161 protein-coding genes (1 of these 161 cut by a window edge) are annotated in these 171,705 nt (G+C 60.7%); 94 read left to right on the forward strand and 67 right to left on the reverse strand.

All coding sequences use genetic code 11. From position 1 onward, the window contains the following. Window positions 1-598: the 5' portion of a LysR family transcriptional regulator gene (locus J1G35_RS06785; RefSeq protein ID WP_223014193.1), read on the reverse strand. The gene continues 329 nt to the left of window position 1, outside the view; only the first 598 of its 927 coding nucleotides appear in the window; the start codon lies at window positions 596-598; the stop codon falls past the left edge of the window. Window positions 599-723: 125 nt separating this feature from the next. On the opposite strand from J1G35_RS06785, the gene fpr reads away from it, so the two are divergent. After that, entirely contained in the window at window positions 724-1,503 is a 780-nt protein-coding gene (gene fpr / locus J1G35_RS06790) for a ferredoxin-NADP reductase (protein ID WP_003189055.1), read from the forward strand. Between the two features lie 110 nt (window positions 1,504-1,613). Here the strand turns inward: fpr and tsaA are convergent, their stop codons facing one another. From tsaA to rimO, 5 genes are all read right to left on the reverse strand, one after another. Beyond that, the gene (gene tsaA, locus J1G35_RS06795) at window positions 1,614-2,309 is read right to left on the reverse strand and encodes a tRNA (N6-threonylcarbamoyladenosine(37)-N6)-methyltransferase TrmO (protein WP_223014195.1); all 696 of its coding nucleotides are present in this window, start codon (window positions 2,307-2,309) and stop codon (window positions 1,614-1,616) included. 3 nt (window positions 2,310-2,312) lie between these two features. After that, a complete protein-coding gene (locus J1G35_RS06800; RefSeq protein WP_053137413.1) occupies window positions 2,313-2,774 on the reverse strand; it encodes a DUF1456 family protein in 462 nt (153 codons plus the stop codon). Window positions 2,775-2,842: 68 nt separating this feature from the next. Next, the gene (locus tag J1G35_RS06805; RefSeq protein WP_223014203.1) at window positions 2,843-3,553 is read right to left on the reverse strand and encodes an rRNA pseudouridine synthase; all 711 of its coding nucleotides are present in this window, start codon (window positions 3,551-3,553) and stop codon (window positions 2,843-2,845) included. A 71-nt stretch (window positions 3,554-3,624) separates the two neighbouring features. Beyond that, window positions 3,625-4,098 carry a GNAT family N-acetyltransferase gene (locus J1G35_RS06810; protein WP_223014205.1) on the reverse strand — a complete coding sequence of 158 codons (474 nt, stop codon included), beginning with the start codon at window positions 4,096-4,098 and terminating at the stop codon, window positions 3,625-3,627. A 100-nt stretch (window positions 4,099-4,198) separates the two neighbouring features. Further along, window positions 4,199-5,527, reverse strand: coding sequence for a 30S ribosomal protein S12 methylthiotransferase RimO (gene rimO, locus J1G35_RS06815; protein WP_169850727.1), 1,329 nt, complete (start codon window positions 5,525-5,527; stop codon window positions 4,199-4,201). Window positions 5,528-5,828: 301 nt separating this feature from the next. Between rimO and J1G35_RS06820 the strand changes: the two genes are divergently transcribed. The 3 genes from J1G35_RS06820 to J1G35_RS06830 all read left to right on the forward strand — a co-directional run bounded on the left by J1G35_RS06820 (window position 5,829) and on the right by J1G35_RS06830 (window position 9,517). Continuing rightward, a complete protein-coding gene (locus tag J1G35_RS06820) occupies window positions 5,829-7,730 on the forward strand; it encodes a potassium transporter Kup (RefSeq protein ID WP_053137406.1) in 1,902 nt (633 codons plus the stop codon). Between the two features lie 223 nt (window positions 7,731-7,953). Further along, window positions 7,954-9,060 (forward strand): NADH:flavin oxidoreductase/NADH oxidase, encoded by a 1,107-nt coding sequence (locus J1G35_RS06825; protein WP_053137398.1) that lies wholly within the window; start codon window positions 7,954-7,956, stop codon window positions 9,058-9,060. A 271-nt stretch (window positions 9,061-9,331) separates the two neighbouring features. After that, on the forward strand, window positions 9,332-9,517 hold the full coding sequence (locus J1G35_RS06830; RefSeq protein ID WP_053137395.1) for a hypothetical protein: 186 nt from the start codon (window positions 9,332-9,334) through the stop codon (window positions 9,515-9,517). A gap of 59 nt (window positions 9,518-9,576) precedes the next feature. On the opposite strand, the gene J1G35_RS06835 is transcribed toward J1G35_RS06830, so the two are convergent. Continuing rightward, window positions 9,577-11,202: a glucan biosynthesis protein D gene (locus J1G35_RS06835; RefSeq protein WP_223014207.1), complete on the reverse strand. Its 1,626-nt coding sequence runs from the start codon at window positions 11,200-11,202 to the stop codon at window positions 9,577-9,579. A 400-nt stretch (window positions 11,203-11,602) separates the two neighbouring features. Here J1G35_RS06835 and J1G35_RS06840 point away from each other — a divergent pair, with 400 nt between their 5' ends. The 15 genes from J1G35_RS06840 to J1G35_RS06910 all read left to right on the forward strand — a co-directional run bounded on the left by J1G35_RS06840 (window position 11,603) and on the right by J1G35_RS06910 (window position 27,723). Then, the gene (locus tag J1G35_RS06840) at window positions 11,603-12,310 is read left to right on the forward strand and encodes a tellurite resistance TerB family protein (protein WP_053137389.1); all 708 of its coding nucleotides are present in this window, start codon (window positions 11,603-11,605) and stop codon (window positions 12,308-12,310) included. Between the two features lie 218 nt (window positions 12,311-12,528). Beyond that, complete coding sequence (locus J1G35_RS06845; RefSeq protein ID WP_053137388.1) at window positions 12,529-14,151, forward strand: methyl-accepting chemotaxis protein; 1,623 nt, start codon at window positions 12,529-12,531, stop codon at window positions 14,149-14,151. Next, window positions 14,151-14,663, forward strand: coding sequence for a chemotaxis protein CheW (locus tag J1G35_RS06850; RefSeq protein ID WP_223014209.1), 513 nt, complete (start codon window positions 14,151-14,153; stop codon window positions 14,661-14,663). Before J1G35_RS06845 ends, J1G35_RS06850 begins: the two co-directional genes overlap by 1 nt. After that, window positions 14,660-15,913 carry a protein-glutamate O-methyltransferase CheR gene (locus tag J1G35_RS06855; RefSeq protein ID WP_223014211.1) on the forward strand — a complete coding sequence of 418 codons (1,254 nt, stop codon included), beginning with the start codon at window positions 14,660-14,662 and terminating at the stop codon, window positions 15,911-15,913. Before J1G35_RS06850 ends, J1G35_RS06855 begins: the two co-directional genes overlap by 4 nt. Continuing rightward, complete coding sequence (locus tag J1G35_RS06860; RefSeq protein WP_223014217.1) at window positions 15,910-16,611, forward strand: chemotaxis protein CheW; 702 nt, start codon at window positions 15,910-15,912, stop codon at window positions 16,609-16,611. The genes J1G35_RS06855 and J1G35_RS06860 overlap by 4 nt, the downstream gene beginning before the upstream one ends. Next, window positions 16,608-18,890 carry a hybrid sensor histidine kinase/response regulator gene (locus J1G35_RS06865; RefSeq protein ID WP_223014219.1) on the forward strand — a complete coding sequence of 761 codons (2,283 nt, stop codon included), beginning with the start codon at window positions 16,608-16,610 and terminating at the stop codon, window positions 18,888-18,890. Before J1G35_RS06860 ends, J1G35_RS06865 begins: the two co-directional genes overlap by 4 nt. Further along, window positions 18,887-19,897 (forward strand): chemotaxis response regulator protein-glutamate methylesterase, encoded by a 1,011-nt coding sequence (locus J1G35_RS06870; RefSeq protein ID WP_223014221.1) that lies wholly within the window; start codon window positions 18,887-18,889, stop codon window positions 19,895-19,897. Before J1G35_RS06865 ends, J1G35_RS06870 begins: the two co-directional genes overlap by 4 nt. Window positions 19,898-19,948: 51 nt before the next feature. Beyond that, complete coding sequence (locus tag J1G35_RS06875; RefSeq protein WP_053137368.1) at window positions 19,949-20,950, forward strand: diguanylate cyclase; 1,002 nt, start codon at window positions 19,949-19,951, stop codon at window positions 20,948-20,950. A gap of 156 nt (window positions 20,951-21,106) precedes the next feature. Beyond that, window positions 21,107-22,202 (forward strand): peptide chain release factor 2 gene (gene prfB / locus J1G35_RS06880; protein ID WP_108240705.1). Its coding sequence is split into 2 segments (ribosomal slippage): window positions 21,107-21,178 and window positions 21,180-22,202, totalling 1,095 coding nucleotides; the frame shifts between segments, so codons are not numbered across the junction. 76 nt (window positions 22,203-22,278) lie between these two features. Further along, window positions 22,279-23,781 carry a lysine--tRNA ligase gene (lysS, locus tag J1G35_RS06885; protein WP_053137365.1) on the forward strand — a complete coding sequence of 501 codons (1,503 nt, stop codon included), beginning with the start codon at window positions 22,279-22,281 and terminating at the stop codon, window positions 23,779-23,781. A gap of 106 nt (window positions 23,782-23,887) precedes the next feature. Next, window positions 23,888-24,604 (forward strand): TetR family transcriptional regulator, encoded by a 717-nt coding sequence (locus J1G35_RS06890; protein WP_053137362.1) that lies wholly within the window; start codon window positions 23,888-23,890, stop codon window positions 24,602-24,604. 15 nt (window positions 24,605-24,619) lie between these two features. Continuing rightward, complete coding sequence (locus J1G35_RS06895) at window positions 24,620-25,168, forward strand: hypothetical protein (protein WP_223014223.1); 549 nt, start codon at window positions 24,620-24,622, stop codon at window positions 25,166-25,168. A 21-nt stretch (window positions 25,169-25,189) separates the two neighbouring features. Continuing rightward, entirely contained in the window at window positions 25,190-26,467 is a 1,278-nt protein-coding gene (locus J1G35_RS06900) for a flavohemoglobin expression-modulating QEGLA motif protein (protein ID WP_027604513.1), read from the forward strand. A 27-nt stretch (window positions 26,468-26,494) separates the two neighbouring features. Then, window positions 26,495-27,400 (forward strand): alpha/beta hydrolase, encoded by a 906-nt coding sequence (locus J1G35_RS06905; protein ID WP_223014225.1) that lies wholly within the window; start codon window positions 26,495-26,497, stop codon window positions 27,398-27,400. After that, window positions 27,397-27,723: a hypothetical protein gene (locus J1G35_RS06910; protein ID WP_053137353.1), complete on the forward strand. Its 327-nt coding sequence runs from the start codon at window positions 27,397-27,399 to the stop codon at window positions 27,721-27,723. Before J1G35_RS06905 ends, J1G35_RS06910 begins: the two co-directional genes overlap by 4 nt. A 368-nt stretch (window positions 27,724-28,091) precedes the next feature. Here J1G35_RS06910 and J1G35_RS06915 read toward each other — a convergent pair whose 3' ends face one another. The 3 genes from J1G35_RS06915 to J1G35_RS06925 all read right to left on the reverse strand — a co-directional run bounded on the left by J1G35_RS06915 (window position 28,092) and on the right by J1G35_RS06925 (window position 29,983). After that, the gene (locus J1G35_RS06915) at window positions 28,092-28,877 is read right to left on the reverse strand and encodes an OmpA family protein (protein WP_053137351.1); all 786 of its coding nucleotides are present in this window, start codon (window positions 28,875-28,877) and stop codon (window positions 28,092-28,094) included. A gap of 55 nt (window positions 28,878-28,932) precedes the next feature. Continuing rightward, entirely contained in the window at window positions 28,933-29,358 is a 426-nt protein-coding gene (locus J1G35_RS06920) for a DUF4398 domain-containing protein (protein WP_053137348.1), read from the reverse strand. A 280-nt stretch (window positions 29,359-29,638) separates the two neighbouring features. After that, window positions 29,639-29,983, reverse strand: coding sequence for a hypothetical protein (locus tag J1G35_RS06925; protein WP_053137347.1), 345 nt, complete (start codon window positions 29,981-29,983; stop codon window positions 29,639-29,641). Between the two features lie 183 nt (window positions 29,984-30,166). Between J1G35_RS06925 and ppc the strand changes: the two genes are divergently transcribed. The 7 genes from ppc to J1G35_RS06960 all read left to right on the forward strand — a co-directional run bounded on the left by ppc (window position 30,167) and on the right by J1G35_RS06960 (window position 37,400). Continuing rightward, a complete protein-coding gene (gene ppc, locus J1G35_RS06930) occupies window positions 30,167-32,812 on the forward strand; it encodes a phosphoenolpyruvate carboxylase (protein WP_223014227.1) in 2,646 nt (881 codons plus the stop codon). Between the two features lie 296 nt (window positions 32,813-33,108). Then, entirely contained in the window at window positions 33,109-33,756 is a 648-nt protein-coding gene (gene adk, locus J1G35_RS06935; protein ID WP_012722567.1) for an adenylate kinase, read from the forward strand. Between the two features lie 89 nt (window positions 33,757-33,845). Continuing rightward, window positions 33,846-34,532, forward strand: a complete 687-nt coding sequence (tsaB, locus tag J1G35_RS06940) for a tRNA (adenosine(37)-N6)-threonylcarbamoyltransferase complex dimerization subunit type 1 TsaB (RefSeq protein WP_053137342.1) — start codon at window positions 33,846-33,848, stop codon at window positions 34,530-34,532. A gap of 160 nt (window positions 34,533-34,692) precedes the next feature. Continuing rightward, entirely contained in the window at window positions 34,693-34,983 is a 291-nt protein-coding gene (locus tag J1G35_RS06945) for a hypothetical protein (protein ID WP_053137340.1), read from the forward strand. Next, a complete protein-coding gene (locus J1G35_RS06950; RefSeq protein ID WP_223014229.1) occupies window positions 34,983-35,843 on the forward strand; it encodes a DUF72 domain-containing protein in 861 nt (286 codons plus the stop codon). Before J1G35_RS06945 ends, J1G35_RS06950 begins: the two co-directional genes overlap by 1 nt. 27 nt (window positions 35,844-35,870) lie before the next feature. Next, window positions 35,871-36,698 (forward strand): isocitrate lyase/phosphoenolpyruvate mutase family protein, encoded by an 828-nt coding sequence (locus J1G35_RS06955; protein ID WP_223014231.1) that lies wholly within the window; start codon window positions 35,871-35,873, stop codon window positions 36,696-36,698. 3 nt (window positions 36,699-36,701) lie between these two features. Then, window positions 36,702-37,400, forward strand: a complete 699-nt coding sequence (locus J1G35_RS06960) for an extensin family protein (protein ID WP_223014232.1) — start codon at window positions 36,702-36,704, stop codon at window positions 37,398-37,400. On the opposite strand, the gene J1G35_RS06965 is transcribed toward J1G35_RS06960, so the two are convergent. Beyond that, window positions 37,397-38,017 carry an energy transducer TonB gene (locus tag J1G35_RS06965; protein ID WP_223014233.1) on the reverse strand — a complete coding sequence of 207 codons (621 nt, stop codon included), beginning with the start codon at window positions 38,015-38,017 and terminating at the stop codon, window positions 37,397-37,399. The two genes, J1G35_RS06960 and J1G35_RS06965, sit on opposite strands and share 4 nt — an antisense overlap. 96 nt (window positions 38,018-38,113) lie before the next feature. Here J1G35_RS06965 and J1G35_RS06970 point away from each other — a divergent pair, with 96 nt between their 5' ends. Beyond that, on the forward strand, window positions 38,114-38,896 hold the full coding sequence (locus tag J1G35_RS06970) for a class I SAM-dependent methyltransferase (RefSeq protein ID WP_223014235.1): 783 nt from the start codon (window positions 38,114-38,116) through the stop codon (window positions 38,894-38,896). Between the two features lie 30 nt (window positions 38,897-38,926). On the opposite strand, the gene J1G35_RS06975 is transcribed toward J1G35_RS06970, so the two are convergent. Then, complete coding sequence (locus J1G35_RS06975) at window positions 38,927-39,562, reverse strand: TetR/AcrR family transcriptional regulator (RefSeq protein WP_223014237.1); 636 nt, start codon at window positions 39,560-39,562, stop codon at window positions 38,927-38,929. A gap of 93 nt (window positions 39,563-39,655) precedes the next feature. On the opposite strand from J1G35_RS06975, the gene J1G35_RS06980 reads away from it, so the two are divergent. The 3 genes from J1G35_RS06980 to J1G35_RS06990 are packed head-to-tail and all read left to right on the forward strand — an operon-like array spanning window position 39,656 to window position 44,424. Beyond that, window positions 39,656-40,756 (forward strand): efflux RND transporter periplasmic adaptor subunit, encoded by a 1,101-nt coding sequence (locus J1G35_RS06980; protein WP_223014239.1) that lies wholly within the window; start codon window positions 39,656-39,658, stop codon window positions 40,754-40,756. A 6-nt stretch (window positions 40,757-40,762) separates the two neighbouring features. Then, the gene (locus tag J1G35_RS06985) at window positions 40,763-43,828 is read left to right on the forward strand and encodes an efflux RND transporter permease subunit (RefSeq protein WP_223014241.1); all 3,066 of its coding nucleotides are present in this window, start codon (window positions 40,763-40,765) and stop codon (window positions 43,826-43,828) included. Window positions 43,829-43,830: 2 nt separating this feature from the next. Next, window positions 43,831-44,424, forward strand: a complete 594-nt coding sequence (locus tag J1G35_RS06990; RefSeq protein ID WP_053137313.1) for a LysE family transporter — start codon at window positions 43,831-43,833, stop codon at window positions 44,422-44,424. Window positions 44,425-44,460: 36 nt separating this feature from the next. On the opposite strand, the gene J1G35_RS06995 is transcribed toward J1G35_RS06990, so the two are convergent. The 3 genes from J1G35_RS06995 to plsB are packed head-to-tail and all read right to left on the reverse strand — an operon-like array spanning window position 44,461 to window position 48,133. Then, window positions 44,461-45,150 (reverse strand): DUF4197 domain-containing protein, encoded by a 690-nt coding sequence (locus J1G35_RS06995; RefSeq protein WP_053137310.1) that lies wholly within the window; start codon window positions 45,148-45,150, stop codon window positions 44,461-44,463. A 25-nt stretch (window positions 45,151-45,175) separates the two neighbouring features. Beyond that, window positions 45,176-45,577: a YbaY family lipoprotein gene (locus tag J1G35_RS07000; RefSeq protein ID WP_053137307.1), complete on the reverse strand. Its 402-nt coding sequence runs from the start codon at window positions 45,575-45,577 to the stop codon at window positions 45,176-45,178. A gap of 51 nt (window positions 45,578-45,628) precedes the next feature. Further along, window positions 45,629-48,133, reverse strand: coding sequence for a glycerol-3-phosphate 1-O-acyltransferase PlsB (plsB, locus tag J1G35_RS07005; protein ID WP_223014242.1), 2,505 nt, complete (start codon window positions 48,131-48,133; stop codon window positions 45,629-45,631). A gap of 180 nt (window positions 48,134-48,313) precedes the next feature. Between plsB and J1G35_RS07010 the strand changes: the two genes are divergently transcribed. Further along, a complete protein-coding gene (locus tag J1G35_RS07010) occupies window positions 48,314-48,523 on the forward strand; it encodes a cold-shock protein (protein ID WP_017529713.1) in 210 nt (69 codons plus the stop codon). Between the two features lie 79 nt (window positions 48,524-48,602). Here the strand turns inward: J1G35_RS07010 and J1G35_RS07015 are convergent, their stop codons facing one another. The 4 genes from J1G35_RS07015 to J1G35_RS07030 all read right to left on the reverse strand — a co-directional run bounded on the left by J1G35_RS07015 (window position 48,603) and on the right by J1G35_RS07030 (window position 53,698). Then, on the reverse strand, window positions 48,603-48,980 hold the full coding sequence (locus J1G35_RS07015) for a hypothetical protein (protein WP_223014244.1): 378 nt from the start codon (window positions 48,978-48,980) through the stop codon (window positions 48,603-48,605). 54 nt (window positions 48,981-49,034) lie between these two features. Then, window positions 49,035-49,844, reverse strand: coding sequence for a putative RNA methyltransferase (locus J1G35_RS07020; protein ID WP_053137298.1), 810 nt, complete (start codon window positions 49,842-49,844; stop codon window positions 49,035-49,037). Beyond that, window positions 49,844-50,995 (reverse strand): succinyl-diaminopimelate desuccinylase, encoded by a 1,152-nt coding sequence (dapE, locus tag J1G35_RS07025; protein ID WP_053137294.1) that lies wholly within the window; start codon window positions 50,993-50,995, stop codon window positions 49,844-49,846. The genes J1G35_RS07020 and dapE overlap by 1 nt, the downstream gene beginning before the upstream one ends. Window positions 50,996-51,106: 111 nt before the next feature. Next, complete coding sequence (locus J1G35_RS07030) at window positions 51,107-53,698, reverse strand: glycosyltransferase (protein ID WP_223014246.1); 2,592 nt, start codon at window positions 53,696-53,698, stop codon at window positions 51,107-51,109. A gap of 217 nt (window positions 53,699-53,915) precedes the next feature. On the opposite strand from J1G35_RS07030, the gene tcdA reads away from it, so the two are divergent. Next, entirely contained in the window at window positions 53,916-54,725 is an 810-nt protein-coding gene (tcdA, locus tag J1G35_RS07035; RefSeq protein ID WP_223014248.1) for a tRNA cyclic N6-threonylcarbamoyladenosine(37) synthase TcdA, read from the forward strand. A 20-nt stretch (window positions 54,726-54,745) separates the two neighbouring features. On the opposite strand, the gene J1G35_RS07040 is transcribed toward tcdA, so the two are convergent. The 4 genes from J1G35_RS07040 to J1G35_RS07055 all read right to left on the reverse strand — a co-directional run bounded on the left by J1G35_RS07040 (window position 54,746) and on the right by J1G35_RS07055 (window position 57,801). Further along, entirely contained in the window at window positions 54,746-55,159 is a 414-nt protein-coding gene (locus J1G35_RS07040; protein WP_053137285.1) for a SufE family protein, read from the reverse strand. After that, window positions 55,156-56,361 carry a cysteine desulfurase gene (locus tag J1G35_RS07045; RefSeq protein WP_223014250.1) on the reverse strand — a complete coding sequence of 402 codons (1,206 nt, stop codon included), beginning with the start codon at window positions 56,359-56,361 and terminating at the stop codon, window positions 55,156-55,158. The genes J1G35_RS07040 and J1G35_RS07045 overlap by 4 nt, the downstream gene beginning before the upstream one ends. Before the next feature lie 64 nt (window positions 56,362-56,425). After that, window positions 56,426-57,460 (reverse strand): 2,3,4,5-tetrahydropyridine-2,6-dicarboxylate N-succinyltransferase, encoded by a 1,035-nt coding sequence (dapD, locus tag J1G35_RS07050; RefSeq protein ID WP_223014252.1) that lies wholly within the window; start codon window positions 57,458-57,460, stop codon window positions 56,426-56,428. Window positions 57,461-57,492: 32 nt separating this feature from the next. Continuing rightward, window positions 57,493-57,801 (reverse strand): arsenate reductase, encoded by a 309-nt coding sequence (locus J1G35_RS07055; RefSeq protein WP_231982825.1) that lies wholly within the window; start codon window positions 57,799-57,801, stop codon window positions 57,493-57,495. Between the two features lie 281 nt (window positions 57,802-58,082). On the opposite strand from J1G35_RS07055, the gene J1G35_RS07060 reads away from it, so the two are divergent. Continuing rightward, the gene (locus tag J1G35_RS07060; protein WP_223014254.1) at window positions 58,083-59,726 is read left to right on the forward strand and encodes a Na+/H+ antiporter; all 1,644 of its coding nucleotides are present in this window, start codon (window positions 58,083-58,085) and stop codon (window positions 59,724-59,726) included. A 12-nt stretch (window positions 59,727-59,738) separates the two neighbouring features. On the opposite strand, the gene dapC is transcribed toward J1G35_RS07060, so the two are convergent. The 3 genes from dapC to map all read right to left on the reverse strand — a co-directional run bounded on the left by dapC (window position 59,739) and on the right by map (window position 64,535). Continuing rightward, on the reverse strand, window positions 59,739-60,938 hold the full coding sequence (gene dapC / locus J1G35_RS07065; protein WP_223014256.1) for a succinyldiaminopimelate transaminase: 1,200 nt from the start codon (window positions 60,936-60,938) through the stop codon (window positions 59,739-59,741). Between the two features lie 45 nt (window positions 60,939-60,983). After that, window positions 60,984-63,686 (reverse strand): [protein-PII] uridylyltransferase, encoded by a 2,703-nt coding sequence (locus tag J1G35_RS07070; protein WP_053137266.1) that lies wholly within the window; start codon window positions 63,684-63,686, stop codon window positions 60,984-60,986. A gap of 66 nt (window positions 63,687-63,752) precedes the next feature. Continuing rightward, window positions 63,753-64,535: a type I methionyl aminopeptidase gene (map, locus tag J1G35_RS07075; RefSeq protein WP_053137263.1), complete on the reverse strand. Its 783-nt coding sequence runs from the start codon at window positions 64,533-64,535 to the stop codon at window positions 63,753-63,755. Window positions 64,536-64,922: 387 nt separating this feature from the next. On the opposite strand from map, the gene rpsB reads away from it, so the two are divergent. The 23 genes from rpsB (at window position 64,923) to ispD (ending at window position 91,080) form a co-directional block, all read left to right on the forward strand. Continuing rightward, entirely contained in the window at window positions 64,923-65,660 is a 738-nt protein-coding gene (gene rpsB / locus J1G35_RS07080; protein ID WP_003219330.1) for a 30S ribosomal protein S2, read from the forward strand. Between the two features lie 192 nt (window positions 65,661-65,852). Next, complete coding sequence (tsf, locus tag J1G35_RS07085) at window positions 65,853-66,716, forward strand: translation elongation factor Ts (RefSeq protein WP_027604480.1); 864 nt, start codon at window positions 65,853-65,855, stop codon at window positions 66,714-66,716. A gap of 210 nt (window positions 66,717-66,926) precedes the next feature. Then, window positions 66,927-67,670 carry a UMP kinase gene (gene pyrH / locus J1G35_RS07090; protein ID WP_003172271.1) on the forward strand — a complete coding sequence of 248 codons (744 nt, stop codon included), beginning with the start codon at window positions 66,927-66,929 and terminating at the stop codon, window positions 67,668-67,670. Next, window positions 67,667-68,224 (forward strand): ribosome recycling factor, encoded by a 558-nt coding sequence (gene frr, locus J1G35_RS07095; protein WP_053137260.1) that lies wholly within the window; start codon window positions 67,667-67,669, stop codon window positions 68,222-68,224. Before pyrH ends, frr begins: the two co-directional genes overlap by 4 nt. A 17-nt stretch (window positions 68,225-68,241) precedes the next feature. After that, the gene (gene uppS / locus J1G35_RS07100) at window positions 68,242-68,997 is read left to right on the forward strand and encodes a polyprenyl diphosphate synthase (protein ID WP_053137257.1); all 756 of its coding nucleotides are present in this window, start codon (window positions 68,242-68,244) and stop codon (window positions 68,995-68,997) included. Further along, complete coding sequence (locus J1G35_RS07105) at window positions 68,998-69,807, forward strand: phosphatidate cytidylyltransferase (protein ID WP_053137254.1); 810 nt, start codon at window positions 68,998-69,000, stop codon at window positions 69,805-69,807. After that, window positions 69,804-70,994 (forward strand): 1-deoxy-D-xylulose-5-phosphate reductoisomerase, encoded by a 1,191-nt coding sequence (gene ispC, locus J1G35_RS07110; protein ID WP_223014258.1) that lies wholly within the window; start codon window positions 69,804-69,806, stop codon window positions 70,992-70,994. The genes J1G35_RS07105 and ispC overlap by 4 nt, the downstream gene beginning before the upstream one ends. Before the next feature lie 53 nt (window positions 70,995-71,047). Continuing rightward, window positions 71,048-72,400: a sigma E protease regulator RseP gene (rseP, locus tag J1G35_RS07115; protein WP_223014260.1), complete on the forward strand. Its 1,353-nt coding sequence runs from the start codon at window positions 71,048-71,050 to the stop codon at window positions 72,398-72,400. Between the two features lie 74 nt (window positions 72,401-72,474). Then, a complete protein-coding gene (gene bamA, locus J1G35_RS07120; RefSeq protein ID WP_053137245.1) occupies window positions 72,475-74,862 on the forward strand; it encodes an outer membrane protein assembly factor BamA in 2,388 nt (795 codons plus the stop codon). Between the two features lie 45 nt (window positions 74,863-74,907). Further along, window positions 74,908-75,411: an OmpH family outer membrane protein gene (locus tag J1G35_RS07125; protein ID WP_003172279.1), complete on the forward strand. Its 504-nt coding sequence runs from the start codon at window positions 74,908-74,910 to the stop codon at window positions 75,409-75,411. A gap of 3 nt (window positions 75,412-75,414) precedes the next feature. Then, window positions 75,415-76,470, forward strand: a complete 1,056-nt coding sequence (gene lpxD, locus J1G35_RS07130; RefSeq protein ID WP_053137242.1) for a UDP-3-O-(3-hydroxymyristoyl)glucosamine N-acyltransferase — start codon at window positions 75,415-75,417, stop codon at window positions 76,468-76,470. Window positions 76,471-76,580: 110 nt separating this feature from the next. Then, the gene (gene fabZ, locus J1G35_RS07135) at window positions 76,581-77,021 is read left to right on the forward strand and encodes a 3-hydroxyacyl-ACP dehydratase FabZ (RefSeq protein WP_003172281.1); all 441 of its coding nucleotides are present in this window, start codon (window positions 76,581-76,583) and stop codon (window positions 77,019-77,021) included. Further along, entirely contained in the window at window positions 77,018-77,794 is a 777-nt protein-coding gene (gene lpxA, locus J1G35_RS07140) for an acyl-ACP--UDP-N-acetylglucosamine O-acyltransferase (protein ID WP_053137239.1), read from the forward strand. Before fabZ ends, lpxA begins: the two co-directional genes overlap by 4 nt. A gap of 2 nt (window positions 77,795-77,796) precedes the next feature. Continuing rightward, complete coding sequence (gene lpxB, locus J1G35_RS07145) at window positions 77,797-78,936, forward strand: lipid-A-disaccharide synthase (protein WP_223014262.1); 1,140 nt, start codon at window positions 77,797-77,799, stop codon at window positions 78,934-78,936. After that, window positions 78,933-79,565 (forward strand): ribonuclease HII, encoded by a 633-nt coding sequence (gene rnhB, locus J1G35_RS07150; protein ID WP_053137233.1) that lies wholly within the window; start codon window positions 78,933-78,935, stop codon window positions 79,563-79,565. The genes lpxB and rnhB overlap by 4 nt, the downstream gene beginning before the upstream one ends. 77 nt (window positions 79,566-79,642) lie before the next feature. Continuing rightward, window positions 79,643-83,164, forward strand: coding sequence for a DNA polymerase III subunit alpha (gene dnaE / locus J1G35_RS07155; protein ID WP_053137230.1), 3,522 nt, complete (start codon window positions 79,643-79,645; stop codon window positions 83,162-83,164). Window positions 83,165-83,292: 128 nt separating this feature from the next. Then, a complete protein-coding gene (locus J1G35_RS07160; protein ID WP_003172288.1) occupies window positions 83,293-84,240 on the forward strand; it encodes an acetyl-CoA carboxylase carboxyltransferase subunit alpha in 948 nt (315 codons plus the stop codon). A 160-nt stretch (window positions 84,241-84,400) separates the two neighbouring features. Next, window positions 84,401-85,711 carry a tRNA lysidine(34) synthetase TilS gene (gene tilS, locus J1G35_RS07165; protein WP_223014264.1) on the forward strand — a complete coding sequence of 437 codons (1,311 nt, stop codon included), beginning with the start codon at window positions 84,401-84,403 and terminating at the stop codon, window positions 85,709-85,711. A 273-nt stretch (window positions 85,712-85,984) separates the two neighbouring features. Continuing rightward, on the forward strand, window positions 85,985-87,616 hold the full coding sequence (locus J1G35_RS07170; RefSeq protein ID WP_053137224.1) for a CTP synthase: 1,632 nt from the start codon (window positions 85,985-85,987) through the stop codon (window positions 87,614-87,616). Window positions 87,617-87,621: 5 nt separating this feature from the next. After that, the gene (gene kdsA, locus J1G35_RS07175; RefSeq protein WP_223014266.1) at window positions 87,622-88,467 is read left to right on the forward strand and encodes a 3-deoxy-8-phosphooctulonate synthase; all 846 of its coding nucleotides are present in this window, start codon (window positions 87,622-87,624) and stop codon (window positions 88,465-88,467) included. Between the two features lie 157 nt (window positions 88,468-88,624). After that, window positions 88,625-89,914, forward strand: coding sequence for a phosphopyruvate hydratase (gene eno / locus J1G35_RS07180; protein WP_053137218.1), 1,290 nt, complete (start codon window positions 88,625-88,627; stop codon window positions 89,912-89,914). A gap of 183 nt (window positions 89,915-90,097) precedes the next feature. After that, entirely contained in the window at window positions 90,098-90,376 is a 279-nt protein-coding gene (gene ftsB / locus J1G35_RS07185) for a cell division protein FtsB (protein ID WP_003172294.1), read from the forward strand. Continuing rightward, a complete protein-coding gene (gene ispD, locus J1G35_RS07190; protein WP_223014268.1) occupies window positions 90,373-91,080 on the forward strand; it encodes a 2-C-methyl-D-erythritol 4-phosphate cytidylyltransferase in 708 nt (235 codons plus the stop codon). Before ftsB ends, ispD begins: the two co-directional genes overlap by 4 nt. On the opposite strand, the gene J1G35_RS07195 is transcribed toward ispD, so the two are convergent. Further along, window positions 91,081-91,977: a LysR substrate-binding domain-containing protein gene (locus tag J1G35_RS07195; RefSeq protein WP_223014270.1), complete on the reverse strand. Its 897-nt coding sequence runs from the start codon at window positions 91,975-91,977 to the stop codon at window positions 91,081-91,083. A gap of 109 nt (window positions 91,978-92,086) precedes the next feature. Here J1G35_RS07195 and J1G35_RS07200 point away from each other — a divergent pair, with 109 nt between their 5' ends. The 8 genes from J1G35_RS07200 (at window position 92,087) to rpoS (ending at window position 99,204) form a co-directional block, all read left to right on the forward strand. Further along, window positions 92,087-93,199 carry an S-(hydroxymethyl)glutathione dehydrogenase/class III alcohol dehydrogenase gene (locus tag J1G35_RS07200; RefSeq protein ID WP_017137160.1) on the forward strand — a complete coding sequence of 371 codons (1,113 nt, stop codon included), beginning with the start codon at window positions 92,087-92,089 and terminating at the stop codon, window positions 93,197-93,199. Between the two features lie 8 nt (window positions 93,200-93,207). Further along, entirely contained in the window at window positions 93,208-94,053 is an 846-nt protein-coding gene (gene fghA, locus J1G35_RS07205; RefSeq protein WP_223014272.1) for an S-formylglutathione hydrolase, read from the forward strand. Window positions 94,054-94,107: 54 nt separating this feature from the next. Beyond that, complete coding sequence (gene ispF / locus J1G35_RS07210) at window positions 94,108-94,581, forward strand: 2-C-methyl-D-erythritol 2,4-cyclodiphosphate synthase (protein ID WP_012722614.1); 474 nt, start codon at window positions 94,108-94,110, stop codon at window positions 94,579-94,581. Beyond that, window positions 94,578-95,636 (forward strand): tRNA pseudouridine(13) synthase TruD, encoded by a 1,059-nt coding sequence (gene truD, locus J1G35_RS07215; protein ID WP_053137206.1) that lies wholly within the window; start codon window positions 94,578-94,580, stop codon window positions 95,634-95,636. Before ispF ends, truD begins: the two co-directional genes overlap by 4 nt. After that, entirely contained in the window at window positions 95,624-96,373 is a 750-nt protein-coding gene (gene surE / locus J1G35_RS07220; RefSeq protein ID WP_053137202.1) for a 5'/3'-nucleotidase SurE, read from the forward strand. The genes truD and surE overlap by 13 nt, the downstream gene beginning before the upstream one ends. 41 nt (window positions 96,374-96,414) lie before the next feature. Next, a complete protein-coding gene (locus tag J1G35_RS07225; RefSeq protein WP_172681516.1) occupies window positions 96,415-97,050 on the forward strand; it encodes a protein-L-isoaspartate(D-aspartate) O-methyltransferase in 636 nt (211 codons plus the stop codon). Between the two features lie 207 nt (window positions 97,051-97,257). Beyond that, complete coding sequence (locus J1G35_RS07230) at window positions 97,258-98,094, forward strand: peptidoglycan DD-metalloendopeptidase family protein (RefSeq protein WP_223014334.1); 837 nt, start codon at window positions 97,258-97,260, stop codon at window positions 98,092-98,094. A 105-nt stretch (window positions 98,095-98,199) separates the two neighbouring features. Further along, window positions 98,200-99,204 (forward strand): RNA polymerase sigma factor RpoS, encoded by a 1,005-nt coding sequence (gene rpoS / locus J1G35_RS07235; protein WP_032891629.1) that lies wholly within the window; start codon window positions 98,200-98,202, stop codon window positions 99,202-99,204. 213 nt (window positions 99,205-99,417) lie between these two features. On the opposite strand, the gene J1G35_RS07240 is transcribed toward rpoS, so the two are convergent. After that, a complete protein-coding gene (locus J1G35_RS07240) occupies window positions 99,418-99,627 on the reverse strand; it encodes a cold-shock protein (protein WP_002554837.1) in 210 nt (69 codons plus the stop codon). A 389-nt stretch (window positions 99,628-100,016) separates the two neighbouring features. Here J1G35_RS07240 and dcd point away from each other — a divergent pair, with 389 nt between their 5' ends. Both dcd and J1G35_RS07250 read left to right on the forward strand, forming a co-directional pair. Then, window positions 100,017-100,583, forward strand: a complete 567-nt coding sequence (gene dcd / locus J1G35_RS07245; protein ID WP_003172320.1) for a dCTP deaminase — start codon at window positions 100,017-100,019, stop codon at window positions 100,581-100,583. Window positions 100,584-100,690: 107 nt separating this feature from the next. After that, entirely contained in the window at window positions 100,691-100,891 is a 201-nt protein-coding gene (locus J1G35_RS07250; RefSeq protein WP_027604457.1) for a hypothetical protein, read from the forward strand. A 15-nt stretch (window positions 100,892-100,906) separates the two neighbouring features. On the opposite strand, the gene pdeM is transcribed toward J1G35_RS07250, so the two are convergent. The 14 genes from pdeM to J1G35_RS07320 form a co-directional block, all read right to left on the reverse strand. Next, window positions 100,907-101,557 (reverse strand): ligase-associated DNA damage response endonuclease PdeM, encoded by a 651-nt coding sequence (pdeM, locus tag J1G35_RS07255; protein WP_053137192.1) that lies wholly within the window; start codon window positions 101,555-101,557, stop codon window positions 100,907-100,909. After that, window positions 101,557-104,037: a ligase-associated DNA damage response DEXH box helicase gene (locus tag J1G35_RS07260; protein WP_223014274.1), complete on the reverse strand. Its 2,481-nt coding sequence runs from the start codon at window positions 104,035-104,037 to the stop codon at window positions 101,557-101,559. The genes pdeM and J1G35_RS07260 overlap by 1 nt, the downstream gene beginning before the upstream one ends. 57 nt (window positions 104,038-104,094) lie before the next feature. Next, the gene (locus tag J1G35_RS07265; protein ID WP_012722621.1) at window positions 104,095-104,859 is read right to left on the reverse strand and encodes an ATP-binding cassette domain-containing protein; all 765 of its coding nucleotides are present in this window, start codon (window positions 104,857-104,859) and stop codon (window positions 104,095-104,097) included. A 13-nt stretch (window positions 104,860-104,872) separates the two neighbouring features. Then, window positions 104,873-105,991: a succinylglutamate desuccinylase/aspartoacylase family protein gene (locus tag J1G35_RS07270; RefSeq protein WP_223014276.1), complete on the reverse strand. Its 1,119-nt coding sequence runs from the start codon at window positions 105,989-105,991 to the stop codon at window positions 104,873-104,875. A 9-nt stretch (window positions 105,992-106,000) separates the two neighbouring features. After that, window positions 106,001-106,711: an ABC transporter permease gene (locus J1G35_RS07275; protein ID WP_053137183.1), complete on the reverse strand. Its 711-nt coding sequence runs from the start codon at window positions 106,709-106,711 to the stop codon at window positions 106,001-106,003. Beyond that, on the reverse strand, window positions 106,708-107,436 hold the full coding sequence (locus J1G35_RS07280; RefSeq protein WP_053137181.1) for an ABC transporter permease: 729 nt from the start codon (window positions 107,434-107,436) through the stop codon (window positions 106,708-106,710). The genes J1G35_RS07275 and J1G35_RS07280 overlap by 4 nt, the downstream gene beginning before the upstream one ends. 57 nt (window positions 107,437-107,493) lie before the next feature. After that, window positions 107,494-108,273, reverse strand: coding sequence for a transporter substrate-binding domain-containing protein (locus J1G35_RS07285; protein ID WP_027604451.1), 780 nt, complete (start codon window positions 108,271-108,273; stop codon window positions 107,494-107,496). 233 nt (window positions 108,274-108,506) lie between these two features. Next, on the reverse strand, window positions 108,507-110,141 hold the full coding sequence (locus J1G35_RS07290; RefSeq protein ID WP_223014278.1) for an ATP-dependent DNA ligase: 1,635 nt from the start codon (window positions 110,139-110,141) through the stop codon (window positions 108,507-108,509). Beyond that, window positions 110,138-111,142: a ligase-associated DNA damage response exonuclease gene (locus tag J1G35_RS07295; protein WP_223014280.1), complete on the reverse strand. Its 1,005-nt coding sequence runs from the start codon at window positions 111,140-111,142 to the stop codon at window positions 110,138-110,140. The genes J1G35_RS07290 and J1G35_RS07295 overlap by 4 nt, the downstream gene beginning before the upstream one ends. Before the next feature lie 285 nt (window positions 111,143-111,427). Beyond that, on the reverse strand, window positions 111,428-113,869 hold the full coding sequence (locus J1G35_RS07300; protein ID WP_223014282.1) for a penicillin acylase family protein: 2,442 nt from the start codon (window positions 113,867-113,869) through the stop codon (window positions 111,428-111,430). Window positions 113,870-114,011: 142 nt separating this feature from the next. Beyond that, window positions 114,012-114,656 carry a glutathione S-transferase N-terminal domain-containing protein gene (locus tag J1G35_RS07305; protein WP_223014284.1) on the reverse strand — a complete coding sequence of 215 codons (645 nt, stop codon included), beginning with the start codon at window positions 114,654-114,656 and terminating at the stop codon, window positions 114,012-114,014. A gap of 175 nt (window positions 114,657-114,831) precedes the next feature. Further along, the gene (locus J1G35_RS07310; RefSeq protein ID WP_003189235.1) at window positions 114,832-115,032 is read right to left on the reverse strand and encodes an SEC-C metal-binding domain-containing protein; all 201 of its coding nucleotides are present in this window, start codon (window positions 115,030-115,032) and stop codon (window positions 114,832-114,834) included. Next, window positions 115,029-115,511, reverse strand: coding sequence for an LEA type 2 family protein (locus tag J1G35_RS07315; protein ID WP_053137165.1), 483 nt, complete (start codon window positions 115,509-115,511; stop codon window positions 115,029-115,031). Before J1G35_RS07315 ends, J1G35_RS07310 begins: the two co-directional genes overlap by 4 nt. A 19-nt stretch (window positions 115,512-115,530) precedes the next feature. Then, on the reverse strand, window positions 115,531-116,001 hold the full coding sequence (locus J1G35_RS07320) for a YchJ family protein (RefSeq protein ID WP_053137162.1): 471 nt from the start codon (window positions 115,999-116,001) through the stop codon (window positions 115,531-115,533). A 284-nt stretch (window positions 116,002-116,285) separates the two neighbouring features. On the opposite strand from J1G35_RS07320, the gene J1G35_RS07325 reads away from it, so the two are divergent. Together J1G35_RS07325 and J1G35_RS07330 are read left to right on the forward strand one after the other, a co-directional pair. Beyond that, on the forward strand, window positions 116,286-116,582 hold the full coding sequence (locus tag J1G35_RS07325) for a type II toxin-antitoxin system MqsR family toxin (protein WP_053137159.1): 297 nt from the start codon (window positions 116,286-116,288) through the stop codon (window positions 116,580-116,582). A 2-nt stretch (window positions 116,583-116,584) separates the two neighbouring features. Beyond that, window positions 116,585-116,986: a type II toxin-antitoxin system MqsA family antitoxin gene (locus J1G35_RS07330; protein WP_053137156.1), complete on the forward strand. Its 402-nt coding sequence runs from the start codon at window positions 116,585-116,587 to the stop codon at window positions 116,984-116,986. Window positions 116,987-117,014: 28 nt separating this feature from the next. Here J1G35_RS07330 and J1G35_RS07335 read toward each other — a convergent pair whose 3' ends face one another. Further along, a complete protein-coding gene (locus tag J1G35_RS07335; RefSeq protein ID WP_223014286.1) occupies window positions 117,015-117,512 on the reverse strand; it encodes a DUF6231 family protein in 498 nt (165 codons plus the stop codon). Window positions 117,513-117,703: 191 nt separating this feature from the next. Between J1G35_RS07335 and J1G35_RS07340 the strand changes: the two genes are divergently transcribed. Together J1G35_RS07340 and J1G35_RS07345 are read left to right on the forward strand one after the other, a co-directional pair. Then, window positions 117,704-118,402 (forward strand): OmpA family protein, encoded by a 699-nt coding sequence (locus tag J1G35_RS07340; protein ID WP_053137153.1) that lies wholly within the window; start codon window positions 117,704-117,706, stop codon window positions 118,400-118,402. A 156-nt stretch (window positions 118,403-118,558) separates the two neighbouring features. Then, complete coding sequence (locus J1G35_RS07345; RefSeq protein WP_053137150.1) at window positions 118,559-119,317, forward strand: hypothetical protein; 759 nt, start codon at window positions 118,559-118,561, stop codon at window positions 119,315-119,317. 51 nt (window positions 119,318-119,368) lie between these two features. On the opposite strand, the gene J1G35_RS07350 is transcribed toward J1G35_RS07345, so the two are convergent. Next, a complete protein-coding gene (locus tag J1G35_RS07350) occupies window positions 119,369-119,833 on the reverse strand; it encodes a CopD family protein (RefSeq protein WP_053137147.1) in 465 nt (154 codons plus the stop codon). A 98-nt stretch (window positions 119,834-119,931) separates the two neighbouring features. Here J1G35_RS07350 and dinG point away from each other — a divergent pair, with 98 nt between their 5' ends. The 5 genes from dinG to pdxH all read left to right on the forward strand — a co-directional run bounded on the left by dinG (window position 119,932) and on the right by pdxH (window position 127,665). Then, a complete protein-coding gene (dinG, locus tag J1G35_RS07355; protein ID WP_027604440.1) occupies window positions 119,932-122,076 on the forward strand; it encodes an ATP-dependent DNA helicase DinG in 2,145 nt (714 codons plus the stop codon). A gap of 98 nt (window positions 122,077-122,174) precedes the next feature. Then, window positions 122,175-124,472, forward strand: a complete 2,298-nt coding sequence (locus J1G35_RS07360) for a beta-galactosidase (RefSeq protein ID WP_053137144.1) — start codon at window positions 122,175-122,177, stop codon at window positions 124,470-124,472. Between the two features lie 82 nt (window positions 124,473-124,554). After that, entirely contained in the window at window positions 124,555-125,700 is a 1,146-nt protein-coding gene (locus J1G35_RS07365; RefSeq protein WP_223014288.1) for a serine hydrolase domain-containing protein, read from the forward strand. 141 nt (window positions 125,701-125,841) lie between these two features. Beyond that, window positions 125,842-126,990 (forward strand): OmpA family protein, encoded by a 1,149-nt coding sequence (locus tag J1G35_RS07370; RefSeq protein WP_053137141.1) that lies wholly within the window; start codon window positions 125,842-125,844, stop codon window positions 126,988-126,990. 27 nt (window positions 126,991-127,017) lie between these two features. Next, window positions 127,018-127,665 carry a pyridoxamine 5'-phosphate oxidase gene (gene pdxH / locus J1G35_RS07375; protein ID WP_223014297.1) on the forward strand — a complete coding sequence of 216 codons (648 nt, stop codon included), beginning with the start codon at window positions 127,018-127,020 and terminating at the stop codon, window positions 127,663-127,665. 36 nt (window positions 127,666-127,701) lie between these two features. Here the strand turns inward: pdxH and J1G35_RS07380 are convergent, their stop codons facing one another. After that, a complete protein-coding gene (locus tag J1G35_RS07380; RefSeq protein WP_053137135.1) occupies window positions 127,702-127,962 on the reverse strand; it encodes a hypothetical protein in 261 nt (86 codons plus the stop codon). 157 nt (window positions 127,963-128,119) lie between these two features. Between J1G35_RS07380 and J1G35_RS07385 the strand changes: the two genes are divergently transcribed. Further along, a complete protein-coding gene (locus tag J1G35_RS07385) occupies window positions 128,120-128,584 on the forward strand; it encodes a glycine zipper 2TM domain-containing protein (RefSeq protein ID WP_003189251.1) in 465 nt (154 codons plus the stop codon). 77 nt (window positions 128,585-128,661) lie between these two features. Here the strand turns inward: J1G35_RS07385 and nhaA are convergent, their stop codons facing one another. Beyond that, window positions 128,662-129,837, reverse strand: coding sequence for a Na+/H+ antiporter NhaA (gene nhaA, locus J1G35_RS07390; RefSeq protein WP_223014299.1), 1,176 nt, complete (start codon window positions 129,835-129,837; stop codon window positions 128,662-128,664). Window positions 129,838-130,053: 216 nt separating this feature from the next. Here nhaA and J1G35_RS07395 point away from each other — a divergent pair, with 216 nt between their 5' ends. Further along, window positions 130,054-131,148 (forward strand): PLP-dependent cysteine synthase family protein, encoded by a 1,095-nt coding sequence (locus tag J1G35_RS07395; protein ID WP_053137128.1) that lies wholly within the window; start codon window positions 130,054-130,056, stop codon window positions 131,146-131,148. A 61-nt stretch (window positions 131,149-131,209) separates the two neighbouring features. On the opposite strand, the gene J1G35_RS07400 is transcribed toward J1G35_RS07395, so the two are convergent. The 3 genes from J1G35_RS07400 to J1G35_RS07410 form a co-directional block, all read right to left on the reverse strand. After that, complete coding sequence (locus tag J1G35_RS07400; protein ID WP_053137125.1) at window positions 131,210-132,823, reverse strand: NAD(P)/FAD-dependent oxidoreductase; 1,614 nt, start codon at window positions 132,821-132,823, stop codon at window positions 131,210-131,212. A 106-nt stretch (window positions 132,824-132,929) separates the two neighbouring features. After that, complete coding sequence (locus J1G35_RS07405) at window positions 132,930-133,601, reverse strand: hypothetical protein (RefSeq protein WP_053137122.1); 672 nt, start codon at window positions 133,599-133,601, stop codon at window positions 132,930-132,932. A gap of 96 nt (window positions 133,602-133,697) precedes the next feature. Beyond that, window positions 133,698-134,297 carry a short chain dehydrogenase gene (locus tag J1G35_RS07410; protein WP_053137119.1) on the reverse strand — a complete coding sequence of 200 codons (600 nt, stop codon included), beginning with the start codon at window positions 134,295-134,297 and terminating at the stop codon, window positions 133,698-133,700. Between the two features lie 217 nt (window positions 134,298-134,514). On the opposite strand from J1G35_RS07410, the gene J1G35_RS07415 reads away from it, so the two are divergent. After that, window positions 134,515-135,423: a LysR family transcriptional regulator gene (locus J1G35_RS07415; protein ID WP_223014301.1), complete on the forward strand. Its 909-nt coding sequence runs from the start codon at window positions 134,515-134,517 to the stop codon at window positions 135,421-135,423. On the opposite strand, the gene J1G35_RS07420 is transcribed toward J1G35_RS07415, so the two are convergent. From J1G35_RS07420 to J1G35_RS07460, 9 genes are all read right to left on the reverse strand, one after another. After that, entirely contained in the window at window positions 135,420-135,905 is a 486-nt protein-coding gene (locus tag J1G35_RS07420) for a DoxX family protein (protein ID WP_223014303.1), read from the reverse strand. The genes J1G35_RS07415 and J1G35_RS07420 overlap by 4 nt on opposite strands. Beyond that, window positions 135,902-136,678: a DNA-binding domain-containing protein gene (locus J1G35_RS07425; protein WP_223014305.1), complete on the reverse strand. Its 777-nt coding sequence runs from the start codon at window positions 136,676-136,678 to the stop codon at window positions 135,902-135,904. The genes J1G35_RS07420 and J1G35_RS07425 overlap by 4 nt, the downstream gene beginning before the upstream one ends. Beyond that, window positions 136,675-137,553 carry a DUF692 domain-containing protein gene (locus J1G35_RS07430; protein WP_223014307.1) on the reverse strand — a complete coding sequence of 293 codons (879 nt, stop codon included), beginning with the start codon at window positions 137,551-137,553 and terminating at the stop codon, window positions 136,675-136,677. Before J1G35_RS07430 ends, J1G35_RS07425 begins: the two co-directional genes overlap by 4 nt. A gap of 23 nt (window positions 137,554-137,576) precedes the next feature. Then, window positions 137,577-137,873 carry a DUF2282 domain-containing protein gene (locus J1G35_RS07435; protein ID WP_024073886.1) on the reverse strand — a complete coding sequence of 99 codons (297 nt, stop codon included), beginning with the start codon at window positions 137,871-137,873 and terminating at the stop codon, window positions 137,577-137,579. Between the two features lie 176 nt (window positions 137,874-138,049). Next, the gene (locus J1G35_RS07440) at window positions 138,050-138,751 is read right to left on the reverse strand and encodes an ABC transporter ATP-binding protein (RefSeq protein WP_010212366.1); all 702 of its coding nucleotides are present in this window, start codon (window positions 138,749-138,751) and stop codon (window positions 138,050-138,052) included. A gap of 1 nt (window position 138,752) precedes the next feature. After that, window positions 138,753-139,520 carry a high-affinity branched-chain amino acid ABC transporter ATP-binding protein LivG gene (gene livG, locus J1G35_RS07445; RefSeq protein ID WP_012722652.1) on the reverse strand — a complete coding sequence of 256 codons (768 nt, stop codon included), beginning with the start codon at window positions 139,518-139,520 and terminating at the stop codon, window positions 138,753-138,755. Continuing rightward, window positions 139,517-140,770: a high-affinity branched-chain amino acid ABC transporter permease LivM gene (locus tag J1G35_RS07450; RefSeq protein ID WP_012722653.1), complete on the reverse strand. Its 1,254-nt coding sequence runs from the start codon at window positions 140,768-140,770 to the stop codon at window positions 139,517-139,519. The genes livG and J1G35_RS07450 overlap by 4 nt, the downstream gene beginning before the upstream one ends. Beyond that, window positions 140,767-141,690, reverse strand: coding sequence for a high-affinity branched-chain amino acid ABC transporter permease LivH (livH, locus tag J1G35_RS07455; RefSeq protein WP_003172375.1), 924 nt, complete (start codon window positions 141,688-141,690; stop codon window positions 140,767-140,769). Before livH ends, J1G35_RS07450 begins: the two co-directional genes overlap by 4 nt. A gap of 229 nt (window positions 141,691-141,919) precedes the next feature. Beyond that, window positions 141,920-143,047, reverse strand: coding sequence for a branched-chain amino acid ABC transporter substrate-binding protein (locus J1G35_RS07460; protein ID WP_223014308.1), 1,128 nt, complete (start codon window positions 143,045-143,047; stop codon window positions 141,920-141,922). A gap of 355 nt (window positions 143,048-143,402) precedes the next feature. Between J1G35_RS07460 and J1G35_RS07465 the strand changes: the two genes are divergently transcribed. Next, window positions 143,403-143,708: a DUF2288 domain-containing protein gene (locus tag J1G35_RS07465; protein ID WP_053137101.1), complete on the forward strand. Its 306-nt coding sequence runs from the start codon at window positions 143,403-143,405 to the stop codon at window positions 143,706-143,708. Between the two features lie 257 nt (window positions 143,709-143,965). After that, window positions 143,966-145,057 (forward strand): hypothetical protein, encoded by a 1,092-nt coding sequence (locus J1G35_RS07470; RefSeq protein WP_223014310.1) that lies wholly within the window; start codon window positions 143,966-143,968, stop codon window positions 145,055-145,057. Between the two features lie 36 nt (window positions 145,058-145,093). Here the strand turns inward: J1G35_RS07470 and J1G35_RS07475 are convergent, their stop codons facing one another. The 3 genes from J1G35_RS07475 to J1G35_RS07485 all read right to left on the reverse strand — a co-directional run bounded on the left by J1G35_RS07475 (window position 145,094) and on the right by J1G35_RS07485 (window position 150,243). Further along, window positions 145,094-147,271, reverse strand: a complete 2,178-nt coding sequence (locus J1G35_RS07475) for a hypothetical protein (RefSeq protein WP_223014312.1) — start codon at window positions 147,269-147,271, stop codon at window positions 145,094-145,096. 202 nt (window positions 147,272-147,473) lie between these two features. Further along, a complete protein-coding gene (locus J1G35_RS07480) occupies window positions 147,474-149,738 on the reverse strand; it encodes a bifunctional diguanylate cyclase/phosphodiesterase (protein ID WP_223014314.1) in 2,265 nt (754 codons plus the stop codon). A 139-nt stretch (window positions 149,739-149,877) separates the two neighbouring features. Further along, on the reverse strand, window positions 149,878-150,243 hold the full coding sequence (locus J1G35_RS07485; RefSeq protein ID WP_223014316.1) for a YkgJ family cysteine cluster protein: 366 nt from the start codon (window positions 150,241-150,243) through the stop codon (window positions 149,878-149,880). A gap of 252 nt (window positions 150,244-150,495) precedes the next feature. Here J1G35_RS07485 and J1G35_RS07490 point away from each other — a divergent pair, with 252 nt between their 5' ends. Continuing rightward, a complete protein-coding gene (locus tag J1G35_RS07490; protein ID WP_053137086.1) occupies window positions 150,496-151,842 on the forward strand; it encodes an MFS transporter in 1,347 nt (448 codons plus the stop codon). 180 nt (window positions 151,843-152,022) lie between these two features. Here the strand turns inward: J1G35_RS07490 and rapA are convergent, their stop codons facing one another. Then, window positions 152,023-154,869 carry an RNA polymerase-associated protein RapA gene (gene rapA / locus J1G35_RS07495; protein ID WP_053137083.1) on the reverse strand — a complete coding sequence of 949 codons (2,847 nt, stop codon included), beginning with the start codon at window positions 154,867-154,869 and terminating at the stop codon, window positions 152,023-152,025. Window positions 154,870-155,088: 219 nt separating this feature from the next. Here rapA and J1G35_RS07500 point away from each other — a divergent pair, with 219 nt between their 5' ends. Then, window positions 155,089-155,430 carry a hypothetical protein gene (locus tag J1G35_RS07500; protein ID WP_027604414.1) on the forward strand — a complete coding sequence of 114 codons (342 nt, stop codon included), beginning with the start codon at window positions 155,089-155,091 and terminating at the stop codon, window positions 155,428-155,430. On the opposite strand, the gene J1G35_RS07505 is transcribed toward J1G35_RS07500, so the two are convergent. The 3 genes from J1G35_RS07505 to J1G35_RS07515 all read right to left on the reverse strand — a co-directional run bounded on the left by J1G35_RS07505 (window position 155,427) and on the right by J1G35_RS07515 (window position 158,038). Further along, window positions 155,427-156,608: an aminotransferase class V-fold PLP-dependent enzyme gene (locus J1G35_RS07505; protein ID WP_223014318.1), complete on the reverse strand. Its 1,182-nt coding sequence runs from the start codon at window positions 156,606-156,608 to the stop codon at window positions 155,427-155,429. The two genes, J1G35_RS07500 and J1G35_RS07505, sit on opposite strands and share 4 nt — an antisense overlap. Then, on the reverse strand, window positions 156,605-157,075 hold the full coding sequence (locus tag J1G35_RS07510; protein WP_053137076.1) for a RidA family protein: 471 nt from the start codon (window positions 157,073-157,075) through the stop codon (window positions 156,605-156,607). The genes J1G35_RS07505 and J1G35_RS07510 overlap by 4 nt, the downstream gene beginning before the upstream one ends. A 90-nt stretch (window positions 157,076-157,165) precedes the next feature. Continuing rightward, window positions 157,166-158,038 carry a LysR substrate-binding domain-containing protein gene (locus tag J1G35_RS07515; protein ID WP_223014320.1) on the reverse strand — a complete coding sequence of 291 codons (873 nt, stop codon included), beginning with the start codon at window positions 158,036-158,038 and terminating at the stop codon, window positions 157,166-157,168. A gap of 4 nt (window positions 158,039-158,042) precedes the next feature. Between J1G35_RS07515 and J1G35_RS07520 the strand changes: the two genes are divergently transcribed. Together J1G35_RS07520 and ccoM are read left to right on the forward strand one after the other, a co-directional pair. After that, entirely contained in the window at window positions 158,043-158,333 is a 291-nt protein-coding gene (locus J1G35_RS07520; RefSeq protein WP_156338292.1) for a hypothetical protein, read from the forward strand. Window positions 158,334-158,476: 143 nt separating this feature from the next. Next, a complete protein-coding gene (gene ccoM, locus J1G35_RS31175) occupies window positions 158,477-158,593 on the forward strand; it encodes a cytochrome c oxidase subunit CcoM (RefSeq protein WP_017530457.1) in 117 nt (38 codons plus the stop codon). A 150-nt stretch (window positions 158,594-158,743) separates the two neighbouring features. Here ccoM and J1G35_RS07525 read toward each other — a convergent pair whose 3' ends face one another. Continuing rightward, window positions 158,744-160,219: an inorganic phosphate transporter gene (locus J1G35_RS07525; RefSeq protein ID WP_053137070.1), complete on the reverse strand. Its 1,476-nt coding sequence runs from the start codon at window positions 160,217-160,219 to the stop codon at window positions 158,744-158,746. Window positions 160,220-160,531: 312 nt separating this feature from the next. Continuing rightward, complete coding sequence (locus J1G35_RS07530) at window positions 160,532-160,732, reverse strand: hypothetical protein (RefSeq protein ID WP_003172389.1); 201 nt, start codon at window positions 160,730-160,732, stop codon at window positions 160,532-160,534. A gap of 561 nt (window positions 160,733-161,293) precedes the next feature. On the opposite strand from J1G35_RS07530, the gene pcaR reads away from it, so the two are divergent. From pcaR to pcaD, 10 genes are all read left to right on the forward strand, one after another. Continuing rightward, on the forward strand, window positions 161,294-162,136 hold the full coding sequence (gene pcaR, locus J1G35_RS07535) for a pca regulon transcriptional regulator PcaR (RefSeq protein WP_053137067.1): 843 nt from the start codon (window positions 161,294-161,296) through the stop codon (window positions 162,134-162,136). A 145-nt stretch (window positions 162,137-162,281) separates the two neighbouring features. Then, window positions 162,282-163,622, forward strand: a complete 1,341-nt coding sequence (locus J1G35_RS07540; protein WP_053137064.1) for an MFS transporter — start codon at window positions 162,282-162,284, stop codon at window positions 163,620-163,622. A gap of 147 nt (window positions 163,623-163,769) precedes the next feature. Next, window positions 163,770-164,627 carry a CoA transferase subunit A gene (locus J1G35_RS07545; protein WP_053137059.1) on the forward strand — a complete coding sequence of 286 codons (858 nt, stop codon included), beginning with the start codon at window positions 163,770-163,772 and terminating at the stop codon, window positions 164,625-164,627. Beyond that, the gene (locus tag J1G35_RS07550) at window positions 164,624-165,406 is read left to right on the forward strand and encodes a CoA-transferase subunit beta (RefSeq protein WP_172681513.1); all 783 of its coding nucleotides are present in this window, start codon (window positions 164,624-164,626) and stop codon (window positions 165,404-165,406) included. The genes J1G35_RS07545 and J1G35_RS07550 overlap by 4 nt, the downstream gene beginning before the upstream one ends. After that, on the forward strand, window positions 165,403-166,605 hold the full coding sequence (pcaF, locus tag J1G35_RS07555; protein WP_172681515.1) for a 3-oxoadipyl-CoA thiolase: 1,203 nt from the start codon (window positions 165,403-165,405) through the stop codon (window positions 166,603-166,605). Before J1G35_RS07550 ends, pcaF begins: the two co-directional genes overlap by 4 nt. 18 nt (window positions 166,606-166,623) lie before the next feature. After that, window positions 166,624-167,328, forward strand: coding sequence for a protocatechuate 3,4-dioxygenase subunit beta (gene pcaH, locus J1G35_RS07560; RefSeq protein WP_053137049.1), 705 nt, complete (start codon window positions 166,624-166,626; stop codon window positions 167,326-167,328). Between the two features lies 1 nt (window position 167,329). Next, window positions 167,330-167,896 carry a protocatechuate 3,4-dioxygenase subunit alpha gene (gene pcaG / locus J1G35_RS07565; protein WP_223014321.1) on the forward strand — a complete coding sequence of 189 codons (567 nt, stop codon included), beginning with the start codon at window positions 167,330-167,332 and terminating at the stop codon, window positions 167,894-167,896. A 188-nt stretch (window positions 167,897-168,084) separates the two neighbouring features. Further along, a complete protein-coding gene (locus J1G35_RS07570) occupies window positions 168,085-169,380 on the forward strand; it encodes an MFS family transporter (RefSeq protein ID WP_053137043.1) in 1,296 nt (431 codons plus the stop codon). 10 nt (window positions 169,381-169,390) lie between these two features. Further along, complete coding sequence (locus J1G35_RS07575) at window positions 169,391-170,755, forward strand: 3-carboxy-cis,cis-muconate cycloisomerase (RefSeq protein WP_223014324.1); 1,365 nt, start codon at window positions 169,391-169,393, stop codon at window positions 170,753-170,755. 10 nt (window positions 170,756-170,765) lie between these two features. Beyond that, window positions 170,766-171,557, forward strand: coding sequence for a 3-oxoadipate enol-lactonase (gene pcaD / locus J1G35_RS07580; protein WP_223014326.1), 792 nt, complete (start codon window positions 170,766-170,768; stop codon window positions 171,555-171,557). The last annotated feature ends 148 nt before the right edge of the window (window positions 171,558-171,705 follow it).

A 171,705-nucleotide genomic window follows, 5' to 3' on the forward strand; every position in this document is an offset into this window, starting at 1 on the left:
TACCCGAGCCTTGTTCCCGCAGGATCCATGCCTCATGGGTCAACTCTTCCAGGGTGGCCACGCCGCGCTTGGCCAGGGGGTGCTGAGGCGCACAGAACACTACCAATTCATCCTCTACCCAGGTTTGCACCTCGATATCCGGGTGGCTGCAGTCGCCTTCGATTAGACCCAGGTCAATTTCATAGTGCGCAACCTGGTGCACGATATTGGCAGTGTTCTGCACATGCAGCTTCACCTGGCTTTCCGGGTGCTGCTGCATGAAGCTGCCGATCAGCAGGGTGGCCAGGTAATTACCAATGGTCAGGGTAGCGCCGACCGCCAGGGAGCCGAAGCCGGACTTACCGTTGAGCAGGTCTTCGATCTCCTTGGCCTGGTCCAGCAGCGCCACCGCTTGAGGCAACAGCTGATGGCCCAAGGCGTTGAGACTCAGGCGTTTACCGGCGCGGTCGAATAATTGGCAGCTGGATTGGCGCTCCAGCTCGGTAATCGAGGTGCTGGCGGCGGATTGAGATAAGGCCAGAAGGCCAGCAGCGCGAGAGACGCTTTCCTGCTGGGCGACGGCGACGAAGACTTGCAGTTGACGGAGAGTAAATCGCATATCGATATAACCGATAACCCTTATCTTAATAATCCAGTTAACAGATATTGTCGCCGCCATTAGAATGCTGTGCAATTGCGCATCTACACCTTTGGCGCAGACCCATTTCCAGGAGTCCCCCGTACATGAGCAACATGAACCACGAGCGTGTCCTCAGTGTTCATCACTGGAACGACACTCTGTTCAGCTTCAAGTGCACCCGCGATCCGGGCCTGCGCTTCGAGAACGGTCAGTTCGTGATGATCGGCCTGCAACAGCCCAACGGCCGCCCGCTCATGCGCGCTTACTCCATTGCCAGCCCGAACTGGGAAGAGCATCTGGAGTTCTTCAGCATCAAGGTGCCGGATGGCCCGCTGACTTCCCAATTGCAGCACTTGAAGGAAGGCGACGAGATCATCATCAGCAAAAAACCGACAGGCACCCTGGTGCTTGACGATTTGAAGCCGGGCAAACACCTGTACCTGCTCAGCACCGGTACTGGCCTTGCTCCATTCATGAGCGTGATCCAGGACCCGGAAACCTACGAGCGTTTCGAAAAAGTGATCCTGTGCCACGGCGTGCGTTACGTCAACGAAGTCGCTTACCGCGAATTCATCACCGAGCACCTGCCGCAGAACGAGTTCTTCGGCGAGGCCCTGCGTGACAAGTTGATCTACTACCCGACCGTGACCCGCGAGCCATTCGAAAACGAAGGCCGCCTGACCGACCTGATGCGCAGCGGCAAGCTGTTCAGCGACATCGGCCTGCCACCGATCAACCCCGAGGACGACCGCGCCATGCTGTGCGGCAGCCCAAGCATGTTGGACGAGACCAGCGAAGTGCTGAACAGCTTCGGCCTGAAGGTTTCGCCACGCATGCGTGAGCCGGGTGATTACTTGATCGAGCGCGCGTTCGTCGAGAAATAACTGCGGTAAAAAATGTGGGCTTGCTCCCGATGGCGGTGGGTCAGTCGATATACAAGTTGACTGATCCACCGCCATCGGGAGCAAGCCCCCTCCCACATTGGGTTTCCGGTTTATCCCGCCGGAACCACTTCCAGCACACAAATCATCCCAGCCTCAGGATAGTGCCAGCGCACATCCACATCCCAGAACTGCGCCCCGTATTCGCGCTCCGGCCCTGGCGTCTGGTACGCCGGCCGTGGATCCTGTGCCAGGCACTGATCGATCAACTCCACCAATGGCTCCCCAAGGCGCTGGGCGTGGCCTTGTGCCTGCTGCAGCGCCGTCTTCAGCCACTGCACGGCAATCAGCTGCGGCGCACCGCTGGCGATGTTGTTGGTGGCCGTGTCGATGATGTCGGCGTAGGGCACATACGGCTTGATATCCAATACCGGTGTGCCATCGAGCAAATCGATCCCGGAAATCCACAGCCGCCCCGGCTCGACCTTGTCCAGCCTGACCACTGACTGGCCAATCCCGTTTGGCCGATGAGTCGCGCGGGTCGCAAACACGCCCATGGACGTGTTGCCGCCCAGGCGGGGCGGGCGTACTTTCAGGCGGGGCTTGTCTTCCAGGGCCTGGTGGAAAAGAAACAACAGCCACACGTGGCTGACCTGCTCCAGGCCCTGTACCGCTTCACCCTGGTCGAACGGCGCCACCAACTCCAGCACGCCCCGCGCGGCAGGCGCCAGTTGCGGTTGGCGCGGGATGGCGAACTTCTCCTTGAAGCAGGAGCGTACGAAGCCGACGGGCGAGACCTGGTAACTCATGGCTTACGCGCGAACCCGCAGCGTCAGGCCCTTGAGGAAGTTGCGCAGCAACTGGTCGCCACAGGTGCGGTAGTTGGTGTGGCCGAACTTGCGGAACAGCGCGCTCAGCTCAGGTTTGGACACCGGGAATTCGGCAGCCTTGAGGATGGCGTGCATGTCGTCTTCCTTCAGCTCGAAGGCCACGCGCAGCTTCTTGAGGATGATGTTGTTGGTCACCGGCGTTTCGATCGGCTGCGGCGGACGGCTTTCGTCCTTGCCGCGCTTGAAAATCACCAAGCCATCGAGGAAGTGGGCCATGACGTCATCCGGGCAGAACACAAAGCCCTCTTCCTCGTCTTTCTTGAGGTAAGTCAGCAGGTCTTCCTTGGTCACGTCCATGCCGCCGAGCTTGATGAGCTCGACCATCTTGTTGTCGCTGATGTCGAGCATGTAGCGCACGCTGCGCAGTACGTCATTGTGAATCATGGTGGGCAATCCTGGTTTTCAACGGTGGGCGCCGCCGGGTGGGGCGGTGCCTGGAAAGGGGAGGCGGCTTAGAACTTCTCTTTGCCGGACAGGTAACGCCATTGGCCAACTGGCACTTTGCCGATGGACACGCCGCCGATGCGAATGCGGCGGATGGCGATGACCTTCAGGCCAATGGCTTCGCAGAACAGGGCGATTACGCCCGGTTGCGGGTTTTTCATCGCAAAGCGCAGGCGATTTTCGTTCTGCCAGCTGGCTTTTACGGCTGGCAGCTCTTTGCCTTTGTAGGTCAGGCCGTGGTTCAGGCGGTTGAGGCCGTGGGCAACCATGTCGCCTTCAACCTCTACCACGTATTCCTGCTCGATCTTGGCGGCATCGGCGGTCAACTTGCGCAGAATCTTCCAGTCCTGGGTAAACACCAACAGGCCGCTGGCCTTGGCTTGCAGGTCGGCGCTGGCGGTCAGGCGCAGGAAATGGCCCTTGAGCGGACGCTTGCTGAAGCGGTGTTCTTCGGACAGGGTTTCGGCGCTGATCGAGGCCATTGCCGTCTCGGCATCGACACCAACCGGGGCATGGAACAGGATGGTCACCGGCTCTGGCGCGGTGGCCTTGGCCTCTGGGTCCAGTTCGACCTTCTGGGTGGTGATCTTGAATTGCGGTTCGTCGATCACTTCACCGTCCACCGAGACCCAGCCGCCTTCGATAAACAGCTCAGCCTCCCGACGGGAGCAACCGACCAGTTCGATAAGGCGTTTGGAGAGGCGTATGGGGTCAGTCATGACAAGGGCCGTAACAAAAGGGGGCGGCTATTGTACCTGTGTGGGCGCGGTTAATCCCGACCCCATTTCATTTAGCCCTGGCGGGCCTTTTGTTGTGGCTGGCGCAAGCGCAGGTGCAGCAGTGGATAAGGCTGCCCCAGGCCGTCATGCTCGGTGCGTCCGACCACTTCGAAACCCTGCTTGAAATAGAATCCCAGCGCTTGGGGATTCTGCTCGTTAACGTCCAGCTCGTCGGCATTCATGCAGTCGATCGCATAACGCAGCAACTGCCGGCCGAGGCCCTGGCCCCGGTATGCCGGGTGGATAAACAGCATTTCCACCTTGCCGCACGCCACCCCGGCGAACCCGCTGATACGTTGGCGTGCGTCTTTGGTGCAGATCAGCATCACCGAATCCAGGTAGCGGGTCAGCAGCAGATTTTTCAGTCGCACGATATAACTGTCCGGCAAAAAATCATGGGTGGCCCGCACCGAGGCCTCCCAGATGCGCGCCAACTCTACGTAGTCGCTGGTTTTAGGTGTGTGGATAACCGAATGCTGGCGCATGCCTGCTGCCCCTTGCCATGATTGGCGTTGATGGGCAAAACGATAGACCTAAAAAAGCCCCGCATCTTGTCCAGAGGCAGGGCTTTTCAAGTTTTTTCGATCAGTCGCGCTTTTCAGCCCACAGATCGTATTCATCAGCGTCGGTCACGGTGCACCAGACCTTGTCACCTGGCTTCAGGCCGCTGGCATCGTCGATAAACACGTTACCGTCGATTTCCGGTGCATCGAAGAAGCAACGGCCGACTGCGCCTTGCTCGTCGACTTCGTCGATCAGTACTTCGATTTCCTTGCCGATACGCAGTTGCAGGCGCGCCGAGCTGATCGCCTGCTGGTGCGCCATGAAGCGCTCCCAACGGTCCTGCTTGACGTCATCCGGGACCACGGCCAGGTCGAGCAGGTTGGCCGGGGCACCTTCCACGGGCGAGTACTGGAAGCAACCCACGCGGTCCAGTTGCGCTTCGGTCAGCCAGTCCAGCAGGTACTGGAAGTCTTCTTCGGTTTCGCCGGGGAAGCCGACGATGAAGGTCGAGCGGATGATCAGCTCGGGGCAGATCTCGCGCCAGTTCTTGATACGCGCCAGGGTCTTGTCTTCGAAGGCTGGGCGTTTCATGGCCTTGAGCACTTTCGGGCTGGCGTGCTGGAACGGGATGTCCAGGTACGGCAGGATCTTGCCGGCAGCCATCAACGGGATCAGCTCGTCCACATGCGGGTACGGGTAGACGTAGTGCAGGCGCACCCACACGCCCAGGCTGCTGAGGGCTTCGCAGAGTTCGGTCATGCGGGTTTTCACCGGCGCGCCGTTCCAGAAGCCAGTGCGGTATTTCACGTCGACGCCGTAGGCGCTGGTGTCCTGGGAGATCACCAGCAGCTCTTTGACGCCGGATTTGACCAGGCGCTGGGCCTCGTCGAGCACGTCACCCACCGGACGGCTGACTAGCTTGCCGCGCATCGACGGGATGATGCAGAAGCTGCAGCTGTGGTTGCAGCCTTCGGAGATCTTCAGGTACGCATAGTGACGCGGGGTCAGCTTGATGCCTTGCGGCGGTACCAGGTCGATCAGCGGGTTGTGATCCTGGCGCGGCGGCACCACCTGGTGCACGGCATTGACCACCTGCTCGTACTGCTGCGGGCCGGTCACGGCCAGTACGCTTGGGTGCACGTTGCGGATATTGCCTTCTTCCACCCCCATGCAGCCGGTCACGATGACCTTGCCGTTTTCCTTGATGGCTTCGCCGATCACTTCCAAGGACTCTGCCTTGGCCGAGTCGATGAAGCCGCAGGTGTTGACCACCACCACATCAGCGTCCTGGTAAGTGGACACAACGTCATAGCCTTCCATACGCAGTTGCGTGAGGATGCGCTCGGAATCGACGAGCGCCTTCGGGCAACCCAGGGAAACAAAGCCAACCTTGGGGTTGGCTTTTGCGATGGTGGTGGACATGTCTAACCTCGGTATTGAATGACGCCGCCAGTCGGGCACGACAGGGCTGCGGACGGGCGCTTGCTGCGCCTCTGATCAAAAAGTGCGCAATTCTAGCGACGGGCAACGCACTTGACCAGCTTTATGCAGGGAAATGCGACGAGTGCTGCGCTATGCTTCGCGCCGTTGCGCACGGGTAAAACCCTTGGGTCAATAAAACGTCTGTTACGAGAAGTAAAACAGCGCATGCTAGGGTCTGCTTAGGCGCGTTGTTTATAAGAGACCTCAGGTCAAAGGGCAGGAGTGGTTGATGGGTCAGGCAAGTAGTCAGGCAGCAGGTGCCGAGCAATCCAACACAAAGCCGATTGGCATGTTGGTGGCAGCAGTCGGGGTGGTTTACGGCGATATCGGCACCAGTCCGCTCTATACCCTTAAAGAAGTGTTCACCGGCGGTTATGGGGTCCAGGTCAACCATGACGGCGTGTTGGGGATTTTGGCGCTGATCTTCTGGTCGCTGATCTGGGTCGTATCGATCAAATACATGCTGTTCGTGCTGCGCGCCGACAACCAGGGCGAGGGCGGCATTATGGCGTTGACTGCCTTGGCGCGACGGGCGGCAGGCGAGCGCAAGAAGCTGCGCAGTTTCCTGGTGGTCTGCGGCCTGTGTGGCGCGGCGCTGTTTTATGGCGACAGCATGATCACCCCGGCAATTTCCGTATTGTCGGCGGTAGAAGGCCTGGAGCTGGCGTTCGACGGTCTGGAGAAGTGGGTCGTGCCGATTGCACTGGTGGTGCTGGTGGCGCTGTTCCTGATCCAAAAACACGGCACTGACCGCATCGGCAAGCTCTTCGGACCGGTGATGGTGACGTGGTTCCTGGTGCTGGGTGGTCTGGGCATCTATGGCATCGTCCAGCATCCTGAAGTGCTCAAGGCGTTGAACCCGATGTGGGCCGTGCGTTTCTTCGAGGCTCACCCAGGCATCGGTGTGGCCATCCTGGGTGCAGTGGTGCTGGCGTTGACCGGTGCCGAAGCGCTGTACGCCGACATGGGCCACTTCGGTCGCAAGCCGATTGCCCGCGCCTGGTTCATCCTGGTGTTGCCGGCGCTGGTGCTCAACTATTTCGGCCAGGGCGCCATGCTGCTGGGCGATCCAGAAGCCGCACGCAACCCTTTCTACCTGCTGGCGCCGAGTTGGGCGCTGATCCCGTTGGTGGTGTTGTCGACCCTGGCCACGGTGATTGCGTCCCAGGCGGTGATTTCCGGCGCGTTCTCATTGACGCGCCAGGCAATCCAGCTGGGTTACATCCCGCGCATGCATATCCAGCACACCTCCAGCGCCGAGCAGGGCCAGATCTACATCGGCGCGGTGAACTGGTCGCTGATGGTCGGCGTGATCCTGCTGGTGCTGGGCTTCGAGTCCTCCAACGCACTGGCCTCGGCCTACGGCGTGGCTGTGACCGGCACCATGCTGATGACCACCATCCTGGTCTCGGCGGTGATGTTGCTGCTGTGGAAATGGCCACCCATTCTGGCAGTGCCGGTACTGGTCTGCTGCCTGCTGGTGGACGGGCTGTACTTCGCCGCCAACGTGCCGAAGATCATCCAGGGCGGTGCTTTCCCGGTATTGGCGGGGATTGTGCTGTTCGTGCTGATGACCACCTGGAAGCGCGGCAAGCAATTGCTCGTTGATCGCCTTGACGAAGGTGGCCTGCCGCTGCCGATCTTTATCAGCAGTATTCGCATGCAGCCGCCGCATCGCGTGCAGGGCACGGCAGTGTTCCTCACCGCCCGCCCGGACGCCGTGCCCCATGCGCTGTTGCACAACCTGTTGCATAACCAGGTGCTGCATGCGCAAGTGGTGCTGCTGACGGTGGTCTACGAAGACATTCCGCGCGTACCCGCCGCACGACGTTTTGAGGTGGATGCCTATGGCGAAGGCTTCTTCCGGGTGATCCTGCACTTTGGCTTCACTGATGAGCCGGACGTGCCCGAAGCGCTGAAACTGTGCCATTTGGACGACCTGGACTTCAGTCCGATGCGGACCACGTATTTCCTCAGCCGTGAAACGGTGATCGCCTCGCGCATCAAGGGCATGGCCCGTTGGCGCGAAGCCTTGTTCGCCTTCATGCTCAAGAACGCCAACGGCAACCTGCGGTTTTTCAAGCTCCCGGTCAACCGGGTGATCGAGCTGGGCACCCAGGTCGAGATGTAGCGTGTGCTTCACGGGAGCCGGCAATCGGCTCCCGCTTTGCTTCTGAACCCTGTGCAATCCACTGTTGTCGACTAGGCTCTACGCACGGTTGTGTAGGCGCGGGCTTGCCCGCGAAAAACGTCAACGGTAACGCGTCAATCCTTGATAAACGCGGTGCCTATGAGGCTTTCGCGAGCAAGCTCGCTCCTACAGAAGTGCCCAAAAAGCCCAGAAGAGGTGCGCCATGAGTCAGCTGCTCGAACCCTATACCCTGCGCCAATTGACCCTGCTCAACCGCATTGCGGTGTCGCCGATGTGCCAATACTCAAGCGTCGATGGCCTGGCCAATGACTGGCACCTGGTCCACCTCGGCAGCCGCGCGGTTGGCGGCGCCGGGCTGATATTCACCGAAGCCACCGCTGTGACTGCCGATGGCCGCATCACTGCCCAAGACCTGGGCCTGTGGCAGGACGAACAGATCGAACCCCTGCAACGCATCACGCGTTTTATCGCCGCCCAGGGCGCGGTGGCTGGCATCCAGCTGGCTCACGCCGGGCGCAAGGCCAGCACCCACCGGCCGTGGATCGGTAAGCATGGCAGCGTCAAACCGGAAGATGGCGGCTGGGTGCCGGTGGGGCCATCGCCGATTGCCTTTGACCCGCAGCACACGCCACCCAAGCCATTGGATGAAGCGCAGATCCAGCAGGTGATTGCCGACTTTGTCGCGGCGGCCAAGCGCGCCCTGACCGCCGGGTTTGAAGTGGTGGAAATCCATGCTGCCCATGGTTACTTGTTGCATCAGTTCCTGTCGCCCATCAGCAACCAGCGCCAGGACCAGTACGGCGGCTCGTTTGAAAATCGTATCCGCCTGGTGTTGCAAGTGACCGAAGCGGTGCGCGACGTCTGGCCCCAGGATTTGCCGCTGTTCGTGCGGGTCTCGGCCACCGACTGGGTGGAAGACGGCTGGAACCCCGATGAAACCGTGGAACTGGCGCGCCGCCTCAAAGACCTTGGCGTGGACCTGATCGACGTATCCTCCGGTGGCACTGCCGCCAACGCTGAAATCCCCACCGGCCCCGGCTACCAGACGCGCTTTGCCGAGCGTGTGCGCAAAGAGTCCGGTATTGCCACCGGCACCGTTGGCATGATCACCGAACCGGCCCAGGCTGAGCACATCCTGCGCACCTGCCAGGCCGATATCATCTTCCTGGCCCGTGAATTACTGCGTGATCCCTACTGGCCGTTGCACGCCGATGATGATCTGGGCGGGCGCAAGGCCATCTGGCCAGCTCAGTACCAGAGGGCGACCCATCGGGACCAGCCGATTCATGAGTCTGACCTGAGGGATTGATCCCCTATCTGCCCCATCGAAACCCACCCTCAAGCGGTGGGTTTTTTCTGCCTGCTGCTGTGGGAAGACGTTGTAGGTATTTGTTACCGAAGTAATTTTTTAAGTGAATACTCTAAAAAAATCCCACACGTAACGAGATTCTTTCTACGCTTAGGGTAGGACTGATTTCTGGCCCAGGGAGTCAGTCTGTTTGTCCGCGCAGGCATTGCGCTTGACGGGAAAAGGTTTGTGGGCGCCGGGAGTATTTGATCGATATCAGGAGAAACAGTCCATGGCCAAGTCCTATGGTGTAGCGGGTGTGGTGGCGTCTTTTTTGACCCGCAGGATGTCCTTGCGTGGCAGCAGGTTGAGTTCAGACGAAGCCGAATTACTGGCGCAGTATCGCGCCCTGACCGAAAGCGATCAGGTGGCGATGCGGTATCTGATTGGGGCGATGAAGAGTGTGTCGCGCTTCTGACGTCGTGTTGAGCAAGGTGGGAGGGCGCCCGTCGAATGGTCGCCCTCCCTCCCACATTGTCAGGTGTACTTGCGCTGCTCCGGCGCAGGCGGGAAGTACTGGTACAGCCAGGTTTCACTCAAGGTGCGGTCCTGGGTGCGGATAAACAGGCGCAGTTCCACCGGCTCCACGCTGTCGCTGGTGGGGTACCAGTCGAACAGAATGCGGTAGCCCTTGATGTTGTCGAGCACCAGCACGCTGAAATCCTTCACTTCACCGTGTGAGCAGGTCACCACCGGTTCGATCCCGGTGCCTGGAGGCAAGCGATCCAGGCCGCCGCCCTTGAAGTCCACGGCAAACCGGCGCGCCCAGACCGTCGGGTAGTGCTCGCCCGGAGCCCAACCTTCGGTAAAGCCGCCCATGCCGGAACGGGTTGCGTCGACTTGCGCCAGCGGTGTGCTCACCGGAGGCAGTGCGCTCCAGTACAGCTTGTAGCCATAGTTGAGTGAATCGCCGGCCGCCACGGGTTTTTTCGGGGTCCAGAAGGCCACGATGTTATCCAGGGTCTCGCCGGTGGTGGGGATTTCCAACAGGTCGATCGAGCCTTCGCCCCAGGCGGTGGTGGGTTCGACCCACAGGCTTGGGCGCTTGCTGTACCAGTCCACGGTGTCCTGGTAGCTGGCGAATTCGTGGTCGGTCTGCACCAGGCCGAAACCTTTCGGGTCGGTGTCGGCGAACGCGTTGAATTGCAGCTTGGCCGGGTTATTCAACGGGCGGCAGATCCACTCGCCATTGCCACGCCACATCGCCAGGCGGTCCGAATCGTGGATTTGCGGGTGGATGGTGTCGCACATGCGGCGCTCATGGGTGCCGCAACTGAACATGCTGGTCATGGCGGCGATGCCCAACTGTTCGATGGCGGTACGTGCGTTGATGTGGGCGTCGATGGCCATCACCACCTGGTTGGCCTGGCAGTCGATATCGAAGCGATAGGCACCGGTGGCGCTCGGCGAGTCGAGCAGGGCGTAGACCACAAAGCGAGTGGCGTTCTTGTCCGGGGTCTCGAACCAGAACTGCGTGAAATCGGGGAACTCCTCGCGTTTTTTCGCGTAGGTATCAATCGCCAGGCCGCGTGCGGAAAGGCCGTACTGGCCGGTGGAATCCACCGCGCGGAAATAGCTGGCGCCGAGAAACGACAGCACGTCATGGCGATCCAGTTCCGGTGCCTTGAACAGCTTGAAGCCGGAGAACCCCAGGTCGCCGGTCAGCTGTTTGGTGTCGACGGTGGTTTTTTCATAGTTGAACAGCGAAGGGCGGAAATGCACTTCGCGGGCTTCACGGGTCTTCGGGTCGACGCTGTGCATGCGCACCGGCGTCTTGAAACCCATGCCGACGTGGAAGAACTGCACGTCGAGTTGGCCGTTCAATTCCTTCCACAGCGAATGGTTGCCGTCGTAGCCGATGGCGTTGAAATTCTGCGGAGTCATGGTCGCCAGTGTGGGCGGCAGCACCTGCTTGGTGTCTTTATACGCGGTGCCGGCGAGCTGTTTAGCTTGGGCCTTGAGCGTTTCAAAATCGAACGCCACGGCCTTGCCATCGGCGGCTCGGTTCCCGGCCCAGGCTTGTGCAGCGAGCAGACCGCTGGCCGATAAACCGGTGTAGGCCGCAATGGCCATGGAGGCTTTGAGCAAATTCCTGCGGTGCATAGAGACAACCTGTCGTGAGCAAATCCCGCGCCGTTCCTGGCACGTGCTGGATCAGAAATTACGGTTCGGACATGCCTTCGGCCAAACGCAACGGACATTAAACAGACGCCGGATAGCTTAAGCGGTTCGATGGTGTAGGAAAATTGATTGATGGCGGTGTGATGGCGTTGCATGTGAAACAAGACATTTCCGGTGCTGTGAGTGAACACATTACCCACGAATTATGAAGATCCAGATGTGGGAAGGGGGATGGCGACTATAGATTTGTTCGAGCGTATATCGATTTAAGCGAAGGGCCGCGGCGTTACATCTGGAAGCACTCTAGCTCGCGGCTTTTTGGCACTTAGTTTTACGCTGGGGGCCTATTGGTCCTATGAACCCTAGTGTCTGGAGGCTACGAATGAATACCCGTGGATTGCTCGATCAGTTGCTCAAGTCCGGCCAGGACATGTTGCAGAACAAAACCGGCGGCCAGCGCAAGCAGGACGATAAAGGCGCACTCGGTGGGCTGCTAGGCGGCGGCGGGCTTGGCAGCCTGCTCGGCGGCGCTGGCGGCGGAGCCCTGGCGGCGGGCGCCATGGGCCTGTTGCTGGGCAACAAGAAGGCGCGCAACTTTGGCGGCAAGGCCCTGACCTACGGGGGGCTGGCCGCGTTGGGCGTGATTGCCTACAAAGCTTATGGCAACTGGCAAGCCAACCAGGCCAACGCACCTCAAGGCGAGCCGCAAACCATCGACCGGCTGCCACCGGCCCAGGTCGAGCAGCACAGCCAGGCCATCCTCAAGGCCCTGGTCGCTGCAGCCAAGGCTGACGGCCACGTCGACGAGCGTGAGCGCACACTGATTGAAGGTGAATTCACCAAGCTGGACAACGACCGCGAACTGCAAAGCTGGCTGCACGCCGAGCTGAACAAACCGCTGGACCCGGCCGACGTCGCCCGCGCCGCAGGCACCCCGGAAATGGCCGCCGAGATGTACATCGCCAGTGTGATGCTGGTGGATGAGGAAAATTTTATGGAGAAGGCGTACCTGGACGAATTGGCCCGTCAACTGAAACTCGAACCCGGCTTGAAGCTGGAGCTGGAAAAGCAGGTGCGGCTTAACCAATAACCATCGAGTCCGGGCAAATCCAACCTGTGGGAGGGGGCTTGCTCCCGATAGCGGTGGTCCAGTTCGAATCTCTGCAACGGACCCATGGCAATCGGCAGCAAGCCCCTTCCCACAGGTGTTTTTGCAATGTGTGTGCGCCACATCGAAACCCATTGATTAATGGGGGCTTCTGCTCAGCTATACTCCCCTCCATTTGAATGGCCCTTCGAGGAAATACTGTGAAGAACTGGACCTTGCGCCAACGGATTTTGGCGAGTTTTGCGGTCATTATCGCGATCATGCTGCTGATGGTCGTGGTGTCCTACTCACGGTTGATGAAGATCGAAGCCAGTCAGGAATCGGTCCGTGACGATGCGGTGCCGGGGGTTTATCTCAGTTCGATGATTCGCAGCGCGTGGGTCGACAGTTATTTGCAGACCATCGATATCATTGGCCTGCGTGAAGATAAAACCCTGACCAATAGCGACAAGTCGGACTACAAGTCCTTCGAATCGCGCATTGAACAGCAGATGGCCAACTACGAAAAAACCGTTCATAGCCAGGCCGATCGCATGGAGTTCGATAACTTCAAGGCTGCTCATATCAATTACAACAAGGTCCTGGCCCAGGTGCTTGACCGCATCGAAGCCAATGACATGCCAGCGGCGCGCGAGCTGTTGGAGGAGCAATTGACGCCGATCTGGACCGAAGGGCGCATGAAGCTCAACGACATCATCACCGAAAACAAGGCCGTGTCGGATAACGCAACGGCGGCTATTGACGACGCCGTTGCCTCGGCCAAGGTCAGCATGTTCCTGTCGCTGGCCGTGGCGATTCTCGCCGCTGGTCTGTGCGGCCTGCTGCTGATGCGCGCGATCATGGCGCCGATGCAGCGCATCGTCGACATCCTCGGCACCATGCGTGACGGTGACCTGAGCAAACGCCTGAACCTGGCGCGCAAGGACGAATTCAACGCGGTGGAAACCGGCTTCAACGACATGATGACCGAGCTTACGGCCCTGGTGTCCCAGGCCCAGCGTTCTTCGGTGCAGGTCACCACCTCGGTCACCGAGATTGCCGCCACCTCCAAGCAACAACAGGCCACTGCCACCGAAACAGCGGCGACTACTACCGAGATCGGCGCCACTTCGCGGGAAATCGCTGCCACTTCCAAGGACCTGGTCCGCACCATGACCGAAGTATCCACCGCCGCCGATCAGGCCTCGGTGGCTGCTGGCTCCGGCCAGCAAGGCCTGGCGCGCATGGAAGAAACCATGCATTCGGTGATGGGTGCTGCCGACCTGGTAAACGCCAAGCTGGCGATCCTCAATGAGAAGGCCGGCAACATCAACCAGGTGGTTGTCACCATCGTCAAGGTCGCCGACCAGACCAACCTGCTGTCCCTGAATGCCGCCATCGAAGCCGAAAAGGCCGGTGAGTACGGTCGCGGTTTTGCCGTGGTCGCCACCGAAGTACGTCGCCTGGCGGACCAGACCGCCGTGGCTACCTACGATATCGAGCAGATGGTGCGCGAGATCCAGTCGGCGGTGTCGGCTGGCGTGATGGGCATGGACAAGTTCTCCGAAGAAGTGCGCCGAGGCATGTTCGAAGTGCAGCAAGTGGGCGAGCAACTCTCGCAGATCATCCATCAGGTACAGGCCTTGGCGCCGCGGGTGTTGATGGTCAACGAAGGCATGCAGGCCCAGGCCACCGGCGCCGAGCAGATCAACCACGCCCTGGTGCAACTGGGCGATGCCAGCAGCCAGACGGTGGAGTCCCTGCGTCAGGCCAGCTTTGCCATCGATGAACTGAGCCAAGTTGCGGTGGGTCTGCGCAGCGGCGTGTCGCGTTTCAAAGTCTGATGAGCGACCTCACGGCTAAACGCGGCGCCGTCCCGGCAGTGAAAAAAGCCTTGTTCCTGGTGTTTCATATCGGCAGTGAGCGCTTTGCCCTCAAGGCCACGGAAGTGGCCGAGGTGCTGCCACGCCTGCCGCTCAAGCCCATCGCCCACGCGCCATCGTGGGTGGCGGGTATCTTTGCCCATCGCGGGGCGCTGGTGCCGGTCATCGACTTGAGCGCGCTGACCTTCGGCGCAGCGGCCCAGGCGCGTACCAGCACGCGCCTGGTGCTGGTCAATTACCAGCCGCAACCCTGGGTCGAGGCGCGCCGGCTGGGGCTGATCCTGGAACAGGCCACTGACACCCTGCGTTGCGATCCGGCCGAATTTCAACCTTACGGCCTGGATAACCGCCAGGCGCCATACCTGGGGCCGGTGCGGGAGGATGCCCTCGGACTGATGCAGTGGATTGGCGTGAATGAGGTGCTCACCGATGATGTGCGCGCGCTGTTGTTTTCTGCCGAGTTGAGCCTATGAGCAACGATCCGCGCTTCTTTGCCTTCTTGAAAGAACGCATCGGCCTGGACGTCGCCTCGGTCGGCGAAGCCATCATCGAACGCGCCGTGCGCCAGCGCAGCCAGGCCGTGCAGGCGCAAACCCCAGGGGAGTACTGGCAGCACCTGCAAAGCTCCCATGACGAGCAACAAGCGCTGATAGAAGCGGTGATCGTCCCCGAGACCTGGTTTTTCCGTTACCCCGAATCCTTTGCGACCCTGGCCCGACTGGCGCTGGCACGCCTGGCCGAGATCAAGCAGATGCGCGCATTGCGCATCCTCAGCCTGCCGTGCTCCACCGGCGAGGAACCCTATTCGATTGCCATGGCCTTGCTCGATGCCGGGCTGGCGCCGCACCAGTTCAAGGTGCTGGGCCTGGATGTCAGCCCACTGTCGGTGGAGCGCGCCCAGCGTGGGGTGTATGGCAAGAACTCCTTTCGCGGCGGTGACATTGCCTTTCGCGACCGTCATTTCACTGAGTACGGCGACGGGTTCCATATCGCCGACCGCGTACGCGAACAGGTACGCCTGCAAGTCGGCAACCTGCTCGACCCGGCGCTGCTGGCGAACGAGGCGAGCTACGATTTCGTGTTTTGCCGCAACCTGCTGATCTACTTTGACCAGCCCACCCAGAAGCAAGTCTTCGATGTACTCAAGGGCCTGACCCATGTGGATGGCGTGCTGTTCATCGGCCCCGCCGAGGGCAGCTTGTTGGGGCGCCACGGCATGCGCTCGATTGGGGTGCCGCAGTCATTTGCCTTCAGCCGGCATGCCGAACCGGTGAAGCCTGAGCCGGTATTCGTGCCCATGCCGACGCCGCCGCGCCGCGCCGCGCCGATCCCGCTCAAGCCGCGACCGTTTAGCACGGCCAGCACCCAGGTCGTGCCAGTCGAGGCGCCGCCCTCCGATGCGGGCACCTTGCTCAGCCGCATTGCCACCCTGGCCAACGAAGGCAAAAGCGCCGAGGCCCGTGCCGCCTGCGAGCAGTATCTGAACAATCACCCGCCGGCGGCCCAAGTGTTCTACTGGCTGGGGCTGCTCAGCGACGTGGCCGGCAGCGCCCTGGAAGCCCAGGGGTATTATCGAAAAGCCTTGTACCTGGAACCCCAACACCCGCAGGCCTTGATGCACCTGGCCGCCTTGCTGGAGTCCCAGGGCGACAGTGCGGGGGCACGTCGATTGCAGGCGCGCGCCGCCCGTAGCGAGCGAGCAGACAGTGAGTCCAAACGATGAGTAACACCGAGGCGCTCGATACCGCAGGCCTGGACCTGACCCTGGCCGACACCCAAGCCATCGATGACTGCTGGAACCGTATCGGTATCCATGGCGACAAGTCGTGCCCGCTGCTGGTGGAGCATATCCACTGCCGCAACTGCTCGGTGTACTCGGCTGCCGCCACACGTCTGCTGGATCGCTATGCCTTGCAGCAGGACGACCGTCGCCCGGTGGCACCTGCCGAGGCCGACGAAGACATTGTCACCCGTTCGTTATTGATGTTCCGCCTCGGCGAAGAATGGCTGGGCATCGCCACCCGCTGCCTGGTGGAGGTGGCCCCGTTGCAACCGATTCACTCATTGCCACACCAGCGTTCCCGCGCCTTGCTCGGCGTGGCCAATGTGCGTGGTGCGCTGGTGGCGTGCCTGTCGTTGGCGGAGTTGCTCGGACTGGAAACAGCCAGTCCTGGCGTCAGCGGTGGGCGGATCATGCCGCGCATGCTGATCATCGCCGCGCAGGACGGCCCGGTGGTGGTGCCGGTAGACGAAGTGGACGGCATCCATGCCATCGATGAGCGCACCTTGAAGGCCGCATCGGCCTCGGGCACCCAGGCGAGTGCGCGCTACACCCAGGGTGTATTGCAGTGGAAAGGCCGTAGCCTGCGTTGGCTGGACGAGGCGCAGTTGTTGTCCGCCGTGACCCGGAGCCTCACATGACCCCCGACCAGATGCGCGACGCCTCGCTGCTGGAGCTGTTCAGCCTGGAAGCCGATGCACAGACCCAGGTGCTGAGCGCGGGCCTGCTGGCCTTGGAACGCAACCCGACCCAGGCTGACCAGTTGGAAGCCTGCATGCGTGCCGCGCACTCACTCAAGGGGGCGGCGCGAATCGTTGGAGTGGACGCCGGGGTCAGCGTGGCGCATGTCATGGAGGATTGCCTGGTCAGCGCTCAGGAAAGTCGCCTGTACCTGCAACCCGAACATATCGATGCCTTGCTGCAAGGCACCGACTTGCTGATGCGTATCGCCACCCCTGGCAACGACGTCGGCCCGGCGGATATCGACGCTTATGTGGCGTTGATGGAGCGCCTGCTGGATCCTTCGCTGCCCACCGCCAACCTCGCGCCACTGCCGGTGGCGTCCGAGCCGGTTGCGGCGCTGATGATCGAAGAGCTGCCACCAGAACCCGAGCCCGCACCGCCCGTCGCCAGCGACCCACCGCGCCAGGGCAAGCGCATGACCGAAGGGGGCGAGCGCGTGCTGCGGGTGACGGCCGAGCGCTTGAACAGCCTGCTGGACCTGTCGAGCAAATCCCTGGTGGAAACCCAGCGGCTCAAGCCTTACCTGGCCAGCATGCAGCGCCTCAAACGGATTCAAAGCCAGAGCATGCGGGCCCTGGATAGCCTGGATGGTCAGCTCAAGACCCTGGGTTTGAGCCTGGAAGCCGAGGAAGCGCTGGCCGATGCGCGGCGTATGCTGAGCGAGGCCCAGGCGCTGCTGGCGGAAAAAACCGCCGAGCTGGATGAGTTTGGCTGGCAGGCCGGGCAGCGCGCCCAGGTGCTCTACGACACCGCGCTGGCCTGTCGCATGCGTCCGTTTGCCGATGTGCTGGCCGGCCAGGTGCGCATGGTGCGCGACCTCGGCCGCAGCCTGGGCAAGCAAGTGCGCCTGGAGATCGAGGGCGAAAAGACCCAGGTCGACCGCGACGTGCTGGAAAAACTCGAGGCGCCCCTTACCCATCTATTACGCAATGCCGTCGACCACGGCATCGAAATGCCCGATCAACGCCTGCTGGCCGGCAAGCCTGCAGAAGGCTTGATCCGTCTGCGCGCCTCCCATCAGGCCGGTTTGCTGGTGCTGGAGCTGAGTGACGACGGCAATGGCGTCGACCTGGAGCGCCTGCGCGGCACCATCGTTGATCGGCATCTTTCAACCTTGGACACGGCCCTGAACCTGAGCGAAGAGGAACTGCTGACGTTCCTGTTCCTGCCGGGTTTCAGCCTGCGCGACACCGTCACCGAGGTGTCGGGGCGCGGTGTCGGGTTGGATGCGGTGCAGCATATGGTCCGTCAACTGCGCGGCGCGGTGGTGCTGGAGCAGTCGGCGGGGCAGGGCAGTCGTTTCCACCTGGAGGTGCCGCTGACCCTGTCGGTGGTGCGCAGCCTGGTGGTGGAGGTCGGCGAAGAAGCCTATGCGTTCCCGCTGGCGCATATCGAGCGCATGTGCGACCTGGCGCCCGACGACATTGTGCAGTTGGAAGGCCGCCAGCATTTCTGGCACGAAGGTCGGCATGTCGGCCTGGTTGCCGCCAGCCAACTGTTGCAGCGCCCGCCGGGGCAGAACAATGACGAAACCTTGAAGGTGGTGGTGATCCGCGAGCGCGATGCGATTTACGGCATCGCCGTGGAACGCTTTATCGGCGAGCGCACCCTGGTGGTGTTGCCGCTGGATGACCGCCTGGGCAAGGTCCAGGATATTTCCGCCGGCGCCTTGCTGGACGACGGCTCGGTGGTGTTGATCGTCGACGTCGAAGATATGCTGCGCTCGGTGGACAAGCTGCTCAACACCGGGCGCCTGGAACGCATCGCCCGGCGCAGCCAGCAGGCCACCGAGGCACCGCGCAAACGGGTACTGGTGGTGGACGACTCGCTCACCGTGCGTGAGTTGCAGCGCAAATTGCTGCTTAATCGCGGGTACGAAGTGGCCGTCGCGGTCGACGGTATGGACGGCTGGAACGCCTTGCGGTCCGAAGACTTCGACCTGCTTATCACTGACATTGATATGCCTCGTATGGACGGTATTGAATTGGTCACACTCTTGCGCCGTGACAGTCGCCTGCAATCGTTGCCGGTGATGGTGGTGTCGTACAAAGACCGTGAAGAGGACCGCCGTCGCGGGCTGGACGCTGGTGCCGATTATTACCTGGCCAAAGCCAGCTTCCACGATGACGCGCTGCTGGATGCCGTGGTGGAACTGATTGGAGGCCCGCGGGCATGAGGGTTGCGATCGTCAATGACATGCCCCTGGCCGTGGAGGCCCTGCGCCGCGCCTTGAGCTTCGAGCCCGCGCACCAGGTGGTGTGGGTGGCCGGCAATGGCCTGGAAGCGGTGCAGCGCTGCGCTGAACTGACCCCGGACCTGATCCTGATGGATTTGATCATGCCGGTGATGGACGGTGTGGAGGCGACGCGGCTGATCATGGCCGAGACGCCGTGCGCGATCCTGCTGGTGACCGTCGACCGCCAGGCCAATATGAGCCGGGTGTTCGAAGCCATGGGCCACGGCGCCCTGGACGTGGTGGACACGCCGGCACTCGGCGTGGGCAACCCCAAGGATGCGGCGGCACCGTTACTGCGCAAGATCCTCAACATCGGTTGGCTGATCGGCCAGCGCGGCAGCCGTGTGCGCGCCGAAACTGCGCCCGGACGTAACACCGGAAAGCGCCAGAGCCTGGTGGCTATCGGCTCATCGGCGGGTGGGCCGGCTGCCCTGGAAATCCTGCTCAAGGGTTTGCCCCGGGACTTTGCCGCGGCCATTGTGCTGGTGCAGCATGTGGACCAGGTCTTCGCCGCCGGTATGGCCGAGTGGCTGAGCAGTGCCTCCGGCCTTCCGGTGCGCCTGGCCCGCGAAGGCGAACCGCCGCAAAGCGGAGTGGTCCTGCTGGCCGGTACCAATCACCACATTCGTCTGCTGAAGAATGGCACGCTAGCCTATACCGCAGAGCCGGTGAACGAGATTTACCGGCCTTCGATCGATGTGTTCTTCGAAAGTGTGGCCAGCCATTGGTATGGCGATGCTGTCGGCGTACTGCTGACCGGCATGGGCCGTGACGGGGCCCAGGGGCTCAAGGTAATGCGTGAACAAGGTTATTTGACCATCGCCCAGGATCAGCAGAGCTCGGCGGTGTATGGCATGCCCAAAGCGGCGGCGGCGATTGATGCTGCTGTTGAAATTCGCCCACTGGATAGCATTGCGCCCCGATTGCTGGAGGTCTTTGCAAGATGATCATGACCTTCCGCGGTGCTGGCTTGCAGGTAGTAATTCAGGTGACTGCACATGAATGATTTACAGATCGACGACATCAAGACCGACGAAAACGCCGCCATGGTGTTGCTGGTCGACGACCAGGCCATGATCGGCGAAGCCGTACGGCGTGGCCTGGCCCATGAAGAAAACATCGACTTCCACTTCTGCGCCGACCCGCACCAGGCGATTGCCCAGGCCATCCGTATCAAGCCGACGGTGATCCTGCAGGATCTGGTGATGCCGGGCCTCGACGGCCTGACCCTGGTGCGCGAGTACCGCAACCACCCGGCCACCCAGAACATCCCGATCATCGTGCTTTCCACCAAGGAAGACCCGCTGATCAAGAGCGCGGCGTTCTCGGCGGGGGCTAACGATTACCTGGTCAAGCTGCCGGATAACATCGAACTGGTGGCGCGCATCCGCTATCACTCGCGCTCCTACATGACCCTGTTGCAGCGCGATGCCGCCTACCGTGCGCTGCGCGTCAGCCAGCAGCAGTTGCTGGACACCAACCTGGTGTTGCAACGGCTGATGAACTCCGATGGCCTGACCGGGCTGTCCAACCGCCGCCACTTCGACGAATACCTGGAGCTGGAATGGCGGCGCGCCATGCGCGACCAGACCCAGCTGTCGCTGCTGATGATCGACGTGGACTTCTTCAAGACCTACAACGACAGCTTTGGCCACGTCGAAGGCGATGAAGCCCTGCGCAAAGTCGCCACCACCATCCGCGAAGCCAGCAGTCGCCCCTCGGATCTGCCGGCGCGTTACGGTGGCGAAGAGTTCGCCCTGGTGCTGCCGAACACCTCGCCGGGCGGCGCACGGCTGGTGGCGGAAAAGCTGCGCATGGCGGTTGCTGCGCTGAAAATCCCGCATATCGCCCCGGTTGAAGGCTCCAGCCTGACCATCAGCATCGGCCTGTCGACCATGACGCCGGTGCAGGGGACCGATTGCCGCCAGTTGATCATGGCGGCGGACAAGGGCTTGTATACGGCCAAGCACAACGGGCGAAACCTCGTCGGCATCGAGTGACCTGAGGCCGCAACAGATCAAAATGTGGGAGGGGGCTTGCCCCCTCCCACATTTAACCCTGCGTAGTCTGCCTTTTCGCCAGGCGGGCTGCCGCTCCCCCCCGTTTGCCGTTATACTCGCCGGCTTTCAAAAGTTCGCCAACGAGTGCTGCCCGCCATGGAAATCAACCCGATCCTGAACACCATCAAGGACCTGTCCGAGCGCTCCGAAACTATTCGGGGGTATCTTTGACTACGATCAAAAGCATGAGCGTCTGACCGAAGTCAATCGCGAGCTTGAAGATCCGAGTGTCTGGAACAAACCTGAATACGCCCAGGAACTGGGCCGCGAGCGCTCTGCGCTGGCGCAGATCGTCGATACCCTCGACGAACTGAACACCGGCCTGGGCGATTGCCGCGACCTGCTCGACATGGCCGTCGAAGAAAATGACGAAGGCGCAGTGGGCGATGTTGTCGCCGAGCTGGCCCGTCTTGAGGAAAACCTCGCCAAGCTTGAATTCCGTCGCATGTTCAGCCACGAAATGGACCCGAACAACGCCTACCTGGACATCCAGGCCGGTTCCGGCGGCACCGAAGCCCAGGACTGGGCCAACATCCTGTTGCGCATGTACCTGCGCTGGGCCGACAAACGCGGTTTCGACGCCACCATCATGGAATTGTCGGCCGGTGAAGTCGCCGGCATCAAGGGCGCGACCGTGCACATCAAGGGCGAATACGCCTTTGGCTGGCTGCGTACCGAGATCGGCGTGCACCGCCTGGTGCGCAAGAGTCCGTTCGACTCCGGCAACCGTCGCCACACCTCGTTCTCCGCCGTTTTCGTCTCGCCTGAGATCGATGACAAGGTGGAAATCGAGATCAACCCGGCCGACCTGCGTATCGACACCTACCGCTCCTCCGGCGCCGGTGGCCAGCACGTAAACACCACCGACTCGGCCGTACGGATTACCCACGTACCGACCAACACCGTGGTCAGCTGCCAGAACGAGCGTTCCCAGCATGCCAACAAGGACACCGCCATGAAAATGCTGCGGGCCAAGTTGTACGAGCAGGAAATGCAGAAGCGCAACGCCGCGTCCCAAGCGCTGGAAGACACCAAGTCGGATATCGGCTGGGGTCACCAGATCCGCTCTTATGTGCTCGATGCATCGCGGATCAAGGATCTGCGCACTAACATCGAACGCAGCGACTGCGACAAGGTGCTCGACGGCGACATCGACGAATACCTGGAAGCCAGCCTGAAATCTGGCCTGTAACCCCTTGTAGGAGCCGGCATGCCGGCGATCCCCGGCCTACGCCTGGGACAACGAACCTGATGGAAAATTTAAAGACATGAGCGACCAACAACTCGACCCGCAAGCCCTGCAACAGGAAGAAAACTCCCTGATCGCCCTGCGCAAGGAAAAGCTGGCTGCCGAGCGCGCCAAGGGCAATGCCTTTCCCAACGACTTCCGCCGCGAAAACTACTGCGATGCGTTGCAGAAGCAGTACGCGGACAAGACTAAGGAAGAGCTGGCAGAGGCTGCGATCCCGGTCAAGGTGGCAGGTCGCATCATGCTCAACCGTGGCTCGTTCATGGTGATCCAGGACATGACCGGGCGTATCCAGGTCTACGTCAACCGCAAGACCCTGTCGGAAGAGACCCTGGCCTCGGTGAAAACCTGGGACATGGGCGACATCATCGCAGCCGAAGGCACCCTGGCCCGTTCCGGCAAGGGCGACCTGTACGTGGAAATGACCAGCGTGCGCCTGCTGACCAAATCCCTGCGCCCGCTCCCGGACAAGCACCATGGCCTGACCGACACCGAGCAGCGCTACCGCCAGCGTTATGTCGACCTGATCGTCAACGAAGACGTGCGCCAGACATTCCGCGTGCGTTCGCAAGTCATCGCGCACATCCGCAGCTTCCTGATGCAGCGTGACTTCCTGGAAGTGGAAACCCCGATGCTGCAAACCATCCCGGGTGGTGCCGCAGCCAAGCCGTTCGAAACCCACCACAACGCGCTGGACCTGGAAATGTTCCTGCGTATCGCGCCGGAGCTGTACCTCAAGCGTCTTGTGGTCGGCGGCTTCGAGAAGGTGTTCGAGATCAACCGCAACTTCCGTAACGAAGGCGTCTCGACTCGTCACAACCCAGAATTCACCATGTTGGAGTTCTACCAGGCCTACGCCGACTACGAAGACAACATGGACCTGACCGAAGAGCTGTTCCGCGAGCTGGCGCAGTTGGTCCTGGGCAGCACCGACGTGCCTTACGGCGACAAGGTGTTCCACTTCGGCGAGCCATTCGTGCGCCTGTCGGTGTTCGACTCGATCCTCAAGTACAACCCCGAGCTGACCGCAGACGATCTTAACGACATCGACAAGGCCCGCGCCATCGCCAAGAAAGCCGGCGCCAAGGTGCTGGGCTTCGAAGGCTTGGGCAAACTGCAGGTGATGATTTTCGAAGAGCTGGTGGAGCACAAGCTGGAGCAGCCGCACTTCATTACCCAGTACCCGTTCGAAGTGTCGCCGCTGGCCCGTCGCAACGATGACAACCCGAACGTCACCGACCGTTTCGAGCTGTTCATCGGTGGCCGCGAAATCGCCAACGCCTACTCCGAGCTCAACGATGCCGAAGACCAGGCCGAGCGCTTCATGGCCCAGGTGGCCGACAAGGACGCCGGCGACGACGAAGCCATGCACTACGACGCTGACTTCGTACGGGCCCTGGAATACGGCATGCCGCCAACGGCCGGTGAAGGTATCGGCATCGACCGATTGGTGATGTTGTTGACCAACTCGCCGTCGATCCGCGATGTGATCTTGTTCCCGCACATGCGGCCACAAGCATAACCTCAGCGAAATCCAGAGCCGCCTTTTATAAGGCGGCTTTTTTATGTGGCGTTTTTAAGCGTCAAGCAAACAGCGCCAGGTTTTGATCTATTCAAGGATGTGTGTCGTGAACCGCGTAACCGCTCAAGAAGGTGCCGCCGGCATTGCCGCTGCCGTGGCTGAAAGCGTCCAGTACCAGGGCCGTAAGGCCAGCCGTCGGGGCAGCGAGCAACGCCGGCAAGACATTCTCGATGCGGCCATGCGTATCGTGGTGCGCGAGGGCGTGCGAGCCGTGCGTCATCGCGCGGTGGCGGCGGAGGCGGGGGTGCCGTTGTCGGCCACTACCTATTACTTCAAGGACATTGATGACCTGCTCACCGATACCTTTGCCCAGTACGTTGAACGCAGCGCCGCGTTCATGGGCAAGTTGTGGGTGCGCAACGAAGGCCTGCTGCGCGAGATGGTCGCCTATGGCGACGGCAGCCCGGAATCGCGCTCGCAACTGGCCGATGACATCGCGCGGCTGACCGCCGACTATGTGCTGCGCCAACTGACCAACCGCCGCGAACACCTGATGGCCGAACAGGCCTTTCGCCAGGAAGCCTTGCTCAACCCGCGCCTGGCGCAATTGGTGCGTTCCCACCAGCAGATTCTCTTGCAGGGCACGGGGCAGTTTTTCCAGGTATTGGGCTCCCGCGAGCCGCAACAGGACGCCAAGGTGTTGACGGCGATAATCAGTCGGATGGAATATCAGTGCCTGCTGGGCGGCGCAGAGCCTCTGACCGGTGAAGAGATGCTTGAGATCCTCAAGCGTTACATGCATTTGGTGTTGGCCTCGGTCTGACACCGGGGGAGTCCAATGAAAACCTGGCGTGTGGCGGTAATCGCCTTGTCGTTCCTGCTGCTCAGCGGTTGCCTGGTCACGTTCAAGGATCCATTGCCCGCCCATGAGGCGGCGCCGCAAGAGTTGTTGGGCCATTGGACCAGCAAGAATGCCTGGGGCGAACCGCTCAATCTGCAAATCAGCGCTGCCGGTGAACATCGCTACAAGGCGGTGAGCTACCCTAAAGCCACACCGGCCCAGCGCGATGAGTACCTGTTTACCGTGTCGCGCCATGGCAGCCGCTGGTATCTGTCGGCGCCGTTGCCGGCCCGACTCGGTGGGCATTATTTCCTGGCCGGGTTCGAGTTCGACGATAAGCACGAATTGGTTGTCTATAACCTCGACCTCGACCAGATTCACCAAGCCATGGGCCAACAGGTGCTGCACGGCAGTACCGTGGATACCGTCGAAGGCGCCGGTGTATTGGTCGACAGCTCCATGGACCAGGTGTTCGCCTACCTGGACGATCCGGCCAATGCCGATGTGTTCGTTGAAGCCGTGCGCTATCAGCGCGCGGGCAAATAACGTTTAGAGAGGAAGCACCGGGTGGACGATTACCAGCAGACGATACGCAGCTTGTCCGATCGCATTGTGCTGGCGCAAACACCGATTCGCGTCCTCGACGCCGTGAAGTGGGACGACAACATTCGCCAGGGATTCCTCAAGGCCAAGGGCAAGGCAATGCCGGCCGTGGACCGCGACTATTACCTGAACCGGCCGCTGTCGTTCGACTCCAGTGCAGTGAAGCTGGAATTCCAGAACATCGAACGTGACATCACTCGCCGTCTTGGCCAGTTCAGCCCGGTGGGGCAGATCATGCGCCGCATGTGCCGTGAATACCGCATGGTGGTGCGGATGCTCGAAGCGCGCGGCACCGAGGACTTCGGCCTGATTTCCCAGGAACTGTACGGCGCCGCCTCCGACGCCTTCCACGCCGGCGACCCGACCCTGGCTGACCTGGGCCTGATGCTTTCCGACTACCTGAACAATATCGATGGCCGCGGCGACCTCAAGGACGAAGCCAAGACCCTGACCGCCAAGGACGCCGTCGCCCTGCTGCAAACCCGCCTGAACAAGGTGTTTGGCGAAGCCGAAGAAACCATCCGCGTGTTCGAGTCCGACGGTATCGTCGCCGATGCCGCAGCGGGCGCCGACTACATCAAGATCCGCGCCGACGCGATGTTCAACGACCGCGACGTGCGTGCGCTGGAAGTCCACGAAGGCCTGGTGCATGTCGGTACCACGCTCAACGGCCAGAACCAGCCGATCTGCACCTTCCTGTCCAAGGGCCCGCCGTCGTCCACCGTGACCCAGGAAGGCCTGGCGATCCTGATGGAGATCATCACCTTCGCCTCCTACCCGAGCCGCTTGCGCAAACTGACCAACCGCACCCGTGCCATTCACATGGTGGAGGAGGGTGCCGATTTCCTGCAGGTGTTCGAGTTCTTCCGCGAGCAAGGCTTTGAAATGGCCGAAAGCTATGGCAACGCCAGTCGGGTGTTTCGTGGCTCGGTGCCGAACGGTCTGCCGTTTACCAAGGATTTGTCCTACCTCAAGGGCTTTATCATGGTTTACAACTACATCCAGCTGGCCGTGCGCAAAGGCAAGCTGGAGCAAGTGCCGCTGCTGTTCTGCGGCAAGACCACCCTGGAAGACATGCGCACCTTGCGCCAACTGGTGGACGAAGGCCTGGTGGTGCCACCCAAGTACCTGCCTGAACAGTTCCGCGACATGAACGCACTGGCGGCGTGGATGTGCTTCTCCAACTTCCTCAACCACTTGAGCCTGGACCGGATCGAGGCGGATTACTCCAATATCCTCTAAACGCTGTTATTCACGAGGCTTCAACGGATGAGAATCCTCGGCATTCTATGCCTGCTACTCACATTGAACGGTTGCAGCTCGTTGCTGTTCTACCCCGAACCCGGCCTGCCGTTTACGCCCGAAAAAGCGCACCTGCAGTACCGCGACGTCACCCTCACCACCGCCGACGGCGTGAAGTTGCACGCGTGGTGGCTGCCGGCCAAGGCCGGAGTGCCCGTCAAAGGTACGGTGCTGCACCTGCACGGCAATGGCGGCAACCTGGCCTGGCACCTGGGCGGCAGCTGGTGGTTGCCGGAGCAGGGCTACCAGGTACTGCTGCTGGACTATCGCGGTTATGGGGTGTCGGAAGGCAAGCCTTCCTTGCCGGCGATTTATCAGGATGTGGATGCGGCCTTCAGTTGGCTCGACAAAGCCCCCGAAACCCAAGGCCAGCCGTTGATCGTCCTCGGTCAAAGCCTCGGCGGTGCGCTGGCGGTGCATTACCTGGCGGAGCACCCGCAGCGTCAGTCCCAACTCAAAGCGCTGGTGCTCGATGGTGTGCCCGCCAGTTATCGTGACGTAGGACAATTCGCCCTGAGCACCTCCTGGTTAACATGGCCATTGCAGGTGCCCTTGTCTTGGTTGGTGCCCGACGCCGACAGCGCGATCAACGCCATGCCGCAACTGACCGGCGTGCCGAAATTGCTGTTCCACAGCCTGGATGACCCGATCGTGCCCCTGGCCAACGGCATCCGGCTGTATCAGGTCGCGCCAGCGCCCCGCGTGTTGCAGTTGACCCGGGGCGGCCATGTGCAGACCTTCGCCGACAAGACCTGGCAGACCGTGATGCTGCGCTACCTGGACGACCCGCAGCACTTTAACGGCCTGCGCCGCCTGGGCGAGATTCCGAACTACCCCATTCCTAAAGTTGATTCATCAGAGAGCCCGCAATGAGCGAAGAACGCAACATGATCCCGCTGATTCTCACCGGCATCGGTACCATCATCGGCACCGTCGGCTGCCTGTGGTACTACGGCTATTTGCACTTCGCCAAGCCGGAAGATGCGCTGCTGCTCAGCGACTTCACCATGCTCAAGACCGTGCCGGGCGAGGACTACAAGATCTCCCTGACTCCGGCCGCGCAAGTGGCGCAGTGCGTCGATGGCGTGCTGGTAATGTTCGATACCGAGCAAAAAGGCTTGAGTGGCGTGTTGGTCAACAACAAGAAGCAGGCGGTGCGTTGCCTGGGCCAGGAAACCCCGCAACTGCAGCAGTGAGCCATCGTATCGGGGTCGATGTGCTGCATGGGTTGTGAGACGGTTCAATTCCAACAGTCGGGATTAGTTGGAACCATATCGCGTAAAACGCCACAGAAAACGGTGTAACTTACACAGATCAGGGCCGAGAAAGTGGCGATAACTATTTTTTCAACTCCTGCAAATCCTGCAGTTCCTGAAAGTCCGGCAGTGCAGAACATGCTGGATATGGTCAGGTGCCATGGGGCTCTGGAACGGTTAAACGCTCAGCAGCATAAGCAAGCCCCGAAGATTGAGCTGCCAGGCGATGACACAAACCGTCCTATTCACTTTGGCGAGCCAAAAAAAAACCCACCATAAGGTGGGTTTTTTTATCCAGCATCAATCAATCAGTTAGCCAGGGACGACCGTGGCTTGACCGGTTGGTTATCGTTGGAGATGGTCACTTCAACGCGGCGGTTCATGGCGCGGCCCGACACACTGCCGTTATCGGCAACCGGGTATTCCTTGCCGTAACCGGTGGTCACGATGCGGCGTGGGTCAACGCCCATCTTGATCAGCGCAACCTGCACCGAAGCGGCACGGCGCTCCGACAGGCTCTGGTTGTAGGCATCGCTGCCGGTGCTGTCTGTGTAGCCTTCAACGATCACCTGGCGATCCGGGTTTTCCTGAAGGAACTGAGCCAGCTTATTGATATTGACCAGGCCGCTGGATTTCAGGTCAGCCTTGTTGGTAGCAAACAGCACGTCACCAAAGGTCACCAGGGTACCGCGATCGGTTTGCTTGGCGTTCAGGCTGTCCTGCAGTTGCTTGATCTGTGCATCGCGGGCTTCGAGCAGTGCACGGGCACGTTCGTCGCCGGCGTTTTTCAGCTTGGCTTCGGATTCGCGCAGCACGATGGTGTCTTTAGCGACTTCAACGCGTTGGTTGGTCAGGTAGGCCAGTTGGTCAACTTTCTTCTGGTCTTCCTTGTCGCGGTAGGCCTTGTCAGCCTTGTCCAGCCAATCCTGGGCGTCCTTGGTTTCCAAGGCTGCTACTTTGGTGGCGTTCGGGTTGGCCTGCAGGGCCGAGAAGTTGGTCCGTGCGTTTTCCAGGTTCGCGTTTGGCGGGGTGGAGCACGCCGCCAGGGCAACGCTCATCGCCAGCAGGGCAGGGATCATCAATTGTTTACGCATAGTCGTGTCGTCCTTTCAATTCGATATCGGGTGCAATGCAATCAGGGGCGGCGGCTTATTGCTGTTTGATAACAGCCGGGCGCATGCCTTCCTGACGCAGCTCCTGGACAGCCTTCTGGGAGTCCTTCACAGCCTGTTCAGCCTTGGCAGCCTGGGCTTTGCGCTCTGCAACGCGAGCGTCCCATTCGGCTTGCTCAGACAGGCGACGGGCCTCGTCATAGTTCTTGTCGTGCATGGCGATTTCGGCTTGCTTGAGCTTGTCCTGGGCCGACTTCATTTCTACGGCCGCGTACTCGGTGCCGCCGGCGCTCACTGCGCTGTTGACCGCAGATTGGGTCACCGCGTATTGCTCGGTTGGCGGGTTGCCGGCGCAACCGGCCAGAACGAAGCTGGTGCCGATTGCCAGCGCGGCCAATTTAAGCCCGCGCAGGTGGTTAAACGAGGATTTGGCAGTGCTGGTCTTCATCGTCTTCAACTCCATTGGATAACTCCTGAAAAACATCAAAATCCATCTCAGTCGGTGAGCGGCGGGGGCGCGGCGGTAAAGCACGACATGCCCTTTCAAACGGCCGTTCCAAGTGATGGCTTACTGGCTGTGACCGGAGGCTTTTTTCAAAAGTTCAGAGAAGATGGCGATTTGCCAAAAAAAATATCTGACTAAACGGTCAGCGAAAAAAATTGGAACTTTCATGACGGACAGCGGTACCCCGGGCCTCTGGGAGGCCCGGAATACAAGGGTTTTATCGGGGGGTGTAGCTTTTTCAGTGCTTGGGTTCGTCAGCGCTGTCCGACAAATCTTGCAGGTAGCGCCGCGACAAGGAGAGAAAGCGCGGGGTAGGGCCGACGTCTTCGTACAAGGGATCGCCCTCTTCATCGGTGGCAATCACATGCTGCCCCTTGACGTAGGGAAAGCTGGCTTCCAGCTCTTCGAGCGCCGCCCCGATCAGCTCGCCGAGCAGTTCTTCGGTGTGGCGCTTGGGGTACATCTCGGCAATGGCCGCCAACCGCGCTGCGGCCTCGACATCCAGATGGATGGCGTACTCGGTCTTGGTCAGGCGACCCTTGGCGTTCTCTTCCCAATGCTGGGCCAGTTCTCGAATTTTCATGGCAACCTCAATAGAACCCGCGATGGCGGGCGGTGATGAGTGACCAGTCGCTCGCATGGATAACACGACGACTCACAGTTGAGACTAGCCGCAAGTCACAAGGTTTAAAGTCTTGTCATAAAACGATGCTGGCGGCACTCTGGCAGACCTGCGCGTCCCGGATTTCTGGCTGGAGATTGGCTGATGAGTGATATCGATGCACGCTTGCGTGAGGATGTTCACCTGCTGGGTGAGCTGTTGGGCAACACCATTCGAGAGCAGTACGGCGATGACTTCCTCGACAAGATCGAGCAGATCCGCAAAGGCGCCAAGGCCGACCGCCGTGGAGCCACCCCGGACAAAGCCGCTGGTGATGAACTGAGCGCCAGTCTCAATCAGTTGCAGGAAGACGAACTGCTGCCCGTTGCGCGGGCCTTCAACCAGTTCCTCAACCTGGCCAATATCGCCGAGCAGTACCAGTTGATTCATCGGCGCGATGAGTCGCAGCCGGCACCGTTCGAATCCCGCGTATTGCCGGAGTTGCTGGCCCGTCTGCAAGGCGAGGGCCACAGCAACGAATCCCTGGCCCGCCAGTTGGGGCGCCTGGAGATTGAACTGGTGCTCACCGCCCACCCCACCGAAGTGGCGCGTCGCACCCTGATCCAGAAATACGATGCCATCGCCGCACAACTGGCGCTGCAGGATCACCGTGACCTCACCACCGCTGAGCGCGAGCAGATCCGCCAGCGCCTGCAACGCTTGATCGCCGAAGCCTGGCACACCGAAGAAATCCGCCGCACCCGGCCGACGCCGGTGGACGAAGCCAAATGGGGCTTTGCGGTGATTGAGCATTCGTTGTGGCATGCGATCCCCAATTACCTGCGCAAGGCCGACCAGGCGTTACATGCCGCCACGGGCCTGCGCCTGCCGCTGGAAGCTGCGCCGATCCGCTTTGCGTCGTGGATGGGCGGCGACCGTGACGGCAACCCGAATGTCACCGCGCCGGTGACCCGCGAGGTGTTGTTGCTGGCGCGCTGGATGGCTGCCGATCTGTACCTGCGTGATATTGACCACCTGGCCTCCGAACTGTCGATGCAAAAGGCCAGCCCGGCGTTGCAGGCCGAGGTCGGCGACAGCGTCGAACCCTATCGCGCCCTGCTCAAGCAACTGCGCGAACGCCTGCGCGCCACGCGCCAATGGGCACATACCGCGTTGAGCAGCAGCACGCCGGCGCCTGCCGAGGTCTTGCAGAACAACCGCGACCTGCTGGAACCGCTGGAGCTGTGCTACCAGTCACTGCATGAATGCGGCATGGGCGTGATCGCCGACGGCCCACTGCTCGATTGCCTACGCCGGGCCGTCACCTTTGGTCTGTTCCTGGTGCGCCTCGACGTGCGCCAGGATTCCAGTCGCCACTCGGCGGCCATGACCGAAATCACTGATTACCTGGGCCTGGGCCGTTACGAGGACTGGAACGAAGAGATGCGCATCAGCTTCCTGATGAAGGAGCTGGCCAATCGTCGACCGCTGTTGCCGGGCTATTTCAAGCCCTCGGCCGATACCGCCGAAGTGCTGAACACCTGCAAGGAAGTCGCCGCCGCACCTGCCGCCTCTTTAGGCTCGTATGTCATCTCCATGGCTGGCGCCGCCTCAGACGTATTGGCGGTGCAACTGCTGCTTAAAGAGTCGGGCGTGCAACGACCAATGCGCGTTGTGCCTCTGTTCGAAACCCTGGCCGACCTGGATAACGCCGGTCCCGTGATCGAGCAACTGTTGCTGTTGCCGGGTTACCGCGCGCGCTTGCACGGCCCGCAGGAAGTGATGATCGGCTACTCCGACTCGGCCAAGGACGCCGGCACCACCGCCGCCGCCTGGGCGCAGTACCGGGCGCAGGAGCGGCTGGTGGATATTTGCCGTGAGCAACAGGTGGAATTGCTGCTGTTCCATGGTCGCGGCGGCACCGTCGGGCGTGGCGGCGGCCCGGCCCACGCGGCGATCCTGTCGCAACCGCCGGGTTCGGTGGCGGGGCGTTTCCGTACCACCGAGCAAGGCGAGATGATCCGCTTCAAGTTCGGCTTGCCGGACATTGCTGAACAGAACCTCAATCTCTATCTGGCCGCTGTGTTGGAAGCGACGTTGCTGCCACCGCCGCCACCGGAGCCGGCGTGGCGGCATTTGATGGATGAATTGGCGGCCGACGGTGTCAGCGCTTACCGCGCAGTGGTGCGGGAAAATCCGCAATTCGTCGAGTATTTTCGCCAGTCCACCCCCGAGCAGGAGCTGGGTCGCCTGCCCCTGGGCAGTCGCCCGGCCAAGCGGCGTGCCGGCGGTATAGAAAGCCTGCGCGCCATTCCGTGGATCTTCGGCTGGACCCAGACTCGCCTGATGCTGCCGGCCTGGCTGGGTTGGGAAGCCGCGCTTAGCAAGGCGCTGGAGCGCGGTGAAGGCGAACTGCTGGGGCAGATGCGCGAACAGTGGCCGTTCTTCCGCACCCGCATCGATATGCTGGAAATGGTGCTGGCCAAGGCCGATGCCGATATTGCGCGTCTCTATGACGAGCGCCTGGTGCAGCCGGACCTGTTGCCATTGGGTGCGCACTTACGCGACCTATTGTCGCAGGCCTGTAGCGTGGTACTTGGCCTGACCGGCCAGTCGCAACTGCTGGCCCATAGCCCTGACACCCTGGAGTTCATCCGCCTGCGCAACACCTATCTCGACCCCCTGCACCTGTTGCAGGCCGAGTTGCTGGCACGCTCGCGGCGCCAGGAAGCCGCGCAAGACAGCCCTCTGGAACAGGCGCTGCTGGTGTCCGTGGCCGGTATTGCCGCCGGCTTGCGCAACACCGGCTGAGGTTTTTTGCGAGTTCTCAACGGCTTGCGCAGAAACCACGACGGCCGCCCTGAAAAGGGTGGTCGGCGTTTACGGGGCCGGTTGCACTCAGGCACACCCTACCTATGACGTACGCGTGGCGCGGGTTCCTGCGACTTTTGGCGGCTTGTGTGGTTAGGGCCCGCTGTGTATCTTGATCAGCCTTTGGCCGTTTGGGCGGCTTGGGCCCATATTTTTATGAGCCATATATTTTTACGAGATTGGCCCCACGCGGCGAATCCGAGCGTCATCTCTATAAAAAATTGAGGAGCACATCGATGCGCGTCATTCTGCTGGGAGCTCCCGGGGCCGGTAAAGGTACTCAGGCAAAGTTCATCACTGAAAAATTCGGCATTCCACAAATCTCCACTGGCGACATGCTGCGTGCTGCCGTCAAGGCCGGCACCGAGCTGGGCCTGATCGCCAAGAGCGTGATGGACAGCGGTGGCCTGGTCTCCGATGACCTGATCATCAACCTGGTCAAGGAACGCATCAGCCAGGAAGACTGCAAGAACGGCTTCCTGTTCGACGGCTTCCCACGCACCATTCCCCAGGCTGAAGCCCTGGTGAAGGCTGGCGTTGAACTCGACGCCGTGGTTGAAATTGCGGTTGAAGACGAAGAAATCGTCCAGCGTATTGCTGGTCGTCGCGTTCACGAAGCGTCGGGCCGCGTGTATCACACCGTGTATAACCCGCCAAAAGTTGAAGGCAAGGACGATGTCACCGGCGACGACCTGGTGCAGCGTAAAGACGACACTGAAGAAACCGTGCGTCATCGCCTGTCGGTCTACCATTCCCAGACCAAGCCGCTGGTGGATTTCTACCAGAAGCTGTCCGCAGCACAGGGCAAGCCGAAGTACAGCCATATCCCTGGCGTCGGTTCGGTAGAAGCGATCACTGCCAAGGTGCTGCAAGCACTGAGCTGATCCTTTATCGGCTTGATACACAACGGCCCGCTTGCGGGCCGTTGTTGTTTATACTGGCGCACTTTTTTTCGACTTGGACACCGACACCGATGAGCACCCTGCTGGCCCTGGACACCGCGACTGAAGCTTGCTCCGTTGCCTTGCTGCACGATGGCAAAGTCACAAGCCACTACGAGGTGATCCCGCGCCTGCACGCGCAGAAACTGTTGCCGATGATCAAGCAACTGCTCGAAGACGCGGGCACCACCCTGTCGGCCGTGGACGCCATCGCCTTCGGCCGCGGCCCGGGGGCGTTTACCGGGGTGCGCATTGCCATTGGTGTGGTTCAGGGCCTGGCCTTTGCATTGGAGCGCCCGGTACTGCCGGTCTCCAACCTGGCCGTACTGGCTCAGCGTGCCTTGCGCGAACACGGCGCCCAGCAGGTGGCGGCGGCTATCGATGCGCGCATGGACGAAGTGTACTGGGGCTGCTACCGCGAAACGGCTGGCGAAATGCGCCTTATCGGCGTGGAAGCCGTGCAGCCACCGGAATCGGCGGTATTGCCCGATGATGCCAGTGGTGACTGGTTCGGTGCTGGCACCGGCTGGGGTTATGGCGAGCGCATCGGTGTGTCGCTGGTGGGCCAGGACGCCAGCATGTTGCCCCATGCCGAAGACTTGCTGACTTTGGCGCGTTTCGCGTTTGAACGTGGCGAGGCGATTCCTGCTGACCAGGCTGCGCCGGTTTACTTGCGCGATAAAGTCGCACAGACCAAGGCCGAAAGAGGGATTATTTGACGCCAAAAATGATGGCAATGTGAGGCCAAAGTCGCCAATCGTCAGAATTTGCCTGCGTTTTTAAACCTTTTTCAAATTATGTGTTCTAGTTATCACCAGAGCATTTGCGCGCGACGGACAGTGCTGCCAAAATGCCATTACTGATAGCGAGTTCGCGCCTATGCGTATTGATGGATTTTCCTCACAGTCGTACCCAATCAAGCGCAAGCCGCGTAAGGCAAACGCTACGGTGGACGATTCTGTCGAGGACTCGCCGGACTTCATTGAGGTCCAATCCGATGCGAAGGCCAGTTCACAAGCCCGTATCAGCGGCGTTCCTGCCCGTCAGCAAGACATGCTCTTCCCGCGCTCCATGAGCAAAAGCGTTGCCACTGCCTTGGCCAGCTACCTGACCACCGCCGGTTTCGTCGAATGGGATATGGAAGTGCTGGGCCTCGACATTCACATCTGATGCGGCTGCCTTACTACCTCGGTTGCCCGTCCTGGAGTGAAAACGCCTGGCGCGAGTACTTGTACCCAGCCGACGCCCGCTCCGGCGATTACCTTGCCCTTTATTCCCAGGTCTTCAACGCCGTTGAAGGCAATACCACGTTCTACGCTCGCCCCTCGGCCGCTACCGTGCAGCGCTGGGCCGACATCATGCCCGAAGACTTTCGCTTCACGGCCAAATTTCCCGGTGACATCAGTCACGGTGGCGACTTGCGTGAGCAATTGCCGGCAGCGGAAAGTTTTGTCGGTTTGATGAGCCCGCTCGGTGCACGTGTTTCGCCGCTGTGGCTGCAACTGTCGGCGAGTTTTTCGCCGCAACGCCTGGCTGAGCTGGCCGGTTTTATTGATGGCCTGGAACGCCCGATGGCGGTTGAAGTACGCCACCCTGAGTTCTTCGCCAAGGGCGATGCCGAGCGCACGCTCAACCGTTTGTTGCGTGATCGGGGTGTCGAGCGCATCTGCCTCGACCCGCGCGCGTTGTTCAGTTGCACGTCGACCTCGGCGGCGGTACTGCATGCTCAATCGAAAAAGCCCAAGGTGCCACCTCGTCCGGCAGCGCTGACCCAGTTTCCCCAAGTGCGTTTTATTGGCCATCCGGAGCTGGAGGCCAACGACCCGTTCCTGATCCCGTGGGTTGAAAAAATCGCCGGCTGGATCGAAGAAGGCCGCACGCCCTACGTATTCCTGCACACCTCGGACAATCGCCTGGCTGCACAGCTGGCCTTGCGTTTTCACGCCAATCTGATGGCGCGCCTGCCCGGCCTTCCTGCACTGCCGACATTGGATCGGCAACCCGAAGTGGAGCAGCTGGGGTTACTCTAGGGCTCCTTTTTCCGCCAGGAGTCAGTCATGGATGCCCAAACCCTTCGCGCCGAAACCTTTAAGGCCCTGCATGAGCGCGACCGCGCCTTCGTGATGCCCAACCCTTGGGACGCGGGCTCGGCGGTGATGCTCGCCAGCCTTGGCTTTGAAGCCCTGGCCACGACCAGTGCGGGTTATGCGTTCAGCCTGGGGCGCCCGGACGCGGAAGGGGCATTGTCCTTGGAAGACACGTTGCTCAATGCCGCCATGATCGCCAAGGCCACCGCGCTGCCGGTGGCGGCCGACCTGGAAAACGGCTTCAGCGACACCCCCGACGGCTGTGCCGAGACCATCTTGCGTGCGGCGGCCAGCGGTATCGTGGGGGGCTCTATCGAGGATGCCACCGGCATTGCTGTCGACCCAATCTATCCCTTCGACCTCTCCGTCGAGCGTGTGGAAGCCGCCGTTGCCGCCGCCCGCAGTCTGCCGTTCCCCTTCACGCTGACCGCCCGCGCGGAAAACCTTCTGCATGGACGCCTGGATCTGCCCGACACCATTCGCCGCCTGCAGGCCTACGCCGAAGCCGGCGCCGACGTGCTCTATGCGCCGGGCCTGCGCAGTGCCGAAGACGTGCTGGCGGTGGTCAAGGCCGTGGCGCCCAAGCCGGTGAATGTGCTGATGTCCGGTGGGCTGAAACTCAGCGTGGCGCAATTGAGCAAAATGGGCGTCAAGCGCATCAGCGTCGGGTCGGCCATGGCGCTGGCGGCGTATGGCGAGTTCTATCGGGCGGCGCAGGAAGTCCAGGCATTGGGCACGTTCACCTTTACCGAGCGTTCGATGCCCTTCAGCCAGGCCAATCAGTTCTTCAAGGGTTAAAGCGTGCGCGTTCTCAACGGGATGGGCGTGCTGTTGTTGCTTGGCGGGGCGTTTACCGTCGGTGTCTGGCGCGGCTGGTTACCGCTGCCGGATGCGTGGAATCCCTGGGCGCCCCTGGATGTGCGCGCCAGTCCGAACCTGTTGACCCGCTACAAGCTGGGGCGCCTGCAGGATGACCCCGCGTTGTGCGATCAAGTGCTGAAAACCTCGGGCCTGCGGGTCAGCCACCAGGCCGATACGCCTGCGGACGCGGTCTGTCCTTTGCGTAATACGTTGCGCGTGCAGGGCGCAGACGTGGCATTAAGCAGCAGCTTCCTCGCCAGTTGCCCATTGGCGGTGGCATTCGCGCTGTTCGAGCGTCACAGCCTGCAACCGGCGGCCCAGGCGGTGTTCGGTCAGTCGGTGACGCGGGTCGATCACCTGGGCAGCTTTGCCTGCCGCAACATGTATAACCGTGCCGAAGGGCGGCTCAGCCAGCATGCGTCGGCCAATGCCCTGGATATTGCCGGGTTTCGCCTTGCGGACGGGCGCAGTATCAGCGTGCTCAAGGATTGGTCGGGGGAAGGCGACAGCGCGCGGTTCCTGCGCCAGGTGCGCGATGGTGCCTGTGATGATTTCAATGTGGTGTTGAGCCCGGACTACAACGCCGCGCACCGCAACCATTTCCATCTGGACATGGGGCGTTGGTGGGTCTGTCGTTAAGCGGCCAGTCGCAGGTTCTGGGTGATCAGTGGGCGTGCCCAGTGGTAGTCGAAATCCAGCGCCTTCTGTTGCGCCAGCAGTTCTTCGGTGGGGTAAGGCGTAGCCGGCGGCGGCAACAGGTCCAGCTCGAACTCGGCAATTGGCAAGTGCAATGGGCGTGGTTCCGGCGCAGGGCCTGGCGCGGGCAGCGGCTGACCCGCCGTCAGGACGATGGGACGAACCCAGCCGCTTTCGAAATTCTGCTGGCGCTGTTGGGCGACGATTTCTTCCTGTGGGAACGGCTCGGCGGCCGGTGGCAGCAACTCGGTTTCGAATTCGGCGATAGGCAGGAACAGTGGCTCAGGCGGGGCGATCTCGGTGTCTTTGACGTCGCACTCACGCTGGGTGAGGATCTGCGACAACAGGTCGCCACCAGCGCTGGGCTCTACCGCCGGGTCCGCCGGTGTCGGCGCCTTGGCGGCGAGCGCGTCCGGCGTTTCACCGAGCTGCTCGGCCAGCGCTCGGGCGAAGAAGTCCTGCCACACATGACTCACCCCGGCCAGCGCTTGAGTATTGCGCAGGCCGTAGTGGTTGTGGGTCGGCAGTACACCGATGGTTAGGGGGAGAATGTCTGACATTTTTCTCGGTCGACGCTCAGCTCTGGCAAAATACCTGACTGTTGTTTTTATCGGCCGTTGTTTGCCGATCCTTAATATTTTTGAGCGTAGCGATTGATGAGTGAACAACCAGCGGCCAGCCGCATCCAGGTCGAGGCCTTGAGCGAAGGTTTTCAGGCCCGGGCCGAGCAGTGGGCTGAACAGCTCGGCTTGCCTTTACAGCTCGCGGATGCGGATTTTTCCCTACAAGTGGGGGAACACGGCCTGCAACTGCAGCAGCTTGGGCCTGACGCGCCGGGACCGGTGCGAGTGGATTTTGTCGAAGGCGGCGCGGCTCACCGGCGGCTATATGGTGGCGGCAGCGGACAGATGATCGCCAAGGCCGTGGGTATTGCCCAAGGCGTGCGTCCCCGGGTGCTGGACGCAACGGCCGGTCTGGGCAAGGATGCGTTCGTGCTGGCCAGCCTGGGCTGCGAGATGAGCCTGATCGAGCGGCAACCGCTGATTGGCGCCCTGCTCGAAGATGGCCTGGCACGCGGTACGCAGGATTTTGACGTGGCGCCCATCGTCGCGCGTATGAAGCTGCTCAAGGGCAACTCCATTGACGTGATGCTCAATTGGCAGGGGGAGCCGCCCCAGGTGATCTACCTCGACCCGATGTTCCCCCATCGTGAGAAAACCGCCCTGGTGAAGAAAGAAATGCGCCTGTTCCGGCCACTGGTGGGCGATGACCCGGATGCACCGGCCCTGCTGGCCGCCGCCCTGGCCTTGGCCAGCCACCGTGTGGTGGTCAAGCGCCCGCGCAAGGCGCCCTGCATCGAGGGGCCCAAGCCGAGCCACGCGCTGGATGGCAAGTCCAGCCGGTATGACATTTATCCCAAGAAAGCACTCAAGCCTTAAAAGGTACGCAAGAACGTGTGGCAAGCGGGCTCAAGGCCTATAGGCCCGCATAAACAACCCCACCACGTCCTGCACATGGGCTTCGGCGGCTTCCTCACTCAACTGCCCGCCGCAGCCATACAGCAAGCAAAAGTTCGCCGTGCCCTTGAGCAGGCAAAAGAAGTGCTCGGCCGCGGTAAACGGTTTATCGATGCGCAGGGCGCCGCTCTGGTCGATTTTGCCGAGCAGGCGCTCCATGCCCTGGAGCATGCGCATGGGCCCGGCTTCGAAGAAGATCTGTGAGAGTTTCACGTCCTGATTGCCGGTGGTCATCATCAGGCGATGCAGGTTCACCGACTCTTCACTGTTGATCAGCCGATGGAATCCCCGCGCGATATTCAACAATACCGTTTGCACCGGCATGCCTTCAGGCAGTTCGAAGTACATCACCGGCAACTGTTCCTCGCACTTGGCTACAACGGCGGCGGTGAACAAGGTTTCTTTGTCGGTGAAGTGACTGTAGACGGTCAGTTTCGACACGCCGGCCTCAAGGGCCACGGCATCCATGCTGGTGTTGGCGTAGCCATTGCTCAAAAACAGGGTTTTCGCTGCCGAGAGGATAGCCTGGCGTTTTGCCATGTCCTTGGGACGCCCGGGGCTATTGGTGTTTACAGGATTGTCGGACATTTTCACCTTTAATACTGGACTGGCGAGTTTGGTATTAATAACATACTGGCCAGTATAATTATTCCTAGCTTCATTTGCGAAAGGTCCTTCAGCATGCGCAGCACTTTCCTGCCCTTTGCGTTGCCTGTCTGCCTGGTCTTCCTGCTGTCCGCTTGCGGCCATGAAGACCCGATCCAGACCACCGTCCGCCCGGCCATGGTGGTGCAGCCGCAACCCTCTGCGCAGTCGACGGACAGCTACCCCGGTGAAGTACGCGCTCGCTATGAGCCGGACCTGGCCTTTCGCATCGGTGGCAAAGTCAGCAAACGCCTGGTAGAGGAGGGTGAGCGGGTCAAGGCCAACCAGCCGCTGGCGGAGCTGGATCCCCAAGACGTGCGCCTGCAACTGGAGGCCACCCGTGCCCAGGTCGCCGCTGCCGAGGCCAACCTGAGCCTGGTGCGCGCCGAGCGTGATCGCTACAAGACCCTGATGGACCGTCAGATGGTCAGCCGTTCCCAGTACGACAATTCCGAAAACCTTTACCGCTCCGGTGAGGCGCGTCTCAAGCAGATCAAGGCCGAGTTCGACGTCGCCAGTAACCAGGCCGGTTACGCCGTATTACGCGCGCCGCAGGATGGCGTCGTGGCCAAGCGCACAGTAGAGGTCGGCCAAGTGGTCTCCGCTGGCCAGACCGTGTTCACCCTGGCCACCGATGGCGAGCGCGAAGTGCTCATCAGCCTGCCCGAACAAGGGTTTGGTCGCTTCAAGATCGGCCAGCCGGTGGCCGTGGAATTGTGGAGCCAGCCGGGCCAGCGTTTCACCGGGCGCATTCGTGAACTGTCGCCTGCGGCTGATCCAAAATCGCGGACCTTCGCCGCTCGCGTTGCCTTCACCGGCGGCAAAGTCCCGGCGGAACTGGGTCAGAGCGCTCGCGTATTCATACAGGTCGACGGCGTTGTTCCGCTGTCGGTACCGCTGTCTGCCCTCAGTGCGGAGAACGGTGCGTCCTACGTCTGGCGTGTACAGCCGGACAACACCCTCAAGCGCACGCCGGTACGCATCGGCGCCTTCGGCGAAAAAACCGTACCGGTGCTGGAAGGCCTGGCGCCCACCGATTGGGTGGTTGCCGCCGGTGTGCATGTGCTCCACGAGGGCCAGCAGGTACGCCCAGTGGATGGCTCCAACCGTGTAGTGAATCTGGCGGCCAAGGAGTAGTCCCCGATGAGTTTCAATCTTTCCGAATGGGCGTTGCGTAACCGCCAGATCGTACTGTTCCTGATGATCCTGCTGGCGGTGGTCGGCACCTTGTCCTACACCAAGCTGGGGCAAAGCGAAGACCCACCGTTCACCTTTAAAGCCATGGTGATCAAGACCAACTGGCCCGGCGCTACGGCCCAGGAAGTCTCGCGCCAGGTCACCGAGCGTATCGAGAAAAAACTGATGGAGACCGGCGAGTACGAGCGCATTGTCTCTTTCTCTCGCCCTGGTGAGTCCACGGTCACCTTCATTGCACGCGACTCCATGCACTCCGCGCAGATTCCTGAGCTGTGGTACCAGGTGCGCAAGAAGATCAGCGACATCCGCCAGACCTTGCCCCCGGATATCCAAGGGCCGTTTTTCAACGACGAGTTCGGCACCACCTTCGGCAATATCTACGCGCTGACCGGCGACGGCTTCGACTATGCCGTGCTCAAGGACTACGCCGACCGCATCCAGATTCAGCTGCAACGGGTAGCGGATGTGGGCAAGGTCGAGTTGCTTGGCTTACAGGATGAGAAGATCTGGATCGAACTGTCCAACCTCAAGCTCGCTACCCTTGGCCTGCCGTTGGCCGCTGTGCAGCAGGCGTTGCAGGAGCAGAACGCGGTATCCACTGCCGGCTTCTTTGAAACCCCGAGCGAGCGCGTGCAATTGCGCGTGTCGGGCAACTTCAAGACGGTGGAAGAGATCCGCAACTTTCCGATTCGTGTCGGTGATCGAACCTTTCGCATCGGCGATGTAGCCGACATTCACCGCGGCTTCAACGATCCACCGGCACCGCGCATGCGATACATGGGGGCGGATGCTATCGGACTGGCCGTGGCCATGCGTGATGGCGGCGATATTCTGGTATTGGGCAAGGCCCTCGAAGGCGAATTCGCACGTTTGCAAAAGAACCTTCCGGCGGGCATGGAGCTGCGCAAGGTGTCAGACCAACCGGCAGCGGTGAAAACCAGTGTCGGAGAATTCGTGCAGGTGTTGGCCGAGGCATTGGCGATTGTCCTGCTGGTGAGCTTTTTCTCCCTGGGTGTACGCACCGGCATGGTGGTGGCCCTGGCGATTCCGCTGGTGCTGGCGATGACCTTTGCCACCATGTATTACCTCGGCATCGGCCTGCACAAGATCTCCCTGGGCGCGTTGGTATTGGCCCTCGGTCTGCTGGTGGATGACGCGATCATCGCCGTGGAGATGATGGCAATCAAAATGGAGCAGGGCTACGACCGGCTCAAGGCGGCCAGTTTTGCCTGGACCAGCACTGCTTTCCCGATGCTCACCGGCACGCTGATCACGGCGGCGGGCTTCCTGCCGATTGCCACCGCGCAGTCGAGCACAGGTGAATACACGCGCTCGATCTTCCAGGTAGTGACCATCGCGTTACTCGCCTCATGGATCGCCGCCGTGGTGTTTGTGCCGTACCTGGGGGAAAAACTCCTGCCGGACCTGGCGAAGATTCACGCGGCCAAACATGGCACCGATGGCCCGGATCCCTACGGCACACCGTTCTACCAACGTGTAAGGCGTTTGGTGGAGTGGTGCGTGCGTCGGCGCAAAACCGTGATTGTGCTCACGCTGCTGCTGTTTATCGGCTCGGTGGCGTTGTTCCGCTTTGTGCCGCAACAGTTCTTCCCGGCCTCAGGTCGCCAGGAATTGATGGTCGACCTGAAACTGGCCGAAGGCGCTTCCCTGAGCAACACCGCTGACCAGGTCAAGCGCCTGGAAGCCTTGCTCAAGGAACACGCCGGTATCGAGAACTACGTGGCCTACGTCGGTACGGGGTCGCCGCGTTTCTACCTGCCGCTGGACCAGCAACTGCCAGCGGCCAGTTTTGCGCAGTTCGTGGTGTTGGCTAAAACCATTGAGGAACGCGAAAGCCTACGTACCTGGCTGATCGAAACCCTCAACGAACAATTTCCCGACCTGCGCTCGCGCGTTACCCGTCTGGAAAACGGTCCGCCCGTGGGCTATCCGGTGCAGTTTCGCGTTACCGGCGAACACATCGAGGAAGTTCGCGCCCTCGCACGCAAAGTCGCGGCCAAGGTTCGCGAAAATACCCACGTGGTCAATGTGCACCTGGACTGGGAAGAACCGAGCAAGATCGTCTACCTCAATATCGACCAGGACCGCGCGCGCGCCCTTGGCGTCAGCACCGCCAACCTGTCGAAATTCCTGCAAAGCTCACTCACCGGCTCCAGCGTCAGCCAATACCGGGAGGACAACGAGTTGATCGAAATCCTCCTGCGCGGCACCGTCCACGAACGCACCGAGTTGTCGCTGCTGCCCAGCCTGGCGGTACCGACCGACAACGGCAAGAGCGTGGCGCTGTCGCAGATCGCCACCCTCGAATACGGCTTTGAAGAGGGCATTATCTGGCACCGTAACCGCCTGCCGACGGTGACCGTGCGCGCCGATATCTACGGCAAGGAGCAACCGGCGACCCTGGTGCAGCAGATCCTGCCGACCCTCGAAGGCGTGCGCGCCGAGCTGCCGGATGGCTACCTGCTGGACGTCGGCGGCACCGTCGAGGATTCTGCGCGCGGGCAGAACTCGGTGAAGGCCGGTGTGCCACTGTTTATCGTGGTGGTGCTGACCTTGCTGATGCTGCAACTGCGCAGCTTCTCACGCACGGCGATGGTGTTTCTTACCGCGCCGTTGGGCCTGATTGGTGTCACGTTGTTCCTGCTGGTGTTCCGCCAACCCTTCGGCTTCGTGGCCATGCTCGGCACCATCGCGCTGTCGGGGATGATCATGCGCAACTCGGTGATCCTGGTGGACCAGATCGAACAGGACATCAAGGCCGGCCTGGCTCCGTGGCAGGCGATTATCGAAGCCACCGTGCGCCGTTTCCGGCCGATTGTGCTCACTGCCCTGGCGGCGGTGCTGGCGATGATTCCGCTGTCGCGCAGTGTGTTCTTCGGGCCGATGGCGGTGGCGATCATGGGCGGGCTGATTGTGGCGACGGCGTTGACCCTATTGTTCCTTCCAGCCCTGTATGCTGCATGGTTCCGAGTGAGGAAGGACGTCGTGTAATCATGCTGGCTACTGTTTCAGCCCTGATGTTGTTATTACTCGCCCCCGGCCCGACCAACACCCTGCTGTTTCGCGCCGGGGTGCTGTTTGGCTATCGCGCGTCCTGGTGGTTGGCGTTGGTCGAGTGCCTGGCTTACTTGCTGCAAGTCTCGGTGTGGGGCGTTGCACTGCTCTACCTGGCGGCCTATTCGCCGTGGGCATCGAAGCTCACGCAATTGGCGGCGGCCTGTTACCTGCTGTATGTCTCATACCGGCTCTGGCAACGCAAAAACAGCACCGTCGATCCTGGCCGTGATCGCTTCAGTGGGTTGAATTTTTTCTGGCTGACGCTGATGAACCCCAAGGGGCTGTTGATCGTGTCGTTCATTGCACCGGCCGGCAGTTTTGCCACATGGCAAGGCTATGCCGGGTTCATGACCACACTGGCATTGGTGGTGATACCCGTAGGGTCTGCGTGGATCGTGTTCGGCAGTCGCTTCGAAGGGCTGCAAAAAGCCTGGCTGACACCCCTGAAGATCAACCGTGCGACGGCGCTGGCAATGGGATGCTTTGCTACGTTGACGGTGGGGCGATTGGCTGAGTCGGTACTGCATTGAATCGCTCCCCGTTGCAGGGAGCGATTCTTCCACGGCTTAAAGTGCGCCAAACACCTTCTTCGCCAGGCTGGTAGCCGCAGCTGCCGGATTCTTGCGAATCGTCTCTTCCTGCTGCGCAATCATCTTGAACAAACCATCCAGCGCCTGTTCGGTCACGTAGTTTTCGACGTTGGCGCTCTTGGCATCCACGGCGCCAAATGCGGCGGCCTTGCCGGCCAGGGCGTTGTATTGCTGGGCGACGCCGACCTTGTCGGTAGCGGCCTTGACGATCGGCAGGAACTTGGCGCGGATGGCTTCGCGGCTGCTTTTGTTCAGGTATTGGGTGGCCGAGTCCTGGCCGCCGCTGAGGATGCCCTTGGCGTCAGTCACGCTCATGTTCTTCACCGCATTGACCAGAATCGGCTGGGCCTGGGTCACGGCAGTTTCAGCGGCTTTGTTCATGCTGTCTTCCAACTGCGTGACCTGGTCGCCCATGCCGAACATTTTCAGCTTGTCGGCGACTTTGCCCAGCTTGCCCGGCAGGCCGATTTTCACTTCAGGGTTGTTGCTGAAACCGCCGGGTACACCCAGTTGTTTCACCGCGATCTGCGCACCTTGGGTCAGGGCGTCCTTGAGGCCGCCGCTGGCGTCGCCCTGGGACAGGCTACCAAGGTCCAGAGCCATGGCATTGGCGCCGAGCAGCAGGCCGGCACACAGGGCAGTGAGGCGAAGGGAGTTGCGGAGCATGAGCGCTTCCTTATGTTCGTAAAATTCAGTGAGCGACCGCATCAACGCGCAGGCGCAGCGGCTGTGGATCCTGGCCGTTGAGCTGCACCGCGTGCCGTTCGGTGGTGATAAACAGTAGCCTGCCATCCAGTTCGATGCGAGCGCTCACCGAGTAACTGTGGCCCGGCTTGACCTGCGCGGGGTCGTAGGTCAGGTGAAACGGCAGCGGCACCTGGCCTTTGACCGGGCCTTTCTGTTCGGCGAGGGTCACGGCAGGCGCATCGGCCAGGGACACGTCCTGCAGGCTGACACTCAAGGTGGCGGTTGGCGGCAGGGCGATACGTTGCAGGTAGAACACTTCGCCGTCGAGGCTGGCCTTGGGTGCTGGATGCATGGATTGGCAGGCTCCGAGCAGGGCGGTGAGACCCAGGAGGATGATCTTTTTCATGGTGCAGCTCCTTTTCAACGGCGCCAGCATCCAGCTGGCGCCTTCTTCAATCTAGCGTGTTTCTTCTGCTTCCACCGGCGCTTCGGCTGCGCCATCCACACGGTGCAAGGCCACCTGGCGGATCGACAAGCGAATCTCCGCCGGCAACACGCGCTTGGCCGCGCCTTCGGCCAGTTCACCGAGCAGATCGTGATAGCTCAACTTGCCCGCTTCATCGCGACGCAGCACATCTTGTTCCAGCAAGGTCTGGATGAAATGTCGGAAAAGGCTCTTGTCGAAGAATTCCGGGGCATTGAGCCCGTGCAGGATCGACAGGCGTTGGGCCATGACCGTGCACAGGTCTTCGAGCTCTTCGGCGCTGATGCTGTTCTGGCCGCTGTTGAGCAGCAGCGAGATCGCCATGTAGAAGCGTTGCAGGGTCTGGGCAATGGTCTTGGACAGCAACGTCAGCAGCACGAACTGGCGCGAACTCGGTGCCGGGCGCAGGAACACATTGTTTTCGAAGCGCAGCAGGCCTTGTTCGACAAAGGCCTCCAGCCACTGGTCGACGACGGTATCCAGCTCTTCCAGCGACCAGCGGATAAACAGCTCCGATTGCAGGTACGGGTACAGCGCGTGGGTGTAGCGCAGGATCTGCTCGCGGCTCATCCGCGAGCTGCTCTGGAAGAAGCTGGCCAACAGCGCCGGCAGGGCGAAGATGTGCAGTACGTTGTTGCGGTAGTAGGTCATCAGGACGGCGTTCTGCTCGTCCAGGTACAGAATCTTGCCCAGGGCATCGCTCTGTTCCGACAGCAGGTTCATGTCCTTGACGTGCTTGATCAGCGCCAGCCCATCACCGTCGGGCAGGGTGGTGTGCGGTGAATAAGGCACGCGGCGCAGCAGCGCCAGGTACAGGTCCAACTGGCGGGCCATGGCCTGTTCATCCAGGGCCAGGCGCGTGGTCGACAGCAGGGCCAGGGCGACCAGGTTCACCGGGTTCACGGCGGCGGCTTCGTTCAGGTGGCGGGCCACCCGCTCGCCGAGGCGGTTGGTGGTTTCGTTGAGCCAGGCCGGTTTGTAGTTCGGGCCCAGTTCCTGGGTGCGCCAGTCCGGTTGCTCGGCGTCGAGGAATTCCGCCAACTTGATCGGCTCGCCGAAGTTGACCGCGACCTGGCCAAAGCGCTGCTTGAGTGCGCCGATCACTTTGAAAATGTCGAAGATCGACTCTTTCTTCTTGCTCGCCCCGCGCAGTTCGCCGAGGTAGGTGCGGCCTTCAAGCACGCGTTCGTAGCCGATATACACCGGCACGAACACAATCGGCATGCGCGATGAGCGCAGGAAGCTGCGCAAGGTGATCGCCAGCATCCCGGTCTTCGGCTGCAGCATGCGCCCGGTGCGCGAGCGCCCGCCTTCGACGAAGTACTCCACCGGGAAGCCCTTGGTGAAGAGGGTATGCAGGTATTCGTTGAACACCGAGGTGTACAGCGGGTTGCCCTTGAAGGTGCGGCGCATGAAAAACGCACCGCCACGGCGCAACAGGCTGCCGATCACCGGCATGTTCAGGTTGATGCCGGCGGCGATGTGCGGCGGGGTCAGGCCGTTCTTGAACAGCAGGTAGGACAGCAGCAGGTAGTCGATATGGCTGCGGTGGCAAGGCACATAAATCACCTCGTAGCCCTGGGCAACCTTTTGCACGCCCTCGATGTTATTGACCTTGATGCCGTCGTAGATTTTGTTCCAGAACCAGCTCAGCACCACTTCCAGGAAACGGATCGCGGTGTAGGTGTAGTCGGAGGCAATCTCGTTGCCGTAGCGCAGGGCCTGGGCCTTGGCTTTTTCCGGGCTGATTTTTTCGCGCTCGGCTTCCTCGGCAATGGCCTGGCGCACCAGCGGCATGTTGACCAGGCCCTTGACCAGATTGCGCCGGTGGGACAAATCGGGGCCGATCACCGCAGTCTTCAGGTTACGAAAGTGCACGCGCAGGATGCGTTGGGCCATGCGCACGGTGCGTTCGTGGCCTTTATTGTGCTCGATCAATTCACGCAGGTTGATGGGCGCGGAGAATTGCACGCGGGTCTTGCGTCCCAGGATCAGGATGCTCAACAACCGGCGTAGACGCCCAGTGACCGCCCAGCTGTCGGCAAACAGCAGTTTCCACGGGCTGGACTCGCTCGCAGGGGTTTGCCCCCAGAACACGCTGACCGGAATGATTTGTGCATTCTCTTCGGCGTGTTCGCTGAGGGTGTTGACCAGGCGGGTCAGGGTTGGCGGCGCGCCGCGCTTGTCCTGACGGCCGAGCCAGTCCGGCTCGGGTGTGAGGTAGAAGAACGCCGCAGGCTCCATCAGCGGACCTACCGATACCGGCAGCACCGGGCGCGGCAGGCCGGCCTTGGTGCACTCGGCATCGACCACGGCCAATTCGGTGAGGGAGGGCGATTGCAGGACGTAAAACACCGGCCGGCTGCGGTCCAGGTTGAGGGTAAGGGACGACTGGTTGATCGTCTCTGAGCGAACCCAGAGGTACAACAGTCGGCGCAAGGTGCCAAATACCAGACGGCGGAACGGGGAGCGGGTCATAGGCGAGCTGCTTCAAGTGGGAAAAACCGAGCAGGCGCTCGGGCGGGTAGTGTGCCGTATTCGCCGAAAATCGGCAAAAAAGCAGCGATGTAAACTTGAGTTGATCGTTTTTGAGCCTGTCTTATACTCGGCAGTTCAACGCGACCGACTCAACAATAACAATCAAGTGGGAGTGAACAGATGGCAACGCGCGAAACCGGCAATGTGAAGTGGTTCAACGACGCCAAGGGCTACGGCTTTATACAACGTGAAGATGGCAAGGATGTGTTTGTGCACTACCGCGCCATTCGCGGTGACGGCCACCGTTCATTGGCCGAGGGCCAGCAGGTGGAATACGCCGTGGTGAGCGGCGAGAAAGGGTTGCAGGCGGAGGATGTGGTCGGTTTGTAATGCGGATTTGTTACACCGCAGAACCCATGTGGGAGGGGGCAAGCCCCCTCCCGCATTTGACTGGGTTCGCAATTCAGACTCAGGCAGTTTTCCAGGTGATCTGCTCTTCACCGTCCGCGCTGATGCGAATCCAGGTGTCGGCGCTTTCTTCACCTTCTTCCTCGACCCATGTCCCCGGCGCGCAACGCACTTCCACGTTCAGCGCAGCAAACGCCGCGCGGGCGCAGGCGATGTCGTCTTCCCACGGCGTCTGGTCACTTTCCAGATACAGGCTGTTCCACTTGCCCACGGCTTTCGGCAGCCAGGTCACGGGCACGTCACCGGCCTTGCACTTGTAGGTCTGGCCACGTTGGACCCAGTCGCTGCACGGGCCCAGGGCGGCGCCCAGCCAGGTGGCGATGGCCTTGTAGTCGACGTCGGCGTCCTTCAGGTAAATCTCGATATCGGGTTGGCGCATGGATATTCCTCGTTGCGGGATTCGAAAATCCATTCGCGGATGTTTAAAAGTCGGTTATTGAAGCACGAAATAATCGTAGCGCATCGATACCGTGACCAGCAGCGGTTCGGCCGCCTCGATCACCTCGGCACGGCGTTCGGCACTGGCGCGCCAGCCGTGGGGCGTCATGGCCAGCAGGTTGGCGCGGTCCTGGGGCTCGGCCAGGCTTAACTTGAATTCCAGGGTTTCGCTGTGCGCCAGGCTCATGCCGTCCGGCACCAGGGCCAGGTGCTTGTCGTCGGTGTACTCGCGCACTTCGTCGTACAGGCGCTCGCGCAGTTCCATCAGATGGCCGCTGGTAGGGCCGACTTTCATCAAGCCGCCGCCCGGGCTGAGCAGGCGCTTGGCCTCTTGCCAATCCAGCGGGCTGAACACACTGGCGAGGAACTGGCAGCTGGCGTCGGCCAACGGCACGCGGGCCATGCTGGCGATCAACCAGGTCAGCGCCGGGTTGCGTTTGCACGCGCGCTTGACCGCTTCCTTGGAAATGTCCAACGCGTAGCCATCGGCATGGGGCAGGGCCTCGGCGATTTGCGCGGTGTAGTAACCCTCGCCACAACCGATGTCCACCCAGCGCTGCGGTGCGCGTTCAGCGGCCAGCTCGGCCAGGCGCTTGGCCACCGGGGCATAGTGCCCGGCGTTGAGAAAGTCACGGCGCGCCTCGACCATGGCCAGGTTGTCGCCCGGGTCGCGGCTGTTCTTGTGCTGCACCGGCAACAGGTTCAGGTAACCCTGGCGCGCGCGGTCGAAACGGTGCCCGGCCGGGCACGCCACGCCATTGTCCACCGCGTTGAGCGGGGCGCTGCAAATGGGGCAGGCCAGCATCAGGCGAGCAACTTGATCAGGGTCTGGTAATAGATTTCGGTCAGCACATCGAGGTCGCTGGCCAGGATCCGCTCGTTGACCTGGTGGATCGTCGCATTCACCGGGCCCAACTCGACCACTTGGGTGCCAAGGGTCGCAATGAAGCGCCCATCGGAGGTGCCGCCACTGGTGGAGGCCTGGGTCTCACGCCCGGTAATTGCCTTGATGCTGGCCGACACCGCATCGAGCAATGCGCCCGGCTCGGTAAGAAACGGCAGGCCCGACAGCGCCCACTCCACATGCCAGTCCAGGTCATGCTTGTCGAGAATCGCCGCAACGCGCTGTTGCAGGCCTTCGACCGTGGATTCGGTGGAAAAACGGAAGTTGAACACCGCCGTCAGGTCACCCGGAATCACGTTGGTGGCGCCGGTGCCGGAGTTGAGGTTGGAGATCTGGAAGCTGGTCGGCGGGAAGAAGGTGTTGCCGTCGTCCCAGTGTTCGGCGGCCAGTTCGGCCAGGGCCGGTGCGGCCAGGTGGATCGGGTTCTTCGCCAGGTGCGGGTAGGCCACGTGGCCTTGCACGCCGCGCACGGTCAGGGTGGCGCCGAGGGAGCCGCGACGGCCGTTCTTGACCACATCGCCCACCAGGGTGGTGCTCGACGGCTCGCCGACGATGCACCAGTCCAGGCGCTCCTTGCGCGCCGCCAGGCGTTCGATCACGGCCTTGGTGCCGTGGTGCGCCGGGCCTTCTTCATCGCTGGTGATCAGGAAAGCGACCGAACCCTTGTGGTCCGGGTAGTCGCGGACGAAGCGCTCTGCCGCCACCAGCATCGCCGCCAGGCTGCCCTTCATGTCGGCCGCGCCCCGCCCGCAGAGCATGCCGTTTTCGTCGATCAAGGCGTCGAACGGGTCGTTCTGCCAGGCTTGTACCGGGCCGGTGGGGACCACGTCGGTGTGGCCGGCGAAGCACAGCACCGGACCGTCGTGCTTGCCATGGGTGGCCCAAAAGTTGTCCACGTCCTCGATGCGCATCGGCTCCAGCGCAAAACCGGCGTCGCCCAGGCGCTGCATCATCAGCTTCTGGCAATCGGCGTCGATCGGCGTGACCGAGGGGCGACGGATCAGGTCGATGGCAAGTTGAAGGGTCGGCGAAAGGTCGGCATGGGCCGTCATGGGAAAACTCCGGAAAGCATGTTTGGAAGAGCAGGGCGGGCAGACAAAACGGCCGTTATCTTATAGCAAAACGGCGGCCAGAGGCCGCCGTTTAGTGCATTGCGCAAGTTTTTAAGCCGCAGGTGCAGGCTCAGGTGCCACTGCCGGTTTTGGCAGCGACGACAGGAACGCCATGATCAACGCCGCCACATACGGCAGCGATTGCACCAGCAGCATCACCACCCAGAAACGGATGTCATTGCTCGGCAGGCCCTGCACCAGGTAGATACCCAGCGCGGCGCCCCACAACAGCAGCATGATGAACATTTCTTCGCGGGCTTCGGAAATCGCTACCCAGAAGCCGTGGTTATCCGCGTTTTTCGGGGTACGAAAGAACGGAATGCTGGTGGTGAAGAAGCCATACAGCACCGCCTTGGCGATGGTGTGGGACAGCGCCAGGCCAGCCAGGGCGGCGCAGAACGCATCCTTGAGGTTCACACCCACCGCACGGCGGTAGAGAAAGATGATCTTGCCCACCTTGAACACGAACAACGCCAACGGCGGGATCGCGAAAATCAGCAGCGGCGGGTCGACCCGCGTCGGCACGATGATCATCGCCGCCGACCACAACAGCGCGCCGACGGTGAAGAAGATGTTCATGCCATCCGCCACCCACGGCAACCAGCCCGCGAGGAAGTGGTAGCGCTGGCCACGGGTCAGCTCGGTGTCTTTGCCACGCAGCAGGCTGGCGGTGTGACGCTTGATGATCTGGATCGCACCATAGGCCCAGCGGAAACGCTGTTTCTTGAAGTCGATAAAGGTATCCGGCATCAGGCCCTTGCCGTAGCTGTCGTGGTAATACGCCGCCGACAGACCTTTCTCGAACACGCGCAGGCCCAGTTCGGCGTCTTCGCAGATGCACCAGTCAGCCCAGCCAAGCTCTTCGAGCACCGAGCGACGGGTCATGGTCATGGTGCCGTGCTGAATGATCGCGTCGCGGTCGTTACGGGTGACCATGCCGATATGGAAGAAGCCTTTGTATTCGGCGTAGCAGAGCTTCTTGAACGTGCTTTCGTTCTGGTCGCGGTAGTCCTGTGGCGACTGCACCACGGCGATTTTCGGGTCGGCGAAGTGCGGCACCATGTGCTTGAGCCAGTTCGGCGACACGCAGTAGTCCGAGTCGATCACCGCGATCACTTCGGCATCCTTGGCGGTGTGCGGGATCAGGTAGTTCAGAGCACCGCCCTTGAAACCGGCCAGGGGCGCGACGTGGAAGAACTTGAAGCGCGGGCCCAGGGTTTCGCAGTAGTCGCGTACCGGCTCCCACACCGCCGGGTCTTTGGTGTTGTTGTCGATGATCAGGACTTCGTAGTCCGGGTAATCGAGGGCGGCCAGGGCGTCGAGGGTCTGTTTGACCATCTCTGGCGGCTCGTTGTAGCACGGCACATGGATCGACACTTTCGGGCGGTAGTCCGAATCGCCTTCCACCGGCAGGAATTCACGTCGGCGTTTGTGGGTCCATACCGCTTCCGCCAGTTCGTGGGCTTCGGTCAGCAGCACGATAAACACCCCCAGGGCGCCCAGCGCGAGCAAGATACCGACGGTCACGCTGAACCACGTGCTGTATTGCTGACTGTAGTCGTAGCCGATCCACACCAGTACCGAACCGCAGAGGAACGCGATAAAGGTCAGGAAGGTACGGCCACGCTGGCGCAGGGATGAGCCGTCGATCATCAGCAGGGTCAGGGACAGCAGTGCGAGCACCACCGATCCGATCGCCAGGACGCGCCATTGCGGGATCGCAACGACGGGCCCTTCGAAGTTGAACTTCTGCTGGCGCGCGGCGTTGTACACGCCCCAATAAGCGCCGGCCGAGCCTTCGTCGCTGACTTTCCACGGCTGGTCGAAGGCCTCGATCACGAAGTAGTTGTAGCCCTGGCGGTTGAGCTTGTTCACCAGCGTGCGCAGGTAAATCGCCTGGTCTGCCGGGGACGTTTCATTCCCGCCGCGCATCCGGCCGTTACTTGGCCAGCCCACTTCCGACAGCAGCAGTGGCTTTTTCGGGAACAGTTTCTTCAGGTCCTTGGCGCGGTCGAGTACGTACTGGCCGGCCTTGTCCATCGGGATGTACTCCCAGAACGGCAGGATGTGCGCGGCGATCAGGTCGACGTGCTTGGCCAGTTGCGGGTTCTTTTCCCAGATATGCCATTGCTCGGAGGTCGTCACCGGTACTTTCACGGCGCCGCGCACCCGGTCCAGCAGCACGATCAGTGCTTCAGGGGTGATCTCTTCACGGAACAGCGCCTCGTTACCGACGACAACCCGCACGACACTGCGCGAGCTGTTTGCGATCTCGATGGCGCGCTGGACTTCGCGCTCGTTACGCTCCAGGTCCGGGCTGATCCAGATCCCCAGCGTTACGCGCAGGCCGAACTCTTCGGCGAGCTTGGGAATGTCACCCAATGTGCCGTCGACCGAGTAAGTACGGATGTTGTCCGTCAGCTTGCTCATGATCTCCAGATCGCGACGCATCTGCTCGTCGGTGGGGTACTGGTCTTTCTGCGGGAACTGGCCTTGCTGGAACGGCGAGTAGGAAAAACCGGAGATCTGCTCAGGCCAGTTGGGAGCAGTGACCGGGCGGTTGATCAACGCCCAGAAGCCGGTGAACAGCGCGGCAATTGCCAGCACCACCACCAGGTTGAGTCCAAATTTACGCGATGACATGGCTATTTCGGGTTCCAAAGGGTGCGGAACGAAAAGAGGTGTCGGCCTGCGCCGAACGGCGCGCATCCTACACCGGCCGCTCCATGAGCGTATAGCAGACAGAGAAAAGCCGGACGTTAGTCAGCGAAACAGCCTCTAAGTTCTTTACTTGTAGCTTGTAGCTTCGAACTTGTCGCTATGTAGTCCATAATGCGCGCCGGTTTTTGGGGTAATGGTCATGAGCACAGAAGATCCGCGGTTTGCAGGCGTCGCCCGCTTGTATGGCATTGAAGGCCTGGAACGCTTGAAAGCGGCCCATGTGGCGATTGTCGGCGTCGGTGGCGTCGGCTCGTGGGCAGCGGAAGCCATGGCCCGTTGCGGGGTGGGCGAGATCTCCCTGTTCGACCTGGACGACGTGTGTGTCAGCAACAGCAACCGCCAACTGCACGCCTTGGACGGCACCGTGGGCAAGCCCAAGGTCGAAGTGATGGCCGAGCGCCTGCGCGCTATCAACCCGGATTGCACGGTGCATGCGGTGGCGGACTTCGTGACCCGCGACACCATGGCCGAATACATCACGCCCAACATCGATTGCGTGATCGACTGCATCGACGCCGTCAACGCCAAGGCCGCGCTGATCGCCTGGTGCAAGCGCCGCAAGATCCAGATCATCACCACCGGCGGCGCCGGCGGGCAGATCGACCCGACGTTGATCCAGGTATGCGACCTGAACCGTACCTTTAATGACCCCTTGGCGTCGAAAGTGCGCTCTACCCTGCGCCGTGACTACGGCTTTTCCCGCACGGTGACCCGCCATTACAGCGTGCCGTGCGTGTTTTCCACCGAGCAACTGCGCTACCCCAAGCCGGATGGCAGCATCTGTTTGCAGAAGAGTTTTGTCGGTGATGGGGTGAAGCTCGACTGCGCCGGCGGGTTTGGCGCGGTAATGATGGTGACGGCCACATTCGGCATGGTCGCGGCGACCAAGGCAGTGGACAAGATTGTGGCCGGGGTGCGCAGGCCCTCGGAGCGGGTCAAGCCCGCCTGAGTCTCAGAACGTTACACGGTTCAAATGTGGGTATGACTGAGTTCGCGCATGCGCTGCAGGACTGCATTCAGCCCATTGCTGCGCGACGGCGACAGTTGGCGAGAAAGCCCCAGTTGATTGAACCAGTCAGGCAAGTCGACCGCCTGCAAGTCGTCCGCCGACAACCCATTGACCCGCGCCAGCAGCAATGCGACCAAGCCACGAATCATGCGGGCCTCACTGCTGGCGGCGAACTGCCAGTGGCCATCGTGCAAGCGTCCGACCAACCACACCAGGCTTTCACAGCCCTGCACGAGGTTGGCATCGACCTTATCCTCATCCGCCAAAACGGGCAGGCGCTCGCCCCACTGCATCAGCATTCGAGCGCGTTGCTCCCAGCTGCCCACCGACTGAAAGGCCTCCAACGCGGCAACCGCTTCCACCGGCAGGCTCATCGCAGCATATCCAGCGCCTGATCCAGCGCTTCGAAGAAGCGTTCCAGGTCATCGGAGTCGTTATACAGCGCCAGGGAGACGCGGATCGCCCCCGACAAGTGCATGGCCTTGAGCAGCGGCATTGCGCAATGATGGCCGGCACGTACGGCAATGCCTTGCTCGGTCAGCAGGTGCGCGAGGTCGGCGTTGTGCACGCCCTCGACCACAAAGCTGACCAGCGCCGCCTGCGGCGAACCCAGCACACGGACGCCATTGCGCGCCTTCAGCCCGCGCAGCAGGTAGTCATGCAGGGCCGCTTCATGGGCGAGCGCCGCGTGCTGATCCAGCGAACTCAGGTAGTCCAGGGACGCGCCCAGGCCGATCACACCGGCAATCGGCGGGGTGCCGGCCTCGAAACCCAGCGGTGCCGGGCGAAAGCTCGCGCTGTGGTACTCAGCCTGTTGCACCATCTCGCCACCAAATTGCCAATGGCGCAGGTGATGCAGGGCCTCGTTGCGGCCATAGAGCACGCCGACGCCGTCCGGGCCGTACAGCTTGTGGCTGGAAAATACATAGAAGTCGCAGCCCAGTGCCTGCACGTCATGGCGGCCGTGGACGATGCCTTGGGCGCCATCGACCACGGTCACGGCGCCGTGGGTCTGGGCCAATGCCAGCAAGGCTTGCAGCGGTTGCCAGGTGCCGAGGACGTTGGACAGTTGGCTCACCGCCAGCAGGCGCGTACGCGGGCCGATCAACGCGGCGGCGGCTTGCAGGTCGATCACGCCGTCATCGTCGAGTGGCAATACCACCAGGTTGAGCGCGCGACGCTTGGCCAGTTGCTGCCACGGCAACAGGTTGGCGTGGTGTTCCAGGGCGCTGATGACAATTTCATCGCCCGCATTGAATAAGTGCTCAAGGCCGTAGGCCAAGAGGTTCAGCGCTGATGTCGCGCCGTGGGTGAAGATAATTTGCCCGCTGTCACCTGCATTCAACCACTGCGCAACCTTGCTGCGACTGTCCTCGAAAGCCTGGGTCGCATGGGCACCCGGCAAATGCTGGGCACGGTGCACATTGGCGGCGCCATTGGCGTAGTAATGGCTGATGGCGTCCAGCAGGGCTTGGGGTTTTTGCGTGGTGGCGGCGTTGTCCAGATAGGTCTGGTCTTGCCGTTGCAGGGCGGCGATGGCCGGGAAATCGGCGCGCCAGGGGGAGGGCACTAGCATGGTGTTCAAGACTCGTATAAGCGAGCCCCAGGGTCGGGGCCCGCTAGTGGCATCGAGTGGCTGCTTAGTTGTGAGCGTGCAGCGCTTCGTTCAGTTCGATGGCCGATTTGTGGGTTTTGCACTCCACGGCACCGGTCTCGGAGTTACGGCGGAACAGCAGGTCCGGTTGGCCGGCCAACTCGCGCGCCTTGACCACCTTGACCAGTTGGTTCGACTCGTCCAGCAGTGCAACCTTGGTGCCGGCGGTGACATACAGGCCCGACTCCACGGTGTTGCGGTCGCCCAATGGGATACCGATACCGGCGTTGGCGCCGATCAGGCAGCCTTCGCCGACCTTGATCACGATGTTGCCGCCGCCCGACAGGGTGCCCATGGTCGAGCAACCGCCGCCCAGGTCCGAACCCTTGCCGACGAACACGCCAGCCGATACACGGCCTTCGATCATGCCCGGGCCTTCGGTGCCGGCGTTGAAGTTGACGAAACCTTCGTGCATCACGGTGGTGCCTTCGCCCACGTAGGCGCCGAGGCGGATACGCGCGGCGTCAGCGATACGCACGCCGCTCGGCACCACGTAGTCGGTCATTTTCGGGAACTTGTCCACCGAGAACACTTCCAGCAGTTCGCCACGCAGGCGTGCTTCCAGTTGGCGTTCGGCCAGCTCATTGATGTCGATCGCACCCTGGCTGGTCCAGGCCACGTTCGGCAGTTGCGGGAACACACCGGCGAGGCTCAGGCCGTGTGGCTTGACCAGGCGATGGGACAACAGGTGCAGCTTGAGGTAGGCCTCGGGGGTGGACGTCAGTGCGGCGTCCTCGGCCAGCAACGTGGCGACCAGCGGCGTGTGGCTTTCTGCCAGGCGGCTCAGCAGCGCGGCTTGGACAGCGTCGACGCCTTTGAGCGCGTCAGCCAGTTGCAGGGCCTGGGCGACGGTGAAGGTGATCGCCTGGTTGCCTTCGCTGTAGCCGAGGATCGGCGCAATGGCAGCGACGATTTCAGCCGATGGGTTGAGCAAGGGTTGTGCGTAAAACACTTCCAGCCAAGCACCTTGGCGGTTCTGAGTGCCGACGCCGAAGCCCAGGCTGAACAGGGAATTGGACATGCTGTTACCTCTACAAAAATGGAAGGGCTGGCCTACTTGAGGGCTGCCGAATAGCTATCTGGCTTGAAGCCAATCAGGGTTCTGTCACCGAGATCAAGCACCGGGCGCTTGATCATCGAAGGTTGTGCGAGCATCAATTCAATGGCTTTCGACTGATCGAGATCGGCTTTGCGTTCGTCTTCGAGTTTGCGAAAGGTGGTGCCCGCACGGTTCAAAACCACCTGCCAACCGTGCTCGTTGCACCATTGGGTCAAGTGTTCGCGGTCGATACCGGCCGTTTTGTAGTCGTGGAACTCATAGCTCACAGCGTGCTCATCGAGCCAGGTGCGCGCCTTTTTCATGGTGTCGCAGGCTTTGATGCCGAAAAGGTGCAACGTTTTGCTTGAAGCGGTCAAGGAATTGCCCCCCCTCTGATCTGATGTCGTGTGCGGATGAAACCGAAAGATCACGGATTATGCCACGACCAGCACGTTTGAGTGCCGCTCGTCAGCGTCGTGCGACTTTTGTGCAAAAGCCAGCGCGCAGCATAGGCCGGTAACATAGCCGGGTAATATGGCACTTCAACTGCCAGTTGTTGCCTGATGTGTGTCGTTGCAAGTCGATTGTCCGGGAAAACCGCGTTATGCAAACCGCCTACACCGTTCTTATCCTGCTGATGCTGGTCAGCGTTTCGCGTCTGGTCGGGCGTGTCATCCCCCTGCCGTTGCCTCTGGTGCAGATTGCCGCTGGCGCGTTGCTCGCCTGGCTCACGCTGGGGCTGCATGTGGCGCTGGACCCGGAGTTGTTCCTGTTTCTGTTCCTGCCACCGTTGCTGTTCTCCGATGGCTGGCGCATGCCCAAGCGCGAATTGTGGCGCCTGCGCGGGCCGATCCTGACGCTGGCCGTCGGGCTGGTGCTGTTCACCGTGGTCGGTGCTGGTTACTTCATTCATTGGCTATTGCCGACGATCCCGCTGCCGGTGGCCTTCGCCCTCGCAGCCGTGTTGTCGCCGACGGATGCCGTGGCCGTGTCGGCGATCGCTCAGAACCGCTTGCCGACGCCTCTGATGCATATGCTCCAGGGCGAGGCCCTGATGAATGATGCTTCGGGCCTGGTGACCTTCAAGTTCGCCTTGGCCGCAGCATTGACCGGCGTGTTCTCTTTGGCCGATGCCAGCCTGACCTTTGTTTTGGTGGCCGTGGGCGGACTGGCGGTCGGGGTGGCGCTGAGTTGGCTGGTCGGCCGCCTGCGTGCCTGGATGATTGCTCGAGGTTGGGATGACCCGGCGACCCACGTGGTGTTCATGTTGCTGCTGCCGTTTGCGGCCTACGTGCTGGCCGAACGCCTTGGGGCCTCGGGCATCTTGTCGGCGGTGGCGGCGGGCATGATGCAAAGCTGGCTCGACCTGCTGCCCCGCCAGACCAGTACGCGCCTGCTCAATCGCAGTGTCTGGTCATTGCTGGAGTTTGCCTTCAACGGTCTGATCTTCCTGCTGCTGGGCCTGCAATTGCCGGACATCATCAAAGCCGTGGTCAGCCATGAACCGACATTGTGGCCGACCTTGCTGTATCGCTGCCTGGATGTGATTGCGATCTTCCTGGTGCTAGTGGTGTTGCGCTTTATCTGGGTGCAGAGCATCTGGCGCTTGTCGGGTTTGCTCCGTCGCCTACGTGGGAAAAGTGAACTGACCCTGGTGCCCACCGCACGGTCCTGTTGGTTGCTGACCGTGGGCGGTGTGCGCGGTGCGGTGACCTTGGCTGGTGTGATGTCGGTGCCTTTGTTACTGGCACCGGGCAAAGACTTTCCTGAGCGCGATCTGCTGATTTTCATCGCTGCTGGCGTGATCCTGCTGTCGCTGATCGCTGCCTGTATCGCCTTGCCGATGCTGTTGCGCGGGATCGAAAAAAGCCCCGATGAAAAGCGCCACAACGAAGTGCGTGAAGCGTGGAAAAAGACCGCTGTCGCCGCAATCCACGCCTTGGAGGCCGAAGAACCGACAGAAACCGAAACCCAGGACGCCGCCCAGGCCGCATTGGCCACTGAGCTAAAGGCGCGGTTGATGTCGGAATATCGCCATCAGTTGGAGGTGTTCAATGACTCGGCGGAAGCCCAGGCGCTGGCGCAGCAAATGGATCTGCTTGAGCGCAAGCTGCGGCTCAAGGCCCTGCGCGCGCAACGCCTGGAGTTGTATAGCCTGAGCCGTCATCACCAGATTGGTGATGACGTCTTGAGGGAGGTGTTGGCGGAGCTGGACATGAGTGAAGCGAATCTGGGTCAGGTGAAATGACCCGCAAGGCGTTTACCGACGACGCTGGATAAAATCCCGCATCCGTTCAGCGGCTTCCACGCACTCCGCCAGGGGTGCCACCAGCGCCAGGCGCACACGCCCGGCGCCGGGGTTGACGCCCTCGACTTCCCGCGACAGGTACGAACCCGGCACCACCGTCACGTGCTCCTCCACGAACAGGTCGCGGCAGAACGCGGCATCATCGCCCTGCACATTCGGCCACAGATAGAACCCGCCATCCGGGGCCTGTACGTCCAGCACGGGCTTGAGGATCGCCAGCACGGCGTCAAACTTTTCGCGGTACAGGTCTCGGTTGGCCAGCACATGGGCCTCGTCCTGCCATGCGGCGATGCTGGCCAGTTGGGTTTGAACCGGCATCGCACAGCCGTGGTAGGTGCGGTACAGCAGGAAGCCCTTGAGGATCTCGGCATCGCCGGCCACGAAGCCGGAGCGCAGGCCTGGCAGGTTGGAGCGCTTGGACAGGCTGTGGAATACCACACAGCGCTTGAAGTCCTGGCGGCCCAGTTCGACACATGCGCTGAGCAGGCCCGGCGGTGGGGTTTGTTCGTCGAAGTAGAGTTCGCTGTAGCACTCGTCAGCAGCGATGACGAAGTCGTATTCGTCGGCCAGGGCGATGAGTTTTTTCAGGGTCTCGACCGGGATCAGCGCGCCGGTCGGGTTGCCGGGGGAGCACAGGAACAGGATCTGGCAGCGTTTCCAGATGTCTGGCGACACGGCGTCGAAATCCGGGTTGAAGCCGTTTTCATCCAGGCATGGCAGGTAGTGCGGCTTGGCCCCGGCCAGGAACGCGGCGCCTTCGTAGATCTGGTAGAACGGGTTCGGGCTGACCACCAGCGCGTCGTCGCCACGGTTGACCACGGTCTGGGTGAAGGCGAACAGCGCTTCACGGGTGCCGTTGACCGGCAGGATATTGCGCGCCGGGTCCAGCCAGCCCTTGGGCACGTTGAAGCGGCGTTCGCACCAGGCGCCGATGGCCTCGCGCAAAGCCGGGATGCCCAGGGTGGTCGGGTACACCGCCATCTGGTCGAGGTTATTGCTCAGTGCCTCGGCGACGAACGTCGGGGACTTATGCTTGGGTTCGCCGATGGACAGCGCGATTGGGCGTTTGTCCGGGTTTGGCGTAACGCTGCCAAGCAGGGCGCGCAGTTTCTCGAACGGGTAAGGCTGCAGCTGGTTCAGGGCGTTGTTCATCGGTGGATCTCGTTCAATTCATTGGAAGCAAAAAAAGGCTGTCGGTCAGATACTCAAGCGCGATAACTCAACGCTATTTTCCTGATTGACGCTCAACTGCTGGACGATGGCTTCCTGCAAGCGGCGGCACAGTTCCGGGTCGGACAGCGGCTGGTTATCGGCATCGGTAATAAAGAACACGTCTTCCACCCGTTCGCCCAGGGTTGCGATCTTGGCGTTCTGCAGTGACAAATCGAACTCCAGGAAAATGCCGCCGATCCTTGCCAGCAGGCCTGGCCGGTCCGGCGCGCTGAGCTCCAGCACCGTGACCGGACGCTGGGCATCGTTGGAAATGGTCACCTGGGGCGCAAAGGCAAAGTGCTTGAGCTGGCGCGGTACCCGACGTTGGATGATGGTCGGGTAGTCGTCCGGGTTGCGCAGCGCTTCGGTCAGGCCTTCGCGGATCTTTTTCACCCGCGCCGGGTTATCGCCGATGGACTCGCCTTCGGTATCCAGCACGATGTAGGTGTCGAGGGTGAACTGGCTGCTGGAGGTGATGACCCGGGCGTCATGGATGTTCAGGTTTAGCTGGTCCATGGCCGCCACGGTCACCGCGAAGAAGTCGTGCTGGTCGGGCGCATAGATGAAGATCTGCGTACCGCCTTCGAATTCGCGCTGGGTGGTTTCCTTGATCAGCACCAGCGGGCCGCCATCAGCCGGTTGCTGCAGGATCGCGTCGGTGTGCCAGGCCACATCGCCGGCGGTGTGGCGCAGGAAGTAATCGTCACCCAATTGCGACCACAGTTGCTCGACGTCGTCCGGGTCGTTGCCACCGCGCACCAGGATATCCAGCGCCGCGCTTTGGGTGCGGCGGATCTGCTCTTCGCGGTCCACCGGGTTTTCCAGGCCTCGGCGCAGGGCACGCTTGGTCTCGGTGTAGAGCTGGCGCAACAGGCTGGCGCGCCAGGAGTTCCATAGGGTCGGATTGGTGGCGTTGATATCGGAGACGGTCAGCACGTACAGGTAGTCGAGGCGGGTTTCATCGCCGACGATCTGCGCGAAATCGTGGATCACCTGCGGGTCGGACAAGTCCTTGCGCTGGGCGGTGGTCGACATCACCAGGTGGTTCTGCACCAGCCAGACGATCAGGCGGCTGTCCCACAGTGGCAACTGGTGGCGCTGGCAGAACGCCTCGGCATCCACTGCGCCGATTTCCGAGTGATCACCGTGCCGGCCCTTGCCGATGTCGTGGTACAGGCCGGCGAGGTAGATCAACTCCGGCTTAGGCAGCTTGGCCATGAGCTTGCTGGCCAGCGGGAATTTCTCGGACACCTGGGTGTACTGCAACTTACGCAGGTGCTTGATCAGGTTCAGGGTGTGGGCGTCCACGGTATAGATGTGGAACAGGTCGTGCTGCATCTGCCCGACGATAAAGCCGAACTCCGGCAGGTAGCGCCCGAGGATGCCGTAGCGGTTCATGCGGCGCAGGTTGCGGTGGATGCCGATCTTGCACTTGAACAGCTCGATAAACAGGCTGGTGTTGCGAATGTCGTTGCGAAAGTCATCGTCGATCAGGTGACGGTTTTCCCGCAGCAGGCGGATGGTATCGGCGCGTACGCCCTTGATTTCCGGCTGCTGGGCCATCAGCACGAAGATTTCCAGCATGGCGAACGGGGTGCGGCGGAACACGTTGTCGTTGCGCGCCTCGATATAGCCGTCGTGCAACTGGAAGCGCGAATTGATCGGCTGCGGCGGAGCTTCGTCTTCGGGGGCGAGGATCACTTCTTCGAAGTGCTGGATGATCAGGTCGCTGAGCTGGGCGATGCTCATGACTACCCGATAGTACTGCTGCATGAAGCTTTCGATGCTGGTCTTCGCGTCTTCGCCTTCAAACCCCAGCAGGGTGGCGATGGAGCGTTGGTGGTCGAACAGCAGGCGGTCTTCGGAGCGCCCGGCGAGCATGTGCAGGGCGTAGCGCACTTTCCACAGGAATTCCTGGGACGACGCCAGCAGGGCGTTTTCGCTTTCCACCAGGAAGCCTTCGCCGGCCAGGGCGCGCAGGTTCAGAGTGCCGTATTGGCGACGCGCTACCCACAGAATCGTCTGGATATCGCGCAGCCCACCTGGGGAGCCTTTGACGTTGGGTTCCAGGTTGTATTCGGTGTCGTTGTACTTGTGGTGCCGGGCCTTCTGTTCGGCACGCTTGGCCAGGAAGAAATCCTTGCTCGGCCACATGTGCGCGGTGCTGGTGACTTCGAGCATGCGCTGGCGCAAGCGCTCGGGGCCGGCGATGGTGCGGCTTTCCATCAGGTTGGTGATGACGGTGAGGTCGGCGCGGGCCTCTTCGGCGCATTCGTCCACCGAGCGCACGCTCTGGCCGACTTCCAGGCCGATGTCCCACAGCAGCGTCAGAAAACGCTCGATGGAATCGCGAAAGATCTCATGGTCGGCGCTGTCCAGCAGGATCAGCAGGTCGATGTCGGAGTAGGGGTGCAGCTCGCCACGGCCGTAGCCGCCGACCGCCACCAGGGCAATATCGGCGTCTTCACTCCAACTGAACTGTTCCCAGGCCTTTTGCAGGATGTTATCGACGAACCAGGCGCGGTCCTCGATCAGCCGGCGGATGTCCCGGCCGCTGCGAAAGCGCTCGTCGAGCACCTCGCGGGCCTGGCGGATGGCCTTTTTGAACGCGGCAATGGGGCTCGCTTTCAGTGCCAGCTCCGCCTGGAACTGGCCACGGTCGAAGAGTTCGGGATCCACCTGGGGCATCGATCGGCTTTCCTTTCTATCTAGTCAGTCAGTCACAACACAGTTGGGGAAAACCTTGGCAGCCTTTTATGCGGAGACGCGTGGGATCGTGTCGTCGGCGCGCAGGGTGAAGATCTCGTAGCCGGTTTCGGTGACCAGCAGGGTGTGTTCCCACTGGGCCGAGAGCTTGCGGTCCTTGGTGATGGCCGTCCAGCCGTCGCCCAATACCTTGGTGTCGGCCTTGCCTTGGTTGATCATCGGCTCGATGGTGAAAGTCATGCCTGCCTTGAGCTCCATGCCGGTGCCTGCGCGGCCGTAGTGCAGGATCTGCGGTTCTTCGTGGAACACGGTGCCGATACCGTGGCCGCAGAATTCACGCACCACCGAGAAACCGTTCTTTTCGGCGTGCTTCTGGATCACTTCACCGATGTCGCCCAGGCGGCAGCCAGGCTTGACGATTTCGATAGCCTTGTACATGCATTCCTGGGTGACCTGGGACAGGCGCTCCGCCCAGACCGGCACGGTGCCGACGTGGAACATGCGGCTGGTGTCGCCGAAGTAGCGGTCCTTGATCACGGTGACGTCGATGTTCAGGGTGTCGCCGTCCTTCAACGGCTTGTCGCCCGGGATCCCGTGGCAGACCACGTGGTTGACCGAAGTGCAGATCGACTTGGGGAAACCCTTGTAGTTCAGGGGGGCAGGGATGGCCTTTTGCACATTGACGATATAGTCATGGCAGATCTGGTTCAGGGTTTCGGTGGTAACGCCGGGCTTGACGTGCTCGGCAATCATTTCCAGTACGTCGGCAGCCAGCTTGCCGGCAATGCGCATGCCGGCGATGTCTTCGGCGGTTTTCAAACTAACGGTCATACAGGCTCTCTCTAGCGCGACGCGCTGAAATCAATACGGTTTACGGGCGTGCGACAAAAGGTTGCTGAATTCGCACAAGCCACAAAAAACGCGATTCTAACAGACGCGGGCGGCAAATCATGAGCCCCTGACGATCGCTTCTCTCTATCAGCTGGGGTTATATCGGCTCTATTCAAAGGCTTGCGCACAAGTCGCGGATGCCAAATGTGATTGCGGGTTTCGTTTTCGCCCTTCGTGTGGTATAAAATGCGCCGCTTTCCGGGGATACCCCGAAAAGCTTAAATCCACACACGTGTCGACACGATGACCTGGGTGCCGGAGGCCTTGATGCCGCTGGTTGGTCATTGGGATACGTGGAGGCCAAACCCGACTTATTAAGGAACTATCATGTCCCAAGTCAACATGCGCGATATGCTGAAGGCCGGTGTGCACTTCGGTCACCAGACCCGTTACTGGAACCCGAAAATGGGTAAATACATTTTCGGCGCGCGTAACAAGATCCACATCATCAACCTTGAAAAAACCCTGCCAATGTTCAACGAAGCTCTGACTTTCGTAGAGCGCCTGGCCCAGGGCAAAAACAAGATTCTGTTCGTCGGCACCAAGCGTTCCGCTGGCAAGATCGTTGCTGAAGAAGCAGCACGTTGCGGTTCGCCGTACGTGGATCACCGCTGGTTGGGCGGCATGCTGACCAACTTCAAAACCATCCGTGCTTCCATCAAGCGTCTGCGTGACCTTGAAGTGCAAGCCGAAGACGGTACTTTCGCCAAGCTGACCAAGAAAGAAGCGCTGATGCGCACTCGTGACCTGGAAAAGCTCGATCGTTCCCTGGGTGGTATCAAGGACATGGGCGGTCTGCCTGACGCACTGTTCGTTATCGACGTTGATCACGAGCGCATCGCGATCACCGAAGCCAACAAGCTGGGCATCCCTGTTATCGGCGTAGTCGATACCAACAGCAGCCCGGAAGGCGTTGACTACATCATCCCAGGCAACGATGACGCAATCCGCGCTATCCAGCTGTACATGGGTTCGATGGCTGACGCTGTAATCCGTGGTCGCAACCACGTTGCTGGTGGTACCGAGCAGTTCGTTGAAGAAGCTCCGGTAGCTGCAGCTGAGTAATTGACGCCCTGGCGTTGACTCAGTAAGCAAAAAGGGGGCTTGGCCCCCTTTTTGCCACCTCGAAAACCATTTGTGAGCAGCGCAGCTACATCACCTGTAACGTGCAGCGGCTAACAAGGGTGGTTCGGGAAGAATTGATCCCCCGTTCGATCGGGTGGAATGGTTGAAAACCTATCCAAGAGGAATTTGAAAATGGCAGCAATTACTGCAGCGTTGGTTAAAGAACTGCGTGAGCGTACCGGCGAAGGCATGATGGATTGCAAGAAAGCCCTGGAAAAGGCTGACGGCGACATCGAAAAAGCCATTGATGACATGCGTGCTTCCGGCGCCATCAAGGCTGCCAAGAAAGCAGGCAACGTGGCTGCTGAAGGCGCTATCGCTCTGAAAGAAGACGGCAAATCTGCTGTTCTGCTGGAAGTGAACTCTCAGACCGACTTCCTGGCCCTGCAGGACGACTTCAAGGCATTTGTTGCTGCCAGCGTTGAAAAAGCGTTCGCCGACAAACTGACTGACGTTGCTCCGCTGATCGCCGCTCAAGAAGCTGATCGCCTGGTACTGGTTGGCAAGGTTGGCGAAAACGTCAACATCCGTCGCCTGGTACGCGTTGAAGGTGATGTTGTTGGTGGTTACCTGCACGGCAACAAAATCGGCGTTGCAGTTGTCCTGAAGGGCGGCAACGTTGAGCTGGCCAAGGACATCGCTATGCACGTAGCGGCCAGCAACCCTGAGTTCCTGCTGCCTTCGGAAGTTTCTGCCGAAGCGATCGAGCGTGAAAAAGCTGTGTTCCTGCAGCTGAACGAAGAGAAAATCAAAGGCAAGCCAGAAAACATTGTTGAAAATATGGTCAAGGGCCGTATCAGCAAGTTCCTGGCCGAAGCAAGCCTGGTTGAGCAGGCGTTCGTCAAGAACCCTGAAATCAAGGTTGGCGAACTGGCTAAGAAAGCCGGTGCTGAAATCGTTTCCTTCACTTACTTCAAAGTAGGCGAAGGCATCGAGAAGCCGGTCGACAACTTCGCTGAAGAAGTTGCTGCCCAGCTGGCTGCCGCCAAGCAATAAGACAGTTTTCAACTGTCGCCCGAAAGAGGCTGCCCGCTCACGCGCGCAGCCTCTTTTCAAATGGGCAGGCCGATTTTATTTGGCTTACCCTCGGAACTGGCTTACAAAGCCGTGTTCCGATGGCGCTGTGAGAGCGTCCAGCTAGAGTGAACGCAAGCCGTAAACGGCTCGCCAAGAATTTTTAAAAATACGCCGCAGGAGAGATTCGCAATGGCTCAGCAGGGCAGTGGTTATCAGGCTCGCTATAAACGCATTCTACTCAAGCTTAGCGGCGAGGCCCTGATGGGCTCGGAAGAGTTCGGGATCGATCCCAAGGTCCTCGACCGTATGGCGCTGGAAGTCGGCCAATTGGTCGGCATCGGCGTACAAGTCGGCCTGGTGATCGGCGGGGGCAACCTATTCCGCGGTGCGGCACTGAGTGCGGCCGGTATGGATCGGGTCACCGGCGACCACATGGGCATGCTGGCCACTGTGATGAACGCCCTGGCCATGCGCGACGCCCTGGAGCGTGCCAATATCTCGGCTATCGTGATGTCGGCTATTTCCATGGTGGGCGTGACCGATCACTATGATCGCCGCAAAGCCATGCGCCACCTGAATGCCAAGGAAGTGGTGATCTTCGCTGCTGGCACGGGCAACCCGTTCTTCACCACCGATTCGGCGGCGTGCCTGCGCGCTATCGAGATCGATGCTGATGTGGTGCTCAAAGCGACCAAGGTTGATGGCGTCTACACCGCAGACCCATTCAAAGACCCGCATGCCGAGAAGTTCGATCATCTGACCTACGATGAAGTGCTGGATCGCAAGCTGGGTGTGATGGACCTGACGGCTATTTGCCTGTGCCGCGACCACAAGATGCCGCTGCGCGTATTTAACATGAACAAGCCCGGTGCCCTGCTGAATATCGTACACGGCGGCGCGGAAGGGACTCTGATCGAGGAAGGCCAACAATGATCAACGAAATCAAGAAAGACGCTCAAGAGCGTATGCAGAAATCCCTGGACTCTCTGAACCACGCATTTGGTCAGATTCGTACCGGCAAGGCTCACCCAAGCATCCTGGGTAGCGTGATGGTGCCGTACTACGGCGCAGATACTTCCATCACCCAGGTGGCCAACATCACCGTAAAAGACTCGCGTACCCTGCAAGTCGTGGCTTTCGAGCGCAATATGCTCGCCGCAGTCGACAAGGCCATCCAAAGCGCCGGCCTGAACCTCAACCCGACCAACCTGGGTGAGTTGCTGCTGATCTCCATGCCTGCCCTGACTGAAGAGACCCGCAAGGGCTTCACCAAGCAGGCGCGCAGTGCAGCTGAAGACGCTCGCGTTGCCGTACGCAACATCCGTCGCGATGCCTTGGGCGACCTGAAGAAGCTGGTCAAGGACAAGGAAATCAGCGAAGACGAAGAGCGTCGTGCCATCGCTGATATCGATAAGCTGACCAAGGAATCCGAGGCCCAGATCACCAAGGCCACCGAAGAAAAAGAAAAGGACCTGATGGCCGTATAAGGGGTCAGGACGCCTTCATGGAAAAGACCAAGCAGACTGTGCCCTCTGTGGTGCCGCGCCATGTCGCGATCATCATGGATGGGAATAATCGCTGGGCGAAAAAACGCTTTATGCCGGGTGTCGCCGGGCATAAAGCGGGTGTCGATGCAGTGCGGGCTGTGGTTGAGGTGTGTGCAGAGGCCAAGGTCGAGGTATTGACCTTGTTCGCTTTCTCCAGTGAAAACTGGCAGCGGCCCGCCGAAGAAGTCAGCGCCTTGATGGATTTGTTCTTCAAGGCGCTGCGTCGTGAGGCCAAGCGCCTTAATGACAACAACATCAGTCTGCGCATCATCGGTGATCGTTCGCGGTTCCATCCGGAGCTGCAGGCGGCCATGCGCGAAGCCGAGGCCATCACTGCTGGCGCTGACCGTTTTGTGTTGCAGATCGCAGCCAACTACGGCGGTCAGTGGGATATCGCCCAGGCTGCGCAGCGGCTGGCCCGCGAGGTGCAGGCAGGTCATCTGCGGCCGGACGACATCACGCCTGAACTGTTGCAAACCTGTCTGGTGACCGGCGACCTGCCGCTGCCTGACTTGTGCATCCGCACGGGCGGTGAGCATCGCATCAGCAATTTCCTCCTGTGGCAGTTGGCCTACACCGAGCTGTACTTCTCCGACCTGTTCTGGCCGGACTTCAAACACGATGCCATGCGTACTGCGCTGGCCGATTTCGCTTCCCGTCAGCGTCGCTTCGGTAAAACGAGTGAGCAGATCGAAGCTGGAGCCCGGGTTTAAATGCTTAAACAACGAATCATCACAGCACTGATCCTGTTGCCGATCGCCTTGTGCGGGTTTTTCCTGCTCGATGGTTCCGGCTTTGCACTGTTTATCGGCCTGGTCGTCACCCTGGGCGCCTGGGAATGGGCGCGTTTGGCAGGTTTCAGCGAGCAGCTGCCGCGTGTGGTGTATGCCGTTGTCGTGGCGGTACTGCTGTTTCTGATGCATACCCTGTCGAGCATCATCGTGCCTTGGGTGTTGGGCGCGGCGGTACTGTGGTGGGCGCTTGCGACCTACCTGGTGCTGACTTTTCCGCGCAGCAGTGGTCAGTGGGCCAGTGTTGCCAGCAAGTTGGTGATCGGTTTGTTGATTCTGCTGCCGGCCTGGCAAGGGCTGGTGGAGATCAAGAATTCGCCGATGGGCAACTGGCTGATCATGGCGGTGATGGTGCTTGTCTGGGGCGCTGATATCGGCGCCTACTTCTCGGGTCGGGCATTCGGCAAGCGCAAGCTGGCGCCGGCAGTCAGTCCGGGCAAGAGCTGGGAAGGGGTGTATGGTGGCCTCGCGCTTACGCTGGTGATCACGCTTGTGGTGGGTGTGGTGCGCGACTGGTCGGTGAAGGAGATCCTCCTGGCGCTGATCGGTACGGCCATCGTCGTGTTTATCTCGGTAGTGGGTGATCTCACTGAAAGCATGTTCAAGCGCCAGGCCGGGATCAAGGACAGCAGCAACCTGCTGCCGGGGCATGGCGGCGTGCTGGACCGTATCGATAGCCTTACTGCCGCCATCCCGATCTTTGCCGTGCTGCTGTGGATGACTGCTTCGTGAGCCGCCTGCAACAAGTGACCGTGCTGGGTGCAACCGGCTCGGTAGGCTTGAGTACCCTGGATGTGATCGCCCGTCATCCTGACCGCTATCAAGTGTTTGCCTTGACCGGGTTCACCCGCCTGAGCGAGTTGTTGGCGTTGTGTGTGCGCCATGTGCCGCGCTTTGCTGTAGTGCCTGAAAGTTTGGCAGCGCGGAACCTGCAGGATGATCTGCGGGCCGCCGGGCTGGCCACTCAGGTGCTGGTGGGGGAGGAGGGATTGTGTCAGGTCTCGGCCGCTGCTGAGGTGGATACGGTGGTCGCCGCTATCGTCGGTGCCGCCGGCTTGCGTCCGACCTTGGCTGCCGTGGACGCCGGCAAGAAGATCCTGCTGGCCAACAAAGAAGCGCTGGTGATGTCTGGGGCGCTCTTTATGCAGGCGGTGCGCAAGAGCGGTGCCGTACTGCTGCCCCTCGACAGTGAGCACAACGCAATCTTCCAGTGCATGCCCGGTGACTTTGCCCGCGGCCTGAGCCAGGTTGGCGTGCGTCGGATTCTGCTGACCGCTTCGGGTGGCCCTTTTCGGCAAACTCCCTTGGCGGAGTTGGAGCACGTGTCACCAGATCAGGCGTGCGCGCACCCGAACTGGTCGATGGGGCGCAAGATCTCCGTGGACTCGGCAAGCATGATGAATAAAGGCCTGGAGTTGATCGAGGCGTGCTGGTTGTTCGATGCGCGACCAGATCAGGTCGAGGTGGTGATTCACCCGCAAAGTGTGATCCATTCACTGGTCGATTATGTGGATGGCTCGGTATTGGCTCAATTGGGCAATCCCGATATGCGTACGCCCATCGCCAATGCCCTGGCCTGGCCTGAGCGGATTGATTCCGGCGTGGCGCCATTGGATCTGTTTACTATTGCCCGCCTGGACTTTGAAGCGCCGGACGAGCAGCGTTTTCCTTGTCTGCGCCTGGCGCGTGAGGCAGCGGAGGCTGGTAACAGCGCGCCGGCGATGCTTAATGCGGCGAATGAAGTGGCTGTGGCGGCGTTTCTCGAGCGGCGCATCCGTTTTCCGCAGATCGCGAGTATCATCGAGGACGTCCTGGGGCTTGAGCCCGTAGTGGCAGTGAATGACCTCGGCGCGGTATTCGAGGCAGATACCAAGGCACGTGCCTTGGCCGAACAATGGTTGAACCGCAACGCGCGTTAATCTGTGGGCGCGATTGAGCCTTTGGGCACTGGATTGGGATGCGGAGAAATTAGATGAGTGCGCTTTACATGATTGTCGGCACCCTGGTTGCTCTGGGCGTGCTGGTTACCTTCCACGAATTCGGCCACTTCTGGGTGGCACGTCGTTGCGGCGTCAAGGTACTGCGCTTTTCCGTCGGCTTCGGCATGCCGCTTGTTCGCTGGCACGACCGGCGTGGCACCGAATTCGTGATTGCGGCTATCCCGTTGGGTGGCTACGTCAAGATGCTCGATGAGCGTGAAGGCGAAGTGCCGGCCGATCAGTTGGACCAATCCTTCAATCGCAAGACCGTTCGTCAGCGTATCGCTATTGTTGCCGCGGGTCCGATCGCCAACTTCCTGTTGGCGATGGTGTTTTTCTGGGTGTTGGCCATGCTCGGCAGCGAGCAGGTGCGCCCGGTCATCGGCGCAGTCGAGGCGGACAGCATCGCAGCCAAGGCAGGTCTGGTCGCGGGGCAGGAAATTGTATCCATTGATGGCGAGCCGACTACGGGTTGGGGCGCGGTCAATTTGCAGCTGGTGCGTCGCTTGGGTGAGAGCGGTACCGTCAATGTTGTGGTGCGTGAGCAGGATTCCAGTGCCGAAACTCCGCGCGCGTTGGCTCTGGATCATTGGCTCAAGGGTGCTGATGAGCCTGATCCAATCAAGTCCCTGGGTATCCGACCCTGGCGTCCTGCGCTGCCGCCAGTCCTTGACGAGCTGGATCCGAAAGGTCCGGCCCAAGCTGCTGGCCTGAAAACCGGCGATCGCCTGCTGGCCCTCGATGGCCAGGTGCTGAGTGAGTGGCAGCAGGTGGTCGACCTCGTACGTGTACGTCCTGATACCAAAATTGTGCTGAAAATTGAGCGCGACGGTGCTCAAATCGACATCCCCGTGACCCTGGCGGTACGTGGGGAAGCCAAGGCAGCCGGGGGTTACCTGGGCGCTGGTGTCAAGAGTCCGGAGTGGCCGCCGTCAATGGTGCGTGAGGTCAGTTTCGGGCCGTTGGCGGCAATTGGCGAGGGTGCAAAACGCACCTGGACCATGAGTGTGCTGACACTCGAATCCCTTAAGAAAATGTTGTTCGGCGAGCTCTCGGTAAAAAACTTGAGTGGACCGATAACCATTGCTAAAGTGGCGGGCGCTTCTGCCCAGTCGGGTGTCGCGGATTTCCTGAATTTCCTGGCTTATCTGAGTATTAGCCTGGGGGTTCTGAATTTGCTGCCCATTCCTGTATTGGATGGGGGGCATCTGTTGTTTTATCTGGTCGAGTGGGTGCGTGGTCGCCCCTTGTCGGATCGGGTGCAGGGTTGGGGGATACAGATCGGTATCAGTTTGGTGGTCGGGGTGATGTTATTAGCCTTGGTCAACGATCTGGGTCGACTGTAACGCTTCGCTGAATTGCGAATCTGCCGCATTTTGCGGCAGTTTGTTTATTGCCAGTTGGAATAAGAAAGGACTTCATGAAACGTCTGCTGCTAACTGCGGTTCTCACCGTATTGATGATCGCCGAAGTTCACGCCGAGTCCTTCACTATCTCCGATATTCGCGTCAACGGCCTCCAGCGGGTTTCCGCGGGTAGCGTGTTTGGTGCGTTGCCGTTGAACGTCGGGGAACAGGCTGATGACCGTCGCCTGGTGGAATCCACTCGTGCGCTGTTCAAAACCGGGTTCTTTCAAGACATCCAACTGGGTCGCGAAGGTAACGTCCTGGTCATCACCGTCGTCGAGCGACCGTCTGTCGCCAGTATCGAGATCGAAGGCAACAAGGCGATCTCCACTGAAGACCTGATGAAGGGCCTGAAGCAATCCGGCCTGGCCGAGGGCGAGATCTTCCAGCGCGCCACCCTTGAAGGTGTGCGTAATGAACTGCAACGCCAGTACGTTGCCCAGGGGCGCTACTCCGCGACCGTGGAAACGGAAGTGGTGCCGCAGCCACGTAACCGTGTCGGCCTCAAGGTCAACATCAACGAAGGCACCGTGGCGGCGATTCAGCACATCAACGTGGTGGGCAATACCAAGTTCGCTGATGAAGACCTGATCGACCTGTTCGAACTCAAGACCACCAACTGGCTGTCGTTCTTCAAGAACGATGACAAGTACGCCCGTGAAAAACTCTCCGGTGACCTGGAGCGTCTGCGCTCCTACTACCTGGACCGTGGCTACATCAACATGGATATCGCTTCGACCCAGGTGTCCATCACCCCGGACAAGAAGCACGTCTACATCACTGTCAACGTCAATGAAGGTGAGAAGTACAAGGTTCGTGACGTGAAGCTCAGCGGCGACCTGAAAGTACCTGAAGACCAGGTCAAGGCCCTGCTGCTGGTGCAGAAAGACCAGGTGTTCTCGCGCAAGCTGATGACCACCACGTCCGAACTGATCACCCGTCGCCTGGGTAACGAAGGCTATACCTTCGCCAACGTCAACGGCGTGCCGACCCCGCACGATGAAGACCACACGGTGGACATCACCTTTGTCGTCGATCCAGGCAAGCGTGCCTACGTGAACCGTATCAACTTCCGTGGCAACACCAAGTCTGCGGACGAAGTGCTGCGCCGCGAAATGCGCCAGATGGAAGGTGGCTGGGCGTCGACCTATCTGATCGACCAGTCCAAGACCCGTCTTGAGCGCCTGGGCTTCTTCAAGGAAGTGAACGTCGAAACCCCGGCCGTACCGGGTGTGGATGACCAGGTTGACGTGAATTACGCCGTGGAAGAGCAAGCGTCGGGTTCGATCACCGCCAGCGTCGGTTTCGCACAGAGTGCCGGTCTGATCCTCGGTGGTTCCATTACCCAGAACAACTTCCTGGGTACCGGTAACAAGGTGTCCATCGGCCTGACCCGAAGCGAATACCAGAGCCGCTATAACTTCGGTTATGTGGACCCCTACTGGACTGCAGACGGTGTGAGCCTGGGCTACAACGCCTTCTACCGCACCACCGACTACAAAGACCTCGACGTTGACGTAGCAAGCTATGCAATCGACAGCCTGGGCGTGGGCGCCAACATCGGTTACCCGATCAGCGAGACCTCGCGCCTGACCTTCGGCCTGACTGCGCAACAGGATGAGATCAAGACAGGTGTATACACCGTGGATGAGATCTTTGACTTCACCCGCAAGGAAGGTGACAAGTTCCTGAACTTCAAGGCGTCCGCCGGCTGGTCCGAGTCGACCCTGAACAAAGGTGTACTGGCTACCCGTGGTCACTCCCAGAGCCTGACTCTGGAAGCAACGACGCCAGGCAGCGACCTGTCGTTCTTCAAGCTCGACTACCGTGGCCAGTTGTTCCAGCCACTGAGCGATAACTACACCATGCGCCTGCACACTGAGCTGGGTTATGGCGATGGTTATGGTTCGACCAACGGCTTGCCGTTCTATGAAAACTATTATGCAGGTGGTTTCAACTCGGTACGTGGCTTCAAGGACAGCACGTTGGGTCCGCGTGGTACACCGAGCCGTGGTGTTGGGGTGACCGGTAACCAGGGCACCGTAGCTGACTCCGACAACGACCCGCTGCCATTCGGTGGTAACGTGTTGATCCAGGGTGGTGCGGAAATCCTGTTCCCGCTGCCGTTCGTCAAAGATCAGCGGTCCCTGCGAACTTCGGTCTTCTGGGACGTGGGTAACGTGTTCGACTCCAAGTGCGAACAGATCACCAACCCAAGCGGCGTGAAGTCCAGGACTGAGTGCAACGACGTAAGTCTCAGCAACCTGGCGAGCTCGGTGGGTGTAGGTGTGACCTGGGTGACTGCGCTTGGCCCGTTGAGCTTTGCTCTGGCCATGCCGATCAAGAAACCGGATAACGCTGAAACCCAGATTTTCCAATTCTCCCTCGGCCAGACGTTCTAAGCGTCTGACCCAAGATAACGACAACGGATTCTGTAGGAGTACATCGTGCGTAAGTTGACTCAATTGGTTCTGCTGGCCACTGTGCTGGTAACCACCCCGGCCTTCGCCGAAATGAAGATCGCCGTCCTGAACTATCAAATGGCCCTGCTGGAATCCGACGCGGCCAAGAAATACGCCGTGGATGCCGAGAAAAAATTCGGTCCGCAACTGACCAAGCTCAAGACTCTGGAAAGCAGTGCCAAGGGCATCCAGGACCGCCTGGTAGCGGGTGGCGACAAGATGCAGCAAGGCGAACGCGAGCGTCTGGAGCTTGAGTTCAAGCAAAAGGCCCGTGACTATCAGTTCCAGTCCAAGGAACTGAACGAAGCCAAGGCTGTTGCTGACCGCGAAATGCTCAAGCAGCTCAAGCCTAAACTCGACAGCGCAGTGGAAGAAGTCATCAAGAAAGGTGCTTTTGACCTGGTGTTCGAGCGTGGCGCAGTGATCGACGTCAAGCCTCAATACGACATCACCCGTCAGGTGATCGAGCGCATGAACCAGCTGAAGTAAGCCATGACCGCGACTATCAAGCTCGGCGAGTTGGCCGAGTTCCTGGGAGCCACCTTGCGTGGTTCCCCGGAGAAGGAAATCACTGGGCTAGCCACCTTGCAGGAGGCTGGCCCAGCTCAGTTGAGCTTCCTCGCAAATCCTCAATACCGTAAATACCTCGTCGACAGCCAAGCCGCAGCCGTGTTGTTGAAGGCGGCTGATGCCGAAGGGTTTGCCGGGGATGCGCTGGTGGTGCCCGACCCTTACCTGGCCTATGCGCAGGTGTCGCACCTGTTCGATCCGAAACCCAAGGCTGCCGGCGGTATTCATCCGTCTGCGGTGATCGCCGATGATGCCCAGGTTGACCCTGCGGCGAGCATTGGCGCCTTTGCGGTGATCGAGAGCGGCGCGCGTATCGCGGCCGGTGTAACGGTCGGCGCGCATTGCTTTATCGGCGCTCGCTGTGTAATCGGCGCCGACGGTTGGTTGGCGCCTCGCGTGACCCTGTACCACGATGTGCGTATCGGTGAGCGTGTGGTCATTCAATCGGGGGCGGTGATCGGTGGCGAAGGCTTCGGCTTTGCCAACTCGAAAGGCGTCTGGCACAAGATTGCCCAGGTCGGCGGCGTATTGATCGGCGACGACGTGGAGATTGGTGTCAACACCGCTGTCGATCGTGGGGCCTTGGCCGATACCGTGATCGGTAACGGCGTGAAGCTCGACAACCAGATCCAGATCGCCCACAACGTGCAGATTGGCGATCACACCGCCATGGCCGCGTGTGTAGGCATTTCCGGCAGCACCAAAATCGGCAAGCATTGCATGCTCGCCGGTGGCGTAGGTCTGGTAGGACATATCGATATTTGCGACAACGTCTTCATCACCGGCATGACCATGGTCACCCACTCGATTACCGAGCCGGGCGCCTACTCTTCCGGTACCGCCATGCAGCCCGCAGCTGAATGGCGCAAGAGTGCAGCACGTTTGAGGCAGCTCGACGACATGGCTCGACGTCTCAAACAGCTGGAAAAGCGTGTTGGGGACGTGACCCCTGGCGGTAATGCTTCATCTGAAGGCTGATACCATTTCCATATCAAGTGTGCACAGCCGCTAGACTGCCTCCTTGATTTGCTAGCGGGGCGTGCGTTTAGTCGCCCGCCCCCAATCTTTATTACAGGCTTCCCCCCGAAATGATGGACATCAACGAGATTCGCGAATACCTGCCTCACCGTTACCCGTTCCTGCTGGTGGACCGCGTAGTGGACCTCAATGTTGAGGAAAAGCGCATTCGTGCCTACAAGAATGTCAGCATCAACGAACCGTTCTTCAACGGTCACTTCCCCGCGCATCCCATCATGCCGGGCGTATTGATCATTGAAGCGATGGCCCAGGCTGCCGGTATCCTTGGTTTCAAAATGCTCGACCTCAAGCCTGCCGATGGCACGCTTTACTATTTCGTGGGCTCCGACAAGTTGCGTTTCCGTAACCCGGTCACCCCGGGTGACCAGTTGATCCTGGAAGCCAAGTTCATCAGCTGCAAGCGCCAGATCTGGAAGTTCGAATGCCAGGCCTCGGTAGACGGCAAGCCGGTGTGCTCCGCCGAGATCATCTGTGCGGAACGCAAACTATGAGTTTGATTGACCCTCGCGCAATCATCGATCCGTCGGCCGTTCTGGCCGCCGACGTTGAGGTCGGCCCCTGGTCGATCATCGGCGCAGGTGTGGAAATCGGCGAGGGGACTGTCATCGGGCCGCACGTGATCCTCAAAGGTCCGACCCGCATTGGCAAACACAATCGTATCTACCAGTTTTCCTCGGTAGGCGAAGACACCCCGGACATGAAGTACAAGGGTGAAGAGACACGCTTGGTAATCGGTGATCACAACATCATCCGTGAAGGCGTGACCATTCACCGTGGCACCGTGCAGGATCGTGCCGAGACCACGCTGGGTGATCACAACCTGGTCATGGCCTATGCCCATATCGGCCATGACAGCGTCATCGGCAACCACTGCATCCTGGTCAACAACACAGCGTTGGCCGGCCATGTGCACGTTGATGATTGGGCCATCCTGTCCGGCTTTACCCTGGTGCATCAGTATTGCCATATCGGTGCCCACAGCTTTTCCGGCATGGGTACCGCCATCGGCAAGGACGTTCCGGCGTTCGTCACGGTGTTCGGCAACCCGGCCGAAGCCCGCAGCATGAATTTCGAGGGCATGCGCCGTCGTGGCTTCAGCGAAGAGGCGATCCACGCCCTGCGCCGCGCCTACAAAGTGGTCTACCGCCAGGGGCTGACGGTCGACCAGGCATTGACCCAACTGGCCGAGCCGGCAGCGTTGTTCCCGGAAGTCGCGGTGTTCCGTGACTCGATCCAGGCGTCGACTCGCGGCATCACCCGCTGATCATGGCGAATCTGCGTATCGCGCTGGTGGCCGGAGAAGCCTCCGGCGACATTTTGGGTGCAGGTCTTATGCGGGCGCTCAAGGCCCAGCACCCTGCGGTGGAATTTATCGGCGTCGGCGGCCCACTGATGCAGGCTGAAGGCCTCACTTCCTACTTTCCCATGGAGCGCTTGTCGGTCATGGGGCTGGTCGAGGTGCTGGGTCGCCTGCGTGAGCTCCTGGCTCGTCGCAAGCTGCTGATTCAGACTCTCATCGAAGAAAAGCCCGACGTCTTTATCGGAATCGATGCACCGGACTTCACCCTCAATATCGAACTCAAGTTGCGTCAGGCCGGGATCAAGACGGTGCACTACGTCAGCCCCTCCGTGTGGGCATGGCGGCAGAAGCGCGTACTGAAGATCCGCGAAGGTTGTGACTTGATGTTGACGTTGCTGCCGTTCGAGGCGCGGTTCTACGAAGAGAAGGGCGTGCCGGTACGGTTTGTCGGGCATACCCTGGCTGACACCATTCCCTTGCAGGCCGACCGGGCTGCAGCTCGTGCCCAACTGGGTTTGCCCGACGGCCCGCTGGTCGCGTTGATGCCGGGCAGCCGCGGCGGCGAAGTCGGTCGTTTGGCCAGTGTGTTTTTCGATGCAGCCGAACGCCTGCAAGCCTTGAAACCGGGCGTGCGTTTCGTGCTGCCCTGCGCCAGCCCGCAGCGTCGCGCGCAGATCGAGTCGCTGCTGGTCGGGCGCAATCTGCCCTTGACCCTGCTTGACGGCCAGTCGCACCTGGCCCTGGCGGCCTGTGATGCGGTGTTGATCGCTTCGGGTACCGCGACCTTGGAGGCCCTGCTCTACAAGCGCCCGATGGTCGTGGCCTATCGCCTGGCACCGCTGACGTTCTGGATTCTCAAGCGCATGGTCAAAAGCCCTTACATCTCCTTGCCCAACTTGCTCGCCCAGCGTCTGTTGGTGCCGGAGTTGTTGCAGGACGATGCAACGCCCGAAGCCCTCGCGCAAACCCTACTGCCCTTGATCGACGGCGGCGAAGAACAGACCCGTGGTTTTGACGACATCCACCGTACCCTGCGTCGTGATGCGTCGAACCAGGCGGCAGACGCCGTGTTGACCTTGATCGGGCATAAACAGGAAACGTTATGAGCACGCAAATGGGCCTGGATTTCAGCCTGGTTGCCGAAGCCCACGAACTGGTGGCCGGTGTTGACGAAGTAGGGCGCGGTCCGCTGTGTGGTGCGGTGGTTACGGCGGCCGTGATCCTGGATCCGAACCGTCCGATCCTGGGTCTCAACGACTCGAAAAAACTCACCGAAGCGCGCCGTGAAAAGCTCTACGACGAAATCTGTGAAAAGGCGCTGAGCTGGCACATCGCCCGGGCTGAAGTCGAAGAAATCGACGAATTGAACATTCTGCACGCCACAATGCTGGCCATGCAGCGTGCCGTTGAAGGCCTGCATATCACGCCAAAACTGGCGATGATCGACGGTAACCGTTGCCCGAAGCTGGCGATGCCGGCTGAAGCGGTGGTCAAGGGCGATAGCAAGGTTCCAGCCATTGCCGCCGCTTCGATCCTGGCCAAGGTCAGCCGAGACCGTGAAATGGCGGCCTTCGAATTGATTTACCCCGGCTACGGTATCGGGGGGCACAAAGGCTATCCGACGCCCGTTCATCTGGAAGCCCTGGCCCGTCTCGGCCCCACGCCGATCCACCGTCGCTCGTTCGCCCCGGTGCGCCAGGCTTACGAGGCGCGTGAGAGCCTCAGCGAGGTGTAGTCGCGAGGCTGATGTTTTTGCCAAGGCCCGGTACAATCCCGGGCCTTGTTGTTTCTAAGTTTCTAGACAGGATCACTATGCCGGCTTCATTCGTTCACCTGCGCCTGCACACTGAATACTCCCTGGTCGACGGCCTGGTACGGATCAAACCCCTGGTCAAAACCTTGGTGGGCATGAACATGCCTGCGGTCGCGGTTACCGATCAGAACAACATGTGTTCCCTGGTCAAGTTCTACAAGAACGCCATGGGCGCCGGCATCAAGCCGATCTGCGGCGCCGACCTGTGGCTGTCCAACAAAGACCCGGATAACCCCCTGAGCCGCATCAGCCTGCTGGCGATGAATGGCGTGGGTTATCGCAACCTCACCGAATTGATTTCCCGTGGCTTTATCGACGGTCAGCGCAACGGCTCGATCATCATCGAGCGCGAATGGGTCGCCGAGGCCAGCGAAGGCCTGATCATGCTGTCGGCCGCCAAGGAGGGCGAGATCGGTATCGCGCTGCTGGGCGGCAATCCCCATGAAGCCGAAGTACTGGCGAGTGAGTGGATGCAGGTCTTCCCCGACCGTTTCTACCTGGAAGTTCAGCGCACCAACCGCCCCAACGATGAAGAGCACCTGCACGCCGCTGTGGCCCTGGCCGACAAGCTGGGCGCGCCGTTGGTGGCGACCAACGATGTGCGCTTTATCAAGAAAGAGGATTTCGAAGCCCACGAAACCCGCGTGTGCATCGGCGAAGGCCGGGCCCTGGATGACCCGCGCCGCTCCAAGAACTACAGCGAAGAGCAGTACCTCAAGAGCGCGGAGGAGATGGCCGAGCTGTTCAGCGACCTGCCCGAGGCCCTGGAAAACTCCGTCGAGATCGCCAAGCGCTGCAATATTGAAGTGAAGCTGGGCAAGCACTTTTTGCCCAACTTCCCGATTCCCGATGGCATGACCATCGACGAGTATTTCCGCAAGGTATCGTTTGATGGTCTGGAGGAGCGGCTCTCCGTCCTGCTGCCCAAGGACACCACCGAAGATTACGAGGCCAAGCGCCAGGTCTATGTCGATCGGCTGAATTTCGAGCTGGATATTATCATCCAGATGGGGTTCCCCGGTTACTTCCTGATCGTGATGGACTTTATCCAGTGGGCCAAAAGCAACGGCGTACCGGTAGGTCCGGGCCGGGGGTCGGGTGCCGGCTCGCTGGTCGCCTATGTACAGAAGATCACCGACCTTGACCCGCTGGAATATGACCTGCTGTTCGAACGGTTCCTGAACCCGGAACGGGTCTCCATGCCCGACTTCGACGTCGACTTCTGCATGGACGGTCGCGACCGCGTGATCGAATACGTGGCCGAGAAATACGGCCGCAACGCCGTGAGCCAGATCATCACCTTCGGTTCCATGGCGGCCAAGGCGGTAATCCGTGACGTGGCCCGGGTGCAGGGCAAGTCCTACGGCCTGGCGGACCGCCTGTCGAAGATGATCCCGTTCGAAGTCGGCATGACCCTCGAAAAGGCCTACGAACAGGAAGAAATCCTGCGCGACTTCATCAAGATCGATGAAGAGGCCGCCGAAATCTGGGACATGGCGCGCAAACTGGAAGGCGTGGTGCGTAACGTCGGTAAACACGCCGGCGGTGTGGTAATTGCGCCGACCAAGCTGACTGACTTTTCGCCTATCTATTGCGATGAAGAGGGCGGCGGCCTGGTTACCCAGTTCGACAAGGACGATGTGGAGGCGGCCGGCCTGGTGAAGTTCGACTTCCTTGGCCTGCGGACCCTGACGATCATCGACTGGGCACTCAAGACCATCAACCGCGACCGCGCCAAGGTCAACGAAGCGCCGCTGGATATCGCGTTCATCCCGCTGGACGACAAGCCGACTTACCAATTGCTGCAAAAAGCTGAAACCACGGCGGTGTTCCAGCTTGAGTCGCGGGGTATGAAAGAGCTGATCAAAAAGCTCAAGCCCGACTGCCTGGAAGACTTGATCGCACTGGTGGCCCTGTTCCGTCCGGGCCCTCTGCAATCAGGCATGGTGGATGACTTCATCAACCGTAAGCACGGTCGCGCCGAGCTGGCGTACCCGCACTCCGACTACCAGTATGAAGGCCTCAAGCCAGTACTGGCGCCGACCTACGGCATCATCCTGTACCAGGAACAGGTGATGCAGATCGCCCAGGTCATGGCCGGCTACACCCTCGGTGGTGCGGACATGCTGCGTCGTGCCATGGGTAAGAAAAAGCCCGAGGAAATGGCCAAGCAGCGCGGCGGTTTCATTGAAGGTTGCGCCACCAACAATATCGACGCGGACCTCGCCGGTAACATTTTCGACCTGGTGGAAAAATTCGCCGGTTACGGCTTCAACAAATCCCACTCCGCCGCCTACGGCCTGGTGTCGTACCAAACCGCCTGGCTGAAGGCCCACTACCCGGCGCCGTTCATGGCTGCGGTACTTTCGGCGGATATGCACAACACCGACAAGGTCGTGACCTTGATCGAGGAAGTGCGCACCATGAAGCTGCGCCTCGACGCGCCGGACGTGAACGCCTCGGAGTTCAAGTTCACGGTGAACGACGAAGGCCGCATCATCTATGGCCTGGGCGCTATCAAGGGCGTCGGTGAAGGCCCGGTGGAAGCCATCACCGAAGCGCGCCAGGACGGACCGTTCAAGGATTTGTTCGACTTCTGCGCACGGGTTGACCTCAAGCGCATCAACAAACGTACCCTCGATGGTCTTATCCGCAGCGGCGCACTCGACCGTCTCGGCCCGTATTTCCATGATGAGCCGAAGGCGTACCAGGCGAATATCGACCGCAACCGCGCGGTGCTGCTCACCGCCATGGAAGAAGCGATCAAGGCCGCCGAACAGACCGCCCGGACCCACGACAGCGGCCACGCCGACCTGTTTGGCGGGTTGTTCGTCGAAGAAGATGCGGATGTGTATGCCAACCACCGCAAGGCCAAGGACCTGACCCTCAAGGAGCGCCTCAAGGGTGAAAAAGACACCTTGGGCCTGTACCTCACCGGTCACCCGATTGACGAATATGAAGGCGAAATCCGCCGTTTTGCCCGTCAACGTATTATCGACCTGAAGCCGGCGCGGGATACCCAGACCGTCGCCGGCATGATCATCGCCCTGCGAGTGATGAAAAACAAAAAGGGCGACAAGATGGGCTTTATCACCCTCGACGACCGCTCGGGCCGGATCGAAGCGTCGCTGTTTGCCGACGCCTTTCACTCCGCGCAGTCGTTGCTGCAGACCGACGCGATGGTGGTGGTGGAAGGCGAGGTCAGCAACGATGACTTCTCCGGCGGCCTGCGCCTGCGGATCAAGCGGGTGATGAGCATGGAAGATGCGCGCACCAACCTGGCCGAGAGCCTGCGCCTGAAGGTGAAAACCGAAGCCCTCAAGGGCGATCAGCTACGCTGGTTGGGTGACCTGCTCAAGCGCCATCGTGGCGCGTGCCCGGTGACCATGGAGTACACCGGCAATGACGCCAAGGCCATGTTGCAGTTCGGTGAGACCTGGCGAATTGATCCCGCTGATGGCTTGATTCAAGCATTGCGTGACCAGTTCGGGCGAGACAACGTCTTCCTCCAATACCGTTGACGGTCAGAACGCCTGACCTCGGCTCAACATTTAATCTCGACCTAAACGCGCCTCTCCCTTAAGGTAGGGCGCGAATAGACAACCGGCTGGCCAGGCACTCCCTGGCCGTCGACCCAAGACGGACGCTTATGAACCCGAATTTTCTTGATTTCGAACAGCCGATCGCTGACCTGCAAGCCAAGATCGAAGAACTGCGCCTGGTCGGCAATGACAATTCGCTGAACATCGGCGATGAGATTGCCCGCCTGCAAGACAAGAGCAGCACGCTCACCGAAGACATCTTCGGCAAGCTGACCAGCTGGCAGATCGCGCGCCTGGCCCGCCACCCGCGCCGTCCGTACACCCTGGACTACATTCAGCACATCTTCACCGAGTTCGACGAGTTGCACGGCGACCGCCACTTCTCCGACGACGCGGCCATCGTGGGCGGTATCGCTCGCCTGGACGACCAGCCGGTCATGGTCATCGGTCACCAGAAAGGCCGTGAAGTGCGTGAGAAAGTGCGTCGCAACTTCGGCATGCCGCGTCCGGAAGGCTACCGCAAGGCCTGCCGCCTGATGGAGATGGCCGAGCGCTTCAAGATGCCGATCCTGACCTTCATCGACACGCCGGGTGCATACCCGGGTATCGACGCCGAAGAGCGCAACCAGAGCGAAGCGATCGCCTGGAACCTGCGCGTCATGTCCCGCCTGAAAACCCCAATCATTGCCACCGTGATCGGTGAAGGTGGTTCTGGCGGCGCACTGGCGATTGGCGTCTGTGACCAGTTGAACATGCTGCAATATTCGACCTATGCGGTGATCTCGCCGGAAGGTTGCGCCTCGATCCTGTGGAAGACCGCAGAAAAGGCGCCGGACGCTGCTGAAGCCATGGGCATCACCGCCGATCGCCTCAAAGGCTTGGGTATCGTCGACAAAGTGATCGCCGAGCCATTGGGCGGCGCCCACCGCGACCCGGCCGCTGCCGCCGCGACTATCCGTGCCGAGTTGGGGTCGCAACTGGCGATGCTCAAGAAGCTGGATAACGAAGCGCTGCTGGCCCGTCGTTACGAGCGCCTGATGAGCTACGGCCTCTAAGGCCGCAGCGGTACTAATGTGGGAGGGGGCTTGCCCCGATTGCTGAGTGTCAGTCACTGTATTCACTGGCTGATGCTCCGCTATCGTGGGCAAGCCCCCTCCCACATTTGCTTTGTGTATGCTTGGCTTGGGTATTCCAGATTTGCGGCGGTAACCTGTGATGAAACCGACTTTATCCGCCAAACTCCTGCACGCCCTAGCCCCCTGGCGCAACGCCCCGTCTTGGCATATCGCCTTCTCTGGTGGTCTTGATTCCACTGTCCTGCTGCATCTCCTGGCCAACGCCGAAGCCCCTCCGCCTCTAAGCGCTGTCCATGTCCACCATGGCCTGCAAGCCGCCGCCGACACCTGGCCGAGCCATTGCCAGTCCATTTGCGACAGGCTGGGCGTGCCCCTGCGCGTAATGCGTGTGCAGGTGCAGCCCGGCGCCAGCCTTGAGCGTGCAGCGCGTGATGCGCGTTACCGGGCGTTTACCGAGGTGATCGGGGCAGGAGAGGTGTTACTCACGGGCCAGCATCGCGACGATCAGGCTGAAACCCTGCTGTTTCGCCTGTTGCGCGGGGCCGGCGTGCGGGGGGCGGCGGCAATGCCTGTGCACCGTCCATTAGCGGGCGGTCATTTGGTGCGGCCGTTGTTGGATGTCTCGCGCGCCGAGTTGGTGGCCTACGCCGATGAGCATCAACTCAAGTGGATCGAAGACCCTTCCAACGCCGACATGCAGTTCTCCCGCAATTACCTGCGCCACCGCGTGATCCCGACGCTGACGGAGCGTTGGCCGCAAGCTGTCTCCAGTCTGGCCCGCACTGCCGAACACCTCGGTGAAGCCCACGCGTTGCTGGGCGAGTTAGCCTGCATGGACTTGCAAGCCGCTGATCAACCTTCACGGTTTCCTTGGCTGGGTTTGCCGTCATTGGACCTTGGCCCATTGCGCGAACTTTCCGACGCCCGTCAGCGCAACCTCCTGCGCCATTGGCTGGCGCAGCTGACCCGGTTACCCGACAGCGACCATTGGGCTGGCTGGTATTCCCTACGCGATGCCAAGGGCGACGCACAGCCCCTATGGCGTCTGGCCGATGGGGCGTTGCACCGTTGCGGCGAACGCATCTGGTGGTTGCCTCGCGCCTGGTCGGAGTTTTCCCACGCATCGGTGAGCTGGCTCGATACGCAAAACCCACTAGAGTTACCCGGCAATGGCGTGCTGACGATTATCGGCAAGGCGCCAGAAGGCCCCTTGGCGGTCCGTTATCGCCAGGGCGGTGAAATGCTTGAAGTGCCAGGCCGAGGCCGGCGTGACTTGAAGCGCTTGCTTAATGAGCGTGGCGTGCCGGGCTTCGTCCGTGGCAGATTGCCGCTGCTGTATCAGGGTGAGCAATTGCTCGGCGTGCCCAACCTCACTGGACTCTGGGCGGCACCGAGTGAAGGCTGGCAATTACATTGGATGCCACAGAGCTGCGATCAAGGTTTGAGCTGATAGAGCCTTTCCGGTAGACTACGCTCCCTTCTTGATACAACTTCTGTGGATTCGCCTGAATCGCAGCAGTTGCCGATTACCAAGCAGTCTTTGCTGGGCGATTCCAAAAAATGTGTAGCGATCAACGTACCGGCGTTTCATTGCTGGTCTGTCACAACGCGGCGGTTTTTTTGAAAGGTGCACTGTGATTAATGCAGGTGATCGGGGGCTTCGGCCTCTCTTCGCTTTCCCCGGCGGCTCGGACCGCTTTAACGCAGACTTCTAGGGTTTTTCATGACGCGCTACATATTCGTCACGGGCGGTGTTGTTTCTTCATTGGGGAAAGGCATTGCCTCCGCTTCATTGGCGGCCATCCTGGAGGCGCGGGGGCTTAAAGTCACCATGCTCAAGCTGGACCCGTACATCAACGTCGACCCGGGCACCATGAGCCCGTTCCAGCACGGTGAAGTGTTCGTCACACACGACGGCGCCGAGACCGACCTGGACCTGGGCCACTACGAGCGGTTCATCCGCACGACCATGACCCAGAACAACAACTTCACCACCGGCCGTGTCTACGAGCACGTGCTGCGCAAAGAGCGCCGTGGCGACTACCTGGGTGCAACCATCCAGGTGATCCCGCACATTACCGACGAAATCAAGCGCCGCATCATCAAGGGTGCGGGCGATGCCGACGTGGCGATGGTCGAGATCGGTGGCACCGTGGGTGACATCGAATCCCAACCGTTCCTCGAAGCCATCCGCCAGTTGCGTTTCGAAGTCGGCGCCAAGCGCGCGATGCTGATGCACCTCACGCTGGTGCCGTACATCGCCACCGCTGGTGAAACCAAAACCAAGCCTACCCAGCACTCGGTCAAGGAACTGCGTTCCATCGGCCTGCAGCCGGACGTGCTGGTATGCCGCTCCGATCACCCGATCGACATTTCCTCGCGTCGCAAGATCGCGCAGTTCACCAACGTTGAAGAACGTGCGGTGATCGCCCTGGAAGACGCCGACACCATCTACAAGATCCCGGGCATCCTGCATTCGCAAGGCCTGGATGATTTTGTGGTCGAGCGTTTCGGCCTGCAGTGCAACGGCGCGGACCTGTCCGAGTGGGAAGCCGTGGTTGACGCCAAGCTCAACCCTGAGCACGAAGTCACCATCGCCATGGTCGGCAAGTACATGGAGCTGCTGGACGCGTACAAGTCGCTGATCGAAGCGATGAGCCACGCCGGCATCAGCAACCGTACCAAGGTCAACCTGCGCTACATCGATTCCGAAGACATCGAGAACCAGGGCACCGCGCTGCTCGAAGGTGTCGATGCGATCCTCGTTCCAGGCGGTTTCGGCCTGCGTGGCGTGGAAGGCAAGATCACCGCCGTGCAATACGCTCGTGAGAACAAGGTGCCGTACCTGGGTATCTGCCTGGGCATGCAAGTGGCTGTTATCGAATTCGCCCGTAACGTGATGGGCTGGAAAGACGCCAACTCCACCGAGTTCGACAGCAAGAGCGGCCACCCGGTCGTGGGCTTGATCACCGAGTGGGAAGATGCCACCGGCGCCGTCGAAACCCGTACCGAAAGCTCCGACCTGGGCGGCACCATGCGCCTTGGCGCGCAAGACTGCCTGCTGGAGCCAGGTTCCCTGGTTCACGATTGCTACGGCAAGGACGTGATCGTTGAACGTCACCGTCACCGCTACGAAGTGAACAACAACCTGCTGCCGCAAATCAAAGAGGCTGGCCTGAAAATCTCCGGTCGCTCCGGTGATGGCGCGCTGGTTGAAGTGGTCGAGGCCCCGGATCATCCTTGGTTCGTCGCTTGCCAGTTCCACCCTGAGTTCACCTCGACTCCACGCGACGGTCACCCGCTGTTCAGCGGTTTCGTCAAAGCCGCACTGACGCAACATCAGAAGAAGGCGTAAACCTGATGGCCCAGAAGATCATTCGCGTAGGCGACATCGAGATTGCCAACGACAAGCCCATGGTGCTGTTCGGCGGCATGAACGTGCTGGAAAGCCGTGACATGGCGTTGCAGGTCTGTGAAGAGTACGTAAAGGTTACCGAGAAACTGGGTATCCCTTACGTGTTCAAGGCCAGCTTCGACAAGGCCAACCGTTCGTCCGTGGCCTCCTATCGCGGCCCCGGCCTTGAAGAAGGCATGCGGATCTTCCAGGACATCAAGCAAGCCTTCGGCGTGCCGATCATCACCGACGTCCACGAGCCTGAACAGGCTGCCGTGGTCGCCGAAGTGTGCGACATCATCCAGTTGCCGGCCTTCCTGTCGCGCCAGACCGACCTGGTCGTTGCGATGGCCAAGACCGGCGCTGTGATCAATATCAAGAAAGCCCAGTTCCTCGCACCTCAGGAAATGAAACACATCCTGAACAAGTGCGTGGAAGCGGGTAACGACCAGTTGATCCTCTGCGAGCGTGGTTCGAGTTTCGGCTACAACAACCTCGTGGTGGACATGCTCGGTTTCGGCATCATGAAACAGTTCGAATACCCGGTGTTCTTCGACGTGACCCACGCGCTGCAAATGCCCGGTGGTCGCGCCGACTCTGCCGGTGGGCGCCGTGCCCAGGTACTGGACCTGGCCAAGGCCGGCATCAGCCAGTCCCTGGCTGGCCTGTTCCTGGAAGCCCACCCGGACCCGGACAACGCCAAATGCGATGGCCCATGCGCCCTGCGCCTGGACAAGCTGGAACCCTTCCTGGCCCAGCTCAAGCAGTTGGACGAACTGGTCAAGAGTTTTCCGACAGTAGAGACCGCGTAAGCGTTGATTCTCCGGTAGACTTTCCCACGCTTTACGCTCAGGCCTACGGGCCTGAGCCTTGTCGCCTGCAAGCCTGCCCCGTTGTTCCACCCTTGCGGTCGGTCAAAAGATTTCCTTCAGCTGCGTCGTTTTCGTCAACTTTGGAGTGTTTACAACAATGGCAAAAATCGTCGACATCAAAGGTCGTGAAGTTCTCGACTCCCGTGGCAACCCCACCGTCGAAGCCGACGTGCTTCTCGATAACGGCATCATCGGCAGCGCCTGCGCGCCGTCCGGTGCTTCCACAGGTTCGCGCGAAGCGCTGGAACTGCGTGATGGCGACAAGAGCCGTTACCTGGGCAAGGGTGTACTCAAGGCTGTAGCCAACATCAACGGCCCGATCCGTGACCTGCTGCTGGGCAAAGACCCGCTGGACCAGAAAGCCCTGGACCACGCGATGATCAAACTCGACGGCACCGAAAACAAAGGCAGCCTGGGCGCCAACGCCATCCTCGCCGTGTCCCTGGCTGCTGCCAAGGCCGCCGCCCAGGACCAGGACCTGCCGTTGTACGCCCACATCGCCAACCTGAACGGTACCCCGGGTGTGTACTCGATGCCGGTTCCGATGATGAACATCATCAACGGTGGCGAGCATGCCGACAACAACGTCGATATCCAGGAATTCATGGTGCAGCCGGTCGGCGCCAAGACCTTCTCCGAAGGCCTGCGTATGGGCACCGAGATTTTCCATCACCTCAAAGCCGTGCTGAAGGCCCGTGGCCTGAGCACTGCCGTGGGTGACGAAGGTGGTTTCGCACCGAACCTGGCGTCCAACGAAGATGCACTGAAAGTGATCTCCGAAGCCGTGGCCAACGCTGGCTACACACTGGGCACCGATGTGACCCTGGCCCTGGACTGCGCTGCCAGCGAGTTCTACGAAGATGGCAAATACAACCTGTCCGGCGAAGGCCAGGTGTTCAACTCCGAAGGTTTTGCCGAGTACCTGAAGGGCCTGACCCAGCGCTATCCGATCATCTCGATCGAAGACGGCCTGGACGAGTCCGACTGGGATGGCTGGAAGATTCTCACCGACAAGATTGGCGAGAAAGTCCAGCTGGTGGGTGACGACTTGTTCGTGACCAACACCAAGATCCTGAAAGAAGGCATCGACAAAAAGATCGCCAACTCGATCCTGATCAAGTTCAACCAGATCGGCACCCTGACCGAAACCCTGGAAGCCATCCAGATGGCCAAGGCAGCGGGCTACACCGCCGTGATCTCGCACCGCTCCGGCGAAACCGAAGATTCGACCATCGCCGACCTGGCCGTGGGCACTTCGGCGGGCCAGATCAAGACCGGCTCCCTGTGCCGCTCTGACCGTGTGTCCAAGTACAACCAATTGCTGCGTATCGAAGAGCAACTGGCCGGCAAAGCCAAGTACAACGGTCGCGGCGAGTTTCGCGGCTGATCGCTAGTTAAGAGTAAAGCGTGGTAAAAAGTCGGCGGATTGCGTCGGAAAATTCACGATAGTGAACATTTCGGCGCTAATCTGATGGCTATCAAGCACAAGCCTGGTTCTTCCAGGCTTCGTGCTATCAGTTGCTGTAAAAGTTATGCATGGCGTCTTTTTTCACTGGATACCCGATATTCGATGCGCAGTCCCAATTGGTTGTTCCTCGTCTTGCTCTTGTTGCTGGCTGGCCTGCAGTACCGCCTATGGGTGGGTAATGGCAGCTTTGCGCAAGTAAAAGACCTGACCCAGCAAATTGCCGACCAGCACGCCGAGAACGAACGCCTGCTGGAGCGCAACCGCGTCCTCGATGCCGAAGTACTTGAGCTGAAAAAAGGCACCGAGACCGTTGAAGAACGCGCTCGTCATGAGTTGGGCATGGTCAAGGAGGGCGAAACCCTCTACCAGTTGGCCCAATGAACCCCTGTTTGCCGGCCTTCTGGGCCGTGATACCTGCTGCGGGCGTCGGTGCCCGTATGGCCGCGGACCGTCCCAAGCAATACTTGCAGTTGGGCGGGCGCACTATTCTCGAACACAGCCTTGGCTGTTTTCTCGACCATCCCAACCTCAAGGGGTTGGTGGTCAGTCTTGCTGCTGAAGATCCGTATTGGCCCACCCTGGCGTGCGCCGCTGACCCGCGTATCCAACGTGCGGACGGTGGTTCGGAGCGCTCGGGCTCGGTGCTCAATGCACTCTTGCAGCTCAATGCCCTGGGCGCCAGCGATGATGATTGGGTGTTGGTGCACGATGCGGCGCGGCCTAACCTGAGCCGTGATGACCTCGACACGTTGTTGGCCGAGTTGGCGGACGACCCGGTAGGCGGCCTGTTGGCCGTGCCGGCCCGCGACACCCTCAAACGCGTCGACAAGCAGGGTCGGGTGGTGGAAACCGTTGACCGAAGTTTGATCTGGCAAGCCTATACGCCGCAGATGTTCCGCTTGGGAGCCTTGCACCGCGCATTGGCTGATAGCCTGGTGGCCGACGCGGTGATCACCGACGAAGCCTCGGCGATGGAATGGGCTGGGCAGGCGCCGCGTTTGATCGAAGGGCGGTCGGACAATATCAAGGTGACCCGGCCGGAAGACCTGGAGTGGCTGCGGTTGCGGTGGGCGAATCGTCGTTAATCAACCACTGTACTCCGGCCGCTCGGCCAACCCCTCTTTCAAGAACTCCACCAACTTCCTGACCTTCGGCGACAAATGCCGCTGCTGCGGATACAACGCCCACACTGCCGTATTCGGCGGCTGATGCGCCTCCAGCAGCGACACCAGCGCGCCGCTGTGCAGATGCTCCAGCACGTAATAGTCCGGCAGTTGGCACAATCCCACGCCTTGCAACGCCGCATCCAACACCGCTTGCCCACTGTTGCAGCGCCAGTTGCCCTGCACCCGTTGGGAAAATTCGCGTCCGTCCTGGGCCAATTGCCAAATGTCCGAGCTGCCGATCAGGCAGTTATGCCGGCTCAGTTCCGACAAACTATGTGGCCGACCATACCTGGCCAGATAGGAAGGCGACGCGCACAGGTACATGCGCCGAGGCGCGAGACGGCTGGCGACCATGCGCGAGTCCTGCAAGCGCCCCAGGCGAATCGCCAGGTCGAGGCCTTCGTGCACCAGGTCCAGTTGGCGGTTGCTCAGTTCGATATCGACCCGTAATTGCGGGTACAAACCCATGAACCGCGTCACCAGCGGCACGATAAACCGCTCGCCATAGGCCACCGCGCAGGTCATGCGCAACATGCCTTTTGGCTCGCTGGCAAGGTCACCCACCGCACGCAGGGCTTCTTCGCGGCCGTCCTGTAGACGCTGGCAATGTTGCAGAAATGTCTGACCCGCTTCAGTCAGGGTCACCTTACGGGTACTGCGATACAGCAACCGCGTTTGCAGGCGCTCTTCCAGGCGCGCCACTTGGCGGCTGATATGGGATGACGACACCCCCAGCCGCTCGGCGGCTGCCGTGAATTGGCTGCATTCGGCGACGGCGACAAATTCATCGATGCCTTCCCAACGGTTTTCCAGCACGTTGATTATCCCTGTACGGCAATAAAGTTTTGCTTTCGCCTGGATTATTAATCAACGAGCCATGTTTTACACTCACCGCCTCAGTTTTTAACCTGATGGAGAAACCCGGATGATCAAGTCCCGCGCTGCCGTTGCCTTTGAAGCCAAGAAACCCCTCGAGATCGTGGAAGTCGATGTGGCCATGCCCAAGGCTGGCGAAGTGCTGTTGCGTGTGGTCGCCTCCGGGGTCTGCCACACCGACGCCTACACCTTGTCCGGCGCTGACCCGGAAGGCATCTTCCCGTCGATCCTTGGCCATGAAGGCGGTGCTGTGGTCGAGGCCATCGGCGAGGGCGTGACGTCGGTGGCGGTCGGCGACCATGTGATCCCGCTGTACACCCCGGAATGCGGCAAGTGCAAATTCTGCCTGTCGGGCAAGACCAACCTGTGCCAGGCCATTCGTTCTACCCAAGGTAAAGGCCTGATGCCGGATGGCACCACGCGTTTCTCCTACAAGGGCCAGCCGATTTTCCACTACATGGGGACTTCGACGTTCTCCGAGTACACCGTGCTGCCGGAAATTTCCGTCGCCAAGATTCCTAAAGAAGCACCGCTGGAGAAGGTCTGCCTGCTCGGCTGTGGCGTTACCACCGGCATCGGTGCAGTGATCAACACCGCCAAGGTCAAGCCTGGCGACACCGTGGCCATCTTCGGTCTTGGCGGTATCGGTCTGTCGGCCGTGATCGGTGCGGTCAAGGCCAAGGCCGGCCGTATCATTGCGATTGACATCAACCCGGCCAAGTTCGAAATCGCCAAACAACTGGGCGCCACCGACTGTATCAACCCGAAAGACTACGACCGCCCGATCCAGGACGTGATTGTCGACTTGACCGACGGCGGCGTGGACTTTTCCTTCGAATGCATCGGCAACGTGCAACTGATGCGCGCCGCGCTTGAGTGCTGCCATAAAGGTTGGGGCGAGTCGGTGATCATCGGCGTTGCCGGTGCTGGCCAGGAAATCTCCACGCGTCCATTCCAACTGGTGACCGGTCGCGTCTGGCGTGGCTCGGCGTTCGGTGGCGTACGCGGCCGTACCGAGTTGCCAAGCTACGTGGAAATGGCTCAGACCGGCGAGATCCCGCTGGACACCTTCATCACCCACACCATGGGCCTGGAAGACATCAACAAAGCGTTTGACCTGATGCATGAAGGCAAGAGCATTCGTACCGTCATCCACTTCTGAGGTCGGCCATGAGTCTGGAAAACCTGTCGTGCCAGAAGAGCTTCGGCGGCTGGCATAAACGCTACAAGCATCACTCCGATGTGCTCGGCTGTGACATGACCTTCGCCGTCTACCTGCCGCCGCAAGCCGAGCAGGGCGGCAGGCTGCCGGTGCTGTACTGGCTGTCCGGGTTGACCTGCACCGATGAGAATTTCATGCAGAAAGCCGGCGCCCAGCGCATGGCCGCCGAGTTGGGGCTGATCATCGTCGCACCCGACACCAGTCCCCGTGGGCCCGGTGTACCGGGCGACCCGGATAACGCCTGGGATTTTGGCCTGGGTGCAGGGTTCTACCTGAATGCCACCCAGGAGCCTTGGGCCAAGCACTATCGGATGCATGACTACGTGGTGCAGGAATTGCCGGCATTGGTTGAAGCGCATTTCCCGGCTTCGGACAAACGCGGTATCAGCGGCCACTCCATGGGCGGCCACGGTGCGTTGGTGTGTGCCTTGCGCAACCCTGGGCGTTACCTGTCGGTGTCGGCGTTTTCTCCGATTAACAATCCGATGGATTGCCCATGGGGTCAGAAAGCTTTCTCGCGCTACCTCGGTGAAGAGCGTTCCAAGTGGCGTGAATGGGATGCCTGTGTGCTGATCAGCGAAGCCTCGGAAAAGCTGCCGTTGCTGGTGGATCAGGGCGACCGCGACGATTTCCTTGCCGTGCAGCTCAAGCCCGAAGCTTTGCAGCAAGCGGCCAAGGCGGCCAGCCATCCATTGGAACTGCGCCTGCAGCCCGGCTACGACCACAGCTACTTCTTTATCGCCAGCTTCATCGAAGACCATTTGCGACACCATGGTCGTGCTTTGCTCGGTTAATGTGAGGCAAAAGTAGGTAGAATCACGCCCTGAATTAAATCGGGGCGTTTTTTTATGCGTATTGGCCACGGCTACGATGTGCACCGTTTCGCTGAAGGCGATTTCATCACCTTGGGCGGCGTGCGCATTGCGCACCACCATGGGTTGCTGGCTCATTCCGACGGCGACGTTGTCTTGCATGCCTTGAGCGATGCCTTGCTCGGCGCGGCGGCGCTGGGCGATATCGGCAAGCACTTTCCGGATACCGATCCGACCTTCAAGGGCGCCGACAGCCGTGTCTTGCTGCGCCATGTGGTCGGCCTGATCCACGCCAAAGGCTGGAAGGTCGGCAACGTCGATAACACTATCGTGGCCCAGGCGCCGAAAATGGCCCCGCATATCGAATCCATGCGCGCACTGATTGCCGCAGACCTGCAAATTGAATTGGATCAAGTCAACGTGAAAGCCACCACCACCGAAAAGCTCGGATTCACCGGTCGTGAAGAGGGCATTGCGGTGCACTCCGTCGCCTTGTTGCTGCGCGCATGAACGATCTGCAACTGCTGGGCCCGCGTGCCTATGGCGAGGCCCTGGGCAGCGCGGTCCTGAAGGCCACTGCTGAAGATTTCCAGGTCGACGAAGTGCTCGATATTCCGCTTACCGGCGAAGGCGAGCACCTGTGGTTGTGGGTTGAAAAGCGCGGGCTCAACACTGAGGAAGCCGCGCGGCGTATCGCCAAGGCTGCCGGCGTGCCGTTGCGCACGGTCAGCTATGCCGGGCTCAAGGATCGCCAGGCGTTGACCCGCCAGTGGTTCAGTGTGCAACTGCCGGGCAAGGCCGATCCGGACATGAGCGGGGCGGAGAACGACACCCTCAAGATCCTGAAAACCGCCCGCCACAAGCGCAAGCTGCAGCGTGGCGCGCATTCGGCCAACGGCTTTACCTTGCGCCTGACCCAATTGGTCGGTGATACCGCTGCCATCGACGCACGGTTGCAACTGATTGCCCAGCACGGCATTCCCAACTATTTCGGCACCCAACGCTTTGGCCACAACGGTGGCAATGTCGTCGACGCCCGTGAATGGGCTGCGCGCAAGGCTCTGCCGGAGCAGCGCAACGTGCGTTCGCGCTTGTTGTCCACCGCGCGTAGTTTTCTCTTCAACAAAGTATTGGCGGCACGCGTTGCCGACGGTTCGTGGCAGCGCGCGCAAGTGGGTGATCTGCTGGCGTTTACCGACAGCCGCAGCTTTTTTCCGGCGGGGGAGGCAGAGTGCAGCGACCCGCGCCTGGCGATCCTGGACCTGCATCCCACCGGCCCGCAGTGGGGCGAGGGTGATTCTCCGGCGACGGGCGCCACATTTGAGTTGGAACAGGCGGTTGCCGAGGGTGAAGCCGACCTGCGTGATTGGCTGGTGAATGCCGGCATGAGCCAGGAACGTCGCATTCTTCGACTGCCCATTGGCGGGTTGACGTGGCATTATCCCGGGCCTGACATTCTGCAATTGGAATTCGTCCTGCCGGCCGGATGCTTCGCCACTGTCTTGGTGCGCGAGCTTGTTGATCTGGTGCCGGTGGGGCAGACGGACAGCCCATGCGTATTCTGATATCAAACGATGACGGTGCCACCGCACCCGGTCTTGCCGCGCTCTATGCTGCGCTGGAAGATTACGCCGAGTGCGTGGTGGTCGCCCCCGACCAGGACAAGAGTGGCGCCAGCAGTTCGCTGACGCTCGACCGTCCGCTGCACCCGCAGGTTCTGGCCAATGGCTTTATCAGTGTGAACGGCACCCCCACCGACTGCGTGCACCTGGCGATCAACAGCCTGTTGGATCAGGAGCCGGACCTTGTGGTGTCGGGTATCAACCTCGGCGCCAACCTGGGCGACGATGTGCTGTATTCCGGCACCGTGGCGGCGGCCCTTGAAGGGCGCTTCCTCGGTCGGACCTCGTTCGCGTTTTCGTTGGCATCGCGCCAACTGGACAACCTGCCCACCGCCGCCTATTTCGCCCGCAAGCTGGTAGAGGCCCATGGCTCCCTGGACCTGCCGCCGCGCACGGTGCTCAACGTCAACATTCCCAACTTGCCCCTCGACCATATTCGCGGCATCCAGTTGACCCGCCTGGGCCATCGCGCCCGTGCGGCAGCGCCGTTGAAGGTGGTCGACCCGCGTGGCAAGGAAGGCTATTGGATTGCTGCAGCGGGCGATGCCGAAGACGGTGGTCCAGGCACAGACTTTCACGCGGTGATGCAAGGCTATGTGTCAATTACCCCGTTGCAACTTGATCGCACCTTCAGTGATGCCTTCAGTAGTCTCGATGGCTGGCTGGAGGGGCTGCGCTGATGGCTCGTGAACAAGACGACCTGCTGCGCCGGGGCATTGGGATGACGTCCCAGCGCACCCGTGAGCGTTTGATCCAGCGCCTATACGAAGAGGGCCTTTCCAACGCCCAGGTGTTGGAAGTGATCCGGCGTACGCCTCGCCATCTGTTTGTCGATGAGGCCCTGGCCCATCGCGCCTATGAAGACACGGCATTGCCCATCGGCCATAACCAGACCATCTCCCAGCCTTACATGGTTGCGCGCATGAGCGAGCTGCTGTTGGCGGCGGGCCCGCTGGACAAGGTGCTGGAGATCGGCACCGGTTCCGGCTACCAGACGGCCGTGCTGTCGCAACTGGTGGAGCGGGTGTTCTCGGTGGAGCGCATCAAGGTGCTGCAGGATCGCGCCAAGGAGCGCCTGGTGGAGCTGAACCTGCGCAACGTGGTATTCCGCTGGGGTGATGGCTGGGAAGGTTGGCCGGCACTGGCGCCTTACAACGGAATTATCGTCACTGCCGTGGCCACTGATGTTCCGCAAGCGTTGCTCGACCAGTTGGCCCCGGGCGGGCGCCTGGTCATCCCGGTGGGCTCCGGTGAAGTGCAACAATTGATGCTTATTGTCCGTGAGGAAGACGGTTTTTCCCGCCATGTACTGGGGGCCGTACGCTTTGTTCCGTTGCTCAACGGCCCGCTGGCCTGATCATTTTTTGCGGGCAGTGAATTCTGTTGGTGTGGATGTGTCTTACGGCGGGGTCTATCAAATCAACATGCCGGGCAGATCGATTAAACGTGCTGAATGATTCGTTTCAGTCGTTTGCCGGTAAAACTTCAATGCCCAGTTATACTTGCGTCATATTTCAAGCCTGATACAGGCGTTCATGTTCAGCCACCACAAAGGGAGCGGCGGGTGAGTCTCACAGGTCTTGCGCAGCGTATGAGTAAAACAAGTTTTCAGCGACTGGTGCTTGGCCTTGTCTTTGGTTCCCTTCTGGTAGGGTGTTCCAGCTCGCCAAGCAGCGGTGCGCGGGTCGTTGACCGCAATAACGCCGCGCCGCAAAAGCCGACGGTGACCACCGGGCAATATGTGGTGCGAAAAGGCGACACGCTGTTCTCGATCGCCTTCCGTTATGGCTGGGACTACAAAGCGCTCGCAGCCCGTAACAACATTCCTGTGCCTTACACCATACATCCGGGTCAGACGATTCGCTTTGACGGTCGTACCGGGACTGTTCCTACGGCAGTTGTGACAAACACCGGATCTTCGCCGTCGTCTTCGAGCAAAACCACCATCATTACCCGGCCTGCGGGTACGGCTTCGCCGAGTGTCACGAACAAGCCGGCACCCGCGCCGTTGCCACCTGCTGGGCCGGCTCCGACCGGCTGGGGATGGCCCTCAAACGGAGTATTGATTGGAAAATTCTCTTCAAACGGTAGTTTGAATAAAGGCATTGATATCGCCGGGGATTTGGGACAGCCTGTTTTGGCTGCGTCTGATGGGACGGTGGTGTACGCCGGGAGTGGTTTACGGGGCTACGGCGAGCTGGTCATCATCAAACACAGCGATACCTACGTCAGTGCTTACGGCCACAACCGTAGGCTGTTGGTTCGGGAGGGGCAGCAGGTCAAAGTCGGACAGACAATTGCCGAAATGGGGTCAACTGGTACAGACCGGGTGAAACTGCACTTTGAGATTCGCCGTCAAGGGAAGCCTGTAGATCCACTGCAATTCCTACCCCGTCGTTGATGTGTTGCACAGCCTGTTCCTCACGTAGAAGGAACAGGCTCCAGCGCTGCCAAGGATAAAGGCGTCGCTTGAGCTTGAGGTCGAACTCACCAAAGGACTATAACAATGGCTCTCAGTAAAGAAGCGCCGGAGTTTGACATCGACGATGAGGTTCTCCTTATGGAGACCGGTATCGCTATGGAATCGATGTCGAATGAGGGACCTGCAACACCTTCAGTTCGCACCAAATCCAAGAACTCCACTGCGTTAAAGCAACACAAATACATTGATTACACGCGGGCGCTCGATGCGACCCAGCTGTACCTCAATGAAATCGGCTTTTCCCCTCTGCTGACTCCCGAAGAAGAAGTCCATTTTGCGCGATTGTCGCAAAAGGGCGATCCGGCTGGGCGCAAGCGCATGATTGAAAGCAACCTGCGCCTGGTGGTGAAAATCGCCCGACGCTACGTCAATCGTGGGCTGTCCCTGTTGGACTTGATCGAGGAGGGCAACCTGGGCTTGATCCGGGCGGTGGAGAAGTTCGACCCTGAGCGCGGCTTCCGCTTCTCTACCTATGCCACCTGGTGGATTCGCCAGACTATCGAACGGGCGATCATGAATCAGACCCGCACGATCCGGTTGCCGATCCATGTGGTCAAGGAGCTCAACGTCTACCTGCGGGCTGCACGTGAGCTCACTCAAAAACTCGATCATGAACCCTCGCCCGAAGAAATCGCCAACCTGCTGGAAAAACCGGTAGGGGAGGTCAAGCGTATGCTTGGTCTTAACGAGCGTGTGTCTTCGGTCGACGTCTCGCTGGGTCCGGATTCGGATAAAACCCTGCTGGACACCCTGACGGATGATCGTCCTACCGATCCTTGCGAGCTGCTGCAGGACGATGATCTTTCCCAAAGCATTGACCAGTGGCTGTCGGAGCTCACGGACAAGCAGCGTGAGGTGGTGATTCGCCGCTTCGGCCTGCGTGGCCATGAGAGCAGCACGCTGGAGGATGTAGGCCTGGAGATCGGCCTGACCCGTGAGCGGGTGCGGCAGATCCAGGTGGAAGGCCTCAAGCGCTTGCGCGAGATCCTGGAGAAGAATGGCTTGTCGAGTGAGTCGTTGTTTCAATAACGACACAGCTTGAATGCTTGAAGGTGGGAGGGGGCTTGCCCCCCCGATGGCGGTGGGTCAGTCGATACATCCAGTGACTGAACTACTACCACCGGGGGCAAGCCCCCTCCCACATTTTTTTGCGCGTTGCATTTTATTCATGCATGCCCAAATTCCAGGCATAAAAAAACCCCGCTTTTAAGGGCGGGGTCTTTTCGACTAAGTCAGTACAAGTTAGATAACTTGAACTTCTTCAGCTTGCATGCCTTTCTGACCGCGGGTAGCGATGAAAGAAACCTGTTGGCCTTCTTTCAGGCTTTTGAAGCCGTCGGATTGGATAGCTTTGAAGTGAACGAACAGGTCGTCACCGGATTGTGGAGTGATGAAGCCGAAGCCTTTTTCATCGTTGAACCACTTAACGGTACCAGTTTGGCGATTAGACATGGTGTATCTCCTTGGACAAAGTTAACTGCGACTCAGGAAAAGCCCTGGCCGAGACTGAGTGCAAAGAGCAGGAAAAATTCTTGGAGATGGTTGGATCGAAATTCAACATATCGTGTAGAGATTCTCAGTGACACAAGCAGCACAGTGGCGCCACCTTAACCCTTTTTCCGGGACGTGCCAATGGTATTTCCGAAGGTTTCTCTATTTTCGTGACTGGCGGTGGTATTTACAGACACCGGTTGCGGCAATACGGAGCCCGGCCCCGCTGGCTGCGCCTTATAGCAGCCGGCGCATTCATCAAGAAAAGACCCACGCCCTTTGAACCCCAACGCCGGCCCCGGTAAGATGCCACACAGAATTTTTCCACCTCGCTATTCAGGACACCCGCCATGAGCATCAAATCGGACAAGTGGATTCGCCGCATGGCGCAAGAGCACGGCATGATCGAACCGTTCGTTGAGCGCCAGATTCGTGGCGAAGGCGATGACCGCGTGATCTCGTACGGCGTTTCCAGCTATGGCTACGATGTGCGTTGCGCCGATGAATTCAAGGTGTTCACCAACATCAACTCGGCAATTGTCGATCCGAAGAACTTCGACGAAAAGAGCTTCGTCGACGTGAAAAGCGACGTGTGCATTATCCCGCCAAACTCCTTTGCTCTGGCACGCACCGTGGAATTCTTCCGCATCCCCCGCGACGTGCTGACTATCTGCCTGGGTAAAAGCACTTACGCGCGCTGCGGCATTATCGTCAACGTGACGCCGCTTGAGCCTGAGTGGGAAGGCCACGTGACCCTGGAGTTCTCCAACACCACCACCCTGCCTGCGAAAATCTACGCCAACGAAGGCGTGGCGCAGATGCTGTTCCTGCAGTCTGACGAGGCCTGTGAAGTGTCCTACAAAGACCGCGCCGGCAAGTACCAGGGCCAGCGTGGCGTCACCCTTCCACGCGCTTGATCGAAAGGTCCTACGCGTAAAGGGAATTAGTCCGCAGAAAGTGACTCTATTGGGTGTACTGCCTCGGTGCGTGCAAAACGCGCCGAGCCACGCTTGAGGAGTGCCCTATGAAGATTGACCCGCGAATCAGCGCAGAACTTGCCCGGCTTGAACCCAACCAGATTGGCGTTCTGGCCTGGTCCCTGATGGCCGATCCCGCCTATGCGGGCGGCATCCCCGGCCAGCCCGATGAAGATTGGCCGCAGCAGCCCACCGAACCCGGTGAGCCAACCCTGCCGGACGAGCCACCTCCCGCGCCGGTCGCCTGATACCCGCAAGGCCGGTCAGCCCACCTGCCACACCTGGTGATCGCCGATGACGAAGATTCGGCGTTCATTGTCCTGATCGACTGCATACCCCCCGGTAAACGCCCCAAACGCCGGCAGCAGACTGACGCGCGTGCCGAGCTGAAAGCACGGCAGGCGCAGGCTCTGCCGGCCCTTGCCGCGCAAGCGATACACGGGGTGCACATGCCCCGCCAGCACATGGTGGCTGGCATGGGCATGCGGTTCGTGTTGCAGGGCGAAAGGGCCCATCAGCAGTGGCTCCGGAACCACTTCGATCCTCAAGTCAGCCGGTGGGTCGCCCGCGCGTTTATCGTGATTACCGCGAATCAAGGTCATCGACAGGTCGCAATGGCGCGCTCGCCAAGCCCTCAAGGCGTTGAGGGTGCCGCTGGCATGGGAACCGGGCCCGTGGAGGAAGTCGCCGAGAAAGATCACCTGGGCGCACGGTACGGCTGCCAACAGCCGATCCAGGCGCTGCAGGTTTTCGGTGGTGGTGCCTTGCGGTACCGGCTGGCCCAGGCTGCGATAGGCCGATGCCTTGCCAAAGTGTGCATCGGCGATCAGCAGGCACTGGCGCGCGGGCCAGTAGACTGCCTTATCCGCCAGCAGCCACAGCTCTTCGCCCTCAATCGTCACTGAGCAGACCATCAGCGTTTCCCGTTATCAGCGACTTTTTCCAAGTCCTTGACCATCCGCGCAATGCGTTCCGAGAGTTTTTCCGAACTCATACTTTCGCGCATCCGTTCCACCAGCAGCGGGAAGGCCAGGGGCGTAGGACGTTCGATCACATGCAAGTCCAGTGTCAGCGCCGAGAGGCGAAGTAAAGTCTCTTCCAGCCGACGAATATCCAATTCGTCGCGCAGGACTTCTTCCCCTGCCTGGGTCAGCAACAGGTTCTGCGGGTCATATTGCTTGAACACCTCAAAGAACAACCCGCTGGATGCCTGCACCTGGCGCGTGCTTTTTGGCGCGCCAGGGTATCCGGCAAACACCAGCCCGGCGATCCGCGCAATCTCACGAAAGCGGCGCAGGGCCAGCTCTCCGGCGTTGAGGCTGGCTGCCACGTCTGCCAGCAACTGCTTCGGGCTCAGTAGCGCCTTATTCAGTAAGCGTGGCCAATCCACCTCGGTGGCGCTGAGCAATTCCAAGCCGTAATCGTTGACGGCAATCGAGAACGTCACAGGCTGCTGCTGGCTGACCCGCCACGCCAACAGACTCGCCAACCCCAGGTGCACCTGGCGGCCGGCAAACGGGTAGAGGAACAGGTGCCAGCCCTCCCGCGATTTCAAGGCTTCGGCCAACAAGTGCGCGCGCGTCGGCAAGCCGGACCAGCGCAGTTGCGTCTGCAACAGCGGTTGCACGGCCTGCATTTCCGGGCCCTCGTAGCGCCCCTGCGCCGCCGCATCGAAGCGCTCCACCACGGCTTGGGCCAACTCGTTGGAAAGGGGCATGCGCCCGCCATTCCAGCGCGGCACGGCGGCTTTTTTCGCGCTGCTGCGGCGCACATAGGCGGTCATGTTTTCCACCCGCACCAACTCCAGCAACCGCCCGGCAAACAAGAACCCATCACCCGGCTTGAGCCGTGCGATAAAACCTTCCTCAACACTGCCCAGGTTCCTGCCGCCGCCGCCCTTACTCCAGAATTTCAGCTGGATGCTGGCATCGCTGACGATGGTGCCCACGCTCATCCGATGGCGGCGCGCAAGCCGGGCATCGGGGACGCGCCAGATGCCGTGCTCGTCTGGCTCGACGCGGCGGTAATCCGGGTAAGCGCTCAGCGACAAGCCACCGTGGCGTACAAAGCCTAGGGCCCAGTCCCAATCGGTGCCGGTAAGATCACGATAGGCCCAGGCGCCACGCACCTCCGCCAGCAGCGCCTGCGGCGTAAAGCCACCGCCGAGGGCCATGCTCACCAAATGTTGTACGAGCACATCCAATGGCTTGTGGGGCGATTCGCGGGCTTCGATACGCCGCTCTGCAATGGCGTCCTGGGCCGCAGCGGCTTCCACCAGTTCCAGGCTGTGGGTCGGCACCAGAGTCACCCGCGACGGTCGTCCGGGTGCATGCCCCGAGCGCCCGGCGCGTTGCATCAGGCGTGCCACACCTTTGGCCGAGCCGATTTGCAGCACGCGCTCCACCGGCAGAAAATCCACCCCCAGGTCCAGGCTGGAGGTGCATACCACTGCCTTGAGCTGACCGTCTTTCAACGCCCGCTCCACCCAGTCGCGGGTCTCGCGGGACAGCGAACCATGGTGCAGGGCAATCACCCCGGCCCAATCGGGTCGGGCATCGAGCAATGCCTGATACCAGATTTCCGACTGCGCCCGCGTGTTGGTAAACACCAGGCAACTGCTGCTGGCGTCGACCTCGGCTACCACCTGCGGCAGCATCTTCAAGCCGATATGCCCGGCCCACGGAAACCGCTCGGCGACGGGCGGCAGCAAGGTGTCGACCTTCAGTTGCTTGGCCGTTTGCCCCTGCACATTGATCCCGTTTCCTTGTGGGACCAGCACCTCCAAGGCGTGGGACTGGTTACCAAGGGTGGCCGAAATGCCCCACACCATCAGTTCGGGATGCCAGCGTCGCAGCCGCGCCAACGCCAGTTGCAATTGCACGCCGCGCTTGTTGCCGATCAGTTCATGCCATTCATCCACCACCACCATGCGCAGGTGCGCCAGACTCGTTTCGCTGTCGGCGCGGGCGAGCATCAGGGTCAGGCTTTCCGGGGTGGTGACCAGCGCGGTGGGCTGGCGTCGGGTTTGCCGGGCACGCTCGCTGCTGCTGGTATCGCCGGTGCGCAGGCCGACGCTCCAGGGAATCTGCAAGGCCTCGAGCGGTGCTTCGAGGGCGCGTGCGGTGTCAGCGGCCAACGCACGCATGGGCGTGATCCACAGCACGGTCAGTGGCTCAGCCGGCGGTTTGCGTTTACCGGTGGCGGGCTGGCGGGTGATCGCGAAACGATTGAGGGCGGCAAACCACAGGGCGTAGGTTTTGCCGGCACCGGTGCTGGCGTGCAGCAAACCAGATTGGCCGTCCTTGACCGCAGTCCAGACGTCTTTCTGGAAGGCGAACGGCTTCCAGCCTTTGGCGGCAAACCACTGTTTGGCGAAGTCGAGGGGTTTTGCCATGCGGCAGCGAACGCTCTGGAGGGCCTATTGCACAGACCCTCCAGGCGTCGCAAAGGTTTACTTCAAATTGCCGCTCAGGAACTGTTGCAGGCGCTCGCTCTTCGGATTGCCGAGTACATCCTCAGGTGCGCCTTGTTCTTCCACCAAGCCCTTGTGCAGGAACAACACCTGGCTGGATACCTTGCGCGCAAAGCTCATCTCGTGGGTGACCATGATCATGGTGCGGCCTTCCTCGGCCAGGCCCTGAATCACCTTCAACACTTCACCCACCAACTCCGGGTCGAGGGCCGAGGTGGGTTCATCGAACAGCATCACTTCCGGTTCCATGGCCAAGGCGCGGGCGATGGCCACCCGTTGCTGCTGGCCACCGGAGAGAAACGCCGGGTATTGGTCCGCTACGCGTGCCGGTAAACCCACCTTGTCCAGGTAGCGGCGGGCGCGGTCTTCGGCGTCCTTCTTGCTGCAACCCAGCACCCGGCGTGGGGCCATGGTGATGTTTTCCAGCACGCTCATATGGCTCCATAGGTTGAAGTGCTGGAACACCATCGCCAGCCGTGTGCGCAGGCGCTGCAGTTCGGCATCGTCGGCCACGCGCATGCCGTGGCGGTCGCTGACCATGCGGATCGGCTGGCCGTCGAGGGTCATGGCTCCGTCGTTGGGGGTTTCCAGGAAGTTGATGCAGCGCAAAAAGGTGCTCTTGCCCGAGCCGCTGGCGCCGATCAGGCTGATCACGTCACCGGTCTTGGCCTTGAGCGAGACACCTTTGAGCACCTCATTGTCGCCATAGCTTTTATGCAGGCCTTCAACGGTCAATTTGTACATGGGGCATGCATCCTCAAGGCGAAAGTAGATAGCCGCTGCGGTAGGCCTCGGTGCCGGCGACATGGCCGATGACCATCCCGGCAGTGGCCATGCGGCGCAGCGAACGCGCGTAAAGCAGGCCGGCCTTCTGGCAGTGCACAGGCGTTACGCGGTCGGTAATGGGGTCGATGATTTCGGCGATCAGCTGCCCGGCTTCCAGGTATTCACCGGGCAGGGCGTTGAACACCAGCAAGCCGCCCACCGGTGTAGCCACCGGTTCGACGCCCGCCAGCGGCGTAGCGGGGTAGGTCAGCGCCGGCAGCGGTGCTACGTCGCCGGCAATCGCGCCGAAGTGGATCAGGTAGTCGATGATTGCCTGGCAGTCGAGGGCGGCCAATCCATGGTTGACGTCGCCCTGGCCGCGCAACTCGACGGTCACCGAAAAGCTGCCCATGGGGATCGGGAAGCGTTCGCCGAAACGTTGCTGTAACTGCCACCACACCAAGGTGAAACACTCATCGAAGGATTGCCCGCCGGAGTCTGTTGCCAGCAGGTTGGCCTCCGAGCCGATATAGCGTGCCAGCGGTTCCACCTTCGGCCAGGCTTCGGGCGTGGTGTACAGGTGCGCCACGGCTTCGAAGTCGCAATGCAGGTCCAACACCATGTCGGCGTCGCAGGCCAGGCTTTGCAGCACCAGGCGTTGGGATTGCAACTGGGTCTCGGCGGTTTGCGCGGCCAGGGCGCGGATCAAGGCAGCGCGGATCAGGTCGACGTTGTGCAGTGGGGCATCGCCGAGCAAGTCTTCGACCTGATTGCCGACGGTTTCGCTGAGGTCGACAAACAGGCGATTGAAGTTCTGCCCGCTTTCCAGCTCGTAGCGGCCCAGGGGGATATCCATCAACACCTGTTCCAGGCCCACTGGGTTGGCGATGGGCACCAGCACGATCTCGGCGCGCAGGCGCCCGGCGGCTGCCAGCTCAGCCAGGCGCACCTTCAAGTGCCAGGCCACCAGCATGCCCGGCAGTTCATCGGCATGCAGCGACGACTGGATATAGACCTTGCCTGCGGCCCGCTCGGGACCGAAGTGAAAACTGTGAATCTGCCGCGCCGTGCCTGGCACCGGCGCGATCAGATCGTGTACCTGATGACGCATGGAGGCTCCTTAATGGCTTGGTCCGAGAAACGCCAGCCAGCGGCGCTCTGCCAGACGAAACAGACCGACCAGGGCGAAGGTCACGGTCAGGTAGATCAGCGCGGCGATGCCGAATGATTGAAACGTCATGAACGTGGCCGAGTTGGCGTCCCGCGCCACCTTGAGGATGTCTGGAATCGTCGCGGTAAACGCTACCGTGGTCGAGTGCAGCATCAAGATCACTTCGTTGCTGTAGTAGGGCAGCGAGCGGCGCAACGCCGACGGCATGATCACGTAGGCGTACAACTTCCAGCCGCTTAAACCATAGGCCTTGGCTGCCTCGACTTCGCCGTGAGCCATGCTGCGGATGGACCCGGCGAAAATCTCCGTGGTGTAGGCGCAGGTGTTGAGCGCGAAGGCCAGGATCGTGCAGTTCATCGCATCGCGAAAGAACGCATCCAACACCGGTTGTTCACGCACGGCGGCAATGCTGTAGATGCCGGTGTAGCAGATCAGCAACTGGATATAGAGCGGCGTGCCACGGAACAGGTAGGTGTAGAACTGCACCGGCCAGCGTACCAGCGGGTTGCGCGATACACGGGCGATGGACAGCGGGATCGAGACCACAAAGCCGATGACCAGGGCGGCGCTGAGCAACCACAGGGTCATGGCCAGGCCGGTGATGTGCTGGCCGTCGCTATAAAGGAAAGGGCGCCAGTATTCCTGCAAGAGTTCGATCATCGCACCGCCTCCCGTGAGCCTGCGGAGTAGCGACGTTCAAGACGACGCAGAACAAAGTTGGACGCGCTGGTGATCAACAGGTAGATCAGCGCAGCGAGCACCAGGAAATAGAACAGTTGGTAGGTGCTTTTGCCGGCATCCTGGGCGGCCTTGACCAGGTCCGCCAGACCGATGATCGACACCAGGGCCGTGGCCTTGAGCATCACCATCCAGTTGTTGCCGATACCCGGCAGGGCAAAGCGCATCATCTGCGGGAAGGTCACGTAGCGAAAGCGTTGCCCGCGCTTGAGGCCATAGGCCGTGGCGGCTTCCAACTGGCCACGGGGGACGGCGAGGATCGCGCCGCGAAACGTCTCGGTGAAATAAGCACCGTAGATAAAGCCCAGGGTGATCACCCCGGCGCTGAATGGGTCGATCTCGATGTATTCCCATTCCATGAAGTCGGTCAGGCCGGTGAGCCAGGTTTGCAGGCTGTAGAAAATCAGCAGCATCAGCACCAGGTCAGGTACACCGCGAATCAGGGTGGTGTAGAGCTGGGCGGGGATGCGCAGGAAGGGCAGGCTGGAGAGCTTGGCGCTGGCGCCGAGCAGGCCCAGCAATACGCTGACGGCCAGGGACAGCACCGACAACTTGATGGTCATCCAGGTGCCTTGCAGCAACAACGGGCCGAAACCCTTCAAGCTGAGTGCGCTCAGCCCGAGGGTTTGCAACAGTTCTTCGAACATAAATCAGGACCTATGGCGATAAAAAAGCGCCCCCCCACAGGAGGGGCGCCCCAGGCATTATTTGCCGCTGTACAGGTTCAGATCGCCAAAGTGTTTCTTCTGGATGGTGGCGTAGGTGCCATCATCGTGTAACGCTTTGATACCTTTATCCAAAAGGGCCTTCAGTTCAGTGTTACCTTTTTTGATACCGATGGCGGTTTTCGATGGTAGCAATGGGTCATCGATGGCGGCGCTGACTTCATAGCCGGCACCGGCCGGGGACTTCAAGAAGCCCAGTTCGGCTTGCAGCATGTCCTGCACGGAAGCGTCGAGACGCCCGGAAGTCAGGTCAGCGTAAACCTGGTCCTGGTTGGCGTAGGCCTTGGTGGTCACACCGGCTTTATCCAGTACAGCCTTGGCGTAGGCTTCCTGGATGGTGCCTTGCTCATAACCCACGGATTTACCCTTGAGGGATTCTGGCGTCGAGTAACCCGCGCCTTTCTTGAACACCAGCGAGGTCGGGCCGGAGAACAGTTCGCTGGAGAAGTCGATGGCCTTTTCACGCACCGGGGTCACGGTCATGGACGAAATCACACCGTCGAACTTGTTGGCTTTGAGGCCTGGAATCATGCCGTCAAAGTCACTTTCGACCCACTTGCACTTCACTTTCAGTTCGGCGCAGATCGCATTGCCCAGGTCGATATCGAAGCCCACCAGGCTGCCGTCGGCCGCCTTGGATTCGAACGGCGCGTAGGACGGATCGACACCAAAACGCAGTTCCTTGTATTCCTTGGCCAGCGCGGTACCTGCGGCCATGCACAGAGCCAGTGCAGAAAGGGTCAGCAATGCTTTTTTCATTATTTAATCCCTGGAAACCAAGATAAGCGCTTGTGGCGCGTTTAGGACTGTTACTGAACGGTGTCAGACGGATCACAAGTAGCAATTTCTGCACCATAGTTCCGAATGAGCGTTTTAAAAGGTGGGACAAGGGAGTCCTGAGTGTAGGAGATGCCCGAAAGTGGGCACTGAAAATTGAGCGCACCATTTCGGAACATTTGCAGATCCAGTTGTGGGAGGGCCGGTGTTCTGTGTCAGGCCAGTAAGTCCTGCAGGGTGGCAAGGTTATCCGCCTCATCCACCGCCTTGTCCTGGCGCCAACGCAACATCCGTGGGAACCGCACCGCAATCCCGCTCTTGTGTCGCTTGGACAGCGCAATGCCTTCAAACCCCAACTCAAACACCATGCTGGGCGTCACGCTGCTCACCGGACCGAATTTCTCCACGGTGGTCTTGCGTACGATGGCGTCGACCTTGCGCATTTCCTCATCGGTCAGCCCCGAATAGGCCTTGGCGAAGGGCACCAGCGTACGTTCGCTGCCGGGCGGGCCATCCCACACGGCAAAGGTGTAGTCGCTGTACAGGCTGGCGCGCCGACCATGGCCGCGCTGGGCATAGATCAATACCGCATCGACACTGAAGGGGTCGACTTTCCACTTCCACCACAGGCCCATGTCCTTGGTGCGGCCCACGCCGTAGAGGCCTTGGCGATTCTTGATCATCATGCCTTCCACGCCGAGGCTGCGAGACGCTTCGCGTTGTTCGGCCAACGCCTGCCAGGTCGCGCCCGTCAGCAGTGGCGAGGGCAGAAGCACAGGTTGGTTGCACTGGGCGATAACCTGTTCAAGCTGCGCGCGGCGTTCAGCCAGGGTGCGGTTACGCCAGTCGTCGCCCTGATGTTCCAGCAGGTCGTAGGCCAGTACGGCGACCGGTGCCTCGTCGAGCACCTTTTTGCTCAAGGTCTTGCGGCCGATTCGTTGTTGCAGCAGGGCAAAGGGTTGCACCGCGTCTTTCCAGACCACGATCTCGCCATCGATCACCGTGCCATCGGGCAGGCCACTGACCAGGCTGTGCAGTTCGGGAAAACGTTCGGTCACCAGCTCTTCGCCCCGCGACCAGACCCACAGCCGGCCTTCGCGCTTGACCAGTTGCGCGCGAATGCCGTCCCACTTCCATTCCACCTGCCAGTCTTCGGGGGCGCCGAGCAACGCGTCGAACTGCTCCACCGGCTGCGACAACCCGTGGGCCAGAAAAAACGGATAAGGCTGTCCACCCCGTTGCGCATGTTCGTCGGATGATTCGGCAGCGATCAGCTTGAGGTAGCCTTCGGCTGTCGGTCGGTTGGACAAATCGGTGTAGCCCACCAGCCGCTGGGCCACACGCTTGCTGTCGAGATCGGCCATGGTCGCGAGCGCGCGGGTGACCAGCAATTTGGACACGCCGACGCGAAAGCTGCCGGTGATCAACTTGATGCACACCATCAGGCTCGGCTGGTCCAGTTGCGCCCATAACGCCGGCAACCGTTCGGCCAGGTCCAGGGGCGACAGGCCACGCAGCGGCAGGAGTTTTTCTTCCAGCCATACGGCCAGGCCGTCCTCGGAGGTGTAGGTGGATTCCGGCAGGAGCAGGGAAATCGTCTCGGCCAGGTCGCCTACAGACTGGTAGCTTTCTTCGAACAGCCACGGCTCGATGCCGGACGCTTCGGTGGCCATGTCTCGCAGCAGGCGCGTGGGCACCAATTGCCGGGGGCGCCCGCCAGACAGGAAATACACCGCCCAGGCGGCGTCTTCCGGGGGCGCTTGCAGGAAGTAGGCTTGCAGGGCCGCGAGCTTGGCATTACTGGAGGTAGTGGCGTCGAGGTTGGCGTACAGCTCGGCGAAAGCTTTCATGCCGTGGCCTCTTCTTCGTCATCGCCGTATTCAGTGGTGAAGCCCTGGGCATCCAGGCCTTTTTCCCGCAGATGGCGCACCAATACGCCGACAGAACCGTGGGTGACCATCACCCGCTCGGCACCGGTTTGCTCAATGGCCCACAGCAGCCCGGGCCAGTCGGCATGGTCCGACAGCACGAAACCTCGGTCCACCCCACGCCGCCGCCGGGTGCCGCGCAGGCGCATCCAGCCACTGGCGAAGGCGTCGCTGTAATCGCCGAAGCGCTTGATCCAACTGCTGCCACCAGCGGACGGCGGGGCGATGATCAGGGCCTGGCGCAGCAGCGCGTCGGTCTTTTTGAAATCACCGGCGTAGAGGGTTTCGGGGATGTAGATGCCGGCCTCGCGGTACACCCGGTTCAACGGCTCGACGGCGCCGTGGCTGAGGATAGGACCGATGCTGGCGTCGATGCCATGCAGGATGCGCTGGGCTTTGCCGAAGGAGTAACAGAACAATACGCTGGCTTTTCCGGCGGCGATATTGGCCTGCCACCAGTCGTTGATCCCGGCAAAGATCTGCGCCTGGGGCTGCCAGCGGTAGATCGGCAGGCCGAAGGTGGATTCGGTGATAAAGGTATGGCAACGCACCGGTTCGAAAGGCGCGCAGGTGCCGTCGGGTTCCACTTTGTAGTCACCGGACGCCACCCAGACTTCGCCCTGGTATTCCAGGCGCACTTGGGCCGAGCCGAGTACGTGCCCGGCTGGGTGAAAGCTCAGGGTCACGCCGTGGTGGACGAGTTTTTCGCCGTAGGCCAGGGTTTGCAGGTTGATGTCCTGGCCCAGGCGCGAGCGCAGGATGCCTTCGCCGGGGGCGGCGGCCAGGTAGTGCTGGTTACCGGTGCGGGCGTGGTCGCCGTGGGCGTGGGTGATGACCGAGCGTTCCACCGGGCGCCAGGGATCGATGTAGAAATCTCCGGCGGGGCAGTAGAGGCCTTCCGGCCGGGCGATGACAAGGTCCATGGGGTGACCGGGGCGATGGGCTTATCAGGTATGAGGCGGGGGCGAGCGCAGAAGTTCTATCTGAATGCATGTGGGCCAAATGTGGGAGGGGGCAAGCCCTAGTTATGGCTTTTTGTAGGAGCGAGCTTGCTCGCGAAAAACTCACAGGCGCCGCGTTCATTCAGGAAGCACGCGTTATCGTTGACGTTTTTCGCGAGCAAGCTCGCTCCTACAGGAGGCGATGTACGCTTAACTGACCAAGCCCCCTTCCACATTTGAATCCGGTTTCGTCAGGTGGAAGCCATGTCACTTGCCTGGGGTCAGGGTCAACCTGGCCTTGCCATACACCTTCTCGAAGTTCTGCGGCTGCATCGGGAAGCTCAGGTATTGCGCTTTGAGCGACGGGTCGATGCCATTGGCGTAGTTCGGGCTGGCCGGGTTGCCGGATTGGCCGATGCCGCCCTGGCCCATCATCGGCTCCACCTGGCCGAAGTCGACGATCATGCGCAGTGCCGGCACCTGGGTGGTGTTGAAATCCTGGCCCCAGCTGTACGGTGCCGGGTTCAAGGTGTTGTGGTCGCCACCGGACGCCAGTGGGCCGCGAATCACTTGGCCGCTGGTGTTTTTCCAAGTGGTGCTGTGCAACTTGCCCCACTGCCAGGCTTTGTGGTCGGCGCCCAGTTGGCTGTCGCCGGCGGTGATCGCGGCGGCGAGGCTGCGGGCGAGGATGGCGGGTTTGTCTTCTTTTTGTGCGGTGCGCACGTCGTCCCAGAATGGGCTGTCTTCGCGGCCCAGCAGGTGATCGGCCTGGGCGGCATAGGACAGGTTGGCGTTGCTGACAAAGGCTTTCCAGCTGGCGCTGTTTTCCGGGCCCAGCTCGTCGAGGAAGATCTGCCGGGTGCTTTCCTGCAGGAACAGCTCGTAGAGCGCCGCGTCGGCGGAGGTCGACACCAGGCGCCCATCGAACGCCATCAGGCGCTTCAGTGCTTCCCGTGCCTTGGCCTGCTCGGGCGCCGGCAACGCATCAATCGCCTGCCTCAATGGCTGGGCCATGCCCGGCGCCTGGAACATGGTCTTGAGCTTGGCGGCGAAGGTGGTGGTCTGGTCGTACTGCATGGCGATCATGCTGCGGCTGTCGTGCTTGCCCGCATTGGCCAGTTGCGCCAGGCGCTCGCTGCGCTCCGGTGCATCCCAGGAGTTGGACAGTTGCATGCCGTAGCCACGCGGTGCGGTGCGTTGGTTGGCGGTGCCGATCCAGCCTTGGGCCGGGTCCTGGTCATAGGGGTGCAGCATCGCGTCGGCGTAACCGTCCCAGTCAAAACGCGTATCCCAGCCCGGCGACGGCAGCAGGCCTTCGCCTTCGCGGCGGTTGGGGAAGCGGCCGGTAACCTGCCAGCCAATGCTGCTGGCGTCGGCGAAGACCATGTTCAAGGCAATGGCGCGGATGTTGCGGGTCGCGTCCGAGGCCTTGCCGGCGTTTTGCGCGCGGGAGAGGTCGAAGAACGCGTCGAGGCTCTTGTCATCCTTGAAGTCGGCGGTTTGCAGGGCCAGGCCCAAGCCGGTGGTCAGCGCCTGGCTGCTGTTGAGCAGGGCGCCGTGGCGGGTTTCGTAAACCACTTCGCGAATCGAGCGTTGGCCTTTGACGAAGAAGGTTTCGTTACGCACCGCTGCGGGTAGCCATTTTCCGTTGTTCTCGTAGTACAACGCACTGCCTTGGCGTTTGACCTTTTCCAGGAACAGGTCCTGGGTATCGCCCTTGACCGTGCTCATGCTCCAGGCCACGTTACCGTTGAAACCGGACAACAGGGTCGGCAGGCCGGCAATCGAAGCGCCAACGGCCTGGTATTTCGGTGCACGGATCTGCACGTAGCTCCACGGCGACGGCGCTTGTGGCTGGGCGGCGAGGTCGCCGGCCAGCAGGCTTTTGCCGCTGCGGCTGCGTTGCGGGCCGATGGCCCAGTTGCTCGACGTGGTCACGGCCAGCGAGTTGAGGCTGCTCAATTGCTGGCTGACCGCGTCAAGCCCGGCGAGGCCGGTGATCTGGCCCAGGTTCACGCCTTTGAGTTTCTCGGCTTCGGCCAGGGGGATCGGCTCATCCGGCGCGCTCGGCGTCAGCCAGGCGAGTTTGTCCACCCCGACCTTTTGCGCCAGCAGCAGCGAAGCAAGCTCTTCCTGCAGGTTGGCCGACTCGCTGAAATTCAGCAGGCAGAACAGCAGCGCCGAATCTTCCGGCTTCCAGTATTCCGGCTTGTAGCCGGTCTGGGCCAGGTCCGGCGGCAACTTGTCGCGGTAGCGGAACAGGTAGGCGTTGACGCCACGGGCATACACTTCAAAGAAGCGCTTAAGGCGCGGCGACGAGGCGTTATACAGCTCGCCGGCACTTTTTTTCAGATTGACCGCGCGCATGAAACGGTCCACATCCAGCACCTCAGGCCCGGACATTTCCGCCAGGCGGCCCTGAGCCAGCAGGCGCAGGGTGACCATCTGGGTGATGCGGTCACTGGCGTGTACATAACCGAGGCTGAACAGCGCGTCATGGAAGGTGTTGCTTTCGATCAGCGGCATGCCTTGGGCGTTGCGGCGTATCGAAACATTCTGTGCGAGGCCCTTGATCGGCTGTACGCCGGCAACGGGTGGCAGGGTGTCCTGGGTGCTCTGGAGCTGGCAACCGGCCAGGCTTAACGCACTGGCCACTGCCGCGGCAACGCCGAACCGGGGAAGAAAATGTGAGAGGGCTGGCGAGGCCATGGCAAAGCTCCTGCGGGGGGTAGCGTCAGTAAAGGCGCTACGTTAGTGAGCGCGGTGAAACGACGCAAGCAGGAGTTTTGGCAAAACATTGGATCTTGAGTCTTATGCAGATCAAATGTGGGAGAGGCGGTGCGACTTCAGGTCAGGATTTAGGCGGATTGACCTTTTGGACTAATTCATACGCCCGAACCGTCGCTGGCCGTTCCTTGATGCTATTGAACCAGCGCTGAATGTGTGGGAAATCTTCCAGGCGCTGGCTCTGCCACTTGTGGGAAACGATCCACGGATAGATCGCCATATCGGCAATGCTGTAGTCCTCACCCGCGACGAACGCACGGTCCGCCAAACGTCGATCCAGCACCCCGTATAGACGGGCGGTTTCATCTACGTAGCGCTTGATCGCGTAGGGGATTTTCTCCGGTGCGAACTGGCTGAAATGATGGTTCTGACCCGCCATCGGCCCCAGCCCACCCATTTGCCAGAACAACCATTGCAGCGCTTCCTGGCGACCGCGCAGGTCTTTTGGAATGAACTGGCCGGTTTTTTCCGCGAGGTACAGCAGGATCGCGCCGGATTCAAACAGCGAGATCGGCGCGCCGCCGTCGCTCGGGTTCTGATCGACGATGGCCGGGATGCGATTGTTGGGAGCAATCTTCAGGAAGTCCGGCTTGAACTGATCGCCCTGGCCGATGTTGATCGGGTGCACGTTGTAGGGCAGACCGGCTTCTTCCAGGAAGAGCGATACTTTGTGACCGTTGGGAGTGGTCCAGTAATACAGGTCGATCATGAAGCTCTCCAAAAAAGTGGTGATGCTTGAGCGAATGCCTGTAGGTATAGGTAAAGGTGGGAGGGTGGAAATTCAATCAAACATTTACGTCTACCCTTAGACGCTTTCGGTTTGGAATGCGATGCAGCTGTGGAAGGGAGCGAACTCCCTCACACACGTGGGCCTTCAGCGCGATTTACGCCCCGTGGCACTTCTTGAATTTCTTCTCGCTGCCGCATGGGCAAGGATCATTGCGGCCGACGTCCTTCAACGCATTGCGCACGGGCTCCTGGTGAGCGTGGCCGCAGTTCGGGCCGTGGACATGGCCGTGGTCGTGATCATGGTGATCGTGATCGTGGTTGCAGTCAGGACCATGGACATGGGGTTGCTGAGTCATCGATGTCGCTCCGGAATAAAATCGCCGGGGATTATCTCGCCATTGTGGTTCACCTGCACGTCATAACCGATGAATAATCCGGTTTTCAGCTCACCTTCCAGGCGATACGGCACGGGCTGGTCGGGTTTTTTCAGCAGTTGCACCACATCGCGGATCTGCGGCCAGAGATTGGTGCGCACCGACACCTTGAAAAATGCATGGCCGCGTGGCGGGACGGTGAGCCATTCATCCGACTCGCCCTCGGTCAGCACAAAATCATCCAGGGTGACCTTGTAGATCAGGCCGCGCACGGTCAGGTCGGAGTCGTCGCGGTTATCCACGCGAAAGTACAGCTTGAATTTCTGCTCCAGCAGCTTGGCCCGCACCACTTCGACTTTCACCAGGGAGACGTGGGGCGGGGGCGAATCGTCTTCGAACCAGGAGGCGCATCCGGTCAGGCCAAAGATTAACGCCAGCATCAAGCTGTAGATCCGAAGCATGGCGTGAGTCCTGTGGTGGTTAGAGGTAGCTGGAACAACACTTCTTGAATTTCTGCCCACTGCCGCACAGGCACGCATCGTTGCGTCCGGCTTTTACTTCCACGGTGGGGTCGATGAAGTACCAGCGCCCTTCATTCTGTACGAAAGAAGACTGCTCGCGGTGGCTATGTTCGCCGGTACTGTCATGCCAGCGTGCGGTGAAGGTCACGAAGGCATGTTCCGGCTGGCCGCCGAACACCTCGGAACTTTCAACCTCCAGGCCCAGCCAGGTGCTTTGTGCGCTCCAGGCGCCGATGGCCTCACGGTCCAGGCCGGCCTGTTGCGCGGGCAACGTAGTGGCGACCAGATAGTCCACCAGGCCCAGCACATAAGCGCTGTAGCGTGAGCGCATCAGGGCGCTGGCGCAGGGGGCGGGGTGCCCGGCGTGATAATGGCCGCAGCAGGCATCCAGCAGGTTGCCACTGCCGCAGGGGCAAATGGATGTACTCATTGGGTTACCACCAATACACGTTCTGTTAGACGTAACAATAGCTAAGCCTTGGTATTACCACAGACGCAGCCGTTGACAGCTTATGACCTGATACTACAGAGGATCGCAGCGGAACTCGACGGCCAGCGGGTGCGAGGGACAGCCGAGCGAGCATTCATTCGTTGAGACACTTCCTGGCTGGCTGGCTGGCTCGCGCAGAGCCGCTTGAGGTTCCATTGGGTCTACCGCAAGAATCGGTGAATTAACCTACTTGCCAAATAAAAACCCATTAGGTTAATTTCTGCATGGAGAAAAACGCGCCTCACTGCAAGCTGACCAACGTCAAGGCCCTAGTCGAATCTGGGAAGGTACGCACCACGAATGCTGCACGAATCGGCGCCGATGCTCTTAACCTCAACCTCTCCGAGATGCTGGCCGTGATACTGGCTCTTAAACCAACGGACTTTTACAAAAGCATGACCACCTACGCCGACCACACGCTATGGCAAGACGTGTACCGGCCACACACGAAGGCGGGAAAGGTCTATCTGAAACTCACGGTTATCGAAGACGTACTGATCGTGTCCTTCAAGGAGCTATGAACATGAAATGCCCTGTTTGCGGCGCTGCGGACTTGGTCCATGACACCCGCGACATACCCTATTCCTACAAAGGTGAAACCACTGTGGTTGCGAATGTGACGGGTGAGTTCTGCCCGTCCTGCTCCGAATCGATCCTGGATTTGGTTGAATCGGATCGTGTCATGAAGGCGATGCGCGCCTTCTCAAAACGGGTCAATGCGGATTTCGTAGACCCCGGCTTTATCGCTACGGTACGTAAGAAGCTTTCGTTGGACCAACGGGAAGCCGCCGAGATATTCGGTGGCGGGGTCAACGCCTTTTCTCGCTATGAGAATGGAAAAACCAAGCCACCGCTGGCACTCATAAAACTTCTCAAGTTGCTCGATCGTCACCCTGAGTTACTTAATGAAGTCCGAACGGCGTAGGGCGCTTGGAATCGATGTACTCACCCGCTTACCACCAATACTTTCCAAAGTTTTCCGGGTTGGCCCAGAAACGGGCGTTGAGCCAGTCCGGCACCTGTTTATAGTCAAGCAGATCGTAGGTAAACAGTGTCAGGACCTGTTCGTCGCGCTGGAAACGCTCACCGGCCTGCAGGGCCAGGGAGAAGAAGTCGGTTTCCTTCCAGCCGCAGGCGCCCAGGTCCACCAGCACCGCAATGCGGCTGGCGTTGAGGTTGCGGATGCCGCCGAGCAAGGTCAGGCCTTGGGGTTTTGGCAGGTGCTCCAGGCAATCGACCACCAGCGCCAGGTCAAAACGCTGGGCCGCCAGTGCTTGCGGCAAGGGGCCTGGCGCAGCGTAGAACACCTGGGTGTCAGGGTGTGCGTCCTTAAAGGCGTCCAGCGCCGGGAACTGGCTGGCACCCAACAGCAACAGGCGTTTGGGCTGGTGCAGATCGAGCAAGGCGGCCAGCGCTTGCTGGGGTGTACGGGCAGAAATACCAGCGGTCATCAGAGATCCTCACATCAGGACCATAGAGACTAGCGCGGCTGAGCGTGCGGGCCTAGAGCGGGCGGCTGCGAAAAGTCCGACGTCGGCGGCGATCCTCAATGAATACGGGGGCGTAGCGTAGTGGCACAGTTGAAAAGAGCGGTCTTTACTCCACCCGTCGGCCCCCGCCGATCCCCTCAGGAGAAAGTCAGATGAGCATCATGCGGACAGCTCTACCCTTGGTTCTGCTAACCGGAGTATTGACAGGTTGCGCAGGCTTGCAAAAAACCGATTGGCCTACCTGCGCCGCTGTTGGCGGTGTGACCGGTGCGGCGATCGGTGCGACTGAAAGCTCAGCCTATGCGGGCTATGGCGCGCTGTTGATCGGCGGTATGGCCGGCGCCTATTGCTGGGTACATGGCGATGGCGACGAAGACGGTGATGGCGTGCCCGACAGCCGCGATAAGTGCCCGGGTACTCCGAAAGGCGTACAGGTCGACGCCAACGGTTGCCCACCGGCGCCGCCAGCCGCGGCGGTGGTTGAGGAGGTGGTTGTGGTCAAGGAAGAAACCATCGTGATTCGCGATGTGCACTTCCAGTTCGACTCAGCCAAGTTGACGGCGGCGGATAAAACCAAACTCGACACCATTGCCACGCGCCTGAAACGAGAGGCGCCGAGCGCCCAACTGCGGGTCAGCGGCCACACCGACAGCGTCGGTAAAGACGCCTACAACCAGAAACTCTCGGAAAAACGTGCGCATTCGGTCACCGATTACCTGATCAGCGCCGGCGTGCCTCGCAGTGCCTTTGTGTCTGTCACCGGTGCGGGCGAAAGCCATCCGGTCGCCGACAATAAGACCGCTGAAGGCCGCGCCTTGAACCGTCGTACGGAAATCCAGATCAACCGCTGACAGCCCTTGCCCCTGTGGGATCCACAGGGGCATTGCCGGCAATCCTCGCTTAAATCGCAGCCCTCTCAAGTTTTTTGAACCTTCACTGGCAAATCGCCTGTAGAAGTCGTTACTGTGCGTCCAAAGAAAAATTTGAAAACACTCAGGAGCCCCATGATGCGTAAGGTTTTTCTGTTGGCCCTGTTGGTCAGCCCCGTTGCCCTGGCCCAGAGCGTCAGTGTTGAAACCAACTCATTGATGCGCCTTCCCTCCAGCACCAGTGTGTTGCAACTGGAGCGCCTGGAGGTGGCGGACTACGGCACCTTGCTGATTCCGGCCACCATCAGCCAGGTCACCGTCGATGAGCTGCACCTGGGCCGCGACGCACGCATCACCGTGGTCCCTGGCAATACGGCGCTGCAATTGCAGGTGCGGCATGCGCAACTTGAGCATGGCAGCCAGATCACCTCGCGCGGTGCCCCCGGCACCCATGAAAAACCGGCCAAGGCCGGGCGTGACCTGACCTTGCGCATCAACTCGCTGACGGCTGAAGAACTGTCGGTGGATGCCCGTGGCGGCGCGGGTGCCCAAGGGTATGCCGGGCTGGATGGTGCCAATGGCGTGGATCCTGGGTGCACCTGGGGTTCGGCGGGGCGCGGTTTTAATGGCGATAACGGCGGCGATGGCTTGCCGGGTGGGGCGGGCGCGCAGGTCCGTGTGGAGTTGCCGAAGGACTTCCCGGCTGAACACATCAAGGTCTGGGTGGATGGCGGTGCTGGCGGTTTGGCCGGTACGGCCGGTAAACCGGGCAAAGGCGGGGAGTCCAAAGGCTGCCTGGTGTACCGCGCCGATGGTGGCGAGAAGGGCCGGCCAGGGTTGGAAGGGCAGCCGGGGCCAGCTGGGCCTGCGGGTACCGTGACTATTCAGCGACTCTAAAAAGCCGCAGTCACAAGCTGCAAGCTTCAAGCTTGCAGCTTGTGACTGTGCTCAGAACATCGGCCGAGCCGAAGCAATCGCCACCACCAGCAACCCCACGATCAGATTAATCCCTACCAACTTGCGAATCTGTCCCAGCGCAGCGGCACCCGCCGGCCAGTCCTCTGCTGCCACCGCCGCCTTCAGTTGCGGAAACTTCAACGCCTGGATACGGATAAACAGCGCCGTCATCACCAGATACAAGCCCATCATCACCTGCACATAACGCGGTGCGGTTTCAAACCCGTTGAAGCGCAGTTGCAGCAGGCCGACACCGCTGATCGGCAAAACCAGCACCGCTACCCAGACCCACACGAAAAAACGTTGAAACACATTTGCCCACAACTTGAGTCGGGCAGGGCCCTCAAGGGCCGCCACAGCGGCTGGGCGCAGGATCATCCAGGCGAAAAACATACCGCCGACCCAGATCAGTGCGGCCAATACATGCAGGGTGTAAGCGAGGCTAAACGCGGTCATTGTGGTACTCCGTTCTGCGCGGGATTAATTAGCGGGGTATGATAGCGGCCGAACCGAACCACTGAAAATTTATCCAGCGTTTTTGCGCCCGACTATCCATGATCAGCACTGAACTCAAAACCACGATCCAGGGCGCCTACACGCGTTTTCTCGAAGCCAAGAGCTTGAAACCGCGCTACGGCCAGCGCCTGATGATCGCCGAAGTGGCCAAGGTCCTCGGGGATATCGACACCGACGACGAAGGCCGCCGCGAAGGTGAGCCCGCCGTCGTGGCCGTCGAAGCCGGCACCGGTACCGGCAAGACCGTGGCCTACAGCCTGGCTGCGATCCCGACCGCCAAGGCTGCCGGCAAGCGCCTGGTGATCGCCACCGCCACTGTCGCCCTGCAGGAGCAGATCGTCTACAAAGACCTGCCCGATCTGATGCGCAACAGCGGCCTGAACTTCACCTTCGCCCTGGCCAAGGGTCGTGGCCGCTACATGTGCCTGTCCAAGCTCGATGTGCTGCTGCAGGAAGGCCATGCGCAAACCGCCACGGCGTCGCTGTTCGAAGAAGAAGGCTTCAAGATCGAGGTGGATGAGGTCAGCCAGAAGCTGTTCACCAGCATGATCGAGAAGCTGGCCGGCAATAAATGGGACGGCGACCGCGACAGCTGGCCCACCGCCCTCGAAGATGCCGACTGGGCACGCCTGACCACCGACCACAGCCAGTGCACTAACCGCCATTGCCCGAACTTCGGTCAGTGCGCCTTCTACAAGGCCCGCGAAGGCATGGGCAAGGTCGATGTGATCGTCACCAACCACGACATGGTCCTGGCCGATCTGGCCCTGGGCGGCGGCGCCGTGCTGCCGGACCCGCGTGACACCCTCTATGTATTCGACGAAGGCCACCACCTGCCCGACAAGGCTATCGGCCACTTCGCCCACTACACGCGCCTGCGCTCCACCGCCGACTGGCTGGAGACCACCGCGAAGAACCTCACCAAATTGCTCGCCCAGCACCCGCTGCCCGGCGATTTGGGCAAACTGATCGAACAGGTGCCGGAGCTGGCGCGGGAGATCAAGACCCAGCAACAGTTCATGTTCAGCGCCTGTGAACAGGTGGCCGACTTCAAGCCCGGCGAAGATGTGGAAGGCCGTGAGCGCCCGCGCCACCGCTTTGTCGGTGGGATGATCCCCGAGCATATGCGCGAGATGGGCATTGAGCTGAAGAAAGGCTTTTCCCGTCTCACCGACCTGTTCACCCGCCTGACCGACCTGCTCAAGGAAGGCATGGACGGCGAGGTCAACATTGGCATCGCCAGCAACCAGGCCGAGGAATGGTACCCGCTGTTCGGCAGCCTGTTGTCCCGTTCCCAGGGCAACTGGGAGCTGTGGACGGCGTTTACCGTCGAAGACCCGGAAGACAACCCGCCCATGGCCCGCTGGCTGACATTGTCGGAAAGCGGCGCGCTGTTTGATATCGAGGTCAACGCCAGCCCGATCCTTGCCGCCGAGATGCTCCGCCGCAACCTGTGGAACGTGGCGTATGGCTGCCTGGTGACCTCCGCCACGCTGACCGCTTTGGGCACCTTCGATCGCTTCCGCATGCGTGCTGGCCTGCCGAAAAAAGCCGTGACCGCCGTGGTCCCGAGCCCATTCCACCACGCTGATGCCGGTGTGCTGCGGGTGCCCGACCTCAAGGCCGATCCTCGGGACGCTCCGGCCCATACTGCCGCGATCATTCGTGACTTGCCCTCCCTGGTGGAAGGTTCGCGCGGCACCCTGGTGCTGTTCTCGTCACGCAAACAGATGCAGGACGTGTTCGACGGCCTCGACCGCGACTGGCGCAAGCAGGTGTTTATCCAGGGCAACCTGTCCAAGCAGGAAACCCTGAACAAGCACAAGGCGCGGGTCGATGGCGGGGATTCCAGCGTGCTGTTCGGCCTGGCGAGTTTTGCCGAAGGCGTCGACTTGCCCGGGGCCTACTGCGAACACGTGGTGATCGCCAAGATCCCGTTCTCGGTGCCGGATGACCCGGTCGAGGCCGCATTGGCCGAATGGATCGAAGCGCGGGGCGGTAATCCGTTCATGGAAATCTCGGTGCCGGATGCTTCGTTGAAGCTGGTGCAGGCCTGCGGTCGCTTGCTGCGTACCGAGGAAGACCGGGGCACCATCACCTTGCTCGACCGCCGCCTGGTTACCCAGCGTTATGGCAAGGCGATCCTGAATGCGTTGCCGCCGTTTCGGCGCGAAATTTCTTAGGCCACCGTGGGCGAATTCGCCCACCCCGTGGTCTATTTCACTGCTATCGATGTATGTCATCAGGCCATTCACCGGCCGTTTGGGAGAACCTTGTTCGTATGATTCGCACGCTGCCCGCCCTTTTTGCCCTGCTGTTCACTGCGCCCTTGATGGCCGCACCCGCGGGGCAACAGACATTGTTCAACTTTGTGCGGCCTGCCGATGTGGTCAAGGTGGTGACCCAGGACGCCAGCCTGCCGCAATACAACGCCGAACAAACCCCCGAAGGCGAGGTGTTGCGTCGTATCACCTTCAACCCGGCCGCCGAGCCGAGCCTGGTGCTCAGCCCGCAGACCGGCGCCTGGGACTGGTCGCAGTCCGGTGCCATGAGCCTGCGCATCCAAAGTGCCATGGACTGGGCGCTGACCCTCTACGTCAAGGTGCAGAGCAGCGATGGCAAGACCCTGGTCAGCCGCATCGACCTGCCGGCCGGCCCGGCCCAGACCTTGCTGATCCCGCTGCAAGCCAACTCGCCATTGAGCCAGGGCATGAAGGCCGGCCCGCCGATGCCGATCACCGTGGACGGCCAGCGTGTGTTGCTGGCCAGCAGCGCTGGCGAGATCGACCGTAGCCAGGTGGTCTCGGTGACCTTGTCGATGATCAAGCCCAACGCCGCGCAAAGCATCCTGCTGGAGCGCTTTGGTGTGCAGGACAGTGAGCCGGTATTGAAGGCCGCCTACAGTGAACTGGTGGATACGTATGGCCAATCCACCCGTGCCCGCTGGCCGGAAAAGGTCAGCAGTGACGAACAGCTCAAGACTGCCGCCGCAAAGGAGCAAACCCAACTGCAGGGCTGGCTGGCCGCGCGTGATAAATCTGCATTGGACAAGTTCGGCGGCTGGAACAAAGGGCCGGCGTTCAAGGCCAGTGGCTTTTTCCGCACCGAAAAGCGCGACGGTCGCTGGTACCTGGTGACCCCGGAAGGCCATCCGTTCTATTCCCTGGGCGTCAACACCGTTGCCCCGGACAACAGCCAGACCTATGTGGCCGGACGTGAGTGGATGTTTGCGGCGCTGCCAAAGGCCGGCGAACCCTTCGACAAATACTACGGCAGCAGCGATAACCGTACCGGCAACGGCGCAGGTGAAGGTCGCAGTTTTGGTGCCGGGCGTTGGTATGATTTTTACGCGGCCAACCTGCAGCGCACTTATGGCGGCGAAGGGTTTGATCAGAAACGTTGGGTAACCCATACCCTTGATCGCCTGCAAGCCTGGGGCTTCAACACCGTCGGCAACTGGAGTGACGAGGATTTGGCCGCGGCCGACCGCGTGCCGTACACCTTGCCGCTGTCGATCGTCGGCGACTACGCCAGCATCAGCACCGGCATCGACTGGTGGGGCGGCATGCCCGACCCATTCGATCCGCGCTTCGCCATGGCGACCGAGCGCGCGGTCGCCATTGCCGCCCGCGACCATCGCGATGACCCGTGGTTGATCGGCTTCTTTGCCGATAACGAACTGGCCTGGGCCGGCCCCGGCGATGATCCAAAATCCCGCTACGCCCTGGCCTACGGCACGTTGCGCATGACCACCGATGTACCGGCCAAGCGCGCGTTCCTCAAGCAATTGCGTGACAAGTACCGCAACGAGCAAGGCCTGTCGAAAGCCTGGGGCATTGACTTGGCGGGCTGGGAGTTGATGGAAGATCCGGGCTTCGAGCCGCCGATTCCCAACCCTGAGCATCCGGAAATCGAAGCTGACTTCAAGTACTTCCAGAAGACCTTCGCCGATGCCTACTTCAAGACCATCTCCGACTCACTGAAATGGCACGCACCCAACCAACTGCTGCTGGGTGGGCGTTATGCGGTGAGTACGCCGGAAGCCGTGGCGTCGTGTGCGCAGTATTGCGATGTGCTGAGCTTCAACATGTACACGCTCAAGCCCCAGGACGGCTACGACTTTGCCGCACTGCGCGCACTGGACAAACCGGTGTTGATCACTGAATTCAACTTCGGCTCTGCGGACCGTGGCCCGTTCTGGGGGGGCGTGACCCCGTTGGCCAGGGAAGAAGATCGTGGCGCGGCATACGCCAACTTCCTCAAGCAAGCCATGAGCGAGCCGTCAATTGTCGGCGTGCATTGGTTTCAGTACCTGGACCAACCGGTGACCGGGCGTTTGCTGGACGGTGAAAACGGCCACTTCGGCCTGGTAGGCATCACCGACGTACCGTTCCAGGGTTTTGTCGACAGTGTGCGTAAAAGCAACCTGGCGGCGGTGGATCAACTGGGCAAGGAAGCGGAAAAGGCCAGGGCAGCCAGCACCGTTGGTGAAAGCGAAGTCGGCAAGCCTGGGCATGATGGCAAAGGCCCGGAGCAGGGCGCTGGACACGCCGGTGGGCATTCGGGAAATGGTCATTGATTCATCGTTGACGGGTTCACAAAACCGACAATGACTGGAACAATGTCGGCCACTTTTTACGGTGTTTTTCGAGGGGGCTGAGGTGCAGGTTCAGGGTCATTACGAGCTCCAGTTCGAAGCGGTGCGTGAAGCGTTCGCCGCGTTGTTCGATGACCCGCAGGAGCGTGGCGCCGGGCTCTGCATCCAGATCGGCGGCGAAACCGTCGTCGACCTGTGGGTCGGCACTGCCGACAAGGACGGCGCCGAAGCCTGGCACAGCGACACCATCGTTAATCTGTTTTCCTGCACCAAGACCTTTACCGCCGTCACGGCCCTGCAACTGGTGGCCGAAGGCAAGTTGCAGTTGGACGCCCCAGTGGCCAAGTACTGGCCTGAGTTCGCCGCAGCCGGCAAGGAAAGCATCACCCTGCGCCAGTTGCTGTGCCACCAGGCCGGATTGCCGGCGATCCGCGAAATGCTGCCCGCCGAAGCCCTGTATGACTGGCAACTGATGGTCGACACCCTTGCGGCCGAAGCCCCGTGGTGGACCCCCGGCCAGGGCCATGGCTACGAGGCGATCACCTACGGTTGGCTGATCGGCGAATTGCTGCGCCGTGCCGATGGACGTGGGCCGGGTGAGTCCATCGTGGCGCGGGTAGCGCGGCCGCTGGGGCTGGACTTCCATGTGGGCCTGGCAGATGAAGAGTTTTATCGTGTTGCACATATAGCTCGTAGCAAAGGCAATATGGGCGATGAAGCCGCACAACGTTTACTGCAAGTTATGATGCGTGAACCCACTGCCATGACCACGCGGGCATTTGCCAATCCACCGTCTATTCTCACCAGTACTAACAAACCTGAATGGCGGCGCATGCAGCAGCCAGCGGCAAATGGTCACGGTAATGCGCGCAGCCTGGCCGGGTTTTATAGTGGTTTGTTGGACGGTAGTTTGCTGGAAGCCGACATGCTCGAACAATTGACCCGGGAACACAGTATCGGGCCGGATAAAACATTATTGACCCAAACCCGCTTCGGCCTGGGCTGCATGTTGGATCAACCACACTTGCCCAATGCCACATTTGGGCTTGGCCCGCGTGCTTTCGGGCACCCTGGCGCCGGCGGTTCGGTGGGTTTTGCCGATCCTGAGCATGATGTAGCGTTTGGTTTCGTGACTAATACATTGGGACCTTATGTACTAATGGACCCACGTGCACAGAAGTTGGTCGGAATATTGGCCGGTTGTCTGTAAACCCCTTGCTGTTTCACATTTTTTTGTTACAAAGGCAACTATAAGAAGGCGCTGAACGAAATTTGTAACTTTAAAGTTCTGTAAGCGTCTGTTTAACGGGTCATCCAGACCCCCGTTTCTTTCTCATTTTGTGGATATCTCATGTTATCGAACAAGTCCTTGGCACTGGCGCTGTGCCTCACTATTACTGGCTGCGCACAAACTCCACAAAATGATGCCGAAGGCGGGCATTGGTGGTCATTTGGATCTGATAAGGCTGTTACCAAGGACGCAGTGACCCAAACCGACGCCAAGCCGGATGCCAAGCCAGCTGCCGGCGCCAAGCCTGCCGCTCCGGTAGCCGCTGCCGCCGCGCCAGCGCCGGCCGCCAAGGCTGACACCGGCTCCAGCTGGTGGCCGTTCTCCTCCAAGAGCGCCGACGAAAAGGCTGCTGATGCCAAGGCTGACCTGAAAGCCGACCTCAAGGCTGCAGAGCCTGCCCCTGCGGTCGCCAAGACCGACACCGAGACCCACTGGTGGTGGCCGTTCGAAAGCAAACCTAAGCCATTGGCCAAGGTCGACGTGACCAATGTGCCGATGCCTGACCCGAAAATCACCCAGGCCTGGTTGGACGACTATGAGCCGCGCCTGCGCGCCGCCATCAAGGACAGCAACCTGCAACTGGAACGTCGCGACAACGTGCTCGTCGTGATTGCCCCGGTCGACGGCTCCTACAACCCGAAACGCCCGGCGATGCTGCTGCCGGTTACCCTGGGTCCGTTCACTCGCGTTGCCAAGGCGGTTGAAGCCGATCCAAAAACCGCCGTGCTGGTGCTGGGTCACGTGGATGCCACCGGTACCGCGCCTGCCAGCCAGGCGTTGACCAAAGAACGCGCGCAGTCCATTGCCTCGATCTTCAGCCTCAGCGGCTTGAAGCAGGACCGCCTGATGCTGCGTGGCATGGGTGACCTGATGCCGCGTGCCGCCAACGACAGCACACAGGGCCGTGCCTTGAACCGTCGTATGGAAATCATGTTCACCCAGCGCACTACCATGCTGGCGCTGTTGAGCAAGTATCAATCGGGCAAGACCCCACCTGCAGCCGAAATGGTTGCGGTGCAGAACGTTCCAGCTCCGGCCCCGGCCGCCAAGGCCCCGGCTAAAAAGGCACCCGCCGCTAAAAAAGCGGCTGCCAAGCCAGCGGCTAAAAAAGCCCCGGCCAAGCCAGCTGCCAAGAAACCGGCCCCGGCCAAAGCCAAGGCGGCTACACCGGCTGCGACACCTGCTGCGAACGACCAGGCGAAAAACTGATCCGCTGAACCAGAAGGATAAAGCCGCATGACCCAGGCACTGGCCGATATGCGCCGTGACTACACTCGGGACGGTTTGAGCGAGGCCCAGGCCCCGAACGAGCCGTTTGTGTTGTTCCACCAGTGGTTTGCCGATGCGGTGAAGACCGAGCAACCGCCGGTGGAAGCCAATGCCATGACCTTGGCTACGGTCGACCAGGACGGTCGCCCGCACTGCCGTATCCTGCTGCTCAAAGGCCTGGATGCGCAGGGCTTTACCTTCTTCACCAACTATCAGAGCGCCAAGGGCGAGCAGCTCGCGGCGCGGCCGTTTGCGGCCATGACTTTCTTCTGGCCGACCCTGGAGCGCCAGGTGCGCATCGAGGGGCGGGTGGTCAAGGTCACCCCGGAAGAGTCGGATGCTTACTATCAGGTCCGTCCTTTGGGAAGTCGCCTGGGTGCCTGGGCGTCTCCGCAGAGCAAGGTCATTCGTGACCGTGAAGAACTGCAAGATCTGCTCAAGGCCACCGAACAGCGTTTCAGCGATACCCAGCCTGACTGTCCCGAGCATTGGGGCGGCTATCGCCTGCTCCCCGAGCGCATCGAGTTCTGGCAAGGCCGCGCCAGCCGCCTGCACGATCGCCTGAACTACCGTCTGCAAGGGACCGACTGGGTCCGCGAGCGCCTGGCGCCCTGAGCAGCACCTTTCGTCACCTCACTTGAATGATGCCTGTCACGCTGAAGTCTCTGTTGAAGAGGCTTCAGGCGTGTACTGCTGTGCGGCGTCCTTTAACCAGTTGGCCAAATCGCCCCGCTTGATCTTCAAGGCGCGGGCCCTCTCCAACTGCTGCAGCATGAAGGTCCGTTTGAGTGGGTCATCACCCGCCATGGAGAGCGCCAGATCGCGGTCGCCCCAGCGTCTGATGCGCAGGTAAAGCCAGGCATGGAAGTACAGGCCGGCGAGGGTGGTGACTACAATAATGAAATAATCCATGAAGTTCCTGAAGACAAGAAGAGTGCTACCGTTCGTCGATTTTCCTGGTGCGGGCTGTCTGTACTAGGGCTGAATGAAAGCAATTTTCTGCCCGGCTTGCCGTGACAGGCGTCAAGCTGCAGCGTTTAATGAATACCTGTCCTTTGGAGTTGATGCTATGCGTAAGTCTGTTTTACTGGTTGCCTGCTTTACCACCCTGTCGCTTCTGCTGGGCGGCTGCGCTTCGAGTCTGACCGGCGACTCGTACTCCCGTGACGAAGCGCGTCGCGTGCAGACCGTTCGCATGGGTACCATCGAATCCCTGCGTCCGGTGAAAATCGAAGGCACCAAGACCCCAATCGGCGGCGCTGCTGGCGCAGTCATCGGTGGTGTTGGCGGCAGCGCCATCGGCGGTGGTCGTGGCAGTATCGTGACTGCGGTGATCGGCGCCGTTGCCGGCGGCCTGCTGGGCTCGGCCACCGAAGAAGGCCTGACCCGCACCCAAGGCGTGGAAATCACCGTTCGCGAAGACGACGGCAGCATGCGCGCCTACGTACAAGCCGTGCAGGAAAATGAAATCTTCCGCATCGGTGATCGCGTACGCATCATGACGGTTGATGGCACCAGCCGCGTTACTCGCTGACCGGTAAGCCGCAGGCAAAAGAAAAACCCCAACCGGGTGACCGGTTGGGGTTTTTTATGGGCTGCGTTTCAGTCGGCTCAGGCTTTTTTGCGACTCGCCATCGCCGTCACCACATACCCGATACATGCCGCAAGTATCGACCCGGTCAGAATCCCCATTCGATCCTCCCCGGCAAACTCACTGGCACCCGGCACAAACGCCAGGGAGCCGACAAACAGGCTCATGGTGAAGCCGATGCCGCACAGGATCGCCACGCCGAAAACCTGGCCCCAATTGGCGCCGCTGGGCAGTGCGGCAAGGCCGGTCTTGATGGCGAGCCAGGTGAGACCGAACACGCCGACGGTCTTGCCGATCAGCAAGCCTGCGGCAATGCCCAGGGGCACATGGTGGGTGAAACTTTCCATGCTGACCCCGGTGAGTGACACACCGGCGTTGGCAAAGGCGAACAGCGGCAGAATGCCGTAGGCCACCCATTGGTGCAGGGCGTGTTCCAGCGTGAGCAGCGGCGAGGGTTCGGCGTTTTTGGTGCGCATTGGAATGCAGAACGCCAGGGTCACGCCGGCCAGGGTGGCGTGCACGCCGCTCTTGAGGACGCACACCCACAGGATCAGGCCGATGATCAGGTACGGCCCGAGCTTGATCACGCCCAGGCGGTTCATTGCAATCAAGGCAATCAAACAGGCACCCGCGCCAGCCAGGGCTGCACCGGACAGATCGGCGGAATAGAACACTGCGATAACAATGATCGCGCCAAGGTCGTCGATGATGGCCAGGGTCATCAGGAACAGTTTCAACGACACGGGAACGCGCTTGCCCAGCAGTGCCAGGACGCCCAATGCGAAGGCGATGTCGGTGGCCATCGGGATTGCCCAGCCAGAGAGTGCGGCGGGGTAGTCCTTGTTGATCGCCCAGTAGATCAGCGCCGGCACCACCATACCGCCGATGGCGGCTGCGCCGGGCAGGACGACTTGCGAAGGCTTGGACAGGTGGCCGTCAAGCAGCTCGCGCTTGACCTCCAGGCCGATCAGCAGAAAGAACAGGGCCATCAGGCCATCGTTGATCCACAGCAGCGCGGGCTTGGCGATTTGCAGCGCGCCAATCTGGGCCACCACCGGCACGTCAAGGAACGCGCCGTACAGGTGCGACAACGGAGAGTTATTGATGATCAGCGCCAAGGCGGCAGCGGCGATCAACAACAGTCCGCTGGCGGCTTCCAGCTGGAAGAAACGGGTGAAAGTGCTACGCAGAGGCAAGGGATGCTCTCCAATCCAGGTTCAATAGGTGGGTACCCTAACCCGTACCGTTAGTTGTTAAAACAAAAGTTATATTCTTATTTGTTATAAGAGAAGCGGTACGGTGGCATTGCGCCAAAGCCTAGCAATTATGTGTCCAATTGAGTCTTCACTGTATCTGTGTGCAGTGTAGGAAACATCCTAAGATTGGCGCTGAAATCCTAAGAGATCCTCCTCATGAGTGACCACCGTCCCTGGGCCCGCGAAGCCATTCGCATCATTGAAGCGGACTTCCAGCGCAGCGCTGACACGCATCTGATCCCCTTACCGCTGCCGGGCCTGCCGGGTATCGAGTTGTACTTCAAGGATGAATCCAGCCACCCCACCGGCAGCCTGAAACATCGGCTGGCGCGTTCGCTGTTCTTGTATGCGCTGTGCAATGGCTGGCTCAAGCCGGGCGCGCCGGTGATTGAAGCATCCAGTGGGTCGACGGCAATTTCCGAAGCGTACTTTGCCCGGCTGCTCGGGGTGCCGTTCATTGCGGTGATGCCTGCCACGACGTCCCAGGAAAAGATCGCACAGATTGCGTTCTATGGCGGCAAGAGCCATCTGGTACAGGATCCGACGCAGATCTACGCCGAATCCGAACGTCTGGCGCAGGAAAGCGGCGGTCATTTCATGGATCAGTTCACCTATGCCGAGCGTGCCACCGACTGGCGGGCAAACAACAACATCGCCGAATCAATCTTCCAGCAGATGCGTTTCGAACAGCACCCGGAGCCGAGCTGGTTGATCTCCAGCCCCGGCACTGGCGGTACCACCGCCACGCTGGGCCGTTATGTGCGTTATCGCCAGCACTGCACCCGTGTGTTGTGTGCCGATGCCGAGCGCTCGGTATTTTTTGACTTTTACCAGAGTGGCGACGCCAGCCTGCGCCTGGACTGCGGTTCGCGCATCGAAGGCATTGGCCGGCCTCGGGTCGAGGCGTCGTTTCTGCCCAACGTGATCGATGCGATGGTCAAAGTGCCGGATGCGCTGTCGCTGGCGGCCATGCATTACCTGGCTGAGCGCTTGGGTCGGCGAGTCGGCGGTTCCAGCGGGACCAACCTGATTGGCGCTTTAGTGGCGGCGCAGCAGATGAAAGCGGCGGGGGAGTCGGGTTCGATCGTGGCGATCTTGTGCGATGGGGGCGAGCGGTATGCCACCACCTATTACGATCAGGCGTGGTTGGCGGGGCAGGGCTATGCGCTGGAGGGTTTGATCGCGGCCGTTGCAGCCAGTGTGGAGCAGGGCGAGCCATTACCAGCCAACATCCTGCGCGCTAATATTTGATACAACGCAAAACCAAATGAGGGAGGGGCTTGCCCCCTCCCACATTTAATTTGCGCTGTTCTCAGGCTTCGATGCCGAGCATATCCCGCGCCAACGCCTCGGCGATCCGGATCCCGTCAACACCTGCCGACAGAATCCCGCCCGCATAGCCAGCGCCTTCACCGGCCGGGAACAGGCCTTTCACGTTCAGGCTCTGCATCGATTCGTCGCGGGTAATCCGCAGCGGCGACGAAGTGCGCGTCTCGATACCGGTCAACACGGCATCGTGCAGCGAGTAGCCCTTGATCTGCTTCTCGAACGCCGGCAGTGCTTCGCGGATCGCTTCGATGGCGAAGTCCGGCAAGGCCAGGGCCAGGTCACCCAGGGCCACCCCTGGCTTGTAGGACGGTTCCACACTGCCGATCGCCGTGGACGGCTTACCGGCGATAAAGTCGCCGACCAACTGTGCCGGGGCTTCGTAGTTGCTGCCGCCGAGGATGTAGGCGTGGGACTCCAGGCGCTCCTGCAGCTCGATACCCGCCAGCGGGCCGCCTGGGTAATCCACTTCCGGCGTGATGCCGACCACGATGCCGGAGTTGGCATTGCGCTCGTTACGCGAGTACTGGCTCATGCCGTTGGTCACCACGCGGTTCGGCTCGGAGGTCGCTGCCACTACGGTGCCGCCCGGGCACATGCAGAAGCTGTAGACCGAACGACCGTTCTTGGCGTGGTGCACCAGCTTGTAGTCGGCGGCGCCCAGCTTTGGGTGCCCGGCATATTTGCCCAGGCGCGCGGCGTCGATCAGCGATTGCGGGTGTTCGATCCGGAAACCCACCGAGAACGGCTTGGCTTCCATGTACACGCCACGGCCGTGGAGCATGCGGAAGGTGTCGCGGGCGCTGTGGCCGAGGGCCAGGATCACATGCTTGGAGAGGATCTGCTCACCACCGTCGATGACGACGCCATTCAACTGGCCGTCTTCGATCAGCACGTCGGTCACCCGTTGCTCGAAACGCACTTCACCGCCGAGCGCGATGATCTGCTCGCGCATGTTTTCCACCACGCCGGTCAGGCGGAAGGTGCCAATGTGCGGCTTGCTGACGTAGAGGATTTCTTCCGGCGCGCCGGCCTTGACGAACTCGTGCAGGACTTTGCGACCGTGGAATTTGGGGTCCTTGATCTGGCTGTAGAGTTTGCCATCGGAGAAGGTTCCGGCGCCGCCCTCACCGAATTGCACGTTGGACTCAGGGTTGAGCACGCTTTTGCGCCACAGGCCCCAGGTGTCCTTGGTGCGCTGGCGCACTTCCTTGCCGCGTTCGAGGATGATCGGCTTGAAGCCCATCTGCGCCAGCAGCAGCCCGGCGAAGATGCCGCACGGGCCAAAACCGACGACGACCGGCCGCTCGACCAAGCCTGCCGGGGCCTGGCCCACTACCTTGTAGCTGACGTCCGGCGCCGGGTTGACGTTGCGGTCATCGGCGAACTTGAGCAGCAGGGCGGCTTCACCCTTTACGTTCAGGTCGATGGTGTAGATGAAGCACAGCTCCGACGATTTCTTGCGCGCGTCGTAGCTGCGTTTGAACAGGGTGAAATCGAGCAGGTCATCACTGGCGATGCCCAGGCGCTGCACGATGGCAGGCCGCAGGTCTTCTTCGGGATGGTCGATGGGCAGCTTGAGTTCGGTGATTCGTAACATGACGGGATCCGGTAGGCGGCGGACAAAAAGGCCGGCTGTTTTGCAAACCGGCGATTATAAGCCTCAAAGGCGGTTTTCCGTCATGTTAAAACGGCGCAGTGCTGAATCAGTCGTCTCGGGAACCACCAAACGCCGCGCAACCGCGCTGCACTTGGCCGTTGACGCGCAATTCGGCGGTCATGTGCTGCAGGCTGCCGCTGACGCTGTCGATACAGCGTTGTGGCGCTACCCACAGTTCGATGTGCTGGTTGTTGGCTTCGGTCATCAGGTTGAAGCGACCCTCACCGATTTGCTCTTCGACATAAGGCACCGCCAGTGGCGGCTGACCTTCACGCTCAAGCACCATGCCCTTGGCGGTGACATTCATGGCCCAGGCCGGCTTGTGGCCGTTGGCCCGCAGGGTCATGCGCTTGAAGTCCGGGTCGGCACAGGCAGAGGTCGAGCGCTCTACGCGGTAGAGTTGTTGCAGGTCGACGCTGCCTTGGGTGCCGCTGGCCACGCCCGAGAACTTGCCGCGCAAGTCGGCAAACAACGCACCTTGCTGGCCGGCCAGGGCAGCTGCTTCCTGCAGGATGCTGGTGCCGCTGGTGTCGTTGACGACATAGTTGCGTTTATCGTCGCACGGCTGGAACAGCAGCTTGCCACCTACTGCCGTGAGTTCGCCCTGCATGCGGGTCAGCCCGGCGGTAGACGGCTTGGTCGGCTCGTTTTCGAACATCTGGCAAGCGGCGAACAAAGGAAGTAAGGCAAACAGAGCGAGGGTACGGGCGGCACGCATTATCGGGTCTCCAGACAAGTGCCGCCACGTTACGCAGGCTGGCGTTGCATCACAACCCCGCAGCCATGCTTCAGGCAATTCTTACAATGGTTACATTCAGCCCACTATAAACGTCTGACCGGTCTGTAAGCCTTCCACGCTTTTTGCGTAGGCCAACGCCACGTCAGCGCCCGTAGCCGGTTTATAGCCACGGAAGTACGGCGCGTAACTGCCCATGGCTTCCACCAGCACCGTCGGGCTCACGGAATTGATGCGCAGCCCTCGTGGCAATTCGATTGCCGCCGCTTTGATAAAAGCGTCGAGTGCACCGTTTACCAGTGCCGCCGAAGCGCCAGTGCGGATCGGGTCACGGTTGAGAATGCCACTGGTGAACGTGAACGAGGCGCCGTCGTTGGCATACTCGCGGCCGATCAACAGGAGGTTCACCTGGCCCATCAGCTTGTCACGCAGGCCCAGTTCAAAGTCGCTTTCGCTCATATCACCCAGCGCCACGAAATTCACGTTGCCTGCAGCGCAGACGAGTGCGTCGAATTTGCCGGTCTGTTCGAACAGTTTGCGAATCGAGGTGCTGTCGCTGATATCCACCTGGAAGTCGCCGCTGCTGCGGCCAATGCTGATCACCTCATGACGCTGGGCCAGTTCGGCCTTGACTGCTGATCCGACGGTGCCGCTGGCGCCAATCAATAGGATTTTCATGGTGCTGTTCCTCTGGGTTTATCAGGAACTGTAGGAGCGGGCTTGCCCGCGAAGAACGCAAGAGCGCCGCTGTGTACCAGGCTCACCGCGTTATCGTTGACGATTTTCGCGAGCAAGCTCGCTCCTGCAGTAGGGGGTAGGCATCAAGTCTAGGGTGGCTTTTCAGGCGGATAAACGTGCTAATAGGCAACCTTTGGTTTTCAAATGGAAACAGTCCGTGAGTGAGATGGATGATTTGGCGGCCTTCGCCGTACTGATCGAAGCCGGCAGTTTTACCGTGGCGGCCGAGCAACTGGGCTGCAGCAAGGGCCAGCTGTCCAAGCGCATCAGCCATTTGGAAGCGCAGTTCTGCGTGGTTTTGCTGCACCGCACCACGCGCAAGCTCAGCCTGACCGCCGCGGGCGCGGCGTTGCTGCCCCAGGCGCAAGCGCTGGTGGTGCAGGTGGAACGTGCCCGTCAGGCATTGGCGCGTCTCAAGGACGATTTGGCCGGGCCTGTGCGTATGACGGTTCCGGTTTCACTGGGGGAAACCTTCTTCGATGGTTTGTTGTTGGAGTTTTCCAAGCAGTACCCCCAGGTGCAGATCGAGCTGGAACTCAACAACAGCTACCGAGACCTGGCGCGAGACGGCTTTGACTTGGGGGTGCGTTCGGGGGCGATTGAAAACGAGCGCCTGGTGGCCAAGCCGCTGTTGGCCTGGCACGAGATGACCTGTGCCAGCCCCGCTTATCTGGAGCAGCACGGCGAACCACTGACCCCCGAGGATCTTGCGGCGCACACGTGTTTGCTCAACAGCCACTACAGCGGCCGCGAGGAATGGCTGTATCACCAGCAGCACGAGTTGTTGCGGGTAAGGGTGAGCGGCACCTTTGCCTCCAACCATTACAACTTGCTGAAGAAGGCAGCCCTGGTGGGGGCCGGTATCGCCCGCTTGCCGTCCTACGTGCTGCCGACGGAATTGGCTGACGGCCGATTGCGTTGGCTCCTGCGCGATTACCAGACGCGGAGTATGCCGATGTACCTGGTCCACCCTTATCAAGGCGGCCTGCCGAGGCGTACCCAAGTATTGGCCGACTACCTTGTGGACTGGTTCAAGCGCAGTGGCGAGGCACTGGATCGGCTTTAACGGTAACGGCGCGCAATCAGGTGGTCGATGGACAGGCTGCCTGGCCCTTTGGCGACCAACAGCAACAGCAGCGCAATCCAGGTGCCGTGGGTGGGGTAGGCGTCCGGGTAGACGAACAGTTGAATGACCAGGGTCATGCCGATCAAGGCCAGGGCCGAGAAGCGTGTGGCCAGGCCCACCAGGATCAGCACCGGGAAAAAATGCTCGGCAAACGCCGCCATGTGCGCGGCCACTTCCGGCGACAGCAACGGCACGTGGTATTCACTGCGAAACAGCGGCAATGTCGAGGCGGCGAGTTTGGGCGTACCGAGTTCGAACGTGCCGTTGATCAGGTCAATGGCAAGGCCTTCGATCTTGGTTTGCCCGGACTTCCAGAACACCGCCGCAATGGAGAAGCGCGCAATCAACGCGATCAGGCTGTAAGGGATTTTTTCGAAAAGCATGATGGCCTGTTTGATCAGGCACGAAGGACGGCTGTTCATGGCGATACCTTTTGTTCTGGGAGCGAATGAGTGAGGGCGTCGTGGTTGATCAGCAGCGCCAGGCATTGGTGCAGGTCGAACTCGGCGCTGGCCTCAAGGGCGTCGGCGACCGCCATTTCCAATGCCGAGCCGTGTTTCAGGCTATTGATAAAGGCGACCGAGCCGCCGTCGATGGCGAAGACCTTGACGCTCAGTCCTTGGCGCAACACCAGCACGCCTTGGGCGTGCCAAGGATCCAGGGTGGACAGGGCACCTTCGGTCTGGTGTGCCGCCCATACCGCCACCACTGCGTAGGCGGAGTTCAATGCGCCTACGGACGGGTGCAGTTGCAGGTGCTGCGCGCCCAGATTCGTTTGAGTTTGCAGTTGTTGCAGCACGGCTTGCGAATCCACCCAGGGTGTATCCGCCGCGTGATAAGCGCGAACCCGCAGGCGTTCCAGCCGGGCCACATCGGCCAGGTAAGGCACGCTGGCGGCCGGCTCGAAACCCTGGATAAAGTCGGCGAATGTGCTGCCGTACTCGCTGATCAACGGGCTGTTGGGCGGATATGCCTGGACGAATATGCCGGCCATGGCGCGGAAAAATGCATCGCCTACCAATTGCGCCGTTACGGGATAGGCTGTTGCCAGCGCATTGATCAACGAACTGTGAACATTGTTGCGATACACCGCAAAACGGCTGGCCGGATCGGCCCCGTTGCTGCTGAACAGACCGTCGGGGCAAGGCTGGTCGGGCGCCAGCAAGGCGCTGGCAAAGTCGTCGTGAAGGCTCATGGGTGGGCCTGCGATAAATACCGTTCAGCGTGTTGGGCTTCCGCGTGCAACACACTGAATGTCGGCACTTGGTTGTCGCGCTCGATCAGTGTCGCGACCGGGCCCGTAAGCGCGAGCACCTGTTCGTACAGCTGCCACACTGCGCTATCGATGGGCGCGCCGTGGTCGTCGATCAGCAGGCGATCGCCCAGGTTGTCGGTGTCTTCGGCGAAGCCGGCCAGATGAATCTCACCCACGGCGCGCAACGGTAGGGCGTTGACGTAGGCCAGTGGGTCGCGCTGGTGGTTGATGCACGACACGTAGACGTTGTTCACGTCCAGCAGCAAGCCGCAGCCGGTGCGGCGGATGATTTCGCTGATGAAGTCGGTCTCGTCCAGGGTGGAGCGCTGGAACTGCAGGTAGGTCGATGGGTTCTCCAGCAGCATCGGCCGCTTAAGGGTGCTCTGGACTTGGTCGACGTGTTCGCACACCCGACTCAAGGTGGCGGCGTCATAAGCCAGGGGCAGCAGGTCATTGAGAAACACCGGGCCGTGGCTGGACCAGGCCAGGTGTTCGGAAAACGAGTGTGGCTGGTAGCGTTCGATCAGTGCGGCCAAGCGCCCCAGGTGCTCACGGTTGAGCGGGCCTTCGCCGCCGATGGACAGGCCCACGCCGTGCAACGACAGGGGGTAACGTTCGCGAATCAACCCCAGGTAGTGATGAAACGGACCGCCGGCCACCATGTGGTTTTCGGCGTGCACTTCAAAAAAACCGATGTCGGGCGAAGTATCGAGCACTTCCTTGAAGTGCTCGTGCTTCAGCCCCAGCCCGGCCCGATAGGGGAGGCAGGGCGCCTGAACCGGTGAGACTGTGGGCAGGAGTGAAAGCGTCATCATCCGTACTCAGGCTGTGCAGGGTTTCAGGACTTGGCGGTGAAGGCGGCTTCCTGGCCGAAACCGGTCGGCGATGTGGAGCTTGGGGTTTGGGTGCAGGTGCCGGCCGGGACCAGTTTCCAGGCGTTGGCCTGATCCTTGGTTTTCGAGGTGCCGGCACAGGACGTGCCGGCGCCGGCGGCGCAATCGTTCTTGCCGGCTTCAGCGACGCCGAAGCATTTCTGCATGTCGTCGGCGGCGTGGGCGGTGGTGGTCAGGGCGGACAGGCTCAGGGCCGAACCCAAGGCGAGGACGAGGGTAGCGGCAGACAGTTTGGTGGTCATGGTGGATCTCCAGCAGTAGGTTGAGTAGCGGGCTTGAATGCCTGCTTGCACCACTAGAGGCGGGGAGGAGGATGTTCGTTACAAGGCCAGACGAAATAATTTCAAACCATGCAAAAAAAATGTGGGAGGGGGCAAGCCCCTCCCACATTAGATCCGGTTTGTTCAGCAACCGTCTCTTAGCCGCCCAGGTACGCCTCACGTACCTTCGGATCGGTCAGCAACTGCTCGCCAGTGCCTTGCATCACCACCCGGCCGTTTTCCAGCACGTAGGCACGGTCGGCGATTTTCAGCGCCTGGTTGGCGTTCTGCTCCACGAGGAACACCGTTACACCGTCCTTGCGCAGCTGCTCGATGATGTCGAAGATCTGCTGGATGATGATCGGTGCCAGGCCCAGGGAGGGTTCGTCCAACAGCAACAGCTTGGGCTTGCTCATCAGCGCCCGGCCGATGGCGAGCATTTGCTGCTCGCCGCCGGACATGGTGCCGCCGCGCTGGCTGAAACGCTCCTTGAGGCGAGGGAACAGGTGCAGCACCTTGTCCATCTGCTCCTGGTAGTCGCCCTTGTCGGTGAAGAACCCGCCCATGGCCAGGTTCTCCTCCACGGTCAGGCGTGAGAACACCCGCCGGCCTTCCGGCACCACGGCAATGCTCTTGCGCATGATCTGCGACGACTGCTGGCCCACCAGCTCTTCGCCCATGTAGCGGATGCTGCCGCTGTGGGCCTGCGGCGAGCCGCACAAGGTCATCAGCAAGGTCGACTTGCCGGCGCCGTTGGCACCGATCAGCGTGACGATCTCACCCTGGCGCACTTCCACGTTGACGCTGTGCAGGGCCTGGATCTTGCCGTAGAAAGTGGAAACGTTTTCGAATTGCAGCATTTTACGCTTCCCCCAGATAGGCTTTGATCACTTCAGGATTGTCACGGATCTGCTCCGGCGTCCCGTCCGCCAGCGGCGTGCCCTGGTTGATCACGACGATATGGTCGGAAATGCTCATGACCAGTTTCATGTCGTGTTCGATCAACAGCACCGTGGCGTTGTTTTCCTCACGCAACACACCGATCAGTGCCTTGAGGTCTTCGGTTTCCTTGGGGTTCAGGCCGGCGGCCGGTTCGTCGAGCATCAGGATCCGCGGGCGGGTCATCATGCAGCGGGCGATTTCCAGGCGACGTTGCTGACCATAGGCCAGGGTGCCGGCGGGGCGGTTGGCGAACTCGGTGAGGTTGACCTTGTCCAGCCAGTACTCCGCATATTCCATGGCCTCGCGCTCGCTCTTGCGGAACGCCGGGGTCTTGAACAGGCCTGCAAAGAAGTTGGTGTTCAGGTGACGATGCTGGGCGATCAGCAGGTTCTCGACCGCCGTCATGTCCTTGAACAGCCGCACGTTCTGGAATGTCCGCACCACGCCCTTGCGGGCGATCTCGTGACCGGCCAGGCCCTGGATCGGCTGGCCGTCCAGCAGGATGCTGCCGCCACTCGGCTTGTAGAAACCGGTGAGGCAGTTGAACACCGTGGTCTTGCCGGCGCCGTTGGGGCCGATCAGCGCTACTACCTGTTTCTCTTTCACGGTCAGGGCGACGCCGTTGACCGCCAGCAAGCCGCCGAAGCGCATGCTCAAGTTTTCGACTTTCAGGATCTCGCGGCTCATTTGCGCAGCTCCATGTGTGGACGTTGCATGGGCAGCAGGCCTTGAGGACGCCAGATCATCATCAGCACCATCATGGCGCCGAACATCAACATGCGGTATTCGCTGAACTCACGCATCATTTCCGGCAGCAGGATCATCACGATCGCCGCCAGGATCACACCCAGTTGCGAGCCCATGCCACCCAATACCACGATGGCGAGGATGATCGCCGACTCGATAAAGGTGAACGACTCCGGGGTCACCAGGCCTTGGCGTGCGGCGAAGAAGCTGCCGGCGAAACCGGCGAACGCGGCACCCAGGGTGAAGGCGGAGAGCTTGATGATGGTCGGGTTCAGGCCCAGGGCACGGCAGGCGATCTCATCTTCGCGCAACGCTTCCCAGGCGCGGCCGATCGGCATGCGCAGCAAGCGGTTGATCACGAACAGTGCCGCCAGCGCCAGCAACAGTGCCACCAGGTACAGGAACACCACTTTGCTTACCGGGTTGTAGTCGATCCCGAAGTACTCGTGGAACGTCTGCATGCCTTCGGCAGCGGTGCGGTCGAACGACAGCCCGAAGAACGTCGGCTTGGGGATGCTGCTGATACCGTTGGGACCACCGGTGATGTCGGTCAGGTTACGCAGGAACAGACGGATGATTTCCCCGAAGCCCAGGGTCACGATGGCCAGGTAGTCACCGCGCAGGCGCAGTACCGGGAAGCCCAGCAGGAAGCCGAACGTGGCCGCCGCCATGCCGGCCAGCGGCAGGCAGATCCAGAAGCTCCAGCCCAGGTAGTGCGACAGCAGCGCATAGGTGTAGGCACCCACGGCGTAGAAGCCCACATAACCCAGGTCGAGCAGGCCGGCGAGGCCCACCACGATGTTCAGGCCCAGGCCCAGCAACACGTAGATCAGGATCAGGGTGGCAATGTCGACCGCACCGCGCGAGCCGAAGAACGGCCAGATCAACGCGGCCACGATCAGGCCGATGATGATGTAGCGCTGGGTGCGTGGCAGGGTCAGGAATTGGCTGACCTTGGGCGAGACCAACGGGCCACGGTTGCTCTTGAACAGAGCGCCGACCTGCTGGGTGAACAGCACGCGCAGGAACATCAGCACCGAGCACAGGGCGATGATGGTCAGGGTCACGGGGCCGGTGCCGTGCACTTCAAGGTTGATGCCGACAATGCTCAGCTTGAGGCCGAGTACCGGGAAGGCCACAGCCCACACCAGCAAGGCGCTGAAAAACGCCGATTTAAGATATCTGCTCATACTTTCTCAACCTCCGGACGGCCCAGGATGCCGGTCGGACGGAACAACAGCACCAGAACCAACAGGCCGAACGCGACGACGTCCTTGTATTGGTCGCCGAAAATATCGGCACCAAACGCCTCGGCCACCCCCAGCACCAGGCCGCCGAGCATCGCGCCCGGAATACTGCCGATGCCGCCCAATACCGCTGCGGTAAAGGCCTTGAGGCCTACCAGGAAACCGGCGTTGGGGTTGATCACGCCGTACTGCATGCTCAGCAGTACCGCCGCGACGGCTGCCAGCGCGGCACCGATCACGAACGTCAGGGCGATGATGTTGTTGGTGTTGATGCCCAACAGGTTGGCCATCTTGATGTCTTCGGCGCAGGCCCGGCAGGCGCGCCCCAGACGGGAGCGGGAGATGAACAGGGTCAGGCCCAGCATGGCCACCAGGGTGACGACGAAGACCAGGATCTGCATATAGGAAATCAGGACCTCTTCCGCACCACCCGGACCGAAGGAGAAGCTCCCCGGGATCAGGTTGGGGATGGATTTATCCTTGGAGTCCTGGGACAGCAATACGGTGTTCTGCAGGAAAATCGACATGCCGATGGCGGAAATCAGCGGGATCAAACGGTTGCTGCCACGCAAGGGACGGTAGGCAACGCGCTCGATACTGTAGCCATAGGCACTGGTCACGACGATCGATGCAAGGAACGCAGCGGTCATCAACAGCGGCAGGGAGTGGATACCCATCATGGCCAGCCCGGCAAGGGCGATGAAGGCCACGTAGGAACCAATCATGTACACCTCGCCATGGGCGAAGTTAATCATTCCAATGATGCCGTAAACCATTGTGTAGCCAATGGCTATCAAGGCATAGGTGCTGCCAATGGTCAGGCCATTAACCAGCTGTTGGAAAAAATGATAGATCTCAGGCATTACAGCGCTCCTAAAAACCCGATACGCATTTCACTGGTGGAGTCATGTTCCGGCCCCGTGCTGTGTTCTGTGAGCACATTTGCACAAAGCGTTTGCCAGCGAACCGCTGGTGACGGTTTTAAGATTTTCAGGTGAGCCAGCGCCCGGATCGCGGGTGACAGGCCCATAAACCTCGTAAAACAAAACCCACTGCTCTCACAGTGGGCTTGTTGGACCAGTAATGCCTGGCTTACTGAGGGGAAACTTCGGTTTTTGGTTTGCCGAAGTGCCATTCGTAGACCACGAACTTGAAGTCCTTCAGGTCGCCCTTGGCGTCGAAGCTCAGCTCGCCGGTAGGGGTCTTGAAGGTGCCCGCGTGGATGGCGGCAGCCACTTTGGCGGTGTCTTCGCTCTTGGCAGCGGTAATACCGCCGGCGATGACTTCAATGGCCGAGTAGGCCGGGAACACGAACGGACCGGTTGGGTCCTGCTTGTTCTTGGCGAACTCTTCAACGATGGCTTTGTTGGCCGGGTCGGTGTCGAAGGATTTCGGCAGGGTTACCAGCAGGCCTTCGGAAGCGTCTTGGGCGATTTGCGAGATGGAGTCGTTGCCGACACCTTCAGGGCCCATGAACTTGGCGTTCAGGCCTTTTTCCTTGGCTTGACGCAGGATCAGACCCAGCTCCGGGTGGTAGCCGCCGTAGTAGACGAAATCGACGTTGGCTTGCTTGAGCTTCTGGATGATCGAGGAGAAGTCTTTGTCGCCGGCGTTCAGGCCTTCGAAGACGGCAACCTTGGTGCCTTTCTGCTCAAGGGTCTTTTTGACGGCGGTGGCGATACCTTCACCGTATTGCTGCTTGTCGTGCAGGACGGCAACGATTTTCGGCTTCACGTGGTCGGCGATGTAGTTGCCGGCCGCTGGGCCTTGGGCGCTGTCCAGGCCGATGGTGCGGAAGATCAGCTTGTAGCCACGGGCGGTGATTTCCGGGCTGGTAGCTGCCGGGGTAATCATGATCACGCCTTCGTCTTCATAGATGTCGGACGCTGGCTGAGTGGAGCTGGAGCAGAGGTGACCGACCACGAACTTGACGCCGTCGTTGACCACTTTGTTGGCAACGGCCACGGCTTGTTTAGGATCGCAAGCGTCGTCGTATTCCTTGGCTTCGAGCATTTTGCCGTCGACGCCGCCCTTGGCGTTGATGTCGGCGATGGCCTGCTTGGCACCCATGAATTGCATGTCGCCGTATTGCGTTACAGGACCAGTTTTCGGACCGGCGATGCCGATCTTGATGGTGTCAGCTGCGAACGAATGGCCGGCAACCCCAGCCAGGACCATAGCGGCAAACAGTTTGGAAATCTGCTTAGTAGCCTTATTCATAGTGCTCCACTCTTACTGTTGTATTTTTTATAGTTCTAGCGGCCTTGTGAGCTGCAGAACCGGATCAGATATCTCGGATATCCCCCCGGCAGTGCCCTGGCAACTGTACCGGTACAGTGTAGAGCGCCGGTTGATCGCTTGAAAAGCTGGCTGCTGGGGGCAAAACCTGTGTATGTCGCTTAAATGAAAGAAAAAGACAGAATTGCGGCGTGGTAATGCCAGAGTCTCGGGCAATCCTTGGCTTTCCTGACACTTTCTATCGATGACTCATTTGCAACTGGGTTTTTCTACCTGGCTTTTTATACGAAAGGCACGACGTTATGATTGCGCCGATTTTTTTCCCAGGTGAATTCCCATGACGCAAGAACCTAGCACCCTCTATGCCAAGCTGCTCGGCGAAACCGCCGAAATCTCCTGGAAGGAGCTTGAACCGTTCTTTGCCAAGGGTGCCCTATTGTGGGTCGACGCCGGCCTGGATTTGATTGAAGCCGCCGAGGGAATGGCTGAAGACAACCGCGATAAAGTCGCTGCCTGGCTGGCCTCGGGCAGCCTGTGCGAAGTGTCTGCGACGCGGGCATTGGACCTTGTTGAGCGTGACCCGAGCTTGTGGGCTGTGGTGGTTTCGCCGTGGATACTGATCCAGGAAAGGGCGTCGCGATAACGTTTGGCACTTAAATGGTGCGTGATTTTCGGTTTTAAAAGTGTGTAGCTGAGTAACCGCTGGCGCCGTGATGGCATCTTGCCGTGGAGAAAGGTCACAGCGCAGGGTGACGCGCACGTCATGGGAACAGTTTTCTCGCGGGTGAATCGGCGGGAGAATTGTTTCTCGGTGTGAATAAAAGGCGGATGGCTGTCAGATCATGGCGTAGGAAACGGTGAATTCCGGTAAAGTTCGCCGCTTGTCACCCGGAGCTAGTCATGCCGTCAGCGCTGCCCCCTTTAGCGAAACCTTCACACCAACTGCTTTACCTTATCTACGGTCATCAGGACGTTTATCGGCGCGAAGCCAAGTTCAGCATCCTCACCGCCCTGTCTCAACTTAAAGCGGGCGAGTCGCTGTGCATCCGGGTCATGACCGATCGCCCCCAGGACTACGACGGCTGGCCGGTTGAAACCATCGCCCTGGACGAGCAGACCCTGGCCCAATGGCAGGGTGAAAACGGTTACCCCCATCGCCGCAAGGCCTGCGCGATCGCCCAAGGGCTGACGCTGGCGGACAAGACCCTGTTCGTCGACACCGACACGCTGTTCCTCAAGTCCCCCCATCGTGTGTTCGAGCTGATCGAGCCGGGCCAGTATGTGATGGACGGTTTTGAATACGACTGGAGCTACGTCTGCAAGCGCCCGGACTACCTCAAGCTGGGCGAGCACCTACAGGCCCATGGCATCTCGGCGGATAACAGCTTCAAGCTCTATAACAGTGGTCTGTGCGGTGTCCGTGCCAGCGATTCGCCGCTGCTCGAAGCGTCTATCCGCCTGATCGACGAGTGGACCCGGAACTCGTTCGATATCCACACCATCGAGCAAATCGCGATTTCCTTCGCGATGCGCGGCCAGAAGGTGCGCGAGGCCCGCAAGTTCGTTCATCACTATTTTGCCGACAAGCGCTTCTTCCATGCCATGCAGGCGCACTTCTTTACCCTGTACGGTGAGGCATTTGGCCCTGAGCTGGTGGCGCGTTGCCTGGATGTGCCGCGGGTCAAACCGGTGCCCTCTCCCTGGCAACGGCTGCGCATCAAGTGGAAGCTGCGCAATCAGCGCAAGCATGTGAAAAAGGTCGGTCGAGACTTGCTCTACGGCAGTTCGGCGCCTGCGCATCCGTATTACGACGTGTGCCGACACGGTTGGTGGGAATCGGCTTCGCGCGAGATTCGCGGCTGGGATGAGGCGGAGCAGAAGCGCTTCTTCGGCGCGAAAAACTCGGGCTGGCCGAAGCAACTGCCCCGGCCTGCAAAGCGCGGCGACGAAAAGACCATCCTCGCGTTCCTGCGCCAACGCATGACGCACTGAGGTTGCGACGGCGCCGGGCGGCGCCGTCCCACGTTGTTAGCCGGTCTTGCCGGTATGGTTATTCAACGAAATAACCTTGGTCTTGCCGATGCGGTGACGGTAGATCTCGCGCAGGTACTTGATCGCTTTCTTCACGCAATCCCGTGACAGGCGAATGTCATTGATCGACACAAACTTCTCTTTGTCGTTGATCAACTCGCGGTACTTCTTCTCATACATCGGCTTGATCGCGTACCAGTTGGTATCAAGGATCTTCGCCGGGTTTTCAAACTCGTTGAGCAGCTCGTCGATGCGGTCTTCGTCGAAGTCCTCGTGGATGATGAAATCCAGGATCGAGTTATCCAGCGTGTCGTCGAAGCGGTACGGGTTGCGCGCGAAGCAGCGCTTGATAAAGGCCACGATCAGCGTCAGGAAGTCATCCGACAGGCACGGGCTCTTGGCGATCAGGGTGGTCAGCGACAGGTTGGCCGACGCGCCGATCACCAGGGCATAGCGCTTGAGGGTGGTGTTGGGGAACAGGCTGTTGAGGTGAGTCTTGAGCCGGTTCAGGTCCATGTAGGACAGCTTGTAGTCCTTGGGCAGTGAGACGATCGACACCACCGACGAGCAGTTCTTGAAGAAGTGCAGGTCATGCAGCGCCGCCGCGTCGTAGCCGGAGTTCTTGTACTGCTCCAGGGACGCCTTGTAGCGCTTGGACTCGATCGGCAACAGGCTGATGCCTTCGATGGCCTGGGTGACCTTGTTGAAGTGCGGCAGGTCGATGGAGCGGAAGAACAGGTCGTCGATGTTCAGGCGCTGGGGCTCTTTCTCGAAGACTTTGAACTTGTCATTCGACGGCACCGGGGTTTCCGGTACTACGGATTCGGCGTAGGCAATCGCCACTGGACCGGCCAGGCTCATGAACAGGTCGTTGGCGTCCAGGCGAATGGTTTCGCCGATATCGATGCCGGCGCGACGGAAATAATTCTGGTCGTAGTCGGTGGTCACGGCCTGGGCGGTGAGGATGTTGAAGATTTGCTGGGAGATGTACTGGTTGGCGTGTTTTTCCATGGCATTGACGTCAATGTTCTGGATGTTGCCGTCATCGCTTTCTTCGGCATAACGCATGATGTCGTTGGAGATCAGCATCATCGCGTTCCACGGACGGATACGCCCCTTCACACTGGCTTCGCTGCTGTCTTCATTGTCGAAGTTGTACGAGAAGTCCCATTCTTCCGAAAGGTACTTGCACAGCAAGCGTCCGGCGTTGATATGCTGCGCCTCGGACATTTCGCTGCGGTGATCAGAGATATTCGGCAGCACACAAATGCCACTGGTGAAGATCGGCTCGAAGACGAAAGCGTGGCCGCTCTTGCTGTCGTGCTCGTCAGCGGGCTTGGTGTCGAAGGTCTTGTTCATGTACGAGTGTTGCTGGGCCAGGCCGAACTCCGAGGCCATGCCCGAACCGGTGCCACCGCCGGCGCTGAAGATCGAGAAGTACAGGCGCGACTGGTTGGCCTTGATGCCGCAGGAGTCGATCAGGTACGAGTGGATCATCTTCCAGTCGGGGCTGGAAAAGCGCTGGGTATCTTTGTTGAGGATGATCTTGGCCAGGTACTGGCCGAGGATCGGCGCGTTACCGGCGCCACCGGCATGGACTTCAGAGAGGTCCATGATTTTCATCTTGCTGTAGTCGCGCAGGAAGCCGCTTTTTTCGCCCTTGCGCGAGAAACGGATACGTCCAGCGATGTCCTTGTCCAGATCGCCCAGCATCACCAGCGGTTCCACCAGGAACACCGGCTTGCTGGCCTTGCCGCCGCCCAGGCGCAGGTTGTTGCGAATCCACTGGGCCGGGCTGTAGCCCTTGTCCAAGGATTTATCTTCAGTGCTGAATTCGTTGAGGTAGAACTTACGCGCGTTGTACACCAACTCCGCCACGTCCAGCGCGATGTTCGAACCGCAGCGGCCCAGGCCGATCAGGCATACCGAGGGGAACTCCTGATCGCTGTGCTGCTCGCTGTCGCCTTCCAGGTGAGGCGGGCGTGGGAACACCATGTCGCGCAGGCCGTCGAGGTTATCGAGGATGCGGTCGGTATTGGTTTCAGTGAAATACAGGTATTGCTGGGTGGCCAGCGGGCGCGTGGTGCTCAATGACTTTGAACCTGAGGGCTTTTCCGCAGGAGCTGGGAGCAACACATCGGATACCACGGTGGCGGGGTTATTTTTAGAAGTCATTGTGCGCCATGTGCCTGTGCGGATGGCTGAAAAGTATCAAGTAGCCATCACGGAATGGGAGTTCGCGACTTTGCAGTGCGTCCTTGTCCGGAACGATCGGGGTAACCCTGTGTGCCCAGGTAAAACCTGGCCGGACTCTGATGAATCGGCCGTTCGTCGGCGATCTTTAGGCAAGTGATGGCGAAATGCCAAAGATTCGGCGTCAGCGAATTGGCCTGACGATGGAAGTAGACCCCGAGCGGCCGGGGGAGGGATCCTTGGCCGGGTTGGTATCCTTGCTGCCTGCGACGCTGCATGAGTAAAGCGGGTTGCGTATGTCGATGCCCTGCATCGCGCCAATGATGTCACTGGCGGGCACCGCCGGGCTCAGTAGGTAGCCCTGCACAAAGTCACAGCCATGTTTGAGCAGGAGTTCGAACTGGGCCTGGGTTTCCACGCCTTCGGTCACCACCTGCAGGTGCAGGGTGTGGGCCATGCCAATAATCGCCTGGACGATCTCGATATCGGCTGTCGACTTGGGAATGTCCTGGATAAACGAGCGATCGATTTTCAAGGTGTTGAGCGGCAAGCGCTTGAGGTAGGCGAGGGACGAGTAGCCGGTGCCAAAATCGTCGATGGCCAGCGACACGCCCAGCGAGCGGATTTGTCGCAGCAGGGCGAGGGTGCTGCTGATGTTGCCCATCAAGGCATTTTCGGTCACCTCCAGTTCCAGGCGGTTGGCGCCGATCCCGCTGAAGCGCAGTGCGTCTTCAATCTCATCCGCCAGCTCGTCTCGGGCCAGGTTCAGGGCCGAGCAATTCACCGCCATGGTCAGTTCGGTATAGCCTCGGTCGGAGAGCAGGCTTAAGTCATGGCAGGCCTGGCGCAAGACCCAGTGGTCCAGTTCGGCGATCAGACCGTTGCTTTCTGCAATGCCGATAAACCGGTCGGGGGCCAGCAGCCCATGTTGCGGATGCTGCCAGCGCACCAGGGCTTCCAGGCGCGTGACCTTGCCCAGTTTCATGTCAAAGATCGGTTGGTAGAACAGCACCAGTTGGTTCTGGGCGCGCAGGGCGCTGCGCAGTTCTTCTTCCAATTGCAGTTCGAGAAAGGCGCGGGTCTTCAGGTTGGAGCTGAAGAAGTTCAGGCTGTTACGCCCCGTGTCCTTGGATTGGTACAGCGCCAGGTCGGCGGTCTTGAGCAGCTCTTCGCAGGTCAGGCCATCCTCGGGAAACAGGCTGATGCCGATGCTGGTGGTCATTACCATGCGCCGGCCGGCCAGTTCGATGGGTTCCTTCATCTGCTGCATGATGCGCTGGGCCAGGTGGCGCGCTTCGTCGCGGTGGTGAATGCTGATCAGGATGCAGAACTCGTCGCCGCCAAACCGCGCGACTACATCGGCGTGGCTGCGCACCGAACTCTTGATGTGGCTGGCGAGCACGGTGAGCAACTGGTCGCCGGCATCATGCCCGAGGCTGTCGTTGATGCGCTTGAAGTGGTCGATATCGAGGAAGATCACCGCCATCATGCCGTGGGATGCGGTTTTTTCCGCGAGTTTCTCTGCAAAGATCTGGTTGAAACCCCGGCGATTCAACAGGCTGGTCAGCGCGTCGTAGTGAGCCACCTGCTGCAGCGTGGCGCGGGCCTGGTCCAGTTCGCTGAGCAGCGCATTGACCCGACGCAGGTCACGCTCCTTGTGCTGAAGCTTCTTGTCGGCCAGCGCGGCGCTGATGCTGCTGCCGATCACCAGCAGCGTGATCACCGCGACGGACAGGCCCAGTTGGATAGGGTTGTTGTCCCGGGATAACGAGAGGTCGGCCCCGGTGGGGACTATCAGTTGCATGGCGGCCATGCCGGTAAAGTGCATGCTGATAATCCCTGCGCCCAACACCAGGCTCGCGGCGTATTTGAGCAGTTGATGGAAGACGCCGGCGCCGGTGCGCAGATAGCTCGACAGCAACAATGCGGCCAGGCTGGCGCCAATGGCGATGCCCACCGAGGCGAAGAATAGCCCCTGCTCGAAATACACCTGGGCCTGGGAGCGCATGGCCGACATGCCGACGTAATGCATCAGGGCGATACCGATGCCCATCCATATCGATGCCAGCAAGTACTGGTGAAACCGCAGTTTCGTGTGACTGAGGGTTTGCATGGCGAACAACGAGGCGATCAGGGCGATCACCAGCGAGGCGAACGTCATGATCAGTTCGTAGTGAATCGCGATGGGGGCCTGGAAGGCCAGCATGCTGATGAAGTGAGTGGACCAGATACCTCCCGCCAGGCAACCGGCCCCCAGCCAGCGCCAGTGGCGGCGAGCGGTGGGGTCTTCGACATGGCCGACCCGTTCGGCCATGTCCAGCGTGCCGAAGCCTGCCGCACAGGCGACCAGATAGGCCAGCAGCACCAGGAACGGGTTATGACTGCAATTGAGTAATAAGTGCCCGTTCGCTGGGAGGTCGGTAAAAAAGTGCAGACCTAGCCATTCCATAGCATGTCCTGTCATAGCGTCACGTCACAGCCTAAGGCGATGACCTATGAGGTCGAGTATAGAAGCCTCGCGGGATTTTCCAGTGGGTAATGGCACTTTGCTGTGAATGATTTTGGCATGCCTTGCATAGCAATTAATGCTAAGCGCTGATGGGCAGTTCTAACTCGAACGGCGCTTGTAAGGGCGGCAAGCCAAACGCTGCGCGGGCGGCGTCGCAATCGACGTTCTGCTCGCCCTGGCTCCACGAGGCATCGAATTCTCGGCAGGGGCTTGAGCGTTGCTCATAAATCGAGCAACTCGTGCCTTTGCCGACTTCGCCTTGAAGGCTGCAGCAGCGCGCGGGCTTCTGGTCGGTACCGATCATCGCTACGCGGGACGGATTGATCTGCACCACCAGGTCGTCGGGCACCGTGCCCCCCGATGAAGCGCACTCGCCCCAGAAAAAAGACACACGGAAGTAGGAACAGCAGGCACCGCAACTCAGACACGGACTGGCTTCGGACATGGGCGTCATCGATAAGAAAAGTAAGAGTGGGGGACTACAGGAAGGCTCGCCATTCTAATCCGGTCATGGCCGTTGGGAAGGGGGGCGTGCACTTATATTTTTGTGGGCAAAGTCCCGTGCTGTCGGGTGAAATCATGCCCTATCAGCTTTACGAATCATTACAGACAACCCTGGCTCGCCTGACTATGTTGCAGGTACCGGGCAGGATGCATCGGGCATCGCAGCTCTCATAACAATAAAAGAGACGGACCCATGCAGAACTCGACCCAAGCGGCGAATGCCTGGCGCATTCTGTTCCTGCTGTTCCTGGCCAACCTGTTCAACTTCTTCGACCGCACCATTCCGGCGATCATCATCGAGCCGATCCGCATGGAATGGCACCTGAGCGACTTCCAACTCGGCATCATCGGCACCGCCTTCACTATCGTCTACGCCATCGCCGGCCTGCCGCTGGGGCGTCTGGCCGATACCGGTTCGCGCAGCAAGCTGATGGGCTGGGGCCTGTTCGCGTGGAGCGGGCTGACGGCGGTCAACGGCCTGGTCGGTAGTTTCTGGACTTTTTTACTGGTGCGCATGGGCATCGGTATTGGTGAGGCCAGCTACGCACCGGCCGCCAACTCGCTGATTGGCGACCTGTTCCCGGCGCACCGTCGTGCCCGGGCCATGGGGATTTTCATGCTCGGCCTGCCTTTGGGCCTGTTGCTGGCATTCTTCACCATCGGCTGGATGGTCAAGGCGTTCGACAGCTGGCGCGCGCCGTTTTTTATCGCCGCCGTGCCGGGGCTGATCCTTGCGGTGTTCATGTTCTATATCAAGGAGCCCAAGCGCGGCGCCGCCGAAGCCGTACAAGTCTCCCAGGAGCGCGTCGACCGCCCGATCCGCCGCGTGCTGGCCGTGCCGACCTTCCTGTGGCTGGTGCTGGCCGGCCTGTGCTTCAACTTCGCGACCTATGCCTGCAACTCGTTCCTGGTGCCGATGTTGCAGCGCTATTTCCTCATGCCACTGCAGGATGCGGCGGTCGCCACTGGCGTCATCGTCGGGTTGACCGGCCTGGTGGGCCTGACCCTGGGTGGCTGGATTGCCGACAAGATCCATCAACGTGTTGCCAATGGCCGACTTTTGTTTGCAGCATGCAGCCTGATCATCTCCACCGTTACCACCGCCTGGGCCTTGCATGCCGGGCGCGTCGAGATCGGCGTGTTTGTAGCGCTGTTCAGTGTGGGCTGGTTGTTTGCGTATAACTTCTACACCTGTGTATACACGGCGATCCAGGACGTGGTTGAGCCTCGCCTGCGGGCCACGGCGATGGCGTTGTTCTTTGCCGGTTTGTACTTGCTGGGCGGGGGCATGGGGCCGATCGTGGTGGGCGGGTTGTCCGACCATTTTGCCCATTCGGCGATGTATGCGGCGGGGGCGGAGCAGATGACCGAGGCTTACAAGGCGGTTGGGCTGCACGACGCCATGTATCTGATTCCGGTGGCGTTGTTCCTGACCATGTTGTTCTTGTTTCAGGCGTCGCGCAGTTTTGTGCGCGATGCCAAGCGGATGAAGGAGGGATTGGTGGCTGTTGAGGTGCCGGCTGGGGCGGCGACGGCTTGAAATTGCGGTGACTCCATCGGGAGCAAGCCCCCTCCCACAGTTGACCGAGTTGTCATGTCGACCATTGATCAATGTGGGAGGGGGCTTGCCCCCGATGAGGCCCACAAAGCCAAAGCTGTTCTCAAGTAAATAAAAAAGGCCCGCAGTGCGCGGGCCTCTATTAACAGGGCAGGGCGGTAATCAACCGGCCACCAACACCCGAATCGCCTCCAGTCGCAGCGCCGCCTTATCCAGCATGGCCAAGCCTTGCTCGCGTTGGTTGCGCAGGGCGACCAATTCGCTGTCACGTACGGTCGGGTTGACCGCTTGCAAGGCGGTCAGGCGTGCCAGTTCTTCGTCGGTGTCTGCCGCCAGGCGACGTTTGGCCTCGGCCACACGTTCAGCATGACGCGGCGTGATCTTCTCTTCACCGGCGTTGATTCGCGGTGTGAGTTGATCGCGCTGGGCCTGCACGAACTTGTTGGCGCTGGCCCGTGGCACGCTTTCCAGCTGGTCGTTCAAGGTTTCGAACGAGACGCGGCCGGACAGGTCGTTGCCATTGGCATCCAGCAGGCAGCGCAGCGCCGCTGGCGGCAGGTAACGGCCCAGTTGCAGTGCGCGCGGCGCGACCACTTCGCTGACGTAGAGCAGTTCGAGCAACACGGTGCCCGGCTTGAGCGCCTTGTTCTTGATCAGCGCCACGGCGGTGTTGCCCATGGAGCCAGACAGCACCAAGTCCATGCCGCCCTGCACCATCGGGTGTTCCCAGGTGATGAACTGCATGTCCTCACGGGACAGCGCCTGGTTACGGTCGTAGGTGATGGTCACGCCCTCGTCGTCGCCCAGGGGGAAGCTGGCGTCGAGCATCTTCTCGCTTGGCTTGAGGATCAGCGCGTTTTCCGAATGGTCTTCGCTGTCGATGCCGAATGCGTCGAACAGGGTTTCCATGTAGATCGGCAGGGCGAACTGGTCGTCTTGCTCGAGAATGTCCTCCACCAGTGCATCGCCTTCACCGGCGCCACCGGAGTTGAGCTCCAGCAAGCGGTCGCGGCCGGTGTGCAGTTCCTGTTCCAGACGCTCGCGCTCGGCACGGGCCTCGTCGATCAGGGCTTGCCACTCGCTGTCGTCGGCGTTTTCCAGCAGCGGCAGCAGGCGCGGGCCGAACTGATGCTGCAAGGCGTTGCCGGTCGGGCAGGTGTTGAGGAACGCGTTCAGCGCTTCGTGGTACCACTGGAACAGGCGCTGTTGCGGGCTGGTTTCCAGGTACGGCACGTGCAGTTCGATCACATGCTTCTGGCCGATCCGGTCCAGACGGCCGATCCGCTGTTCCAGCAGGTCGGGGTGGGACGGCAGGTCGAACAGCACCAGGTGGTGGGAGAACTGGAAGTTGCGGCCTTCACTGCCGATTTCCGAGCAGATCAGCACCTGGGCGCCGAATTCTTCATCGGCAAAGTACGCGGCGGCGCGGTCACGCTCGAGGATGTTCATGCCCTCGTGGAACACCGTGGCCGGGATGCCGGAGCGCACGCGCAGGGCGTCTTCCAGGTCCATGGCGGTTTCGGCATGGGCGCAGATCACCAGGACCTTGGTGCGCTTGAGCATTTTCAGCTGGTCGATCAGCCACTCGACGCGCGGGTCGAAGCGCCACCAGCGGTTTTCTTCGTCGACGTCCGGCTGCGACTGGAAGCTGACTTCCGGGTACAGCTCGGCGTGTTCGCCCAGCGGCAGCTCCAGGTATTCGTCCGGGTTCGGCAGCGGGTAGGCGTGCAGCTTACGTTCCGGGAAGCCTTGTACGGCGGCACGGGTGTTACGGAACAGCACGCGGCCGGTGCCGTGGCGGTCGAGCAGCTCACGCACCAGGCGTGCGCTGGCTTCGGCGTCGCCATCGTTGACGGCGGCCAGCAGCGCTTCGCCTTCGTTGCCGAGGAAACCCTGGATAGTCTTGTGCGCGGCAGGCGACAGGCGGCCCTTGTCCAGCAGTTCCTGCACGGCTTCGGCTACCGGGCGATAGTTCTCGCTTTCGGCGCGGAAGGCGTGCAGGTCGTGGAAACGGTTCGGGTCCAGCAGGCGCAGGCGCGCGAAGTGGCTGTCCTGGCCCAGCTGTTCCGGGGTGGCGGTGAGCAGCAGCACGCCGGGAATCACTTCGGCAAGTTGCTCGACCAGCGCGTATTCCGGGCTGGCTTTTTCTTCATGCCAGACCAGGTGGTGAGCTTCGTCGACCACCATCAGGTCCCAGCCGGCAGCGAACAGCGCGTCCTGGGCCTTCTCATCGTCCACCAGCCACTCCAGCGCGACCAGGGCCAGCTGGGTGTCTTCGAACGGGTTGGCGGCATCGCTTTCGATAAAGCGTTCTTCGTCGAACAGCGCCACTTGCAGGTTGAAGCGCCGGCGCATTTCTACCAGCCACTGGTGCTGCAGGTTTTCCGGTACCAGGATCAGTACGCGGCTGGCGCGGCCCGACAGCAGCTGGCGATGAATCACCAGGCCGGCTTCGATGGTCTTGCCCAGGCCCACTTCGTCGGCCAGCAAAACCCGTGGCGCGATACGGTCAGCGACTTCACGGGCGATATGCAATTGGTGGGCAATAGGTTGCGCACGCACGCCGCCCAGGCCCCACAGCGAAGATTGCAACTGGCGGCTGGTGTGTTCCAGGGTGTGATAGCGCAGCGAGAACCAGGCCAGCGGGTCGATCTGCCCGGCGAACAGACGGTCGCTGGCCAGGCGGAACTGGATAAAGTTGGAGAGCTGGGTTTCCGGCAGGGTGACCTGCTCGTGCTGCCCATTGAGGCCGTGGTAGACCAGCAGGCCGTCGACGTCGTCGACTTCCTGTACGGTCATTTTCCAGCCTTCGAAATGGGTGATGGTGTCACCCGGCGAGAACCTCACGCGAGTGAGGGGCGCATTCCGTAGCGCATACTGGCGGGTGTCGCCAGTGGCCGGATAGAGCACGGTCAACAAGCGGCCGTCCTGTGCCAGAACGGTGCCTAACCCCAGCTCTGCTTCGCTGTCACTAATCCAGCGTTGCCCCGGTTGATACTGCTGCGCCATGCTGCCTGACTCCCGCCGTGAAAAAGCCGACTATGTTAACGGAACAAGGCCCCACGCCCAAGGACTCTGACAAAAACTACTCCGTTTGAGTGGCGGGGCGAGCGCTGAATCGACGGGTGGCGGGCACTTGTGAGTGTCGACTGGGTCACAGGTTGGCGAGCCTGCGCTCAAGTCGCCCTGCAACCCGCCGAAAGCCTGTTGATCAGGAGAATAATCACTATGCTGCCACCCATGCTGCCCGTCAGCGTTGTGCCGGTTACGTCACAACTCGATCCGGTACGTCAGAAGCCGGATATACCGCCCGTGGTACCTGTGCAAGCGGGCTCCAACGAAAGCACCATCGACCTGAAAAAAGGCGATGCCGAGCAGTCGACCTTATTGCTGCGCGAGGAACAACGCCGTCAGCAGGAACAACAGAAACGCCGGCGCGAAGCCGATGAGGACCCCGATCAACACTTGGCGATCCCCGGCGACCTGCTCAATGCCGACAACACCGTACCGGTTGTGCCGCTGATCGAAGACGCGCCGCGCCAGGGTTTGTGGGTGGACGTCGAGGTTTAACCGCGCAGTTCCTCCAGGGCCGCGATCAGCAACTCGATGTCGCGCTCGTTGTTGAAGGGGCTGACGGAGATCCGCGCAATACTGGTCAGGCCACGGGCCTGCATATCCAGTGGGGTGTAGCCCACACCGTTGGCGCCGATATTGATCCGCTTCAATCCCAGGCACCGTTTAAGTTCGAAGGCGTCCCAGCCGGCGAGGTTGAAGGCGATCAAGCCTGATTGAAGCGTGCCCAGGTCATGCAGCGACACGCCGGGAATCCCACGCAATGCTTCGCGGATTCGCCTGCTGGTTTGCGTGACCCTTTCCCACACACGCTCGATCCCCAACTGATTCATCTCCTGCAGCGCATTGCCCAGGCCCGCCAACAGGGCAAAGGACGCCTCACTGGTTTCAAAGCGCCGGGCGTCGTTGCGCAGGTCGAAACCGTCGGCGCTCCACGGGGCGGAAAACACGTCGCGTTGGGCGGGGTTCAGGTGCTGGAGGAATTCCGGCCGCACATACAGCAGCGCCGTCCCTCGCGGCCCGCGCAGATGCTTGCGACCGGCCGATTTGAGTACATCGCACTGCAACGCCTGCACATCCACCGGTACCTGGCCGACTGCTTGGCCAGCGTCGATAAAGTAGGCGATCCCGTGACGCCTGGCCACTTCGCCGATGGCCTGGGCGGGGTTGATCAGGCCGCCGTTGGCAGGAAGCCAGGTGAGGTCGATCAGCTTTACGTTTGCGTCGATCATGGCTTCCAGCGCCACGGGGCAGACCGCGCCGCTGGCATCGCACGGGATGACTTCCACCCGTGCGCCGGCCTGCACCGCCAACGCCATGCTTGCCAGATTGCCGCCCCATTCGTGGCGCCCTACCAGAATGCGCTCGCCCGGCTGCCAAGAGCCCAGGGCCTGGAACGCCATGCTCCAGGCGGTCGAGCCGCTGCTGGCAAAGGCAATCGACGGGGTGGGCGCATTGAGCAACTGCGCGGCCGCGCGGCGGGCTTTTTCTACCAGCAACGCGCCATGCTCGCCGGCTTCCATCGGGCCGTCGCGGGCTTCGCGTTGTAGTTGGTCGATGATGGCGTCAAGGGTCGCCTGGCTCGGCAAGGAGGCACCGGCAGAGTTGAAGTGCACGATGCCCGATTGGCAGCCGGGAGTGCCCTCGCGCAGATGTTGCACTTGCAGCGGGCTCACGGCTGCAACTCGAAGATCGCGTCAACCTCCACCGCCACGCCGGCCGGCAGACTTGAAACGCCCACTGCCGTGCGCACATGCCGGCCTTTTTCGCCGAGGGCATTCACCAGCAGGTTGGACGCCCCATTGGCCACCGCGCCCTGGCGCTGGAACTCGCCGCTGCTGGCGATAAACACCCCCAGGCGCAGGATGCGCACCAGGCGCGACAGGTCATCACCCAGGGCATCGCTCAATTGTGCGAGCAAGCCCAGTGCGGCCAGTTCCGCGGCCTGGACACCGTCTTCCTCGCTGAGGGATTCGCCGAGGCGGCCGACATAGGCGGGCTTGCCGTCTATCAGGGGGATTTGCCCGGAGATAAACAGCTGGTTCTGGCTGACCACATGGTTGATGTAGTTGGCAATCGGCTGGCTGGGAGGCGGCAGCGTCAGGCCAAGGGCTTGCACGCGGTGGCGCAGGGAGTCGCTCATGATGAATCCTCTCGGGTCAGGAGGTTTCAGCATGTGAGGCGGGGGGATTTCCGGCAAACGGATAGATCTCATCCGACGTATCGAAATAACTCACGTGTCGTTGCAGATGTCCTTCAACCACTCGCTGAAACACCGTGCGGCGTCGCTGGCAGGGCCTTGCGGCGCAATCAACCAGTAGCCTATTTCGCTGTGATAAGGCGGCCAATCGAAGGCTTCCACCAGGCTGCCGTCATTGAGCCGGCGTTGGATCAGGCGGTGACGGCCCATGGCAATGCCCTGGCCGGCCACAGCGGCTTCGACCACGATGTTGTAGTCGTGGAGCATGACGCGAGGGTGGTGCTTGAGGTCGACTTGATAATGCTGCGACCAATCCGTCCATTCAAAGGGCCGGTGCGAAGTCGCCATCAACAGTGCACCGTTGTGCAGTTGGCTGTCCTTGAATGCCGGGCTGCACACCGGAGAGATCACCTCCGGCATCAGTCGCGTGGCCTGCACGTCGGGCCAGTCGCCTTTGCCGTAGCGAATGGCCAGGTCGACTTCGGCACCTGCGACGTTTGCCAGTTGAATCGCCGGCAGCAATTCCACCTGGATATGCGGATAGCGATTGAGAAAACCCGCCAGTCGCGGCGCCAACCACAAGGTGGCGAACGACGCCAGCAGGCCGACACGTAACACCGTGGCGCTGGGCGCTCCCCGTTGGGCGCGGGTCGCGACGGCAATGGCGTCAAGGGCGGGGCGGATTTCATCGTAGTACTGCTGGCCGTCTGCGGTCAGATCGATCGCGCGGGTGCGTCGGATAAACAGCGGTTTACCCAGATGCTGTTCGAGCTTCTGCACCTGATGGCTCAGGGCGCTCTGGGTCACCGACAATTCCTGCGCAGCCTTGATAAAGCTCAAGTGCCGGGCCACGGCTTCAAAGGCGCGCAGGGCCAGCAACGGCGGAAGATCCTTATGCAGTGCCACCTGAATGCGCGTCCTGGAGTGGTTGGAAAGTGCCGATTTTGGGCGACGGCCTGCCTTTTGTCGCGGGTTGATTTGCCGTCGGGCGCAGGAGCCCGCATTATTGAACCCTACTCGCCACGACGTAAGCCAAGCCATGAGTGATGACGACAAGCTGATCGACCTGAATGCCGAACGCGCCAAGCGGGTGCATGACCTTAATGACAAGCGCCTGAATGAAGTGCGCCAGGCGTTTGAACAGGCGATGCCTTTAGGCAAAGCCAAGAAAAAATCAAAGAACAAACCCAAAAAGCGTTAAAACGACCTGCATCTATTGATGCAGGTCAGTTATTCCCCTTCTTTACGCCCCGTTGCGGGCGACATTGATCCCCGTCAATTTTTCAATCCGCCTTCTCCATTAACTTAGCCCTATCGCAACAAGGCAAGTGCAGGAGGCCGGTCATGTTTATCGATAATGTGGTATTCGCCGGAGTGCTGACTGTAAGCCTCATGGTGCTGTTTTTTGTAGGGTTTGGATTTTTTATCTGGAAAGACGCGAACAAGCGTAAAAAACCTTAGGTCTTTCCGGGTTACATGAGCACGCAAGGCATTTTGGGCGACTTCGGTCGCCTTTTTTTTTGCCTGGTATTTAATGATGTCGGTTAATTCTGATGCATAAAAAAGGTGCGGTCCTCACAGAGGCCACACCTTTTTTTCAGCGCCTGGCTATCAACTGCCCAGTGCCTTGGAGGCCAGCCAGAACAAGCCGGCCGACAGGCCCACGGTCGCAGGCAGCGTCAACACCCAAGCCATCAGGATGGTCTTGACCGTGCCGCCTTGCAGGCCGCTTTTGTTGGCGACCATGGTACCCGCCACGCCGGAAGACAGTACGTGGGTGGTGGAGACCGGCAGGGCGAAGATATTGGCGAAGCCAATCATGGTGGCGGTGGTGATCTGTGCCGACATGCCCTGGGCATAGGTCATGCCTTGCTTGCCGATCTTCTCACCGATAGTCAGTACCACACGCTTCCAACCCACCATGGTGCCCAGGCCCAGGGCCAGTGCGACTGCGAGGATCACCCAGAACGGTGCGTACTCGGTGGTGGCGGTCAGGTCTTTGCGCAGCTTGTCGAGGTCAGACTTCTCACGCGCATCAAGGCCTGGCAGCTTGCCGACTTTCTTTGCGGTGTCGTCCAGGCAGAGCAGGTAGCGGCGAACTTCGATACGTTGATCGGCGTTCAGGGAGTGGTAGTCGGAGACACCTTTCAAGGTGCTGACGAGCGCATTGATGGTGGGCTCGGTCTGCTGCGGGTTGCACTGGAACTTGCCTGGCAGATCGTCTTTCACGCTTTTGCCCAGTGCCAGGAATTCGCCGAGCGTGGCGTTGTTACGCTCGTAGAACTGGCTCAAATGCACGGTAGCGTCGCGGGTGCGCTCGATCTGGTAGGTGGTGCTGCCCAGGTCGAGTACGAACTGCGCGGGCACGATACCGATCAGCACCAGCATGATCAGGCCGATACCTTTCTGACCATCGTTGGAACCGTGCACGAAACTCACGGCCATGGCGGAAATCACCAGGACCAGGCGGTTCCAGAACGGCGGGTGCTTCTTGTCATCGAGCTTGCGGCGCTGGTCCGGGGTCTTGTGCATCTTTGACAGCGGACGCCACCATTTCAGGCCGAGCAGCACCAGGGCTGCGACCAGGAAACCGGCCATTGGCGAGAACACCAGGGAGGCACCGATATCGACGGCCTTCTGCCAGTTCACACCGTCAGCCAAGGGGATGTCGTTGATCAGGGCATTGGCCAGGCCGACACCGAGGATCGAACCGATCAGCGTGTGGGAGCTGGAGGCGGGGATACCGAAGTACCAGGTGCCCAGGTTCCAGGTGATCGCCGCAGCTAACAACGAGAAGACCATGGCCAAACCATGACCGGTGTTCACATTGATCAGCAACTCCACCGGCAGTAAGTGCACGATGGCGTAGGCGACACCGACACCGCCGAGCAGCACGCCGAGGAAGTTGAACACCCCGGAGAAGAACACGGCCAGATGCGGCGGCATGGCTTTGGTATAGATGACTGTGGCCACCGCGTTAGCGGTGTCATGAAAGCCATTGATGAACTCGAAGGCGAGGACAAAGGCCAGGGCGAGCAATAGGCTCACTAGAACCCAAGCATCCAGTCCGCTGAATAAATCGATCATGAAGGTTTTCTGACCCGGTCGTAAGGGGGCGCGATTATGCCAGAAAACCTCGGTAATCGATGCACTAGCTGCTCATCGGTAACAATCTTCATTGAGTCTCCCTGGGCGAAAGCGAGCGATCCCAGGGTTTTCGGGGCTTTGGCAAGTCTTTGATTTATAAAGTACAGGGCCAAAAAGACAGGGTTTTGTCACCACATCGTCATGCCTGAAACATTTGTATGAAATTTTACAGGCGATGGTGGGATGCAGGGCCGCTGGAGGCTGGCTAAGTGACAGCATTCCAGGCAAGGCCCTGGGCTCAACCCGAAGCGCTTATGGCTCTTCGGCTTTGAGTTCCTGTTCAATCTTTTGGATTTCCTGGGCAAATGCCTGGTCGAGCAGGCTGGCTCGCTTGCGCCATGGTTTGCGTTCAGGTTCAGGCTGGGCGGCGTAGGTGGTGACTTCCCCGCCGTAAACGTCCTTGTAACGTTGCTCCTGGCGCTCAAGTTCCGCGCGCAGTTCATCTTTCGTCACATTGTTACCTAATTGAGTTGAGTGTAAGTACGTTGCAGTGTTGTGCCTGAATGCCGCCCTCAGGTTATTTCAAGTGAACCCATGAAATGTTCAAGTTTGAAATAAAACGAGAGACCACTGTTGTGGCAGTCATTCCAGGCAGGTAGTTGCGACCGTCCATGCACGGCCTGTGCATGGCCTGGCGAGCTCTGCTCCCGATAACTAAACCGGGCTGACCTCCGCACAGGGTGCATTATAGCGGCGCATTTGAATAACACTATCGGCATAAAGTTAAAAAGCGTCAACTTTGTGTGAGTGTTTTGTTACGCGGATGCGTCGGTATTTGCTGAAATATTGGCGTCATCAATTCAACAAGGGATCGCGCTATTAAATGAGCGCCTTAACATTGACGGGCCAGGTGATTGTGAGAACGGCACTCGGGGGCGGCAGCAAATTGCGATAATCGCATGATTGTCCGATAATCGCCCGATGTTGCCGGGCCTGCCTTGTGCATCACGGCCGGCGCGGCTTGTAATAGCAACCCCATTCCCAGTGGTTGACAATAAAAGAAAGGAACCTGGCATGAACGATCAATTGCGCAACTCTTTCGCGTCAGTGGCGCCTCCGATCGTTGCCTCGCCGGCCAAGCGTATCCAGGCGTTTACCGGTGACCCCGACTTCATGACCTCCCTGGCCCGCGGCCTGGCCGTGGTGCAGGCGTTCCAGGAACGCAAGCGCCACCTCACCATCGCCCAGATCAGCCACCGCACCGAGATCCCCCGCGCCGCCGTACGCCGCTGCCTGCATACCCTGATCAAACTCGGCTACGCCACCACCGATGGGCGCACCTATTCATTGCTGCCCAAGGTCCTGACCCTCGGCCATGCCTACCTGTCCTCCACGCCATTGGCGGTCTCGGCCCAGCCTTACCTGGACCGCATGAGCGAGCAACTCCACGAAGCCTGCAACATGGCCACCCTTGAAGGCGATGACATCCTCTACATTGCCCGTTCGGCCACCACCCAGCGCCTGATTTCGGTGGACCTGTCGGTAGGCGGGCGCTTGCCGGCGTATTGCACCTCCATGGGCCGCATCCTGCTCGCTGCACTGGACGATGCCTCGCTGCAGGACTACCTCGACCACGCCGACCTGCAAACCAAGACCAGCCGCACCCTCACCACCCCTGAAGCCTTGTTCGAATGCCTGCAGCAAGTCAGGCAGCAGGGCTGGTGCATCGTTGACCAGGAGCTGGAGCAGGGTCTGCGCGCCATCGCCGTGCCGGTGTATGACGCGTCCGGCCAGGTGCTGGCGGCGATCAACGTCAGCACCCACGCTGGACGGGTCAGCCGCAGCGAGCTGGAGCAGCGTTTCCTGCCGAGCATGCTCAGTGCCAGCCGTGAGTTGAGTGCGCAGCTGTTTGCCTAAGGTGTTCGGTGACCGCACAGATCCCCGCTTGATGAATTGACGATGTTTCCCCCGGCTTATTACTGTGCGGCAGCGCTCTTGAGGGCGCGCCAATAATAATGACGGCCACAGGCCGTTGGCCCGCCATCGGTGTGGAATAAGAATAATGAATCAACCTTCTGTCGGCACGACCCTGGACGTCCAGTCCTTCATCAACACCCAGCCACTGTCCCGTTATCAGTGGCGCGTGGTGATCCTGTGTTTCCTCATCGTCTTCCTCGATGGCCTCGACACCGCCGCCATGGGCTTTATCGCGCCTGCGCTGTCCCAGGATTGGGGTATCGACCGCGCCAGCCTTGGTCCGGTGATGAGCGCTGCGTTGATCGGCATGGTGTTCGGCGCCCTGGGTTCCGGGCCGCTGGCTGACCGTTTCGGGCGCAAGGTGGTACTGGTCGGCGCGGTGCTGGTGTTTGGTGCTTTCAGCCTGGCCTCGGCCTACAGCAGCAATGTCGACCAATTGTTGGTGCTGCGCTTCCTCACCGGCCTGGGCCTGGGCGCCGGCATGCCGAACGCCACGACCTTGCTCTCTGAATACACCCCCGAGCGTCACAAATCGCTGCTGGTGACCAGCATGTTCTGTGGTTTCAACCTGGGCATGGCCGGTGGCGGGTTTATCTCGGCCAAGCTGATCCCGGCGTTCGGCTGGCATAGCCTGCTGTTGATCGGCGGCATCCTGCCATTGATCCTCGCAGTGGTACTGCTGGTGTGGCTGCCGGAGTCGGCGCGTTATCTGGTGGTGCGCAACCGCGGCACCGACAAGGTGCGCAAAACCCTGTCGCCCATACAGCCCACTATTGTTGCCCAGGCCACTGCCTTCAGCGTGCCCGAACAAAAAACCGTCAAGGCGCGCAACGTGTTCGCGGTGATTTTCTCGGGCACCTACAGCGCCGGCACCTTGCTGCTGTGGCTGACGTACTTCATGGGCCTGGTGATCGTGTACTTGCTGACCAGTTGGCTGCCGACCCTGATGCGTGACAGCGGTGCCAGCATGGAGCAGGCCGCCTTCATCGGCGCGTTGTTCCAGTTTGGTGGCGTATTGAGCGCCGTCGGCGTGGGATGGGCGATGGACCGGTTCAATCCCCACAAGGTCATCGGCACCTTCTACCTACTGGCCGGGGTGTTTGCCTACGCGGTGGGGCAGAGCCTGGGCAATATCACCCTATTGGCCACCTTGGTGCTGGTCGCCGGGATGTGCGTCAACGGTGCGCAATCGGCGATGCCATCGCTGGCCGCACGTTTCTACCCGACCCAGGGCCGCGCCACTGGCGTGTCATGGATGCTCGGTATCGGTCGCTTCGGGGCGATCCTCGGCGCGTGGATGGGTGCCACCTTGCTGGGCCTGGGCTGGAACTTCGAGCAGGTGCTTACGGCCTTGGTGATACCGGCCGCTCTGGCCACGGCTGCCGTTGTCATCAAGGGCATGGTCAGCCATGCGGATGCCACCTGAGATCAATCGATAGCCTGCCAACAATTAGTTCGATAATCGAACACTGAGTCGATTATCGGATTGTTTGGCCCATTTCCCCGGCTTAATCTTCAAGCACTTCGGCGCCGCCTCTGCGCCTTTTTCGATCCACACCGGGAGCTCAACCCCATGGCTGAAATTCTCACCCTGCGTGATGCGGTCAAGCGCTTCGTGAACGACGGCGATACCGTCGCCCTCGAAGGCTTTACCCACTTGATCCCTACGGCCGCAGGTCATGAAATCATTCGTCAGGGCAAGAAAGACCTGACGCTGGTGCGTATGACGCCTGACCTGATCTACGACCAGTTGATCGGTGCAGGGTGTGCCCGCAAGCTGATTTTCTCCTGGGGCGGCAACCCGGGCGTAGGCTCCCTGCATCGCCTGCGTGACGCGGTCGAGAAGCAATGGCCGCAACCGCTGGAAATTGAAGAACACAGCCACGCCGACCTGGCCAATGCCTACGTCGCCGGTGCATCGGGCCTGCCCTTCGCGGTGCTGCGCGCCTACGCCGGTTCTGACTTGCCCAAGGTCAACCCACTGATCAAGACCGTCACGTGCCCGTTCACCGGTGAAGTGCTGGCAGCGGTGCCGTCGGTGCGTCCGGACATCACCGTGATCCACGCGCAAAAGGCTGATCGCAAGGGCAACGTGCTGCTCTGGGGCATCCTTGGCGTGCAGAAGGAAGCGGCCCTGGCGGCCAAGCGCTGCATCGTCACCGTGGAAGAAATCGTCGATGACCTCAACGCGCCGATGAACAGCTGCGTGTTGCCGACCTGGGCCCTGACTGCGGTGTGCCATGTACCCGGTGGTGCGCATCCGTCCTACGCCCACGGCTACAACGAGCGCGATAACCGCTTCTACCAAGCGTGGGACCCAATCGCCCGCGACCGTGAGACGTTTACCGCCTGGATCAACGAATACATCCACGGCACTGCCGATTTCAGTGAATTCCAGGCCAAGCTGACCACACAGCAGGAGGCCAAGTGATGGCTTACTCGACCAATGAAATGATGACCGTCGCCGCTGCGCGCCGCCTCAAGAACGGCTCCGTCTGCTTTGTGGGCATCGGCCTGCCGTCCAAGGCCGCCAACCTGGCGCGTCTGACTTCGTCGCCGGATGTGGTGTTGATCTACGAGTCCGGCCCGATTGGCGCCAAGCCCAACGTATTGCCGCTGTCGATTGGTGATGGCGAGCTGGCGGAAACCGCCGACACCGTGGTGCCGACCGGTGAGATCTTTCGCTACTGGCTGCAGGGCGGGCGTATCGACGTGGGTTTCCTCGGCGCCGCCCAGGTCGACCGCTTCGGCAACATCAACACCACCGTGGTCGGTGATTATCACCAGCCCAAGGTACGCCTGCCCGGTGCCGGTGGCGCGCCGGAAATCGCCGGCTCGGCCAAAAGCGTGCTGATCATCCTCAAGCAGTCGTCCCGTTCGTTTGTCGACAAACTGGACTTCATCACCTCGGTCGGCCACGGCGAAGGTGGCGATTCGCGCAAACGCCTGGGTCTGCCGGGTGCCGGTCCTGTCGGAATTATTACCGACCTGTGCATCATGGAGCCGGAAGAGGGCACCCATGAATTCGTGGTCACCGCCCTGCACCCTGGCGTGACTCGCGAACAAGTCGTGGCTGCCACCGGTTGGGCGATTCGCTTTGCCGACCAGGTCAGCACCACCGCCGAACCGACCGAGGTCGAGTTGACCGCCCTGCGTGACCTCGAAGCACGCACGGCCGCCGCCCACGGCCAAGCACCGGGAGAAGCCTGATGCGCGAGGTATTTATCTGCGATGCCATTCGCACCCCCATCGGCCGCTTTGGCGGTGGCCTGTCCACCGTGCGCGCCGATGACCTGGCGGCCTTGCCGATCAAGGCGCTGATCGAACGCAACCCGTCGGTGGACTGGAGTGCCGTCGACGAGGTGTTCCTCGGCTGCGCCAACCAGGCCGGTGAAGACAACCGCAACGTCGCCCGCATGGCGCTGTTGCTGGCGGGTCTGCCGGAAAGCATTCCTGGCGTCACCCTCAACCGCCTGTGCGCCTCGGGCATGGATGCGATCGGCACCGCCTTTCGCGCTATCGCCAGCGGCGAAATGGAGCTGGCGATTGCCGGTGGCGTCGAGTCGATGTCTCGTGCCCCGTTCGTGATGGGCAAGGCGGATGCGGCGTTTTCGCGCAACATGAAGCTGGAAGACACCACCATCGGCTGGCGTTTTATCAATCCGTTGATGAAGGCCCAGTACGGCGTGGACGCCATGCCACAGACCGCCGATAACGTCGCCGACGACTACCAGGTTTCACGCGCTGACCAGGACGCCTTTGCCCTGCGCAGCCAGCAACGCACCGCCGCCGCCCAGGCTGCGGGGTTCTTCGCTGAAGAAATCGTACCGGTACGGGTCGCCCATAAAAAAGGCGAAACCGTGGTGGAGCACGATGAGCACCCCAGGGACACCACCCTCGAAGCCCTGGCCAAACTCAAGCCGGTCAACGGCCCGGACAAAACCGTCACCGCCGGCAATGCCTCAGGTGTGAATGACGGCGCGGCCGCGCTGATCCTGGCGTCTGCCGAAGCGGTGAAAAAACACGGCCTGACTGCCCGCGCCCGCGTATTGGGCATGGCCAGCGCAGGTGTCGCGCCACGGGTGATGGGCATCGGCCCGGTACCGGCGGTGCGCAAGCTGGTGGAACGCCTGGGCCTGGCCGTGACTGACTTCGATGTGATCGAACTCAACGAAGCCTTCGCCAGCCAAGGCCTGGCGGTGTTGCGTGAACTGGGCATCGCCGACGACGCACCTCAAGTGAACCCGAACGGCGGCGCCATCGCGCTCGGCCACCCGTTGGGTATGAGCGGTGCGCGTCTGGTACTGACAGCCCTGCATCAGTTGGAAAAAACCGGCGGCCGTAAAGGCCTGGCGACCATGTGCGTGGGCGTCGGCCAAGGCCTGGCCCTGGCGATTGAACGCATCTAATAAGAAGAGGACTGCTCCATGAGTGACAAGCCCGGTTACCGGCGCCCGCAAGCGGGTACTCAACCTGATTACCTGCACCCGGCCTACCAGTCGACGAACCTGCGTTCGCCGTCCAAGCCGCTGGTGTTCCTGCCCCATTCCTTGTCGGAAATCACCGGCCCGACCATCGGCGCCGAGCGAGTCAGCGAGAAGGATAATGACCTCACCGCACAACACGACGGTGAGCCGCAAGGCGAGCGCATCATCATTCACGGCCGCGTGCTGGATGAAAACGGCCTGCCGGTGCCGGGCATCCTCGTGGAGATCTGGCAGGCCAACGCCGCCGGTCGCTACAACCACAAGCGCGACCTGCACGATGCGCCGTTGGACCCGAACTTCACCGGCACCGGGCGCACCGTCACCGACGCCGATGGCTGGTACCAGTTCCAGACCATCAAGCCCGGTGCCTACCCGTGGGGCAACCACCACAACGCGTGGCGCCCGGCGCATATCCACTTTTCGTTGTTCGGCCCGAGCGTGCTGACGCGCCTGGTGACGCAGATGTATTTCCCCGGCGACCCGCTGCTGGAATACGACCCGATCTACAACTGCGTACCGGATACCAGCGCCAAGGAACGCCTGATCGCACGTTTCGACCTGGAAAAGACCATTCCTTCCTATGCCCTCGGCTACCGCTGGGACATCGTCCTGCGCGGCCGCGACGCCACGCCGATGGAGAAATGAGATGACACTTAACGCGACCACGTCCCACACCGTCGGGCCGTACTACCACATCGGCCTGACCTGGCTGAACCGCGAAGATTTGACCGTCGCCGCCACCCTCGGTGAGCGCGTGGCGATCAGCGGGCAAGTGGTGGACGGCAACGGTGATGTTGTCAACGACGCCATGCTTGAAGTCTGGCAGGCCAATGCCGCCGGCAAGTACGACCACCCTGAAGATGAGCAGGACAAGGCGCTGGACCCGAACTTCGAAGGCTTCGGCCGGGTGCCGGTGGATGCCGAAGGGCGCTTCCGCTTTACCACGATCAAGCCGGGCAGCGTGCCGGGCCTGCAAGGCACGACCCAGGCGCCGCATTTGGTGGTTTTGGTGTTTGCCCGTGGCTTGGTGAAGCACCTGCTGACGCGGATTTATTTTGACGGCGAGGCGTTGAATGGGGATGACCCGCTGCTGGCCTGTGTGCCTGCCGAGCGGCGGGACACTTTGATTGCCAAGCCGGATGCGGCTGGGGTGCACCAGTGGAATGTGATTTTGCAGGGGACAGATAAGGAGACGGTGTTCTTCGATTATTGAGTCGCTTGTCAGGGCCCCATCGGGGCAAGCCCCCTCCCACATTTGATAGGCGGCGCGGTCAAAATGGGGGAGGGGGCTTGCCCCCGATGGGGCCGGTTCAGGCACTGCCTACGCAAAAGTCTGCTTGCGGAACATGGTTGTTGCAAAGTATGTCTAGGCTATAACCGTTCCCACTGAGTGAAAAAACCATGACAACAACCACCAGTCACTACACCGGAGAAGAGCGCAGCAAACGGATCTTTGCGATTGTCGGTGCCTCCTCCGGCAACCTGGTCGAATGGTTCGACTTCTACGTCTATGCCTTCTGCGCCATTTACTTCGCCCCGGCGTTTTTCCCGTCGGATGACCCCACGGTCCAACTGCTCAACACGGCTGGCGTGTTCGCCGCCGGCTTCCTGATGCGCCCCATCGGTGGCTGGCTGTTCGGCCGCGTAGCCGATAAGCACGGGCGTAAGAACTCGATGATGATCTCGGTGCTGATGATGTGCGCCGGCTCCCTGGTCATCGCCTTTTTGCCCACCTACAAAGACATCGGCGCCTGGGCCCCGGCCCTGCTGCTGGTGGCGCGGCTGTTCCAGGGCCTGTCGGTGGGCGGCGAATATGGCACCACCGCGACCTACATGAGTGAAGTCGCGCTCAAGGGCCAGCGTGGGTTTTTCGCCTCGTTCCAATACGTCACCCTGATCGGCGGCCAACTGTTGGCCGTGCTGGTGGTGGTGATCCTGCAACAGCTGCTCACCGAAGAAGAATTGCGCGCCTGGGGCTGGCGGATTCCGTTCGTGATCGGTGCGATTGCGGCGGTGATCTCCTTGTTGCTGCGCCGTACCCTCAAGGAAACCACCAGCAAGGAAATACGTGAAGACAAGGACGCCGGCAGCATCGTCGCGCTGTTTCGCGACCACGGCAAAGCGTTCGTTACGGTGCTCGGCTACACCGCCGGTGGCTCGCTGATTTTCTACACCTTCACCACTTACATGCAAAAGTACCTGGTGAACACCGTGGGCATGCACGCCAAGACGTCGAGCTACATCATGACCGGCGCACTGTTCCTCTACATGTGCATGCAGCCGCTCTTCGGTATGTTGGCGGACAAGATCGGCCGACGTAATTCGATGCTCTGGTTCGCAGGCCTTGGCACCCTGTTCACCGTGCCGATCCTGCTGACCTTGAAAACCGTCACCAGCCCGTTCCTGGCGTTTGTACTGATCACCCTGGCCCTGGCGATTGTCAGCTTCTACACCTCCATCAGCGGGCTGGTCAAAGCGGAGATGTTCCCGCCTCAGGTGCGCGCTTTGGGCGTGGGGCTGGCGTATGCGGTGGCCAACGCGGTGTTTGGTGGTTCGGCGGAAGTCGTCGCGCTGAGCCTGAAATCCATCGGCATGGAAAACACCTTCTATTGGTACGTCACCGCGATGATGGCGGTGGCCTTCCTGTTCAGCTTGCGCCTGCCGAAACAGGCGGCGTACCTGCATCACGATTTGTAAGGGATGAGTTATGACACTGCGCACGAGCAATCAACTGTTCGACGCTTACTTCACTGCTGACAGCATGGCCGAGGTGTTCTGCGACCAGGGACGCTTGCAGGGCATGCTCGATTTCGAAGCCGCACTCGCCCGTGCCGAGGCTCAGGTCGGGTTGATCCCACAGGCGGCTGTGGCGCCGATTGCCCAGGCGTGCCTGGCGTCGCTGTACGACGTCGATGCCCTCGGCGTGGCGATTGCCACGGCAGGGAATTCGGCGATTCCGCTGGTGAAGGCGCTGGGCAAGTTGATTGCCAGTGAGGATGCCGGGGCCGAGCGCTATGTGCACTTGGGCGCGACCAGCCAGGATGTGATGGACACCGGACTGGTGCTGCAAGTGCGGCGGGCGCTGGGGTTGATCGAAACAGACCTGGCGCGTCTGGGCGACGTGTTGGCCGCCCAGGCCCAGCGTTATGCGACGACACCGTTGGCCGGGCGTACCTGGTTGCAGCACGCGACGCCGGTCACCCTGGGGATGAAGATTGCCGGTTGGCTGGGCGCGGTGACGCGCAGTCGCCAGCGCTTGCAAGAACTGAAACCGCGTTTGCTGGTACTGCAATTCGGCGGCGCGTCCGGGACGTTGGCGGCACTCGGCGAACACGCCATGCCAGTGGCTGAGGCGCTGGCGGCGGAATTGCAACTGACCTTGCCCGAACAACCCTGGCATACCCAACGCGATCGACTGGTGGAGTTCGCCTCCGTCCTGGGCCTGATCGCCGGCAGCCTCGGCAAACTGGGCCGCGATATCAGCCTGCTGATGCAAACCGAAGCGGCCGAAGTCTTCGAGCCGTCGGCGCCTGGCAAAGGCGGTTCGTCGACCATGCCCCACAAACGCAACCCGGTGGGCGCCGCAGTGCTGATCAGTACCGCCACGCGCGTGCCCGGCCTGGTGGCGACGATGTTCAGCGCCATGCCCCAGGAACACGAACGCAGCCTGGGCCTGTGGCATGCCGAATGGGAAACCTTGCCGGAGATTTGCCGCCTGGTGTCCGGCGCCTTGAAACACGCGCTGCTGGTGAGCGAAGGGTTGGAAGTCGACCCCGGGCGCATGGCGCACAACCTCGACCTGACCCAAGGGCTGGTGCTGGCCGAGGCGGTCAGCATCGTGCTGGCCCAGCGCCTGGGCCGAGAAACTGCGCATCACTTGCTGGAACAATCCTGCAAACGTGCCGTTGCAGAAGGGCGCCACTTGCGCGCTGTGCTGGCGGACGAACCGCAGGTCACCGCCGAGTTGTCCGCCACCGAGTTGGACCGCCTGCTCGACCCGGCCCACTACCTGGGCCAGGCGCCCGCCTGGGTCACGCGCGCTGTCACCGAACACTTTGCATTGACCGCCTAAGGAGAACGCTGTGGCTTTTGTACAACTCGCCGAGGGCGAACTGCATTACCAACTCGATGGTCCCGTGGATGCGCCGGTGCTGGTGCTGTCCAACTCATTGGGCACCGACCTGCATATGTGGGACATCCAGATTCCGGCCTTCATCGAGCATTTCCGGGTGTTGCGTTTCGACACCCGTGGCCACGGCAAATCCCTGGTGACTGAGGGCCCCTACAGCATCGAGCAACTGGGTCACGACGTGATCGCACTGCTGGATGCGCTGGATATCCAGCGCGCGCATTTCTGCGGACTGTCCATGGGCGGTTTGATCGGCCAATGGCTGGGGATTAACGCCGCTGAGCGCCTGCACCGTCTGGTGCTGTGCAACACCGCCGCCAAAATCGGCACGCCGGAGATCTGGAACCCACGGATCGAGATGGTCCTGCGCGACGGCGCGGCCGCCATGGTGGCCTTGCGCGATGCATCAATTGCGCGTTGGTTCACCGCGGACTTTGCGGCGGCCAACCCGCACCAGGCCAGGCAGATCACCGACATGCTTGCCGCGACGTCGCCCCCAGGTTACGCGGCCAACTGCGCCGCCGTGCGGGATGCGGATTTCCGTCAGCAGGTGTCGAAGATCAAGGCGCCAACCCTGGTGATTGCCGGCACTGAAGATGCTGTCACCCCACCGGCCGGCAGTCACTTTATCCAGCAGCATGTGCAGGGCGCCGAGTACGCCGAGTTCTATGCCGCGCACCTGTCCAACGTACAGGCGGGCGCCGCATTCAGTGACCGGGTTATCAAATTTCTGCTGGCCCGCTGAGGCCGCTGTTGTGGCAACTGGCTTGTTATGGCAAGCGGGCTTCCTGTGGCGAGCGGACTTGCCCCGCGTTGGGCTGCGAAGCAGCCCCAATACGGACGCCGAATTATTTCAGACAGACCGTGGCGCCTGATTTGGGGCCGCTTCGCGC

The organism is Pseudomonas sp. SH10-3B, from assembly GCF_019891415.1.
In the GTDB taxonomy this organism is placed as follows: domain Bacteria; phylum Pseudomonadota; class Gammaproteobacteria; order Pseudomonadales; family Pseudomonadaceae; genus Aquipseudomonas.

What these genes read in the sequence shown, in the direction of transcription:
- fpr (WP_003189055.1), top strand. Translation starts at nt 724, where the DNA reads ATGAGCAACATGAACCACGAGCGTGTCCTCAGTGTTCATCACTGGAAC.
- tsaA (WP_223014195.1), bottom strand. Translation starts at nt 2,309, where the DNA reads ATGAGTTACCAGGTCTCGCCCGTCGGCTTCGTACGCTCCTGCTTCAAG.
- J1G35_RS06800 (WP_053137413.1), bottom strand. Translation starts at nt 2,774, where the DNA reads ATGATTCACAATGACGTACTGCGCAGCGTGCGCTACATGCTCGACATC.
- J1G35_RS06805 (WP_223014203.1), bottom strand. Translation starts at nt 3,553, where the DNA reads ATGACTGACCCCATACGCCTCTCCAAACGCCTTATCGAACTGGTCGGT.
- J1G35_RS06810 (WP_223014205.1), bottom strand. Translation starts at nt 4,098, where the DNA reads ATGCGCCAGCATTCGGTTATCCACACACCTAAAACCAGCGACTACGTA.
- J1G35_RS06820 (WP_053137406.1), top strand. Translation starts at nt 5,829, where the DNA reads ATGGGTCAGGCAAGTAGTCAGGCAGCAGGTGCCGAGCAATCCAACACA.
- J1G35_RS06825 (WP_053137398.1), top strand. Translation starts at nt 7,954, where the DNA reads ATGAGTCAGCTGCTCGAACCCTATACCCTGCGCCAATTGACCCTGCTC.
- J1G35_RS06830 (WP_053137395.1), top strand. Translation starts at nt 9,332, where the DNA reads ATGGCCAAGTCCTATGGTGTAGCGGGTGTGGTGGCGTCTTTTTTGACC.
- J1G35_RS06835 (WP_223014207.1), bottom strand. Translation starts at nt 11,202, where the DNA reads ATGCACCGCAGGAATTTGCTCAAAGCCTCCATGGCCATTGCGGCCTAC.
- J1G35_RS06840 (WP_053137389.1), top strand. Translation starts at nt 11,603, where the DNA reads ATGAATACCCGTGGATTGCTCGATCAGTTGCTCAAGTCCGGCCAGGAC.
- J1G35_RS06850 (WP_223014209.1), top strand. Translation starts at nt 14,151, where the DNA reads ATGAGCGACCTCACGGCTAAACGCGGCGCCGTCCCGGCAGTGAAAAAA.
- J1G35_RS06855 (WP_223014211.1), top strand. Translation starts at nt 14,660, where the DNA reads ATGAGCAACGATCCGCGCTTCTTTGCCTTCTTGAAAGAACGCATCGGC.
- J1G35_RS06860 (WP_223014217.1), top strand. Translation starts at nt 15,910, where the DNA reads ATGAGTAACACCGAGGCGCTCGATACCGCAGGCCTGGACCTGACCCTG.
- J1G35_RS06865 (WP_223014219.1), top strand. Translation starts at nt 16,608, where the DNA reads ATGACCCCCGACCAGATGCGCGACGCCTCGCTGCTGGAGCTGTTCAGC.
- J1G35_RS06870 (WP_223014221.1), top strand. Translation starts at nt 18,887, where the DNA reads ATGAGGGTTGCGATCGTCAATGACATGCCCCTGGCCGTGGAGGCCCTG.
- J1G35_RS06875 (WP_053137368.1), top strand. Translation starts at nt 19,949, where the DNA reads ATGAATGATTTACAGATCGACGACATCAAGACCGACGAAAACGCCGCC.
- lysS (WP_053137365.1), top strand. Translation starts at nt 22,279, where the DNA reads ATGAGCGACCAACAACTCGACCCGCAAGCCCTGCAACAGGAAGAAAAC.
- J1G35_RS06895 (WP_223014223.1), top strand. Translation starts at nt 24,620, where the DNA reads ATGAAAACCTGGCGTGTGGCGGTAATCGCCTTGTCGTTCCTGCTGCTC.
- J1G35_RS06905 (WP_223014225.1), top strand. Translation starts at nt 26,495, where the DNA reads ATGAGAATCCTCGGCATTCTATGCCTGCTACTCACATTGAACGGTTGC.
- J1G35_RS06910 (WP_053137353.1), top strand. Translation starts at nt 27,397, where the DNA reads ATGAGCGAAGAACGCAACATGATCCCGCTGATTCTCACCGGCATCGGT.
- J1G35_RS06915 (WP_053137351.1), bottom strand. Translation starts at nt 28,877, where the DNA reads ATGCGTAAACAATTGATGATCCCTGCCCTGCTGGCGATGAGCGTTGCC.
- J1G35_RS06920 (WP_053137348.1), bottom strand. Translation starts at nt 29,358, where the DNA reads ATGGAGTTGAAGACGATGAAGACCAGCACTGCCAAATCCTCGTTTAAC.
- J1G35_RS06925 (WP_053137347.1), bottom strand. Translation starts at nt 29,983, where the DNA reads ATGAAAATTCGAGAACTGGCCCAGCATTGGGAAGAGAACGCCAAGGGT.
- ppc (WP_223014227.1), top strand. Translation starts at nt 30,167, where the DNA reads ATGAGTGATATCGATGCACGCTTGCGTGAGGATGTTCACCTGCTGGGT.
- adk (WP_012722567.1), top strand. Translation starts at nt 33,109, where the DNA reads ATGCGCGTCATTCTGCTGGGAGCTCCCGGGGCCGGTAAAGGTACTCAG.
- tsaB (WP_053137342.1), top strand. Translation starts at nt 33,846, where the DNA reads ATGAGCACCCTGCTGGCCCTGGACACCGCGACTGAAGCTTGCTCCGTT.
- J1G35_RS06945 (WP_053137340.1), top strand. Translation starts at nt 34,693, where the DNA reads ATGCGTATTGATGGATTTTCCTCACAGTCGTACCCAATCAAGCGCAAG.
- J1G35_RS06950 (WP_223014229.1), top strand. Translation starts at nt 34,983, where the DNA reads ATGCGGCTGCCTTACTACCTCGGTTGCCCGTCCTGGAGTGAAAACGCC.
- J1G35_RS06955 (WP_223014231.1), top strand. Translation starts at nt 35,871, where the DNA reads ATGGATGCCCAAACCCTTCGCGCCGAAACCTTTAAGGCCCTGCATGAG.
- J1G35_RS06965 (WP_223014233.1), bottom strand. Translation starts at nt 38,017, where the DNA reads ATGTCAGACATTCTCCCCCTAACCATCGGTGTACTGCCGACCCACAAC.
- J1G35_RS06970 (WP_223014235.1), top strand. Translation starts at nt 38,114, where the DNA reads ATGAGTGAACAACCAGCGGCCAGCCGCATCCAGGTCGAGGCCTTGAGC.
- J1G35_RS06975 (WP_223014237.1), bottom strand. Translation starts at nt 39,562, where the DNA reads ATGTCCGACAATCCTGTAAACACCAATAGCCCCGGGCGTCCCAAGGAC.
- J1G35_RS06980 (WP_223014239.1), top strand. Translation starts at nt 39,656, where the DNA reads ATGCGCAGCACTTTCCTGCCCTTTGCGTTGCCTGTCTGCCTGGTCTTC.
- J1G35_RS06985 (WP_223014241.1), top strand. Translation starts at nt 40,763, where the DNA reads ATGAGTTTCAATCTTTCCGAATGGGCGTTGCGTAACCGCCAGATCGTA.
- J1G35_RS06990 (WP_053137313.1), top strand. Translation starts at nt 43,831, where the DNA reads ATGCTGGCTACTGTTTCAGCCCTGATGTTGTTATTACTCGCCCCCGGC.
- J1G35_RS06995 (WP_053137310.1), bottom strand. Translation starts at nt 45,150, where the DNA reads ATGCTCCGCAACTCCCTTCGCCTCACTGCCCTGTGTGCCGGCCTGCTG.
- J1G35_RS07000 (WP_053137307.1), bottom strand. Translation starts at nt 45,577, where the DNA reads ATGAAAAAGATCATCCTCCTGGGTCTCACCGCCCTGCTCGGAGCCTGC.
- plsB (WP_223014242.1), bottom strand. Translation starts at nt 48,133, where the DNA reads ATGACCCGCTCCCCGTTCCGCCGTCTGGTATTTGGCACCTTGCGCCGA.
- J1G35_RS07010 (WP_017529713.1), top strand. Translation starts at nt 48,314, where the DNA reads ATGGCAACGCGCGAAACCGGCAATGTGAAGTGGTTCAACGACGCCAAG.
- J1G35_RS07015 (WP_223014244.1), bottom strand. Translation starts at nt 48,980, where the DNA reads ATGCGCCAACCCGATATCGAGATTTACCTGAAGGACGCCGACGTCGAC.
- J1G35_RS07020 (WP_053137298.1), bottom strand. Translation starts at nt 49,844, where the DNA reads ATGCTGGCCTGCCCCATTTGCAGCGCCCCGCTCAACGCGGTGGACAAT.
- dapE (WP_053137294.1), bottom strand. Translation starts at nt 50,995, where the DNA reads ATGACGGCCCATGCCGACCTTTCGCCGACCCTTCAACTTGCCATCGAC.
- J1G35_RS07030 (WP_223014246.1), bottom strand. Translation starts at nt 53,698, where the DNA reads ATGTCATCGCGTAAATTTGGACTCAACCTGGTGGTGGTGCTGGCAATT.
- tcdA (WP_223014248.1), top strand. Translation starts at nt 53,916, where the DNA reads ATGAGCACAGAAGATCCGCGGTTTGCAGGCGTCGCCCGCTTGTATGGC.
- J1G35_RS07040 (WP_053137285.1), bottom strand. Translation starts at nt 55,159, where the DNA reads ATGAGCCTGCCGGTGGAAGCGGTTGCCGCGTTGGAGGCCTTTCAGTCG.
- J1G35_RS07045 (WP_223014250.1), bottom strand. Translation starts at nt 56,361, where the DNA reads ATGCTAGTGCCCTCCCCCTGGCGCGCCGATTTCCCGGCCATCGCCGCC.
- dapD (WP_223014252.1), bottom strand. Translation starts at nt 57,460, where the DNA reads ATGTCCAATTCCCTGTTCAGCCTGGGCTTCGGCGTCGGCACTCAGAAC.
- J1G35_RS07055 (WP_231982825.1), bottom strand. Translation starts at nt 57,801, where the DNA reads ATGAAAAAGGCGCGCACCTGGCTCGATGAGCACGCTGTGAGCTATGAG.
- J1G35_RS07060 (WP_223014254.1), top strand. Translation starts at nt 58,083, where the DNA reads ATGCAAACCGCCTACACCGTTCTTATCCTGCTGATGCTGGTCAGCGTT.
- dapC (WP_223014256.1), bottom strand. Translation starts at nt 60,938, where the DNA reads ATGAACAACGCCCTGAACCAGCTGCAGCCTTACCCGTTCGAGAAACTG.
- J1G35_RS07070 (WP_053137266.1), bottom strand. Translation starts at nt 63,686, where the DNA reads ATGCCCCAGGTGGATCCCGAACTCTTCGACCGTGGCCAGTTCCAGGCG.
- map (WP_053137263.1), bottom strand. Translation starts at nt 64,535, where the DNA reads ATGACCGTTAGTTTGAAAACCGCCGAAGACATCGCCGGCATGCGCATT.
- rpsB (WP_003219330.1), top strand. Translation starts at nt 64,923, where the DNA reads ATGTCCCAAGTCAACATGCGCGATATGCTGAAGGCCGGTGTGCACTTC.
- tsf (WP_027604480.1), top strand. Translation starts at nt 65,853, where the DNA reads ATGGCAGCAATTACTGCAGCGTTGGTTAAAGAACTGCGTGAGCGTACC.
- pyrH (WP_003172271.1), top strand. Translation starts at nt 66,927, where the DNA reads ATGGCTCAGCAGGGCAGTGGTTATCAGGCTCGCTATAAACGCATTCTA.
- frr (WP_053137260.1), top strand. Translation starts at nt 67,667, where the DNA reads ATGATCAACGAAATCAAGAAAGACGCTCAAGAGCGTATGCAGAAATCC.
- uppS (WP_053137257.1), top strand. Translation starts at nt 68,242, where the DNA reads ATGGAAAAGACCAAGCAGACTGTGCCCTCTGTGGTGCCGCGCCATGTC.
- J1G35_RS07105 (WP_053137254.1), top strand. Translation starts at nt 68,998, where the DNA reads ATGCTTAAACAACGAATCATCACAGCACTGATCCTGTTGCCGATCGCC.
- rseP (WP_223014260.1), top strand. Translation starts at nt 71,048, where the DNA reads ATGAGTGCGCTTTACATGATTGTCGGCACCCTGGTTGCTCTGGGCGTG.
- bamA (WP_053137245.1), top strand. Translation starts at nt 72,475, where the DNA reads ATGAAACGTCTGCTGCTAACTGCGGTTCTCACCGTATTGATGATCGCC.
- lpxD (WP_053137242.1), top strand. Translation starts at nt 75,415, where the DNA reads ATGACCGCGACTATCAAGCTCGGCGAGTTGGCCGAGTTCCTGGGAGCC.
- fabZ (WP_003172281.1), top strand. Translation starts at nt 76,581, where the DNA reads ATGATGGACATCAACGAGATTCGCGAATACCTGCCTCACCGTTACCCG.
- lpxA (WP_053137239.1), top strand. Translation starts at nt 77,018, where the DNA reads ATGAGTTTGATTGACCCTCGCGCAATCATCGATCCGTCGGCCGTTCTG.
- lpxB (WP_223014262.1), top strand. Translation starts at nt 77,797, where the DNA reads ATGGCGAATCTGCGTATCGCGCTGGTGGCCGGAGAAGCCTCCGGCGAC.
- rnhB (WP_053137233.1), top strand. Translation starts at nt 78,933, where the DNA reads ATGAGCACGCAAATGGGCCTGGATTTCAGCCTGGTTGCCGAAGCCCAC.
- dnaE (WP_053137230.1), top strand. Translation starts at nt 79,643, where the DNA reads ATGCCGGCTTCATTCGTTCACCTGCGCCTGCACACTGAATACTCCCTG.
- J1G35_RS07160 (WP_003172288.1), top strand. Translation starts at nt 83,293, where the DNA reads ATGAACCCGAATTTTCTTGATTTCGAACAGCCGATCGCTGACCTGCAA.
- tilS (WP_223014264.1), top strand. Translation starts at nt 84,401, where the DNA reads ATGAAACCGACTTTATCCGCCAAACTCCTGCACGCCCTAGCCCCCTGG.
- J1G35_RS07170 (WP_053137224.1), top strand. Translation starts at nt 85,985, where the DNA reads ATGACGCGCTACATATTCGTCACGGGCGGTGTTGTTTCTTCATTGGGG.
- kdsA (WP_223014266.1), top strand. Translation starts at nt 87,622, where the DNA reads ATGGCCCAGAAGATCATTCGCGTAGGCGACATCGAGATTGCCAACGAC.
- eno (WP_053137218.1), top strand. Translation starts at nt 88,625, where the DNA reads ATGGCAAAAATCGTCGACATCAAAGGTCGTGAAGTTCTCGACTCCCGT.
- ftsB (WP_003172294.1), top strand. Translation starts at nt 90,098, where the DNA reads ATGCGCAGTCCCAATTGGTTGTTCCTCGTCTTGCTCTTGTTGCTGGCT.
- ispD (WP_223014268.1), top strand. Translation starts at nt 90,373, where the DNA reads ATGAACCCCTGTTTGCCGGCCTTCTGGGCCGTGATACCTGCTGCGGGC.
- J1G35_RS07200 (WP_017137160.1), top strand. Translation starts at nt 92,087, where the DNA reads ATGATCAAGTCCCGCGCTGCCGTTGCCTTTGAAGCCAAGAAACCCCTC.
- fghA (WP_223014272.1), top strand. Translation starts at nt 93,208, where the DNA reads ATGAGTCTGGAAAACCTGTCGTGCCAGAAGAGCTTCGGCGGCTGGCAT.
- ispF (WP_012722614.1), top strand. Translation starts at nt 94,108, where the DNA reads ATGCGTATTGGCCACGGCTACGATGTGCACCGTTTCGCTGAAGGCGAT.
- truD (WP_053137206.1), top strand. Translation starts at nt 94,578, where the DNA reads ATGAACGATCTGCAACTGCTGGGCCCGCGTGCCTATGGCGAGGCCCTG.
- surE (WP_053137202.1), top strand. Translation starts at nt 95,624, where the DNA reads ATGCGTATTCTGATATCAAACGATGACGGTGCCACCGCACCCGGTCTT.
- J1G35_RS07225 (WP_172681516.1), top strand. Translation starts at nt 96,415, where the DNA reads ATGACGTCCCAGCGCACCCGTGAGCGTTTGATCCAGCGCCTATACGAA.
- rpoS (WP_032891629.1), top strand. Translation starts at nt 98,200, where the DNA reads ATGGCTCTCAGTAAAGAAGCGCCGGAGTTTGACATCGACGATGAGGTT.
- J1G35_RS07240 (WP_002554837.1), bottom strand. Translation starts at nt 99,627, where the DNA reads ATGTCTAATCGCCAAACTGGTACCGTTAAGTGGTTCAACGATGAAAAA.
- dcd (WP_003172320.1), top strand. Translation starts at nt 100,017, where the DNA reads ATGAGCATCAAATCGGACAAGTGGATTCGCCGCATGGCGCAAGAGCAC.
- J1G35_RS07250 (WP_027604457.1), top strand. Translation starts at nt 100,691, where the DNA reads ATGAAGATTGACCCGCGAATCAGCGCAGAACTTGCCCGGCTTGAACCC.
- pdeM (WP_053137192.1), bottom strand. Translation starts at nt 101,557, where the DNA reads ATGGTCTGCTCAGTGACGATTGAGGGCGAAGAGCTGTGGCTGCTGGCG.
- J1G35_RS07260 (WP_223014274.1), bottom strand. Translation starts at nt 104,037, where the DNA reads ATGGCAAAACCCCTCGACTTCGCCAAACAGTGGTTTGCCGCCAAAGGC.
- J1G35_RS07265 (WP_012722621.1), bottom strand. Translation starts at nt 104,859, where the DNA reads ATGTACAAATTGACCGTTGAAGGCCTGCATAAAAGCTATGGCGACAAT.
- J1G35_RS07270 (WP_223014276.1), bottom strand. Translation starts at nt 105,991, where the DNA reads ATGCGTCATCAGGTACACGATCTGATCGCGCCGGTGCCAGGCACGGCG.
- J1G35_RS07275 (WP_053137183.1), bottom strand. Translation starts at nt 106,711, where the DNA reads ATGATCGAACTCTTGCAGGAATACTGGCGCCCTTTCCTTTATAGCGAC.
- J1G35_RS07280 (WP_053137181.1), bottom strand. Translation starts at nt 107,436, where the DNA reads ATGTTCGAAGAACTGTTGCAAACCCTCGGGCTGAGCGCACTCAGCTTG.
- J1G35_RS07285 (WP_027604451.1), bottom strand. Translation starts at nt 108,273, where the DNA reads ATGAAAAAAGCATTGCTGACCCTTTCTGCACTGGCTCTGTGCATGGCC.
- J1G35_RS07290 (WP_223014278.1), bottom strand. Translation starts at nt 110,141, where the DNA reads ATGAAAGCTTTCGCCGAGCTGTACGCCAACCTCGACGCCACTACCTCC.
- J1G35_RS07295 (WP_223014280.1), bottom strand. Translation starts at nt 111,142, where the DNA reads ATGGACCTTGTCATCGCCCGGCCGGAAGGCCTCTACTGCCCCGCCGGA.
- J1G35_RS07300 (WP_223014282.1), bottom strand. Translation starts at nt 113,869, where the DNA reads ATGGCCTCGCCAGCCCTCTCACATTTTCTTCCCCGGTTCGGCGTTGCC.
- J1G35_RS07305 (WP_223014284.1), bottom strand. Translation starts at nt 114,656, where the DNA reads ATGATCGACCTGTATTACTGGACCACTCCCAACGGTCACAAAGTATCG.
- J1G35_RS07310 (WP_003189235.1), bottom strand. Translation starts at nt 115,032, where the DNA reads ATGACTCAGCAACCCCATGTCCATGGTCCTGACTGCAACCACGATCAC.
- J1G35_RS07315 (WP_053137165.1), bottom strand. Translation starts at nt 115,511, where the DNA reads ATGCTTCGGATCTACAGCTTGATGCTGGCGTTAATCTTTGGCCTGACC.
- J1G35_RS07320 (WP_053137162.1), bottom strand. Translation starts at nt 116,001, where the DNA reads ATGAGTACATCCATTTGCCCCTGCGGCAGTGGCAACCTGCTGGATGCC.
- J1G35_RS07325 (WP_053137159.1), top strand. Translation starts at nt 116,286, where the DNA reads ATGGAGAAAAACGCGCCTCACTGCAAGCTGACCAACGTCAAGGCCCTA.
- J1G35_RS07330 (WP_053137156.1), top strand. Translation starts at nt 116,585, where the DNA reads ATGAAATGCCCTGTTTGCGGCGCTGCGGACTTGGTCCATGACACCCGC.
- J1G35_RS07335 (WP_223014286.1), bottom strand. Translation starts at nt 117,512, where the DNA reads ATGACCGCTGGTATTTCTGCCCGTACACCCCAGCAAGCGCTGGCCGCC.
- J1G35_RS07340 (WP_053137153.1), top strand. Translation starts at nt 117,704, where the DNA reads ATGAGCATCATGCGGACAGCTCTACCCTTGGTTCTGCTAACCGGAGTA.
- J1G35_RS07345 (WP_053137150.1), top strand. Translation starts at nt 118,559, where the DNA reads ATGCGTAAGGTTTTTCTGTTGGCCCTGTTGGTCAGCCCCGTTGCCCTG.
- J1G35_RS07350 (WP_053137147.1), bottom strand. Translation starts at nt 119,833, where the DNA reads ATGACCGCGTTTAGCCTCGCTTACACCCTGCATGTATTGGCCGCACTG.
- dinG (WP_027604440.1), top strand. Translation starts at nt 119,932, where the DNA reads ATGATCAGCACTGAACTCAAAACCACGATCCAGGGCGCCTACACGCGT.
- J1G35_RS07360 (WP_053137144.1), top strand. Translation starts at nt 122,175, where the DNA reads ATGATTCGCACGCTGCCCGCCCTTTTTGCCCTGCTGTTCACTGCGCCC.
- J1G35_RS07370 (WP_053137141.1), top strand. Translation starts at nt 125,842, where the DNA reads ATGTTATCGAACAAGTCCTTGGCACTGGCGCTGTGCCTCACTATTACT.
- pdxH (WP_223014297.1), top strand. Translation starts at nt 127,018, where the DNA reads ATGACCCAGGCACTGGCCGATATGCGCCGTGACTACACTCGGGACGGT.
- J1G35_RS07380 (WP_053137135.1), bottom strand. Translation starts at nt 127,962, where the DNA reads ATGGATTATTTCATTATTGTAGTCACCACCCTCGCCGGCCTGTACTTC.
- J1G35_RS07385 (WP_003189251.1), top strand. Translation starts at nt 128,120, where the DNA reads ATGCGTAAGTCTGTTTTACTGGTTGCCTGCTTTACCACCCTGTCGCTT.
- J1G35_RS07395 (WP_053137128.1), top strand. Translation starts at nt 130,054, where the DNA reads ATGAGTGACCACCGTCCCTGGGCCCGCGAAGCCATTCGCATCATTGAA.
- J1G35_RS07400 (WP_053137125.1), bottom strand. Translation starts at nt 132,823, where the DNA reads ATGTTACGAATCACCGAACTCAAGCTGCCCATCGACCATCCCGAAGAA.
- J1G35_RS07405 (WP_053137122.1), bottom strand. Translation starts at nt 133,601, where the DNA reads ATGCGTGCCGCCCGTACCCTCGCTCTGTTTGCCTTACTTCCTTTGTTC.
- J1G35_RS07410 (WP_053137119.1), bottom strand. Translation starts at nt 134,297, where the DNA reads ATGAAAATCCTATTGATTGGCGCCAGCGGCACCGTCGGATCAGCAGTC.
- J1G35_RS07420 (WP_223014303.1), bottom strand. Translation starts at nt 135,905, where the DNA reads ATGAACAGCCGTCCTTCGTGCCTGATCAAACAGGCCATCATGCTTTTC.
- J1G35_RS07425 (WP_223014305.1), bottom strand. Translation starts at nt 136,678, where the DNA reads ATGAGCCTTCACGACGACTTTGCCAGCGCCTTGCTGGCGCCCGACCAG.
- J1G35_RS07430 (WP_223014307.1), bottom strand. Translation starts at nt 137,553, where the DNA reads ATGATGACGCTTTCACTCCTGCCCACAGTCTCACCGGTTCAGGCGCCC.
- J1G35_RS07435 (WP_024073886.1), bottom strand. Translation starts at nt 137,873, where the DNA reads ATGACCACCAAACTGTCTGCCGCTACCCTCGTCCTCGCCTTGGGTTCG.
- J1G35_RS07440 (WP_010212366.1), bottom strand. Translation starts at nt 138,751, where the DNA reads ATGCTGCAATTCGAAAACGTTTCCACTTTCTACGGCAAGATCCAGGCC.
- livG (WP_012722652.1), bottom strand. Translation starts at nt 139,520, where the DNA reads ATGAGCCGCGAGATCCTGAAAGTCGAAAACTTGAGCATGCGCTTCGGC.
- J1G35_RS07450 (WP_012722653.1), bottom strand. Translation starts at nt 140,770, where the DNA reads ATGAGCAGATATCTTAAATCGGCGTTTTTCAGCGCCTTGCTGGTGTGG.
- livH (WP_003172375.1), bottom strand. Translation starts at nt 141,690, where the DNA reads ATGCCTGAGATCTATCATTTTTTCCAACAGCTGGTTAATGGCCTGACC.
- J1G35_RS07460 (WP_223014308.1), bottom strand. Translation starts at nt 143,047, where the DNA reads ATGAATAAGGCTACTAAGCAGATTTCCAAACTGTTTGCCGCTATGGTC.
- J1G35_RS07465 (WP_053137101.1), top strand. Translation starts at nt 143,403, where the DNA reads ATGACGCAAGAACCTAGCACCCTCTATGCCAAGCTGCTCGGCGAAACC.
- J1G35_RS07470 (WP_223014310.1), top strand. Translation starts at nt 143,966, where the DNA reads ATGCCGTCAGCGCTGCCCCCTTTAGCGAAACCTTCACACCAACTGCTT.
- J1G35_RS07475 (WP_223014312.1), bottom strand. Translation starts at nt 147,271, where the DNA reads ATGACTTCTAAAAATAACCCCGCCACCGTGGTATCCGATGTGTTGCTC.
- J1G35_RS07480 (WP_223014314.1), bottom strand. Translation starts at nt 149,738, where the DNA reads ATGGAATGGCTAGGTCTGCACTTTTTTACCGACCTCCCAGCGAACGGG.
- J1G35_RS07485 (WP_223014316.1), bottom strand. Translation starts at nt 150,243, where the DNA reads ATGTCCGAAGCCAGTCCGTGTCTGAGTTGCGGTGCCTGCTGTTCCTAC.
- J1G35_RS07490 (WP_053137086.1), top strand. Translation starts at nt 150,496, where the DNA reads ATGCAGAACTCGACCCAAGCGGCGAATGCCTGGCGCATTCTGTTCCTG.
- rapA (WP_053137083.1), bottom strand. Translation starts at nt 154,869, where the DNA reads ATGGCGCAGCAGTATCAACCGGGGCAACGCTGGATTAGTGACAGCGAA.
- J1G35_RS07500 (WP_027604414.1), top strand. Translation starts at nt 155,089, where the DNA reads ATGCTGCCACCCATGCTGCCCGTCAGCGTTGTGCCGGTTACGTCACAA.
- J1G35_RS07510 (WP_053137076.1), bottom strand. Translation starts at nt 157,075, where the DNA reads ATGAGCGACTCCCTGCGCCACCGCGTGCAAGCCCTTGGCCTGACGCTG.
- J1G35_RS07520 (WP_156338292.1), top strand. Translation starts at nt 158,043, where the DNA reads ATGCGCGTCCTGGAGTGGTTGGAAAGTGCCGATTTTGGGCGACGGCCT.
- ccoM (WP_017530457.1), top strand. Translation starts at nt 158,477, where the DNA reads ATGTTTATCGATAATGTGGTATTCGCCGGAGTGCTGACTGTAAGCCTC.
- J1G35_RS07525 (WP_053137070.1), bottom strand. Translation starts at nt 160,219, where the DNA reads ATGATCGATTTATTCAGCGGACTGGATGCTTGGGTTCTAGTGAGCCTA.
- pcaR (WP_053137067.1), top strand. Translation starts at nt 161,294, where the DNA reads ATGAACGATCAATTGCGCAACTCTTTCGCGTCAGTGGCGCCTCCGATC.
- J1G35_RS07540 (WP_053137064.1), top strand. Translation starts at nt 162,282, where the DNA reads ATGAATCAACCTTCTGTCGGCACGACCCTGGACGTCCAGTCCTTCATC.
- J1G35_RS07545 (WP_053137059.1), top strand. Translation starts at nt 163,770, where the DNA reads ATGGCTGAAATTCTCACCCTGCGTGATGCGGTCAAGCGCTTCGTGAAC.
- pcaH (WP_053137049.1), top strand. Translation starts at nt 166,624, where the DNA reads ATGAGTGACAAGCCCGGTTACCGGCGCCCGCAAGCGGGTACTCAACCT.
- pcaG (WP_223014321.1), top strand. Translation starts at nt 167,330, where the DNA reads ATGACACTTAACGCGACCACGTCCCACACCGTCGGGCCGTACTACCAC.
- J1G35_RS07570 (WP_053137043.1), top strand. Translation starts at nt 168,085, where the DNA reads ATGACAACAACCACCAGTCACTACACCGGAGAAGAGCGCAGCAAACGG.
- J1G35_RS07575 (WP_223014324.1), top strand. Translation starts at nt 169,391, where the DNA reads ATGACACTGCGCACGAGCAATCAACTGTTCGACGCTTACTTCACTGCT.